Origin of the sequence: Clostridium hominis, from assembly GCF_014287825.1 — a bacterium.
GTDB lineage: Bacteria > Bacillota > Clostridia > Clostridiales > Clostridiaceae > Clostridium > Clostridium hominis.
Map to the genome: position 1 here is coordinate 1 of NZ_JACOOO010000031.1, position 167,502 is coordinate 167,502.

Here is a 167,502-nt window from a genome sequence, read left to right on the forward strand (position 1 = left end):
GGAAGGGATAAACGCTGAAAGCATCTAAGCGTGAAGCCTACCTCAAGATGAGATTTCCCATAGCATAAGCTAGTAAGACCCCTTGAAGAACACAAGGTTGATAGGTCAGAGGTGTAAGTGTGGTAACATATTTAGCTGACTGATACTAATAGGTCGAGGGCTTGACCAATAAAAAATATAAAATTCATGTGCAATTTTCAGAGAACACTCTGAAAAGTAAATAACCAAAAATAATTGGACTATTACTTATATCTGGTAGTGATGGCGTAGAGGAAACACTCCTTCCCATTCCGAACAGGAAAGTTAAGCTCTACAGCGCCAATGGTACTGCACGGGAGACTGTGTGGGAGAGTAGGACGTTGCCAGGTAATAAGGATCTTTAGCTCAGTTGGTTAGAGCAACCGGCTCATAACCGGTAGGTCCGGGGTTCGAGTCCCTGAAGGTCCACCATTTTTGGGGGTATAGCTCAGTTGGGAGAGCACTTGCCTTGCACGCAAGGGGTCAAGGGTTCGACTCCCTTTACCTCCACCAAAGCTACGAAGTATTTCGTAGCTTTTTTATTTTATTTAAAATAATTGGTATTCATAAATTTTATTAATAGTGTTATTATAAATATACAGTAAATGTTAAAGTAAAGGTGAAAATGTATGGCGTTATATAGAGTTAAACAATTCGTATGGGCAGCAGGATCATATTTTAAGAAGATAGATACAGAGTTTATAAATAAATATTTAGATGAAGATGAAAAGAAATTATTTAGTAGATTAAATCATAATGAGAAACATCATTCTATACGTGTTTGCAAAGAGGCTTTAGATATATGTAAAAATAAAAAAACTTCTTTAGATACTAATAGAATTGCAAAGGCAGCTTTATTACATGATGTAGGAAAAGGTGAGTTTGGATTAAATATAGTAGAGAAATCCACATTAGTATTACTAAATAGTTTAACTAAAGGAAAAATTAAAAAATATGATAATATAAAGCAAATAGATATATATTATAATCATGCACAAAAAGGTGCTGATATATTAAAAGAATTTAAGAGTTATGATCAAGAATTCTTAGATAGTATTAGATATCATCATAGTAATAAAAAAATAAGTAATGAATTATTAGATGTAATAAGAGAAAGTGATAATAAGAATTAACTTATGAGGTGAAGTATGATTGCAAATAAGAGAAGGGAAGCAATAGTTGAATTATTACTTAAAGAGAAAGCTCCTATAAAGGGAGTTGATTTAGCAACAAAGTTTAATGTAACTCGTCAGATAATAGTTAAGGATATAGCTATTCTAAGGGCAAAGGGGAATAATATAATAGCAACTCCAGATGGATATATGTTTAATGATGATAGTGGCAGCAGAGTAAAATCAATAATAGCTGTAAATCATAGTAAAGCTGAAATGATAAAAGAGCTAGAGATCGTTATTAAATATGGTGGAATTATAGAAGATGTTATAGTAGAACATCCTATATATGGAGAAATTAAGGGGTTACTAATGATTAAAAATCTGAATGATTTAAATAGATTCAGAGAGTCTTTTGAGTTATCAGAAAGCACTCCATTATCTTCATTAACTAATGGAGTTCACCTCCATACAGTATCAGTGGATACTAAAGAGAATATGGAGTTAATAAAGAAAGAATTAAAAGAAAAAGGGCTTACTTTATAATTAGGGAGAGTTTATATGGATTATGATGTTTTAGTTTTAGGTGGAGGCATAATTGGCTGTGCAGTTGCTTATGAATTATCAAAATATAATTTAAATATAGCTGTAATTGAAAAAGAATATGATATAGCAGATGATATATCTTTTGTTAATAGTGCAATAGTTTATGATGGTTCAGAGACATCTAATAATGTTATGGCTGGTTTAGAATACATAGGTAATATATTATTAGAAGACTTATGTGAGAAGTTTAATGTGCCATTTAAGCGTATTGGTGGATTAAGAGTAGTAAATGATGATAATGGTGTAATTAAGCTACAAGAAATGCATGAGAGGGCTATTAAAAGAGGAATAGATGGTGTTCATCTTATTGATAGTGACGAAGTATATAAAATTGAGCCTAATATAAATAAAGGAATAAAAAAGGGGCTATATTCTCAAAATGTAGCGTTGGTGGCACCATATGATTTAGCATTATCTTATGCAGAGGTAGCTTCAGATAATGGAGTTATATTTAGGTTAGAAGAAGAAGTGCTAAATATTATGAATATAGCAAAAGGCTTTAAAGTTATAACTAATAAAAATAAATTTACTTGTAGAGTAGTTATAAATACTATTGCTAATGAAATGTTTATAAATGAAAGTGGAGTAGTTCAAGAAAAGGATGAATTAGAAAGAGAAAATACATTTAAAAATATGAGTTATATATTAGTGGATGATAGTTATAAGAATAAATTGTCTAGGATAATAACTCAAACTTTTGATAAAGATACTTTTGTTGTATCCACACCAGTATTAAATGGTGGTTCATTAATTGGAATAAAGAGTATAGAAAAAACAAGCTTAGATGATAACATATCTTATGCTGTTAGACTTCTTAAAGATTTAGATAAAGATAGTATAAACAATTTATTTAGAGAAAGTTATGATAAGGATTCTATTATTGTAGATGATAGTAGAATAGATAAAGGCTTTATAAGTGTTACAGGAACTCATTACGGTAAAATAACATTAGCGCCTGCTATAGCTAAGATGTTATGTGATACACTAACTAATACCTTAAAGTGTAGTCAAAAGAAACACTTTATAGATAAAAGAAGAGAATCTTATAAATTTAGAGAAATGAATAAAGATGAGAGAAATGAAGTAATCAAGGTAGATAATAGATATGGTAAAATGATATGTCTTTGTAACAGTGTTACTGAAGGAGAAATTGTTGATTCTATAAGAAGACCACTTGGTGCAAGAACAGTTAAAGGTGTAAAGAGAAGAACTGGAGCTGGTTTTGGTAGCTGTCATGGTGCATATTGTAATGAAAAGATAGTTAGTATTTTAGCTAGAGAACTAGGCAAAAATGTAACAGATATAGTAGATGATTCAAAGGATTCTAGGATAATATCAGGAAGAATAAAGGAATTTGAAGATATTTAATGGAGGATATTATGGAGAATAAAGCTATATTTACTTCAGTAGTAAGGGTAAAAGGAAATAATAAATATAAGGTAGTTCCTGTTAGAAGCAGTGAAGAAGTAGATAAGAGTTTATGGATAGAAATATCTAAAGTATTAAGCAGGATTTATGTAAGTGTTCCTATTAAGTTAGGAAGTATAATATGTAAAAATGTTTTAAATACTGGAATAGATATAATTTCTAGCAGAAATATTGATAAAGCATAAATTCAGAAAAATATGGTATAATAATAGATAGCGTATATCTATTGACAAAATATAGGATGTTATAATATATTTAATATAAAATAGATTAATAAACCGTTGAAAAGGCTAGTAATAAGATAGATGTTTTAAGAGAGTCAGTGGTTGGTGTGAACTGATAACTATATTTTATGAATCCACCTTGGAGGGACTGTGATGAGCAGTACGGTATAATTCCGTTAAATTATTTAAGTGGGTAGAAGTGTATATTTATATCACTACTATCAATTAGGGTGGCAACACGGAGTCTTTCGTCCCTTTTATGGGGGATGATAAGGCTCTTTTTTTATAAATGAATAATTGCTAGTTAATATATTGATATAAGAATCTTTATTTATTAACTATTCACTATTAATTAAGTAAGTTGGAGGATACTATGTTAGATTTAAAATTTTTAAGAGAAAATCCAGAAATAGTTAAACAAAATATCAAAAATAAGTTCCAAGATAAGAAGCTTCCTCTAGTTGATGAAGTAATTGCTTTAGATGCTGAAAGTAGAGCAACACAACAAGAAGCAGATTCATTAAGATCTAATAGAAAGACAATATCTAAGCAAATAGGTGCATTAATGGGTCAAGGTAAGAGAGAAGAAGCTGAAGCGTTAAAAGCTAAGGTTAGTGAACAAGCAACTCGTCTTGCTGAATTAGAAGCTAAAGAAGTAGAATTAGAAGAAAAGATTAGAGAAATAATGTTAGTTATACCTAATATTATTGATCCAACAGTTCCAGTAGGAAAAGATGATAGCGAAAATGTAGAGGTAGAAAAATTCGGTGAACCTGTAGTTCCAGATTTTGAAATACCTTACCATACAGAAATAATGGAAAAATTAAATGGTATAGATTTAGATAGTGCTAGAAAAGTTGCTGGTAATGGATTCTATTACTTAATGGGTAATATAGCAAGATTACAATCAGGGATACTTTCTTACGCTAGAGACTTTATGATCAATAAAGGATTTACTTATTGTATACCACCTTTCATGATTCGTAGTGACGTTGTTACAGGTGTTATGAGCTTTGCTGAAATGGAATCTATGATGTATAAAATCGAAGGTGAGGATTTATATCTTATAGGAACTAGTGAACACTCAATGATAGGTAAGTTCATAGATACTATATTAAAAGAAGAATCTCTTCCTCAAACATTAACTAGTTATTCACCATGTTTCAGAAAAGAAAAAGGTGCTCACGGTATTGAAGAAAGAGGAGTATATAGAATACACCAATTTGAAAAGCAAGAAATGATAGTTGTTTGTAAGCCAGAAGAAAGTAAAGAATGGTTTGAAAAACTATGGACATATACAGTAGAATTATTCCGTACTTTAGATATTCCAGTTAGAACACTAGAGTGCTGTTCAGGAGATTTAGCAGATCTTAAGGTTAAGTCTATAGACGTTGAAGCGTGGTCTCCAAGACAAAAGAAATACTTCGAAGTAGGAAGCTGCTCAAACTTAGGAGATGCTCAAGCTAGAAGATTAAAGATCCGTGTAAATGGAGAAAATGGAAAGTATTTTGCACATACTTTAAATAATACAGTTGTTGCTCCTCCTAGAATGTTAATTGCATTCTTAGAAAACAACTTAAATGAAGACGGATCTATTAACATACCAGAGGCTTTAAGACCTTACATGGGTGGAATGGAAGTTATCAGATAAAAAACTTAAAAATAAATGTAAAAAGTAGCTGTATTATAATATAGCTACTTTTTTAAAATAAAAATTAAATATTTTTATAATGTAGGAATATTGATTAAGAAGATTAACATGGAAAGGAAAAGAATAACTAAGATATATGATAAATATGAAGTATATGGATTACCCACAATAACATGTATTTGTAATAAAATAAAAAAATATAAAAAAGTGTTGACATAATTATTAATAGTTGATAAAATAATAAATGTTCCGAGGAGAGATGGTCGAGTTGGTTTAAGGCACCGGTCTTGAAAACCGGCGTGCGTGTGAGCGTACCGTGGGTTCGAATCCCACTCTCTCCGCCAAGAAGTTATTCGCAAGAATAACTTCTTTTTTTTTATATAAAAAAGTATAAAGGTTTTAAATACCTAAATATAGATTTTATATGGTTATCAGATTTTTTAAAAATAAAAAGAAAACAGTAAATAAAAGCCATCTACTATTTTCTTTAATTAAATATTATTTTAAACAAATATTATCTGTGCAATTAATACAAGGTTCAACGTGAATAGTTATTCCTTTTATGAATCTCATACTTTCAATTAAACATTTTTCTAAATTACTAGCTATTTCATGCCCCTCGAAGACAGTTAAGTTTTTATTAACACAAATAGTTAAATCAAGATATGCCATAGCACCATGCTTTCTTGACTTTAGCTCATCTAAATGAATTACTCCAGCAGTATTTTTTGCTATTTCGATTATTTTAGATTCTTCGTCTTCACTAATAGAAGAATCCATAAGTTCATTAGCAGAGTCTTTTAATATATCAAAACCTACTTTAGCTACAAAAAGTGCAACTACTATAGCTGCTAGCGGATCTAAAGCTTTAAATCCTAACATTGATCCACCAATTCCTATAAAAGCAGCAATTGAAGATAAAGCATCGGATCTATGATGCCAAGCATCTGCCTTTAATGATGGTGAGTTAATTTTATTAGCTACTTTAATAGTGATTCTATATTGATATTCTTTTATTACTATAGAAATAACAGATACTACTAGAGGTAATATAGTTGGAATTTTAACTTGATCTAAATGAAAAAGGGATTTAACTCCATCATATCCTATTTTAAGTGAAACAAATATTAATAAAAGTGAAAGTAAGAATGAAACTAGTGTTTCAGCTTTTTCGTGACCGTAATTATGATCCTTATCATTTGGAGTTTTTGCTATTTTATTTCCTATTAATACCCCTATGGAGCTTATTATATCCGATGCAGAATGCATAGCATCTGCAATCATAGAGCTAGATCTACCTAGAATACCAGCTAATAGCTTTATAATAGTTAGTATTACATTCCATAAAATAGAGAGTAAGGTAACTTTATTTGCTTCATCAAATCGATTATCCATATAAACCTCCAAAAATAATTTCAATTGATATTTAAATGATAATATATAAGCTTTGTAAAATCAAGGTATTATTCTCAATTATAATTATCAATTGAGAATAATATTTGTTATACAAAATTTTTGTTTTCTGTAAAATTGTCAAAATTAACATTATAATTATTAATCTTGGCAGTATAATAAAAATTATGTGAAATAAAACTAAAAAAAGTTCAAAAAATATGTTGACAGGATAAAAAAGCGTTGATATAATAACTATTGTAACAAGGAGAGATGGTCGAGTTGGTTTAAGGCACCGGTCTTGAAAACCGGCGTGCGTGTGAGCGTACCGTGGGTTCGAATCCCACTCTCTCCGCCAAAAGTGGAGAATTACTCAAGTGGCTAAAGAGGCTCCCCTGCTAAGGGAGTAGGCTGGGTTAAACCGGTGCGAGAGTTCGAATCTCTTGTTCTCCGCCAAGCAGCATCTAATAAGATGCTGCTTTTTTTATGTTCAGAAAAGGTTATTATAAATTTTGATAAAGGATTATACTAACAATTGTAAACGTAATATTAAAATGGTATACTTAAAATTACTAAAGTGTTTATTAAGTGGAGGGTATATTATATGGAAAAAAAATATGTTGTAGGTGTAGATTTAGGCGGGACTAAAATATACACTGCTCTAGTAGATTTAGAAGGAAATATAGTAAATGAAAAAGTAGTTGAAACTCTTGCTGAAGAAGGACAAGAAGCTGTTTCAGAAAGAATATTAGATACTATAGCTAATGTTATAGCTGGAGTAGATAATGAGTTAATAAAAGCTATCGGAGTAGGTTCTCCAGGACCTTTAGATGCAAAGAAGGGAATTATCTTTGAACCATCTAACTTACCATTTAAGAATTATGAAATAGTTAAGACTATAAAAGATAGATTTAATCTACCAACTTATTTAGATAATGATGCAAATGTTGCAACATTAGCAGAATTTATGTTTGGAGCTGGTAAAGGCACAGAAAATATGGTTTATATAACAGTAAGCACTGGAATTGGTGGTGGAGCAATCATCAATGGAAAATTATACAGAGGCCATACTGCTAATGCTTTAGAGGTAGGTCATATGACTGTAAGTAAAGAAGGACCAAGATGTGGCTGTGGTAATGTTGGATGTGCTGAAAGTTTTGCATCAGGTACTGCAATAGGAAAAAGAGCAAAAGAAGCTGTTGCGAGTAAGGTAGTTACTTCTTTAAAGAAATATGATAATGTTACAGCTAAAGAAGTATTTATGGAAGCTGCTGCAGGTGATGCTGAAGCTAAGAGAATATTAGATAATGCTTTATATTACTTAGGAATTACAGTTGGTAATGTAATGAGTCACTTAGACCCAGAAAAAGTTGTTATGGGTGGTGGAGTAATTAATGGTGGAGATGTAGTAATTGAAACTGTTAAAAAAGTAGTTGGAGAAAGATGCTTAAGTGTATTTGCAGAAAACTGTTCAATAGAAAAAGCTAAGCTTGGAGGACAAGCTGGAGTATTAGGAGCAGCAGCGTTAGCAATAACAGAAAAATAACATTATATATAATTTAAGAGTAAGGTTTTATGCCTTGCTCTTTTTTTATAGTATTTGGTAAAATTATTGATTAGGTAAGCTTAATTATTAAAGAGATATACTTTAGTCTATTAAAAGCTTATAGTAAAATGAATGTAAGTACGCTGTATAAGAGATAAAAACAAGAGATTTAGGGAAGTATTAAAATATAAAGTCCAAAGGAGTTATTTATGGGTATTAGATTTATATTTGGTAGAGCTGGTACTGGGAAAAGTAAGTTTTGCTTAGATCAAATAAGAAAAAAGATTGATAATGATAACAATAATAAATTGATTCTTCTTGTACCAGAACAATACACTTTTCAAAGTGAAAAGAAGTTACTGAGTGAAATAGGTGAGAGAGCGTTACTTAGAGCTGAGGTTTTAAGCTTTAAGAGAATGGCTAATAGAGTATTTGATGAATGTGGTGGAAGAACAAATAAGATAGTAAGTGATTCGGGAAAAAATATGCTTATTTATAAGCTTTTAATAGAGAAAGGTGATGACCTTAAATATTTTAATAGAATAAGTAAGCAACAAGGTTTTGTAAGTACAGTATCAAAAACTATTACAGAGTTTAAAAAGTACAATATTTCCGAGGAAATCTTACAGGAAAAACAAGAGGATATAGAAGATAAAGATTTAAAAGAAAAAGTCAGCGATTTAGTAGATATTTATACTAATTTTAATGAGACTTTACATAAAAAGTATATCGATGGAGAAGATGTGCTAACACTTCTTGGTGATAAATTAAAGGAATGTACTCTTTATGATAATGCTGAAATATGGATTGATGAATTCACAACATTTACACCACAACAATTAGAAGTAATATTATTGTTAGCCCGAAAGTGTAAGACAGTTAATATAACATTATGTACTGATAATCTAGAATTATCTAGTGAGGATGATACTGATATTTTTGATGTTATAAAGAATACTGAAAATAGAATTCTTAAAGGTATGGAAGAAAATAATATAGCCTATATGGAGCCTATAAATTTAAATAAAAAATATCCTTATAGATTTAAGGATAGTGAAGAATTAAAGCATCTCGAAAGACATTTCTTTTCTTATCCATTTAGAACCTTTACAGGTAAGTGCAACGATATAAGAATATATAAAGCTAATAATAACTATAGTGAAGTTGAATATGTAGCTCAAGATATACTTAAGCTTGTCAGAGATAAGGGATATAGATATAGAGATATAGCTGTTGTTTGTAGAGATATAGATAGTTATGAAAAAATAGGTACAGTTATTTTTAATGAATATGATATTCCATTTTTCTTAGATAAGAAAAGAGAGATACTAGATAATCCCTTAGTTGTACTAATAATATCGGCTTTAGAAGTTATAATATCAAATTGGTCTTACGAAAGTGTATTTAAGTATGTTAAAAGTGGTCTTATAAAATTAGATCAATATCTTATTGATAAGTTAGAAAATTATATATTAGCTAATGGGATAAAAGGCTTTAAGTGGACTAGAGATTTGTATCAATCTAATGAAGAGGAAATATCTGATGAAGATAAGCAAATGGCTGACATTATGGAGGAAATAAGAGAGCCAATAATGGTTTTATCCCAAAAAATAAAGAATGATGTTACAGTAAGAAAATATTGTGAAGCAATATATGAGTTTCTATTAGATATTAAAGCTTTAGAGACTATGGAAGAATGGCTTGAAAACTTTAATGATATAGGATTACAAGATAAGATAAAAGAATATGAGCAAGTACCATCTATAGTTATGGAGATATTAGACCAAGCTGTTGAAGTATTAGGGGATGAAGTAATAGATATTAATACTTTTACACGAATACTTAGAACTGGTTTTGAAGAACAAGAAGTTGGTGTAATTCCAATGGCATTAGACCAGGTTAATATAGGTGATATAGCAAGAATAAAAGGCAGGGATGTAAAAGCTTTATATATTGTAGGGGTAAATGATGGTGTGCTACCTTCTACAAATAAAGATGAAGGAATATTATCTGATAGAGATAGAATTGAGCTAAGAGAACTTGGAATAGAACTAGCTTCTGATACAAGAAGTAGGGTTTTTGAAGAACAGTTTATGGTATATACAGCATTAACTATAGCCTCAGAGTATTTAATGATAACTTATCCTATGGCTGATTTTGAAGGAAAATCATTAAGACCGTCTATAGTTATTCCTAGAATAAAGAAAATCTTTAAATCTCTAAAGGAAGAAAGCGAGCTTTATAATGAAGGTTTAAAGAATGATGACTACTATAAGATAACAGCACCTACGCCAACTTTTAATGAGCTTGTTGGAGCCTTGAGAAGAGAGTGTGAAAAAGAAAAAATTGAAGAGTATTGGTTACAAGCTTATAAGTGGTTTGAAAAGAATAACGATTTTGCAAAAAGAGCAGATACTATCTTTAAAGGATTAAGATATTCAAATCTAGCAGAAAAGATTCCAAGAGAAAAAATCAAAAAGTTATATAGTAATGACAATGGAAGGCTTATATTCAGTGTTTCTAGGTTAGAAAAATATGCTCAATGCCCATTTAGCTATTATGTTCAGTATGGATTAAAGGCTAAGGATAGAAAGGTTTATGAGTTTTCTGCACCAGACTTAGGTTCATTTATGCATGAGATTTTAGATCAGTTTACAAATAAGATAAAGAAAGAGCATATGTTATGGTCAGAGTTGTCTAAAGATAAGTGTAGAGATATAGTAAATGAATTAGTAGATACAAAGCTTAAAAATAAATCAAATTCAATTTTAAATAGTAATAAAAAGTATATGTATTTCTCAGAAAGATTTAAAAAGACAATAACTAAATCAGTCACTGTTATATCTGAACAAATGAGAAGAGGAGAATTTGAAATATTCAAAAATGAATTTGATTTTGGAGATTTTAAAGACTCTGATCCTATAGAATTAAAGCTACAATCTAATGAGAGTGTTTATTTAAAAGGTAGGGTAGATAGAATTGATAAGGTTGAACTTGATGGCGAAACTTATATAAGAATTGTTGATTATAAAACTGGTTCAAAGAGTTTTGATTTAAGTGAATTATATTATGGACTTCAAATACAGCTTTTAGTTTATTTAGATGCAATATTGAGAAACTCTAACAAGATTCTTAGTAAGCAATGTATGCCAGGAGCAATTCTCTATTTTAGAATAGATGACCCTATAATAAAGTCTAAAAAATCATTATCAGAAGATGAGATAAAAGATGAAGTTCTTAAGAAGTTAAAGATGAATGGATTAATCTTGAAAGACGCTGATTTAGTTAGAGCTATGGATAATACAATGGAGACTTATTCATTAATAATTCCTGCCAAATTTAATAAAGATGGAAGTTTTTCAAATAGTAGTTCCGTAATATCTGAAGAGCAGTTTGAGATATTAAGAAAATATGTTAATGATAAAATGGTAGAACTGTGTGAAGATATGTTAAGTGGAGACGTTAAAATAGAGCCTTGTAAATCATCAAAGGTTACATATTGTGACTATTGTGATTATTCATCTATCTGTCAGTTTGATACTTCAATAAAGGATAATAAGTACAGAATAATAGTTAAGAAGAATAAAGAAGAAGTTTGGGAAGCTATAGAAGAAAAGGTTCAGGAGGAGGAATAGTAGAGGTATGGGAGAGACTAAATGGACTAAGGAGCAGTCTGAAGCAATATATACAAGAAGATGTAACTTGTTAGTAGCAGCGGCTGCAGGCTCAGGGAAAACTGCTGTATTAGTAGAAAGAATAATTCAGATAATCACAAATGAAGATAATCCAGTAGATATAGATAAGTTATTAGTAGTTACATTTACAAGTGCAGCAGCTGCAGAAATGAGAGAGAGAATAGCAAATGCTATATCTAAAAAATTAGAAGATAGACCAGACTCTAAAAGTCTTCAAAAACAATTAACGCTTCTAAGTAGAGCTAATATTACTACTATGCATTCCTTTTGTTTAGATGTAATTAAAAACTATTTCTATACTATAGATTTAGATCCAAGCTTTAGAATTGCAGATGATACAGAATGTACCCTTATGAAAAATGAAATTATTGAAGAACTTTTTGAAGAATTATATGAAAATGATGATGATAACTTTAAAACTTTAGTTGAATCATATAGTGGGTCAAGAGATGATGAGAAGTTAAAAGATATGGTTTTAAGATTATATAGTTTTTCTATGAGTGGACCATGGCCAGGGGTATGGCTTAATGAAAAAGCCGAGGAATTTAATATAAATACAGTTGATGAATTAGATAAAACTGAGTGGATTAATGTATTAAGAAGCAATTTAGGCGTAGAGTTAAATGGCTTTATAAATATGATGAATAAGGCTATTGAAATAATAAAAGAAACAGATGGCTTAGAGCCATATTTAGAGACATTTACAACAGAGCTATCTTATTTAGATAATGCATATGCTTCTTTAAGCGGTGGATTAGAGGAAATGTATAAAGCATTTAAGCTAATAAGCTTTGGTAGAATTCCAGTAGTAAGAAAGAATAAGGTATCAGATGAAAATGCTCAAGCTACAGTGAAAGGAATAAGAGATTCTATAAAAAAGAAAATTGCAAAGCTTATAGAGGATAGCTTTACTTTTACGCCAGAAGAGGCTGTTGAAGGGATAAAGAGAGTTTATCCATGTATGAAAACTTTAGCTAATATCACATTAGAATTTGGTGATAGGTTTACGAAAAAGAAGAGGGATAAGAATCTTTTAGACTTTAATGATTTAGAGCATTTATGTTTAAAAATATTAATAACAAAAGATGATGATGACAATATAGTTCCTTCACAAGTTGCAGAACATTTTAGAGAATATTTTGATGAGGTTTTAGTAGATGAATATCAAGATTCAAATAATGTTCAGGAAACAATAATAGATTTGGTTTCTAGAAAAAGCTTAGATCAGCCTAACGTATTTATGGTTGGAGACGTAAAGCAAAGTATATATAGATTTAGGCAAGCTAAGCCAGAGTTATTCTTAGATAAATACAATAGATATCCTCTTGAAGCTGGTGGAAGAGACAGAAAGATTCAGCTATATAAAAACTTCCGTAGTAGAGAAGAAGTAATTAGCGGCTCAAATTATATATTTAAGATGGTTATGTCTACTATAGTTGGTGAACTTGAATATACAGATGAAGAAGCGTTAAATTTAGGTGCTAGCTATAAGGAAAATACTGATTCAAATACTGTAGTAGGTGGAGAAATAGAGCTTCATATACTAGATAAATCAGGAATAGCTAAAGTGGAAGAGGTAGATGTAATAGAAGAAAAGGAAGATGGCGAAAAAGTTGAAGAGGAAGAAGATGTTGATGCTATAGCCTTAGAAGCTAAGATTATAAGTAAAAGAATAAAAAAATTATTTTCTGAGAAGGATGGAAAGACGTTTAAAGTCTTTGATAAGGATACTAATGAATATAGAAATATAAAATATAAAGATATTGTTATATTACTTAGAGCTACAAAAAATTGGTCAGAGATATTTTTAGAAGAGCTAGGAAATGAAGGCGTGCCAGTATATGCAGATACAGGTAGTGGATATTTTGAGTCTATAGAAATAAGAACAATAATGTCTTTGTTGAAGATAATAGATAACCCACTTCAAGATGTTCCTATGATAGCAGTGTTAAGATCACCAATAGTAGGCTTCACAGCTGAAGAATTAAGCGATTTAAGGTTATTAAATAAAGAGCTATATTTCTATGAGATAATAAAAGAAGTGTCAGAAGGCAATCTAGAAGCTAGTGAAGAGCTAAAGGAAAAATGTATATCTATTATAGATAACATAAATATATGGAGGGAAAAATCAGTATATACTCCAATTGATGAATTTATATGGTATTTATACATGGATACAGCCTACTTTGGATATGTTGGAGCAATGCCTAATGGTAAGTTAAGACAGGCAAACTTAAAGATTTTATTCCAAAGAGCTAAACAGTTTGAAAGCACAAGCTTTAAAGGATTATTTAACTTTATAAACTTTATAAATAAGCTTAGGAAATCCTCAGGAGATATGGGGAGTGCAAAGGTTCTTGGAGAAAATGAAGATGTAGTTAGAATTATGAGTATTCATAAAAGTAAAGGTCTTGAGTTCCCAGTAGTATTTTGTGCAGGTACAGGAAAGCAATTTAATTTAATGGATTTAAATTCATCTATACTTTATCATGAAGAGCTAGGCTTTGGACCGGATTATGTAGATTTAGAAAAGAGAAATGCTTATACTACATTAGCAAAGGAAGCTATAAAAAAGAGAATTAGGCTTGAAACATTATCTGAAGAAATGAGAATTCTTTATGTAGCATTTACTAGAGCTAAGGAAAAATTAATAATAACAGGAGCTACTAGAGATTTAGAAAAAGCTATTAATAACTGGGTTTCTTCAGCATCTTTAGACGAAAATATAATATTACCTTCAGAAGTATTAAAAGGAAAGTCATATTTAGATTGGATAGCATTAGCTATGTGTAAACATGCTGATGGAGAAATATTAAGAGATGTAGCAGGCGTAACAAGAGACCTTATTAAAGTTGACTACTCTAAGTGGAAGATTAAATTTTGGAATAAAGATTTATTAATTACTAGCAAGGAAGTTGAAGTGGTAGAGGAAGAGAATGAAAAAAACTTAATTGAAGAGGCTGAAAATATTAAGTATATAGATAAAGAAATAGAAAGAAGACTTGGATATAAGTATAAATATAAAGAAGGAGCTATGCTCCCTAGTAATGTTTCTGTATCAGACTTAAAGATGAGCGATTATGAATATGATGGAATAGCAACTTTAGAAATATTTAAAGAGAAGCCTCTAATTAAGCCAAAGTTTTTACAAGAAGAAAAAGGATTAAGTGCTGCTGAAAGAGGAACTATAATGCATTATGTCATGCAAAAGTTGAATTTAAGTAGAGTTAATTCTATAAGTGAAATAAAAGCACAAATTGAAGAGATGGTGTTAGATAAATCTCTTACAGAACAAGAAGCATCAACGATTTGGTTTAAAAAGATATATAAGTTCTATACTAGCGATTTAGGGAAAAGAGTATTAAAAGCCTTTAACAATAATGATTTAGTACGTAGGGAGTTTCCATTCTTTACAGAGATAAGTAGTTTGCAGCTAGGGGAAAACTTAGAAAAAGAAATTTATGAAGATGAGAAAGTAAGACTTCAAGGTATCATAGATCTTTTCTTCCAAGAAGATGAAGATATAGTTCTTGTAGATTATAAAACTGACTATGTAGAAGAAGGAAACGAAGAAGAAATTATAGATAGATACAGAACTCAACTTACTTACTATAAAGAAGCTCTAGAAAAAGTAACAGGGAAAAAAGTTAAAGAAAGTTATCTTTATTTATTCTATATTGATAAAATAGTTAAAATGTAAATTAAATTATATGACTTACATTAACTAAAAGTTAATGTAAGTCAACGTTATTTTGTAAGTCATTTAAGTAAGCTTTTGATAAAGTTATAAGTATATCTTTAGAATTTAAAGTTTTATCATCTAAAACTTTTTCTAATAAATAATTTAAAATATAACCTAATATTTTTCCAGGCTTTAGGCCTAAATCTTTTATCAAAATTGAACCGTTTATAGCTAGGGCTTTAATAGTTAATGGTTCTTTATTTTCAAGTATTTCTCTAGTTTTATTTTCTATATAATCCACTTTATTTAAGAAGGGAATAGGATCCCATAAAGAGTTAATATCAGCTCTTTGTAGATTGTATAATGTATAAATATTATTAATACCTACTCTGTTAATTAGTCTTTTAATTTCACCATCAGTGGGCATATAATCAGGTCTTAAAACTAAATGATCATAAATTATTGCACATACATTATCTATTGTGCCATTATCAAATTTTAATCTGCGTAATATTTCCTTAGTCATAATTGCACTTTCTATGTTATGTCCAGGAAAATAATGATGACCATTTGGTAATGATGTTAGAGTGTTAAGTTTACCTACATCATGAAATAATGCTGAAAGTCTAAGTTTTAAATCAGATTCAGTATTATCAATTACCTTCAAGGTATGTTCAAATACGTCTCTATTATGATTGTTGCATAATGGAGTATATTCAACTAAAGAATTTATTTCAGGTAAAATGATTTCTAAAATTCCTGTATCTCTTAAAAGTATAAGACCTTTTGTTGGATTATTACTTATGAGCATTTTACATAATTCATCTCTAATTCTTTCAATACTTATATTTTTTATTAAAACACAATTAGTTTTAATTGCATTAAGAGTATTTTCTTCTATGGTAAAATCTAATTGAGCACTAAATCTAATAGCTCTAAGCATTCTAAGGGCATCTTCTTGAAATCTTTTATTTGGATCTCCAACGGCTTTAATGATTTTATTATTAAGGTCAGTTAAACCATCAAAGTAATCGACTAAACCATCTCTATCATTATAAGCAAAAGCATTTATAGTAAAATCTCTCCTAGATAAGTCCTCCTTTATATTGGATACAAATAATACAGATTCTGGACGTCTATTATCAAGATAATTTCCTTCAGTTCTATAGGTAGTTACTTCAAAATTTTCATTTTCGATAAGTACAGTTATAGTTCCATGTTCTATACCTGTAGGAACTGTTTTTGTAAAAAGACTTTGTGTAATATTAGGTTTAGCTGAAGTAGTAATATCATAGTCTTTAGGAGAAAGTCCTAATATACAATCTCTAACACAACCACCTACCATATAAGCTTCATAATTATTTTTATAAAATTTATCTATAATATATTGAACATTTTTAGGTATATTAATATTCATCAAATTCATCCTTACTATTAAAATATACTTTTATTTTAGCACAACAAAAATAAAAGTACCTAATAATGAAGTGTTAATCTCATTAGCATTAACATATTTCATTTAATAAATCCTTGATATATAGTAATTTGAAATTAATAATAAATAATTTAGTAGTATTTTATATACTATAAATTTTAAAAAGTGATTAATATAGAAACTATTTAAAGTATTTCTATATTAATCACTAATTATTTTTTCTTAATTATTAATTTATTATTACCTTTGTATCATCTGGCATATTATCAAATAACCATTTAGAATCCTCAACAGCTAATCTGATACAACCATGAGATGCTGGTACACCCAAAGTATAGTCTACTATTGTACTTTGACTTTCATCATAAGGGAGTGAGTGAAACAAATAATCACCCCAGAATTGAACCCAGTACTTTCCACCTTGTTCATATTGGTCAGAGTAGAACCAATCACCACGTCCTGTTACTGTATATACCCCCTTAGGAGTTGCTTCACTTTCTATTCCTGTAGAACAATCGAACTCTTTCTCTAAAGTCCAGTTGTTGCTAGAACCTCCATATACATAAGTTTTTTGAGCGTTTAAATTAACATATACAAAATAAGGTGTATTACTCTCAATATTTAATGTATTTATTGTTTCAGTATTTAGATTTTGTAATAATGAAGTTGATGTAGTCTGAGCATTGTCTATATAGTAATCTGTTGCTAAATATTCATCACGAGCTATTTCTATAGAAGATATTTTATTTTCTATATCTTTATCATTAGAGGATAAAATAGATGTATCAGCACTTGATAATAAATCTATAGCTTTTGTATAGTAATCTTCAGAAGCTAATTTATCTGCTTCTTCAAATAAAGCTTGCTTATAAGAAGATTTACATATTTCTATATAGTCTTGAGCCGTATTATAATATTCAAGCTGAGAGTACGGTATTTTAGAAAACATATTTATAGCTTCAGAAAATTCACCAGCATTATATTTTTCTAATGCTAAATCTAGATAAGATTTATAAAGTGAAGAGTCCTCTGAAATATAATTTTGGTCTAAAGTTAAAATTAATTTATCTAAAGACTCGTCAAGAATATCATAACTCTTTATCTCTTTAAATACAGCAACAGCTTGATCTGAAGCAATATTATTATTTTTTAATTCGTTACATAATGTAGTTATAATTGAAGTGAAGTATTTGGATACTTCTGTGGTCATTACTTTCTTTTTTAATTTTAAAATAAAGCTATTATCCGATAAAGTTTCCTTTGCATCATCAAAATTACATTGATTAAATTCAGAATAAAAAGTGTTTAAGGTTTTAGAATAATTATAGTTAATATAATAATTCACTGGTAAAGTTAATAAAAATAAGAATACAACAGATATTAATATTTTTAATATAGTAATTCTAGATTTTTTAAAATCCAATAATAATCCCTCCTAAAATGGCTATATAATAATTTTTGACCAATATACAAAAAACTAAACAATTACTTTTAAATTTACAGAAATTATACATATAGCTTATGGAGAATTATGGTATACTAAAGAGTGAATAAATTCTTACATTGTGGAGGAAATATGAAGAAAAAAATAAATATGATAGATAGATTTAAATGGAGTTTAAATCCTAAAAAGTATATATACTTAGCAAAAGATAAATTAGGAAAGGCCTTTTTGTATCTTTTTGTTTTAGCTACTATTTTTGGATTGTTTCAAGGAATAACAGTTGTTAGTACAATAGGGGTCATAGAAGATGTTATTTCAAAAGCATACCAAGATGGAAAGCTAAATTTTGAAATGAAGAATGGATTATTAGATTTTGAAATATCACCATATAAAGAAGAACAGGGAAGTACTGTATTATTAGTAGATACAGATAAGACTGTAGATGAAATAGATAGTTTAAGAAATATTACAGTACATAAAGATTTATCTACAGTGATTTTAAAAGATGGTATTGTAATAAAAAATGGTAGTGAAGAAATTGTTTATAAATATGCTGATTTTGGTCTAGATAAAGTAAATTTCAATAATGAAGTAATAGATATATTTATAAAAGAATTGAGTGTAATAAAATACTTTATGATTCCAGTAATAATTATAATTAAGTTTATAGATATGCTTTTCTATTCATTTATGATGTCTTTAGCAGGTATGTTAAGTATGCTATTTAATAAGCAAAGATTATCTTATGGAAATATATTTAAACTTGCAATGTATTCAATAACTGCTCCAACATTATTAGGATTAATTTTACCTTTAGGAAAATATACTATGTTTATTGGTGGATTGATATTAATCTTTGGAATAAATTTTGTTGTCTATGATGATATTATAAAAGTAAATAAAGATAATATGTAAAATAAAAAATCCAGCATAGTCTGGATTTTTTTATTTATAAATAAATCTGAAAATTCATAAAAATTACACAATAATGTAAAAATAATGATTTAATTTAATATAAAGTTTATTTAAAAGTTGTACTAAAAAGAAAAATATGGTAAAATTTAGAATGTAAGATATTTTTTGGGGTATACGATGGGGTATTACGGTAGGAGGCATAATGGGTAATAGCATAGGTGAAAATAAATTGGTTACTATAGATGAATTAGAAGAGCTACTTTGCAATTTAAGAAACGAAAGTGAAAATAAAGAAAATTTTACTTTGAACATAACTCATGATATGAGAAGTCATCTAAATGTTATTATTTCTGCATTACAGTTTATTGAACATAATAGTTTAAATATAACAACTGAAAAGAAATACATGAATATAATAAAACGAAACAGCTACAAGATATTAAAGTTAATAAATAATTTAATTGATACTAGTAGGTTAGAAAATAACTTTTATAAATTAGAAAAGAGAAATATTGATATTGTATCAATGATTGAAGGAACTGTAGAATGTATAGAAAAATATTCTTTAGAAAAAAATATCCAATTAATATTTGATACAAATAAAGAAGAGTGTATAGTTTCAGCAGACCCTGAAGCCATAGACAGAATTGTTATGAACTTATTATCAAATGCAATAAAATTTTCACCAATGGATTCAGAAATATTTGTATATCTAAATATAGATAATGAAAATATTAATATTTCTGTAATAGATAATGGAAAAGGAATATCACAAGAAGAACAGGATAAAATATTTAATAGATTTTATCAATGTTCAAATAGATCTGATAAAGAATATATAGGAAGCGGAATAGGATTAGATTTAACTAACTATTTAGTAAAAGCTCATGGTGGAAATATAAGTATAAATAGTGTAGAAAATGAAGGCTCAGAGTTTATAGTTACTATTCCAAGAGTTTTAGAAGAACATATAGAAACTGTTGATAACAGTATTTCTAGTAAGATACAAATGCTAGAAATAGAATTTTCAGATATTTATCTAAGTGAATAAATAATCATTTATTCTTGATAAATGTTAACCTTTGTGATATTATAGGAATTGTTAATGTGGAGCGTTAGTTAAACGGATATAACACGCCGCTACGGACGGCGCATTAAGGGTTCGATTCCTTTACGCTCTGCCAAGCACTTATTTATTTTTATAAATAAGTGCTTTTTCTTTTGGGTAAATTAATAGTATTAATTTATATAAAGAGAGTAGGTAGTATAAGTGGGATTATTAATTAATCAATTAGATGAACATAATGAAGGTAACATATTGGCTACAATTAGATATAAGGTTAGTGAAGTCATATTTATTAGACAAAAGGAACAGATAGATTTAATAGATAATATAAAAAGCTATTATGAAAAGAATTTTCCGATGGTAAAAATGTATGATGTAATTATTGAAGAAGGAGAAATTGATAAACTATCTGATTTAATCAATAAAAATAAAGGCGATGAATTAATAGTTAATCTTACAGGAGGAAAAAGGATAAATTCATTAACTTTGTTAGAGCTTAGTATAAAAAATAATATAAAAGCTATATATACAGATATAAAAAATAAAAAGATATATACATTTAATAATGGGATAGATCTAACATATGAAGAGTTTGATGATTTGGATATAAATGATATTATTAACGCAGCTGGAGGTGCTTTAGTAGAAGATTCCTCAGATTTGTGTAAGAAAAAAGATTTAATATATTTATCTAAACAGATATATAAGAATTTAGATATATGGAATAAATATAAGCAAAGGTTATACGATACAAACATATTTAAACATATAGAAGAATCTCCAGACAAAATACAAATTAATATAAAATCTTTAACTGAAGAAGAAAAGTTAATATTAAAGAATATATTGAAAAAGCTAAAGGAGATGGATGAATTACAATATGATGAAAAAAATGATGATATAGAAGTAACATTTTTAAATAAATATATAAAAGGTTTTATATTTAAAAGTGGTACATGGTTAGAGATTGCTACTAATAATTTAATAAATAAAATAAAAGAAATAGATGAATCAAGAAATGGTGTAGTATTTCTTTGGAGTAATGAAAATAGAACTGTAAGGAATGAAGTTGATGTTGTAGCAGTTAAAGATTCTGTACCTATAATAATATCTTGTAAAGATAGTGAAAAATATAATGAAATGGCTTTAAATGAGCTAAATGTATATGCCAATAAATTAGGTGGAAAAAATGCATATAAGATTCTTGTTGCTACAAGAGAACCATCTAAAGGACCAGTTTCAATAAGAGCAAAGGAGATGGGCATACATATAGTAATATTTGATGGTAATGAAAATAAGTTTATAAGTAATATAAAAGCAATAATAGACAAATAGTCATTTTTGTATCATATTATGGTTTCGTTTTCAAAAAATGAAAATAATATTACAAATATTATTTTATAATAGAGACATAAGATACGAAAGGGAGATGAAGTACCATGAGTAAAAAAGGCTTAAAGATAGTTACAATTGGCGGAGGGTCAAGCTATACACCAGAACTAGTAGAAGGATTAATTAAGAGATATAGTGAATTACCAGTAGCAGAATACTGGCTTGTAGATATAGAAGAAGGAAAAGAAAAATTAGAAATAGTTGGAGCTTTAGCTAAGAGAATGGTAGAAAAAGCTGGAGTACCAATGGAAATACATTTAACTTTAGATAGAAAAGAAGCTTTAAAAGATGCTGATTTCGTTACAACTCAATTAAGAGTAGGATTATTAAAGGCTAGAGCTAAGGACGAAAGAATCCCTCTAAGTCATGGATTCTTAGGTCAAGAAACAAATGGAGCAGGTGGACTTTTCAAAGCTTTAAGAACAGTTCCAGTTATCTTAGACATAGCTAAAGAAATGCAAGAATTATGTCCAAATGCTTGGTTAATTAACTTTACAAACCCAGCTGGAGTAGTTACAGAAGCTTTATTAAGATACAGCAATCATAAGAAAGTTATAGGGGTATGTAATGTTCCAATAGGAATGGAATTTGGAGCTGCAGATTTACTAGGAGTAGATAAATCAAGAATAACTATGGACCAAGTTGGATTAAACCACATGGTATATGGTCAAAGAGTATACCTTGACGGAAATGATGTTACTGCTGAAGTAATGGAAAAAATGTTAAATAGCGATAACTCTCAATCAATGGCTAATATTGCTGCAATGGGATGGGATCCAGCATTCATAAAAGCAACAGGATTAATGCCATGTCCATACCATAGATATTACTATAAAAAGAGAGATATGCTTGAGCATGAATTAGAAGAATACAAAAAAGGTCAAACAAGAGCTGAAGTTGTTATGGCTGTTGAAAAGAGCTTATTTGAATTATATAAAAATGTTGAGTTACAAGAAAAACCTGAAGAATTATCTAAGAGAGGTGGAGCTCACTACTCAGATGTTGCTTGTGAAGTTATTTCAAGCATCTACAATGATAAGGGAACAGTTTTAGCTGTAAATACTAAGAACAACGGAAGATTAAAGATGTTCGAAGATGAATCAGCTATAGAAATAAGCTGTAAGATAACTAAGGATGGTCCAGTACCAGTTGATACAGTTACTGATCTTCCAATATTCGCTCAAGGTTTAGTTTCTCAAATAAAGGCATTCGAAAGATTAGCTGCAGAAGCTGCATATACAGGAGATTACAACACTGCATTATTAGCAATGACAACTAACCCATTAGTATCTGATGATGCTGAAGGAAGAAAATTATTAAACGAAATGTTATTAGCTCACAAAAAATACTTACCACAATTCAAGAATGTTATAGAACAAATTGAAAAGGTAGAAAGAGCTGAATTTTAATTAAGAATTTAAAGTGAAAAGTTAATGAATAAAGCCAGCATAAGCTGGCTTTATCTAATTAAAAATTTTTAATTTTAAATTGTAAATTATTAATAGTGGTTATATAAATCTGCATATCTTATAAATAGGTATTCAACTAGCATCATAAGGGAATGTTGATTTTCAGGAGAGTATTCATTATTATACTCTGATGGTGCTAGATAAATTATGTAATCAGATCCGTCTTTATAAGCATTTTCTCTATTTTCTGTTATAGTAACTATTTTGCAGTCAGTAGATAGAAGGTTATTCCATACACGTTCATGATAAGCTATAAATCTACCCGTTGGAGAAATAAGTATAGCTAAGGAATTAGGTGTTAATGAGCTTGCAAGCTTTTCTTGAGCTTGGATATCAGTAGCTATATTTATTAGTTTTCCTACTCTTGCAAAGTTAGTTTGTAATTGCTGACACATTAACTGAGAAAATAAAGTACCAAATATACAAATATGATCACTTCTATAAATTAAATCTATAACTCTATCTATAAGTTTTAAATCTAAAGAATTTTTAGTAAGTGTAAGTTCACTACAAATCTCGTCATGCATTATGCTTAAAATCTCTTCTCTACTTCTTTTATTTTTAAAGCCCCTTGGTTTAGAAAAGCTATTATCAAAGTTGGTATTGATTGAAATAGATAAAGCTTTTTTAAATTCTGATAGACTAGAGTAGCCTAGTTTACGACAAAAACGACTTATAGCAGCTGGTGATGTATAGCACATATCTGCTAGTTTATTTATTGTCATATTAGGTATTTCTCTAATATTACGAATCATAGTTAGAGCTATAGTATAGTTTAATGTTTCCTCACGACTATCATTTAAAAATAAAAGTAGTCTATAAATTAAATCCCCCATAAACAATCCTCCATTCCATATACTGAAAGTTATCTATATTTTTTGCCTATAGTTTCACCCATATTTACTTTCGTTTCAAATCCTAAAGATGATTGAGTCAGGATATCCTCATCTACTATTATAGTGTTAGGTTTAAAGAAAAGTATAGTAGTTGAACCACCAAATTTAAAATAACCTTTTTCATCACCTTTAGAAATAGGTTTATTTTCTTTATAATTCTGTATTATTGAGCCTACACAAGTAGCTCCAACTTCTACATGAATAATATCTCCGAAGTTTTCAGAATGAAATACACACCATTCTCTCTTATTTTGGCAATATAGTTTAGCAACTCTTTCTAAAGCTGTTGGATTAACTGAATAATAATTTCCAGGTATAAAGTTAGTTTTTTCACATGTACCATAATCTACAAAGTGAAATCTATGATAATCAGTAGGACACAATCTTAATATTAAGCATACTCCACCTTCATATTCATTAGCAATATCATTATCCTGAATAAGTTCTGCTAAGCTATAAGTTATATCTTTTACTTGGACCAAATCATTTACAGATATATCGGTATAAGCAAATAAACGGCCGTCTCCAGGGGAGATAAGTTTATCCGTATCCATGTCTATAGGTCTAGCATCATCATTTAATTCTCTAATGAAGAAATCATTAAAGTTTCTAAAGTCATTTAAATTATTTTTACAAATAGACATATCTATATCAAAATCATTAATAAAGCTAGAAATTTTATTTTTACTAAGATTATTATCACAATATTTACCATAAACCTTAGAAAAAAGTTTTTTCTTTATTAATAGTTCTGTAAAGCTTTTACCAATAGGAGATTCATAACACCATTTTATGTAGTTTCCACCTGCAACATTTTCAGTATCATATTTTTTTGAGTTTCTATTATATATTTTTATCATAGTAAATTCTCCTAGAAAAAAATTAAAATTTTATAAGTTTATTATATATTAACATATTTATGTCAAGTTTATATAGATTTAATGATATATATAGATTATAATAATAAAGGAATTTTACATAATATAGGGGGATATGGAATGTTAGAACATTTGATGGAACAATTAATACCTTTAGTAATTCATTTATTAGAGGCAATGGGTGTAATAGTAATATTAGTTGCTGGTATAAAAGCTTTTGCTCAATATGTTGCTAATATGATAGGAAAAAGAAACTATCCTATAAAGATTGAATTAGGACAAGCACTATCATTAGCATTAGAATTCAAGATGGGAGCAGAGATATTAAAGACTGTTCTTGTTAGAACTCTTGATGAAATGTGGATATTAGCTGCAATAATCGTTGTAAGAACTGTACTTGCAATTGTAATTCACTGGGAAGTTAATGCTGAAAAAGAGCATCATAAAGAAGAACATAAAAAAGTAGAAGAAGCAGTTTAATTAATAATTATAAAAGATGATGTTAAAAAATTGCCTATAAATTATTTAATATAATCTGTGAAAAAGAAAAGTTTACATATAAATTATTAGTGAATAAAAAAGTGGCCATAGTGGCCACTTTTTTATTCACCGAATTTTTCTAAGAATTCATCATATGTCATAGATCTATCTAAGATTGATCCATTATCATCAATTTTGATTATTCTATTGGCTACAGTTTGCACGAATTGGTGGTCGTGAGAAGCAAATAGTATATTGCTGTTGTAGTCTTTTAATCCGTTATTTACAGCTGTAATAGATTCAAGGTCAAGGTGGTTAGTAGGACCATCTAAAATTAATACATTAGCATTAGAAAGCATCATTTTAGAAAGCATACATCTAACCTTTTCTCCTCCAGATAATACGTTAGCTTCTTTTAAAGCTTCTTCTCCAGAGAATAACATTCTTCCTAAGAATCCTCTAATATAACTTTCAGATTTTTCTTCAGAGAATTGTCTTAACCAATCAACTAAGCTTAATGAGCAATCGTTGAAGAACTCTGAGTTGTCTTTAGGGAAGTAAGCTGTAGTTATAGTTATTCCCCACTTATATGTACCAGCATCTGGTTCCATTTCTCCGTTGATTATCTTAAATAAAGTTGTTATTGCAATTTCGTTTCCGATAAAAGCAATCTTATCTTCCTTATTTACTCTGAAGCTTACGTTATCTAAAACTTTAACTCCATCAATAGTCTTAGATAATCCTTCAACTACTAATATATCATTACCAACTTCTCTTTCAGGCTTAAATCCAACGAATGGATATCTTCTGCTTGATGGTTGGATATCATCTAATGTAATTTTATCTAATAACTTTTTACGAGAAGTTGCTTGTTTAGACTTAGAAGCATTAGCACTAAATCTAGCAATGAAGTCTTGTAATTCTTTAATTTTCTCTTCTTTTTTCTTATTTTGATCTTTAGCCATAGCAGTAGCTAATTGGCTTGACTCGTACCAGAAGTCATAGTTACCAACGTATAGCTTAATTTTACCGAAGTCAACATCAGCCATATGAGTACATACTTCGTTTAAGAAGTGTCTATCATGTGATACAACTATAACTGTACCTTCAAAGTCACCTAAGAAGTCTTGAAGCCACTTGATTGATTTTATATCTAAGTGGTTAGTAGGCTCATCTAGAATTAGTATTCCAGGGTTACCGAATAAAGCTTGAGCAAGTAATACTTTAACCTTTTCTCCACCTGTTAATTCTGAAATTGTTTTATAATGAGCATCTGTTCCGATTCCTAATCCTTGTAATAATAATGATGCTTCTGATTCAGCTTCCCAACCGTTTAATTCAGCAAATTCACCTTCAAGTTCTGCTGCTTTAATTCCATCTTCATCAGAAAAGTCTGGCTTTGCATATAAAGCATCCTTTTCTTTCATTATGTCATATAATCTTTTGTTACCCATTATAACTGTTTCTAAAACTTGAAACTCGTCATATTGATAGTGGTCTTGTTTTAATACAGACATTCTAGTGTTTGGAGCAATTATTACTTCACCTGTATTTGGTTCAACTTCTCCAGATAATATCTTTAAAAATGTACTCTTTCCAGCACCGTTAGCACCAATAACACCGTAACAGTTACCAGGAGTAAATTTTATATTTACATCTTCAAATAATTTACGAGACCCGTATCTTAAACTTACGTTTATTACATTTATCACTAAACATACCCCATTTCATTTATTATTCTCCCGATATTATAACATAAAGTTTTTAACTTTACATAGAAATATACATTATTCGGCAAGTGAATTAGTGAGAAAATTACAAAAAATATCTTTGTAAAAATTTTCTTGACCAAAATAAAGAAAAAATGATAAAATAAAGAAAATTGATTATTAGGAGCTAGACTTATGAATGAGATTATTAACTTAGATTTGACTAAAAAAGTTAATACTACTTATTACTTTAGCTATTATAGATAGAGCTTGTGTTTAACTTATAGATGCAAGCTGAAAAGAGTTTGTATCTATATTGGTTAAAGTTAATTGTCGTGCTTTAAAACGAACTTAAGTAGCCATATAGATAAATTAAAAATCTATGTGGCTTTTTTGTATTATATAAATTGATTTATAGTAAAAAGCCTCATAGCAAAAGCTATGGGGCTTTTATCATTTAAATTTAGGATACTAGTAATAAAGCACAAAGCAAAAAGTATTTTTAGCAATTAATATTAATTATTTTAGTTAAGATATAGGGGGATATAAAAATGAGTAAAAAGAAAAGAGAAACTTTTACTAACAGTTCGGGATTTATTTTATCTTGTATAGGGGCAGCGGTAGGATTAGGTAATATATGGATGTTTCCGTATAAGATGGGACAGAATGGAGGCGCAGTATTTTTAATACCATACTTTTTATGTGTAATTTTACTTGGAACTACAGGCTTAATAGCTGAATTTGCTTTTGGAAGAGCCAATCAAGGTGGAGCATTCAAATCTATAAAAGATTCCTTCACAGAGAGAAAACTAAAATTCGGAAGTTTATTTGGTATTACACCGGCCATTGGATTAGTTGGAATTTTTGTGTTTTATAACATTGTAGTAGGATGGATAATGAAATATTTTACTATGAGTTTGACAGGGAAAATTAATAAAATTAATATACCGACATTCTTTGATGGATTTGCAGGAAGTAGTGAAACTGTAGTGTGGACGTTCTTAGCAATGTTAATGGCTGCTCTTATAATTGGCTTTGGAGCAGTTAAAGGAATTGAGAAGGTAAATAATATAATTATGCCAGGTTTATTTTTAATATTTATAGCATTAGCAGTAAGATCATTAACATTACCAGGTGCTATTGATGGAGTTAAATACTTATTAACACCAAAGTGGGAATACCTCTTTAAAGCAAATACTTGGGTAATGGCTATGGGGCAAGCGTTCTTTTCTGTAAGCTTAAATGGGTGTGGAATGATGGTATATGGAAGCTATATGAAAAAGGAATTTGATATACCTAAAATAGCATTTACTACAGCTATATTAGATTCCGCAGCAGCATTATTGGCAGCTTTTGTAATAATGCCAGCGGCATTTGCTTTTGGATTAGATCCAGCAGCAGGACCACAATTATTATTTGTAACAGTTCCAACTATTTTTGAAAAAATGCCTGCAGGAAGGATATTAGCTATCTTCTTCTTTTTAAGCATGATCTTTGCGGCTTTTAGTTCAGCTGTAAATATGTTAGAAGGATCAGTTGAATCTTTTATGACACAATTAAAAAGCAAACGAAAAAATACTGCTTTAATTATAGCTTTTATAAGCTTTATAATTGCTATACCATTGAGTTTAAGCATGAACCTATTTGATAACTTTACTAATTTTGTAACAATAGTTTTATCACCATTAGGAGCTCTAATTACCTTTAGTGTATTTTTCTATATTTTTGATAAAGAAAGAGCTATGGATGAAATTAATTTAGGATCATCTTTAAAATTAGGAGAAGGATTTAGGCTGTTTGGAAAGTATGGATTTGTATTTATTACTATACTTATAATAATTTTAGGCGTTATGTATGGAGGAATAGGATAGAATTAATATAAAAAGAGTGGTTGTTTTTATTCAACCACTCTTTTCTATTTAACTAAAAGAAATACATCTAAATCTTCTAAAGTTTCTAATTCGAAGATTCTTAATGCAATAGAGATAATAGTATCATTTTCTAAATCAGTTAATGAATCTATATATTTTTCAGGTATGTGTTTAAATTTTTTCCTTAGTAGTTTAATTAATAAGCTAAAATGACCTTCTTTTATTCCGTCAGTCATTCCTTCTTCATAAGCTTTAAGTGAATAGGATAAATTCATAATTTTACCTGCCTTATTTCAGTTTGTTTTTATAATAAGTAAGTAAACACACAAGTAAAGTGAGTTAAACTACCTAATAATATGAATACATGAAAGATTTCATGGAATCCAAAGGTACCTATTTTTATTTTTTTAGATTTAGTAGCGTATATTACACCACCGATTGTATAAAATATTCCACCAAGTACTAATAAGAAGATACTTACAGGTGGTAAAGCAGCAGATAGAGGTTTAATAACAAATATTGCACTCCAACCCATTGCTATATAAAGAGCTGTTTGTAACCATCTTGGAGCATTAAACCAACAAAGCTTAAATACTATACCTGCAATGGCTATTGAAATCATAACTATGAACATATTTTTACCTAATGTTCCACCTAAACCTATTAAGCAGAATGGAGCATATGAACCAGCTATTAATATAAAAATCATTGAATGATCTAATTTTTGAAAAAATTTAATTATTTTATCAGTTGAAATTATACCGTGATAAGTTCCTGATACTGTATATAAAAGTATTAAGCTAATTCCGAAAATAGTTACTGAGATAATAGCTATGTTAGAAGCATTAGTCATAACGCCTTTAGCTACCATTGCAAATAAAGCAATGAATGATAATATGGCACCTAATAAATGAGTAATAGAGTTTATAGGTTCTCTTAATTTTTTATACATAAATACACCCCACGATACAATCTAGTTTTTAAAACTATGTGATATTATATTTATATTATTTAGTATTTGTTACTAAGAGTCAAAGTTCATTTTAGCAGATTTTTCTTACTTATTATTAAATATTTAGCTTTTCCTTGAAATATCTCAAAAATACTATTATTATTAAATATGAATAACTATTACAAGTAGTTTGAAAAACTACTAGGAGGAAATATGGATATAAAAGAATTAGTAGACAATATTGACTTTATAAATGGAATACCTATGGATGATATACCAGAGATTGATTTATATATGGATCAAGTAATTCAACTATTTGAGGGAAAGCTATCATCATTAAAGAGAACGGAAGATGATAAAATTCTCACTAAGACGATGATAAATAATTATGCTAAAGGAAAGTTATTATTGCCTATTAAAAATAAAAAATATACAAAAGAGCATATAATAATTATGTCATTAATCTATAATTTAAAGGGAGCATTATCTATTAATGATATAAAACTAAGTTTGAATAAAATAATAGACAGCTTTTCAGAAGATGAGTCTTATCCTTTAAGAGAATTATATAGTACATTTTTAGACGAATCAGAAAATGATGTATTAGAGTTTAAAAAAGGTGTAGATAATAAGGAAGAAGAAATAGAAAAATTAATAGAAAATAATGCAGAGCTTAAAGGAGATTTCGAAAAGAAGTTTTTACTCCTTTGTTCATTTATAAATATGAGTAATATGTATAGAAGAGCTAGCGAAAAGTTAATAGATGAATTTTTTTCAGAAATAAAAGGTGAATAGTATGAAAAATCAAAATGACTTAAAAAAAGACCTACAAAGAATAGATGGTAAAGGATATAGATCATATAAAGATTTAGAAGGTCAATATGATTTTGGAACCTTTATATTAAGTATAGATCATGTCCAAGGAGATCCTTTTGCAGCACCATCAAGAGTAAGAATAATAGTAGATAACAATGTAGCTAAATTTCCTAATAACTTACTAGATTTAAAATATAAAAATATAGCTGTATGTGATTTTTTAACTAGATTATTTAGCAAAAATATAAGAAGATGCGGAGAAAAGATATTTGGGTCTGGAAAAAGTGGATTAATTGAAATTAGTAGATGTCCTCAAGAAATATTAGATAGAACTTCAGTTGTTTTTAATAATGATAAAATAGAAGTTAGATTTTATGTAGGATTTCCTGCAAAAGGTAGAAGCGTATTAGCTAAAGAGTTAGAAAAGATATTATTTAACGTGGTGCCTATATTAGTAGAAAAGACACTTATATATAAGAATATAGATAGTAAGATGTTAATAAATAGAGTGAAATTAGTAGAAGATCAAACCTATATTAGAGATAATCTTAACAATAGAGGGTTAGTAGCCTTTGTAGCTAATAACTCAATACTTCCTAGAGAAAGTGGAGTATCGTCAAAGCCATTAAGAGATGGAAAAAGATTTGTATCACCTAAGGAGCTTGAAGTTGAATTTAATACACCTAATAGAGGTGTTATAAAGGGAATGGGTATACCTAAAGGCATAACACTTATTGTTGGTGGTGGTTATCATGGAAAGTCTACCTTATTAAGAGCTTTAGAACTAGGTGTATATAATCATATAGAAGGTGATGGAAGAGATTTTGTAATAACAGAGGATACTGCCTTAAAAGTTAGAGCAGAAGATGGAAGAGCTATAACTAACACAGATATAAGTCTTTTTATAAATAATCTTCCTAATGGGAAAGATACAAAGAGTTTTAATACTGAAAATGCTAGTGGAAGTACGTCTCAAGCAGCTAATATTGTTGAAGGAATAGAATCAGGAGCTAATACTTTACTAATAGATGAAGATACTTCAGCAACAAACTTTATGATTAGAGATAGTATTATGCAGCAATTAGTTGCTAAAGAGAAGGAGCCTATAACACCTTATATAGATGTAGCTAAAAGCCTTTATAAAAAATTAGGAATTTCAACTATACTTGTAGCAGGAAGTTGTGGAGACTTTTTTGATATAGCTGATTTAGTAGTTCAAATGGACAATTATGAACCTTTTGAAGTTACAGAAAAAGCAAAAGCATTAAGCAGAGGAATAATTGATCATAACAAAGAAATAGAGGTTAAGATTAATACTAAGAGAGTTCTACAAAAAGGAACTATAGAATCTGGACCAAGGGGCGTAAAAATTAAATCATTAGGAATAGATGGAATTTCTATAAATAAAGAAAATATAGATTTAAGAGGTGTAGAACAAATTGTGGATTCAGAGCAATTAAATACTATTGGTTCATTTATGAAATATGTAGAAATGAATTTAATGAATAAGAATTTAACGCTAAAAGAATCAGTAGATAAAGCGTACGAAATTTTACAAAGCAATCTAATAGATATAGATAAGATAAAAGGTGGTTACGGAAGCTTAGCAATGCCAAGAAAGCAAGAAATAATGGCAGCGTATAATAGGTTTAGAAAGTTAAGAGTTAGAAGTTAAAAGTAACAAATTAATGTGGAAACTGCTTAGGCAGTTTCTTTTTTTGATATAAAAAAAATCAGCACAAAGGCTGATTTCTATCATTAATTTATAATTTAGCATTTTCAAATTTTAACTAATAAAGGAAGTTCGCTATCAGTACAATAACTGGTAGTGTTACTAAGGTTCTTTCTAGGAAGATGATTAACATTTCTTTTAAGTTTACTGGAACTTTTGATCCCAATAAAACTCCTCCTACTTCTGACATATAAATAAGTTGCGTTACAGAAGTACAAGCTATTATGAACTTAGTCATTTCATTAGTTATTGTAGTAGAAGCTATAACTGATGGTAATAACATATCAGCAAATCCAACTACTAAAGTTTGAGAAGCTGCTACTGCTTCTGGAACTTGTAATAAATGTAGAACTGGTATAAATGGTAAACCTAATATTTTAAACACTGGAGTAAATTCAGCAATTATAAGTGCTAATGTAGCAAAGCACATAACGATTGGAAGAACACCCATCCACATATCTAATATATTTTTAAATCCATCTATGAAAAATCCTTTTATATCAGAGTTTTCATCAGCTTTCTCTAAAGCACATTTATATCCCCAGCTTAAAGAAGTGTATCCATTAGGGATATCTTCAGATGAATTTTCAGCTTTTTTACCTTTATAATAAGTATCCTTTTTTCTTGAAAGTGGTGGTATTCTTGGAACTACTACAGCAGCCACGATACCAGCTAAAGTTACTGTTAAGTAAAAAGGAATAAACATTCCATCAAGACCTATAGTTTGAACTACTATTAAACTAAAAGTAATTGAAACAGCAGAGAAAGTTGTACTAACTACAGCAGCTTCTCTTTCTGTATAAAAACCATCTTCATATTGTTTACTTGTTAATATTATTCCTAGAGTACCATCTCCAAGCCAAGATGTAATACAGTCGATTGAAGAACGTCCAGGTAATTTAAATAAAGGTCTCATAACTTTAGTTAAAAGCGAACCAACAAATTCTAATAATCCGAAGTTTAATAAAAGTGGTAATAATAAACCTGCAAAAAGGAATATTGAGAAAAGGATAGTTAGTAAGTCATTAAAAACAAATCCTCCAGTTACATCACTAATTATAAATTCAGGACCAACTTGTAATAAAACTAATATACCAAATATACTACCTAAAATTCTAGAGATAGACCAAAGCGGTGTAGTTTTAAATAAAGTGCTTAAAAATTTGTTATCCAAAATAAACTTAGGTTTAAAAACAAAAGTTATTAATGTCATAATACCTGATATAGCTAAAGTAACAGCAATTATATAAGGTAGTGATGAGCCTAATATATCTGTTAACTTACTAGAAAGAATAGCTACAGGAATTGTGATTTCTCCGTTATAATTTATAGGAATCATGAATAATAATACACCTAATAATGAAGGTATAATGAATTTTATATTATTTTTAAAATTAAATTTATTTCCACTAAATGACTTAGAATTTGATAAATCCATTTTGCATCCCCCTTTGTATAAAAATTAATATTTATGCAACAATATTCATTCTATATGCAAAAATATAAAAAATCAATAGTTTTTATGCATATAGATAAGAAAAAACAGAATGTTGATTTTTATGGTAAAAATTCTTAAAAATAATTATAATATAGAGATAACAATTATAATATAGGAGTTGAGAATTTTGGATTATAGAAATGAACTAAAGAATTGCAACAGAATAGTTGTAAAAGTAGGAACATCAACACTTACTTATGAAAATGGAAATATAAACTTAACTAGAATTGAAAAATTAACAAGAGTTATTTCAGATTTAATGAATAGTGGAAAAGAGGTTATTTTAGTAACTTCTGGTGCTGTTGGAGTAGGTGTTAATAAATTAAAACTAAAAGAAAAGCCAAAGACAATAAAAGAAAAGCAAGCTGCAGCTGCTGTAGGACAATGTGAGCTTATGCATATATATAGTAAGTTTTTTGGAGAATATAGCCATATTGTTGGACAAGTACTTTTAACAAGAGATGTAGTAGAAGATAATCATATAAGAGAGAATGTTGTGAATACATTTGAAACATTGATAGAAAATAAAATAATACCTATAGTTAATGAAAATGATACAGTTGCTATAGATGAGATAGAAAATATAGTTAGATTTGGTGATAATGATAATTTATCTGCGATAGTTGCTGGATTAGTTTCAGCAGATCTTTTAATAATTCTTTCGGATATTGATGGATTCTATGATTCAGATCCAAGAAAGAATTTAGATTCAAAACTTATTAGAGTAGTAGAAGAAATCACACCAGAATTAGAAGCATGTGCTGGAGGAGCTGGAAGTAGTTTAGGAACAGGTGGAATGGCTACAAAACTAACAGCAGCTAAGAATGCAACTTCATCTGGTGCACATATGATATTAGCAAATGGTAATGAACCAACTATTCTATTAGACATAATGAATGGTGATGAGATTGGAACATTATTTCTTAAAAAATAATTAGGAGGATGAATTATGAACGAGTTAATTTTAAAAGGACAAAAAGCAAAAGAAGCTTCCAATATATTAGGTAATTTATCTACAGATGAAAAAAATAAAGGCTTATTAGCTATGGCTGATTATCTTGTAAAATATGAAGACTTTATAATTGAAGCAAATAAAATTGATTTACAAGAAGCTGTGAATATAGGAACAGCTAAAACTATGTTAGATAGATTAGCTTTAGATAAAGATAGAGTACAAGGGATGGCTAATGGACTAAGACAAGTAGCTAGTCTTCCAGATCCAGTAGGTGAAGTTGTATCAATGTGGACTAGACCAAATGGACTTCAAATAGGACAAAAAAGAGTTGCTATGGGGGTAATAGGAATAATATATGAAGCTAGACCTAATGTAACTAGTGATGCAGCAGGACTTTGCTTTAAAGCTGGAAGTGCAGTTATATTAAGAGGTGGAAAAGAGGCTATATATTCTAATAAGGCAATAGTAAAGGTATTAATAGAAGCTTTAAAATCTGTAAATTTACCAGAAAACAGTATTCAATTAATAGAAGATACTAGTAGAGAAGTAGCTACAGAAATGATGAGATTAAATGAATACATAGATGTCCTTATTCCGAGAGGAGGAGCAGGACTTATAAAAGCTGTAGTAAATAATGCAACTGTTCCAGTAATAGAGACGGGGACCGGTAACTGCCATATTTATATTGATGAAGATTGTGATTTTGAAATGGCTAAAAATATAATTATTAATGCTAAAACTTCAAGGCCATCAGTTTGTAATGCTGCTGAGAAGCTATTAGTTAACGAAAAGATAGCTGAAGCTTTTATGCCATTTATATTAAAGGAACTAAGAGGAAATGGAGTAGAGGTGAGGGGTGATGAAAGTGCTATAGCTTATGACAAAGACGTAGTACTTGCATCAGAAGAAGAATGGTACAACGAATATCTAGATTATAAAATAGGGATAAAGGTTGTTAAAGATATAGATGAAGCTATAATGCATATAAATAATTATAGTTCAGGACACTCTGAAGCTATTGTTACTAAAAGTTATGAAAGCTCACAAAAGTTCCTACAAAGAGTGAATTCAGCAGCTGTATATGTTAATGCATCAACTAGATTCACCGATGGTGAAGAGTTTGGATTTGGAGCAGAGATAGGAATAAGTACTCAAAAGTTACATGCAAGGGGTCCAATGGGGTTAAAAGAGCTTACTACTATTAAATATATTATTTATGGAAATGGCCAAACGAGATAGTTTGGCTTTGCAAAGATAAATATGCCTTTGGTGAAAATGGGTTATTTAGCGGTACGGTGAAAGGAGTTGAGGAGTTTATGAATTTTGAAATAAAGTCTTTTAATGATTTAACAGTTGATGATATGTATGAAATTGCTAAGTCTAGGTTTGAAGTTTTTGTTTGTGAACAAGAAATTACTTCGGAACAGGACTTTGATGATAAGGATAAGAAATGTCATCATGTTATGTTAAAGGAAAATGGAAGAGTTGTTGCATATTCTAGAATAGTTCCTAAAGGAATTGGATACGATTATACATCTATTGGAAGAGTATTAGTTCTTGAAAGTCATAGAAGGAAAGGCATAGCTCAAAAAATGATGGAAGCTTGCTTAGAATTTATAAAAAATGATTTAGATCAAAGTATAGTTGTTTTATCAGCACAACTATATGTTAAAGATTTATATGAAAGTGTAGGCTTTAAAGTGATTTCAGATGTGTATGACGAAGTGAGTATACCACATGTAAAAATGAAGGTTGAATTATAAAAAATCTATTTCTGAATGTTTTGTATCATTCAGAAATAGATTTTTTTATTGTTAGAAGATTATTTTTAAAGGAAGGTATTTACAAATAAAGAAACAAAGTGTAATATATATAACATAAAGAGTTATTAAAAACTATATTTAATAGGAAATTATAACTTAATAAGAACGAAATTAGAGTTTAAAGAGTGGGATTGGGATGATTAGATGATTATTTAGAGGAGAAAGGGTATAGAATAGAAAATATTAATTAAACTGATGAAATTATAAGTAATTTAAATAACTGATATTCAATTATATATATGGAGGAGAATTTGTGTGTGGAGAAAATTAGTTTTATATGAAAAAGATTATGAACATTTGGCTAAAGGAATAGCTTCAGGTGTTGGAATAGGAACTATAATCGGAGCTATAATAGGTGATGTAATTTTATTTTTTTCTATTGGTGGAGTTATAGGAATAATAGTTGCAACTATACTTTCGATTTTTGATAGATTTAAACAAAAAACCTAGCACTTTAGTTGGGGGACATTAGTGCTAGGTTAATGTGTAAATTTATAAAAGGGTGGTTTTGGGGGAAAAATTTATTAACTATCTTATGATTTTATAATATACCTGTTTTGTGGCATTTAAGTGTCAAAAATATATTATTTTAATTACAAAAGGGTAAAGTTATGCATAATAAAATAAGTATACAAAATAATTGGAAAACACATATCATATCATATAACAATTTTTGGGAGTATTTATGAGGTATATTTTATTGGTATTGCTAGTATTAATAATTTTAATGATATTGTTTATAGCAACTATATTACTAATAATACAGCATTACGGAAAAAAATATATAATAGATGATTTATCTATATTAGCAAAATTAGATTCTGTAATTGTATTAGGAGCAGGAGTACGGCCAGATGGAAATCCATGTGATCTTTTAGCGGATAGAATTAAAATAGGGGTGGAAGTGTATTTAAATAATAAGTGCGATAATATTTTACTTACAGGTGAAGAAAAAGATGAAACTTATAATGAAGTTTTAGTAATGAAGAGATGGATTAAGAAAAATTATGAGGAAATAGATACTGATGTAATATTGTTAGATGGATTAGGGCTTTGTACATATGACAGTATGTATAGGGCAAGATATATTTTTAATATAAATAGCGCAATAATATCAACTAACAGATATCATTTACCAAGAGCAATCTATATTGCAAGAAGATTAGGAATAAAGGCATATGGAATACCATCAGATTTAAGACCATATGATAGAATGAAAAAATATAGAAGAAGAGAAATGTTAGCACAAATTAAGGATTTTTTATTAGTAAATATAAAAAAATAAAAAACATAAATAAATTGTATAGATTGTAATTACAAGTAATACAAATAATACAAAAATTATAACAGCAACAGATGAGATTCACTCATCTGTTGCTGTTAATGATAATAGCCTGTCTAATTCATCGATTTGAAATTCATCAATTTCTGCTTTAGATTCGATAGAAATATCTTCTATAGAGGGAGTAAAAGTATTTGAAGTCGAGGAATTTACTGGGTTAATAATATTATAACCACGAAGTTTTTCTGCTATAAGAACTGTTATGTAAGCAGAAAAATCTAAACCTAAGCTTTCGGCTTCTTTAGATGCAAATTCTTTAATATGGCTAGACAAGGTGATCGTTGTTTTTATTTTCTTATGCATTCTTAGTTCGTCCTATAATATCATAAGTTTTTACGTTAATCATTTGAGCATCATCAAGAACTTTATAATCAGATAAATAATCCTTTAGTAAAAGTGATCCACCACCAATAAAAAGCCAGCGAGAGTATTTAGATTGTTCAGGAAAAGATTGTTTTATAGAGTTTATAATTTCTTTAGCTTTAAAGCTTAAAATACTACTTATATCCCTAGTAATGTCTATTTCTTTTCCTTCAACATAAACACAATGGTCATCAATTAATTCTTGGGCTTTCATACGATTAGAGTAGTTAATTCCATACTTAGATAGTGTTTGAAGTAACGTATCATACATACTGTTAACTCCAATAGGGTAAGTTTTTGCTTCTTTAAACTGACCTTGACTCATATAAGTAATATCAACAGTACCGCCACCAATGTCCACAACTAAGGTATCCTTTTCTACTAATGATTTATCATACAAAAATAAGCCTGCAGACTGAGGGAAGACTATAACATTAGTTATAGTAAAGCTTTTGAATTTACCATTAATTTTAAGAGCTACTTGTCTATCTTTTAAAGCTCTTATTAAAGGGAGCTTTTGCTCTGCAAAAAATTGAGCAGGTAATCCAGTAATTAACCTAACATTGTTATCTATTGTACTGTGCATAGAAGCAGCAATAGCAGTATATAAGCATAGATGGAAGATAGCATCTTTATCTCTAGATTGTTCAGTGCTGGTAAAACCATCAGTATTTCCTATTAAGTAAGTTTTATTATTATATTCTACTATATATTTAGCTGTTTCTAATTCATGAGTTTGTTCTTTTATGGTTGAAAGGAAAGAGCCTTCCATATCCTCGCCTATGAAGTTAGTAGTATTGTATCCAATATCGGCGCTGATTCTCATTTTTATCACATCCTTTTATATTCTTTTTTATGGTGAATGTATGGTGATTATACATAAGTATATTTTTTGCAATAAAAAAACTATATTTAAATAATAATTAGTAAAATTTTATATGGCGATTATATGTTGATTGTATGATTCTTATATGCTTAGCCATCTTTAGAATTAAGCAAATCTAATGTAACTTCGGAATTTTGGTTAGTTTCGCTATCGCTGATTGCTTTCATAAGGCTTAGAAGTGTAAATTCTGTTATTGTAAGTCCAAGCTTTCTAGCTGTACGTTTTATCGCTAATTTCTGCTCTGCCGTAACACGAAGCATTATTGTTGCATCTTTCATAGAATCCCCCCCTGTATATATTGTATAGATTGTCGGTACAAGATATACAATAACATAACTAATACTGAAAAAAATGTAATAATATGGTATATAATTTGAATAAAATATCGACTATTTTCGTGAATACTACTATGTATTATTAGGTGATATAATAATTTTATAAGGTTTGGAGGAAGAGTATGGATAATAATTATGTTTTAATTACAGGTGCATCCAGTGGAATTGGATTTGAGTTAGCAAAGCTTTTTAAAAGAGATGGACACAATTTAATATTGGTAGCAAGGGATAAAGAGAAGCTGAAGAATGTTACAGATAAATTAAATAATAAAAAAAATAAAATTATTATGTTAGATGTTGATTTATCTAAAGAAGAAGAAATTAATAAACTTATTAATTATATTGATGATAATGAAATTAAGGTTAATATCTTAGTTAATAATGCAGGGATAGGATCATTTGGAAATTTTACAGAAATAGATTGGAATATAGAAGAGAAATTAATAGATATAAACATAAAGGCATTAACTAGATTAACTAAATATTTTTTACCAAAGATGATAGAGAACAAATCAGGAGGAATATTAAATGTTGCATCTACAGCAGCTTTTGCATCAGGACCTAAAATGGCTACTTATTATGCATCTAAAGCTTATGTATTAAACCTTACTGAAGCAATTCATGAAGAGTTAAGATCGTTCGGAGTAAAGATATCTTGTCTTTGTCCAGGACCTGTTAGAACTAGTTTTCAAAGTAAGGCTGGAATAAACAAATCAGAAAAGGCTAAGAAATATCTTATGGATGCTGATATTGTAGCTAAAGTAGGTTATGAAGAATTTAAAAAGGGAAAAGTTATTATAATTCCTGGATTTAAAAATAAAATATTAGTAAAGGCAAATAGGTTATTACCAAGAGCTATAAGTAGAAAGATTATTTTAAAAACTAATAAGAAGTAGGTGATTAAAAATGAAGTTTTATTTCTCGGGTACAGGAAATTCTTTATATGTAGCAAAAGGTATTGGAGAGAAAGATGAAGAAGTGATTCCTATAGCAAAGTTAATGGATACGAAAGATGAGGTATATGAATTTATTTTAAAGGAAAATGAGAGTATTGGATTTATATATCCTATATATGCATGGGGACCACCTAAAATGGTAGTTGAATTTATAAGTAAAATTAAATTTATAAATTTTAACAACAATTATATTTATGCAGTTGCAACTTGTGGAGAAAACATTGGTAACGCTATGAAGATTATTAATAAAGCTTTAACAAAACATGAAATGAGTTTAACCAGTGGCTTTTCAGTAGTGATGCCTAATAATTATGTTATCTTTGGGGATATAGATAGTGACGATGTAGCTAAAGAAGTATTAGTTAAGGCTAACAATAGAATAAAAGAGATAAATAAAATTATAAAAAGTAGAGAAAGTGGTGTTTTTGATGTAATTAAAGGACCTATGCCAGGGATTTTAACTGCAATAGTAAATCCTTTATTTACAAAGCAAGCGACGTCAACAAAATCTTTTTATGCAAATGATAATTGCACTGGATGTGGAATATGCGAGAAGGTTTGTAATTCAAATACAATAAAAGTTAAAGGCAAACCAATATGGGGAAAAGAATGTACAGGATGTTTAGCTTGTTTGCATCTATGTCCTACAAAAGCAATTAATTATGGAAAAGGTACTGAGAAAAAAGGAAGATATATAAATCCACTTATAAAAAGAAGTGAAATGAATTTAAGATAATAAATTTGTAAAAAAATGTTGAAATATATTGACCTAGAACGGGTGTTCTGATAAAATGATATCAGAACAACAGTTCGGAGGTGCGATATGAAAGGTAATAGAGGGATTTTTGTTAAACTAAATTATAAGAATATTGGAGAGGTAAATAGCTTTGTTTACGACATGACAAATGGAGTAAATAAAGATGATGATAAATATGTTATGTGTGCAGGAAAATACGATAAAAATGGATGGACAATTGTATTTAAAGCGAAAAGCATAAACGAAGCACAAGAATTAGTAACTAGAAATTCTCAAAAGAGAAGTAGAAAAATAGGATCAACAATGATTGAAAATGAAAAAGTTACTATTCCATCATGGATGTAAAATAATAATTGAACATATAATAAAAAAGTAAGTAGATTTAGTTTCTATAAAGGTATAAAATATTTAATAGTAAGGTTTATAAATTTGGACTATGTAAATTGGAGTGAGAATACCTTGAATAAGAAAGAGATGCCAATAGGTTTTTTAGATTCTGGATTAGGGGGATTAAGTGTATTAAGAGAAGCACTTAAGATAATGCCTAATGAGAATTATATATATTTTGGAGACTCAAAAAATGCACCATATGGGACAAAGACAAAAAAAGAAATAAGAGATTTAACTTTTAAGACTGTAGAGTTTTTACTAGAAAAAGGAGCAAAGGGAATAGTTGTAGCTTGCAATACTGCGACTAGTGCTGCAGTAGCTGAATTAAGAGTGGTTTATCCAGATATACCACTAGTAGGGATAGAGCCCGCTATAAAGCCAGCAGTAGAACTTAATAAAAAAGGTAATATATTAATGATGGCTACTCCTATGACAGTAAAACAAGATAAGTTTAAATATTTATTGAATAGATATAAAGATGAAGCTGATATAGTTCCTATACCATGCGAAGGTTTAATGGAGTTCGTTGAAAATGGAAAGTTTGAAGGGGAAGAATTAGAAGCTTATTTAAGAGAAAAGCTTGCTGGATATGATAGTAGTAATACTTCTTCTATAGTTTTAGGATGTACCCACTATCCATTTGTTAGCGAAGAAATCAAAAATGTAATAGGAAATGATGTAGATATAATTGATGGTGGATTAGGTACTGCAAGGGAAATTAAAAGAAGATTAGAGGAAAAGGGTCTTTTAAATGATTCTCATGAAAAAGGGAAGATTGAAGTATATAATTCATCAGATGAAGAGCGATTTATAGATTTGAGTTGGAAATTAATAAATTTATAAGTATGAGGAAGCTGAAAGGCTTCTTTTTTTATTTATAAAAATAAAATAAACTTATAAAAAATATCGTTAAAATATTGACAAAGAATATAATGGGGTGTATTATAATAACATAAGAAAGAATTTTCAGAAAATTTAAAAAATACCGAGGGGGGTTAATTATGGGAATGGATATTAAAGTTAAGGAATTATTAGGAAGCAATTATTCATGCGAAGATGCTATAGTTTTAAAGGACAGTATAATAAGTAATATAGAGTCAGGTGTAGCGTTAGATTTTGATGGGTATGATAGAGTTTCATCTACGTTTTTAACTTGCCTTTTCTCAGATTTAATTGAAAAGTTAGGAAGAGATTATGTTTTTAGACATATTGATGTTAAAAATTTGACAAATTATTCTGATTACTCAAGAGTTGTTTTAGGAACGACATTTAAATATAACAATTAATAATAATTATTTATAAAGCTTCGAGAGCATCGAAGCTTATTTTTTTGAAAATAATTCAATAATTTAGCTCTAAATTATTGAATTGCTGTAGATAAATATGATAATAATAAGTTATAGTAAAATGAAAGAGAGGTATTTTTTATGAAAAACCCAATAGTAACATTCGAAATGGAAAATGGAGGAGTTATAAAAGCTGAATTATATCCAGAAGTAGCTCCAAATACAGTAAGAAACTTTGTTGATTTAATAAATAGAGGATTTTATGATGGATTAATATTCCACAGAGTAATACCAGGATTTATGATTCAAGGTGGATGCCCAGAAGGTATGGGAATCGGAGGACCTGGATACTCAATAAAAGGAGAGTTCTCTAGAAATGGATTTAAGAATGATTTAAAACATACAAAAGGAGTTCTTTCAATGGCAAGAGCTATGAGTCCAGACTCAGCAGGAAGCCAATTCTTTATTATGGTTGAAGATGCTCCACATCTTGATGGACAATATGCTTCATTCGGTAAGGTTATAGAAGGAATGGATATAGCTGATAAAATAGTTTCAACTAAAACAGATTACAATGATAAGCCATACGAAGATCAAGTTATGAAGAAAGTAACTGTTGATACATTTGGTGAAAAGTTTGAAGAACCAGCAATAATAGAGTAATCTAAATTGGGGGATTGAGATGTTAGATAATAATAAATGTATTTTAGTTTATGGTCTAACTAAGGATGAGATACAGTGGTTAAATGATCTTAATTATAAGGTTATCAACATATCACCAGATATGTGTGAGATGACTGTAAAAGAGGTACTTGAAGGGTTAAGATTTGAGATTATTAATAATAATCCTATAAAGGAAAAAGCAATAATTTATAATAACTTTCCGGAGAGTGAATTAAGAGAAGCTATAGCATTAACTAGAACTAAAATAAAAGGTGGAGTTTTAGCTATGGTAACGCCAAACTCTATTAATTGGACTTTTAATTATTTAATAAACCATTTAATAGAAGAGCGAGAATGGCATTTAAGAAATAGAAAGGAATAAATCAAATGAGTAGAGTTGGGCAAAGAATTAAGGAAGCAAGATTGAAGTCTGGTATGTCTCAAAAAGTACTAGCTAAAAAGTTAGGAGTTGCTGAAAAATATATAAATGATGTTGAGCTTGGTAGAAAAGTAGTTCAAGAATCATTTATAGGTAAAGCAGCTAAAATATTAAATACAGACTTAAATGATATAAACATGGTAGTTACTGATGAAGCTCTTATGGAAGAAAGAAAGACATTAGAAGTAAATAAGAGGCCTAAAAAGGTTGAAACATCAGAGGTTTGGAATGATGCTTTTGCTTCTGTATTAAAGAGTGTACCTGTTTTTGATTATAGTTTAAATAGTATTAAGGGTAAAAAAGAATTACCAGTTCACTCAAATAAGGTAGAAGGTTTTCCACATGATAAGGTTTTATATATAGAAGTTCAGGACAATGACATGTCTGGGTTTAGAATGGTTAAGGGCGATTTAGCTTTTGCACATGTAGTAAAGGAACCTAGCAATAATGGAATTTTCCTTCTGGATTACAAAGGTGAAAGAATTATAAGACAATTAAAAAGCTTAGGTAATTCCAAGTATCTATTAGTTAGTAATGGGGGAGCCTTACTTACAGAAACTGTTACAGTGAAAGACTTCGAAGTGGTAGCTAAATTAGAGAGAATAGAAATTAATTTATAAAAGATGCTGAAAAGCATCTTTTTTTATTGCAATAAATACAACGTTTTATTAATAAACATATACTAGTACTAGATTATAGAAATTTTTTGGGGTGATAATCATAGTAAATAATGAATATAGACAAGATTTCATAGGAGCATTAAAAAATTTACCAGCACAAGTTCTTAGTAAATTAAACATATCAACTACGTATTTGAATCAAACAAGTAACAATTTAATAGAGGTTGTTATTATTTCTGGGGAAAGTGTGGATAAAATTAGACAAACTGTGGATAACTTGGGAGGTACTTATGAAGATCTAGGGTATAGCTTTGGTTTGGTGAAAATACCTGTGGATAAAGTTGTGGATTTATCTCTTGATCCACAAATTCAATATATTGAATTACCAAAGAGTCTTTATATAACAGATTCTCAAGCAAATAGAGCTTCATGTGTGCAAACAGCACAAGGAGCATATAACTTGTTAGGAGAAGGAACACTAGTTGGCTTTATAGATACTGGAATAGATTATACGCACCCTGCATTTATGAATGACGATGGAACTACAAGGATAGAGTATATATATGATTTAGATGGAGACGGAAAGATATATAATAAGACAATAATAAATGAAGCATTAGCTTCAGACAATCCATTATCTATAGTACCTTCTAATGACATTGTAGGCCATGGAACTCATGTCGCTGGAATAGCTTGTGCAGGAGGAAGAATAGATCAAAAGTATTATGGGGTCGCGCCTAAAAGTTCAATTGCAATGGTAAAGGTAACAAGAACTCGGTTTTCATTAAGTACTCTAATAATGAGAGGATTAAAATTTCTTGTTGATAGATCAAAAGAACTACAGATGCCATTGGTAGTTAATATTAGTTTGAGTACTAATGATGGGGCGCATAATGGAAGTAGTCTTTTAGAGCAGTATATCCAAACTGTATCCAGTCTAGAGAAAATAACTATAGTTATTGCAGGTGGTAATGAGGGGGAGGCGGCTCATCACATTGGAGGAAAGATAACTTCAGAAAATAAAATAGATTTTAATGTAGCTAGAGATGAAACTATAGTTTCTATAAATTTATATAAGTCGGTTTTACCTCAATTGACTTTAGAGGTGATATCTCCAGATGGAAAAACTAGTGGAATAATTGATGTAGTTGAAGGATTTAATAGTGGAGTTGTGGGATCAACTCGGTATGATATATATAATACTGGGCCTAAACCATTTGATATAAGTGGTGAGATAGGGATAGTATTACAGGGATTAAGAGGATTCATTACAAGTGGACAATGGACAATTGTTTTAAGAAGAGTAAATGATTACGAAGGAACTTTTGATATGTGGCTACCTATATCTGAAGGATTAAATATAAGCACAAAGTTTTTAAATCCTACGATATATAATACCTTAGGTATTCCTGCTACAGTTAGAAATGTGATATCAGTAGGAAGCTATAATTTTTTAACAAATACTATTTCACCATTTAGTGGAAGAGGAAGATTATATAATGGGGGAGAGATAAAACCAGATGTTGTAGCACCAGGAGAGAATATAGAATCAGCTATACCAAATAGGAGTTTTGGACCTAAGACTGGAACTTCAATGGCTACACCTAATGTAACAGGAATATGTGCACTGATGACAGAATGGGGAACTGTTAAGAAAAATGATCCATATCTCTATGGAGAAAGGTTAAGATATTATTTACTGTTAGGAGCTAAGAGAAGAAGACGGGATGTACTTTATCCTGACCCATCTTGGGGATATGGCGAAGTATGTGCATATGATAGTTTGAGTTTAGTAACGGAAGTTATTAATAGCTTAGTTAGAAATAAGAGTGATAGAGAAGAGGCCATTAGACAGCAAGAAAATATATCAAATAATTCTAATATTGCTTCGACTCAGAATAGTAATACTGGAAGTAATAATACAAATACAATTAATAATAAAACCAATATAGGAACTGATAGTGTAGCACCTTCGACTACTGGTGGTACAGATGATCATATTTTTATATTGGTTGAGACACCGACAGAAGAAGCTTTTAAAAAAGCGTTACAAATAAGTGGTGTTATAGGGGTATTAATATCAGAAACATTTGGAATATTAATAACACCAGAAAGTGAAATTGATAATATTGAAAGTTTAGGACTGAAAGTAGTTGATGTTGAAACAAATACAATATTGACATTAAGTCAAATAACACCATTATCAGCTGCTAAGATAGATACAATAAGAGAGAATCCATATTTAAGATTAAATGGAAGAGGAGTGCTGGTAGGAATATTAGATACTGGTATTGATTATTTAAATGAAGAGTTTATGAGAGAAGACGATACATCGAGGATATTCAGAATATGGGACCAAACGATACAAGGGGATAAATATATAAATGATTTAAATTATGGAATAGAATACACAGAGGAACAAATAACTGAAGCTATTAAGTTAAAGAAAAACGGAGGAAATCCATATTCACTAGTGGGTACTACAGATACGATTGGTCACGGAACTGCAATGGCTAGTATTATAGGTGCACGTGGAATAAATCCGGATTTGAAAGGTGCGGCTCCTGATTGTGAATTTGTTATAGTAAAATTAGTTACAGCAAATAAATCTGAGTTGGCAAGAGCATATGTAGATTCAAATGTACCTAGCTATACACCGTGGAGTATATTACTTGGAATAAGATATATTGGAGCGATTGCAAAGGCGACAAATAGACCTGTAGTTATATATATACCTTTAGGGACTAATATGGGCTCGCACACAGGTAATGGTGTTATAGAGACTAGTATTAATAATTATACTTCGAGAATTGGAACTGTTATAGTAACTCCAACAGGAAATCAAGGGAATACTGAAACTCATACAGAAGGAAAAATTGAAAAAACTGGGGATTATAAAGATATACAAATAAGAGTCGGTGCAAAGCAGAAAAGGTTACCTATAGAAATCTGGATAAATAAGCCTAATAGAGTTGTATTGTCTATAATATCTCCTTCAGGAGAAATAATTTCAGATTTGACATCAAAAAATACTAATAGGGAGAAAATAAAGTTTACTTACGAAGGAACAGAGATGATTGTTAATTTTACAAATCCAGAACAAACTACAGGTGATGGATTAATATCTATAAAAGCATCAAATTTAAGAGAAGGTATTTGGAGATTTAGACTAACAGGAGAGTATATAGTGAATGGAAATTATTATTCTTGGATTCCACAAAGAGAGCTATTAGATGAAACTACAAGATTTCTAACTCCTGTTGAAGATACTACTTTAACGTTGCCAAGTACGTCTAGAGGTGCTATATCTGTAGCATATTATAATCAAAATAATAATTCAGTAGTTGGTGAGTCAGGAAGAGGATATACAAGAGATGGAATAATAAAGCCAGAGATTGCTGCAGGAGGTATTAATGCACCAGTGACAAAGCCAGGTGGTGGAATGACAAGTATATCAGGTTCATCAGTTGCTGGAGCTGTTGTTTCTGGTGGCTGCACATTAATATTACAATGGGCAATTGTTGACGGAAATGATCCAACATTATATGCGAATCAGATACGAACTTATATAGTAAGTGGAGCTTCTGGTAGGGTAGGAGATGTGTATCCAAATAGAGATTGGGGATATGGTATGTTTGATTTAGAAAAAGTGTTTAATGTTATTAGAGATGTGTATTCTCCAAAGTTTGTTACTACCGAAAATAGATATGATGAATATAATATTGAAGATTTATTTGTAAGAAGACCTAAATAATCTAAATGTAGTAACTAATTAATATAAAAAATCATATTAATATTAATGGAGAAATATATTAAGGAGAATTTATGGCTGACAAGGGAAGATTAAAGATACAATGTTATGTAAACGACACTTATATTCCGGTAGATGGAACTAAAGCAATATTAAAGCCATCAAGTGGGCAAGAAGGGGAAAGTAAAGAGATTAATCTTGTTACAAACTCATCAGGAGAAACAGAAATAATTGAATTAGATGCTCCTCCATTTTCGTATTCTCAAGAGCCATCTAGACCAACGCCTTATAGTTTATATGATTTAAGAATTGAAAGACCAGGATTCCAAGATTTATTGATAAATGGAGTTCAAATTTTTTCTCAATCATTAGCAATTCAACCATGCAATCTAATTAAGAGCAGTAACACAAGAAGTTCAAGAGCAGATGTTATAAATATCGCTCCTAATACCTTAAATGGTAATTACCCAGCTAAGATACCTGAAGAGGTAGATAAGCCATTACCACCACCAACAAGTGGAGTTGTACTACCAAAGCCTGTAGTTCCAGAGTTTATAACAGTACATGCAGGCAGTCCTAATAATGATTCAGCACCTAATTACAAAGTGCCTTATAAAGACTATATTAAAAATGTAGCTTCATGTGAAATTTATTCAACTTGGCCAGAAAGTACAATAAGGGCTAATATTTATGCGATAATATCATTTACTCTTAATAGAATATACACAGAGTGGTATAGAGGAAAAGGAAAAAATTATGACATAACAAATTCAACTGCTTATGATCATGCATTTAATTATGGAAGAAATTTATATGACAGTATAAGTGTAATAGTTGATGACATATTTTCAAGTTATATTAGGAGATTTGGAAGAAAACAACCCTTATTAACTCAATATTGTGATGGTAAGAATGTTCAATGTCCTGGATGGATGACCCAATGGGGAAGCAAATATCTTGGGGATCAAGGAAAGTCACCATACGATATATTAACTCATTTTTATGGAAATGATATAGAGCTTGTAACAGCAGAAGTTGTTGAAGGGTCACCTAAATCATACCCAGGATATGATTTAACAGTAGGATCAAGTGGTCCAGAAGTTCAAACTATACAAGAGCAATTAAATAGAATAGCCCAAAATTATCCACTTATCCCAAAGGTTGCTGTAGATGGAGTTTTTGGTAATTCAACTAGTGAATCAGTAAAAGTATTCCAAAGTGTATTCAATTTACCTCAGACTGGAGTAGTGGATTATGCAACATGGTACAAGATATCAGATGTATATGTTGGAGTAACAAGAATTGCAGAATTAAGAGGATCAGTTAAGAAGACATTTATACCACCAGTATCATTTGATATAATGAACAATAAGAATGTACCTACATTAACTTATTTTGATGATTGAAGTCAATTAAGAATGAAAGATGAAAAATGACAAATTAATGAATAAAATTAGCTTTACTGATTTTATTAAATATATTTTTAGAAACTGCTTATGCAGTTTCTACATTAATTTGTCATTATAAATTTATAGTTTAAAATTTATTAAGTTCTTTTTTATGTTTAATATAAAAATAAATACATTGAGATATAAATATTAAACTTAATATACCAAAAAGAGGATAAAGTGTAGATATTAAATTACTGAACCCTATTTGTGATATAGGTAATGCAAGAGCAAGCACTAAGAAAATTCCATGCTTAAACTTTATATTGAAAGTTTGTTCTAAGCTTTTACTTATAGAGTAAACATCAGAAACTTCTGTAGAGAACATTTCTAACCATATTATTAGTAGTAATACAGCTTGGATTATATGACCGAATCTTTGGGCTACTAATAATAGAGGTATCTCATATTGATATATATATGGCTGATTAATAAATAATAATAAGTTAATTATGCAAGAAAGTAATGTCAAACCTAATGCTCCAAAAATAACTCCATAAACCATAATCTTGGATTTTTTTACTTCATTACTTAAAGGTACTAAAACGCCAGAACAACAAAGGATATTGTAGCCAGCATAAAGAATTGTAGATAAAACAACCCCGTTCTTCTGTGGTTCAATACTGGTTATAAATTGAAAGTTTAATGTGTCTTTAGCAAATAAGAAATAAAGTATAAATATTACTGTAATTGTAGTTATTAATGCTGGAACTATAAAAGAGTTTACTTCAATTAAGCCATTTGTATCTCTTAATAAAAAGATAGAAGCTATTGCGAGCATAATTAAAGTTCCGACAATTTTAGGTATACCAAAAAATTGATTAATTAAAGCACCACTGCCCGCTAAGATTATAGAGGCGCTAGAAAGTAAATAAACAGTTGTAATTATCCCTGTTATTTTTCCTAAGAGATTTGGACTAATTACTTTTAATACGTCAGTATAGGAGTTAAGTTTATAGGCGATTCCTATTTTACAAATAATAGAACCCATTATGACATAGAAAATACCACAAAATATTATTCCAAAGAAACTAGTTAGTCCATATGAAGTAAAAAATTGAGTTATTTCCTTACCAGAGGCGAGTCCAGCACCTACAATTGTTCCTATAAACACTACAGCTATCTGAAAAATTTTAGTTAAATCTTTTTTCAATTATATCCCCCCAATATATTCCTAATATAAAATATATAAGTTTTACAGTAGTTTTATTCTTTATTTATGAATAACATAAAGTTTTATAGAAAAAATAAAATTATATGACTAGTTTTAGAAAGAATAAAATTAAAGGTGGTTATTAAATTGAGAAGAAATAAATCACTAGTAGTAATTATAATGTTAATGATAACAATTTTACTTGGATGTTCACAAATAGAAAAAAAAGATGATGTAGCTATCAATTTATTTGATATGAAGAAAGCGGATGATATAGTGAAAGAATACTTGAATAATATCGTTTCAGGAGATTTAGAGAGTGCTAATAGCTTACTTTCTGAAGAATTATTAACTTCAAACAAGAACAGTGGGGAAGGTGTTTCAAAAATTATATCATTTAAACCAGACCAATCTATAGAAGGCAGTAATTATGCTTACTTTATTTATAATATTGTGCGAAGTTCAGACGTTGAGCCAAAAAGTGATCTAGAGAATATTACTTTTAAGATTAGAAAACAAAACAAGGAATATAAAATTGATGAAGTTAAATCAAAATCAGAAAAAGAGATTTATATAAAAGGTAGTGGATTACGTATTATTGGTGAGGAGGGTGGAAAAAGTAGCTTAGTTATTAATTTAAATACATTACCTCAAGATACATACTTAAGAGATAACAAAATAATGCTCTATAAAGATGTTGTTCCTAAAGATTCTTTTGGAAAGGTATGTTTAAGCTTTACTGGCAATAGGGTAGCTATAACAACAACTAATAATAAAGATTCTTATATTTGTATAGCTTATATAGATGAAGCTTTGATGTCTAGTGCTCAACCTGGTGGCGATGGTGGAAATTCAGAAGCAAGTTTAGGAACTGGAAATATTGACTCATTGGAAGATGTTTTAGAGAAACCTATTGCACAAAAGTTAGTCACAGTAGATTTGTTAAAGGGGAGTAAAGTAACAAAATTTATCTTTTCTCCAGAAGAAGACATATTACAAGTAAGTTATAACAATGAGTATAATAAGGAACGAATAAAATTATATAAAAGTGATGATGGCTCATTAATTCAAACAGAGCTAGATACGATGTTTCCACAAGATAAATATAATATTTCTAATGGAAAGTTTGAAGAAGATGTTTTTAAATTTAAGGTAACTGCTTCTGATGGTGAAGAAAATACTAATGGTAACTATATTTTGGATTTAAAAAACTTAGATATTAATAAGTTGTAATTGATAAACAAGTGTTTTAAAATAGTTTTAAAACATAAAAGTAGGAGTTACACATGAGAAAAGAATGGAATGGTAAAAGATATCATAGTTTAAATTATTTCCTAAGAAATAAATTTAATGAAAAAATATATAAAATATCATTAGATGGAGGATTTACTTGTCCCAATAGAGATGGAAAAGTAGCTAAAGGTGGATGTACTTTCTGTAGTGCTAGAGGTTCAGGAGATTATGCTGGTAGTAGAATATTATCTATAAATGAACAATTTAATGATAGAAAAAAAATGATGGAGAAAAAGTGGAAGGATGGGAAATATATTGCTTACTTCCAAGCATATACAAACACCTATGCTCCAGTAGAAGAACTGCGACAAAAGTATGAAGAAGCTATAAAACAAGAAAATGTAGTAGCATTATCTATAGCAACAAGACCTGATTGCTTAGATGATGATGTAGTAGATTTACTTGAAGAGATAAGTAAAAAAACTTATCTTTGGGTAGAGCTTGGGCTTCAAACTATAAATGATGAAAGCGCAAGAAACTTTAATAGAGGATATGACTTCAAAGTTTTTGAAGAAGGAATAAAGAAGCTTCAAGATAGAAATATTGAGGTTGTAGTACACACTATCTTTGGGCTACCAGGTGAAACTAAAGAGGATATGTTAAAGACCGTTGATTATGTAGCTCATTCAGGAGCGCAGGGAATAAAGTTCCATTTGCTTCATTTAATGAGCGGAACACAAATGGTTAAGCAATATGAAAGTGGAGAATTAAAATTATTAAGTCAGGAAGATTATATCGATTTAATATGTAAGGGTATAGCTATGATACCGCAAGATATGGTTGTACATAGATTAACTGGAGATGCACCAAGAGAAAGTTTAATTGGGCCAATGTGGAGTTTGAAAAAATGGGAAGTTTTAAATGCTATAGATAAAGCATTGGTTGATAATGATATTTATCAAGGAAAAAATTATATAGAAAAGTAAAAAAGTTTTATTTTTATAAAGAAAGAGTGCATAGCACTCTTTTTTAATTTAAAATAAAAATTAAAGGAACAAATTATGAAAATTAAAAGTCTAATTTTTGAAGGGAGCGGATGATGTGGAGGCTTCAGTGGAGACTCAAAATAACGATGTTATGAGTTTAGATGTAAAAAGAGCAAAGCGTGGAGATAAGGATGCCTTTTGTAATCTTATAAGAATAAATAAGATATCCATGTATAGGGTAGCAAAATCTATATTAAGTAAAGAAGAAGATGTGGAAGATGCTGTTTCAGAAGCTATATTAAAGGCATATAAGAATATAAAATCATTAAAAGATGAAAGTTTTTTTAAGACTTGGCTTATTAGAATAGTGATAAATGAGAGTAATACTCTTTATAAAAAAAGAAGCAGAGAAATATCAGTTGAAAATGAGCATTTCGTAAATCTACAAGTTAATGATAAATACAAAGATGTGACTTTATATAATGCTATAAATGCCTTAGATGATGATTTAAGGACGACAACTATATTATTTTATTTTGAGGATATGAAATATAAAGATATAGCAAAAGTCTTAGATATAAAAGAAGGAACTGTAAAGTCTAGGTTATCGAGAGCGAAGGAGAAATTATACAATATTTTAAAGGAGGAGCTTCATGGATAAATTTGATGAGTTTTTAAAGAAAAGAACTGAAGATGAAAATAAAGATTTTATTTTACCAGAATCTTTTAATTTAAAAATAGAAGAGACATTAAGTAGTTTAGAAGATGATAAAAAAGATAAATGGTATATGAATAAAAAAATAGTATCTATGGTAGCTTGTTTTGCATTAGTATTTTTAGTTGGATTAAGATATTCTATTTTTGATAATAGATTAATTACGGATAAGAGTAGTAGCAACGAGATGGTTATGGATAATGCTCAAAGAAGAGGGATCAATGAATCAGAAACCTCTAATTATAGTAGTGAGCCAGAAATAGCTAATTATAGCTTAGAGGATAGTGCAAATGTAAATATTAATAAAGATGAAGTTAAAGGATTAACTATTAAATCATTATCTGGAGAGGCAAAGTTTAAGTTTGTTAATGAGGAAGAAGATATTGAAAAGATTATAGATTCTATTAATAATATATATAAATCAGAAGTGATAGATCAAGGTATATCAGAATGGGATTTCTTAATACAAACAAGTGGATCAATTAATCATACTATAGAGGTTAGGGGTAATTTAATAAATATAGATAATAGGTATTATGAAGCAGAAGAAGATGTTTCTAAAATTATAAAAGACGTTTATTCTAATTTAAATTATGAAGAAAAAGATATAAAGTATTGTAATGTCACGTATTAATATAATTAGATTATAAATAACACATTATCATGAGGTTTAATATGAAAAATAATAAGAGAATTATTTTTATAGCGCTTATAAGCTTAATGTTATGGGCAATTTTATTAAGATTTTTTTCAAATTTAACGGGAACGATTTGTTTAATTCGAGGTACTATAGGAATACCTTGCCCAGCTTGCGGAATAACTAGGGCAATAAAAAGCTTGATAAAATTAAATATTAAGGATGCACTATATTATAATCCTCTTTTTTTAATACCGTTTATTTTTATAGTAGTTTTAATATTTAAGAGAAAATATATAAAGGTAACAGCTACAATTTGTGCTATTACCTTCATTATTGTTTATATATTTAGAATGAGTTTATATTTTCCTAATACTGAACCTATGAAAATAAATGAAGATTCTATATTAATAAAATATTTAATTAATTAAACTACTTGGAAGATGAAGAACTTTAAGTAGTATGATTCATCTGAATTCCAAAGTATAGGATGATCTGAACTTTGAGTTCTAACTTCAATTTGTCTTAGAGTTTTTCTTGCATCATGAGCAGCTTCTAGTACTGTCTTTTTTAGTTGTTCTTCACTCATGTAATGAGAACAAGAGCAAGTAGCAAAATATCCGCCTGATTTAACCATTTTTAAGCCTCTAAGGTTAATTTCTTTATAACCTCTTATTGCAGCATTAACTGTATTTCTAGATTTAGTAAAGGCTGGTGGATCTAAGATAACAACGTCAAATTGTTTACCTTCTCTTGACCAATCTCCAAGAACATCAAAAGCATTATGACATTCAAATTTAACTGTATCTTGAAGGTTGTTAAGCTCTGCATTTCTTGTTGCACAATCAATAGCATGTTGAGAAACATCAATTCCTAATACTGATTTTGCACCAGCTATCCCAGCATTTAAGGCGAATGAACCTGTATGAGTAAAGCAATCTAAAACATCTCTACCTTTACATATTCTATGCATAGCTGCTCTGTTCTCTTTTTGATCTAAGAAGAAGCCTGTTTTTTGACCATTTTCTAAATCAACTATGTACTTAACACCATTTTCAATTATTTCTATATTAGTATCAAAAGGTTGGGTTAAGAAGCCTTTAGTTTGTTCTAGACCTTCTATTTCTCTAGTCTTTATATCACTTCTTTCGTAAACCCCTTTAGCATTATACTCTTCAACTAATATTTTAACTATTATATCTCTGTATTTATCCATACCTAAGGTTGATATTTGAATTACAAAATAGTCACCAAATTTATCAACTGTTAATCCGGGTAAGAAATCAGCTTCACCAAATATAAATCGACAAGAAGAAGTATCTATTACAGTTTTTCTATAATCCCATGCTTGAGCAAATCTTTTTTTGAAAAACTCTTCGTTAATTTCTTCATTTATGTCTCTAGTCATTATTCTAATAGTAATTTTGCTTTGATCATTTATATAACCTTTTCCTATAAAATAATTCTTATGATTATATACTTCAACTATATCTCCGTTTTCATATTCACCATCATATTCATTTATTTCATCTATATATATCCAAGGACGACCTTGTTCTGCTCTCTTATTTTTACCTTTATGTAAATAAAATTTACAATTCATTTGTAAACATCTCCTTTATGAAATAAGTCTTATAAGATTATAACATAAGTATTAATAAATCAATAATTAAAAGTCGCTTATTTAATATAAAGTCGCAAAAAACACTATAATATAACAAAATGGAATTAAACAAGCATATTTGATAACAGATTAAGAATAAAAATTAAAAAAAAATATTAAAAAAATATTAAAATCATAATTGACTTAATAAAATGATTATGGTAAAATTTTACCAATACCTATCAATGTAATAAAATGTAAACACAGTAAAATAATAAATTAAATGAGTATATTTATTAGTTAAGTAATATAATGCTTGCAATTGTAATTATATCTTGTAAGGGATTATATTTATTTATAAAAATACAAGAACTAAAAAGGGGGAAAAAAAATGAAGAAAAAGCTTATTTCAGCATTAGCTGTTGGTTTAAGTTGTATTATGCTACTTGGGGGATGTGGAAACGGCAATAATGCAGACACATCAGACAATGGAAACAGCAATGATACTCAAGCACAAGAATCAACAGGAGAAATATCTGATGCAACAGAAGGATATATTCCAGGATATGATCCTTCAAAGAACGTGCCAGCTGCATTAAATAGAAAGGATACATTAGTAATCGGTGTTGAAGCTCCAGATGAAGTTTTCAATCCACTATATGCAGAATCAGCATATGACGTATATGTTGTTGAGTCAATGTTCGATGGAATGGTAGGAGTAGACGAAGGTGGTATGGCAATTCCAAACCTAGCAGACTGGACAGTATCAGAAGATGGTCTTACTTACACATTCACATTAAAAGATGATCTTAAATTCTGGGATGGTTCACCATTAACAACTGCAGACGTTGAGTTTACTTACACAATTATGTGTGATGGAACTTATGATGGTCCTTCAGACCCAGTAAATAGCACTAAGATTAAAGGTGCTAAAGCTTACCAAGAAGGTACAGCTACTTCAATAGAAGGAATAAAAGTTATAGATGAAAAGACAATAGAATTTACTTTAGAAGAAGTAAATGCTGATGCTATATATGATTTAAGCGCTGGAATAATTTCTAAAGCTCATTACGGAGCAGAATATACTCAAGGAAATCTTGATTATATAAAGAAATTCCACAAAGATCCATTAGGAGCTGGACAATACAAATTTGTTAGCAGTTCAGCTGGACAAGAAGTTGTTTTAGAAGCTAATGAAAATTACTTCTTAGGTGCTCCACAAATAAAGAACGTTATTTATAAAGTAACTTCTGCAGACACTAGAATGCAAATGTTACAAAGTGGTGAAGTCGATATGGATATGGCTACAGTTAACGAAGATAACGTTAATTCTTTAAAAGAAGCTGGATTCTTAGATTTACACATATTCCCAACAAATGGTTATGGATATATCGGTATGAATATTTCAAATCCTAAATTCTCAGATCCTAAAGTTAGACAAGCTTTAACTTATGGATTAAACAGAGCAGAAGTTGTTGAAGCTAGCTTTAGTGGCGGATTTGCAGATGTTATTAATACACCTCAATCTAAGGTTTCATGGTCTTATACAGAACCAACTAACAAATATGAGTTTGACTTAGAAAAAGCTAAACAATTATTAGATGAAGCTGGTTGGGTAGTTGGATCTGACGGTATAAGAGAAAAAGATGGTGTTAAGTTTGAAATTAAATTTACAGCTTCTACTCCAAATGAAGTTAACGAAGCTATCATTCCTATAGCTCAACAAAACTATGCTGAATTAGGAATTAAATTTGAAGCAGAACAAATGGACTTTAATGCAGTTAGAGAAAAAGTTAACAACGGAAATGCTGAAATGTTCTTCATGGCTTGGGGATTAACTCCATCACCAGACCCATACGGAACTTTAGGAACAACTGGGGCTCAAAATAAGACATTCTACTCTAATGCAAAAGTTGATGAATTATGTAAGGCTGGATTACAAGAAACAGACCAAACTAAGAGAAAAGAAATTTATGCAGAGTTATGGCAAACATTAAACGAAGATCTTCCATACATCTTCTTATATCAAAGAAGAGATATGTGGGCTGTAAACTCAAGAGTAAAAGGATTTGAAAACCAAATCACTCCATACAAGAAATTTACAGCAAGTCTTTATAAGTTAACATTAGAATAAAAAAATATAATATGCTCAGCTAGGTATGGCTGAGCATATTTGTCCAAAAACACAATTTGTAAAAAGGAGGTAAAAAGATGTTTACATACATTACAAGAAGACTTCTTCAAATGATTCCAGTAGTATTAGGTGCTTCATTATTAATATTTGTTGTAATATCAATGGCTCCTGGAGATTATGTTGATACAAATTCCAACGCCAATATGACAGAAGAGAAGAAGCAAGAATTAAGAGAATTAATGGGACTAGATAAGCCAATCCCAGTAAGATATGTAAATTGGATGGGAAAAGCTTTAAAAGGAGAATTAGGAGACTCTTTAAAGTTTAAACAACCAGTAGTACAAGTTATAAACACTTATATGTGGAACTCATTTTATTTATCAATAGCAGCATTTGTAGCGAGTATATTAATTGCTGTACCAATAGGAATAGTATCGGCAACGAAACAATACTCTCTTATAGACGGATTTTTCACGGTTATAGCACTCATAGGTATATCCTTACCGGCGTTTTTCTTAGGGCTATTACTAATTAAAATATTAGCTTTTGATACAGGCTGGTTCCCGGTTAGTGGAATGACCACAACAGGAATGGGAGCAAGCGGATTCGCATATGTAAAGGACGTAGTTTATCATATGTTCTTACCGTTTTTAGTATTAACATTAATCCAAATAGGATCTTTAATGAGATATACAAGAACTAGTATGTTAGAAGTTATAAGACAAGATTATATTAGAACAGCAAGGGCAAAGGGATTAAAAGAATCAGTAGTAATTTATAAGCATGCACTTAGAAATGCTTTAATTCCTATTGTAACTATTTTAGGAATGTCATTACCTGGACTTTTCGGTGGAGCCCTTATGACGGAAAAAATATTTGCTTGGCCTGGAATAGGTAAAGTAGCTTATGACTGTTTAGTAGCAAGAGATTATCCTTTCTTAATAGCGTTTAATATGTTCTTAGCTATTTTAATGCTAGTAGGAAACTTAATTGCGGACGTATCTTATGCTCTAGTAGATCCAAGAGTTAGACTAAAGTAAAGGAGGAAACAGGATGAATACAGAACCACAAGTAGTTACAAAAACTCCTAAAGTTAAAAAAGAAAAAATACAATCTCCTGGGAGAGTAGTTTTAAATAGATTATTAAAAAATAAATTAGCTATGGTTGGGTTAGGGATAATAATATTTATGTTCTTATTTTGCTTTGTAGGACCACTTTTATCACCACATTCACCAGATGCTATGAACTTTGCTATGAAAAAGCAACCACCAAGCTCAACTTATTGGTTTGGAACAGACCTTTTAGGTAGAGATATCATGGTTAGACTTATGTATGCAGGAAGAGTTTCATTAATGGTTGGACTTATTGCTGTATCAATAGAAGTTGTTATCGGAGGAATCGTAGGTGCTGTAGCTGGATTCTATGGAGGATGGGTAGATTCTGTATTAATGAGAATAGTTGATATTTTCCTAAGCGTACCATTCTTACCTATGATGATTACATTAGGAGCGATGCTTTCAGACTTAGATGTTAGTCCAGATAAAAGAATAATATTTGTTATGATTATAATCGGGGTTTTATCTTGGCCTAGTATAGCTCGTCTTGTAAGAGGACAAATTCTTTCTTTAAGAGAGCAAGAATTTATGCAAGCTGCAGAAGCAGTTGGTTTGAGAGATAGTAGAAAGATATTTAGACATTTATTACCTAATACTATACCTTCAATTATAGTATCAGCAACATTAGGTATTGGTGGAGCTATAATGACAGAATCTGCATTAAGTTACCTTGGAATGGGTGTTACACCACCAGCAGCTTCTTGGGGAAATATGATTCAAGCGGTAAATAACTTTATAGATTTAATGCAAAGACCTTGGCTTTGGGTACCGCCTGGAACTTGTATCTTCTTAACAGTTATGGCAATTAACTTGTTAGGAGATGGACTAAGAGATGCTCTTGATCCAAAACTAAAGAAATAAGGGGGGCTCTGATATGGAAAATTTAGCACAATTTGAAGAATTGCTAGAATTTAAAAATTTAAGAACTTATTTTCATACTGAAGCTGGATTAGTTAAGGCTGTTAATGATGTAAGTTTTAAGATAAAAAGTGGAGAAGTAGTTGGCGTAGTTGGAGAATCTGGGTGCGGTAAAAGTGTTACAGCTATGAGTCTTATGAGATTAGTATCTTCACCAGGTAAAATTGAAGGTGGGGAAATAATTTTTGAAGGTAAAAATCTTTTAGAATTACCAGAAGGTGAAATGAGATCAATTCGTGGAAATGATATAGCTATGATATTCCAAGAGCCAATGACATCTTTAAATCCTGTATTTACAGTTGGTAAGCAAATAATGGAAGCAGTAATGCTACATAGAAAAGTTAATAAAAAAGAGGCAAGAAAAGTTGCTGTAGAAATGATAGATTTAGTAGGTATTCCAGATGCAGAAAGAGTTGTTGATAGATATCCTCATGAACTAAGTGGTGGTATGAGACAAAGAATTATGATAGCTATGGCATTATCATGTAACCCTAAGCTATTAATAGCAGATGAACCTACAACAGCGTTAGACGTAACTATTCAAGCTCAAATTTTAGACCTTATGAGAGGAATAAAAGATAAGCTTAATACATCTATTATGCTTATAACACATGATCTTGGGGTTGTTGCAGAAATGGCTGATTATGTAGTTGTAATGTATGCTGGTAAAGTAATAGAAGAAGGACCTGTAGATGTAATATTTAAAAATCCATCTCACCCATATACTGTAGGATTACTTAAATCAAAGCCTATATTAAACCAAGTTCAAGATAGACTTTACTCAATTCCAGGACAAGTTCCAAGTCCTATTAATATGCCAGATAATTGTTACTTTAGTGGTAGATGTGAGTACTGCTTCGATAAATGTAAAGAAGGACAACCTACATTGAAATTAATAGAACCAGGACATAAAGTTTCTTGCTGGAAGTATGAGGAGGTATAGGGATGAATGAAACAATTTTAAAAGTTGAAGGACTAAAGAAATACTTCCCTATAAAAGGTGGAGTTTTTCAAACTACAATTGGTAATGTTAAGGCAGTAGATGGAGTATCATTTGAAATAAAAAAAGGTGAAACTTTAGGATTAGTTGGTGAGTCTGGTTGTGGGAAAAGCACAACAGGTAGAACTATTCTTAGGTTATTAGAAAAAACTGAAGGTTCAGTTATATATAAAGGTACAGATATTCATGAATTAAAGAAAAAAGAGTTAAGAAATCTTAGAACAGATATGCAAATAGTTTTCCAAGATCCATATTCTTCTCTTAATCCAAGAATGTCAATTGGAGAAATAATTAGTGAAGCTGTTATTCATCATGGAATAGTTAGCAAAAAAGATGCTAGAGACTTAACTTTGGAAACAATGAGAATATGTGGATTATCAGATTACCAAATAGATAGATACCCTCATGAATTTTCAGGTGGACAAAGACAAAGAATTGGTATTGCAAGAGCACTTATTTTAAATCCATCATTTATAGTTGCTGATGAACCTGTATCAGCGCTAGATGTATCTATTCAGGCACAAATAATAAATCTTTTATCTGATTTACAAGAAAAAAGAGATTTAACTTATTTATTTATATCACATGACTTAAGCGTTGTTGAGCATTTAAGTACAAAGGTTGGAGTAATGTATTTAGGATCTATGGTTGAGCTTGCAGATAAAGCTGAAATATACAAGAATCCTATACACCCATATACAAAGGCATTATTCTCAGCTATTCCAATACCAGATCCAACACGTAGAAGAGATAGAATAATACTAACAGGGGACATTCCAAGTCCATCAAATCCACCAACAGGATGTAAGTTCCATACTAGATGTCCATATGCAACTGCAAGATGTAGTGAAGAAGAGCCACAATATAAGAATGTAGGTAGCAATCACTTTGTAGCATGTCATTTAGTTTAACGGTAACTAAGGAGGAAGCAATATGTTCAGATTTGATCACAGAAAAGATGAACAGAGAAGAAGAGAAAAAGAATTACTAAAAGAAGTAAAAATGACAGAAAAACCTAAATTTAAGGATTTAGTTGCAATTATGTTTGCACAGTACCTTATAATTTTACCAGTTGCATTTATAGGAATAATAGTATTTGCTTTAGCAATAAAATTATTATTAAAATATTGGGGAAGTTAAAATTATATGAGTAAAAAATATAGCCCATAAGATTATTAATTGTAACAATTAATAATCTTATGGGCTTATTAAGTACCTAGCTAAAGTTCACTGCCGATAGACTAATTTTGTGAGTAGGTGTTTTAGAAATAGACTATAGGTTTTGATGCAGGACAAAGGTTATTTGAGCACATAAGTATTCATAGAATTAAATATATATATTTATAAGAAATACTATATAATATAGACAGGCTGTAAATTTAATAGAGGTGAAAAAATGAACTACGTTTATATTTTAAGATGTAATGATGATAGTTTATATACTGGATGGACAAATAACCTAGAAAAAAGGTTAAAAACACATTTAGCAGGAAAAGGGGCAAAATATACAAAAGCTAGATTGCCTGTGGAGCTTGTTTATTATGAAGAATTTGAAGATAAGATAGAAGCAATGAAAAGAGAATATAAGATTAAGCAGTTAAGTAGAAAAGAAAAATTAAAATTAGTACATATAGAAGATATAGATAAATAGCCATTCATAGAGTGTAAAATACTTTTGACATAGAAAAAAATATAGAGTTGAATTGTTGTAAAATTTTATCCTTAGCTAAGAAAATATAGCTAAGGATATTTTTACGTTTAAAACCTGTAATAAACTTAAGACATAAATTATTTCCCGGGAAAATTCCACTCAGAATAAAATTCTTCTAAGAAGTTTTCCATAAACTTATGTCTTTTTTCAGCTATTTCTTTAGCTGTATTTGTATTCATTAAATCCTTTAGCTTTAATAGTTTCTCATAAAAGTGATTTACAGTATGATTTTCTGCATTTTTAACTTGTTCTAATGAAGTAAACTCTATTGGGTTAATAGAGGGATCATATATTTGTCGTCCTTTACTTCCACCATAAGCAAAGGTTCTAGCGATTCCTATAGCGCCAATTGCATCTAATCTGTCGGAGTCTTGAATCACTTTACCTTCAATAGAATTTTGAGTAGAATCAACTACACCACCTTTAAATGACATGGTTTTAATAATAGATATAATTTTATTTATATCATTTTTAGGGACACTTATAGAAGCTAAAAAGTTTTCTGTAGTAGTTGTATTAGTATCAGTATCATTCGAGAACTTCCAATCATCAATATCGTGTAGTAATGAGGTCATTTCAACTATAAAAAGGTCTGCATTTTCTTTTTCAGCGATAAATTTAGATAAGTTATAAACCCTTTCTATATGAAACCAATCATGGCCACTACCTTCTCCATATAGCTTTTCTTTTACGAAGTCTTTAGTTTTTTCTATCATTAAATTTTTATCCATAAATGACTCCTTCAAATTTTATTTATTATTATTTTATTATACATAACATTTAATAAAGCTAGTAGTTATATTATAATAAGAACATAAGATTCGAAAGTGAAAAGGATGATTTTATGAATTTAATTACATTAGAAAATATAACTAAAAGTTATTCTGAAAAGATATTAGTAGATAATATATCATTAGGAATAAATGAAGGAGAGAAAATAGGTATCATAGGAGTAAATGGTACTGGTAAATCAACTTTCTTGAAAATAATAGCTGGTATGGAAGAGCCGGATTCAGGAACTGTAACTAAAGGAAATAGAGTGAGAATAGAATATCTTTCTCAAAGCCCAGATTATGATGAGAATGCAACAGTTATTGAGCAAGTATTTAGAGGGAACTCTGATGAGATGAGTCTTTTAAGAGATTATGAAGAAGTATTAGAAGAGATAAATAAGAATCCTTCTAATGAGGAATTGAATAGTAAGTTAATAAAACTTCAAGGTAAGATAGATGCTTTAAATCTTTGGGGATTGGAAAGTGAAGCAAAAGTAGTATTAACTAAGCTTGGAATAAATGATTTTGAAGCAAAGGTAAGTACTCTTTCTGGAGGACAAAAGAAGAGAGTAATGTTAGCGGCAGCATTAATAACTCCTAGTGAATTATTGATTCTAGATGAGCCTACTAACCATTTAGATAATGAAACTATAAATTGGTTAGAGGAATATTTAAACAGTAGAAAAGGATCTTTATTAATGATAACTCATGATAGATACTTCTTAGATAGAGTTACTAATAGGATTCTAGAATTAGATCAAGGAAGATTATTCAGTTATGAAGGAAACTATTCTGTTTTCTTAGAAAAGAAAATGGAAAGAATGGAAATGGAACAGGCATCAGAAGAGAAAAGACAAAACCTTATAAGAAAAGAGCTTGCTTGGGTTAGAAGGGGAGCTAAGGCTAGAACAACTAAGCAAAAAGCAAGGTTAGATAGATTTGATGAACTTGTAAATAGAAAGGTTTATGATCAGGATGAAAATGTTGAGATTTCAGTTATGGGAAGTAGACTTGGTAAAAAGATAATTGAAATCGAAAATATATCTAAAGGTTTTGGCGAGAAGCAATTAATAAAAGATTTTAGATATATTGTAACTAGACAAGATAGAATAGGTATTGTTGGTGAAAATGGAGTAGGAAAATCTACATTAATTAAAATGTTAGAAGAAAAAATTATGCCTGATAGTGGGGAGATAATAAAAGGTGAAACTGTTAGAATAGCTTGTTTCTCTCAAGATGATGAGCATATGAATCCAGATATGAGAGCTATTGAATATATTAAAGAAGTAGCAGAATATTTACAAACAGCTACAGGAGAAAGAATAACAGCTTCTCAAATGTGTGAAAAGTTCTTATTTGATGGTACTCTACAATGGACTCCAATTGGAAAGTTATCAGGAGGAGAAAGAAGAAGACTTCACTTGTTAAGAGTACTTATGGATTCACCTAATGTACTTTTACTAGATGAGCCTACAAATGATTTAGATATAGAAACTCTAAAGAGATTAGAAGATTATCTTGATGACTTTGGAGGAGTAGTTATAACTGTATCACATGATAGATATTTCTTAGATAGAATATGTAATAAGATTTTTGCATATGAGGGTAATGGAGATATAAGAATATATACAGGGAATTATAGTGATTATTTATTAACTAAAGAATATGAGGAAGCTATAAATAAACAAGAAAAGTCTACAGAAAAGCCAAAAGATTTAACGGAGAAAAAAGAGAGAGTTAAAGAGAAAAAACTAAAATTTACGTATAAAGAAGAAAGAGAATTTGAAACAATCGATGAAGATATAGAAAACTTAGAAAATAAAATATCTGAAATAGACATATTAATGGATAAAAACTCTAGAGATTTTGGAAAACTTCAAGAACTGATGAAAGAAAAAGAGGAGACTGAAGCTGAATTAGAACATAAATATGAAAGATGGGAATATTTAAATGATTTAGCCCAAAAGATAGAGGAACAAAAAGGTAATAAATAGCCAGTATAAATAAAAGAAAACGACAAATACTATTAATGTAGCAAGGATGAGTACACATAACTTAATACCTATGTTACTGTAGATGAACTAGTAATATTTTATATTGCTAGTTCATTTTAAGTATAAAAAAATGTCCTGCAATATAGGTTGCAGGACATTCTACATATGTGGGGATATGTATATCAAAGTTGATGTTAATTACTATTTAAATGTTCATCGATTAAAGATTGAATCTTGTCTTTACATCTAAAGCCTTTACAGCCACCATTACAAGCACCAGTTACCCTAGAAACATCTTCTACAGTGTGAGCACCATTAGAAATAACTTCTTTAATTGTAGCTCTAGAAACAGCTTTACATACACAAACTTTAGTTATTTTATCAAGGATTTCTTGATTTAAATTATTGTTTTCCATAGTGTATTCACTCCTAAATATTAAGAACTATTTATTAGAAAACTAATATATAATCTATGATTTAATTATAATAAGTAAAATAACAAAAGTCAATATTAAATAATAATTATTATTAGTTAAATTTTCTACTAAGTTTTTTGTTATTATTTATTTTTTGCTATTATAATATTCTATTTAAACTAATTTTTTAAAATAAAACAGTTTTTGGATGTAATTGACAATGAACTTTTCATAATATATAATAGAAGCGTTAAAAACTATGATTAGGAAAAGTATTTAAGTTTTTTCTTTAAGAGAGTGATTGGTTGGTGCGAAATCATAGAAAGGCTTTAGGAAAATCACCTAGGAGTTGGAGGCTGAAAGTTTAACGATTAAGCTACCCCGTAATCCTGCGTTAAAGGATAGGATATGATAGTATCTGAAGATATAGCTCAATTTATATAGTTGAGTTTAATAACCATAGGTGGTATAGCGAATAACACTTCGTCCTTTTGGATGGAGTTTTTTTATTTATCTGAAACTTTAATCTATAAAATCGTAGATTTTTAATTTAAGTTAGGTAATTTTTCTTATTTAAAGGTTGATACTAAAGATAATATAACAATATTTATTATTTCAATTTAAAGCAAAATAAGTAATTACAATAGGAGAAGGGAGAAGCAATATGTACAAAAAGGTAGAACTTTCAAATGGTTTTGTCGGCTTAGAAAAAGAAGTTGCAAATCTTTGGACTGCAAGAAATGTAATAAAAAAGAATTTTGATATGAATCAAGATGGTGAATACTTCACTTTCTATGATGGACCTCCAACAGCAAACGGTAGACCTCACGTAGGACACGTTTTAACAAGAGTTATGAAGGATATAATCCCAAGATACAAGGTTATGAAGGGATATAAGGTTATAAGAAAAGCTGGTTGGGATACTCATGGTCTTCCAGTTGAGCTTGAAATCGAAAAGAAGCTTGGAATTTCAGGTAAAGAACAAATAGAAGAATACGGTGTTGAAAAATTCGTTAAAGAATGTAAAGAAAGCGTATTTACTTACGTAAGTATGTGGGAGAAGATGACTAACCAAATCGGTTATTGGGTTGACATGGAAAATCCGTATGTAACTTATCATAACCCATATATCGAGTCAGTTTGGTGGGCATTAAAACAAATGTGGGATAAAGGTCTTTTATATGAAGGGCATAAAGTAATGCCATACTGTCCAAGATGTGGAACTGCTTTATCATCTCACGAAGTTGCTCAAGGATATAAGGATGTTAAAGACTTAACTTGTATTGCTAAATTTAAAGTTGAAGGAGAAGAAAACAAGTATATATTAGCTTGGACAACAACTCCTTGGACATTACCTTCAAACTTAGCTTTATGCATAAACAAAGCTTATACTTATGTAGAAGCAAAAGTTGGGGAAGAAACATTAATATTAGCTAAAGATTTAGCAGCAAAAGTTTTAGGTGAAGACTATGAAATAGTTAGAGAATTCCCTGGAACAGAACTTTTAGGAACTAAGTATGAGCAATTAATGCCTTTCGGTAAAGTTGAAGGTAAAGCCTTTGAAGTAATCCACGGTGATTATGTTACTTTATCAGATGGTACTGGTATAGTTCATATAGCTCCAGCTTACGGTGAAGATGACAGCTTAGTAGCTAAAGCTAATGGAATCACTTTCATTAACTTAGTTGACAGAGAAGGTAGATTCGTAGAAGAAGTTACTCCATGGGCAGGAAAATTCGTTAAGAAATGTGATGAAGGCATCTGTAAATGGCTTGAAGAAAACAACAAGTTATTTAAATCAGAAAGACACCTTCACTCATATCCACATTGTTGGAGATGTGACACACCACTTCTTTACTATCCAAAGGAAAGCTGGTTTGTTGCAATGACAACTCTAAGAGATAAGCTTTTAGAAAACAATAATAAGATTAACTGGTACCCAGATAACATAAGAACAGGTAGATTTGGTAAGTTCTTAGAAAATGTTATCGACTGGGGTATTTCAAGAGATAGATATTGGGGAACTCCACTTCCAATTTGGGGATGTGAATGCGGACATAAAGAATGTATCGGAAGCATCGAAGAATTAAGAGAAAAGGGAATAAATGTTCCAGAAGATATCGAATTACACAAACCTTATATAGACAATGTTCACTTAAAGTGTGAAAAGTGTGGAAAAGAAATGACAAGAACTAACGAAGTTATTGACTGTTGGTTTGACTCAGGTTCAATGCCATTTGCACAATTACACTACCCATTTGAAAATAAGGAATTATTTGAAGAAAACTTCCCAGCTCAATTTATATCAGAAGCTGTTGACCAAACAAGAGGATGGTTCTATACATTATTAGCAATTTCAACTGCTATATTTGATAGAAACCCATTTGAAAACTGTATAGTTTTAGGTCACGTTCTTGATAAGAAGGGCTTAAAGATGTCAAAATCTAAGGGTAATGTCGTAGATCCATTTACAGTATTAGATGCTCAAGGTGCAGATGCAACAAGATGGCATTTCTATACTGCAAGTGCTCCATGGTTACCAACAAGATTCTCAGTAGATGATGTTGGTGAAGCAGGAAGAAAGTTTATGGGAACATTATGGAATGTTTACTCATTCTACGTTCTATATGCTGAGTTAGATCAATTCAATCCACTTAACTACGCAGATTTTGTATCAGAAAATGTTATGGATAAATGGGTTATGTCTAAGCTTAATACATTAGTTAAAGATGTTGACTCAATGTTAGATTCTTACCAAATAACTCAAGCTGCTTTAGCAATTGAAGACTTTACAGATGAGTTATCAAACTGGTATGTAAGAAGAAATAGGGGAAGATACTGGTCAGAAGAGTTAACTGATGACAAGATTGGTGCTTATGTAACATTATATAGAGTATTAACTACTTTAATAAAAGTTGCAGCTCCATTCGTACCATTTATAACAGAAGATATTTATCAAAACTTAGTAGCTGGCTTAGATCAAAATGCTCCAGAAAGCATTCACCTATGCGCATGGCCACAAGTTGATGAAAATGCTATAAACAAAGATTTAGAAAAGGAAATGGACTTAGCTTATACAATAGTTAAACTTGGAAGAAGTGCAAGAAATGGTGCTAACATTAAGAATAGACAGCCACTTTCTAAGATGCTTATTTCAACAGATTCACTTCCAGAATACTACGGTGATATTATAACTGATGAGTTAAATATAAAAGAAGTTGAATTTGGTGCTGACCTTTCTAAATATGTTAACTTTGAAATCAAGCCAAACTTACCTGTATTAGGAAGAGCTTACGGTAAGATGATACCTGGAATTAGAAGAGAAATAGCTGCTAGAAACCAAATGGAATTAGCTCAAGCTATCCAAAATGGTGAAACAGTAACTATAAATGTTGATGGAACTGAAATTGAACTTAATAAAGAAAACTTATTAGTTACAATGCAAGGGTTAGAGGGTTATGCATTTGCTGGTGAAGGATCAATAGGTGTTGTTCTTGATACTCATATTTCTGAGGAGCTTAGAGAAGAAGGTCACGTAAGAGAAATGATTTCTAAGATTCAAAATATGAGAAAAGACAAAGGATTCCAAGTTGCAGATAAAATCAATCTTTATGTATCAGGAAATGAAATGCTAGAAGGCGTTATCAAGAAATTTGCTGACACTATAAAGAAAGAAACTTTAACTCAAGAAATAGTATTTAATGGAGATTATGATTACACTGAAACTGTTATTAATGGTGAAAAATTAAATATGACAGTAGAAGTTGTTAAGTAATTTAAATTTATTTATGGTAAAGAAGGGGATTAAGTCATAATTCCCTTCTTTTTTTGAAACAATATATAAAGAGAAGTAAATTAGTTAAAAATTATAATATATTGATAAAATATTCATATGTTCTTGTATAACCAAGGAAAAAACGGTATAATTAATAATTAAAATGAAAAAAATGGAGTGATGTTGACATGGCTACTTCTATTAAAGATGTTGCAAGAGAAGCGGGCGTTTCAATAGCTACGGTTTCTAGAGTACTTAATGATATAGATGTTGTAAATGAAGATACAAAGAAAAAGGTATTGGATGCAATAAAGAAGTTAGGATACAGACCAAACATCGTAGCTAGAAGCTTAAAGACTCAAAGAACTAAGACAATAGGAATATTAGTTCCAGACATATCAAGTGGATTCTACCCAGAAATAGTTAGGGGTGCAGAAGATGTTGCTAATATATACGATTATAATGTTATATTATGTAACTCAGACTTTGACTATGACAAAGAAAAAGACTACTTAAGAGTACTTAAAGAAAAAATGGTAGATGGAGTTATTTATATGAGTTCTTCATTACAAGAAGAATCACTTGATATAATTAACGACCTAGACTTAAAAACAGTATTAGTTGAAACAAAAGATAGAGAAGAAAGATTACCAAGTGTAACTATAGATAATATAGAAGCTACATATGAAGCAACTAAGCATTTACTTGCTAAGGGAATAAAAAATATTGCCTTTGTAGGAGTAAAGAAGGATGCTGCTAATGCTTGGGGATATAGATTCTTAGGATACGAAAAGGCATTAAAAGAAGCTGGAATAGAAGTTGATGAAGATTTAGTATTTTTACAAAATCTTAAATACAAAACAGGGCATGATGCTGCGGAAAAATTCTTAAAGGTAGATAAAAAAATTGAAGGTGTTGTATGTGCATCTGACGAAATAGCTATGGGAGTTATAAATGGATTAAGAGAAAAAGGAATTAATACTCCTGATGATGTTAGCGTTATAGGATTTAATAATAATGCTATAGCATCTTATTTCTATCCAAGATTAACTACAGTAAATCAACCAAGTTATGATATGGGATCTGTAGCTATGAGAATGTTAATTAAGATTTTAAATAACAAGCCTTTAGAAGAAGATCAATATGTATTAGATCATAACTTAATACAAAGAGAAAGTTGTAAATAAGCCGTAATATACGGCTTATTTTTTTTATAACAAACTTCTTTAATAAAGATTGTAATAATAAAGAAAATATGGTAAACTATATTTATAGGCTTGAGAACGTTTACTAAATATAAATGAAATGGGTTAGAAATTTCAACTATGTATGTGTTATTTTATGAGAGTATGAGTCAAATGGGTTAAAAGTAGTTTAGTAAACAAAATTATAAAAAGATAGCTATGGGTAAGCTATCTTTTTTTATTTGAGTAAAATATATTTATTTTTATAATATTCCTTCATTTTTTAATATATCTTCTAATTGCTGTACCTTTTGAGTTAAAGTATAGAATTTCTCTTTTAAAACTTCCTTTGGTGCATCTATTGTATCAACGAATTCTTCCATTTCTTCAACTGTTCTTAATGCTTCTTCTATGTCTCTTTGAGCTAATTTTAAGTTTGATTCTTTCATCGGTACATCTCCTTATATTTAAAGTAAAACTAATATAGTATTATCTTTATCCTATCACTAATAAATATCTGTTGCAAGGCATATATTTTAAATAGTTAACAGTTAAAAGAGAAAAGTTAAAGGCTTAAAAAACAACTCTTCCTGGCGTTTGCAACAAGTGATGAGTAATAAGGGACAAGTGGCAGATTGCAAGTAATTATAAGAGTTAAATATTAAAAATTACGTAGTAATTTTATCTATAACTTTTAACTTGTCACTTGCAACTTTTAACTAAAAAAATTTGGGGGGATAATAATGATAAATTACATATGGTTTATAATGATTTTTCTAGGGATACTAGTTAGTGTGTTCACCGGAAATGGAGAAGCTATGTCTAATACAATAATTAGTTCTATAGATAGTACTGTTACTTTTATTATAAGCTTAGTAGGATTGATGTGTTTTTGGTGTGGTGTAATGAGAGTTGCTGAAAAAAGTGGATTAACAGAAAAGTTAGCAAAGCTTATGAAACCTGTACTTAAAGTTATTTTTAAGGAAGCGGCTAAAGATGAGAAAGCTTTAGGGGCAATTGTAATGAATATAACAGCTAATATGATGGGATTAGGAAATGCAGCTACACCTTTTGGAATAAAAGCTATGGAAGAGATGGATAGACTTAATAGAGATAAAGGAAGAGCCAGTAATGATATGGCATTATTTTTAGTGCTCAATGCAGCTTGTGTTCAACTAGTTCCGTCTACAGTAATATCTATAAGAGCTGCAGCTGGATCTACAAATCCAGGGGTAATAATTCTACCAGCTATTCTATCTACAACTATAGCTGCTGTAGTAGGTGTTATATGCGCTAAAATTCTTCAGAGGTATTTTTAAAAGGGGAGGGATAAAATATGTTTCAATATATAACTAAAAGTATAATTCCTATAATTGTATTCATAATAATAACTTATGGAATGATTAAAGGAAGAAAAGTTTATGAATGGTTTGTTGAAGGTGCAAAAGATGGATTAAAGGTATGTATGAATATTTTTCCCTATCTTTTAGCAATGATTTTAGCAGTTCATATATTTAGAGAGGCAAAGCTTTTAGATATGTTAAATAATCTTATAGCGCCTATATCAGGATTGATAGGATTACCTAAAGAGGTAGTTCCACTTACTTTAGTAAAGCCTTTATCAGGAAGTGGAGCTATGGGAATATTTACAGATATACTTAAGAATTATGGACCAGATACCTTTATTGGATTAGTGGCATCAGTAATAATGGGAACTACAGAAACTATTTTTTATACTGTAACAGTATATTTTGGAGCGGTAAAAATAAAAAAGGTTAGACATACTGTTTGGGCTGCAGTTATGGCTGATATGACAGCAATTATTATGGCGATACTAATGGTTAAAATTCTTATATTTTAAAACTATATGGAAAAATTTTGTTTTTATAGGTATAATATTTATTAATTGTAGCAGTTAATTAAAAAGAAAAGGAGCATAAATTATATGAAAGCAGATTTTTTTAAATGTAATAGGGCAAGATTACTAGAAAAGATAAAAGATAATTCTATTGTGATTTTATTTGCAGGTAATGCACCTAAAAAGACTGCAGATGAGGCTTATCCATTTACACCTAATAGAAATTTTTATTATTCTACAGGTATAAGTGAAGAAAATCATATTCTTGTAATGAGTAAAATAAATGGAACTACTAAAACTACTTTATTTATAAAAGATATAGATCTTGACTTAGAAAGATGGATAGGAAAGAGTATTCGTAAGGAAGAAGCTACAGAAATTAGCGGAATTGAAGATGTAAAATTTAAAAGCCAATTTGAATCAGATATTCATAGACAACTTTGTTTAAAAGAAGAAATAAACTTATATTTAGATTTAGAGAGAGATAGTATTTCTTCGTCAGTTAGCATTGCACATGAGTTTGCCCAAAATATAGTTTCTAAATATCCACAAGTAATGATTAAAAACGTATTTAGTATATTTGGAGAATTAAGATTAGTAAAAAGCGAAGAAGAAGTTGATAACATAAAGAAAGCTATATCAATAACAATTGAAGGTATTGAAGCTTTAATGAAAAATTCTAAACCTGGTATGAAGGAATATCAATTAGAATCATATTTTGATTTCGTATGTAAAAATAATGGTGTAAAAGATTTAGCTTTTAAGACTATTGCAGCGGCAGGAAAAAATGCAGCTACATTACACTATGTATCAAATGATGCAGAATTAAAAGATGGAGATTTAATTCAATTTGATTTAGGAGCACAATATAATTTTTATAATGCAGATATATCAAGAGCATTTCCTGTGAACGGGAAATTTACAGAAAGGCAAAAGGCTGTTTATAATGCTGTGTTAAAGGTTAATGAAGAAATAATTAATGATATTAAACCAGGTAAGACGTTTAAAGAGATAAATAATAAAGCTACTGATTTAATAGCTGAAGAGTGTATTAAATTAGGACTTATAAAAGAAAAGTCAGAGGTTAGCAAGTACTATTTCCATAGTATAGGACATAGCTTAGGCCTAGATACTCATGATTTAGAAACTCCTCATAGAGATATAACATTCAAGGAAGGTGTAGTATATACAGTAGAGCCTGGAATTTATATTGAAGAAGAAAATATAGGTATAAGAATAGAGGATGATGTTCTTGTAACTGAGGATGGAGTAATAAATCTAACAAGTAAAATGATAAAGACAGTGGAAGAAATAGAAAATTTTATGGCTAAATATAATAATATTGAGTAAATATATTAAAAAAGTTATAAAATGGTATTGTCAAAAACGAATATAATGTGTATAATGATATTAAATTAATCGTGAATAAATAAAGGTAGAGGCGCGGTACTTAATAGTACTATTAACGAGGTAAGCACTTTGAGTTAATAGGAAAGGAATTATCGCCGAAGCATACAACTGATGCTTTAAGGTTGTATAGCTGGGGATGTATATAAGATATACATCACTGTCACAAACTTGTTTTTGTGGTGAGCTATCATTTGAGGAAGACCTAAATTATTTTAATGCAATTTTAGGGCCTTGAGTGTTAACTCAAGGCTCTTTTTAATTGCACAAAAGCAAAACCCTTTAATTATTCACAAAAGAAATATATTAGATTAAGGGGGAAACAAAAAATGAAAAAGACAGGATTTAGAGTAATTCTACTGACAATGATTATTTTCACATTATCAACAACAATGGCATTCGCTAGTGAGTTAGAACCAGCAGCGGTTAATGCAGAAAGATTTGGATTATTAACTTTAATACCACCAATAGTGGCTATAGTATTAGCATTTATAACTAAGAATGTTGTAATTTCTTTATTTATAGGTATTTTATCAGGCAGCTTTTTAGTTAGCCTTACAGGACATAATGTGTTTTATGCACTTATACAAGCGTTTTTAGATTTTGTAACTAGAGCATTAAATTCTTTAGCAGATCCATGGAATGCAGGAATAATACTTCAGGTATTAGCAATTGGAGGAGTTATTAATCTAGTTGGGAAAATGGGTGGAGCAAAGGCAATAGCTGAAGCTTTAGCAAAAAAAGCAAAGACTGCAAAAAGTACTCAATTAATAACTTGGTTATTAGGATTATTCGTATTCTTTGATGATTATGCAAATTCTCTTATAGTTGGACCTATAATGCGTCCTGTAGCTGATAAAATGAAGATTTCAAGAGAAAGATTAGCGTTTATAATAGATGCAACTGCAGCACCAGTAGCAGGGCTTGCAATAATATCAACTTGGATTGGATTAGAAGTTAGTTTAATAGGTGAAGGATTTAATCAAATAGGTGTAGAAGCAAGTGGATTCGGGGTATTCCTTCAAACTATACCATATAGATTTTATAACATATTAATTCTTGCATTTATAGTTATAACAGCTGTTACTTTAAAAGAATTTGGGCCAATGAGAAAAGCTGAAATAGCGGCAAGAAAGAGAAATAAACATGTAGTTGAAGAAGTTGCAGCATCATCTTCTCAGATGGATGAATTAGAACCAAAAGAAGGTGTAAAACTTAGTATATGGAATGCAATTATTCCAATAGGAACATTAATTATTTCTGCATTAGTAGCATTTTATTACAGTGGATATAGTTCAATAATGGGCGGAGATAATGTAGCGCTTCAACAATTAATGTCTAATTCACCTATGTCATTTACAGGAATAATGGAAGCTTTCTCAGCAGCGGATGCTTCAGTAGCACTATTCCAATCAGCATTATTTGCATCGGTTGTAACTATAATTATGGCTGTTTGTAAAAAGATATTTACTTTAAGTGAGGCTATAGATACTTGGATAGATGGAATGAAAGGATTAATTATTACAGGAGTTATTCTTATATTAGCCTGGTCTTTAGGATCAGTAATTAAGGAACTTGGAACTGCATACTATTTAGTTGAAGCATTAAAGGGAGCTATACCAGCATTCTTATTACCAAGTTTAATATTCGTTCTAGGAGCAGTAATATCATTCTCAACTGGAACAGCATATGGAACAATGAGTATATTAATGCCGTTAGCAATTCCTCTTGCACATTCAATTAATCCTGAAATGTCATTTATAGTAGTTTGTACAAGTGCAGTATTAACAGGAGCAATTTTTGGAGATCACTGTTCACCAATTTCAGATACAACAATACTTTCATCAATGGGAGCAGGATGTAACCACATAAATCATGTTAATACCCAAATATGGTATTCATTATTTGTAGCTGTAATAACAATAGTATTTGGATATATTCCAGCAGGTTTAGGATTACCTATATATCTAGTATTACCATTATCACTAGTTGCAGTATACGTTGGGGTACAGATATTTGGTAAGAAGGTAGATGAAGCTACTATAGAAGCGGAAAGTGGCGCTTTAGCAAAGTAATAAAATAAATAAGGGCTATTTTAAGAAGGTTGTACTTGGGGTACAACCTTCTTTTAGATTATTTAAAGTTTTAAAATTAAAATTTATATGAACGCAAAGATTAATTTTACATAATATAGTATAATTGTATTATAAAGTTGTTTAAGTGAAATAAGGGGGCATTATGGCAGTTTGGCAATTATTAATTATTTATGAGATAATACCAATAGTTTTATGGGGATTTGCATGGTATTATGAGAATAGTTATTCGCAATTTCCTGATACATCTAAGGGATTTAAGATTAAATGTGCAAAAGAAAATGAAGAGATATGGAAGTATGCTAATAAAACAGCAGGAAAAATATTTAATATTACAGCGATAGCATTATTTATATTTATAGCTATTACTTTAATTATGCTACCGATAAGCTTTATATTTATTGCAATCATTGTTGTTATAAGTATATTTATATCATTACTAATAATAAATATTATGATAAGAAAAAGAGCTAAATATAAAAGATAAAAAGAATTGACAGTTTTTACATTTTAGAATATTATAAAATTATAAAATGCATAGAAAAGAAGAGTAGTTTAGGAATGTGTCTAAAGAGAGCTAGTATTTGGTGAAAGCTAGCGTCATTGAACTTTATGAAGATGGTCTTGGAGCAGATTATCTGAGTCTTAGGATTAGGATAATACGGGAGCAACCGTTATATTGCAAGGTGATGATGGTCACCTAATGAGATATTTATTGTGAGATAAATATAAAAATAGAGTGGTAACGCGTATATAACGCCTCTATATGGGTAATTAACCTATATAGAGGCTTTTTTATTTAAATATAATTATAAATTAAAAATGATAAATTATAGATTAATTTATCGTCGCGAATTTAAAGTTTATAATTGAAATAAAGGGAGGAAAAGATATGACTAAAAAACCATATTATATAACTACGGCTATTGCATACACTTCAGGAAAGCCACATATCGGTAATACTTACGAAATAGTTTTAGCTGATAGTATAGCAAGATACAAGAGATTGCAAGGATACGATGTTCAATTCCAAACAGGAACAGATGAACATGGTCAAAAAATAGAATTAAAGGCTCAAGAGGCTGGAATTACACCAAAGGAATTTGTTGATAATATAGCAGGAGAAATCAAAGGTATCTGGGATTTAATGAATACTTCTTATGATAAATTTATCAGAACAACTGATGAATATCATGAAAAGCAAGTTCAAAAAATATTTAAGAAGCTTTATGAGCAAGGTGATATATATAAAGGTCATTATGAAGGATTATACTGTACACCATGTGAATCTTTCTTTACTTCATCTCAATTAGTTGATGGAAAATGTCCTGACTGTGGAAGAGAAGTTCAGCCAGCTCAAGAAGAAGCATACTTTTTAAAGCTTAGTAAATATACAGATAGATTAATTGAGCATATAAATACTCATCCAGAATTTATTCAACCAGAATCACGTAAAAATGAGATGATGAATAACTTCTTATTACCAGGATTACAAGACTTATGTGTATCTAGAACATCATTTAAATGGGGTATTCCAGTAGATTTTGATGATAAACATGTTGTATATGTATGGCTTGATGCACTTTCAAACTATATAACTGGGTTAGGATATGATTTGGATGGAGAGCATTCAGAGGCTTATACTAAGTTCTGGCCAGCAGATTTACACCTAATAGGTAAGGATATTTTAAGATTCCATACTATTTATTGGCCAATTATGTTAATGGCTCTTGATATTCCATTACCAAAGCAAGTTTTTGGTCATCCATGGTTATTACAAGGTGACGGAAAAATGAGTAAATCAAAAGGTAATGTAATATATGCTGATGATTTAGTAGAGTTATTTGGTGTTGATGCAGTTCGTTACTTCGTTCTTCACGAAATGCCATTTGATAATGATGGAACTATAACTTGGGAGCTTGTTACTGAGAGAGTAAACTCAGATTTAGCTAATACTTTAGGAAACCTTGTTTCAAGAACAGTTACAATGGTTGAAAAGTATTTCGATGGAGTTATTCCAGTACCAATGGTTAAAGAAGCCGTGGATGATGAGCTAATTACATTAGCGCTTGAAACTCCTAAAAAAGTTGCAGATAAGATGGAGCATCTAAAAATTGCAGATGCATTAGATCAAATATGGAACTTAATTAGAAGAACAAATAAATATATAGATGAAACTACTCCTTGGGTTCTTGGAAAAGATGAAACTCAAAAGGACAGACTTGCTACAGTTCTTTATAACTTATGTGAAAGTATAAGATTTATATCAAGTTTAGTTGCACCATTCTTACCAGAAACAAGTGCAAAAATAAATGAACAAGTTAATATTTCAAAAACAGATTTAGAAAGCTTAAATTCATTTGATGGAACAGCTGCTGGAACAAAGGTTAATAGAGGCGAAGCAATATTCCCTAGATTAGATGTAAAAGCAATATTAGAAGTAGTTGAAAAGAAAAAAGCAGAACAATTAGCAGCCCAACCAAAGGTTGAAGAAAAAAGAGAAATAACTCCAATTAAAGAGGAAATTACAATAGATGATTTTGCTAAGCTTGACTTAAGAGTAGTTAAAGTTACTGCTTGTGAACCAATTAAAGGAGCAAAGAAACTATTAAAATTAAAAGTAGATTTAAATGGTGAAGAAAGACAGGTAGTATCAGGAATAGCTAAATTCTATAAACCAGAAGATTTAGTAGGAAAGTACGTTGTTTTAGTAGCTAACTTAAAGCCAGTAACATTAAGAGGTGAATTATCTCAAGGTATGATACTTGCTGCAGCTACAGATGATGATAGTATATTAAACTTAGTAAATCCAGGTGATCTACCAACAGGAAGCCAAGTAAGATAAGTGAGAGTCCAAATTTTATATTTGGGTACTCGAACTTACACCTACGAACGTATGTGAGTAGGTGTTCCATTTAAAAGTAAAGGAGCCATTAGGCTCCTTATTTTATAATGAAAAGTGCCTTGCGGCAGATAAAAAAGGGGGGGCTTTTAATGAACATAATTATAGGAAATGCGTGGCCTTATGCTAATGGCCCGCTTCATTTAGGAAGAATTGCAGTATGGTTACCTGGTGATATTTTAGCTAGGTATCATAGAATGATGGGAGATAATGTTGTATTTGTATCAGGGACTGACTGTCATGGTACACCTGTTACTAATAGAGCAGAAGAGGAGGGAATAACTCCTTTAAAAGCAGTAGAGAAATATCATAATGAATTTCAGGAGTGTTTTAAATCCTTAGGTTTTTCTTTTGATATTTTTGAAAAAACTCATTCTGAATATCACCAAGAAAAGGTTAAGGAATTTATTTTAGATTTATATAAAAAGGGATATATATATGAAGAAGTAGCAGAAGGATCTAAGCACTTATTTTTTGCTTTATCCAAGTTTGAGAATGATATAAGACACATATTTGATAATCAAGATGGATGGAGGGAAAATGCTCAAAAGATATTAAAAAGATACCTTGATGAAGGATTAAGAGATAGAGCTGTTACTAGAGATTTTGATTGGGGTGTTGATGTACCCTTAGCTGGATATGAAGATAAGAAAATATATGTATGGATCGAAGCCGTAATGGGGTATCTTACAGCTAGTATGAAATGTTTAAGTGAACGCAATGAAGATTGGAGAGAATATTGGAGCGGAGATGATTCAAGAGTATATTTTGTTCATGGAAAAGATAATATACCTTTCCATACTGTAATTTTCCCAGCTATTTTATGTGGTATTGGTATTAAAGAACCTAATTTAAGAATGATATCAAGCGAACATTTAAAGTTAGAAGGAAAGCCTTTTTCAGCAGTTAAGAATTGGGCTTTATGGGCTGATTATATTACTAAAAACTATAATGTAGATAGCTTTAGATATTACATTATGCTGAACTCACCAGAGAATAAGGATACTGATTTTTCATGGAGAGAGTATATAAATGTAAATAATACTGATTTAGTTTCTACTTTATCTAATTATGTACAAAAAGTTATACGCTTCTCAAGAAAAAATTATGGACCCAAAATACCGAATGGAAAGATAGAAGAAAACTTGAAAAATGAAATTTTAGATTTATATTTTAGTGTTGGAGATGATATTGAAGAAGGTAATTTCAATAATGCTCTAAATAATATAATGGATTTTTGTAGAAAGGCTAATAAAGATTTTCAAGAAAATTTATTGTGGGAGATGGCAGAAAAGAATCCTTCTTACTGCAAAAATAAGACCTATAATAATATTCAAATAGTAGCTAATATAGCTAACTTATTAGAACCATTTATGCCTAATATTTGTGAGAATATAAGAAATGGATTAAATATAAATGAACCAATATGGAGTTTCGTAGAAAAAAAAGCTGGAATATTAAAAGAAGTTGATTCAGAACTAAAGAAAATAGACAAAAGAAGAGCTATTGATGAAGTTTTAAGATTAAAAGAGAAAAGAAATTAAAAAAAACTAGAGCCTAAGTTGGGGGACGTCGGCTCTAGTTACCATTCTTTTTTATAAAAGGTGGTTTTTAGGGGTAAATAATAATGCTTTAACTACTTTACAAGTATTATAATATACCCCTTTTGTGTCAATTAGATGTCAAAATGCGAAAGGAATTATTAACAAAAAGTAATAAAACGGTAAAATAAAAAAATTAAAAAGAGAGTGAACTATTTTTATTATATTGAGTCTTATTAGTGAAAGTTAATTAAAGGGGGTATTAAAAGGTGGATGAGATAGAGCTAATTAGAAGAGCTCAAGATGGTAATAAGCATGCTATGAATACATTACTTCAAAACAACTATAAAGCTCTATACGGATTTACCCTGAAAATGACGGCTAATGAGGACTTAACTCAAGATATAGTTCAAGAGGTTTGCTTGAAAGCTGTTATAAATATAAATAAGTTTCGAGGAAAATCTAAATTTCAATCATGGCTTATATCTATAGCTATTAACTATTATAAAGATATTATAAGAAAGAATAAAAAAATAAAGTATAGTTATGAAATAGAGCTGAACAACATTGGCGATAATGAAACAAATAATATAATTGATAAGCTACAAGTAGAAGAATTACTTAAGGAACTTAAAAAGATGCCTTATGAAAAAAGAATATCATTTATATTAAAGCATTATTATGGATATTCTTATGAAGAGATTTCTAAGATCTTTAACTGCTCAGAAGGTACGGTAAAATCGAGAGTGTTTTATACTGCATCAAGGTTAAAAAAGAAATTAGTAGGAAATGAGGTGTGATATAAATGGATGATAATAATATGTTAAATGATGAAAATTTAGATAATTTAGGATATATAAAAGAATTCGATATGTTTTCTTTAGTAGATACACAATTTAATAAAAAGCGCGAGAGAAAAAGAATAAAAAGAGTTGTGTTTATTTCTACATTAATGATTGTATTTGTATCACTAATAACATGTTTAGCTATAATTATGCCTAAGATAGTGGTAGTTGATAAAAAAGTTATAGATATATCTAAATTATTAATAGGATATTATTTTGTTTCTATATCAATGATGATGTTACTTATTATACCAGCAATAAAGAGAAAGAAATCGTATTAGAAAAGGAGAGGTTATTTTATGAGTACTACAATTTTTATGTTTATTCCATTAATCTTTATGGCAATAATTTTTGGATTATTTATATGGCAAGCTATCTGGGTAGCTATAGATTCTAGAAAAAGGGGAGAAGAATATTGGTGGCTGTGGACTATAGCTGCATTTATAGCGTTTCCAGTAGGGATTATAGTTTATGCAATAGTTAGTAGAAGTGATAGAAGAAGATGCAATAATTGTGGAAAAGAAGTACCAAAAGATTTAAAGTTATGCCCATACTGTGGGCAAAGGTGTGGAAACTTTTGTCCTAACTGTGGACAAAATGTACAACCAGGATGGAGATTCTGTCCTAACTGCACAACAGAATTATCTGATGAAGTGTCTAATAGTAAAAAAGTTACTAACAATAAGCCTATAATAATAGTAGTTTCTATAATAATAGCATTGGCATTATTGTTTGTTGGTATGTTCGTAGTAAGCTTTGCTGGTTTTTATGGAGTTAAGGGAAGTTACGTTGAAGAGATGAATACTTTTGATACAAGTGGTTATCAAGGTGAAGTATTTAATAAAAAAACAACAGAGATTTTGAAATATACTATTCCGTCAAATAGTCATAGCTTTTGGTATAAGGGACAAAGAGAGAAAGGTGACTTAATCGTAAAAATATATAATAAGGATGGAAGTTTAAAAGATGAATCAGAGATATCATCAGAGGAATTTACAGAGGGCATGATTGCGGAACCGGGGCAAAAGGTAGAAGTTTATTTAAATGATTATAAAGGTTCTTTTTATGTAAGATTTAATTAAAGAGGTATATATTTATGAAGAGAAAAATTTCAATAATAATTCTACTAATGATTACTTTGACGTTATTTACGTCATGCACTGGTGGAAGCTATACTATGACAATGGGAAGTCTTAATGGAAATAGTAAGCATATAGAAGGAAAGTATAATAGTTTTAATGGTAAGTATTTTAGTAAAGTAAAATTGAAGGATGGGGACAGTGTGGAATACCAAACTTCTATAAATACTGATGATGGAAGTATGAAACTAGTATTATTGGACGAAAAGAAAAGTGTTTTAGTAAACTTAGAATCTACAGGTTTAATAGAAATAACTGAAGATGGAAATTATTACTTTACGGCCATAGGAGATCATCATAAAGGAAGCTTTGAGGTAGAATGGAGCATAAAATAGAAAGATACAATCAGGATAGACTTATGAAATTTAATATAAAATTATAAGTAAATTATAAAGCTGGGAAGAGGTATTACTTTATAGATTTTAAAGTGATATCTCTTTTAATATGTATCAATAATTGTATTAAGTTAAATAGTTATTATAAAAATAAATAGTAACTTTTTTTAATTTACGGCTTTGGTATAATAAGAATAATGAAGTGAAAATGTAAAAGATAAGGAGATAATTAACATGAAACCTAAATATAAGATTTTTGATACACATGCTCATTATGATGATGAAGCTTTTGATGAAGATAGAGAAGAGGTATTAAAGCAAATACAAGAAGCTGGAGTTATAGGAGTTTTAAATTGTGCTTGTTCTAGAAAAAGCTTAACTACAACAAATGATTTAACATTAAAATATGATTTTATATATGGTGCATTAGGAATTCATCCAAGTGATGCCTATGACTATAATGAAGAGGTTAAAGATGAAATAATAGAAAAAGTTAAAGCTAATAATAAAATATTAGCTATTGGAGAAATTGGATTAGACTATTATTGGGATGAAAATCCAGATAGAGAAACTCAAAAGAAAGTATTTAGAGAACAAATGGAACTTGCTAAAGAGTTAAACCTGCCTGTGGTTATACATGATAGAGATGCACATAAGGATACCTTAGATATAATGAAGGAATATCCAAGTGTTAAAGGGATAGTTCATTGCTTTTCAGGAAGTGTAGAATTTGCTAAAGAATGTGTAAAGTTAGGATACTATATTGGAATAACTGGAGTGGTTACATTTAAAAATGCTAAGAAGATAATTGAAGTAGTTGATGCTATTCCTTTAGATAGATTATTGGTAGAAACAGATTGTCCATATATGGCACCAGTACCTAATAGAGGAAAAAGGAATAAATCGGATTATATTGAATATATAATAGAACAAGTAGCTGAAATAAAGAAAATTGACCCAATAAGTACTAATATGGAATTAAATGATAATTTTAAGAGGTTGATTTCAGAAGGAAAGTAAAGTAAAATAATAATACAGTTTTCCTTTTATTTACAAATGCAACAAATATCATCTAAAGTTTAAATCTTAATAACTATAAAAACCGCTATCATTTCACTTATTTTATTTTTTATGTACAGTGGTACATTTTTAATAGTTAAATATAGTAAGAGTGGTAAATTTGACAAAAATAGCGATTCTATAATATAATTAAAACACTCTTGCCAAAGGAGGTTTAGGTAGATGATGGAAAAATGTAAGGAATACCTTAAGAAAAATTTTTCTAATAGTCCTAAGGCAAAGATTTTGTTATGTGCTATTGTGGCGGTAGTTATAGCATTATCTGTAGCGAGTCTGAGAAAAACTGTAACGTTAGTTGTAGATGGAAATGAAGTAGAAGTTACAACGTTTAAAGGGACTGTTAAAGATCTATTATTAGATCAAGACGTAGAACTTACTGAAAAAGACAAAGTGCAACCGGCTTTAGAAGACAAATTATCAGAAGGCGAAAAGATAACAATTACAAAAGCTGTAGAGGTTCAGTTAACAACAATGGATAAGGAAGTATCAATTTTGACAGCTGAAGCAACTGTAGAAGATATGTTAGAAGCTGAATACGAAGCGCTTAAGTCACAAGGTATTGAATTTATAAAAAATATAGATGAGGTTGAACCTAATCTTGATACAAAAATACAAAAGAATTTACAAATTAAATTAGTTAAGGTTGAAGAGGTAAATGAAGTGGCAACTGAAACAATTCAATTTGATACAGTTACAGAAGAAGATGGAAGTTTAGACATAAGTGTTGAAGAAGTTAGACAAGAAGGGGTTCCTGGACAAAAGGAAATTACTTATAAAGTACTAAAAAAAGATGGCAAAGAGGTTTCAAGAGAAGTAGTAGGCTCTAAAGTGGTAGCTGAACCTGTTAATGAAATAATTGTTCAAGGAACAAGAAGGACTTTCGCAAGTAGAAGTGGAGAGGTTCTTGATTATAAAGAACTTCTGTATTGTGAGTCTACAGCTTATACAGGTGATGGAATCACCGCTACTGGAACTGTTCCAGTTTATAATCCTGATGGGATAAGTACTATAGCTGTTGATCCAAGAGTAATTCCGCTAGGATCATTAGTATATGTAGAGGGCTATGGAAAAGCTGTTGCAGCAGATACAGGAGGAGCTATTCAAGGGAGTATAATTGATATATATGTAAATAGTTATGACCATGCTACCAGTTGGGGTAGAAAATATGGAGTACCTGTATATATATTAGCTTATCCAGGAGAATGGTAAAGAAAAGAGGTTAGTTTGTACTAGCCTCTTTTTACGTGTATATAAATAAAGTTTATATTATAAAATGTAGTTTTTAATTTTTTTGGTAAACTTTATTTGCTATTATAAGTTTGACATAATAGAGATATAGGGATACATTAATATAAGATATACTATGAAAGGAAGATAGTACTTTGATTAAAGAAGTTATAGTAGTAGAAGGAAGAGATGATATTACCGCAGTAAAGCAAGCAGTAGATGCAGAAATGATTGCAGTTGGTGGATTTGGAATTAATGCGAAAGTAATAGCAAGAATTAAAGAGGCCCAAAAGAGAAAAGGTGTAATAGTTCTTACAGACCCAGATTTTGCAGGAGAAAAAATAAGAAAGATAATAGCTAAAAGAGTTCCAGGAATAAAGCATGCCTATATCGCACAAGAAGACGGAATTAAAGGTGATGATATAGGCGTAGAAAATGCAACTCCTGAAGTTATAATAGAGGCATTAAACAGAGCTAAGGTAACTATAGAAGTAAAGGAAAAAATATTTGATTATGAAGATATGATTTATTTTAAGCTTACTGGAGATAACAATTCTAAGGAAAGAAGAATTATGTTAGGAAAAGAGCTTGGAATTGGATATGGAAATGCTAATCAAATGTTATCAAGATTAAATAATTATGGAATTACTAAAGAAGAATTTATAGATGCTATAAATAAAATAGATAAAAGTTTAAAAGAGGGCAAATAGATGGATATACAAGATGTAAAAACAGCTGAATTGGTTAAAAAATATAATTTTAAATTTACTAAAAGCTTAGGACAAAATTTTTTAGTAGATCAATCTGTTCCAAGGGATATAGTAGATGGAGCTGATGTTGGACCAGAAGATCTAGTTATAGAAATAGGGCCAGGAGTAGGTACATTAACAGCTCAATTATTAAAAATAGCTAAAAGAGTTGTAGCTATAGAGCTAGATGATACATTAATACCGATACTTACTGAAGAATTGGGGGAATATCCTAATTTTAGTCTTATACATAATGATGCATTAAAAGTAAATTTTGATGAAGTAATAGGTGATGAGCAAAGTGTAAAATTAGTTGCTAATCTTCCTTATTATGTTACTACCCCTATAATAGTGAAGTTATTAAAAGAAAAACATAAATTTAAATCATTAACTATAATGATTCAAAAAGAAGTTGCAGAGAGAATGAATGCAGAGCCTGGTAACAAGGATTATGGTGCATTAACTCTGTTAGTTCAATATTATTGTAATACTAAGATTGTTAGAAAAGTACCACCAGCTTGTTTTATACCAAGACCAAAGGTAGATTCTATAGTTATAAGATTAGATAAACTTGATGAACCAAAAGTAAAAGTAGATAATGAAAAGTTATTTTTTGATATAATTAGAAGTTCGTTTAATATGAGAAGAAAAACTTTATGGAATGGTGTAAAGAGCATTGGACCTGCCAAGGAAAAGTTAGAAGCAGCATTTGAAAAAGCTGGAGTTGATTCTAAGAGAAGGGGAGAAACTTTAAGTATACAAGAATTTGCAACACTATCTAACTGTATAAACGAAATACTTTAATAGTTAAAAATTAAAGATGAAACTGCTAATGCGGTTTCTTATATAATAAATTAAAAGGCCAGCATATGCTGGCTTTTTAATTTAATTAATAATTATAAATTCTTCGTTTTCAATTATTAACATATTTGGCTATGCTATGCATATAATATATGGAATTTATATAAATTGGAGGTTCTATAGAGTGGCAAGCAACAATAAATTGTATAGAAACTTTATAATATTGCAAGAAGACGAGAGAGGATATTCTAATGCGTCAGATAAAACGCTATCAGGATATTCTAAAATTGAGGCAAGAGCAGAAAAGTGCAAAGTTTCTTTTTATGCTCAGAACTTAAAAAAAGATACTGATGATTATCACATGATACTTATCTGTTGCAAGAAAGATTGTAAACAAATAATTGATCTTGGAAAAATAGTAATAGGTGATTCAGGTAAGTGTGAAATGACAAAAGAGTATGACGCATCGAATATAGGTGGATTAGGAGTTAGCTTTGACAAGATATGTGGGGCTGCTTTAGCGAAAATGAAAGATGGACTACCTATATATGTTATGTGTGGATTTTTAAATAGTGAGCAACCTTCAGATAGTTGGAAGAATTATAAGGTTGTAAAATGCAATGAACATAAACAAACAACTATGGAGAAGAAGCCTAAGAAAGATGAATGTAAGGATGATAAAAAGTCAGATAAAAAATCAGAAAAGAAATCAGATAAGTGTGAAGAAAAGTGCGAACATAAAAAGAGAGATGACGATGATAAACCTGTAGAAATTTCTTCAATTAGTAAGGAAGATAATGATGGTGAGGTTCAAGAGAAACCTAGGGGTGAAGAAGTAAATACAGAAGAGTCTAAAGTAGAAGAGCCAAAGATAGAAGAATCAAAGATAGAAGAACCAAAGATAGAAGAAGTTCCATATGTTCCTAGAGAAAACTTAAGAGGTAAGTTTGAGGATTATGAAGAACAAATTGAAGCTGTAAAGGAATTTGACCCTGATGTTTCTGATATAAGAGGTAGTATAGGTGAGTATTTTGAAGCTGTATCAGATGGATTCCAAAGATGTAAGGGTAAATATAAGGAAGTTAAATTTACAAAATGGTATAAGGTTCCTGTAAATGACTTATATGAAATGTGTAATATGTCTAATTATAATAAATATACATTAGCATATTATCCTATGCTTAATTATTATCCTTATATTAAAAAGCATGGATATTTTATGTTAGGATATAAATGCGATTCAGAAGGAAATTTAAAGTATATAGTTTATGGAGTTCCAGGAAAGAAAGATAAAGATGAACAACCTTATGATGGAAAGACAGGATTTGTTACATGGGTAAAAGACAAAGATGTTGACGATGTTGGATGTTGGTTAATGTTCTACGATTATAAGAATTCAACTGTTGTTGTTCCTATGCAATAATTAGGTGATATATTAAGCATATAATATAATTATTATAATTTATAATGATTATGTGTAGGTAAGATATAACATTAATGTTTGCGATTAATTAATTAAAGTATTATAATTATTTATAATTAGGAGAAGTATTTATACTTCTCCTAATTACTTTAATTAAGAAGTACATAAAGGAGAGAAAAATGACAAGAAAAACAAAAGTGGCTTTGTTATCAATTTTTCTAATCACGATAACCATTTTAGGGGGATGTAAACCTATAGAAACTATAGAAAAAAAATTGGGTGTAAAGAATGATTATTTTGAGTTTTTAAATAATAATAATGTGGATAAGATTAGTATTCAAAGTACAAGAGACCCTGGTTTTAAATTTATTGTAACTGAAGATAGTGCAATAAAAGATATGTATCAATTATTATCAAGAGCCAAAGTAAGTGAAACAAAATCAACATTAGAACCTGATTATATATTTGAGTTTCAAATAGGTGAAGAGGTAAAGAATTTCTACTATGTTGTTGGGTCAGATGAAGGTAATTTTTATAATGATAATGAAATATTTACGGCTTCTAAGAGACTAGATGAAGGAATAATACAAAACCTTTCATTTATAAGAAAGCCAAGAGATTTTGATTATATATATTATCAATCAATTTTAGATGTATTAAATGTTCTTAAAGATAAAGTAAAATTAAGCGACTATAATATTGGAATAAATATTCAAGGAGATATTGAATGTTTAAAATATATATTTTCAGTTGATTTAAAGAGCTTTTTAGAAAAGGCTAGAAAGATAGCTCCTAATTTAGAATTAGTAGAAAATAATGATGAAAAGTTTGACTTGGTAATAACAGTTAAAAATAGGGGATATGACAGTACAAATTATAAAACAAAGATAACTGTTAATGATAGAATACAAAAATATACTGATGAATATTTCATAACTGCAGTGAATGAATTTAAGGAATGGAATATTAAAGTAAGCGAAGTAAATAATAAACCTAAAGATTGGTAAGGAGGAGAGAAGAGTGGGAAATTGCTCAACATGTCCAAGTAAATCTAGCTGTAATGCTAGTAAATCTGAAGAAAATAGCTGTGGAAAAATATCTATAAAACATGGCCAAATAAAAAATGTAATTGGTGTTATAAGTGGTAAAGGTGGAGTTGGAAAATCAACAGTATCAGGAATTTTAGCAGTTAATTTAGCTAAAAAAGGATATAAAGTTGGTGTATTAGATGCTGATATAACGGGGCCTTCAATGCCAAGATTTTTTGGTGTAAATGAACAAAGAGCTAGAATGATAGCTGTAGATGAAAATAATGCTATCTTTGAGCCAGTTATAACTAAAAGTGGTATAAAACTAATTTCTATGAACCTTTTAATACCTAAGGAAGATGAACCAGTAATATGGAGAGGACCAGTAGTTACTGGAGTACTTACTCAAATGTTTACTGATACAAACTGGGGGGAATTAGATTACTTAATAATTGATATGCCACCAGGAACATCAGATATAACATTAACTATAATGCAAAGCTTCCCTATATATGAGCTTGTAGTAGTATCAACTCCTCAAGACATGGTATCTATGATAGTTAAAAAAGTAGTATCTATGGCCGAGAAGATGAATATAAGAATTAAGGGATTAATTGAAAATATGGCTTATATAGTATGTACAGATTGTGATAAAAAGCTAAAAGTATTTAGTAATAAGTCATCTGAGGAGCATGCAGAGTATTTAGGCTTACCTTTATTAGGGGAGTTACCTATAAATTTAGAGCTAACTGAAGCTGTAAATGAAGGCAAAGCAGAAGAATATATAAAAGATAATAGTTTATATAGCTTAATTTTTGAAGGATTATATTAAAATATAAAAATTTGATACATAAAAATCATCATCTGGGGAAAATTAGTATTGTGATTTTTTTTATAAGAGGTGATAATTATGAAAGCAAACGTAGATAAGGAGACTTGTATCGGATGTGGAATGTGTCCATCAATTTGTCCAGAAGTATTTGATATGGATGATGACGGAAAAGCACATACAATAGTCGATGAAGTTCCAGCAGGAAAAGAAGACGAAACACAAGATGCAGCAGATAGCTGTCCAGTAACTGCAATATCAGTAGATTAAAAAAAGATGCCTATTAGGCATCTTTTTTATATATTTATATTTGAACTAGGTCTAAGTGTTTTTAATATCTGATTTAAAGGCATTAATGCCAATATTACTAAACAAATTAAAAGTTCTACACCTACAGCAGGACCATTTACTACTAATGAGTATATTATAGGAGACATACCAGCAGGAGCATACTCGCCAAAGAAAACAACTCCAGAAATAAAATGACATACAAATCTTAAAAACATTCCTACAGTAGCTCCAATTAATTTTTTATCCTTAAAGAAAGCAGCTATACCTACAGCCATAAATGGAAGTGGATAATCAAATAGTACTTGAATTGGGCTTAATATATAGGGATTAATCATCAACTTTAATAAGCCAAAAAGGAATCCTGTAAATATACCAAAAGATGGGCCATAAGCATATGATATTATAAAGATTGGAATCATACTTCCAAGGGATACACTTCCACCACCATTAGGAAATGTATAAAGCTTTATCATATCTAAAATAATAGCTAAGGCTAAAGCTAGTCCAATTCTAGCCATAAGTTGAGCATTAAATTTTATAGATTTAAATTTAATGAATGCAATTAGTAAAATTCCGCATGCAAGTAATGTTAATAGTGTTAGTGGACTACTAAATAGTGTTTTAATATTTTCTAATAAGGTCGCTAGAAAATTTGTCATAAAAAAATACCTCCTTGTTTTGCGCAAGAGGTACCAGTTAAACGAAAATAATATAAATCCGTATATAGCTTCCCTACGCTGGTATTATCCAGATCAGGTAAAGAAGGGTTAATGATAAAATCATTTCTCAGCCACTTGGCACCCCTAGCACCTTATATAAACTATATTATATAAACTGTTAAAAAAAGTCAACAGACTTATCATATATCTTTGAAGGTTTATAATTAATACTGTATGTACCATTATATAGTCTACTTAAACTTATATTACTACCTATTGGAGTTGTATGAGTAAATGAAGATAATGGTATAGTAACAACTGAATCATCCTCTAATAAGATAAATGCTTCTGTTGGTGTGTAATCTAAAATAGTTCCTTTCATGCTTGTTCCTCCTTGGTTAACTTAGTTGTAGTTTATGTAATTTTCAAAAAAAATACACCTAAGGATTTCCCTTAGATGCAAAATTTATAAATATAAATCACCATAAACTAATCTAAATACTTTTAAGGATTCTTCAATTTTGGGTTTAAGTAAAGATTTCCTATAAGAAAATTCTTTTTCTCCAATAGGGGTCAAAGAATATAACTTTTGATTTTTCTTTTTGGGGTTATCCCACTCACCAACAACTAAACCATCTTTTTCTAACTTTTTTAATAAAGGATATATTCCACCAGTACTAGGAGACCAAAGGCCTTTAGTTCTCTCAGTTATCTTAGTTGCTATATCATTACCATTAGTAGGACCCATACTTAATATATATAAAACGTATATAGGCAAAAGTCCTTTGGCGAATACTTGACCAACAGCTTCCTTTTCTTTTTGAACTTTTTTTAGTTCTAAAAGTTTTTGCTTATACTCTTCATGGAGTCTTTTTTCTTCAGCTTTTAAATCTTCTATATTACTAAAATCGTAATCAGCCATAGTTGTTAATCAACTATCTTTACACAGAAGCCCATTAACCCTGGACCGCCATGTACACCTAAGGCAGGACTTATTTCTGAAAGTTTTAAAGTATTAATATTTTCTAAGCCTTTTAAAGATTCCATATATTTTATAGCTTCAGCTTCGCAGCCACCTTGAAGTACTGTAACATCACATTTGTTTTTAGAAAGATGAGATTTTAATAAATCTGTAAGCTTTGATAAAGCTTGTTTTCTACCTCTAGCTTTAACAATATTATAGTATACACCATTTTCGTCTGTAGTAATTACAGGTTTTAAATTTAACATTTCTCCTAAAGTTCCAGCTACTCTTCCGATTCTTCCACCCTTCTTTAAATACTCTAAAGTATCTATAGTAAAGTACCCTGTTATTTTTTCACGTATCTTAGGCAAAGCTTCGATTATTTCTTCGAAAGTTTTTCCAGACTTTATAAGTTTTGATACTTCTATAACTACTTCACCTTCAGGATAAGCCAATATTTTAGTATCGTAAACATAAGAAATAAGATTAGGATGATCTTCTAAGCTTAATCTTAATGAATTAGCAGTTCCAGAAAGACCACCAGATATACATATTCCGATTACATGAGTATATCCTTCTTCTTCTAATTTATTTAATATTTTTTCTGTTGTTTCTGGGCTTGGTAAAGATGTCTTTGGAACTTCTTTATCTAAGTTAGCATAAACATCACTAGCCTTTATATCTATTTTATCTTGATATTCACCAGTAGAATAAGAAATTCTAAGTGGTAATAAATTTACGTTATATTCTCTAAGCTCCTCTAAACTAAGGTCGCTAGCGCTATCAGTTATCAAAGCAATTTTTTGCATAATTAAACCTCCGAAACTTTTTGTTTAATTTTATTATATCACAAAAGATACCATTATCAATACTGATAACCAATCAACATTATCAGTATTGATAATATTTATTAATATAGTTTATACAATTTTAAATAAAATAGACATCTTTAATAAATGTTAAAAAAGTAAGATAAAATAGAGAAACATTCAAAAATAAGGTTAGATTACCAGATATCTATTTAAATCGAAATTGCTTTAAATTTTTAAAATAATTATAATTAAAATACAAGATATTGTGTTTGAGGAGTGAGGAAATGCTATATGTAGTAAAACGTGATGGTAGAGAGGTAAGGTTTAATTCTGAAAAAATTGCTAATGCAATAAAAAAAGCTGCAAAAGAAATAGAATATAATTTTAAGGAAAGTCAGGTTTTAGAGATTGTACACAAGGTGATAAACTACATAGAAATGACTGGTAAAGAGAAGGTTTCTGTAGAAGAAGTACAAAATTTAGTAGAAAAGGCTTTAAAAGATAGTGGGCACGAAAGAATTCAAAAAGTTTATTCAACTTATAGAATTGAAAGAACACGAGTGAGAGAAATTAAATCAGACTTAATGAAAGCGATTAATAAAATTGGAGTTGAAACTGACAGGGATAATGCAAATGTAGGTAATAATTTTAGTTCCAAACTATTAAGAATAGCTTCAGAATCCAACAAGTGGCACAATCTATCAAATATGCCTAAACATTTAGCAAAGGCTCATGAAAATGGTGAACTATATTTTCATGACCTAGACTCATATAACTTAACTATAAATTGTCTCCATATTCCAACAAAGGAGATTTTAGAAAGAGGATTTAATACTGGGTATGGAACAATAAGCCCTCCTAAAAGAATAGAAACAGCGGCAGAGCTTTCTTGTATATTACTTCAATCAAGTCAAAATGATATGTTTGGAGGGCAATCCCATCCGGATTTCGATAATGATATAAGTGTTTTTGTAGAACCAACAAGACAAGAGGTAAGAAAAGAACTAGAAGAGTTAGGTATTGATGGTGAGAGATTAGATGAATTAGTGGAGAAAAAATTAAATAAGAGAATCCACCAAGCTATGCAAGGTATAGTATTTAATTTAAATACTATGCACTCTCGTGCAGGGTCCCAGGTGCCATTTTCTTCTATAAACCTAGGAATTCCATATACAAGAGATGCTGCACTTGTATGTGAAGCATTCTTAGAAGAATATGAAAAAGGATTAGGAAAAGGTGAGCAGCCTATATTCCCTAATATTATTTTTAGGGTAAAGGAAGGTATAAATAGAGAAGCTGAAGACCCATATCATTATCTATATCAGTTAGCATGTAGAGTAGCCTCTAAAAGAATGAACCCTACCTTTATGAATATAGATGCAGATTTTAATAAAGAATTTTATGACAAGGGATATATGCCAGCAACTATGGGGTGTAGAACCTATTTAATGAAAAATATTAATGGTGAACCAGGATGTAAGGGAAGAGGGAACATAGCTCCTGTTACAGTAAACCTTCCAAGAATAGCTATAGAGTCAGGAAAGAGCACTGATAAGTTTTTTGAAATATTACAACAAAGATTATCACTAGCAAAAGAAGCTTTATTAAACAGATATGGAGTTCTTAAAAATCTTAAGGTTAAAGACTTACCATTTGTAGCTGGGCAAGGATTATTAAAAGGATCAGAAGGATTAAAAGAGGGTGATTCTATTGAACCAATTTTAAAGCAAGGAACATGGGGAATTGGGTTTATAGGACTTGCGGAAGCTCTTATTGCTTTAACTGGAAAACATCATGGTGAAAGTGAAGAAGCAAGAGAACTAGGGTTAAAGATAGTAGGATTCATAAGACAATATACAGATAGATTAGTTGAAGAAACTAACTTGAACTGGAGTTGTTATGCTACTCCAGCAGAAGGGTTATCAGGAAAGTTTATAAAAAATGATAAAAAGATTTATGGACTTATAAAAGATGTAACAGATAAAGAGTACTATACTAATAGTTATCATATTCCAGTAAAATACCCAATATCAATAAAAGATAAAATTGATATTGAAGCGCCATACCATAAGCTTTGTAATGCAGGTCATATATCATATATAGAAGTCGATGACAGACCTTCACCAGAAACTATTATGGACATATTAAATTATGCTTATAGAGAAACTAATATAAGTTATATAGGTATCAATTTTCATATAAGATATTGTAAAGAGTGTGGAAATTACTTGTTAAGTCATGAAGTACTTTGTCCAAATTGTAAAAGTAATAATATTCAAGGTATATCAAGAGTAACAGGATATTTAAGTTTAGATGAAAGATTTGGGCCAGGAAAATATGAAGAAAGAAGAGATAGAATATCACACTCTAGTGGGAGCAAGAGTAATTATGAAATAATTTAATTTATTGAAAAGTGATGTGAGTTTATGAATAAAACTATTAGATTATCAGGGATAGCTTATGAAAGTTTAGTGAATGGACCAGGGATGAGGCGGGTTTTCTTCGCTCAAGGATGCAAACATAATTGTGAGGGCTGCTTTAATCCAGAGACGCACGACTTTTCTGGTGGAGAAGAAAAAAATATAGATGATCTTATAAAAGATGTGTTAAAAAATAAAATGATAAAAGGGATCACTTTTAGTGGAGGTGATCCCTTAGAACAAGCAGATAAATTTTCATACATGGCAAAAGCCTTTAAAAAATCAGGGTTAAATATATGGTGCTATACAGGATACACATTTGAAATATTATTAGAAAAAATGAAGAATGAAGATAGTATTAGAGAATTAATTGAAAATATTGATGTATTAGTAGATGGAAGATTTGAAATTAATAATAAGAAAGAAGGGCTTAGATTTAGAGGTTCAAGTAACCAACGGATAATAGATGTAAAAGAGAGTTTAAAGCAAGAGAAAATATCTATTTTAGAATATTAAAGTTTATAACCTTATGCATTGATAAAGAATGCTTAAGGTTATTTTATTGTTTAATTGTGATATTATTAATTCAAGTAATTGATAAATTAATAGTAAAGTAATTATTTTCTTATTGACTAAACATAGACGAGCAAATAGAATTTATATATTACAATGTAAAAAAAGAGAAAAGAGGGAATGAAATGAGTAATAAAGAGGTAAGCAAACTTTATTCGTGGCCTGTAATCGTTATATCAATTATATTCTTTTTGCCATTAGGAATATATTTGATATATACAAAAAAGAAAGCTGATAAGGGAGATGAGCTTAAAACAACCAATAAGATTTTAGAATATACGTCGTATTCTTGCTTTTTACTATCTTTAGGCTCGGTTATAGTTTTAATTGAGGAAGGATTTAGTGGAAGTAATTTAGCAATGATGATATATTTCCTTATTATAGGGATTGGATTATTTATGTATTCTAAGCGACTTCAAAACAATGCAGTTATATATATAAAGTATATTGCCATAATTATAAAGGGAAAGATACGTTCTTTAAATGAAATAGCAAATGAAATGTCTCGCCCTATTGATGTTGTTAAAAAAGATTTAAATGATATGATTAAGAATAATTATATTGAAGGTGCATATGTAAGTGATGTAACTAATTCAATAGTTTTCTTTAGTGAGATTAATTATGATGAAGACGAAGATGAAAATGAAGAGCAAGTAAAGCTTGTAGTATGTAATTGTTGTGGAGCAAAAAATAAAGTAGTTAGTAGTTATGCAGATTGTGAGTATTGTGATTCTCCATTATAAAATAATATAAATAACAAAAAAAGCGCTTACGCGCTTTTTCATTAATAATGGGGGGATGGGACCTGCATTAAATGCAAGTTGTTATTACATTATAAGTATGGACTCAAAGTGGAATTTATATTCAATAAATTTATAAAAAATAAAAAAATAAAAAAAAGAACCCAAAGTAGGGTTCTTTTTTTAGAAGTCTGATTGACCAGTTGTTCTTGGGAATGGGATTACGTCTCTTATGTTAGACATACCAGTAATGTACATGATTAGTCTTTCAAATCCAAGACCGAATCCAGCGTGCTTAGTTTCTCCATATTTTCTAAGCTCTAAATACCACCAGTAATCTTCTTCCTTAAGTTCTAATTCAGCCATTCTAGCTTTTAATACATCAAGTCTTTCTTCTCTTTGGCTACCACCAATGATTTCTCCTATTCCAGGAACTAAACAATCAGTTGCTGCAACAGTTTTTCCATCATCGTTAAGTCTCATATAGAAAGCTTTAATATCTTTTGGATAATCAGTAACAAATACTGGTTTTTTGAATATTTCCTCAGTTAAATATCTTTCATGTTCAGTTTGAAGATCAATTCCCCATTCAACTGGATATTCAAATGTTTTACCACAGTTCTTTAACATTTCAACTGCTTCAGTGTAAGTAACTTTTCCAAAATCAGAAGTTACTATATGATTTAACTTATCTAATAACCCTTTTTCTATGAATTGGTTAAAGAATGCCATCTCTTCAGGACATTCATCCATAACGTATTTAATTACGTATTTTAACATTCCTTCAGCTAATTCCATATCATCTTGTAAGTCAGCGAAAGCTATTTCAGGCTCTACCATCCAGAATTCAGCAGCATGTCTAGCTGTGTTTGAATTTTCAGCTCTGAAGGTTGGTCCAAAGGTATAAACATTTCTAAATGCTAAAGCATAACATTCAGCATTTAACTGACCTGAAACTGTAAGGTTAGTTTCTTTTCCAAAGAAGTCTTCCTTATAGTCTATGTTTCCTTCTTCAGTTTTTGGAGTGTTGTGTAGATCTAAAGTAGTTACTCTAAACATTTCTCCAGCACCTTCACAGTCACTTCCTGTTAAGATTGGAGTGTTTGTATAAACAAATCCTTGATCTTGGAAGAACTTATGGATAGCATAGGCTGCTACTGATCTTACTCTAAATACTGCTGAGAAAGCATTACTTCTTGGTCTTAAGTGAGCTATTGTTCTTAAATATTCAAATGTGTGTCTTTTCTTTTGTAATGGATAATCTGAAGATGACATACCTTCTATAACTATTTCTTTTGCTTGTATTTCAAAAGGTTGTTTAGCATCAGGCGTAGCAACTAAAGTACCAATTACTTTTATAGATGAGCTTATTGGAAGCTTTGATACATATTTAAAGTTTTCTAAATTATTATCAAAAACCACCTGAACATTTTTAAAGAAGCTACCATCGTTTACTTCTATAAAACCAAATGCGTTAGATGCTCTTAAAGTTCTTATCCATCCAGATATAACAATATCTTTAGATAAATACTCTTCAGAGTTTCTGTAAAGTGATTTAATTAAAACTTCGTTTTTCATAAAATTTTACCTCCTTGTAATATTATTAAATAAAATAAAAAAACCCCTCATTCCCATAAAATATGGGACGAAAGGATTACTTACGTGGTACCACCCAAATTGCCTAAAAAGGCCACTTAGTAAATTATTAACGGTATTTAGCCGTCTAAGCCTACAGAAGCTTTTGCTTTTTCGGTTAGAAACTCCGAGATGTTCTTCGCTTTTAACTTCGTATAAGGCTTACACCATCCCTTACTCGCTAAGACTACATTTAAAAGTTACTCTTCTCATCATAGTTAATATTAGTTTATGTATAAATAGCTATGTTTGCTACTTATTATGATTGTAACCAATATGGTTAGTTTTTATTAATACGATTTTACAATACTTTACTAACATTTGCAACCAAAATTCATAATATATATTTATAGAGTATTCATTGGAGGCAGTAGATGAATAATAAGGAGTTTTTACAAGAAAAATATGAAGAAATAAATAGACTAAAGATATCAATTCAAGATTATCCAAAAGAATCTATAGATAACATACTTAAATCTATTAGCAATATATGTGATGAAATAAATAAGCATCTAGAGGGAAAAAATAATAAGGCGAACAGTGAGGTTAAGGATGATAATAGTAAAGCAGATGAAGGAGAGTGTGAGTATAAAACTGGAAAGAATATAGATAATGATGCTAAGGATAAGAAAAAAAATAAGAAATCAAATGAAATAACCAATAATATTTCAATAGACGAGATTATGCTCACAGAACAAGAATTATCAGAGTTTAATGGAAGAGATGGTAAACCTCCTTATGTAGCTATAGATGGAATAGTTTATGATTTAAGTAAGATAAGTAAGTGGAAAAATGGGAAACATCATGGAATGCTAGCAGGGCAGATATTAACTGAGGAGTATTATAGGTGTCATAGTAAAAAGTTAAATTTGATTAAGAAATCAAAAGTAGTTGGAAGATTAAAGGAAGAAAATAGAGTAGGAAGTGTTTTTACTAAGGCAGAATTAAGTAAGTATGATGGAAAAAATGGAATGCCAGTTTATGTAGCTGTAAATGGAATCGTATATGACTTTACCAAAATTCTTCAATGGCAAGGCGGAATGCATTATGGATTAATGGCTGGACAAGATTTAACAGCATATTTTGAGGGCTGTCATTCAGATAACTTAGACATATTAAAAAATGGAACTATAGTAGGTACATTAGAGGAAACAAGGCAAGCATTGCCAGAGTATACTCTTGAACAATTAGCAGGATTTGATGGTACAGGAGGACAATTAGCTTATATAGCTATAAGTGGAACTGTATATGATATGACAAGTATAAAACAATGGGCTAATGGAATACATCATGGATTGCAGGCTGGAAAAGATGTAACAGAATTTTTTAATACTTGTCATAAGGATAAACAAGAGATATTGAATAGACTTAAAGCTGTAGGAACACTTAAGGATTCATAGAATGGAAAAAGCCTCCGATAGAATATCTAGTCGAAGGCTATATTTTTTTCCGAAGACGTATATTAATCTATTCCATATAGATATATTTTCTCTCTTGGAAAATAATATATTATTCTTGTCCGCTTTCATAAGATTGAGTTATTGCGCTAGGAAAGTTTAACATAACACAATCTTTAACTATTCTTTTAAATTCATATTCAACTTCTCTAATAGAGACATTTACTTTGCCATCATCAGATATATCTATAAGTGCATAAGTACAGTTAGGACGTCCTATTTTAGGTTTTCCTACACTACCTACATTGACAAAAAGTTTATTGTCAAAGTTTTTACAAGATGGTATATGAGTGTGAGCACAAACTAAAACATCACCAGAAAAATCTTGCATAGTTTGAGATGTATTTTCCCCATCTTCAAATAGATATTCATTTATTTTTGTTGGGCTTCCATGAGTGAAGACTACATTAATCCCATTAATAGAATATTCTAATTTAAGAGGTAGTGAATCTAAGTAATATTTATTAGAAACTCTAACTTCATTAACAGCCCAAGGTAAAGAAAAGGAGTTTATAGTTGTATTTCTAATGAAAGTATACTCACCATCTACAACAGAAGCATCATAATTACCTTTAATACAAGGAATTTCTCTTCTTCTAATCAAAGCGATTACTTCATTAGGATGTGGTCCGTATCCTACTAAATCACCAAGACATACTATTTTATCAACTCTTTGCTCATCTATATCTTCAAGCACCTTCATAAGTGCATATAAGTTTCCATGAATGTCTGATATTGCAGCTATTTTCATAAATTTATCTCCTCCTATTTACTAATAATATAATTATAGCATTCAATTTTATTAATAAAAGAATAAATTCAAACTTGTAGATATTATAAAAATTTTGAAGTATTATTTATATAAAGAAACTCATTTAGTAGATACTACAATGAGCAAAAAACAATAGCAATGGAGGGCATAAAAAATGAAAGACTCAAGAGTTAAAAATGTATTGGCCCAAATGGGGAAAAATAATTTATCTCAAATTATAGTTACATCACCTGAATCTATTTTTTACTTAACAGGAAAAATGATTCATCCAGGTGAAAGATTTTTAGCATTATATTTAGATATTAACGGAAATCATAAGTTTATAGTAAATAAGCTTTTTCCTATACATGAAGATTTAGGAGTAGATATTGTTTGGTATGATGATATTGAAAATCCAATAGATAGATTATCTAAAATAGTTAAGGTTGGAGAAGCTTTAGGAGTAGATAAAGATCTTCGTGCAAATTTCTTGATTGATTTAATGGATAGAAATGTAGTTAAAGCTTTTGTAAACTCATCACCAATAATTGACACTTTAAGAGCTATTAAAGATGAAGAAGAAATTCAAATAATGAAGGAAGCTTCAAAGATTAATGATGCAGTTATGTTAAAGCTTTGGAAGAACTTAAAGCCAGGATACTCTGAAAAATATTATGCTAATCTTTTATCAGAAATATATGAGGAAGAGGGTGCATCAGGATTTTCCTTCTCTCCAATAATAGCAACTAGCCCAAATGGAGCAGATCCTCATCATGGAACCGGTAAGGATAAGATCAAAGCAGGAGATAGCGTAGTTTTAGATATTGGTGGAAGATACAAAAATTATTGTTCTGATATGACTAGAACAGTATTTATAGGTAAAGAGCCAAGTAAAGAACATGCGGAAGTTTATAATATAGTTAAAAGTGCCAATGAGAAAGCCATTTCAATAATAAAAGAAGGTGTTAAGTTCTCAGATATAGATAAGGCAGCTAGAAACTTAATAACTGATGCTGGATATGGGGAGTATTTTACCCATAGAACAGGTCATAGTATAGGTATTGAAGTTCATGATTTTGGTAATGTTAGTTCAGTAAATCATGATGAAGTAAAGGCTGGAATGATATTCTCAGTTGAACCAGGAATATATCTAAAAGATAATATAGGAGTTAGAATTGAAGATTTAGTTCTTGTAACTAAAGACGGATGTGAAGTTTTAAATTCTGTTACTAAGGAAATAACTATACTTTAGTTAATTAAGAGTTAATGAAAAAAGTCGGCTGAAGCCGACTTTTTTTAAAATTAAGAAACCTCGATGAAGCTTCAACAGTAATTTATAATCTAAAATTATTAATTTTTGATTGATTAAATTATTTCTATAACTCTATTCATCAATTTTATAAAGTCATTTTTAACTCTAGCAGAAGTTTCAATAACTTCTTCATGGTTTAAAGGTTGGTCTAAGATACCAGCTGCCATATTAGTTAAGCATGATATACCAACTGTTTTGATTCCACTGTGGTTTGCAACTATAACTTCTGGAACTGTAGACATACCAACAGCATCTCCACCCATAATTTTAGCCATTCTAACTTCAGCAGGAGTTTCGTATGTAGGCCCAGAGAACATTACATAGACACCTTGTTTTAGATCTAATCCAAGTTCTTTACCTACATTTAAAACTTTATTTCTTAAATCTAAGTTATATGCTTCAGACATATCAGGGAATCTTGGCCCAAATTCATCTAAATTATGTCCAAATAAAGGATTTGAACCAGAGAAGTTTATATGGTCAGTTATAACCATTAAATCTCCAGCGTTAAAGTCTTGGTTTACAGCACCACAAGCATTGGTTACTATAAGTTTTGACACTCCTAATAACTTCATAACTCTTACTGGGAAAGTTATCTTTTCCATAGAGTATCCTTCGTAATAATGAAATCTACCTTGCATTGCAACAACTTGTTTTCCACCTAAGGTTCCTATAACTAATCTTCCTGCATGACCTTCAACAGTTGAAGTAGGGAAGTTAGGTATATCAGAGTAATTATAGAATTCTGGGTTTTCTATAGAGTCAGCTAAAGAGCCAAGTCCAGAACCAAGTATTAGTCCAATTTCAGGTTTGTAGTTGCTTTTGCTTAATATAAAATCGGCAGAAGCTTTAATTTGATTTAATAAATCCATTTAAATCACCTCGTTAAAATTTTTCTCTAGTAAAGTTATATTTATCTTGGAAGTAGTAGAAATTTATATAACAGTTTTATCTGTCTAATAATAGTTCTCCTACGTTAACAACGTCTCCAGCACCAACAGTAAGGATTAAGTCATCCTTTTCAACTTTTGAAGCAAGATACTCCGCAACCTCTTTATGAGTATGAAGGTTTATACAATTTAGACCAGTAGATCTAATTGCTTCTCCTAATTGATCTGATGAAACAAGACCTGTATCTTTTTCTCTTGCAGCATATATATCCATTAATATAAGCTCATCTGAGTTTTCGAAACAATGAGTAAACTCTTCAAAAAGAGTCTTAGTTCTTGTGTAAGTATGAGGTTGGAAAACACAATATATTTTCTTATGAGGAATAAGTTTAGCTGTTGATAAAGTAGCAGCTATTTCTACTGGATGATGAGCATAGTCATCAATTATTGTAGCACCATTAAACTCACCTTTATGTTCAAAACGTTTATGAGCTCCCTTACAATCAAGTAAACCTTCAACTATATATTCATGTGGTATGTTTAATATAAGAGAAGTACAAATACTAGCTAAAGCATTTAATATATTGTGCGTTCCTGTTGTATTTAATTCAACATCGAAAAGATAAGTATCATCTTTAAATGCTCTAAAGGTTGCACATCCCTTATTGTTGAACTTTATGTTACGAGCAGTTACGTCACCTTTATTTATACCGTAGCTAATAGTATTACATTTAGCGTAATTTAAAACTTCCATAACTCTATTATCTTCTGCACAACCAATTAAATAGCCATCAGCAGGAATTAAGTCAGAGAATTTTTTAAATGTATCTTCTATATGGTTTATATCTTTATAATAATCTAGGTGATCTGCATCTATATTTAATATTATTCCTATATAAGGGAAGAATTTTAAGAAAGATGCTTTGTATTCGCAAGCTTCGGTAACGAAATATTCACTTTCACCTATTTTAAAGTTACCATGTATAGCATCAACGTCTCCACCAACTAAAATAGTTGGATCAAGGTCTGCGTTTAAAGTTATATGAGAAAGCATAGAAGTAGTTGTAGTTTTCCCATGAGTACCAGCTACAGCTACATTATATTTATGTCCTTTCATTATATAACCTAAGAACTCAGCTCTATCCATAAGTTCTATGTTTTTTTCTTTTGCTTCTATTATTTCTGGATTGCTAGCAGGAATTGCAGCAGTATATACTATTAAATCTACATTTTTAATATTGTTTTTATTGTGACCTATGTATATTTCAGCGCCAGATTTTCTTAATTTATTTAATACTTCAGATTCTTTAGCATCAGAACCAGAAACTTTATATCCTTTAGTTAATAAAACAGCAGCAAGTCCACTCATGCTTACTCCACCTATACCGATGAAATGAACTTTCTTTTTTTTATCAGTATTTAGATCAAAAGACAAAATATCAACTCCTTTAAATAGAATAGTTTCATTTATAATTATATACAAATTTATGAAGTTGAACACAAATTTTGAGAAATATATGAAATAATTTATAGAAATAAATATAAAATTCAAATATAATTAGAAGAATTATTTAAAATTAACTAGGGAAACTATTGATAATAGAAGGAATATAGAATAAAATATGAATATTAGAGCGAATTGAAGTTGGAATAATTCGGATTTTAAATAAACGGAAAGGAGAAAATTTATGGAAAAATTAAGCAGAAACAATAGGGTTGTTGCCATTACAAAGATATTAACGGAAACTCCTAATAAAGTTGTTGGGTTAAATAAATTTTCGGAACTTTTAAATGCTGCTAAATCTACAATAAGTGAAGATATAGTAATAGTAAGAGAGTTATTAGAAAAATTAGAAATGGGTAGAATTGAAACTATTTCAGGTGCAGCAGGTGGAATAAAGTTTATACCAGATATGGGAAGCGAGAGTAAATTAGAGTTCTGTAATGAATTATGTGATTTATTATCAGAAGAAGGTAGAATAGTACCAGGAAATTTTGTTTATTTAACAGATATAATGTATAACCCACAAATAATTAGTAAAGCAGGGGTAATTTTATCTTCATACTTTAAGAATATGAATATTGACTACATAGTTACCGTAGAAACTAAGGGAATACCATTAGCTTATGAAGTAGCCAAGTGTTTAGGTATTGAATTAGTTATAATAAGAAGAGATAACAAGATAACAGAGGGACCTACAGTTACTATAAACTATGTTTCAGGAACAAGCGGAAGAATTCAACAGATGTCTTTAGCTAAAAAGTCAATGAAATCATCAAGTAAATGTGTATTTATAGATGACTTCTTAAGAGGCGGGGGAACTGCTCAAGGAATCAAGGATCTTTTAAAGGAATTTGACTCTGAATTAGTAGGGACTGGTGTATTAGTAGATAACATAGGTATAAAAAATAAAAGAGCTAGTGAATACATAACTCTTATAGAATTAGAGTTCGATGAGAATACTGGAGAGTTAAAAGTAAGACCATCAGAATTTATTAAATAATATAAAACCAACAGTTGTTTTAGATAAATAAGAAATTTAAGTAAAAAAAGGATTTTAAAACTTTTTATAGAAATATATCTAATATAAAGCAACTGGAGGTGAAGTGAAATGACAATCACAGACGTTAGAATCAGAAAAATAGCAACTGAAGGAAAAATGAAGGCTATAGTTTCTGTAACTTTTGATAATGAATTTGTTGTTCATGATATTAAAGTCATTGAAGGACAAAATGGATTATTCATTGCAATGCCAAGCAGAAAGACACCAGATGGAGAGTTTAAGGATATAGCACATCCTATAAACACTGACACAAGAGAAAAAATGCAATCTTCTATATTAGCAGCTTTTGAAGAGGCTATGAAAGAAGATTTAAATGTTGTAAACGAATAATTAGTAAAATAAAAGGGGGATAACACTCCTTTTATTTTTTTGCTTAAATTAATAAAGTATATTATTCTGTCAAAGGTTGAAATAATTATTCTTATGAAATATAATATATAAGAATGTACACGAACGTTTTTGGATAAAATAAAAATTTTGTCCTTGATTTATAAAAGAGGTGAATTTATGTATAAATGTGCTTTAATCTTAGCAGCTGGGCAAGGGACTAGAATAAAATCAGACTTACCAAAAGTTTTACATAAAGCTTGTGGAAAAGAAATGGTTAATCATGTAATCGACACTTTAAGAAAAGCTGATATTGCAGATATTAACGTAATAATTGGTAAAGGCTCAGAATTGGTTAAAGAAAAGACTTCATCAAGAGAAGTAAGCTACTCTCTTCAAGCAGAACAATTAGGAACAGGACACGCGGTAAAATGCGCTATAGACTTCTTAAAAGATAAGAAGGGAACAGTTGCTATTTTCTGTGGAGATGCACCATTAATTAAAGAGGAAACAGTAGTTAGCTTATTTGAAGAGCATAACTCAAATAATAATACAGCAACTCTTTTAACTTCAATTTTAGATGATGCTACTGGGTATGGAAGAATCATAAGAGATGGAAATGAAGTATTAAAAATAGTTGAACATAAAGATTGTAACGAAGAAGAATTAAAAGTTACAGAAATGAATGCAGGTGTATATTGTTTTGATATAGAAAAATTATTAGAAGCTTTAAATAAATTATCTAATAATAACTCACAAGGGGAGTATTATTTAACAGATGTTATAGGAATACTTAAATCTGAAGGAGAAAAAGTTGGCGCTGTAGTGATAGACTTTGAAGAAACTTTAGGTGTTAATTCAAGAGCTCAATTAGCTCAAGTTGAGAGTATATTAAGAAAAAGAATAAATGCAAAGCATATGGATAATGGAGTAACTTTAATAGATCCAAATAACACTTATATTGGTGCTGACGTTATTATAGGAAAAGACACAATAATATATCCAGGTAACGTATTAGAAGGTAATACAGTTATAGGTGAAAGATGTATGCTATATCCAAATTCAAGAATAAATAATAGCACTATAGAAAATGATGTTGAAATTCAATCTTCAGTTATTTTAGATAGTAAAGTAGGAGAAAAAACTACTGTTGGACCATTTGCATATATTCGTCCAGATTCAGTTATAGGTAGTCATGTAAGAATTGGAGATTTCGTTGAAATAAAGAAATCAGTAATTGGTAACAATACTAAAGTATCTCACTTAACATATGTTGGAGATGCTGAAGTAGGAGAAAACTGCAACTTTGGGTGTGGTACAGTGACTGTAAATTACGATGGTAAGAATAAAAATAAGACTATAATAGGCAATAATAGCTTCATAGGATGCAATACAAACTTAATTTCACCAGTTAAAGTTGAGGATAATGCTTATATTGCAGCAGGATCAACTATAACAGATGATGTTAAAAGTGGAGAACTTGCAGTAGCAAGAGCCAAACAAAGAAATATTGCCGGTTGGGTGGATAAAAGAGGATTACTAAAGAAATAATTTAAATTAATATATATTTATTTTGTTTATAACTAAACTATGTAGAGCAAATTTTAAGGAGGTTCTTACACTTATGATAACGCATGGAAAGAGTATAAAGATATTTACAGGAAATTCTCACCCAGAATTAGCGAAGGAAATTGCTGATTTATTAGGTCTTCCACTAGGAAAAGCTAAGGTTTCTACTTTTAGTGATGGAGAAATATCTGTAGATATAAGTGAAACAGTAAGAGGATGTGATGTATTTATAGTACAATCTACAAGCTCTCCTGTTAACAATAACTTAATGGAACTTTTAATAATGATAGATGCATTTAAGAGAGCATCAGCAGGAAGAATTACAGCTGTTATGCCTTATTACGGATACGCAAGACAAGACAGAAAAGCAAAATCAAGAGATCCAATAACAGCAAAATTAGTTGCTGATATATTAACAGCAGCTGGAGCAGATAGAGTATTAACTATGGATTTACACGCAGCTCAAATACAAGGATACTTCAATATCCCAGTTGACCATATGTTAGGGTCACCAATATTAGCTAAGCACTTTGTTAATAAAGGATTTGCAGATCAAGATGACGTAGTTGTTGTATCTCCAGACTTAGGAAGCGTTACAAGAGCAAGAAAGTTTGCTGATAAATTACATGCTCCTATAGCTATAATTGACAAGAGAAGACCAAAGGCTAACGTTTCAGAAATAATGAACATAATCGGAGAAGTTGAAGGTAAGAGATGTATCTTAATTGACGATATGATTGATACTGCTGGAACTATAGCAAATGCAGCAAATGCATTAAAAGATTTAGGTGCAACTCACGTTTATGCTTGTTGTACTCATGGAGTATTATCAGGACCTGCATTTGAAAGAATAAATAACTCTGCTATCGAGGAATTAGTTATGTTAAATACTATTCCGCTACCAGAAAGAAATGATTTAGACAAATTCAAGGCACTATCTGTAGCACCTTTATTTGCCGAAGCAATAAAGAGAATTTACGATGATGAACCAATAAGTAAATTATTCGAAAACTAATAATTAAAGATAAAGAAAGAGGAGTTATTAAAAATAACTCCTTTTTTTATTAATATTGTGTAACAAATGTAAACTTTATGAGAAAACTATTATTGTTTAAATATTTATAGTATAAAATGTTTATAAGGGAAGGTGGAATTTCAAGTGGATGATAAGTTTGGAAAAGTTTTAGTTGTAGATGATGATACACATATAAATGAGTTAATTGATATGTATTTAAAAAGCTCGGGGTATGAGACAAAGCAATGCTTCAACGGAGTAGATGCTTGTAATATTGTAAATGATCAAAATATAGGCTTAGTAATTTTAGATATTATGCTACCAGGTAAAGATGGAATGGAAGTTCTTAAACATATAAGAAAGACTTCAAACATACCAGTAATAATGCTTACAGCTAAAGGGGAAGTCTTTGATAAAGTGTTAGCTTTAGAACTTGGGGCAGATGATTATGTAGTAAAACCTTTTGATCCAAAAGAACTTATGGCCAGGGTTAAAGCTGTTTCAAGAAGATATACAGCACCAACTACAAATGAAGATTTATTAAAATTTAATGGATTGACTATTGATATTGGAGCTTATGAAGTTATTTATAAAGGAAACAATGTAAAATTGGCGCCTAAAGAGTTAGAATTACTTCACTTTATGGCTAGTAACCCTAATAAGGTATTTACAAGAGAGCAATTAATGTATGAAGTATGGGGATATGATTATCCTGGAGATTCAAGAACTGTTGATGTTCATATAAAAAGGTTAAGAGAAAAGATAAAAGGTGGAGAAGGCTGGGAAGTACAGACTGTTTGGGGTGTTGGCTATAAATTTGAGGTGAAGTAAGTTTGAAGAAAAAGAGTATAGTAATAAAACTAATAATAACTTTTGCCTCAATAACAGGTGGAGTACTAACTCTAGTTGGCCTTATATTAACTGTATGGATTAGTATGATCTATACTGAAGAAAGAATAGAAACTATAGATAAGCAAATATCTATAGTAGAAGAAACTGTAAGAGGGTATTTAAAACAAGAAAATGACTATGGTCAGGTTGAAAAAATATTAACTATGGCAAGCCTAGCAAGTAATACTGATGCAATAATAGTAGATAAGTTAGGATATGTTTATATAGTTTCAAATTCTAAGTATAATGATATGAAGTATACCAAGATTCAAATGCCCGAAAACGTTCAAACAAAAATTGATCAGAAGAAAAGGCATGGAAAAGCAGTTACATTATTTAAAAATGGTCAATTATTAACTTATGTTAAACCTATGTATTCAAATGGAGAGATAGATGGATATATAATTATGGTTCCTGATAGCTATTATGCTAGCAAGCACATAATGTGGATAATTTGGTTATCTATAGTATGTGCAATGATAATTTCAGGGTTAATTATAAATTATTTTGCAAAGAGATTGGTTGTTAAGCCTTTAGGTGAAATAAATAATGCAGCTAAAAGATTGACACAAGGACAGGTTAATGAAAGAGTTGAAGTAAGATCAAATGATGAAATTGGTCAATTAGCAGAATCTTTTAATATTATGGCTGAATCGTTAGAAAAGGTTGATAATACTAGAAAAGAATTTATATCAAATGTGTCTCATGAGTTAAGGTCTCCGATAACTTCTATAAAGGGATTCGTTGGAGGAATCTTAGATGGAGTTATTCCTAAGGATAAGGAAGCGTATTACTTTAAAATAGTATATGAAGAGATAAATAGACTTGCTAGATTGGTAAATGATTTGTTAGATATATCTGCAATGGAGGCTGGAAAGTTTAATCTGCAAAAGATTGATTTTGATATAAATGGAGTTATAAGTCTTTGCATATTAAATCTTGAAGGAAAGATTAAAAGTAAAGGATTAGATGTAAGGGCTATATTTGAAGAAAAACGAAATTATGTAATAGCAGATAGAGATAGAATAATTCAAGTTCTAACAAACCTTCTTGAGAATGCTATAAAATACAGCAATGATAATGGGCAGATTGAAGTAACTACATATACAAAGGGAGACAAGATATATATAAGTATATTTAATTCAGGGGAAAATATATCAAAAGAAGATTTAAACAATATCTGGGATAGATTTTACAAGAGCGATAAGTCAAGGACTAATAAGGTTAGTACAGGACTTGGGTTAGCGATAGTTAGATTGATTTTATCTCAACATAATGAAGATGTTTGGGTAAAAAACATAGATGGAAAAGGTGTTAAGTTTACCTTTTCTCTAAAAAGATCTGACTAAATAAAGTGCATTTGGAGGGGAGACAATGGTTCATAAGAATATTCCAGAAAAGAATTTAAAGAATAATGATGAGGAAAAAAGTTATAACATAAGCTTCAAAAAGAAAAGAACCAAATCAAGTATAAGATTTGGAGCGAAGCTTTTGACTTATTTAATTATTGCAGCAGTATCAGGAGCATTTTTTTCAAGAATAATGATAGATATTAAGTATGGGAATGCTATAAAAAGTATTGAGGAATTTGCTAGCGATGATATGATAATAACTGACTACACTAAGGTTATAGATGTTATAAACCCTTCAATTGTTACTATAGGAAACTCATCAGGAATATATAGTGGTGAAAGTTCAAGTAATACGACTGGAATAATTTTAGATGAATCAGGAAATATAATTACAAGTTATTCTCTTATAAAAGACTTTAAAGAAATTTTTGTAAAACTATCAGATGATAGTTCAGAACCTGTAAATGCAAAATTAGTTGTAAAAAGTGAAGATATAGATTTAGCAATAATAAAAGTAAAAACGGATGAAGAATTAACACCAGTGAAGTTTGCTGAAGACAATGATTTATTTATAGGGCAAGGTATAGCAGTGTTAGGAAATACAGAAGGTAAAGATGGTGTAGATACTGTTAGCCCGGGAATAATAACATCCATAGGGGAAGATACTAATGTACAAGGAAGACCTTATCAACTATTACAAATAAGTGCTCCTATAAATAAAAAAAATGGTGGAGGGCCTATTTGCAATTCGAAAGGTGAGGTTATAGGTTTAGCAAGCTATAATCTATCTCAAAGCAATAAAGATAGTGGATTCTATTATGGTATTCAAATAAAAGATTTGAAAATATTAATAAATTCAACTAATGCATTTAAAAGTGTATTAGGGGTAAATGAAGGTGGAATAATAGCAGATAAAAATACTGAATATAAGGGATTTTATGTGCAGGATTTAGATAAAAAGGGCAATGCTTATAAAGCTGGAATCAAACCAACAGATATAATATTAGAATTAGATGGTACTCCCATAATAACTGTAGACGATGCAACGTTAATACTTAGAAATAAAAAGTCTGGTGAAACTTTAAAGTGTAAGGTTTTAAGAGAAGGAATTATAGAAGAAGTAGATGTTAAAATAAATTAATACTTAAGCAAGAAAGAAGTGCAAAACACTTTAGTTACAAGTTAAGGGTGACAAGTGATAAGTTAAGAAATAAAATAAGCTATGTCTTATTTTGAAAAATTAAAGAAATTGTGAAACAATTTCAAATAAAACTTGTCAATTGTCATTTATAATTTGTCACTAAAAAGTTGTTTCGCACTTTTTTGTATTGAAAATAAAATATGTGATAAAACATAGTGATAAGATGGTATAATATAGAATAGGTCTATATGCTTAGGAGGAAATTATAAAATGTTTTTAATAGTAGGATTAGGAAACCCAGGAAAAGAGTATGCAGGAACTAGACATAATATAGGCTTTGAAGCTGTAGATTATATAGCTGATAAGTATAATATAGAATTAAATAGGATAAAATTTAAAGGTATATTTGGCGAAGGTATGATAAATGGTAAAAAGGTTATTTTACTTAAACCAACAACATATATGAACTTAAGTGGAGAGAGCATAAGAGAAGTAGTTAATTTTTATAAAATATCAAATGAAGATATAATTGTTATATATGACGATATAAGTTTAGAAGTTGGAAGATTAAGAATAAGAGAAAAAGGAAGTCATGGTGGTCACAATGGTATAAAGAGCATAATAGCCAATTTATCAAGTGATGTATTTCCAAGAGTTAAAATAGGAGTAGGAGGTCCAAAAGGTGACCTTGTTTCTCATGTATTAGGAAAGTTTTCAAATAGTGAAATAGAAGTTTTAAGAGAGTCTATAATGGCAACATCAGAAGCAGTTGCTACTATTTTATCAAGAGATACAAAAGAGGCCATGAATAAATTCAATGGGTTTAAGGCAAGTGCCATAAGTGATTAAGGAAGGTGTATTTTGATGAGATTAGAGGGGCTAATGAAACCCTTACGAGATAATGAAGAATTTAACCATTTATTAGGATGCATGAATAAGGGACAATATCCGTTAAGTGCTTATGGATTATCAGAGTCGGGTAAAAGTTACTTAATAAATGGTATTTTTGAAAATAGAGAAAACTCTATAGTTATAGTTACTCATAATGATATTGAAGCTAAGAATTTATATGAAGATTTAAGCCTTTACTCAACGGAAGTTTATTACTTCCCGGTGAGAGAAGTTGTGTTTTACAACATAGATGCTATTTCTGGAGATTTAAGGTGGGCTAGGTTAAAAGTTATTAAGGAAATTTTACAAAATAGAGATAAAAAGATAGTTATAACTTCTATTGATGCGTTAACATCTTTATATACTCCAAGGGAGTACTACTTTAATTATAGTATGAATATTTCACAAGGGTCTGAATTAGATCTGAAGGGTTTATCTAAAAAATTAACAGAGTGTGGATACGAAAGAGTTGAATCTGTAGAAGGAAAAGGTGAATTCTCTTATAGAGGAGGGATACTAGATGTATTCCCTCCTACGTCTATATATCCTTATAGAATTGAGCTTTTCGGAGATGAGGTAGACTCTATAAGAACATTTAATACTGAATCTCAACGTAGTATAGAAAAGATAAAGAGTTTTGATATATTCCCTGCGAAAGAGATAATAATAAATTCTGAAGTTCAAGAAAAAGCTAGTGAAAAAATAAAAGAAGAGCTAAACAATATATTAGATAACGCTAGTAAAAATGATAACGAGAGAATTGAGAAGTTAACTAATATTGTTAGAAAGAACTTAGAAGCTTTAAAGGAAAGTTATACTTTTGAAACAGTAGATAGTTATTTACCTTATTTTTATGATAAGCCAGAAAGTCTTTTTGATTATTTAGAAGACTACCTATTTGTTGTAGATGATATTAAAAGATGTAACGGTAAAATAGATAGTATATACTATGAGTTTAATGAAAATTATACTGCATTCCTTCAAAGAGGAGATATATTACCGTCTCAAAATAAATTATTATTAGATAAAGAAGATTTTTCTATAAAGCTTAATAGAGAAAATGTAATTACGATAAATACATTTTTAGAAAATACTGATTTAATATCAACTTATGAAGATATAGGGTTTAGCCAGGTAACATTAAGTCATTACCATGGGCAACTTGATTTATTAATAGATGATATTAAAGATAAAAAGAATAAGGGTTATAGAACTGTTATCTTATCAGGTACAAGGGTAAGAGGAGAAAGATTAGTTGAAACGTTAAGAGATAGAGAAGTTGAAAGTGTTTATAGAGATATAATAGAAGATATTAAACCTGGTGAAGTTGTAATTACTTTTGGTAATCTTCTAAAAGGATTTGAATATCCAGATTTAAATTTATGTGTAATTTCAGATAAAGAAGTATTTGGAGAAGCAAAAAGAAAGCTTACTAAAAAAGTAGCACAAAGAAAAGGTGTTTCAAAAATACGAAGCTTTGCCGAGTTAAAGCCTGGAGATTATGTAGTACATGCTAATCATGGAATTGGTGTATTTAAGGGAATTAAGCAGATAGAAGTAGCTGGGAGCACTAGAGATTACTTAGATATAGTTTATGATAAAGGTGATAAATTATATGTTCCAGTTGATCAATTGGATTTAGTTCAAAAGTACATTGGAAGTGAAGGGAAAACTCCAAAGGTAAATAAACTTGGAGGAGCTGAATGGCAAAAAGCCAAAGCTAAAGTAAGAAAATCTATAAATGAAATTGCAGAAGATTTAGTGAAGTTATATGCAGCTAGATCTACTTTGAGTGGGTATAAATATGCCAAAGATACTGAGTGGCAAAGGCAATTTGAAGATGAGTTCCCATATGAGGAAACTCCAGACCAATTAACATCTTTAGAGGAAATAAAGCATGATATGGAATCAGATAAGCCTATGGATAGATTGCTTTGTGGAGATGTTGGTTATGGAAAGACAGAGGTTGCTATAAGAGCAGCTTTCAAGGCTGTTATGGATGGAAAACAAGTAGCGTTCTTAGTTCCTACAACGATATTAGCTGAACAGCATTATAAGAATTTTATTAAGAGATTCTCTGACTTTCCTGTTAAGATTGATATGATAAGTAGATTTAGAACTGCGAAGCAGCAAAAAGCTACATTGCAAGCATTGAAAGAGGGAAATGTTGATATATTAATAGGAACTCATAGATTAGTATCTAAGGATATAGTTTTTAAGGATTTAGGGTTATTAATAATAGATGAGGAGCAAAGATTTGGAGTTGCTCAAAAAGAGAAGATTAAAGGCTTAAAGAAAAATATTGATGTTTTAACATTAAGCGCAACGCCAATCCCTAGAACTTTACATATGTCTTTGACAGGTGTAAGGGATATTTCCGTTATCGAAACTCCTCCAGAAGAAAGATATCCTATTCAGACATATGTAGTGGAACAAAATGATCAATTAATAAGAGATGCAATATTAAGAGAAATAGGTAGAGATGGGCAAGTTTATTTTGTTTATAACAGAGTAGGCACAATTCAAGATATGGCAAACTATATTAAAGATTTAGTTCCAGAATGTAAAGTAGGAATAATTCATGGGCAAATGACTGAAAAAGAGTTAGAAAAAGAAATGATTGCTTTTATGAATAAGGAGTACAATGTACTCGTATGTACAACAATCATAGAAACGGGAATAGATATTCCAAATGTTAATACTATGATAGTCCATGATTCAGATAAGATGGGCTTATCACAACTTTATCAATTAAGAGGAAGAGTTGGTAGATCTAATAGAATTGCATATGCATACTTTATTTATACTAAGGATAAGGTATTAACTGAAGTTGCAGAAAAAAGATTAAAGGCACTTAAAGATTTCACAGAGCTTGGATCAGGATTTAAAATTGCAATGAGAGACTTAGAGATAAGAGGTGCTGGGAACATGATGGGATCATCCCAACATGGGCATATGGCAACTATAGGATATGATTTATATTGTAGAATGCTAGAAGATACAGTAAAGCTTATTAAAGGTGAAATTGATAAGGAACCAGTAGAAACTACAGTTGATATAAAGGTAGATGCTTATGTTCCTTCAAGATATATAGAAGATGAAATACAAAAAATAGAAGTATATAAAAAGATTGCAGCTATAAGTAATATTGAGGATTATGAATATATTAAAGAAGAATTAGAAGATAGGTATTCCAATATTCCAGAAGCTGTTTATAATCTTATGGATATAGCTTATATCAAGAGCTTAGCTAAGTCGTTATCTATAGAGGAGATAAAAGAAATGCCTAAGGAGATTAGGTTTAAGTTTGTGGCAGATTTTAGGGGTTATAACAATATTTATAAAGTTTTACTAAAGCAATTTAAGGAAAATGTAGTATTATACTTTGGAGAAGTTCCATCATTTGCAATTAAGTTAAACACAATAAAGAAGGAAGAAGCATTGAATTTCTATAAAGAAATGCTTATAAAAATAATTCAAAATTCATAGAAAAATCAGATGGTAAAGTTTGAATAAAAAGAATATTATTGATATACTAGTAAAGATGAATAATAACTATAATATGTAAAGTGAGGGAAATGATTTGAGAAGTATAAAAAGAATAGTACTTGCTGCAGTAGTCGCAACAATGGCTTTCTCTATGGCAGGATGTAAGTTAATACAAAAGACTCCAGAAGCTATACAAAACACTGTTTTAGCTAAGGTTGGAAGTGAAAAGATAACTTTAGGTGATGTTGATGCGGAGTTAAAAGCTGACATTGATTACTTAAAAGAGACATATGGTGATGATTTTGAATCAAAGATAGATGATGAGCTTAAAGCTAAATTAAAAGAAGTAAGACAACAAGTTTTAAATGCATTAGTAGAAGAAAAAATACTTTATTTAGAAGCTGAAAAGAAAGGCTTAGTTCCAACTCAAGAAGAGCTAGATAAGGAAGTTGCTGAAAGAACAGCTGAAATCCAAGAAGCTTGGGGTGGTGAGGAAGCATTTGCACAAGCTAAAGAATACTATGGATATACTGATGAGACTTTTAAAGCATTTTTAGAAGATCAAGTAGTAATTCAAAAAGTTAAAGATGAAATGTTTAAAGATATTAACATAACTGACGACCAAATAAACAAATACTACGAAGAGCATAAAGATGAGTTTGTAAACTACGGGCAAGCAGACTCAAGACATCTATTATTCAAAACAGAAGAAGAGGCAAAGGCTGCAAGTGACAAGATAAAGAGTGGAGAAACAACTTTTGATGCTTTATTTAAAGAATACGAAGGAAATAAAGCAAAATCTACAGCTACAGATGCAACAGAAGAGGATAAGGCTCTACCTATATCTGAAGATTTAGGAACTGTTTCTCATAATCAACAAAACTTCGACCCTTTATTCTTAGAAGGTTTAAAGCCACTTAAAGAAGGTGAAGTTTCTGAACCAGTAAAATCAAGCTTTGGATATCATATAATAGAAGCTACTAATGTTACTGAAACTACTCCTAAGGAATTTAATGATGAATTAAAAGCACAAATAAAGACAACTTTAGAAAATGAAGAAAAGAAGAGTATATATGAAACTCAATTAGATTCATTAGAAAAAGAATATAAAGTGAAAACTTACGAAAATAGACTTTAATTTAAATAAAATATAATTAAAATTCAGAGAATAAAATTATTCTCTGAATTTTTTTATTATAAAAATATATTAAAACAAGTTAACATTAGTTTTCTTGCCAGAGAATTGAATTAATTCCTCTTTAATTAGATAAGGATAAATATTGGGTATATGTGTATAAAATTTCTAATAACTCAAATAATAATATTGCAGTAAGATATTTATAATTATATAAGGAGGTAACTCAAAGTAATGAAAGCAACAGGAATTGTTAGACGTATCGATGATTTGGGAAGAGTGGTTATACCAAAAGAAATAAGAAGAACTTTAAGAATAAGAGAGGGAGATCCGCTAGAGATATTTACCGATAGAGAAGGTGGAGTAATTCTTAAAAAATATTCTCCAATAGGAGAGTTAACAGATTTTTCCAAGGAATATGCTGAAAGTTTACAAGGATCAATTGGACATATTGTGCTAATTGCGGACAAAGATACATTTATATCAGCAAGTGGAGCTCCTAAAAAGGATTATCTAGAAAGAAAAATAAGTTCTGAGTTAGAAAATATTATGGATGATAGAAAAGCCGTTATAATTACAGAACAAAACAAGACAATCCCTCTACATAATGATGAGGATGAAAAGTTATATTCAAATCAAGTTATAGCACCTATAATTGCTGAAGGAGATGCAATAGGAGCTGTAATGATACTATCAAAAGAAGATGGTGAAAAATTCACTGATCTTGAACTAAAGCTTGCAGAAACAGCTGCTGCTTTTTTAGGAAAACAAATGGAACAATAAACTTGTTTTTTAAAAAGTGCAATTGTAAAAAATTAAACTTAAAAAATAAATTAGTAATAATACCTCTAAACTTAAAATAATAATTATTATTAGTGATAAATAACTTTATAGGTTTGGGGGTATTTTATGAAAAAACAATCTTTGATTAAAGGAAGTATAATTCTAGGAGCTGCTGGTATGATAGCAAAGTTCTTAGGATTATTTTTTAGATGGCCACTTATAATATTAATAGGTGATGAGGGAATAGGATATTATCAATTATCTTATCCGTTATATATGTTTTTTGTAGCTATGGCATCAGGAGTGCCTGTAGCTATGTCTAAGATAATATCGGAAAAAAATGCAGTAGGAGATATAGAGGGTACCTACGAAGTGGTTAAAGAATCAACTTATTTAATGTTATTACTAGGAATAGGAACATCATTTATATTATTTTTCTTTGCAAAACCTATAATATCTTTCTTGAAGTGGGATGCAAAATCATATTATGCTTTAATAGGAATCTCATTTGCGCCTATAGTAGTCTCTATTATGACTATTTTTAGAGGCTTTTTTCAAGGGCTGCAAAATATGACTCCATCAGGGGTTTCACAAATATTAGAACAAATAGGCAGAGTAGTTATAGGAGTTGGACTAGCATTTATATTACTTCCAAAAGGGATAGAGTTTTCAGCAGGAGGAGCAGCTTTTGGGGCAGCAGCAGGAGGAACTATAGCATCTATATACTTATATATTAAATATAGAAAAGTAAGAAATAGTATGGGTATACGTAAAATAAGGACAAACACTGAGGTGTTAAACCAAATATTAAAAATGGCTATTCCTATATCAATAGGTGCTACAGTAGGAACAATAATGAATTTGATTGATGCTATATTGGTACCACAAAAGCTTATAGAGTCTGGTGTAGTAGATGCAACTGCTTTATATGGACAGTTGACAGGTAAAGCGGCAGTACTTGTCAATATACCTTTAACATTATCTATGGCTATATGCACATCTTTGATACCAATAATAGCAGAGAACTATGTGTTAAGAAAGAAAGTAGAATTGCAAAATAAGACCAACTTGGCAATGAAACTATCAGTAGTAATAGCTTTTCCTTGTACAGTAGGCTTGTTTTGTTTAGCTGGACCAGTTATGAAACTACTATTTTTTAAAGCTTATGATGGGTATGAGATTTTAAAATATCTTTCATTATCTATACCATTTATAATCGTGACACAAACTACGACATCTATATTACAAGGGACAAACCATTATATTAGACCAGTTATAAACCTTTTTATAGGATGTGTAGTAAAAGTAATATTAACTATGTTTTTAGTTCCAATTCCACAGATAAATATATTTGGGGCAGTTATAGCTAGTATAGCTGCATATGTAACTGTTACAATACTTAATATAATTGCTTTAAAGAGGAAAATAAAAACAAAGTTAGATGTATATGATGCTATGATTAAGCCATTATTAGCATCATTAATAATGGGAATGGTTGTAACTTTAACGTATATTTTTGCTATGGGACGAACAAATAATAATAGTATTTCTTGCTTATTATCAATATTTGTGGGTATTATTATATATATAATAGCTATTTTAGTTTTTAGAGTTTTTAGTATAAATGAAATTAAAAATAGGGTAGTTAGAAAATGATTTGTAAGGAGAGTACTATATGATAAAAATAGTAGGGTTAGGGCCTGGTGCACCAGAAGCATTAACTATTGGAGCAGTAAAAACTTTAGAAGAAAGTAATAATTTATATTTTAGAACAGAGAAACATCCTACAGTAGATTATTTAAAAGATAGATTAAAGACGTTTAAAACTTGCGACAATTATTATGAAGAAGGTAGTAGCTTTGATGAGGTTTATCAAAACATAGCTAAAGATATCATAGAGGAATATAAGAAAACAAAAGAATTAGTTTATGCAGTTCCTGGACATCCATTAGTAGCTGAGAGATCGGTTTTAAACATAATAGAGTTATGTGATAAGAATAATATTGAATATTCTATATTACCAGCAGTTAGCTTTATTGATGCTATGATGGATAGACTAAAGATTGATCCTATAGAAGGATTGAAGGTAATAGATGCTTTTGATATAAAGAATCAAATATTAGATAAAAGAATAGGAACGATAATAACTCAAGTGTATAATGGGCTAATAGCTTCTGAAGTTAAATTAGAATTATTAGAACACTATAATGATGATACTGAGATAATATACGTAAGAGCAGCGGGAATAGAAGGTCAAGAATCTATAAGAAGAATTCCGCTTTATGAATTAGACATGCAGGAAGATATAGATTATTTAACATCTGTATATATTCCTAAGGATTTAAATAACAAAAAAGATTTCTATGATTTCTTAAATATTATAGAAACTTTAAGAGGAGAAAATGGGTGTCCTTGGGATAGAGAGCAAACTCATGAAAGTATAAAAAATAATCTTTTAGAAGAGTGCTATGAAGTAGTTGAAGCTATTGATGAAGATGATATAGATTCGTTAATAGAAGAACTAGGAGATGTACTTTTACATGTGGTTTTCCATGCTACAATAGGAAAAGAAGATGGATATTTTAATATTAATGATATAATAGAAAGTGCTTCTAAGAAGATGATTTATAGACATCCTCATGTTTTTAAGGATGATAATGTAGAAACATCAGAAGAGGTTTTAGTAAATTGGGAAGAACTAAAGAAAAAAGAAAAGGAATATAACACTATATCTGATGAAATAGATGGTATAGCTAAAACTTTACCTGCGTTAACAAAGGCTCATAAGGTTCAGAAAAAGGTTGCTAAAGTTGGCTTTGATTTTGAGGATGTAAATGAGGCGGCAACAAAGGTAGAGGAAGAATTAAAAGAAGTTTTAGATGTATATAAATCCAATAATAGGGAAAAGATAATAAATGAGGTCGGAGATTTGATATTTGCCTGTGTTAATGTTTCTAGAATGTTAAGTGTTGATGAAGAGGAGGCTCTAAATGCTAGCATTAAGAAATTTTCAAAGAGATTTTCTTTCATTGAGAAAAACATTTTAGATTCAGGTAAAAACATAGATCAGGTATCTCTTGCTGATATGAATAAACTATGGGAAGAAGCTAAAAATTTTGATTAACAAAAGAGGAATTGTTTTATAAATATTTAAAGTTTTCATAATAAATATTATAGATTAATAAATTAGGTGCTAAATTACATGAAAATGATGTAATAAATATATTTTTATAGTAAAAAAACCATATTTCTATAGACTAGCAAAGAAAGTGGAGATATAATAGGTAAATGTAGTATAGTACATAATACGGTAGTTTACTACCAAACTACAACTGTTTATTTAAGGAGGATGTAATCGTGAATAAAGCAGAATTAATTACTAAAATGGCAGAAAAAAGCCAATTAACTAAGAAAGATGCTGAAACAGCTTTAAAGGCTTTCGTTGAATCAGTTCAAGAAGCTTTAGAAAATGGTGAAAAAGTTCAATTAGTTGGATTTGGTACTTTTGAAACTAGAGAAAGAGCTGCTAGAGAAGGAAGAAATCCAAGAACTAAAGAAGTTATAAGCATCCCTGCATCTGTAGTTCCAGTATTCAAAGCAGGAAAAGAATTTAAAGAAAAAGTTAACAAGTAGTAGTAAAAACCCGAGATTACTCGGGTTTTTATAATATCTATATATATTTAAAAGGAGAGTTAAATTATGAGATTAGATAAATATTTAAAGGTTTCTAGAATAATAAAGAGAAGAACGGTAGCTAAAGAAGCTTGTGAAGGTGGAAGAGTTTCTATAAATGATAAAGTTGCTAAGCCATCTACAGTTGTAAAAGAGGGAGATATAATAGAAATAGCTTTTGCAACTAGAAGCCTTAAAGCAAGAATAGTAAACATTGCTGAACATGTAAGAAAAGAAAATGCAAAAGCAATGTATGAGATATTAGAAGGCGAAGAGGATAAAGAATAAAATAGACTACTTACTCATATATTTTAAACAAGAAGTATATGGGGGAGTAGGTATGGAAAAAAAGGATGTAAGCAAAATAGAAGAAAATAAAGGAAATCTAGTTCTAGAAAATAGAAAGAGATTGACACTTTCAGGAGTAGTGGAAGTAATAAGTTTTGATGAAGAAAAGATATTACTAAATACGAAATTAGGAGCGCTAACTATAAAAGGAAATGAGTTAAAAATGAATAAACTAGATGTCCAAAATGGTGATGTGACAATAGTTGGAGATGTATGGTCTATGGTGTATAGTGGTAAAGAAATGAAAAAAGAAAAAGAAAGTATAATCGGAAGGCTATTTAAGTAATAGATTATGCCACTGTCAACAAGTGCACAGTTTAATATAATTTTATATTCAATATTAGCAGGGATATTAACTGGTGCTATGTTTGATATATATAGAATTATAAGAGGCAGTAAAGTTCCTAAAATAATAATTGTAATTGAAGATATGTTATTTTGGATTTTAGCTGCCTTAGTGGTATTTTGTTTCTTACTATACACCAATTATGCATTTTTAGGAGCATATGTATACTTATTTATGCTCGCAACATTATTTGTTTACTTAAAGTTAGTTAGTCCAATTTGTCTAAAATTTGAGATTAGTATATTAAATTTTTTAGGAAAAGTGTCAAGAATACTATTTAAGAATATAGTATATCCTTTCAAAATTATATTTTATAACATTATGGGAAAAAATAATTAAGGGTAGAAGCTATAACTTATGTAAAAATGACTTGAATAAAATATGTAGAGTGTTTAAAATATAGATATAGATTATTAAAAAGAGGGTTCTATATTTATGAGGAAAAAGATAACCTTGAGAGGTATAGTAATTATTGTTCTGTTTTTAGTGTTTGGTTTTAATGTTGTAAAGCAGACTATGGCAATAAAAAGAATAAATAATGATATAGCAGAAAAAAGTGAACAACTCAATGAAAAGAAAGAAGAAAATAGGAAGCTACAAGCTGAGTTAGAAAGGGTACAATCAAATTATGATTACCTAGAAAAACTAGCGAGAGAAAGACTTGGACTTATTAAGGAAGGTGAACAAATAATACTTCCTTCAGAGCCACAAGAATAATATGATTAACATAGCACTAAAAAGGTTATTATTAATAATGACATATATTTATTTAAAATTTAAGGAGGATTCTTTGTAGCATGACATTAGCGGCAGGAAAAATATTAGAAGGTACAGTGGTTAATATCACAAATTTTGGAGCGTTTGTAGAAATAGAAGGAAAAACTGGATTAGTTCATATTTCAGAGGTTGCAGATTCTTTTGTAAAGGACATAAGAGAACATCTTAGTGAGCAAGATAAAGTAAAAGTAAAAGTTATCTCAATTGATGATAATGGAAAGATCAGCTTATCTATTAAACAAGCTAATGTTAAGAAGAAATCAGTAAAGCCTGTAGAAGTTGAATGGGGCACAGAAAAGAAGAAAGCTAATACAGCTAATTTCGAAGATATAATGTCTAGATTCTTAAAAGATAGTGAAGAAAGACAACAAGATTATAAGAAGAATCAAGAATTCAAAGGCAGAAGTAAAAAAAGCTTCTAATTAGAAGTTTATAGATTATATATAAATAATAAAGATTGTGTAAAGACAGTCTTTATTTTTTTATATAATAGTTATGTTATGAGGAAATTTCAAAAAAATATAACTTGTAAGTATATAATTAGGTTAATAAATTAATAGAAATATGGCTATTATATATTTAAGAAGTGGCTATATTACTGGATTTATAAGATGCTATTTAGAGATATTTCTGTATAAAAGAGATAAAAAATAAAAAAAAACAAAAAATATGTTGACAGTATAATAATCATGCTATATAATTAATTTTGTCGTCAGGCGGCGACAACAAAACGTGCTGAAGTGGCGGAACAGGCAGACGCACAGGACTTAAAATCCTGCGGTAGCGATACCGTACCGGTTCGATTCCGGTCTTCAGCACCAAAGTAAACTAAATTCAACTTTTAATATCGCGGGGTGGAGCAGTTGGCAGCTCGTCGGGCTCATAACCCGAAGGTCGTAGGTTCAAGTCCTGCCCCCGCAACCAAAGATGGCGGAATAGCTCAGCTGGCTAGAGCACTCGGTTCATACCCGAGGTGTCGTAGGTTCAAGTCCTATTTCCGCTACCAAATACGCTGAAGTGGCGGAACAGGCAGACGCACAGGACTTAAAATCCTGCGGTAGCGATACCGTACCGGTTCGATTCCGGTCTTCAGCACCAAGTTGAATTTAGTTTAATAATATCGCGGGGTGGAGCAGTTGGCAGCTCGTCGGGCTCATAACCCGAAGGTCGTAGGTTCAAGTCCTGCCCCCGCAACCAAAATGTGGCGGAATAGCTCAGCTGGCTAGAGCACTCGGTTCATACCCGAGGTGTCGTAGGTTCAAGTCCTATTTCCGCTACCAGATACGCTGAAGTGGCGGAACAGGCAGACGCACAGGACTTAAAATCCTGCGGTAGCGATACCGTACCGGTTCGATTCCGGTCTTCAGCACCAAGAGTTAAAACTAAGTTTTAACTCTTTTTTATTTTGAAAATGTTTTTGAGTAAGGTCTCACTTTTGTGAGATTTTTTTTTATTCAAAAAATATTATATGAATTTATTTAAGAAAGTATTACAATAATTAAATTTTAAAAAATGATTTTAAATTAGTTTTTGCGACAAAAAATAGACTTGAAAAGTAGATAAGAGAAAAAGTTTTATGTAGCCTTGAAGGTAAAAGGATACATAAATATAGAAAAATATGTTTTATTGTCTTATGAAAAAACATATGTAGATACATTAAATGACATAATAGTAAACGATGAGATGATATAATTTAATATACAAATTATGGAAAAGGGTGAGGGTTATGCAATACGAGGTTAAGGTACCTACATATAAAAGAGTAAATAAAAGAAAACTAAATTTAGAGAGTAATGTAGTTACAATAATAGTAGCTTTTATTATTGGAGTTACATTGGGCAGAGTAAATCTTAGTTTTGTGGAAGGGCTAACTTTAGCGCCTTTTGGAATAGCGTATTTATTTTCAACAATACTTAAGAGAAGGGAAAAGGAGTATTTAACTGCTTTCATTTCTGTGAGCTTAGGATATTTAACTACTTATAAAGTTATCGATAATGCATTTGTTTATTTTGTAATAGCATTGTCTACTGTAATATATGGATATGTAATGAATAAGTTAGATAAAAAGATAAGTAAAAAGGTATTGTTTTTATTATCTATAGGTATTTATGTATCACTTGGAACATTTGTTGGAAGTCAAGGATTGAGTATAAGTTTTGGATTTTCGCTTATAGAGGCAATATCAATAATACCATTCTTCTATATGATTAATTATGGTATAAGCTGTTTGTCTGAAATAAGAACAAACTATATATTTTCTGTAGAAGAACTTATAAGTATAGCTATAATATTATGTTTAATAGTAGCAGGAATAGGTGGAGTTGAGGTTTTTGGAGTAAATATAAGAAATCTTTTAGGGATAATGGTGGTAACGACAATTGCGTATTCAGGGGGTATTTCAGTAGGCGCTATAATTGGAGTAACTATGGGGATTATAATAGGGATAACAACTAGGGATTTATTTTTGCCTATAGGTATTTACAGTATATGTGGATTAATTGTAGGGATATTTAAGGATACAGGTAAGATTTTTTCAGTATTGGCATATGTAATATCTTATTTTTTAGTAGTGATGTATTCAGAAAGTATTGGATTACCTAATATTTTAGAAGTTTCTATATCTGCTATATGGTTACTTTTAATTCCTAATAATTTTATTAAAGATATACTAGCAGAAATAAATAATGAGGAAAAAAGTAAAAGTATAAATGAAATACAAATCCAAGGAATAAAGAATGAATTTATGGATAGATTAGATGGATTTAAAAATATATTAAATACTATATCATCCTCTTTAAATAATTTATCTGAAAATAATAACTTGCTTATTAAAAATAAAAGTGTAGCTCTTATAGAAAACCTAGCTGATAGAGTATGCTCTAACTGTGAATTAAATAATAAATGCTGGGGAAGAGAGTTGCATACTACTTTTTCTTGTTTTGGGGAATTGATAGGAAGTTGTGAGAGTGGAAAAATTATAATTCCAAAAGAGTTAGATAGAAAATGTGTTAAGTTAAATACTTTATTAAAAGGAACTGAAAATTTACTTAATAATTATACTATAAATGAAAATGTTAAGAGTAGATTAGTTGAAGGAAGAAGATTGATCGCAAATCAAATGAATAATATGTCTATAGCAATGGATGATATTATAAGAGATTTTGAAAAAGATGTTACTAATTGCAGTGAAGTTGATAAATTATTAAGAAAAACTTTTGTAAAGAATAATATAAAATATAGTGAAGTATATAGTTACACTGATAGGTGTGGACATTTAAAAATAAAAGTTAAAAGAGAAAATTGTGAAGGATGTAGTTATTGTATAAAAAATGTATTGCCGGTAATAAGTGATCTAATAAAATTACCATTATCATTAACTGATGATGGATGTAGAATAAATCCGAGTAATAATGAATGTACATTTGTAATAGAAGAAACACCAAAATATAATATATTATCTTATGCGGCATTTACTCCTAAAGATGGAGAAAAATATTCAGGTGATACTTTTAGCTTTGGTAAAAATAAAAATGGATTATATGTAACTACTATTAGTGATGGAATGGGATCAGGGCCAGAAGCAAGTGCTGAAAGTAATATAACTGTAAATCTTATAGAAAAGTTTATAGAACAAGGCTTTGATGAAGCTACATCACTAAATACGATAAATTCTATAATGGGAATGAAATTTAATGAAGATGAAAAATTTACAACATTAGATATGAATACTATTGATTTGTATACAGGAAATGTTTCTTTTATTAAGGTTGGTGGAGTGGTAAGTTTCATAAAGAGAGGAAATGAAGTTGAAGTAATTGAAAGTTCTGAGTTGCCTTTTGGAATTTTAGATAGTATTGAAGTTAAAAAGATAAAGAGGAAAATAAAACATGGAGATATTATAGTTACAATAACTGATGGAATATTAGATGTTGATAAAAATAATGCTGGAAATTATAGATGGGTTAAAGATTACCTAGAGAAGAGTACAACTAATCCAGAGTATTTATCAAGAGATATCTTAGAGAAGGCTAAGGAATTGTGCAATGGAAAGATATTTGATGATATGACAGTTGTTGTTTCAAAGGCATACTCAATTTATTAATTAATAATGTATCATTAACAATTATAGTTGGAACTGCTTTAAAAGTTCCCCTAATGAATAAAGTCAGCATTGCTGACTTTATTCATTAGTTTTTAATTATTCTCTGCTAATTATTAATTAGTATAAATATTTACATTAAAATATCATAAAGGTATTATATATATAATATTAAAAATATAATTGTAGGAGAAAACAAGTGTTAGATAAAGTAAGAGAGTATATTTTAGAAAATGAACTTATAGATAAAGGCGATAATATTCTTGTAGCCCTATCAGGAGGACCTGATTCAGTATGTTTATTACATATATTAGCTAGATTGAGAAGCGAATTTAATTTAAGATTGGGAGCAATACATATAAACCATCTATTAAGAGGTGAAGAAGCTATAGATGATGAGAACTATACAAAGGAATTATGTAGAGCCTTAGATGTAGAAAATTATGTAGAAAGAATTGATATAAAGGCTATAGCAGAAAAAGAAGGTCAATCTATAGAATTAGCTGGTCGTGAGGAAAGATATAAAGCCTTTAACAAAATAAAAGAGAAGTCTTCTTATAATAAGATTGCAGTAGCGCATAATTCTAATGATCAAGCAGAGACTATTTTAATGAGACTTATGAGAGGAAGTGGATTAGAGGGGTTAACTGGAATCAAGGCAAAAAGAGAAGATGGAATTATAAGACCTATCCTTTGCTTAAATAGAAATGAAATTGAAAGATATTGTGAAAAGTATAGACTAGAGCCAAGAATAGATAAAAGTAATTATGAAAAGATATATAATAGAAATAAAGTTAGATTAGATATTCTTCCTTATATGAAGGAAAATTTCAATGAAGATATTATTGATACTTTAAATAGAATGGCTTTATTGTTACAAAAGGATAATGAGTATTTAGAAGAAGTTGCAGCTATGGCATACAGAAAATATTGCAAAGAAGAAAATGATAAAATAATAGTACGTAAAGAGTTGTTTGAAAATGAAAAAGAAGCTATAACTACTAGAGTATTAAAGAGAAGTTTTAAGAATATATCAAATTCTCATAAAAATTTCGAAATGAAGCATATAGTAGATATTATAGAATTATCAAAGTTAGGTACTAATAAAGAGGTGCACTTAACAAATGGAATAGTAGTTCAAAATATTTATGGGGATATAATATTTAAACAGAGAAAAGATAAGGAAGAGAGTATTAAAGCACAAGAGGTCTATATAAAAAAAGAAGATTTAGTTGACGAAATCGAATTTTCAAAATATGAAGTTGAACTACAAATTATTAGCAAAAAAAATAACATAGAATTTTCCAATAATGACTTAATAAAGTTTTTTGATTATGATAAGATAGAAGAAGGAATTATTATAAGAAATCGTAAGGATGGGGATAAAATGGTGCCTATAGGAATGAAAGGTACCAAGAAGTTAAAAGATGTATTTATAAATTCAAAAATTCCCAAGGAAATTAGAAATATAATTCCTATAGTTTGTTTTGATGAAAAAATAGCTTGGGTTGTAGGTGTTAAAGTTTCTGAACAATTTAAAGTAACTAGTAATACAAAACAAATATTAAAAATAACATTTAGAGAAAGGGTTTAAAAAAATGGTGAATGACGTTCAAGAAATACTATTAAGTGAGGAAAAAATAGCTTTAAAAATAAAGGAATTAGGAAAAGCTATAAGTGAAGAGTACGCAGGAAAAGAATTATTAGTTGTAGGAGTATTAAAAGGTTCAGTAATATTTGTTTCAGACCTAGTTAGAAATATTTCTATTCCATGTGAAATGGATTTTATGTCTGTATCAAGCTATGGTGTATCATCAGAAAGTTCTGGAGTGGTAAGAATACTTAAAGACTTAGATAACAGCATAGAAGGCAAAGATGTAATAATAGCAGAAGATATTATAGATAGTGGAATTACTTTAGAATATTTAGTTGATTTCCTAAAAGGAAGAAATGCTAAGTCTATAGAGATAGTTACATTACTAAGTAAACCAGCTAGAAGAAAAGTTGACATAGATGTAAAATATGTTGGATTTGAAGTTCCTGATGAATTCTTAGTTGGATATGGGTTAGATTATGCTAATAAATATAGAAATTTACCTTTCGTAGGAATTCTAAAAAGATCAGTTTATGAAAAATAATATTTAGGCAAATAGATTAAAGTGAAGAAAGGGGGGCCTTGGATGAAGAAGTATTCAAGTGCAACTGTATGGATAATAGCCATATTTTTATTAATTCTATCAGCTACATTTTTACTAAATGGAGGCAATACAGCTGACAAAATAGTATTTAGTGATTTTCAACAAAAATGGATAAACAATGAGATTGAAAGTGTTACTATTCAAACTGATAAAATGACCATTACAGGAGAAACGAGAGATGGTAATAAGTTTACCGTTTACGCACCAGATACTATGCTAGAGGCACTTAATGCTCAATATCCTAAAGATGATGTTAAGATGGAATACATACCACCATCAAATAATAGTTTTTGGGTAAGTATTATTCCGACAGTTATGATAATGGTATTATTTGGGATATTTATATTTATATTCACCCAACAATCCCAAGGTGGTGGTGGCGGAAAGGGAGTTATGAACTTTGGAAAAAGCAGAGCTAAGATGATGACTCCTGATAGTAAGCGAGTAACATTTGATGATGTTGCAGGAGCTGATGAAGAAAAAGCTGAGTTAGAAGAAATAGTAGATTTCTTAAAACAACCATCAAGATATACAGAAATGGGAGCAAGAATACCTAAGGGTGTACTTTTAGTAGGACCTCCTGGAACAGGTAAAACTTTATTAGCTAAGGCTATAGCAGGAGAAGCGGGTGTTCCATTCTTTAGTATATCAGGATCTGATTTCGTTGAGATGTTCGTTGGAGTTGGAGCTTCAAGAGTAAGAGACTTATTTGAGCAAGCAAAGAAAAGTGCTCCATCGTTAGTATTTATTGATGAAATTGATGCTGTTGGTCGTCAAAGAGGAGCAGGATTAGGTGGAGGTCATGATGAAAGAGAACAAACACTTAATCAGTTACTAGTTGAGATGGATGGATTTGGAGCTAATGAAGGAATAATTATGATAGCGGCTACAAATAGACCTGACATACTAGACCCAGCTCTTCTAAGACCAGGTAGATTTGATAGACAAATAGTTGTAGGAAGACCAGATAGACAAGGTAGAGAAGCTGTACTAAAGGTTCATACTACAAAGAAACCTCTAGACCCAAGTGTTAGCTTAGAAGTTTTAGCTAAGAGAACGCCAGGATTTAGTGGGGCAGATTTAGAAAACTTAGCAAATGAAGCAGCTCTTTTAGCTGTTAGAAAAGATAAAAAGACAATTGGAATGGATGAATTTGAAGAAGCTATAACAAGAGTTATAGCAGGTCCGGAAAAGAAGAGCAGAACTATTAGTGAACATGATAGAAAGCTTACAGCTTACCATGAGGCAGGGCATGCTGTTGTAATGAAATTATTAAAGCATTCAGATCCTGTACATGAAATAAGTATTATTCCAAGAGGTATGGCTGGTGGATATACTATGCATTTACCTACTGAAGATAGAGCTTATACATCAAAGGAAAAATTAAAAGATGAGATGGTAGGCTTACTTGGAGGAAGAGTAGCAGAAAAACTGATTCTTGGAGATATAAGTACTGGAGCTAAAAATGATATAGATAGAGCTTCAGCTATTGCGAGATCTATGGTTATGGAATATGGAATGAGTGATGAGATAGGAACTATTTCATATGGAAGTGATAATAATGAAGTCTTCTTAGGAAGAGATTTAGGTAGAGGCAGAAACTTCAGTGAAGAAGTAGGGGCTAAGATAGATATAGAGATTAAGAAATTTATATCAGAAGCATATGATACAGCTGAATCCTTATTAAAGACCAATATATCAAAGTTACATGCTGTAGCTATTGAGTTATTAGATAAAGAAAAAATTGATGGTAAGGAATTTGAAGCAATATTTGATGCGAACTAAATAACGAAAATAATGTTATAGAATGAAAAGGATACTGTATTTAGATATACTGTATCCTTTTTTATTTGATATTTAGTATTAATTATTTTGTAACTACGGTTTAAGAAATTTTGATTAGAATAAATTATATTTATAACTCAATATTAGATGACAATCTTGCTATTGCAATGAAAGGTGATTTTAGAGATTGATAATAATTTTTATAATAAGGTGTATTAAAAGGGAATACTATTGTTATAATTAATGATAAAAAATTACAATTTAATTCTGGAGATATTATTATAATTAATACATATTTGCTATAGTTGAGGTTTTCTGATTATAGGTATATGAATAAAGCTTTTAAACGTTGTTGTAGATGCACTTTAAAAAATTAAACAAAAGCATATTATACTAAATTCCTCAAAAAATTTATGAAGATAAAGAAGTGCTAGATATAATTATGAGAGCATTTGATGATTATAATTTGCTTAAATCCCAATCGATTTAGACAGTAAAGATTATGTATATTACTTTGAAGACGTTATTAATGAGGAATAAAATAAATGTTAAATTACTAAATCACTTTTACAAAAAGAGTGAAAAAAGTAATAAAGTGTGCTACAATACGAATGAAAAGTTAAAAAAATAAAACTATGTTCGTATGGAGGTATAGGATGAGAAATGTTTATGATACACCGCTTAACACAAGATACGCATCAAAAGAAATGAGTTATATATTTTCCGATGATATGAAATTTTCTACTTGGAGAAAGCTTTGGGTAGCTTTAGCAGAGGGAGAAAAAGAGCTTGGATTAGAGATAACTGAAGAACAGTTAGAAGAATTAAGAGCGAATATAAATAATATAAATTATGACGAAGCAATAAAAAAGGAAAAAGAAGTAAGACATGATGTAATGAGTCATGTTTATGCTTACGGGCTTCAATGTCCTAGTGCTAAAGGAATAATACACTTAGGAGCTACAAGTTGTTACGTAGGAGATAATACAGATATTATTATTTTAAGGGATGCTTTAGAGTTAATAAGAAATAAAGTAGTTACAGTTTTACATAGATTAAGCAAGTTTGCAATGGAGTATAAGGGAATGCCTACATTAGGATTTACACATTTCCAACCAGCGCAATTAACTACAGTAGGAAAAAGAGCAACTCTTTGGATGCAAGACTTAGTTATGGATATAGAGAATATTGAATTTCTTTTAAGTACTTTAAAATTAAGGGGAGTTAAAGGGACTACAGGTACTCAAGCAAGTTTTATGACTCTTTTTGATGGTGATGAAGAAAAGGTTAAAGAATTAGACAAAATTGTTGCTAAGAAGATGGGGTTTGAAAAAAGTTATGGTGTAACAGGTCAAACTTACCCAAGAAAGCTTGATTCAATAGTGTTAAATACATTATCTGAAATTGCACAAAGTGCTTATAAGTTTAGTAATGACTTAAGATTACTTCAAAGTATGAAAGAAATGGAAGAACCGTTTGAAAAGAATCAAATAGGGTCATCTGCCATGGCTTATAAGAGAAATCCTATGAGAAGTGAAAGAATAGGAGCACTTGCTAGATATGTTATAGTAGACTCATTAAATCCTGCAATAACAGCTGCTACTCAGTGGTTTGAGAGAACACTAGACGATTCAGCTAATAAGAGAATAGCAGTAGCAGAAGCATTTTTAGCTTTAGATGGCGTATTAAATCTTTACATAAATATTTCAGAAAATATGGTTGTATATGATAAGGTAATAAGAGCTCATGTTGATAGTGAACTTCCATTTATGGCTACTGAAAACATCATGATGGAAGCTGTAAAAAGAGGTGGAGACAGACAAGAACTTCACGAAAGAATCAGAGTACATTCAATGGAAGCTGCTAAGAGAGTTAAAGGCGAAGGTCTTGACAATGATTTAATTAAAAGAATAATTGCGGATGATTCATTTAAATTAACTGAAGAAGAAATATTAAGTATAATAGATCCAAAGTTATTTACAGGAAGAGCAGAAAGTCAAGTTGTTGAATTCATTGATGAATATGTAAATCCTATAGTAGATAGATATAAAAATGCAGTGAATATAAAGAGTGAAATAACAGTATAATAAATGCTCCCTTAGGGAGTTTTGGTATTTATAATAATTATGCATATATCTACGAATTATATAAAAAATAAAGGTAAAAAGTATTCGTAATAAATATTGAAAGGTTTAAACGACTTTGATACCCTGGTACAGGGATATAAAATGTCTCTAAATACTTTTAAATAGAAAATTATGTCTTAAAAGGAGGCAGTTGAAATGTCGACATTTATTGTTTTAGGAGCTCAATGGGGAGATGAAGGTAAAGGTAAGATGACAGATTACTTAGCAGAAGAAGCTGAAGTAGTTGTTAGATTTCAGGGAGGAAATAATGCAGGTCATACTGTAGAAGTTGGTGAGAAACAATACAAACTTCACTTAATACCTTCAGGAATATTACATGATGAAAAGTTAAATGTAATAGGAAATGGTGTAGTTGTAGATCCAATAGCTCTTTTTTCTGAAATAGATTATTTAGAAAGAGAGGGAGTTAAAGTAACTCCAGAAAAATTAATAGTAAGTGATAGAGCACATGTTATAATGCCATACCATAAGACTCTTGATAAATTAAAAGAAAAAGCAAGAGGTAAAAATGACATAGGAACTACAGGAAAAGGCATAGGACCATGTTATACAGATAAATTTGAAAGATGTGGAATAAGAATATGCGACCTTATAAATAAGGAAGTATTTAGAGAAAAATTAGAAACAAACATAAGTCTTAAAAATGATTATATAACTAAAATACTTGGTGGCGAACCTCTAAACTTTGATGAAATATACAATGAATATATAGAATATGCTGAAAGATTAAGACCTTTTGTTCAAGATACGTCAGTAAGAATTTATGACGATATAAAGAAAAATAAAACTGTTCTGTTTGAAGGAGCTCAAGGAATGCTTCTTGATATAGATTACGGAACATATCCATTCGTAACTTCATCAAACACAACTGCTGGAGGAGTTGCAAGTGGTGTTGGTATAGGACCAAATATGATTACAAATGCTGTAGGTATAGCTAAAGCATACACTACTAGGGTTGGTAAGGGACCATTCCCAACAGAATTAGATAATGAAATTGGAGAATGGATAAGAGAAAAGGGCCATGAATATGGAGTAACTACTGGTAGATCAAGAAGATGTGGATGGTTAGACATAGTTATCTTAAAAACATCTGTAAGAGTAAGTGGATTAACGTCTTTAGCTGTTACAAAGATTGATACTTTAGCTGGGTTAGATAAAGTTATGATATGTGTAGGATACAAGTTTAATAATAAAGTAATAGATTACTTCCCAGCTAGCTTAGAAGATTTAGCTAAGTGTGAGCCTATATATGAAGAATTTGAAGGTTGGGATGAATCAGTTGCTGATGCAAGAAGCTATAAAGAGCTACATCCAAATGCGAGAAAGTATTTAGAGAGAATTGAAGAGTTAACTGATACAAGAATATCAATAGTTTCTGTTGGGCCCAAAAGAGACCAAACTATGAGAATTAAACCATTATAATTATAAAGAGTAAAGCTGTTGCAAATTATGCACAGCTTTATTTTTTACACTTTTTTATATGAATAAATAAATCAAATCATTTTTAAGTTGATCAGATTTATTAGTTGAAGAAAGTGATAAGAATACACTATATACGAATAATGAGGTAAATAAAATATTAATAATATGTTATATATTACGAACAATAAAATAATATTTTTAAAAAATGTTGACTTATTTTGAGGTGCAATGTTATTATTTAAATAACGAGGGATAATATGGAAAAAAGGTTTTAAATAAAATTTGAATATTATTGGAGGAGAATTTATGGCTTGCAATAGAATTATATTCGTTGAAAAAAAAGAAGGTTTTAATGTTGAAGGTAAATTGCTTTTAGAAGATTTTAGGGATAATCTTGCTATTAAGACGTTAGATAATGTTAGGGTTTTAAATAAGTACATAATTGGAGAGATTGAAGAAGAGTATTATGAAACAGCATTAAAGACTATTTTTTCTGAGCTACCAGTGGATAACGTTTATGAAGGGAAATTAGATATTAAAGAAGGGGACATTGCTTTTGGGGTAGAGTTCTTACCAGGCCAATACGATCAAAGAGCTGACTCTGCTTCAGAATGTTTAATGCTTTTAACAAAGGAAAAGAGAGTAGATGTTAAATGGAGCAAAATTATAATTCTACAAGGTAATATATCTAATAATGATATAGAAAAAATAAAATCATATTTTATAAACCCTGTTGATTCAAGAGAAGTAGATATAAATTCAGTAGAGCTGACAAATGAATATAGGGAGCCTGAAGCTGTAGAAGTTTTAAATGGGTTTATTGATAAAAATATAGATGAGTTAAAAGAATTCCATAAAACTATGGGATTAGCTATGAGCATTGGAGATTTAGAGCTGATAAGAAAGTATTTCTTATCAGAAAATAGAGATCCAAGTATAACTGAAATAAAGGTTATTGATACTTATTGGTCAGATCATTGTAGACATACTACATTCTTGACCTCAATAAAAGAAATTGAAATAGAAGATGGAAAGTACAACCTTCCAGTAAAAAAAGAATATGAAGCTTATATGAGTTCAAGAGATTTTGTTTATGGAGAAGATACAGATAGAGATATAAATTTAATGGACCTAGCTGTAATATGTATGAAGGAATTAAGAAAAAGAGGACTTACAGAAGATTTAGATATATCAGATGAGATTAATGCATGTTCAATAAATATAAAGGTTGAAACAGAGAGCGGAGAAGAAGAATATCTTCTAATGTTTAAAAATGAAACACATAACCATCCAACAGAAATTGAACCTTTTGGAGGAGCAGCAACTTGTCTTGGAGGAGCTATTAGGGATCCTCTTTCAGGAAGAACTTATGTATATGGGGCTATGAGAGTTACAGGAGCAGCAGATCCAACAGTTAGCATAGAAGAAACTATAAAAGGAAAGTTACCTCAAAGAACTATAACTCTTGGAGCAGCAAGTGGATATAGTTCATATGGAAATCAAATCGGCCTTGCAACAGGACAAGTTGATGAGGTTTACCACCCAAATTACGCAGCTAAGAGAATGGAAGTTGGAGCAGTTATTGCAGCAGCACCAAAGGAAAATGTTAGACGTGAGGAACCACAAAAAGGTGATGTTGTAGTTCTTCTAGGTGGAAAGACAGGAAGAGATGGAATCGGAGGAGCAACAGGTTCCTCAAAGGAGCATACAGAAGATTCAATAAATGAATGTGGAGCAGAAGTTCAAAAAGGAAATCCGCCTACAGAAAGAAAAATTCAAAGATTATTTAGAAATAAAGAAGTTACTAGAATGATAAAAAGATGTAATGATTTTGGAGCAGGTGGAGTTTCGGTAGCTATTGGAGAATTATGTAGAGGACTTGATATAGATTTAGATCAAGTTCCTAAAAAGTATGAGGGATTAGATGGAACTGAAATAGCTATATCAGAATCTCAAGAAAGAATGGCAGTAGTTATAGAAAGAGAAAATATAGAGAAGTTTATAAAGTTATCCAGTGAAGAAAATCTAGAAGCTGTAGTTGTTGCAGAAGTTACCGATACAGAAAGATTAAGAATGTTCTGGAGAGGTAACACAATTGTTAATATAAAGAGAAGCTTCTTAGATACAAACGGAGAGACTCAAGAAACAAAAGTGAAAGTAACAGCTCCGGCTGAATATCCATTTGCAGTAGGTGAAGTTAATGTAAAGGATAAGTGGATAGAAACTCTTAATCAGTTAAATGTTTGTGATAAAAAAGGTTTAATTGAAAGGTTTGATTCGACTATTGGAAGCGGAACAGTTCTTATGCCATTGGGAGGAAAATATTCAAGAACTCCAGCCGAAGGTATGGTATTTAAGATTCCAGTGCAAAAAGGGGAAACAAATTCAGCATCAATAATGACTTATGGATTTAATCCAGAGCTTGGAACATGGAGTCCATTCCATATGGCATATTATGCAGTTATAGAATCAATAACTAAACTTTCTTGTATCGGTGGAGATTATAGAAAAGCAAGATTAACATTCCAAGAGTACTTTGAAAAGTTAGGAGATAAAAAAGAAAGATGGGGCAAACCTTTCTCAGCACTTTTAGGAGCATATAAAGCACAGATGGATTTAGAGATACCTGCTATAGGTGGTAAGGATTCAATGTCAGGTAGCTTTGGAGAAATGGATGTACCTCCAACACTTATATCATTTGCAGTTGGAATGATTAATAGTGAAGATGCTATATCCCCAGAATTTAAGAAAGCAGGGTCTAAGATAATATTAGTTAAATCAGAAAAAGAAGAAGATGGAACTTTAAAATCTGAGATGTTTAAAAATAACTTAGTTACTTTAAATAAATTAATAACTGATAAGAAAGTTTTAAGCGCATATTCACTTAAATTTGGTGGAGTAGCAGAAGGTTTAAGCAAAATGGCGTTAGGAAATAAAGTAGGAGTTAAGTTTAATTCATTAACTAATGAAGAGTTATTTGGATTTAACTATGGAAGCTTTATTTTAGAAGTTGATAAAGAATTAGATGAAAAAGAGCTTAGCACTATGAACTATATAGTAATAGGTGAAACTATAAATGAAGAAATGATTTTATCAGAAGATCTTGATTTAAATATTTCATTAAATGAAGTAAGTGAAGAATATGAAAGAAAATTAAAAAATGTATTTAAATCAAAAATAAAAAGTTCAGAAGGAAAACTAGAAGAAGTTTTATATAAAGAAGGAAGTAAGGTTTCTCCTTTAATAAAGGTAGCAAAACCCAAAATAGTTATTCCAGTATTCCCAGGAACAAACTGTGAATATGATTGCAGGAGAGCTTTTGAAAGAGAAGGCGGAGAGGTCAGAGAGGTAGTTTTAAGAAACTATAATAAAGAAGCACTTCTAGAATCTTTAGATAGATTAAAGAAAGAAATAGATAACTCACAAATCATAATGCTTCCAGGTGGATTCTCTGCTGGAGACGAACCAGATGGATCGGCTAAATTTATAGTTAATGTTTTAAGAAATGAAAAGATAAAAGAAGCTGTAATGGAGCTATTAAATAATAGAGACGGATTGATGCTAGGAATCTGCAACGGCTTCCAAGCACTTATGAAGTTAGGTCTTCTACCATATGGTGAAATATGTGATATAGAAGAAAATATGGGAACATTAACTTTCAATAATATAAATAGACATATGTCTTCAATGGTTAGAACTAAGATAGTTTCTAAAAAATCACCATGGTTTAACGAGGTTAGCTTAGGAGATGTTCATACCGTACCAATATCTCACGGAGAAGGTAAGTTTGTTGCGCCAAAAGAACTATTAGAGTCATTGGTGAAAAATGGACAAATAGCTACACAATATGTTGATTTTGAAGGAAATATATCGATGGACATGCCTTTCAATCCAAATGGGTCAATGTGTGCTATAGAAGCTATTACAAGTCCTGATGGAAGAATATTAGGAAAGATGGCTCACTCTGAAAGAACAGGAAGCAATCTTTATAAGAATATGGAAGGTAACTTTGAACAAGGCTTATTTAAATCAGGATTAAATTATTTTAAATAAATTATTCGAATTGAGGAGAGTGTATTTATGAAGGTAGCAATATTTTTTGGAAGTAAATCAGATACCGAAGTTATGAGAGGTGCAGCTAACTGTTTAAAAGAATTTGGAGTAGAATATAAAGCCTTTATTCTTTCTGCTCATAGAGTGCCAGAAAAATTAGAAGAAACTTTAAAAGAAATCGAAAAAGAGGGTTATGAAGTAATAATAGCAGGAGCTGGACTTGCAGCACATTTGCCGGGAGTAATTGCATCTCAAACTATATTGCCTGTAATTGGAGTTCCTGTTAAAGCAGCCATTGAGGGGCTAGATGCACTTTTATCAATTGTGCAAATGCCAAAGTCTATTCCGGTTGCAACAGTTGGAATAAACAATAGTTATAATGCTGGGATGTTAGCAGTTCAAATGCTTTCATTAAAATATCCTGAAATAAAAGAGAAATTGGTAGATTTTAGAATAAATATGAAGAAAAAATTTATAGAAGAGAATGGACAAGGAGTGGAATTATAATGGTTAATAAGTATGAAAAATTATATGAAGGTAAAGCAAAACAAATTTTTAGAACTGACAATGAGGAGAATGTAATTGTTCATTACAAAGATGATGCAACAGCTTTTAACGGAGAAAAGAAGGCTCAAATACAAAATAAAGGTGTTCTTAATAATCAAATTACATCAATGATTTTTGAAATGTTAAATAAGAATGGAATTAAAACTCACTTCATAGAAAAGTTAAATGATAGAGATCAACTTTGCAAAAGAGTGGAAATAGTACCCCTTGAAGTTATAGTAAGAAATGTTGCTGCTGGAAGCATGGCAAAGAGATTAGGATTAGAAGAAGGCTTTAAATTAAAAACTACTGTATTCGAATTATCTTATAAAGATGATAGCCTAGGAGATCCATTAATAAATGATTATCATGCCGTTGGTATTGGAGCAACTACTTTTGAAGAGTTAAATAGTATTTATGAAATGACTGCTAAGATAAATGAACTTCTAAAAGAGTTCTTTAAAAAGCAAAATATAGATTTAATAGATTTCAAAATTGAATTTGGTAGACTACCAAATGGGGAAGTAGTTTTAGCTGATGAAATATCACCAGATACATGTAGATTCTGGGATTCAACTACTGGAGAAAAGTTAGATAAAGATAGATTTAGAAGAGATATGGGTAACGTTGAAGAAGCATACGTAGAAATTTTAAAGAGAATACAAGGGTAAAATAAAGAATTTAAGGGAGATTTAAAAATGATAAATTCATCAATTGACATTATGGATCCTGCAAATGATAAATTTAAAGACGAATGTGGTGTTTTTGGGATATATGTAAACCAACCAGTTGATGTTGCATCAGTAACTTATTATGGTCTTTATGCACTTCAACATAGAGGACAAGAAAGTGCAGGAATAGCAGTTGCTAATGGACAAGAAGTAAAGATTCATAGAGGACTGGGTTTAATTACAGAAGCTTTTAATAATGATAATTTGGATTATCTTAGATCTTTAAATGGGAATATAAGTATAGGTCATGTTAGATATTCTACAGCTGGAGCTAAAACGGTTGAAAATGCACAACCGCTTTTAGCTAATACAAAGCTAGGTCCTATAGCTATGGCTCATAACGGAAACTTAGTAAATGCTGATGTTATACGTGAGTTATTAGAGGATGGTGGACATGTATTTCATACATCAGTTGATTCAGAGGTTTTAGCATCACTTATAGCTAGAAGTTCAAAGAGAGGTATAGAAAGAGCTGTTGTTAATGCAATTTCTGCAGTAAGAGGTTCTTTTGCAATGGTTATTATGACAAAGGATAAGTTAATAGGAATAAGAGATCCACATGGAATAAGACCTCTTTGTCTTGGAAAGATTGATGAAGGCTACGTTCTTTCTTCTGAAAGTTGCGCTTTAGATTCTGTAGGAGCGGAGTTAGTTCGTGATATAGAACCAGGAGAGATAGTGGTGATTGATGGTGATGGAGTTAAATCTATTAAGTATTCAGAAGGAACTACATGTCAGACTTGTGCTTTTGAATATATATACTTTGCAAGACCGGATTCAGTTATAGATGAATTGGATGTTTATAATACAAGAGTTAAGCAAGGAGAAGTTCTTTACCAAGAACATAAGATAGATGCTGACTTAGTAGTGGCAGTTCCTGATTCAGGAATACCAGCGGCTGTTGGATATTCTAAGGCTTCAGGAATTCCTTATGAGATGGGATTTGTTAAAAATAGATATGTGGGAAGAACATTCATATCACCATCTCAAGAGTTTAGAGAAAGAGCAGTGGCAGTAAAGTTAAATCCTCTTAAAGTTAATGTAAATGGAAAAAGAGTTATTCTTATAGATGATTCTATAGTAAGAGGTACTACATCAAAGCATTTAATAGATTCTCTAAGAAGGGCAGGAGCTACAGAAGTACATTTTCTTGTAGCATCACCAATAGTTAAATTCCCTTGTTATTTTGGAATAGATACTCCTTATAGAAGTGAACTTATAGGAGCTAATAAATCAGTAGAAGAAATAAGAGAATCAATAGGATGTGATTCTTTAGGATACTTAAGTTTAGAAGGAATGTATGAAGGTTTTTACGGAAGAAGAAACTTCTGTGTAGGATGCTTTAATGGAGTTTATCCAGTTTCAGCACCAATGGAAAAATTAAATGAGAATCTTGAGGAGGAAGAAGTGTTATGCTAACTTACAAGGAATCAGGGGTTAATATAGAAGAAGGATATAAGTCTGTAAAACTTATTCAAAACTACGCAAAAGAAACTATGAGTAAGTATGTTTTAAATGGCTTAGGATCTTTCGGAGGCATGATTGAAATACCAGAAGGATATAGAAGACCAGTTCTTGTTTCAGGAACTGATGGAGTAGGTACTAAATTAGATATAGCTTGTAAAAAGAGAAAGTATGATACTGTAGGTATAGATTGTGTTGCTATGTGCGTTAATGATATTTTATGTCATGGAGCAAGACCTTTATATTTCTTAGATTATATAGCATGTGGAAAGCTTGAGGCAGAAGTAGCAGCGGATTTAGTAAAAGGTGTTTCAGAAGGATGTCTTCAATCAGCTTGTGCATTAATTGGTGGAGAAACTGCTGAGATGCCAGGATTTTATAAAGAAGGAGATTATGATATTGCAGGTTTTGCAGTAGGCGTGATTGAAAAAGACCAAATAATAAGTGGGCAAGACATTAAAGAGGGAGACAGGCTTATAGGAATAGCTTCTTCTGGAATTCATTCAAATGGATATTCGCTTGTAAGAAAAGTGTTTAATGATTTAGATAGAGAGTTTAATGGTAGACCAATATATGAAACACTTTTAGAACCAACTAAGATATATGTTAAACCAGTTTTAAGTATATTAGATAAATTTACAGTGAAAGGAATGGCTCATATAACTGGTGGTGGATTTATTGAAAATGTTCCAAGAATGTTTAATGGAAGAGAAAATTTAACTGCAGTTATAGAAAAGGAAAGTTACGAACTTCCAGAGATATTCTTAGAGATGGAAAGATTGGGTGTTAACAGAGAGCATATGTATAACACTTTTAATATGGGAATAGGATTTATTTTGTGCGTAGATGAAAAAGATGTTAATGACATTTTAAATGAGCTTAAGGAATGTGGAGAAGAGGCTTATGAAATTGGATATATAACATCTGGAGGTGAGGGTATTTGTTTAAAATAGCAGTACTTGCTTCTGGTGGAGGGTCAAACCTTCAATCAATAATAGATAAGATTAATGATGGATACATAAATGCTTCAATAGATGTTGTTATCGGAAGTAAAGATGGAATATATGCTTTAGAGCGAGCTAAAAAGCATAATATAAATACTTGTGTTATTAGTAAGAAAGAATTTGGATGTGAAACGTCTAATAAAATTTTAGAAGTAGTAAGAGATGCTGATTTAATAGTATTAGCTGGATATCTATCAATATTAGAAGGTGAAATATTAAAGGTATTTAAAAATAGAATAATAAATATTCATCCTTCTCTTATCCCAGCCTTTTGCGGAGATAAAATGTATGGCGAGCACGTACATAAAGCCGCTATTGAAAAGGGTGTTAAATATTCAGGGTGTACAGTTCATTTTGTAAATGAAGAGGTTGATGGAGGTGCGATAATCTTACAGGATATAGTAAGTGTAACACCTGACGATACCTATGAAACTCTTCAAAAAAAGATTTTAGTAAAAGAACATTTAAATCTTCCTAAAGCAATTAAGCTTATAAGTGAAGGGAAAATTGAGATAGTAAATAATAAGGTTATTATAAAAGAAGAGGTGTAGTATGAAAAAAAGAGCTTTAATAAGTGTTTTTAATAAAGATGGAGTTTTAGATCTAGCTAAATTTTTAGAAAGTATAGATGTAGAAATTATTTCTACAGGAGGAACATTTAAATACTTAAAAGATAATGGGATAAATGTTATTGAAGTAAATGAAGTGACAAGTTTTCCAGAAATGCTAGACGGAAGAGTTAAGACATTACACCCACTTATACATGCAGGTATATTAGCTATAAGAGATAAAGAAGAGCATATGAATACCTTAAAGGAAAGAGAAATAAATACAATTGACTATGTTGTAGTTAACTTATATCCTTTCTTTGAAAAAGTTCGTGAAGATTTAAGCTTTGAAGAAAAAGTTGAGTTTATAGATATCGGCGGACCAACAATGCTTAGATCAGCAGCTAAGAATTTTAGAGATGTTGTTGTTTTAAGTGATAAAGATGACTATGAGAGAGTTATAGATGAAATAAAGAAAAATGGAGAGGTTTCATTTGAATTAAGAAAGATTTTAGCTGGTAAGGTATTTAACTTAACTAATGCTTATGATGCAGCTATATCTAACTTCTTATTAGAAGATGAAGAAGAGTATCCTGAATATCTTTCTATTTCATATAAAAAGAAACAAAGCTTAAGATATGGTGAAAATCCACATCAAAGTGCTGCTTATTATTCATCAAATGAGTTTGACGGAGCTATGAATAGCTTTGAAATATTAAATGGGAAAGAGTTATCTTACAATAACATAAAAGATTTAGATATTGCATGGAAAGTGTGTAATGAATTTGCGGAAACAGCTTGTTGTGCATTAAAACATAATACACCTTGTGGAGTTGCTATAGGAGAAACTTCATTTGAAGTTTATAAGAAAGCTCATGATGCAGACCCAGTATCTATATTTGGTGGAATTGTTGCAGTAAATAGAGAGATAGATGAAGAGACTGCCATGGAGATGAGTAAAATATTCTTAGAAGTTATTGCAGCACCAGCGTTTACTGAAGGAGCTTTAGAAGTTTTAAGAGCTAAGAAAAATTTAAGAGTAATAAAATGTAATCAAAAGCCAAGTGCTAAAAAATTTATGGTAACTGTTGATGGTGGAATACTAGTTCAAGAGGAAGATTTAAAGTTAAAAAATGAGTTAAGTATTGTTACTAAAAAGAAACCAACTGAATCTGAATTAAGGGATATGGAATTTGGAATGAAGGTTGTTAAGTATGTAAAATCTAATGCTATTGTTGCTATTAAAGATGGTGTTGCAGTAGGAATTGGTGGTGGACAAGTTAATAGAATTTGGGCAACTACTGAGGCTTTAGAAAGAGGAAAGGGAGCAACTGTATTAGCATCAGATGCATTCTTCCCATTTAGAGATTGCGTAGATGAAGCAGTTAAATACGGTATAAAAGCAATAGTTCAACCAGGTGGTTCAATAAGGGATGAAGAATCTATAAGCGCATGTGATGAACATGAAATATCAATGGTGTTTACAGGAGTTAGACATTTTAAACACTAATTTTATAAAGCTATATGAAACTAATTTTTCATATAGCTTTAATTATAGGGGGATTTTTAAATGAAGATTTTATTAGTTGGTTCTGGCGGTAGAGAAAGTGCTATTGCTTTTAAGATAATTCAAAATGAAAAGGTATCTAAGATATATGTAGCGCCAGGTAATGGTGGAACAGCTTTATATGAGAAATGTGAAAATTTAAATATAACTGATATAGATGAACTTTTATCTTTTGCAAAAGGGAATAATATAGATTTGACTATTGTAGGACCTGAGGAACCTTTAACTAAAGGGATAGTAGATAAGTTTAGAAGTGAAGGATTAAGAATATTTGGACCTGATAAAAAAGGTGCTGAACTTGAAGGAAGTAAAAGTTTTTCAAAAGACTTCATGAGAAAGTATGGAGTTAGCACAGCTGAGTATGAAGTATTTTATGACGCTGAAAAAGCAAAAGCATATTTAGAAACTTGTAATTATCCAATAGTTATAAAGGCTGATGGATTAGCAGCTGGAAAAGGCGTAGTTATTTGTGAAGAGCTAAGTACGGCTTTAGATACTATAGATTTATTTATGATTCAAGATATGTTTAAGGGTGCAGGCAAGAAGATTGTTATAGAGGAGTTTTTAGTTGGAATAGAAGCATCAATTCTTTCTATAACAGACGGAAAAACAATAATCCCATTCTTATCAGCAAAAGATCATAAACAAATTTTTGATGGAAATAAGGGACCTAATACAGGTGGTATGGGGGTAGTATGTCCAAATCCATATGTAAATGATGAGGTTTTAAAAGATTTTTACAATAATATAATGAATAAAACTTTAGTTGGTATTAGAGAAGAGAAAATGGATTTTAGAGGAATAATATTCTTTGGAATAATGATAACTGAAAAAGGTGTTAAGCTTTTAGAGTATAACGTAAGAATGGGAGATCCTGAAACTCAATCTGTTCTTACTTTAATGAAAACGGATCTTTTAGAGTTAATAGAAAAATCGTTAGATCAAAAGTTAGAGGATACTAAAGTAGAGTGGGAAGAAGGCTATTGTGTAAATGTTGTTCTTTCTTCAAAAGGATACCCAGAGAAAGCTTACACTGGATATGAAATAGAAATTGATAATATAGAATTAAACAATGTATTTATAGCTGGAGCAAAGTTAGAAGGAGATAAGCTTATAACTACTGGAGGAAGAGTTCTATCTGTTGTTGGAAAAGGAAAAAGTTTAGAGGAAGCAAAGGAAGTAGCATATAAGATTAGAGAAAAGGTAAATTTTGAAGGTGCTTATTGTAGAAAAGATATTGGAACTGCAAAATAATTATATTTTAAATATTATGTTAAATTTGTATGTTTAGGTGATATAATGAAAAAAATAATAATAAATGCCGAGTTAGGGGGTAATGAAAATGAAAAGTGATATAGAAATAGCGCAAGAAGCTAAGATGGAACCTATAGTAAAAGTTGCAGAATCTATAGGTTTAAATGAAGATGATATAGATCTTTATGGAAAGTATAAATGTAAATTATCTTTAGATATTTTAAACAAAGAAGGAAAAGATGGAAAGTTAGTTTTAGTAACTGCAATAAATCCAACACCAGCTGGAGAAGGAAAATCTACAGTTACAGTTGGGTTAGGTCAGGCTTTATGTAAATTAAATAAAAAGTCTATAATAGCATTAAGAGAACCTTCTTTAGGACCTGTATTTGGAATAAAAGGCGGAGCAGCTGGAGGTGGATATTCTCAAGTAGTTCCGATGGAAGATATTAATTTACACTTTACAGGTGATATGCATGCTATTACAAGTGCAAATAATTTATTATGTGCAGCTATAGATAATCATATCCATCAAGGAAACTTATTGAGAATAGATACGAGAAAGATATTATTTAAAAGAGTTATGGATATGAATGATAGAGCTTTAAGAAACATAGTAGTAGGAATGGGTGGACCAATTAATGGATTCTTAAGAGAAGATGGATTCATGATAACAGTTGCATCTGAAATTATGGCTATTCTTTGTTTAGCATCTGATTTAAAAGATTTAAAAGAAAGAATGGGTAACATATTAGTTGCATATGATTTAGATAATAATCCTGTATATGCAAAGCAATTAGAAATTCAAGGTGCTATGGCATTATTAATGAAGGATGCTATAAAGCCTAATTTAGTTCAAACTTTAGAAAATACTCCAGCGATAATTCATGGAGGTCCTTTTGCTAACATAGCTCATGGTTGTAATTCAATAATTGCAACAAAGATGGCTTTAAAGCTTTCTGATATAGTAGTAACAGAAGCAGGCTTTGGGGCAGATTTAGGTGCAGAGAAATTCTTCGATATAAAATGTAGATATGGAGAATTAACACCAGGATGTGTAGTTTTAGTTGCTACAATAAGAGCACTTAAGCATCATGGAGGCTGTAAAAAGGAAGAACTAAGCATTCCAAATGTAGAAACATTAAAGAATGGATTGTCTAACTTACAAAAACAAATAGAAAATATTCAAAAGTATAATGTTCCAGTAGTTGTAGCTATAAATAGATTTTTAACTGATAGTAAAGAAGAGGAAGAAGCTATAAAGAAGTTCTGTGAAGAACTAGGAGTTAAGGTTGCGCTTTCAGAAGTTTGGGAAAAAGGTGGAGAAGGCGGAGTAGACCTAGCTAATGCAGTTATTCAATCTTTGGAGGAAAAATCAGAATTCGCACCTATATATAATAAGGAAGAATCTATAGAAGAAAAGATATTAACAATAGCGAAAGAGATATATGGAGCAACTGGTGTTAACTATACTAATGCTGCTAAAAAGCAAATTGCTAATTTAGAGAGAATAGGTCTAGATAAATTACCAATATGTATGGCTAAGACTCAATATTCATTATCAGATGATCCAACCCTTTTAGGAAGACCGGAGAACTTTGTTGTAACTGTTAAAGAAATAAGAGTTTCAAACGGTGCAGGATTCATAGTTGCATTAACTGGAGATATAATGACTATGCCTGGATTACCAAAGGTTCCTGCGGCTAACAAAATGGATATACAAGAAAATGGAAAAATTGTTGGATTGTTCTAGAGAATAAAGGCTAAATACTTGACAAAAGTTATGTAATTGTTAAAATTAAAGTATTGATTAAATTAATTAGGATATAAAGATTAAAGGCAGCTTAAAGGCTGCTTTTAATTATATTAAGGTGGTGCTTGTATGATATTGTTAGTAGATGTAGGGAATACAAACATAGTTATAGGAATATATGAAGATAACAAATATATAGCTAGCTGGAGACTTTCTACAGATACCAAGAAAACTTCTGATGAATATAGTATTCAACTTATGCAGTTATTTACTCAAAATGGATTAGATCCTAAACAAGTAAAAGGTATAATCATATCATCAGTTGTACCTAACATAATGCATTCTTTAGAGAATATGGTTAGAAAAAGCTTTGATATAGAGCCAATAGTTGTTGGCCCTGGAATCAAAACTGGAATTAATATAAAGTATGATAATCCTAAGGAAGTCGGAGCAGATAGAATTGTAAATGCAGTAGCGGCTAATGAACTTTATAATAAGGATTTAATAATAATAGATTTTGGTACAGCAACGACTTATTGTGCATTAACTAAGGAAGGAAATTATTTAGGTGGATGCATATCACCAGGAATAAAGATATCTTCAGATGCTTTATTTGAAAGAGCAGCTAAATTACCAAGAATAGAGCTAGAAGTACCCAAAAATATTATATGTAAAAATACAATAACAAGTATGCAAGCTGGAATACTTTATGGTTATATAGGTCAAGTAGAGTACATTGTTAAGAAGACGAAAGAAGAGATGAAAAGCTTAGGATTAGGAGAACCTTTTGTAATAGCGACTGGAGGGTTAGCGAACACAATTGCTAGACAGACAGATGTTATAGATGAAGTTAAGGGAGACTTAACATTAGAGGGGTTAAGAATAATATACGAAAAGAATAGGGAGTAACAAAGGATGAAAATAGGGAACCTTACTTTTAAAAATAATGTTTTCTTAGCACCTATGGCTGGAGTTACGGATATTTCCTTTAGAGGATTATGTAAAGAAATGGGATGTGGTTTAGTTTACACAGAAATGGTTAGTGCGAAGGCATTATATTATGGAAGTGATAACACTAAGGCATTATTAAGAATAGCAGATGAAGAAAAACCTGTTGCTGCTCAAATTTTTGGAAATGATCCTAAAATAATGGCAGAGGTAGTTCAAAAATATTTTAACCCAATGGAGGATATTTGTATTTTAGATATAAATATGGGATGTCCTGCACCAAAAATAACAAAAAACAATGAAGGATCTGCATTGATGAGAGATCCTAAATTAGCAGCAGAAATTGTAAGTAGTATAAAAAAGGTTTCGAACAAGCCCGTAACTGTAAAATTTAGAAAAGGTTATGATGAAGAAAATATTAATGCTGTAGAATTTGGGAAGGCTTTAGAAGAAGCAGGTGCTGATGCTATTGCTATTCATGGTAGAACAAAAAAACAAATGTATGAAGGTAAAGCAGATTGGGATATAATAGCTAAGGTGAAGGCTGCTGTTTCAATTCCAGTAATAGGGAATGGAGACGTGTTTACACCGGAAGATGCTTTAAGAATGAAAAATATTACTAATTGTGATGCTATTATGATAGCAAGAGGAAGTATGGGTAATCCATGGATATTTAAGCAAGTAGAAGATGTTTTAAATGATAAAGAACCTTCTATAGTAACTGATACAGAAAGAATAAATATGTGTATTAGACATTATGAATTGGCTTTAAAATATGATGGAGAACGTAAAGCTGTAAGAGAAATGAGAAAACATGCATCGTGGTATCTTAAAGGACTACCAAATAGTAGTGAGTTAAGAAATACTATTAATTCTATGAATGAAAGTTCCAAGGTTATAGAGATGCTAAATGAGTATAAAAATCTTTTGATATAAAATAATACTTATAGTAGTAATTTATATCAAAATATAGAATATTATTAAGAAAAGCGCTATTTTTTATGGAGTGTAATTTTATTGACATATCAAAAGGGCTGCTTTATAATATTTAAAATGATTTCAAGATTATTAACCTATAAATAGGTATTTAATAAAGTAAGATTCGAAGGGGAGAAAGATATGAGTCAAACAAAAAAGTTTATAATGACTTATGAAGGAGTTAAAAAGCTAGAGGAAGAGTTAGAGTATTTAAAAACAGTTAAAAGAAAAGAAATAACTGAAAAAATTAAGGTAGCTTTAGGGTATGGGGACTTAAGTGAAAACTCAGAATATGATGAAGCAAAGAACGACCAAGCATTTACAGAAGGAAGAATCCTTCAACTAGAAAATATGTTAAAAAATGCACAAGTAGTAGATGAAAGTGAAATCCCAAGCGATACAGTTTCAGTAGGAGCAGTAGTTAAGGTTAAGGATTATGACTTTGATGAAGAAGTTGAATACACAATAGTAGGATCAGCAGAAGCGGATCCAATGAACTTTAAAATCTCAAATGAATCACCAGTAGGAGAAGCATTACTAGGTAAAAGAATTGGGGATGTTGTTGAAGTTACAGTTCCAGAAGGAATTAGTAAGTTCGAAGTTCTAGGAATTAGAAGAGCTTAATTGGAGGTAGAATTAATGTCAACTGAAGAAATGAATATACAAGAGCTAGAGTCTCAATATAGTGAGCAAGAAGCTTTAAGAAGAGAAAAACTAGCTAAATTACAAGAAGAAGGAAAGGACCCGTTTGACGTATATAAGGTTAACAGAACACATTCTTCAAAAGAAGTAAAAGATAATTTTGAAGCTTTAGAAGGTAAAGAAGTTACTGTAGCTGGAAGAATTATGTCTAAAAGAGGTCAAGGAAAAGTAGTTTTCTCTGATATACATGATAGAGATGGAAAAATCCAATTATTCATAAAGATTGATGAAGTTGGAGAGGAAGCTTTAAAGCAATATAAGACTAATGATTTAGGTGACTGGGTTGCTTGTACTGGTGAAGTATTTAAGACTAAAACTGGAGAAGTTTCTGTTAAAGCTAAAGAGATAGAGTTAATCTGTAAATCTTTAAAACCACTTCCAGAAAAATGGCATGGATTAAAGGATCCAGATTTAAGATATAGACAAAGAGAAGTAGATATTATAACTAATCCAGGTGTTAAAGAAACTATAATAAAGAGAACTCAAATTATCAAAGGAATTAGAGAATTCTTAGATAATAAAGGATTCTTAGAAGTTGAAACACCAATATTAGGGGCAATTGCTGGTGGGGCTGCTGCAAGACCATTTATAACTCACCATAATACTTTAGATATAGATATGTATTTAAGAATAGCAACAGAATTATACTTAAAGAGATTAATAGTTGCAGGTCTTGAAAAAGTATATGATATGGGTAAAAACTTCAGAAACGAAGGAATGTCTGTTAGACATAATCCAGAGTTTACTATGATTGAATTATACGAAGCTTATGCTGACTATAATGACATGATGGAAATAACTGAAAACATGATAGAGTATGTTTGTAAAAAGGTAAATGGAACTACTAAAGTTACTTACCAAGGTACTGAAATTGACTTTAAGGCACCATGGAGAAGAATAACTATGGTTGATGCTGTTAAGGAATATGCTGGAATTGACTTCAATGAAATAAAAACAGATGAAGAAGCTCAAGCTATTGCTAAAGAGAAGCATTTAGAGTTCCCAAAACCATTAAATACTGTAACTAAAGGTGAAGTATTAAACATGTTATACGAAGAATTTGGTGAACAACATATGATTCAACCAACATTCATTATAGATTACCCAGTAGAAATTTCTCCTCTTACAAAGAAAAAGAGAGGAAATGAAATGTTTACTGAAAGATTTGAAGGATTTGTATTCGGTAGAGAATTATGTAATGCATATTCTGAATTAAATGATCCTATAGTTCAAAGACAAAGATTTGAACAACAAGCTAAGGAAAGAGAACTTGGTGATGATGAAGCATACATGATTGACGAAGAATTCATGAGCGCATTAGAAACAGGTATGCCACCAACTGGTGGACTTGGAATTGGAATAGATAGATTAGTTATGTTCTTAACTGATTCTGCTTCAATTAGAGACGTTATATTATTCCCAACGATGAAACCACAAAACTAATCAAAGTCGCCGAAAGGCGACTTTTAAAATTTTATTATATAAAATTTTAAAAAAGGGGTTGCATTTTATATAAAAGTTGATATAATAGATTATGCAATGACGTTCCGCGATAGCTCAATGGTGGAGCACTCGGCTGTTAACCGATAGGTTGGAGGTTCGAGCCCTCTTCGCGGAGCCATTTTTAAACTTCATTGCAAAAGTTAAAAGGAAACTCACTCGACAGAGTTGAGGAGTACGAGATTCTAGCTAAATTATAAATTTAGAGAATCATAGAATATTCCGCGATAGCTCAATGGTGGAGCACTCGGCTGTTAACCGATAGGCTGGAGGTTCGAGTCCTCTTCGCGGAGCCATTTTAAACTTAAGAAAAAAGTAACTAGCTCAGTTAAGCTGAGAAGTACGAGATTCTAACTAGATCAGAGATTTAAAGAATCATAGAATATTCCGCGATAGCTCAATGGTGGAGCACTCGGCTGTTAACCGATAGGCTGGAGGTTCGAGTCCTCTTCGCGGAGCCATTTTTATTTTAAAAGAGTTTTGTAAGAACAGATTAGTCTGATTTTACAAAACTCTTTTTTATTCTTTAGAAAATTTTTATTAAATATATTATATTGTAATAATTATTTTAGTGATAACTCTATAGTTTACTCTAATAATCCACCTAAACTGGTATCAGCAGATTTAAATCCTGATGCATATACAGCATATTCAATAGGACGCTTATTACATAAAGAAAAAAGAGCAGGATCATTGAGACGCTTTAAACTAACTTTTAATGGTTTTCCATTTACTTCGATAATCCATATTCGTTTATTAGTATCTATAGCTATATCTAATCCTAGCTCTACGCAATCTCCGAATTCACTCTCGATAGACGAACATACTTCTTTTCCGTAATAAAGTATATTGGAATATATTCCATTTGGTGTATCGTAGCTTTCATTAAATGTTCTTTTTAAAATAACCTCAAAGTTTTCTACTCTTCCACCACTTCTTGGGCTAGTTATGACACTACCAGGAGCGCTTATTCTACCAGAAATTCCACTAATGTGCCAAGTTCCTTGCCAATTTTTTTGAAATAAAACTCTTAAGTCAAAATCGCTGTCATCAAATGGTGCTTTATTAATTTCTTTTTGGATAAGATATCTGCCACCTTTTTCATAAAATGGAGCCATTACATTTTCCAAATTTAAAAGGTTTGTTAGTGTAAATTTATGATTTTCTTCAGCAGTTCTATATTCTACACCATATTCAATGTCAGAAATCTTTCTTACTCTAAAAACCCCTTTACCTTTACTAAGGGCATCTGGTTTTAAATAAATACTATGATATTTGTTTAAGGCATTTTTTAAATCATTTACATCCTCATACGGAATAGTTTCAGGAATAATATAATTAAGTTTAGGATTTTTTCTTAAAGCATCGAAGGTTTGTAATTTTGCAAGCTTAGGAATAGAATTTAATATATGGCAGCTATCTCTTAGATTGTTTCTTAATAAGATACTCTCAGCTCTGCAATTATTTTCTACATTACGATCGTAAATAATTTTTGGTAGCGGAAAAGTATTCATAGTCCATTGAGAATTTTTCTTAGTCAATCCTTTGATTAGTTTATTATTCCAGTCAATAGTTTCAATAGAAAAGAAGCAACATAATCCATATAAGCTTTCACAAGCTTTAAAAAATTGTGTATAAGCAGTTATTCCTTTTCCTCTAAGGAGATAATCAAATTTTTCTTGATTAATAAAAACACCTATTAAAGGTCCTATAGATAAATGATTATTATCAATTTGTTTAAGTTGAAGTAAAGTTCCTTCATCTAAATATATATAGTTTTTTACGTTTTTAGACAAGTATAGCCGATTCAAATTAAGATTATTATGCTCATCTAGTATAACTACATTTAAATTAATGTCTAAAGATCCTACAGAGAGGATAATTTGATTTTTATTAATATTTAAGTTAAGGTGTTTAATTTGTGATTCAGTAAAATAGCAACATGAGATATCTGATGAATCTATATAAGTTATTTTAACTTTTGACAACATAGTTTTTCCTCCATGAAAATACAGCCTAATAGATATTAGGAATATAGTAATATCAGTGTATTATATGATTAATGAAATAAATATGATAATAAAATAATTTGTAGGAGGTAATAAATAAGGTGATATGAGTACTTTCACCATTACCTTAAGTTGTGAATAACATAGTATTAGTGATAAAAGGCAATTATGTAGTGAAGCTATGAATTTAAATTTGGCAGATTTGGAAATCTAGGAATTAATTTAGCGATTGATGAAAAAGATGAGATTTGATTACAGGATATTGTAGTGTAATTAATCTGAGCGTAATAATAAAAATTGGAGGGAGAAATGTTAAACGTTAAAATAATAATATTGTTAAATAATGTAGATAAAGATATTTGCTTATTAGGAAAAGATATATATAATAAATTGAAAATAGAGGATAATAAGCAATATAATATCCACTTAGGACAATTGAAAGTTAGATCTGCGATTAAGTGTAATATGAATGAAGAAGAAAGCATGAGCTTTTCAGAAGAAGTATCAAATGAAATATTAATATATGATGATATTATTTTAAATATATGGAGAAAGAATGAAAATATTTACCTTGGACCGGTGGTAGGTGTATTTATGCCGATTAATTATTGTGAGGAGATTGGAAAAGGAGCTCCACCACTTGAAGCTATAGAGCATATTCAGGAAGCAAGTCCTCATGAAAGATGTATGGCGTACTGTTTTTCGGTTAAAGACATTGATTGGGAAAATAATAGAATTAAGGGATATACGTTTAGGGTAGCATCGAATAGGTGGGAATATAGATGGTTACCTATGGCAGATATTATTTATGATAGGATTGCACATGGAAATGAAGAAGAGAAAAGACTGGTTAAAGAAGAAAGACAAAATTTAAGAGAGAATTCTAATATAAGGTTTATTAACCCAGAAGGAAGTTTAGGAAAATGGCCGTTATATAAAAAATTATTCATGTATGATGAGATGCATAAATATTTACCTGAAACAATTTTATATAAAAGTTTTAATGATATAGTATCTATGCTAAATAAGTATAACTTTATATTTATTAAATCTTCTATGGGAAGCAGAGGCGAAGAAGTATTTTCCATAGAAAAAGTTGATGGAAAATATAGGATTGATTTTTATAATAGAAAGCTTAAATTAGTATTTGTTGAAAACCTGGATCTGTTGAAAAATTATATAGATAAATTTATAATAGAAAAACAAAAGTATGGAAGAGTATTTTTTGTTGTACAACAAGGTATTAATCTAATAAAGTATAATGGGCATAAAATGGATTTTAGAATAACATTAGAAAAGGATGAATATGGTATATGGGAAGCCACAAATTATTATGCAATACACTCTAAGGAGCATTCTAATATAACAAACTATTGTGTTGGAGGAGTATTACACTTATATGAAGATGTTTATGAAGTATTAAAAGAAAATTATAAAGATGTATATATACCAACTGAGGATGAATTTGGTAAAGAAACTATTAAAGTTGCAAAATATATTGAAAAGCAATTTGGAACTTATGGAGAGATAGGAATGGATATGGCTATTGATGAAGACGGTCATATATGGTTAATAGAAGGTAATGCAAAGCCTGATAAATATCGTGTACCAGGTATTGATGATATGGAAGGACCATCCCCACAATCATGTGCTATATTTAAATACTCTAAATATTTAGCTCAACTTAGAAAGTAATGATTAATAAGAAATGGTGTGTTGTAAAATACAACACACCATTTCTTATTAATCATAAACAAAAGATTTTTCTATTCCTGGAGAATTGCAAGCAAACAGAAGTGCTGTATAATCAAGTTCAAAAGAAATGATATCTCCTAATTTATATTGAGTTAAACAATCTTCAATATCTATTATTGTATGATTTGAGGTTTGTCCAATAACTTTAATTGACGGATCTGTAGCATAAATATTTTCATAGGGGATATCTTGTATTCCAAAAGATAAAATAGCACGCTTTCTATTACCTTTATCAATAAAGGACTTCTTCTGCATAAAAGCATCAAACCCTAATTCACCCAAAGGTATAGTAGGCTTAATATTTAACTCTATAATTTCTGCTTTAAGAATATAGAGGTTAGATGAAAAATTTTTTATATCCATATCAGAATGATAATATTCATCTAAATATTTACCGAATGCATATTCAATTCCGAATTGATGCAGACCTCCAATTCTTAAATGGTTTATTTCAGGAGGTAAAAGACCTTGTTCTATAAGATAGTAACTAGTCGCATTTCCTGCTGAAAGGTATTTAAAATTAAAATTAAATTTATTTTCTAATTCTTTTGCAATACTTATAAATAAATTATTATTTTTAACAGTTGGCAGAACTGTACCGTAGCAATTAAAATTAGTTCCCAATCCATAAATTTCTATATTAGGTAGGGAAAGAACTTCTGAAACAAAATCTTCAATTTCTGATTTGTTTTCAAACCAAATACCTTCTCGCAGATCTCCTAAATCAATCATTATCAATATTTTATGAATTTTATTTTGCTTTATAGCTTCCTTAGATAATTCTCTAACAATATCAATTTCAGAATTTAAAGATATGTCAGCATAGCGTATAATGTCTTCGATTTCACTTAAAGCAGGACTTCTTAAAAGAGCCTTTTCACAATGGAGATTTTCAATTTTTTTTAGATTGGAAACAAGAGCTTCGGCAATAACAGTAATCCCGCCATTAACGATAGCTTCTGCAGTTTCATAAAGTCCGTTAAAAACCTTATTAACTCCTATTATTGTAATTCCTATTTTAGAAAAAGAGTCAACCTCTATTTTTGCATTATATTGTAGTTTTCTTAAATTAATCTCAAGTTTTGGGTAAGTCATATAGTTTCATCTCCATATAAATATTTAAATTTTAATAAATATCATAACTAATAATGTCATCAAAGGTATCCTCTCTTCGGATTAACTCAATATTACCTTCTTTAGTTATGAGAGCAACGGCGCTTCTAGGTCTATTATTATATATAGTTTGACTTTCGATAGAATAGGCGCCAGTATCTATAAAGGCTAGGGTATCTCCGAGTGAAGTGTTTTTTGGCAATAAAAAAAATTCTTCATAAACACCTTGATGGAAATAATCTCCACCATCACATAGTGGACCAGCTATCTTAGTTAATAGGGTGTAATCGTCTTTAATATTTTTGGTGTTGAAAAGATAGAAGAACCAATTAAAATGAAGGCTATCGGATAATATGCTATAACCAGCATCGATAAATTTCCAATTTACTATGTCTAGTATATTAAACTTATCATCATAATTAGTTTTAATTTTTTCGCTGTAGATAGTTGTCAATAATACTGCCGCACTACTTACTATTTTTCTGCCGGGTTCAATACATATTTCTATGTCATCTCTCCACTTTAAAACTTCATCAATAATTATATTTGCAAAATCAGAAGAATTAAGAGATGTATATAAATAATCTTTTAATGGATTACCTTGCCCATATTTATAAGGTACTGGAATACCTCCACCTAAATTTATAGATTTAAATTTAATATTTAATGAGTTTTCTAATCGTTTTGCTTCATCAATAATAACTTTTACGGCCTTTGAAAAAGGATCAATTATTGGAATTTGATCACCTATGTGTATATGAAGGCCTTTAAGATTTACATAAGGCATATTTATTATTTTTTTACACATTAGCTCTGCATCTTTTAAGTCAATTCCGGCTTTAGCGTGATAGGCTGTTACACAATCAGGATGAGTGGGAGAAGATACATTTGGCTCTATCCTTATAGAAACATTGGCTTCTATTTGTAGTTCATTTGTAATCTCTTCGATGAGGTCTAATTCATAAAAACTGTCTACATTTATAGAATAGATATTATTTTTTATGGCATATTCTAAATCGCTTTTTTTCTTAAGAACACCATTGAATATTATTTCAGATCCCTTAAAACCACTTTTTATACATTTCATTATTTCGTAAATAGAATTAGCTTCAGCAAATATCTCATTATCTTTAACTATTTCTAGTATTTTAATTAGAGAACAAGCCTTTGAGGCATAAAATATCTTGGTGTTAGGGTAGTTTTTAAAAGCTTCCTTAATTTCAGTAATATTGCGGATTATTTCTAATTCAGAATATAGGTAGAATGGAGTTTGAATTTTTTTAGAGATATCATATAGGTCGATATTTTCAAATAATAAATGATCGTTTTTTTCAGAGAAACGTCTATCTGATGATATGATTTTTTCCCTAGTAGTATTAAAAGTATCAATAGACTCCTTTTTCTTATCAGTGGATATTAAATCTTTGTTCATAGTATTTACATCCTTAAGTTAACTAATTAATTTAGTTATTTTTTTTATAGTACATAATATGAAAAGAAAATTTTGTTGGTGACTAATTTATAATAAGCAAGAAAATTAGAATTATTTATATCGAAAAATGGAAAAATTCATATATTAGTAATGAAAGGTTATAGTTTATAGACTATAAAATAATAATATGTAGGTTGATAAGATGAACAATACAACTAATGAACAGCCAAAAGAAAAGTTAACATTAAAAAGAGAACTTGGAATTGTTGCTACAACAGCTATAGTAGTTGGAAATATGATTGGATCAGGAATTTTCATGGCCCCGCAAGGATTAGCTGAAGCATCTAATCCTATAGCAACTTGTATTGCTTGGTTAATTACGTCCGTTGGGTCTATTTTCCTTGCTTTAAGCTTTGCAAGACTTGGAAGAGTTATGCCTCAAACTGGAGGTCCTATAGTTTATACAAAGGCAGCATTTGGGGAATTCGCATCATTTTTAGTAACATGGACCTATTGGATAGGAATTTGGGTTGGTGATGCAGCAATTATAACTGCAGCTACAAGTTATTTGAGTTACTTTTTTCCGGTACTTGCAGTTAATAGGTTATGGGCATTTTTAGTATCAAGTCTCATATTGTGGATATTTACCATAATAAATATAAGGGGAGTAAAGCAATCTGGAATTGTAGGGATAATTACTACTGTATTTAAGATTTTACCTTTAATAGTATTTGCTTGTATCGCTTCAATGCATTTTAATGTTGAGAATTTTAATACAGTATCGGCAACATCTACAACAGGACTATCTACAATACCTATAGCTGTTAGTATAACTTTATGGTCATTTTTAGGACTAGAAAGTGCTACTATTCCTGCAGGAGAAATAAAAGATCCAGAAAAAAATATAAAGAGGAGTACCATTTGGGGAATTGGAATAACATCTATAATTTATATAGTTATAAGTGTTCTAGCAATTGGAGCTATTTCACAAGGTGCGTTGGCAACATCAAATGCGCCTTTAGCAGATATTATAAATGTTACAACAAATAGCAATTGGGGAGGTCCTTTCATTGCCTTTGGAGCAATAATCTCTATATTAGGGGCTATAAATGGTTGGGTTTTATTATCAGGAAGATGTTCTTTTGCCGCAGCTGAAGAAAATCTATTCCCAGCTATATTTGGAAAAATTCATAATAAGTATAGAACTCCATATATGTCGATATTAATAGCAAGTATAGGAACAACTATTATTTTAATCACTAATTATATTACTACTTTAACAGGAGCTTTTAATTTTATAGTATTATTATCAACTTTATCTGTTTTGCCTGTATACACTTTTACTGCAGCAGCAGAGATGATTATATTGAAAAAAGAAACTGGAAAGGTTAGTTTTGCTAAATTTATCAAAACATCAATATTTGCTTTGATAGCATTTGCATATTCCATATATGCTATATATGGAACTGGTGCAGAGATAGTAATGTATGGGTTTATATTAATTCTTATAGGAATTCCATTTTATGCTTACCTCAAAATAAATAGAAACTAACTTAGCTATTAAATAGTGTAAGGTATTTGTATTTAATGTATTGTGAGAATAATAGGAAGGTAATATGAAACGTTTATTTATAAATTATAAGGAGAGATGGTTATGACAGAAAGGTCTAGTTTAATTAAAATTATTATTTTACAAGACTTTATATTAGATCCACGAGAAATAAGTATTCCTAAAAAAGTAATTGAAAAGATAGATTTTAATAAAGAAATATTTTTTAAGTTTGGAGCAGAAAAAAAAGAAGTTAACTGTACTGCAAATGATACTGAAGATATTATATATATATCAAGTAGCTTGGTTGATGAATTCTCTGTATATTCAGGTATGAAGACAAATTTTATTATAAATGAGAATGTTATTTGTATTGGACCAGTAATCGGAAGTTTCACAGACACTACAAGTGTACGTATTGCTAGTGAACAACGACCTGGAACTAAGCTTAAGTGTCTATGTGAATCAAATAGGGATGCAAGAACAATTTTATATTTTTTTTCAGTAAATGATTTTGATAGTGAAAATGAAAGAATACATGGAACTTATTATAATTATGTAGCTGAAAGATGGGAAAAAGGATATTTTCCTATTCCAGATGTTTTGTATGATAGGGGTGGAGGTATATTAAATAAACAAAAAGGTGCATCTCAATATATTAGAGAGACAATTGAAAAAGATGAAAATGTTATGAGATTTAACCCAAGATATTATTTTGATAAATGGCAGGTTTATGATAAACTCAATAGATATGATGAAGTAAAAAAATATCTTCCATTAACAATTAGGTATAGAAATGCAAGTGATTTATTGATGATGCTAGAGAAGTCAAAAACTCTATATATAAAAGATAGGGTTGGAAATAGAGGAATTGGAGTCACTAGAATAGTGAAGCTTTTAGATGGAACCTTTGACCTAAGTTATTTCACGAAAGAATTGTTTCAAGAAAGATATTATAGTTTTGAAGGGTTAGTAAGTAGAATAGATGAATTATATAAAGGTAAAAATGCTATAATCCAACCATCTATAGATATGATAAAGGTAGATGAAGGAAATGTAGATATGAGGGCTACCGTTCAAAGAGATGGTAATGGTAATCTTGGTATAGTTGCATGTCCAGTAAGATTAGGTAAAAGTGGGGCTCCTATTACTAGCACTAGGTCAGGTTCTAAAGTGTATCGTTTTGAAGAATTTTTTATGAGTATATTAAATTATCCAAAAGAAAAGATAGATGGGATTAAAGCTAAAATAGATGATTTTTTAATCAGCACTTATAAGGCTATAGAAGATATTTATGGAAGGTTTGGAGAGATTGGAATAGATTTTGCAATAGATAAAAGTGGAGAAATATGGTTTATAGAATGTAATGCGAAACCAGGAAAAGATACTGTATATTTATCTTATGATAAAGAAACCATAAAAAAAGCATTTTTAAATCCATTAGAATATGCAAAATATATAGCAGGATATTAATTTTATAATAAAAGGTGTTATGAAAACATTACTTTTTCATAACACCTTTTATTTATTCTTCTGTACAATCGTCTATATCAGTGAACTCTAAAGATAAGCCAACCATAACTTCTAAATATGGGCCAGCACAATCTTCTTTAGGAGTTAAAGAAAAGAATGCAAAATTCCAGTCGATATATGTGGATGAGTCTTCTTCAAGTGACTTAGGAGAGCAACTAAAAGAAATAGTTTCATTAACAGGAATAATTATATTAGTAGAAGATGAAGAACGGGTTGGAAAGCATCCTCCATATCTTGGACATACCGGCATACTAATAGAAAATTCAACCTCACCTAATGCCTTTATTTGATATCCAGCTAGAGCTTCACATTCAATAGATTTTTCACATCTACAATTTGGAACTAACACTTTTTGAACAATTGGAGTTTTTACACATGATATATTAGAAAGATTAAAACATACGCTAGGAAAGCCAACAACAAATTTAAAACCCCTTGGTAATTTTAAACGGGAACACCCTTTAACTAGTGATAGGCAAGAAGGATTATTTGATTTAAGTTCAGATGGTTTAATTGGAATACCAGACTTATCAAAAAAGTAAGTCTTACCAAACTCAAATTTATTAAAATTATCTTTAAAATCTTCATATTTAGCCATTTTAAAATAACACCTACTTTAATAAAATTTTTATATATAGTTTTTAGTCTACTAAGATTTATTTGCATATTTTATGCAGAAATATAGTGTCCTTTAATACATTATATGAAGACATTACGATAATTGACAATATTTGATAAAAATATATAAAATTAGTTATTTTTATCAATCATAGAGTTAAAATCATCTGTAGGGTAATTAGGATAATTAAAAATTTTACCTTCCCATGTTCTTATAGTTACATAATTTTTACCTCTAGAAATAATATATTCAGGCAGAAGTGGGGTTTTTCCATTACCATTTGGCGCGTTAACAATATATGTTGGAATAGCCATTCCAGAAGTATAGCCTCTTAAATACTCCATTATTTCAATACCATCGTCAATTGAGGTGTTAAAATGATGCGTACCTATTACGTTTTTGGCGTGGAAAATGTAATAGGGTTTAACTCTACATTTTAAAAGCTCTTGATTTAAAAGACGCATTATATATTTATCATTGTTGATTCCATTTAGCAGAACAGCTTGATTTCCTAGTGGTATTCCTGAGTTAGCAAGTTTATCACAGGCAGCTTTAGCATCTTGAGTTATTTCAAGTGGGTGATTAAAATGAGTATTAATATAAATAGGACGATATTTTTTTAGTATTTTTAGTAGGTCATCAGTAATTCTTTGAGGCATTGTAACTGGGCATCTAGTACCTATTCTTACATAATCAACGGTGTTAATGCTAAAGAGCTCATTTAATAACCAATCTAATGTATTATCGGATAGCATTAGCGCATCTCCACCTGTTAATAATACATCTCTTATTTCTGTATTAGCTTTTATATAGTTAATAGATTCTTGGAGAGTTTCTTTAGATTTATGTTCATCTATACAACCAATATTCCTTCTGCGTTGGCAATGCCTACAAAATGAAGGGCATACATTAGTTACATTAATTATTAGTCTATCAGGGTACCTTCTTGTTATAGAACCGGCAGGATTAGTAAATTCTTCTGACATCGGGTCTAATACACCTCTATCATCTAATTCAAGAAAAGTTGGGATTGATTGCAGTTTTATGGGATTGAATTTATCATCATCATCTATTAAAGAAGTATAATAAGGTGTAATACCCCAACGATATTTCTGTTCAACTTTTTTTATACTATCAATTTCTGAATCGGTTAAATTTATTATTTTGGACAAAAGAGATACATCGCTAATTCTATTTTTTAATTGCCATTTCCAATCATTCCAATCAGACTCGGTTCCATTTAAAATTTCTAGTATCTTTTTCTTTTTAGAGAGCATTTTTTCTTCTTGGAGTGGTGATAATCCTTTAGGAATAGTGTCCTTTATATCTAGGTAATCTTGTATTCTAGTTTTTAATTCAGAACATCTTTCTAATGAAATAGATTGTTTAGATTTATCTGAGCACATATATACTTCCTCCTTAATTAAGATTTTATTGTATTAAATAGATTGATAATTTCATATTATGCTTGTTTAGGAAAATAGTAACTATAAGTAGGATATATGTGTAAGATTCTGATTAATAAAAGTCATTTTGCTTGACATATAAATGTGTTTTGGTAAAATTAATATATAATTTAATAAACACGATGAAAAAGAAAAGTAATTTTAATGTTTCTTTAAGAGAGATGATGGTTGGTGTGAATCATTAGAAAATTAAAATGAATGGAGCTTTGGAGTGTATTTTTTAAAGATGGGCTTGAGCCAAGAAGGGTGGAACCGCGGAATATTTAATTTCGTCCCTTTGTGGTTATAAGGCTTTTTTTTATTTTATAATAAAAATTACTTTGAAATTTAATAATTTGAATTTAACTGAAAGTCCGAATCTAAGATTTGAGTACGTGAAGTTACACATGGTGTACTCATTCGACCTAAAGAGAAGGAGTTTCATTATATATAAGTTTAAAAAATAGGAGGAATTAAGTATGTCAGTAGAAAAGACTATGGATAAAATAGTTGCTTTATGTAAAAGTAGAGGTTTTATATTCCCAGGATCAGAGATATATGGTGGTCTTGCGAACTCATGGGATTACGGTCCATTAGGAGTAGAGTTTAAAAACAATGTAAAAAAAGCTTGGTGGAAGAAGTTTGTACAAGAAAGTCCATACAATGTTGGAGTTGATTGTGCAATATTAATGAATCCAGAAGTTTGGGTTGCGTCAGGGCACGTTGGAGGATTTTCTGACCCACTTATGGATTGTAAAGAGTGTAAGGCTAGATTTAGAGCAGATAAGTTAGTTGAAGATCATATGACTGAAAATGGAGCAGAGGTTGCTACAGCTGATGGTTGGACAAATGAGCAATTAATGGAATACATAACTAGCAATAATATAATTTGTCCTAAATGTGGAAAAATGAACTATACTGATATTAGAAAGTTCAACTTAATGTTTAAAACTTTCCAAGGGATAACTGAAGATTCAGCTAGTACAGTATATTTAAGACCAGAAACAGCTCAAGGGATATTCGTTAACTTTAAGTCAGTTCAAAGAACCTCAAGAAAGAAAGTGCCATTTGGTATAGCTCAAATAGGTAAGTCTTTCAGAAATGAAATTACTCCTGGTAACTTCACTTTCAGAACAAGAGAATTTGAACAAATGGAATTAGAGTTCTTCTGCAAACCAGGAACAGATTTAGAGTGGTTTGGATATTGGAAAGATTATTGCTGGAACTTCTTGTTAAACCTAGGAGTTAAGGCTGATTGTTTAAGAATGAGAGACCACGGTGAAGAAGAATTATCATTCTATTCAAATGCAACATCTGATATAGAATACTTATTCCCATTTGGTTGGGGAGAACTTTGGGGAATAGCTGATAGAACAGACTATGACTTAAAGAAACATGCAGAGCACTCAGGAACTGATATGACTTACTTAGATCCAACAACTAATGAGAAATATGTACCATATTGTATAGAGCCATCATTAGGAGCTGATAGAGTTGCATTAGCATTCTTAGTAGATGCTTATGATGAAGAAGAGTTAGAAGGTGGAGATGTTAGAACAGTAATGCACTTACATCCAGCTTTAGCTCCATACAAAGCAGCTGTATTACCATTATCTAAGAAGTTATCAGAAAAAGCTGATGAGGTTTATTCAATGTTAGCTAAGAACTTCAACATAGAATATGATGAAACAGGAAGTATTGGTAAGAGATATAGAAGACAAGATGAAATAGGAACTCCATTCTGTATAACAATTGACTTTGAAACAGAAAATGATGGATGTGTAACTATAAGACATAGAGATTCTATGACTCAAGAAAGAGTTAAAATAGAAGAATTAAATGACTTTATAGCTAAGAGTTTAGAGTTTTAATTATTTTAAAGGGTTGTTTTATAAAAAACAACCCTTTTAATTTTTATATAGGTAGGATATTTTCCATCAATAGAATATAATAATTTAAAATGTTATAATAAAATTAGAATGGGATAAAATTCAAATAAAGAGAATTTTGTATGAAGGTATACTAGTACTTTGGAGGATAATATGAAAAAGGATTTTAAAGAATTTAAAGATTTTATTAAGAATAAAAATGTTGCTGTAGTTGGCATAGGGGTTAGTAATATACCTCTTATAAACTTTTTGCTAAAGTTAGGAGCTAAGGTTACAGCTTTTGATAGAAAGACTAAAGAAGAATTAGGTGATGTATTTAATAACTTTGTATCAAAAGGAGTAAAATTAGAACTTGGAGAAAATTATCTTGATAATTTAACAGGGTTTGAAGTTGTGTTTAAAACACCATCTATGAGAATAGATTGTGATGCTTTAGTTAAGGTCAAGAATGAAGGTGCATATGTAACTTCAGAGATGGAAGAGTTCGTAAGATATTGTAAAGGTAAGGTATATGCCATTACAGGATCTGATGGAAAAACTACAACTACTAGTATAGTAGCAAAACTTTTAGAAACAGAAGGATATAGAACGTGGGTAGGTGGAAATATAGGAACTCCACTTTTTTCAAGAATAGAAGAAGTTGAAGATGGGCATATGGTAGTTTTAGAGTTATCTAGTTTCCAACTTATGACTATGAACTCGCCAGTTGATGTTGCTATAGTAACTAATTTAACACCTAATCATTTAGATATGCATAAAGGCATGGAAGAATATATAGATTCTAAAAAGAATGTCTTCCTATATCAAAATGAAACAGATGTATTGGTTGTGAATAGGGAAAATGATATAACATTCGGTTTTGAAAAAGAAGCTAAAGGTTATGTAAGGGAATTTAGTTCAAAGAGAATAATAGAAAATGGAGCTTATTATAAAGAGGGAAAACTTTATTTAGAAGGAAATGAAGTTTGTGAAAAAGATAATATAATTATAAAAGGAATGCACAATGTAGAAAATTACTTAGCTGCTTTTATAGCTACTAAAGATGATGTGAAAATTGAAACTATGAAAAATGTAGCAGAAAGCTTTGGTGGAGTAGAGCATAGATGTGAATTTGTTAGGGAAATAGATGGAGTTAAGTATTATAATGATTCAATAGCATCTACACCGACAAGAACTGTAGCTGGATTGAGAGCTTTTGAAAAAAAGGTAATATTAATTGCTGGTGGATATGACAAGCATATTCCTTTTGAACCGTTAGCAGAGGATGGATATCCTTATATAAAAGAAGTGATAATATTAGGAGCTACTAAATTTAAAATAAAAGAAGCCTTTGAAAAGCTTAAAATAGAAAAGGGAATAGAAATACCGACTATAATGGTAGATTCTTTAGAAGAAGCTGTAGAAGTTTCAAGAAAGATATCTACGGAAGGTGATGTGGTAACTTTATCTCCTGCATGTGCATCTTTTGATATGTTTCCAAACTTTATGGTAAGAGGAAATAAGTTTAAAGAAATAGTTAATGTTATAAAATAAGCGAGAGAATAATTAAAGTTTATAAGTGAAAATGAGTTAGAGTATATTATGTATAATCTAGCTCATTTTTATACTTACAAATAAGTAAATATAATAGTTAATATGTAAAAATAAACTCAACATATCCTGGCGTATCAATATGTGTATATTAAAGAAAAATAAAGAAAATTAAAGAAATAAAAAAATAATTTAATTGTATAAGTAGAAAGTTTTGTAAGAGAAAAGAGAAAGATGATAATATAGTAAAAGTCGTCGGCAGTAATTACAAATTACTAAAGATGATTTGTTGAAAACATCAGTTTGAAGTCAAAAAACTTTAAAAAAAGATGTTGACAACAAAAAAGATAAATGTTATCATAAGAAAGCAGTCGAAATTGATTGCTAAATGATCTTTGAAAATTGAACAGAATATAAATTAAGAACCAGCAATTCTTTTGAGAGTTTTTAAAATATTTAAAGACTCAAAGTAATTTGAGCAACAGATTAAACTTTTTATTGAGAGTTTGATCCTGGCTCAGGACGAACGCTGGCGGCATGCCTAACACATGCAAGTCGAGCGAGTGGAGTTCTTCGGAACAAAGCTAGCGGCGGACGGGTGA

Annotated in this window: 143 protein-coding genes, 16 tRNA genes, 3 rRNA genes, 2 riboswitches and 5 other annotated features; of the genes, 132 read left to right on the plus strand and 30 right to left on the minus strand. The window is 30.0% G+C overall.

Annotated features, from left to right (window positions below; genetic code table 11):
• From H8S20_RS13250 to H8S20_RS13295, 10 genes are all read left to right on the plus strand, one after another.
• Positions 1 to 169 (plus strand): 23S ribosomal RNA (locus tag H8S20_RS13250); the annotation flags it as partial.
• A gap of 82 nt (positions 170 to 251) precedes the next feature.
• Positions 252 to 368 (plus strand): 5S ribosomal RNA (rrf, locus tag H8S20_RS13255).
• Between the two features lie 5 nt (positions 369 to 373).
• Positions 374 to 450: transfer RNA gene (locus H8S20_RS13260), tRNA-Ile, on the plus strand.
• A 5-nt stretch (positions 451 to 455) separates the two neighbouring features.
• Positions 456 to 531: transfer RNA gene (locus H8S20_RS13265), tRNA-Ala, on the plus strand.
• Positions 532 to 647: 116 nt separating this feature from the next.
• Positions 648 to 1,151 (plus strand): HD domain-containing protein, encoded by a 504-nt coding sequence (locus H8S20_RS13270; RefSeq protein WP_032116831.1) that lies wholly within the window; start codon positions 648 to 650, stop codon positions 1,149 to 1,151.
• A 15-nt stretch (positions 1,152 to 1,166) separates the two neighbouring features.
• Positions 1,167 to 1,676 carry a transcription repressor NadR gene (locus H8S20_RS13275; protein WP_032116832.1) on the plus strand — a complete coding sequence of 170 codons (510 nt, stop codon included), beginning with the start codon at positions 1,167 to 1,169 and terminating at the stop codon, positions 1,674 to 1,676.
• Between the two features lie 15 nt (positions 1,677 to 1,691).
• Positions 1,692 to 3,104, plus strand: a complete 1,413-nt coding sequence (locus H8S20_RS13280) for an NAD(P)/FAD-dependent oxidoreductase (RefSeq protein ID WP_032116833.1) — start codon at positions 1,692 to 1,694, stop codon at positions 3,102 to 3,104.
• An 11-nt stretch (positions 3,105 to 3,115) separates the two neighbouring features.
• On the plus strand, positions 3,116 to 3,349 hold the full coding sequence (locus H8S20_RS13285) for a DUF1667 domain-containing protein (protein WP_032116834.1): 234 nt from the start codon (positions 3,116 to 3,118) through the stop codon (positions 3,347 to 3,349).
• An 87-nt stretch (positions 3,350 to 3,436) separates the two neighbouring features.
• Positions 3,437 to 3,647 (plus strand) — a binding site (T-box leader).
• Between the two features lie 114 nt (positions 3,648 to 3,761).
• Entirely contained in the window at positions 3,762 to 5,039 is a 1,278-nt protein-coding gene (gene serS / locus H8S20_RS13290; protein WP_032116835.1) for a serine--tRNA ligase, read from the plus strand.
• A 253-nt stretch (positions 5,040 to 5,292) separates the two neighbouring features.
• Positions 5,293 to 5,383: transfer RNA gene (locus H8S20_RS13295), tRNA-Ser, on the plus strand.
• 154 nt (positions 5,384 to 5,537) lie between these two features.
• On the opposite strand, the gene H8S20_RS13300 is transcribed toward H8S20_RS13295, so the two are convergent.
• On the minus strand, positions 5,538 to 6,434 hold the full coding sequence (locus H8S20_RS13300; protein WP_186860437.1) for a cation diffusion facilitator family transporter: 897 nt from the start codon (positions 6,432 to 6,434) through the stop codon (positions 5,538 to 5,540).
• 264 nt (positions 6,435 to 6,698) lie between these two features.
• On the opposite strand from H8S20_RS13300, the gene H8S20_RS13305 reads away from it, so the two are divergent.
• The 5 genes from H8S20_RS13305 (at position 6,699) to addA (ending at position 15,372) form a co-directional block, all read left to right on the plus strand.
• Positions 6,699 to 6,789, plus strand: a tRNA-Ser gene (locus H8S20_RS13305).
• 5 nt (positions 6,790 to 6,794) lie between these two features.
• Positions 6,795 to 6,887 (plus strand) — tRNA-Ser (locus H8S20_RS13310).
• A gap of 148 nt (positions 6,888 to 7,035) precedes the next feature.
• On the plus strand, positions 7,036 to 7,977 hold the full coding sequence (locus tag H8S20_RS13315; protein ID WP_032116837.1) for an ROK family protein: 942 nt from the start codon (positions 7,036 to 7,038) through the stop codon (positions 7,975 to 7,977).
• Positions 7,978 to 8,186: 209 nt separating this feature from the next.
• Positions 8,187 to 11,612, plus strand: a complete 3,426-nt coding sequence (gene addB / locus H8S20_RS13320; protein WP_186860438.1) for a helicase-exonuclease AddAB subunit AddB — start codon at positions 8,187 to 8,189, stop codon at positions 11,610 to 11,612.
• 7 nt (positions 11,613 to 11,619) lie between these two features.
• Entirely contained in the window at positions 11,620 to 15,372 is a 3,753-nt protein-coding gene (gene addA, locus H8S20_RS13325; RefSeq protein WP_186860439.1) for a helicase-exonuclease AddAB subunit AddA, read from the plus strand.
• 31 nt (positions 15,373 to 15,403) lie between these two features.
• Here addA and H8S20_RS13330 read toward each other — a convergent pair whose 3' ends face one another.
• Entirely contained in the window at positions 15,404 to 16,771 is a 1,368-nt protein-coding gene (locus tag H8S20_RS13330; protein WP_186860440.1) for a CCA tRNA nucleotidyltransferase, read from the minus strand.
• Between the two features lie 247 nt (positions 16,772 to 17,018).
• Positions 17,019 to 18,212, minus strand: a complete 1,194-nt coding sequence (locus H8S20_RS13335; RefSeq protein ID WP_186860441.1) for a L,D-transpeptidase — start codon at positions 18,210 to 18,212, stop codon at positions 17,019 to 17,021.
• A 153-nt stretch (positions 18,213 to 18,365) separates the two neighbouring features.
• Here H8S20_RS13335 and H8S20_RS13340 point away from each other — a divergent pair, with 153 nt between their 5' ends.
• The 5 genes from H8S20_RS13340 (at position 18,366) to H8S20_RS13360 (ending at position 23,015) form a co-directional block, all read left to right on the plus strand.
• On the plus strand, positions 18,366 to 19,148 hold the full coding sequence (locus H8S20_RS13340) for a DUF1189 family protein (RefSeq protein WP_032116843.1): 783 nt from the start codon (positions 18,366 to 18,368) through the stop codon (positions 19,146 to 19,148).
• Positions 19,149 to 19,350: 202 nt separating this feature from the next.
• Positions 19,351 to 20,199, plus strand: coding sequence for a sensor histidine kinase (locus H8S20_RS13345; RefSeq protein ID WP_032116844.1), 849 nt, complete (start codon positions 19,351 to 19,353; stop codon positions 20,197 to 20,199).
• Between the two features lie 58 nt (positions 20,200 to 20,257).
• Positions 20,258 to 20,332, plus strand: a tRNA-Arg gene (locus H8S20_RS13350).
• Positions 20,333 to 20,418: 86 nt separating this feature from the next.
• Positions 20,419 to 21,549, plus strand: coding sequence for a Card1-like endonuclease domain-containing protein (locus H8S20_RS13355; RefSeq protein ID WP_032116845.1), 1,131 nt, complete (start codon positions 20,419 to 20,421; stop codon positions 21,547 to 21,549).
• A gap of 104 nt (positions 21,550 to 21,653) precedes the next feature.
• Positions 21,654 to 23,015, plus strand: a complete 1,362-nt coding sequence (locus H8S20_RS13360; protein WP_032116846.1) for a 6-phospho-beta-glucosidase — start codon at positions 21,654 to 21,656, stop codon at positions 23,013 to 23,015.
• Positions 23,016 to 23,104: 89 nt separating this feature from the next.
• Here the strand turns inward: H8S20_RS13360 and H8S20_RS13365 are convergent, their stop codons facing one another.
• Together H8S20_RS13365 and H8S20_RS13370 are read right to left on the minus strand one after the other, a co-directional pair.
• The gene (locus H8S20_RS13365) at positions 23,105 to 23,911 is read right to left on the minus strand and encodes a MurR/RpiR family transcriptional regulator (protein WP_032116847.1); all 807 of its coding nucleotides are present in this window, start codon (positions 23,909 to 23,911) and stop codon (positions 23,105 to 23,107) included.
• A 29-nt stretch (positions 23,912 to 23,940) separates the two neighbouring features.
• A complete protein-coding gene (locus H8S20_RS13370) occupies positions 23,941 to 24,831 on the minus strand; it encodes a phosphatidylserine decarboxylase (RefSeq protein WP_186860442.1) in 891 nt (296 codons plus the stop codon).
• A 138-nt stretch (positions 24,832 to 24,969) separates the two neighbouring features.
• On the opposite strand from H8S20_RS13370, the gene H8S20_RS13375 reads away from it, so the two are divergent.
• Positions 24,970 to 25,329 carry a DUF1622 domain-containing protein gene (locus tag H8S20_RS13375; RefSeq protein ID WP_032116849.1) on the plus strand — a complete coding sequence of 120 codons (360 nt, stop codon included), beginning with the start codon at positions 24,970 to 24,972 and terminating at the stop codon, positions 25,327 to 25,329.
• A 122-nt stretch (positions 25,330 to 25,451) separates the two neighbouring features.
• On the opposite strand, the gene H8S20_RS13380 is transcribed toward H8S20_RS13375, so the two are convergent.
• Positions 25,452 to 27,041, minus strand: a complete 1,590-nt coding sequence (locus H8S20_RS13380) for an ABC-F family ATP-binding cassette domain-containing protein (protein WP_186860443.1) — start codon at positions 27,039 to 27,041, stop codon at positions 25,452 to 25,454.
• Between the two features lie 548 nt (positions 27,042 to 27,589).
• Between H8S20_RS13380 and H8S20_RS13385 the strand changes: the two genes are divergently transcribed.
• Positions 27,590 to 28,909, plus strand: coding sequence for a sodium-dependent transporter (locus tag H8S20_RS13385; RefSeq protein ID WP_186860444.1), 1,320 nt, complete (start codon positions 27,590 to 27,592; stop codon positions 28,907 to 28,909).
• A gap of 44 nt (positions 28,910 to 28,953) precedes the next feature.
• Here H8S20_RS13385 and H8S20_RS13390 read toward each other — a convergent pair whose 3' ends face one another.
• Both H8S20_RS13390 and trhA read right to left on the minus strand, forming a co-directional pair.
• A complete protein-coding gene (locus H8S20_RS13390; RefSeq protein ID WP_032116852.1) occupies positions 28,954 to 29,184 on the minus strand; it encodes a DUF4351 domain-containing protein in 231 nt (76 codons plus the stop codon).
• 29 nt (positions 29,185 to 29,213) lie between these two features.
• The gene (trhA, locus tag H8S20_RS13395; protein WP_186860445.1) at positions 29,214 to 29,861 is read right to left on the minus strand and encodes a PAQR family membrane homeostasis protein TrhA; all 648 of its coding nucleotides are present in this window, start codon (positions 29,859 to 29,861) and stop codon (positions 29,214 to 29,216) included.
• Positions 29,862 to 30,074: 213 nt separating this feature from the next.
• On the opposite strand from trhA, the gene H8S20_RS13400 reads away from it, so the two are divergent.
• Together H8S20_RS13400 and H8S20_RS13405 are read left to right on the plus strand one after the other, a co-directional pair.
• On the plus strand, positions 30,075 to 30,656 hold the full coding sequence (locus tag H8S20_RS13400) for a DUF1836 domain-containing protein (protein WP_186860446.1): 582 nt from the start codon (positions 30,075 to 30,077) through the stop codon (positions 30,654 to 30,656).
• A 1-nt stretch (position 30,657) separates the two neighbouring features.
• On the plus strand, positions 30,658 to 32,352 hold the full coding sequence (locus tag H8S20_RS13405; RefSeq protein ID WP_186860447.1) for an ABC-ATPase domain-containing protein: 1,695 nt from the start codon (positions 30,658 to 30,660) through the stop codon (positions 32,350 to 32,352).
• Positions 32,353 to 32,467: 115 nt separating this feature from the next.
• On the opposite strand, the gene H8S20_RS13410 is transcribed toward H8S20_RS13405, so the two are convergent.
• Positions 32,468 to 33,847, minus strand: a complete 1,380-nt coding sequence (locus tag H8S20_RS13410) for a YjiH family protein (RefSeq protein ID WP_186860448.1) — start codon at positions 33,845 to 33,847, stop codon at positions 32,468 to 32,470.
• A gap of 187 nt (positions 33,848 to 34,034) precedes the next feature.
• Here H8S20_RS13410 and proB point away from each other — a divergent pair, with 187 nt between their 5' ends.
• From proB to H8S20_RS13435, 5 genes are all read left to right on the plus strand, one after another.
• Positions 34,035 to 34,841 carry a glutamate 5-kinase gene (gene proB / locus H8S20_RS13415; protein ID WP_186860449.1) on the plus strand — a complete coding sequence of 269 codons (807 nt, stop codon included), beginning with the start codon at positions 34,035 to 34,037 and terminating at the stop codon, positions 34,839 to 34,841.
• Positions 34,842 to 34,856: 15 nt separating this feature from the next.
• Positions 34,857 to 36,101, plus strand: coding sequence for a glutamate-5-semialdehyde dehydrogenase (locus H8S20_RS13420; protein WP_186860450.1), 1,245 nt, complete (start codon positions 34,857 to 34,859; stop codon positions 36,099 to 36,101).
• A gap of 77 nt (positions 36,102 to 36,178) precedes the next feature.
• Complete coding sequence (locus H8S20_RS13425) at positions 36,179 to 36,625, plus strand: GNAT family N-acetyltransferase (protein WP_032116859.1); 447 nt, start codon at positions 36,179 to 36,181, stop codon at positions 36,623 to 36,625.
• Between the two features lie 315 nt (positions 36,626 to 36,940).
• Complete coding sequence (locus tag H8S20_RS13430; RefSeq protein WP_032116860.1) at positions 36,941 to 37,135, plus strand: hypothetical protein; 195 nt, start codon at positions 36,941 to 36,943, stop codon at positions 37,133 to 37,135.
• Positions 37,136 to 37,370: 235 nt separating this feature from the next.
• Positions 37,371 to 37,970, plus strand: a complete 600-nt coding sequence (locus H8S20_RS13435) for a SanA/YdcF family protein (RefSeq protein WP_032116861.1) — start codon at positions 37,371 to 37,373, stop codon at positions 37,968 to 37,970.
• A gap of 78 nt (positions 37,971 to 38,048) precedes the next feature.
• Here the strand turns inward: H8S20_RS13435 and H8S20_RS13440 are convergent, their stop codons facing one another.
• The 3 genes from H8S20_RS13440 to H8S20_RS13450 all read right to left on the minus strand — a co-directional run bounded on the left by H8S20_RS13440 (position 38,049) and on the right by H8S20_RS13450 (position 39,536).
• Positions 38,049 to 38,300 (minus strand): hypothetical protein, encoded by a 252-nt coding sequence (locus tag H8S20_RS13440; protein WP_243177678.1) that lies wholly within the window; start codon positions 38,298 to 38,300, stop codon positions 38,049 to 38,051.
• A gap of 22 nt (positions 38,301 to 38,322) precedes the next feature.
• Positions 38,323 to 39,216: a ParM/StbA family protein gene (locus H8S20_RS13445; RefSeq protein WP_032116863.1), complete on the minus strand. Its 894-nt coding sequence runs from the start codon at positions 39,214 to 39,216 to the stop codon at positions 38,323 to 38,325.
• A gap of 149 nt (positions 39,217 to 39,365) precedes the next feature.
• A complete protein-coding gene (locus H8S20_RS13450) occupies positions 39,366 to 39,536 on the minus strand; it encodes an antitoxin (protein ID WP_243177680.1) in 171 nt (56 codons plus the stop codon).
• Positions 39,537 to 39,733: 197 nt separating this feature from the next.
• On the opposite strand from H8S20_RS13450, the gene H8S20_RS13455 reads away from it, so the two are divergent.
• The 10 genes from H8S20_RS13455 (at position 39,734) to H8S20_RS13500 (ending at position 49,879) form a co-directional block, all read left to right on the plus strand.
• A complete protein-coding gene (locus H8S20_RS13455) occupies positions 39,734 to 40,507 on the plus strand; it encodes an SDR family NAD(P)-dependent oxidoreductase (RefSeq protein ID WP_186860451.1) in 774 nt (257 codons plus the stop codon).
• A gap of 10 nt (positions 40,508 to 40,517) precedes the next feature.
• A complete protein-coding gene (locus H8S20_RS13460) occupies positions 40,518 to 41,303 on the plus strand; it encodes an EFR1 family ferrodoxin (RefSeq protein ID WP_186860452.1) in 786 nt (261 codons plus the stop codon).
• An 87-nt stretch (positions 41,304 to 41,390) separates the two neighbouring features.
• Positions 41,391 to 41,669, plus strand: a complete 279-nt coding sequence (locus tag H8S20_RS13465; RefSeq protein WP_032116867.1) for a hypothetical protein — start codon at positions 41,391 to 41,393, stop codon at positions 41,667 to 41,669.
• A gap of 129 nt (positions 41,670 to 41,798) precedes the next feature.
• Positions 41,799 to 42,557, plus strand: coding sequence for a glutamate racemase (gene murI, locus H8S20_RS13470; RefSeq protein ID WP_081921658.1), 759 nt, complete (start codon positions 41,799 to 41,801; stop codon positions 42,555 to 42,557).
• Between the two features lie 158 nt (positions 42,558 to 42,715).
• Positions 42,716 to 43,000 (plus strand): STAS-like domain-containing protein, encoded by a 285-nt coding sequence (locus H8S20_RS13475; RefSeq protein WP_243177682.1) that lies wholly within the window; start codon positions 42,716 to 42,718, stop codon positions 42,998 to 43,000.
• Positions 43,001 to 43,141: 141 nt separating this feature from the next.
• Positions 43,142 to 43,663: a peptidylprolyl isomerase gene (locus tag H8S20_RS13480; protein ID WP_032116870.1), complete on the plus strand. Its 522-nt coding sequence runs from the start codon at positions 43,142 to 43,144 to the stop codon at positions 43,661 to 43,663.
• 19 nt (positions 43,664 to 43,682) lie between these two features.
• A complete protein-coding gene (locus H8S20_RS13485; RefSeq protein WP_032116871.1) occupies positions 43,683 to 44,045 on the plus strand; it encodes a DUF3783 domain-containing protein in 363 nt (120 codons plus the stop codon).
• A 5-nt stretch (positions 44,046 to 44,050) separates the two neighbouring features.
• Positions 44,051 to 44,722 (plus strand): helix-turn-helix domain-containing protein, encoded by a 672-nt coding sequence (locus tag H8S20_RS13490; RefSeq protein WP_186860453.1) that lies wholly within the window; start codon positions 44,051 to 44,053, stop codon positions 44,720 to 44,722.
• Between the two features lie 91 nt (positions 44,723 to 44,813).
• Positions 44,814 to 48,476: a S8 family serine peptidase gene (locus H8S20_RS13495; protein ID WP_186860454.1), complete on the plus strand. Its 3,663-nt coding sequence runs from the start codon at positions 44,814 to 44,816 to the stop codon at positions 48,474 to 48,476.
• A 71-nt stretch (positions 48,477 to 48,547) separates the two neighbouring features.
• Positions 48,548 to 49,879, plus strand: a complete 1,332-nt coding sequence (locus H8S20_RS13500; RefSeq protein WP_186860455.1) for a peptidoglycan-binding domain-containing protein — start codon at positions 48,548 to 48,550, stop codon at positions 49,877 to 49,879.
• Between the two features lie 130 nt (positions 49,880 to 50,009).
• Here H8S20_RS13500 and H8S20_RS13505 read toward each other — a convergent pair whose 3' ends face one another.
• Positions 50,010 to 51,074: a YkvI family membrane protein gene (locus H8S20_RS13505; protein ID WP_186860456.1), complete on the minus strand. Its 1,065-nt coding sequence runs from the start codon at positions 51,072 to 51,074 to the stop codon at positions 50,010 to 50,012.
• A 147-nt stretch (positions 51,075 to 51,221) separates the two neighbouring features.
• On the opposite strand from H8S20_RS13505, the gene H8S20_RS13510 reads away from it, so the two are divergent.
• From H8S20_RS13510 to H8S20_RS13530, 5 genes are all read left to right on the plus strand, one after another.
• Positions 51,222 to 52,307: a hypothetical protein gene (locus tag H8S20_RS13510; RefSeq protein WP_032116875.1), complete on the plus strand. Its 1,086-nt coding sequence runs from the start codon at positions 51,222 to 51,224 to the stop codon at positions 52,305 to 52,307.
• Between the two features lie 53 nt (positions 52,308 to 52,360).
• Positions 52,361 to 53,293 (plus strand): tRNA modification radical SAM protein MnmL/YtqA, encoded by a 933-nt coding sequence (gene mnmL / locus H8S20_RS13515; protein WP_186860457.1) that lies wholly within the window; start codon positions 52,361 to 52,363, stop codon positions 53,291 to 53,293.
• A gap of 151 nt (positions 53,294 to 53,444) precedes the next feature.
• Positions 53,445 to 53,954, plus strand: coding sequence for a sigma-70 family RNA polymerase sigma factor (locus H8S20_RS13520; protein ID WP_042281062.1), 510 nt, complete (start codon positions 53,445 to 53,447; stop codon positions 53,952 to 53,954).
• Positions 53,947 to 54,642: a hypothetical protein gene (locus H8S20_RS13525; RefSeq protein WP_032116878.1), complete on the plus strand. Its 696-nt coding sequence runs from the start codon at positions 53,947 to 53,949 to the stop codon at positions 54,640 to 54,642. The genes H8S20_RS13520 and H8S20_RS13525 overlap by 8 nt, the downstream gene beginning before the upstream one ends.
• A 41-nt stretch (positions 54,643 to 54,683) precedes the next feature.
• A complete protein-coding gene (locus H8S20_RS13530; protein WP_186860458.1) occupies positions 54,684 to 55,076 on the plus strand; it encodes a DUF2752 domain-containing protein in 393 nt (130 codons plus the stop codon).
• On the opposite strand, the gene H8S20_RS13535 is transcribed toward H8S20_RS13530, so the two are convergent.
• A complete protein-coding gene (locus H8S20_RS13535) occupies positions 55,073 to 56,248 on the minus strand; it encodes a class I SAM-dependent rRNA methyltransferase (RefSeq protein ID WP_032116880.1) in 1,176 nt (391 codons plus the stop codon). The two genes, H8S20_RS13530 and H8S20_RS13535, sit on opposite strands and share 4 nt — an antisense overlap.
• A 391-nt stretch (positions 56,249 to 56,639) precedes the next feature.
• Between H8S20_RS13535 and H8S20_RS13540 the strand changes: the two genes are divergently transcribed.
• The 7 genes from H8S20_RS13540 to H8S20_RS13570 all read left to right on the plus strand — a co-directional run bounded on the left by H8S20_RS13540 (position 56,640) and on the right by H8S20_RS13570 (position 63,067).
• Positions 56,640 to 58,382 carry an ABC transporter substrate-binding protein gene (locus tag H8S20_RS13540; RefSeq protein WP_032116881.1) on the plus strand — a complete coding sequence of 581 codons (1,743 nt, stop codon included), beginning with the start codon at positions 56,640 to 56,642 and terminating at the stop codon, positions 58,380 to 58,382.
• Between the two features lie 77 nt (positions 58,383 to 58,459).
• A complete protein-coding gene (locus H8S20_RS13545) occupies positions 58,460 to 59,422 on the plus strand; it encodes an ABC transporter permease (RefSeq protein WP_032116882.1) in 963 nt (320 codons plus the stop codon).
• 13 nt (positions 59,423 to 59,435) lie between these two features.
• The gene (gene opp4C / locus H8S20_RS13550; protein WP_032116883.1) at positions 59,436 to 60,359 is read left to right on the plus strand and encodes an oligopeptide ABC transporter permease; all 924 of its coding nucleotides are present in this window, start codon (positions 59,436 to 59,438) and stop codon (positions 60,357 to 60,359) included.
• Between the two features lie 13 nt (positions 60,360 to 60,372).
• Positions 60,373 to 61,359, plus strand: a complete 987-nt coding sequence (locus tag H8S20_RS13555; protein WP_032116884.1) for an ABC transporter ATP-binding protein — start codon at positions 60,373 to 60,375, stop codon at positions 61,357 to 61,359.
• A 2-nt stretch (positions 61,360 to 61,361) separates the two neighbouring features.
• The gene (locus tag H8S20_RS13560; protein WP_032116885.1) at positions 61,362 to 62,327 is read left to right on the plus strand and encodes an ABC transporter ATP-binding protein; all 966 of its coding nucleotides are present in this window, start codon (positions 61,362 to 61,364) and stop codon (positions 62,325 to 62,327) included.
• Positions 62,328 to 62,349: 22 nt separating this feature from the next.
• Positions 62,350 to 62,556, plus strand: coding sequence for a hypothetical protein (locus tag H8S20_RS13565; RefSeq protein WP_032116886.1), 207 nt, complete (start codon positions 62,350 to 62,352; stop codon positions 62,554 to 62,556).
• Positions 62,557 to 62,812: 256 nt separating this feature from the next.
• Positions 62,813 to 63,067: a GIY-YIG nuclease family protein gene (locus H8S20_RS13570; RefSeq protein WP_186860459.1), complete on the plus strand. Its 255-nt coding sequence runs from the start codon at positions 62,813 to 62,815 to the stop codon at positions 63,065 to 63,067.
• A 137-nt stretch (positions 63,068 to 63,204) separates the two neighbouring features.
• On the opposite strand, the gene H8S20_RS13575 is transcribed toward H8S20_RS13570, so the two are convergent.
• Positions 63,205 to 63,858: an HD domain-containing protein gene (locus H8S20_RS13575; protein WP_186860460.1), complete on the minus strand. Its 654-nt coding sequence runs from the start codon at positions 63,856 to 63,858 to the stop codon at positions 63,205 to 63,207.
• A 113-nt stretch (positions 63,859 to 63,971) separates the two neighbouring features.
• On the opposite strand from H8S20_RS13575, the gene H8S20_RS13580 reads away from it, so the two are divergent.
• The gene (locus H8S20_RS13580) at positions 63,972 to 65,894 is read left to right on the plus strand and encodes an ABC-F family ATP-binding cassette domain-containing protein (protein ID WP_186860461.1); all 1,923 of its coding nucleotides are present in this window, start codon (positions 63,972 to 63,974) and stop codon (positions 65,892 to 65,894) included.
• A gap of 194 nt (positions 65,895 to 66,088) precedes the next feature.
• Here the strand turns inward: H8S20_RS13580 and H8S20_RS13585 are convergent, their stop codons facing one another.
• A complete protein-coding gene (locus H8S20_RS13585; RefSeq protein ID WP_032116890.1) occupies positions 66,089 to 66,310 on the minus strand; it encodes a (2Fe-2S)-binding protein in 222 nt (73 codons plus the stop codon).
• Positions 66,311 to 66,560: 250 nt separating this feature from the next.
• Positions 66,561 to 66,804, plus strand: a binding site (T-box leader).
• Between the two features lie 170 nt (positions 66,805 to 66,974).
• Between H8S20_RS13585 and ileS the strand changes: the two genes are divergently transcribed.
• Together ileS and H8S20_RS13595 are read left to right on the plus strand one after the other, a co-directional pair.
• Complete coding sequence (gene ileS, locus H8S20_RS13590) at positions 66,975 to 70,085, plus strand: isoleucine--tRNA ligase (RefSeq protein WP_186860462.1); 3,111 nt, start codon at positions 66,975 to 66,977, stop codon at positions 70,083 to 70,085.
• 188 nt (positions 70,086 to 70,273) lie between these two features.
• Entirely contained in the window at positions 70,274 to 71,272 is a 999-nt protein-coding gene (locus H8S20_RS13595; protein WP_032116892.1) for a LacI family DNA-binding transcriptional regulator, read from the plus strand.
• Between the two features lie 260 nt (positions 71,273 to 71,532).
• Here the strand turns inward: H8S20_RS13595 and H8S20_RS13600 are convergent, their stop codons facing one another.
• Positions 71,533 to 71,718 (minus strand): hypothetical protein, encoded by a 186-nt coding sequence (locus H8S20_RS13600; RefSeq protein WP_032116893.1) that lies wholly within the window; start codon positions 71,716 to 71,718, stop codon positions 71,533 to 71,535.
• A gap of 294 nt (positions 71,719 to 72,012) precedes the next feature.
• Between H8S20_RS13600 and H8S20_RS13605 the strand changes: the two genes are divergently transcribed.
• The 19 genes from H8S20_RS13605 (at position 72,013) to H8S20_RS13695 (ending at position 90,796) form a co-directional block, all read left to right on the plus strand.
• Positions 72,013 to 72,588, plus strand: coding sequence for a nucleoside recognition domain-containing protein (locus H8S20_RS13605; RefSeq protein WP_186860463.1), 576 nt, complete (start codon positions 72,013 to 72,015; stop codon positions 72,586 to 72,588).
• Between the two features lie 17 nt (positions 72,589 to 72,605).
• On the plus strand, positions 72,606 to 73,130 hold the full coding sequence (locus H8S20_RS13610; protein ID WP_032116895.1) for a spore maturation protein: 525 nt from the start codon (positions 72,606 to 72,608) through the stop codon (positions 73,128 to 73,130).
• A gap of 84 nt (positions 73,131 to 73,214) precedes the next feature.
• Positions 73,215 to 74,477 carry an aminopeptidase P family protein gene (locus tag H8S20_RS13615; RefSeq protein ID WP_186860464.1) on the plus strand — a complete coding sequence of 421 codons (1,263 nt, stop codon included), beginning with the start codon at positions 73,215 to 73,217 and terminating at the stop codon, positions 74,475 to 74,477.
• A gap of 78 nt (positions 74,478 to 74,555) precedes the next feature.
• Positions 74,556 to 74,732: riboswitch (Lysine riboswitch) on the plus strand.
• Between the two features lie 131 nt (positions 74,733 to 74,863).
• Positions 74,864 to 76,609 carry a Na+/H+ antiporter NhaC family protein gene (locus tag H8S20_RS13620; protein WP_186860465.1) on the plus strand — a complete coding sequence of 582 codons (1,746 nt, stop codon included), beginning with the start codon at positions 74,864 to 74,866 and terminating at the stop codon, positions 76,607 to 76,609.
• Between the two features lie 163 nt (positions 76,610 to 76,772).
• On the plus strand, positions 76,773 to 77,114 hold the full coding sequence (locus H8S20_RS13625; RefSeq protein ID WP_032116898.1) for an SdpI family protein: 342 nt from the start codon (positions 76,773 to 76,775) through the stop codon (positions 77,112 to 77,114).
• Between the two features lie 42 nt (positions 77,115 to 77,156).
• Positions 77,157 to 77,394, plus strand: a binding site (T-box leader).
• 125 nt (positions 77,395 to 77,519) lie between these two features.
• Positions 77,520 to 79,472, plus strand: coding sequence for a methionine--tRNA ligase (gene metG, locus H8S20_RS13630; RefSeq protein WP_186860466.1), 1,953 nt, complete (start codon positions 77,520 to 77,522; stop codon positions 79,470 to 79,472).
• A gap of 149 nt (positions 79,473 to 79,621) precedes the next feature.
• Positions 79,622 to 81,073 (plus strand): methionine--tRNA ligase, encoded by a 1,452-nt coding sequence (locus H8S20_RS13635; protein WP_186860467.1) that lies wholly within the window; start codon positions 79,622 to 79,624, stop codon positions 81,071 to 81,073.
• A gap of 266 nt (positions 81,074 to 81,339) precedes the next feature.
• Positions 81,340 to 81,870, plus strand: coding sequence for an RNA polymerase sigma factor SigY (gene sigY / locus H8S20_RS13640; protein WP_032116901.1), 531 nt, complete (start codon positions 81,340 to 81,342; stop codon positions 81,868 to 81,870).
• A 5-nt stretch (positions 81,871 to 81,875) separates the two neighbouring features.
• Positions 81,876 to 82,196: a hypothetical protein gene (locus tag H8S20_RS13645; protein WP_186860468.1), complete on the plus strand. Its 321-nt coding sequence runs from the start codon at positions 81,876 to 81,878 to the stop codon at positions 82,194 to 82,196.
• Between the two features lie 18 nt (positions 82,197 to 82,214).
• On the plus strand, positions 82,215 to 82,997 hold the full coding sequence (locus tag H8S20_RS13650; protein ID WP_186860469.1) for a zinc ribbon domain-containing protein: 783 nt from the start codon (positions 82,215 to 82,217) through the stop codon (positions 82,995 to 82,997).
• A 14-nt stretch (positions 82,998 to 83,011) separates the two neighbouring features.
• The gene (locus H8S20_RS13655; protein ID WP_141395429.1) at positions 83,012 to 83,389 is read left to right on the plus strand and encodes a hypothetical protein; all 378 of its coding nucleotides are present in this window, start codon (positions 83,012 to 83,014) and stop codon (positions 83,387 to 83,389) included.
• Positions 83,390 to 83,623: 234 nt separating this feature from the next.
• Positions 83,624 to 84,409 (plus strand): TatD family hydrolase, encoded by a 786-nt coding sequence (locus tag H8S20_RS13660; protein WP_186860470.1) that lies wholly within the window; start codon positions 83,624 to 83,626, stop codon positions 84,407 to 84,409.
• Between the two features lie 222 nt (positions 84,410 to 84,631).
• Positions 84,632 to 85,678: a resuscitation-promoting factor gene (locus H8S20_RS13665; protein ID WP_032116905.1), complete on the plus strand. Its 1,047-nt coding sequence runs from the start codon at positions 84,632 to 84,634 to the stop codon at positions 85,676 to 85,678.
• Between the two features lie 173 nt (positions 85,679 to 85,851).
• Positions 85,852 to 86,406 (plus strand): ribonuclease M5, encoded by a 555-nt coding sequence (gene rnmV, locus H8S20_RS13670; RefSeq protein WP_032116906.1) that lies wholly within the window; start codon positions 85,852 to 85,854, stop codon positions 86,404 to 86,406.
• Positions 86,407 to 87,249, plus strand: a complete 843-nt coding sequence (rsmA, locus tag H8S20_RS13675; protein ID WP_186860471.1) for a 16S rRNA (adenine(1518)-N(6)/adenine(1519)-N(6))-dimethyltransferase RsmA — start codon at positions 86,407 to 86,409, stop codon at positions 87,247 to 87,249.
• A gap of 181 nt (positions 87,250 to 87,430) precedes the next feature.
• Entirely contained in the window at positions 87,431 to 88,669 is a 1,239-nt protein-coding gene (locus H8S20_RS13680) for a DUF7922 domain-containing protein (protein ID WP_186860472.1), read from the plus strand.
• A gap of 179 nt (positions 88,670 to 88,848) precedes the next feature.
• The gene (locus H8S20_RS13685) at positions 88,849 to 89,676 is read left to right on the plus strand and encodes a YhfM domain-containing protein (protein ID WP_186860473.1); all 828 of its coding nucleotides are present in this window, start codon (positions 88,849 to 88,851) and stop codon (positions 89,674 to 89,676) included.
• 13 nt (positions 89,677 to 89,689) lie between these two features.
• Positions 89,690 to 90,529 (plus strand): Mrp/NBP35 family ATP-binding protein, encoded by an 840-nt coding sequence (locus tag H8S20_RS13690; protein WP_032116910.1) that lies wholly within the window; start codon positions 89,690 to 89,692, stop codon positions 90,527 to 90,529.
• A 78-nt stretch (positions 90,530 to 90,607) separates the two neighbouring features.
• A complete protein-coding gene (locus H8S20_RS13695) occupies positions 90,608 to 90,796 on the plus strand; it encodes a ferredoxin (protein ID WP_032116911.1) in 189 nt (62 codons plus the stop codon).
• A gap of 26 nt (positions 90,797 to 90,822) precedes the next feature.
• Here H8S20_RS13695 and thiT read toward each other — a convergent pair whose 3' ends face one another.
• From thiT to H8S20_RS13715, 4 genes are all read right to left on the minus strand, one after another.
• Complete coding sequence (gene thiT, locus H8S20_RS13700) at positions 90,823 to 91,476, minus strand: energy-coupled thiamine transporter ThiT (protein WP_186860474.1); 654 nt, start codon at positions 91,474 to 91,476, stop codon at positions 90,823 to 90,825.
• A 53-nt stretch (positions 91,477 to 91,529) separates the two neighbouring features.
• Positions 91,530 to 91,632, minus strand: a riboswitch (TPP riboswitch).
• A gap of 22 nt (positions 91,633 to 91,654) precedes the next feature.
• Positions 91,655 to 91,858, minus strand: coding sequence for a hypothetical protein (locus tag H8S20_RS13705; RefSeq protein WP_032116913.1), 204 nt, complete (start codon positions 91,856 to 91,858; stop codon positions 91,655 to 91,657).
• 84 nt (positions 91,859 to 91,942) lie between these two features.
• On the minus strand, positions 91,943 to 92,398 hold the full coding sequence (locus tag H8S20_RS13710) for a PadR family transcriptional regulator (RefSeq protein ID WP_032116914.1): 456 nt from the start codon (positions 92,396 to 92,398) through the stop codon (positions 91,943 to 91,945).
• A 5-nt stretch (positions 92,399 to 92,403) separates the two neighbouring features.
• The gene (locus tag H8S20_RS13715; RefSeq protein WP_032116915.1) at positions 92,404 to 93,249 is read right to left on the minus strand and encodes a DegV family protein; all 846 of its coding nucleotides are present in this window, start codon (positions 93,247 to 93,249) and stop codon (positions 92,404 to 92,406) included.
• Between the two features lie 287 nt (positions 93,250 to 93,536).
• On the opposite strand from H8S20_RS13715, the gene nrdD reads away from it, so the two are divergent.
• The 3 genes from nrdD (at position 93,537) to H8S20_RS13730 (ending at position 96,988) form a co-directional block, all read left to right on the plus strand.
• A complete protein-coding gene (nrdD, locus tag H8S20_RS13720; RefSeq protein WP_186860475.1) occupies positions 93,537 to 95,654 on the plus strand; it encodes an anaerobic ribonucleoside-triphosphate reductase in 2,118 nt (705 codons plus the stop codon).
• Positions 95,655 to 95,678: 24 nt separating this feature from the next.
• The gene (nrdG, locus tag H8S20_RS13725; RefSeq protein WP_186860476.1) at positions 95,679 to 96,188 is read left to right on the plus strand and encodes an anaerobic ribonucleoside-triphosphate reductase activating protein; all 510 of its coding nucleotides are present in this window, start codon (positions 95,679 to 95,681) and stop codon (positions 96,186 to 96,188) included.
• Positions 96,189 to 96,370: 182 nt separating this feature from the next.
• Positions 96,371 to 96,988 carry a hypothetical protein gene (locus H8S20_RS13730; RefSeq protein ID WP_186860477.1) on the plus strand — a complete coding sequence of 206 codons (618 nt, stop codon included), beginning with the start codon at positions 96,371 to 96,373 and terminating at the stop codon, positions 96,986 to 96,988.
• A gap of 180 nt (positions 96,989 to 97,168) precedes the next feature.
• Here H8S20_RS13730 and asnS read toward each other — a convergent pair whose 3' ends face one another.
• Positions 97,169 to 98,563: an asparagine--tRNA ligase gene (gene asnS / locus H8S20_RS13735; protein WP_186860478.1), complete on the minus strand. Its 1,395-nt coding sequence runs from the start codon at positions 98,561 to 98,563 to the stop codon at positions 97,169 to 97,171.
• Between the two features lie 60 nt (positions 98,564 to 98,623).
• Positions 98,624 to 98,845 (minus strand) — a binding site (T-box leader).
• Positions 98,846 to 98,994: 149 nt separating this feature from the next.
• Between asnS and H8S20_RS13740 the strand changes: the two genes are divergently transcribed.
• Positions 98,995 to 100,020 (plus strand): cytochrome b5 domain-containing protein, encoded by a 1,026-nt coding sequence (locus H8S20_RS13740; RefSeq protein WP_186860479.1) that lies wholly within the window; start codon positions 98,995 to 98,997, stop codon positions 100,018 to 100,020.
• Positions 100,021 to 100,129: 109 nt separating this feature from the next.
• Here H8S20_RS13740 and H8S20_RS13745 read toward each other — a convergent pair whose 3' ends face one another.
• Complete coding sequence (locus H8S20_RS13745) at positions 100,130 to 100,828, minus strand: metallophosphoesterase family protein (RefSeq protein ID WP_186860480.1); 699 nt, start codon at positions 100,826 to 100,828, stop codon at positions 100,130 to 100,132.
• A 175-nt stretch (positions 100,829 to 101,003) separates the two neighbouring features.
• Here H8S20_RS13745 and H8S20_RS13750 point away from each other — a divergent pair, with 175 nt between their 5' ends.
• Entirely contained in the window at positions 101,004 to 102,080 is a 1,077-nt protein-coding gene (locus H8S20_RS13750) for a M24 family metallopeptidase (RefSeq protein ID WP_032116921.1), read from the plus strand.
• A gap of 113 nt (positions 102,081 to 102,193) precedes the next feature.
• Here the strand turns inward: H8S20_RS13750 and H8S20_RS13755 are convergent, their stop codons facing one another.
• Complete coding sequence (locus tag H8S20_RS13755; RefSeq protein ID WP_186860481.1) at positions 102,194 to 103,012, minus strand: purine-nucleoside phosphorylase; 819 nt, start codon at positions 103,010 to 103,012, stop codon at positions 102,194 to 102,196.
• Between the two features lie 76 nt (positions 103,013 to 103,088).
• A complete protein-coding gene (gene murC, locus H8S20_RS13760) occupies positions 103,089 to 104,465 on the minus strand; it encodes a UDP-N-acetylmuramate--L-alanine ligase (protein ID WP_186860482.1) in 1,377 nt (458 codons plus the stop codon).
• 253 nt (positions 104,466 to 104,718) lie between these two features.
• On the opposite strand from murC, the gene purR reads away from it, so the two are divergent.
• The 48 genes from purR (at position 104,719) to H8S20_RS14000 (ending at position 152,487) form a co-directional block, all read left to right on the plus strand.
• On the plus strand, positions 104,719 to 105,534 hold the full coding sequence (gene purR / locus H8S20_RS13765; RefSeq protein WP_032116924.1) for a pur operon repressor: 816 nt from the start codon (positions 104,719 to 104,721) through the stop codon (positions 105,532 to 105,534).
• Positions 105,535 to 105,642: 108 nt separating this feature from the next.
• Complete coding sequence (gene spoVG / locus H8S20_RS13770; RefSeq protein ID WP_032116925.1) at positions 105,643 to 105,924, plus strand: septation regulator SpoVG; 282 nt, start codon at positions 105,643 to 105,645, stop codon at positions 105,922 to 105,924.
• A gap of 177 nt (positions 105,925 to 106,101) precedes the next feature.
• On the plus strand, positions 106,102 to 107,472 hold the full coding sequence (gene glmU, locus H8S20_RS13775) for a bifunctional UDP-N-acetylglucosamine diphosphorylase/glucosamine-1-phosphate N-acetyltransferase GlmU (RefSeq protein WP_032116926.1): 1,371 nt from the start codon (positions 106,102 to 106,104) through the stop codon (positions 107,470 to 107,472).
• Between the two features lie 73 nt (positions 107,473 to 107,545).
• Positions 107,546 to 108,505 (plus strand): ribose-phosphate diphosphokinase, encoded by a 960-nt coding sequence (locus tag H8S20_RS13780; RefSeq protein WP_032116927.1) that lies wholly within the window; start codon positions 107,546 to 107,548, stop codon positions 108,503 to 108,505.
• Between the two features lie 144 nt (positions 108,506 to 108,649).
• The gene (locus tag H8S20_RS13785) at positions 108,650 to 109,336 is read left to right on the plus strand and encodes a response regulator transcription factor (protein WP_186860483.1); all 687 of its coding nucleotides are present in this window, start codon (positions 108,650 to 108,652) and stop codon (positions 109,334 to 109,336) included.
• A 2-nt stretch (positions 109,337 to 109,338) separates the two neighbouring features.
• Positions 109,339 to 110,745 (plus strand): sensor histidine kinase, encoded by a 1,407-nt coding sequence (locus H8S20_RS13790; RefSeq protein WP_032116929.1) that lies wholly within the window; start codon positions 109,339 to 109,341, stop codon positions 110,743 to 110,745.
• 25 nt (positions 110,746 to 110,770) lie between these two features.
• Positions 110,771 to 111,889, plus strand: coding sequence for a S1C family serine protease (locus H8S20_RS13795; RefSeq protein WP_186860484.1), 1,119 nt, complete (start codon positions 110,771 to 110,773; stop codon positions 111,887 to 111,889).
• 270 nt (positions 111,890 to 112,159) lie between these two features.
• Complete coding sequence (gene pth, locus H8S20_RS13800) at positions 112,160 to 112,738, plus strand: aminoacyl-tRNA hydrolase (RefSeq protein WP_032116931.1); 579 nt, start codon at positions 112,160 to 112,162, stop codon at positions 112,736 to 112,738.
• A 15-nt stretch (positions 112,739 to 112,753) separates the two neighbouring features.
• Entirely contained in the window at positions 112,754 to 116,269 is a 3,516-nt protein-coding gene (gene mfd / locus H8S20_RS13805) for a transcription-repair coupling factor (RefSeq protein WP_186860505.1), read from the plus strand.
• 94 nt (positions 116,270 to 116,363) lie between these two features.
• Positions 116,364 to 117,407, plus strand: coding sequence for a peptidylprolyl isomerase (locus H8S20_RS13810; RefSeq protein WP_051986722.1), 1,044 nt, complete (start codon positions 116,364 to 116,366; stop codon positions 117,405 to 117,407).
• Positions 117,408 to 117,638: 231 nt separating this feature from the next.
• A complete protein-coding gene (gene spoVT, locus H8S20_RS13815; RefSeq protein WP_032116933.1) occupies positions 117,639 to 118,187 on the plus strand; it encodes a stage V sporulation protein T in 549 nt (182 codons plus the stop codon).
• A 126-nt stretch (positions 118,188 to 118,313) separates the two neighbouring features.
• Positions 118,314 to 119,843, plus strand: a complete 1,530-nt coding sequence (locus H8S20_RS13820) for a putative polysaccharide biosynthesis protein (protein ID WP_186860485.1) — start codon at positions 118,314 to 118,316, stop codon at positions 119,841 to 119,843.
• 19 nt (positions 119,844 to 119,862) lie between these two features.
• A complete protein-coding gene (gene yabN, locus H8S20_RS13825) occupies positions 119,863 to 121,311 on the plus strand; it encodes a bifunctional methyltransferase/pyrophosphohydrolase YabN (protein ID WP_032116935.1) in 1,449 nt (482 codons plus the stop codon).
• A 233-nt stretch (positions 121,312 to 121,544) separates the two neighbouring features.
• Complete coding sequence (locus tag H8S20_RS13830) at positions 121,545 to 121,820, plus strand: HU family DNA-binding protein (RefSeq protein ID WP_032116936.1); 276 nt, start codon at positions 121,545 to 121,547, stop codon at positions 121,818 to 121,820.
• 66 nt (positions 121,821 to 121,886) lie between these two features.
• Positions 121,887 to 122,147, plus strand: coding sequence for an RNA-binding S4 domain-containing protein (locus tag H8S20_RS13835; RefSeq protein WP_032116937.1), 261 nt, complete (start codon positions 121,887 to 121,889; stop codon positions 122,145 to 122,147).
• 52 nt (positions 122,148 to 122,199) lie between these two features.
• Positions 122,200 to 122,493: a sporulation protein YabP gene (gene yabP, locus H8S20_RS13840; protein ID WP_032116938.1), complete on the plus strand. Its 294-nt coding sequence runs from the start codon at positions 122,200 to 122,202 to the stop codon at positions 122,491 to 122,493.
• A gap of 6 nt (positions 122,494 to 122,499) precedes the next feature.
• Positions 122,500 to 122,892, plus strand: coding sequence for a spore cortex biosynthesis protein YabQ (yabQ, locus tag H8S20_RS13845; RefSeq protein ID WP_186860486.1), 393 nt, complete (start codon positions 122,500 to 122,502; stop codon positions 122,890 to 122,892).
• Between the two features lie 96 nt (positions 122,893 to 122,988).
• On the plus strand, positions 122,989 to 123,270 hold the full coding sequence (locus H8S20_RS13850; protein WP_032116940.1) for an FtsB family cell division protein: 282 nt from the start codon (positions 122,989 to 122,991) through the stop codon (positions 123,268 to 123,270).
• Positions 123,271 to 123,350: 80 nt separating this feature from the next.
• The gene (locus H8S20_RS13855; RefSeq protein ID WP_032116941.1) at positions 123,351 to 123,752 is read left to right on the plus strand and encodes a S1 domain-containing RNA-binding protein; all 402 of its coding nucleotides are present in this window, start codon (positions 123,351 to 123,353) and stop codon (positions 123,750 to 123,752) included.
• 312 nt (positions 123,753 to 124,064) lie between these two features.
• A tRNA-Leu gene (locus H8S20_RS13860) sits at positions 124,065 to 124,151 on the plus strand.
• 27 nt (positions 124,152 to 124,178) lie between these two features.
• Positions 124,179 to 124,254, plus strand: a tRNA-Met gene (locus tag H8S20_RS13865).
• Between the two features lie 5 nt (positions 124,255 to 124,259).
• A tRNA-Met gene (locus H8S20_RS13870) sits at positions 124,260 to 124,336 on the plus strand.
• A gap of 5 nt (positions 124,337 to 124,341) precedes the next feature.
• Positions 124,342 to 124,428 (plus strand) — tRNA-Leu (locus H8S20_RS13875).
• 23 nt (positions 124,429 to 124,451) lie between these two features.
• Positions 124,452 to 124,527: transfer RNA gene (locus H8S20_RS13880), tRNA-Met, on the plus strand.
• A 6-nt stretch (positions 124,528 to 124,533) separates the two neighbouring features.
• Positions 124,534 to 124,610 (plus strand) — tRNA-Met (locus H8S20_RS13885).
• Positions 124,611 to 124,615: 5 nt separating this feature from the next.
• Positions 124,616 to 124,702: transfer RNA gene (locus tag H8S20_RS13890), tRNA-Leu, on the plus strand.
• Positions 124,703 to 125,056: 354 nt separating this feature from the next.
• Positions 125,057 to 127,432, plus strand: a complete 2,376-nt coding sequence (gene spoIIE, locus H8S20_RS13895; RefSeq protein WP_186860487.1) for a stage II sporulation protein E — start codon at positions 125,057 to 125,059, stop codon at positions 127,430 to 127,432.
• A 196-nt stretch (positions 127,433 to 127,628) separates the two neighbouring features.
• Positions 127,629 to 129,023 carry a tRNA lysidine(34) synthetase TilS gene (gene tilS, locus H8S20_RS13900; protein WP_032116943.1) on the plus strand — a complete coding sequence of 465 codons (1,395 nt, stop codon included), beginning with the start codon at positions 127,629 to 127,631 and terminating at the stop codon, positions 129,021 to 129,023.
• A 4-nt stretch (positions 129,024 to 129,027) separates the two neighbouring features.
• Complete coding sequence (gene hpt, locus H8S20_RS13905) at positions 129,028 to 129,567, plus strand: hypoxanthine phosphoribosyltransferase (protein WP_032116944.1); 540 nt, start codon at positions 129,028 to 129,030, stop codon at positions 129,565 to 129,567.
• 42 nt (positions 129,568 to 129,609) lie between these two features.
• Positions 129,610 to 131,412 (plus strand): ATP-dependent zinc metalloprotease FtsH, encoded by a 1,803-nt coding sequence (gene ftsH, locus H8S20_RS13910; protein ID WP_186860488.1) that lies wholly within the window; start codon positions 129,610 to 129,612, stop codon positions 131,410 to 131,412.
• A gap of 656 nt (positions 131,413 to 132,068) precedes the next feature.
• Positions 132,069 to 133,499, plus strand: a complete 1,431-nt coding sequence (purB, locus tag H8S20_RS13915) for an adenylosuccinate lyase (RefSeq protein ID WP_186860489.1) — start codon at positions 132,069 to 132,071, stop codon at positions 133,497 to 133,499.
• Between the two features lie 195 nt (positions 133,500 to 133,694).
• Positions 133,695 to 134,981, plus strand: a complete 1,287-nt coding sequence (locus tag H8S20_RS13920; RefSeq protein ID WP_186860490.1) for an adenylosuccinate synthase — start codon at positions 133,695 to 133,697, stop codon at positions 134,979 to 134,981.
• 306 nt (positions 134,982 to 135,287) lie between these two features.
• Complete coding sequence (locus H8S20_RS13925; protein ID WP_186860491.1) at positions 135,288 to 139,034, plus strand: phosphoribosylformylglycinamidine synthase; 3,747 nt, start codon at positions 135,288 to 135,290, stop codon at positions 139,032 to 139,034.
• A 27-nt stretch (positions 139,035 to 139,061) separates the two neighbouring features.
• The gene (gene purE, locus H8S20_RS13930; RefSeq protein WP_032116949.1) at positions 139,062 to 139,541 is read left to right on the plus strand and encodes a 5-(carboxyamino)imidazole ribonucleotide mutase; all 480 of its coding nucleotides are present in this window, start codon (positions 139,062 to 139,064) and stop codon (positions 139,539 to 139,541) included.
• Positions 139,541 to 140,251 (plus strand): phosphoribosylaminoimidazolesuccinocarboxamide synthase, encoded by a 711-nt coding sequence (purC, locus tag H8S20_RS13935; RefSeq protein WP_032116950.1) that lies wholly within the window; start codon positions 139,541 to 139,543, stop codon positions 140,249 to 140,251. The genes purE and purC overlap by 1 nt, the downstream gene beginning before the upstream one ends.
• A 27-nt stretch (positions 140,252 to 140,278) precedes the next feature.
• Complete coding sequence (gene purF, locus H8S20_RS13940) at positions 140,279 to 141,730, plus strand: amidophosphoribosyltransferase (RefSeq protein WP_186860492.1); 1,452 nt, start codon at positions 140,279 to 140,281, stop codon at positions 141,728 to 141,730.
• Positions 141,724 to 142,728, plus strand: coding sequence for a phosphoribosylformylglycinamidine cyclo-ligase (gene purM, locus H8S20_RS13945; RefSeq protein WP_186860493.1), 1,005 nt, complete (start codon positions 141,724 to 141,726; stop codon positions 142,726 to 142,728). Before purF ends, purM begins: the two co-directional genes overlap by 7 nt.
• Positions 142,716 to 143,330 (plus strand): phosphoribosylglycinamide formyltransferase, encoded by a 615-nt coding sequence (gene purN, locus H8S20_RS13950; RefSeq protein ID WP_032116953.1) that lies wholly within the window; start codon positions 142,716 to 142,718, stop codon positions 143,328 to 143,330. Before purM ends, purN begins: the two co-directional genes overlap by 13 nt.
• A gap of 1 nt (position 143,331) precedes the next feature.
• A complete protein-coding gene (gene purH / locus H8S20_RS13955) occupies positions 143,332 to 144,837 on the plus strand; it encodes a bifunctional phosphoribosylaminoimidazolecarboxamide formyltransferase/IMP cyclohydrolase (RefSeq protein ID WP_186860494.1) in 1,506 nt (501 codons plus the stop codon).
• A gap of 60 nt (positions 144,838 to 144,897) precedes the next feature.
• Complete coding sequence (purD, locus tag H8S20_RS13960) at positions 144,898 to 146,148, plus strand: phosphoribosylamine--glycine ligase (protein ID WP_186860495.1); 1,251 nt, start codon at positions 144,898 to 144,900, stop codon at positions 146,146 to 146,148.
• 88 nt (positions 146,149 to 146,236) lie between these two features.
• Positions 146,237 to 147,898 carry a formate--tetrahydrofolate ligase gene (locus H8S20_RS13965; protein ID WP_186860496.1) on the plus strand — a complete coding sequence of 554 codons (1,662 nt, stop codon included), beginning with the start codon at positions 146,237 to 146,239 and terminating at the stop codon, positions 147,896 to 147,898.
• Between the two features lie 129 nt (positions 147,899 to 148,027).
• A complete protein-coding gene (locus H8S20_RS13970) occupies positions 148,028 to 148,807 on the plus strand; it encodes a type III pantothenate kinase (RefSeq protein ID WP_032116957.1) in 780 nt (259 codons plus the stop codon).
• Positions 148,808 to 148,813: 6 nt separating this feature from the next.
• On the plus strand, positions 148,814 to 149,782 hold the full coding sequence (dusB, locus tag H8S20_RS13975) for a tRNA dihydrouridine synthase DusB (RefSeq protein ID WP_186860497.1): 969 nt from the start codon (positions 148,814 to 148,816) through the stop codon (positions 149,780 to 149,782).
• Positions 149,783 to 149,965: 183 nt separating this feature from the next.
• Positions 149,966 to 150,448: a transcription elongation factor GreA gene (greA, locus tag H8S20_RS13980; protein WP_032116959.1), complete on the plus strand. Its 483-nt coding sequence runs from the start codon at positions 149,966 to 149,968 to the stop codon at positions 150,446 to 150,448.
• 15 nt (positions 150,449 to 150,463) lie between these two features.
• Positions 150,464 to 151,969 carry a lysine--tRNA ligase gene (gene lysS / locus H8S20_RS13985; RefSeq protein WP_032116960.1) on the plus strand — a complete coding sequence of 502 codons (1,506 nt, stop codon included), beginning with the start codon at positions 150,464 to 150,466 and terminating at the stop codon, positions 151,967 to 151,969.
• 103 nt (positions 151,970 to 152,072) lie between these two features.
• Positions 152,073 to 152,147 (plus strand) — tRNA-Asn (locus H8S20_RS13990).
• A 100-nt stretch (positions 152,148 to 152,247) separates the two neighbouring features.
• Positions 152,248 to 152,322: transfer RNA gene (locus H8S20_RS13995), tRNA-Asn, on the plus strand.
• 90 nt (positions 152,323 to 152,412) lie between these two features.
• Positions 152,413 to 152,487, plus strand: a tRNA-Asn gene (locus H8S20_RS14000).
• A 126-nt stretch (positions 152,488 to 152,613) separates the two neighbouring features.
• Here H8S20_RS14000 and H8S20_RS14005 read toward each other — a convergent pair.
• Positions 152,614 to 154,017, minus strand: a complete 1,404-nt coding sequence (locus H8S20_RS14005) for a YheC/YheD family endospore coat-associated protein (protein WP_051986724.1) — start codon at positions 154,015 to 154,017, stop codon at positions 152,614 to 152,616.
• Positions 154,018 to 154,344: 327 nt separating this feature from the next.
• Between H8S20_RS14005 and H8S20_RS14010 the strand changes: the two genes are divergently transcribed.
• Positions 154,345 to 155,730 carry a YheC/YheD family endospore coat-associated protein gene (locus tag H8S20_RS14010; RefSeq protein ID WP_186860498.1) on the plus strand — a complete coding sequence of 462 codons (1,386 nt, stop codon included), beginning with the start codon at positions 154,345 to 154,347 and terminating at the stop codon, positions 155,728 to 155,730.
• Positions 155,731 to 155,778: 48 nt separating this feature from the next.
• Here the strand turns inward: H8S20_RS14010 and H8S20_RS14015 are convergent, their stop codons facing one another.
• Positions 155,779 to 156,885: an alanine/ornithine racemase family PLP-dependent enzyme gene (locus H8S20_RS14015; protein ID WP_186860499.1), complete on the minus strand. Its 1,107-nt coding sequence runs from the start codon at positions 156,883 to 156,885 to the stop codon at positions 155,779 to 155,781.
• 31 nt (positions 156,886 to 156,916) lie between these two features.
• Complete coding sequence (gene dokD, locus H8S20_RS14020; RefSeq protein ID WP_042281057.1) at positions 156,917 to 158,335, minus strand: ornithine/lysine decarboxylase DokD; 1,419 nt, start codon at positions 158,333 to 158,335, stop codon at positions 156,917 to 156,919.
• A 202-nt stretch (positions 158,336 to 158,537) separates the two neighbouring features.
• Here dokD and H8S20_RS14025 point away from each other — a divergent pair, with 202 nt between their 5' ends.
• Together H8S20_RS14025 and H8S20_RS14030 are read left to right on the plus strand one after the other, a co-directional pair.
• Positions 158,538 to 159,887, plus strand: a complete 1,350-nt coding sequence (locus H8S20_RS14025; protein WP_186860500.1) for an amino acid permease — start codon at positions 158,538 to 158,540, stop codon at positions 159,885 to 159,887.
• A gap of 102 nt (positions 159,888 to 159,989) precedes the next feature.
• Positions 159,990 to 161,357, plus strand: coding sequence for a YheC/YheD family endospore coat-associated protein (locus tag H8S20_RS14030; RefSeq protein WP_186860501.1), 1,368 nt, complete (start codon positions 159,990 to 159,992; stop codon positions 161,355 to 161,357).
• A gap of 52 nt (positions 161,358 to 161,409) precedes the next feature.
• On the opposite strand, the gene H8S20_RS14035 is transcribed toward H8S20_RS14030, so the two are convergent.
• Both H8S20_RS14035 and eam read right to left on the minus strand, forming a co-directional pair.
• The gene (locus tag H8S20_RS14035; protein ID WP_032116964.1) at positions 161,410 to 162,015 is read right to left on the minus strand and encodes a hypothetical protein; all 606 of its coding nucleotides are present in this window, start codon (positions 162,013 to 162,015) and stop codon (positions 161,410 to 161,412) included.
• Between the two features lie 152 nt (positions 162,016 to 162,167).
• Positions 162,168 to 163,442, minus strand: coding sequence for a glutamate 2,3-aminomutase (eam, locus tag H8S20_RS14040; protein ID WP_186860502.1), 1,275 nt, complete (start codon positions 163,440 to 163,442; stop codon positions 162,168 to 162,170).
• Positions 163,443 to 163,615: 173 nt separating this feature from the next.
• Positions 163,616 to 163,782 (plus strand) — a binding site (T-box leader).
• A gap of 178 nt (positions 163,783 to 163,960) precedes the next feature.
• Here eam and H8S20_RS14045 point away from each other — a divergent pair.
• The 3 genes from H8S20_RS14045 to H8S20_RS14055 all read left to right on the plus strand — a co-directional run.
• Entirely contained in the window at positions 163,961 to 165,352 is a 1,392-nt protein-coding gene (locus tag H8S20_RS14045; RefSeq protein ID WP_186860503.1) for a glycine--tRNA ligase, read from the plus strand.
• A gap of 171 nt (positions 165,353 to 165,523) precedes the next feature.
• On the plus strand, positions 165,524 to 166,903 hold the full coding sequence (gene murD / locus H8S20_RS14050; RefSeq protein WP_032116967.1) for a UDP-N-acetylmuramoyl-L-alanine--D-glutamate ligase: 1,380 nt from the start codon (positions 165,524 to 165,526) through the stop codon (positions 166,901 to 166,903).
• A gap of 491 nt (positions 166,904 to 167,394) precedes the next feature.
• Positions 167,395 to 167,502: ribosomal RNA gene (locus H8S20_RS14055) — 16S ribosomal RNA — on the plus strand; the annotation flags it as partial.

Coding starts and splice junctions, on each gene's coding strand:
- H8S20_RS13270 (WP_032116831.1), top strand. CDS start 648: ATGGCGTTATATAGAGTTAAACAATTCGTATGGGCAGCAGGATCATAT.
- H8S20_RS13275 (WP_032116832.1), top strand. CDS start 1,167: ATGATTGCAAATAAGAGAAGGGAAGCAATAGTTGAATTATTACTTAAA.
- H8S20_RS13280 (WP_032116833.1), top strand. CDS start 1,692: ATGGATTATGATGTTTTAGTTTTAGGTGGAGGCATAATTGGCTGTGCA.
- H8S20_RS13285 (WP_032116834.1), top strand. CDS start 3,116: ATGGAGAATAAAGCTATATTTACTTCAGTAGTAAGGGTAAAAGGAAAT.
- serS (WP_032116835.1), top strand. CDS start 3,762: ATGTTAGATTTAAAATTTTTAAGAGAAAATCCAGAAATAGTTAAACAA.
- H8S20_RS13300 (WP_186860437.1), bottom strand. CDS start 6,434: ATGGATAATCGATTTGATGAAGCAAATAAAGTTACCTTACTCTCTATT.
- H8S20_RS13315 (WP_032116837.1), top strand. CDS start 7,036: ATGGAAAAAAAATATGTTGTAGGTGTAGATTTAGGCGGGACTAAAATA.
- addB (WP_186860438.1), top strand. CDS start 8,187: ATGGGTATTAGATTTATATTTGGTAGAGCTGGTACTGGGAAAAGTAAG.
- addA (WP_186860439.1), top strand. CDS start 11,620: ATGGGAGAGACTAAATGGACTAAGGAGCAGTCTGAAGCAATATATACA.
- H8S20_RS13330 (WP_186860440.1), bottom strand. CDS start 16,771: ATGAATATTAATATACCTAAAAATGTTCAATATATTATAGATAAATTT.
- H8S20_RS13340 (WP_032116843.1), top strand. CDS start 18,366: ATGAAGAAAAAAATAAATATGATAGATAGATTTAAATGGAGTTTAAAT.
- H8S20_RS13345 (WP_032116844.1), top strand. CDS start 19,351: ATGGGTAATAGCATAGGTGAAAATAAATTGGTTACTATAGATGAATTA.
- H8S20_RS13360 (WP_032116846.1), top strand. CDS start 21,654: ATGAGTAAAAAAGGCTTAAAGATAGTTACAATTGGCGGAGGGTCAAGC.
- H8S20_RS13365 (WP_032116847.1), bottom strand. CDS start 23,911: ATGGGGGATTTAATTTATAGACTACTTTTATTTTTAAATGATAGTCGT.
- H8S20_RS13370 (WP_186860442.1), bottom strand. CDS start 24,831: ATGATAAAAATATATAATAGAAACTCAAAAAAATATGATACTGAAAAT.
- H8S20_RS13375 (WP_032116849.1), top strand. CDS start 24,970: ATGTTAGAACATTTGATGGAACAATTAATACCTTTAGTAATTCATTTA.
- H8S20_RS13385 (WP_186860444.1), top strand. CDS start 27,590: ATGAGTAAAAAGAAAAGAGAAACTTTTACTAACAGTTCGGGATTTATT.
- H8S20_RS13390 (WP_032116852.1), bottom strand. CDS start 29,184: ATGAATTTATCCTATTCACTTAAAGCTTATGAAGAAGGAATGACTGAC.
- trhA (WP_186860445.1), bottom strand. CDS start 29,861: ATGTATAAAAAATTAAGAGAACCTATAAACTCTATTACTCATTTATTA.
- H8S20_RS13400 (WP_186860446.1), top strand. CDS start 30,075: ATGGATATAAAAGAATTAGTAGACAATATTGACTTTATAAATGGAATA.
- H8S20_RS13405 (WP_186860447.1), top strand. CDS start 30,658: ATGAAAAATCAAAATGACTTAAAAAAAGACCTACAAAGAATAGATGGT.
- H8S20_RS13410 (WP_186860448.1), bottom strand. CDS start 33,847: ATGGATTTATCAAATTCTAAGTCATTTAGTGGAAATAAATTTAATTTT.
- H8S20_RS13420 (WP_186860450.1), top strand. CDS start 34,857: ATGAACGAGTTAATTTTAAAAGGACAAAAAGCAAAAGAAGCTTCCAAT.
- H8S20_RS13425 (WP_032116859.1), top strand. CDS start 36,179: ATGAATTTTGAAATAAAGTCTTTTAATGATTTAACAGTTGATGATATG.
- H8S20_RS13435 (WP_032116861.1), top strand. CDS start 37,371: ATGAGGTATATTTTATTGGTATTGCTAGTATTAATAATTTTAATGATA.
- H8S20_RS13445 (WP_032116863.1), bottom strand. CDS start 39,216: ATGAGAATCAGCGCCGATATTGGATACAATACTACTAACTTCATAGGC.
- H8S20_RS13450 (WP_243177680.1), bottom strand. CDS start 39,536: ATGCTTCGTGTTACGGCAGAGCAGAAATTAGCGATAAAACGTACAGCT.
- H8S20_RS13455 (WP_186860451.1), top strand. CDS start 39,734: ATGGATAATAATTATGTTTTAATTACAGGTGCATCCAGTGGAATTGGA.
- H8S20_RS13460 (WP_186860452.1), top strand. CDS start 40,518: ATGAAGTTTTATTTCTCGGGTACAGGAAATTCTTTATATGTAGCAAAA.
- H8S20_RS13465 (WP_032116867.1), top strand. CDS start 41,391: ATGAAAGGTAATAGAGGGATTTTTGTTAAACTAAATTATAAGAATATT.
- murI (WP_081921658.1), top strand. CDS start 41,799: ATGCCAATAGGTTTTTTAGATTCTGGATTAGGGGGATTAAGTGTATTA.
- H8S20_RS13475 (WP_243177682.1), top strand. CDS start 42,716: ATGGGAATGGATATTAAAGTTAAGGAATTATTAGGAAGCAATTATTCA.
- H8S20_RS13480 (WP_032116870.1), top strand. CDS start 43,142: ATGAAAAACCCAATAGTAACATTCGAAATGGAAAATGGAGGAGTTATA.
- H8S20_RS13485 (WP_032116871.1), top strand. CDS start 43,683: ATGTTAGATAATAATAAATGTATTTTAGTTTATGGTCTAACTAAGGAT.
- H8S20_RS13490 (WP_186860453.1), top strand. CDS start 44,051: ATGAGTAGAGTTGGGCAAAGAATTAAGGAAGCAAGATTGAAGTCTGGT.
- H8S20_RS13500 (WP_186860455.1), top strand. CDS start 48,548: ATGGCTGACAAGGGAAGATTAAAGATACAATGTTATGTAAACGACACT.
- mnmL (WP_186860457.1), top strand. CDS start 52,361: ATGAGAAAAGAATGGAATGGTAAAAGATATCATAGTTTAAATTATTTC.
- H8S20_RS13520 (WP_042281062.1), top strand. CDS start 53,445: ATGAGTTTAGATGTAAAAAGAGCAAAGCGTGGAGATAAGGATGCCTTT.
- H8S20_RS13525 (WP_032116878.1), top strand. CDS start 53,947: ATGGATAAATTTGATGAGTTTTTAAAGAAAAGAACTGAAGATGAAAAT.
- H8S20_RS13530 (WP_186860458.1), top strand. CDS start 54,684: ATGAAAAATAATAAGAGAATTATTTTTATAGCGCTTATAAGCTTAATG.
- H8S20_RS13535 (WP_032116880.1), bottom strand. CDS start 56,248: ATGAATTGTAAATTTTATTTACATAAAGGTAAAAATAAGAGAGCAGAA.
- H8S20_RS13540 (WP_032116881.1), top strand. CDS start 56,640: ATGAAGAAAAAGCTTATTTCAGCATTAGCTGTTGGTTTAAGTTGTATT.
- H8S20_RS13545 (WP_032116882.1), top strand. CDS start 58,460: ATGTTTACATACATTACAAGAAGACTTCTTCAAATGATTCCAGTAGTA.
- opp4C (WP_032116883.1), top strand. CDS start 59,436: ATGAATACAGAACCACAAGTAGTTACAAAAACTCCTAAAGTTAAAAAA.
- H8S20_RS13555 (WP_032116884.1), top strand. CDS start 60,373: ATGGAAAATTTAGCACAATTTGAAGAATTGCTAGAATTTAAAAATTTA.
- H8S20_RS13560 (WP_032116885.1), top strand. CDS start 61,362: ATGAATGAAACAATTTTAAAAGTTGAAGGACTAAAGAAATACTTCCCT.
- H8S20_RS13565 (WP_032116886.1), top strand. CDS start 62,350: ATGTTCAGATTTGATCACAGAAAAGATGAACAGAGAAGAAGAGAAAAA.
- H8S20_RS13570 (WP_186860459.1), top strand. CDS start 62,813: ATGAACTACGTTTATATTTTAAGATGTAATGATGATAGTTTATATACT.
- H8S20_RS13575 (WP_186860460.1), bottom strand. CDS start 63,858: ATGGATAAAAATTTAATGATAGAAAAAACTAAAGACTTCGTAAAAGAA.
- H8S20_RS13580 (WP_186860461.1), top strand. CDS start 63,972: ATGAATTTAATTACATTAGAAAATATAACTAAAAGTTATTCTGAAAAG.
- H8S20_RS13585 (WP_032116890.1), bottom strand. CDS start 66,310: ATGGAAAACAATAATTTAAATCAAGAAATCCTTGATAAAATAACTAAA.
- ileS (WP_186860462.1), top strand. CDS start 66,975: ATGTACAAAAAGGTAGAACTTTCAAATGGTTTTGTCGGCTTAGAAAAA.
- H8S20_RS13595 (WP_032116892.1), top strand. CDS start 70,274: ATGGCTACTTCTATTAAAGATGTTGCAAGAGAAGCGGGCGTTTCAATA.
- H8S20_RS13600 (WP_032116893.1), bottom strand. CDS start 71,718: ATGAAAGAATCAAACTTAAAATTAGCTCAAAGAGACATAGAAGAAGCA.
- H8S20_RS13605 (WP_186860463.1), top strand. CDS start 72,013: ATGATAAATTACATATGGTTTATAATGATTTTTCTAGGGATACTAGTT.
- H8S20_RS13610 (WP_032116895.1), top strand. CDS start 72,606: ATGTTTCAATATATAACTAAAAGTATAATTCCTATAATTGTATTCATA.
- H8S20_RS13615 (WP_186860464.1), top strand. CDS start 73,215: ATGAAAGCAGATTTTTTTAAATGTAATAGGGCAAGATTACTAGAAAAG.
- H8S20_RS13620 (WP_186860465.1), top strand. CDS start 74,864: ATGAAAAAGACAGGATTTAGAGTAATTCTACTGACAATGATTATTTTC.
- H8S20_RS13625 (WP_032116898.1), top strand. CDS start 76,773: ATGGCAGTTTGGCAATTATTAATTATTTATGAGATAATACCAATAGTT.
- metG (WP_186860466.1), top strand. CDS start 77,520: ATGACTAAAAAACCATATTATATAACTACGGCTATTGCATACACTTCA.
- H8S20_RS13635 (WP_186860467.1), top strand. CDS start 79,622: ATGAACATAATTATAGGAAATGCGTGGCCTTATGCTAATGGCCCGCTT.
- H8S20_RS13645 (WP_186860468.1), top strand. CDS start 81,876: ATGGATGATAATAATATGTTAAATGATGAAAATTTAGATAATTTAGGA.
- H8S20_RS13650 (WP_186860469.1), top strand. CDS start 82,215: ATGAGTACTACAATTTTTATGTTTATTCCATTAATCTTTATGGCAATA.
- H8S20_RS13655 (WP_141395429.1), top strand. CDS start 83,012: ATGAAGAGAAAAATTTCAATAATAATTCTACTAATGATTACTTTGACG.
- H8S20_RS13660 (WP_186860470.1), top strand. CDS start 83,624: ATGAAACCTAAATATAAGATTTTTGATACACATGCTCATTATGATGAT.
- H8S20_RS13665 (WP_032116905.1), top strand. CDS start 84,632: ATGATGGAAAAATGTAAGGAATACCTTAAGAAAAATTTTTCTAATAGT.
- rsmA (WP_186860471.1), top strand. CDS start 86,407: ATGGATATACAAGATGTAAAAACAGCTGAATTGGTTAAAAAATATAAT.
- H8S20_RS13685 (WP_186860473.1), top strand. CDS start 88,849: ATGACAAGAAAAACAAAAGTGGCTTTGTTATCAATTTTTCTAATCACG.
- H8S20_RS13695 (WP_032116911.1), top strand. CDS start 90,608: ATGAAAGCAAACGTAGATAAGGAGACTTGTATCGGATGTGGAATGTGT.
- thiT (WP_186860474.1), bottom strand. CDS start 91,476: ATGACAAATTTTCTAGCGACCTTATTAGAAAATATTAAAACACTATTT.
- H8S20_RS13705 (WP_032116913.1), bottom strand. CDS start 91,858: ATGAAAGGAACTATTTTAGATTACACACCAACAGAAGCATTTATCTTA.
- H8S20_RS13710 (WP_032116914.1), bottom strand. CDS start 92,398: ATGGCTGATTACGATTTTAGTAATATAGAAGATTTAAAAGCTGAAGAA.
- H8S20_RS13715 (WP_032116915.1), bottom strand. CDS start 93,249: ATGCAAAAAATTGCTTTGATAACTGATAGCGCTAGCGACCTTAGTTTA.
- nrdD (WP_186860475.1), top strand. CDS start 93,537: ATGCTATATGTAGTAAAACGTGATGGTAGAGAGGTAAGGTTTAATTCT.
- nrdG (WP_186860476.1), top strand. CDS start 95,679: ATGAATAAAACTATTAGATTATCAGGGATAGCTTATGAAAGTTTAGTG.
- H8S20_RS13730 (WP_186860477.1), top strand. CDS start 96,371: ATGAGTAATAAAGAGGTAAGCAAACTTTATTCGTGGCCTGTAATCGTT.
- asnS (WP_186860478.1), bottom strand. CDS start 98,563: ATGAAAAACGAAGTTTTAATTAAATCACTTTACAGAAACTCTGAAGAG.
- H8S20_RS13740 (WP_186860479.1), top strand. CDS start 98,995: ATGAATAATAAGGAGTTTTTACAAGAAAAATATGAAGAAATAAATAGA.
- H8S20_RS13745 (WP_186860480.1), bottom strand. CDS start 100,828: ATGAAAATAGCTGCAATATCAGACATTCATGGAAACTTATATGCACTT.
- H8S20_RS13750 (WP_032116921.1), top strand. CDS start 101,004: ATGAAAGACTCAAGAGTTAAAAATGTATTGGCCCAAATGGGGAAAAAT.
- H8S20_RS13755 (WP_186860481.1), bottom strand. CDS start 103,012: ATGGATTTATTAAATCAAATTAAAGCTTCTGCCGATTTTATATTAAGC.
- purR (WP_032116924.1), top strand. CDS start 104,719: ATGGAAAAATTAAGCAGAAACAATAGGGTTGTTGCCATTACAAAGATA.
- spoVG (WP_032116925.1), top strand. CDS start 105,643: ATGACAATCACAGACGTTAGAATCAGAAAAATAGCAACTGAAGGAAAA.
- glmU (WP_032116926.1), top strand. CDS start 106,102: ATGTATAAATGTGCTTTAATCTTAGCAGCTGGGCAAGGGACTAGAATA.
- H8S20_RS13780 (WP_032116927.1), top strand. CDS start 107,546: ATGATAACGCATGGAAAGAGTATAAAGATATTTACAGGAAATTCTCAC.
- H8S20_RS13795 (WP_186860484.1), top strand. CDS start 110,771: ATGGTTCATAAGAATATTCCAGAAAAGAATTTAAAGAATAATGATGAG.
- pth (WP_032116931.1), top strand. CDS start 112,160: ATGTTTTTAATAGTAGGATTAGGAAACCCAGGAAAAGAGTATGCAGGA.
- mfd (WP_186860505.1), top strand. CDS start 112,754: ATGAGATTAGAGGGGCTAATGAAACCCTTACGAGATAATGAAGAATTT.
- spoVT (WP_032116933.1), top strand. CDS start 117,639: ATGAAAGCAACAGGAATTGTTAGACGTATCGATGATTTGGGAAGAGTG.
- H8S20_RS13820 (WP_186860485.1), top strand. CDS start 118,314: ATGAAAAAACAATCTTTGATTAAAGGAAGTATAATTCTAGGAGCTGCT.
- yabN (WP_032116935.1), top strand. CDS start 119,863: ATGATAAAAATAGTAGGGTTAGGGCCTGGTGCACCAGAAGCATTAACT.
- H8S20_RS13835 (WP_032116937.1), top strand. CDS start 121,887: ATGAGATTAGATAAATATTTAAAGGTTTCTAGAATAATAAAGAGAAGA.
- yabP (WP_032116938.1), top strand. CDS start 122,200: ATGGAAAAAAAGGATGTAAGCAAAATAGAAGAAAATAAAGGAAATCTA.
- yabQ (WP_186860486.1), top strand. CDS start 122,500: ATGCCACTGTCAACAAGTGCACAGTTTAATATAATTTTATATTCAATA.
- H8S20_RS13850 (WP_032116940.1), top strand. CDS start 122,989: ATGAGGAAAAAGATAACCTTGAGAGGTATAGTAATTATTGTTCTGTTT.
- H8S20_RS13855 (WP_032116941.1), top strand. CDS start 123,351: ATGACATTAGCGGCAGGAAAAATATTAGAAGGTACAGTGGTTAATATC.
- spoIIE (WP_186860487.1), top strand. CDS start 125,057: ATGCAATACGAGGTTAAGGTACCTACATATAAAAGAGTAAATAAAAGA.
- hpt (WP_032116944.1), top strand. CDS start 129,028: ATGGTGAATGACGTTCAAGAAATACTATTAAGTGAGGAAAAAATAGCT.
- ftsH (WP_186860488.1), top strand. CDS start 129,610: ATGAAGAAGTATTCAAGTGCAACTGTATGGATAATAGCCATATTTTTA.
- purB (WP_186860489.1), top strand. CDS start 132,069: ATGAGAAATGTTTATGATACACCGCTTAACACAAGATACGCATCAAAA.
- H8S20_RS13920 (WP_186860490.1), top strand. CDS start 133,695: ATGTCGACATTTATTGTTTTAGGAGCTCAATGGGGAGATGAAGGTAAA.
- H8S20_RS13925 (WP_186860491.1), top strand. CDS start 135,288: ATGGCTTGCAATAGAATTATATTCGTTGAAAAAAAAGAAGGTTTTAAT.
- purE (WP_032116949.1), top strand. CDS start 139,062: ATGAAGGTAGCAATATTTTTTGGAAGTAAATCAGATACCGAAGTTATG.
- purC (WP_032116950.1), top strand. CDS start 139,541: ATGGTTAATAAGTATGAAAAATTATATGAAGGTAAAGCAAAACAAATT.
- purF (WP_186860492.1), top strand. CDS start 140,279: ATGATAAATTCATCAATTGACATTATGGATCCTGCAAATGATAAATTT.
- purM (WP_186860493.1), top strand. CDS start 141,724: ATGCTAACTTACAAGGAATCAGGGGTTAATATAGAAGAAGGATATAAG.
- purH (WP_186860494.1), top strand. CDS start 143,332: ATGAAAAAAAGAGCTTTAATAAGTGTTTTTAATAAAGATGGAGTTTTA.
- purD (WP_186860495.1), top strand. CDS start 144,898: ATGAAGATTTTATTAGTTGGTTCTGGCGGTAGAGAAAGTGCTATTGCT.
- H8S20_RS13965 (WP_186860496.1), top strand. CDS start 146,237: ATGAAAAGTGATATAGAAATAGCGCAAGAAGCTAAGATGGAACCTATA.
- H8S20_RS13970 (WP_032116957.1), top strand. CDS start 148,028: ATGATATTGTTAGTAGATGTAGGGAATACAAACATAGTTATAGGAATA.
- dusB (WP_186860497.1), top strand. CDS start 148,814: ATGAAAATAGGGAACCTTACTTTTAAAAATAATGTTTTCTTAGCACCT.
- greA (WP_032116959.1), top strand. CDS start 149,966: ATGAGTCAAACAAAAAAGTTTATAATGACTTATGAAGGAGTTAAAAAG.
- lysS (WP_032116960.1), top strand. CDS start 150,464: ATGTCAACTGAAGAAATGAATATACAAGAGCTAGAGTCTCAATATAGT.
- H8S20_RS14005 (WP_051986724.1), bottom strand. CDS start 154,017: ATGTTGTCAAAAGTTAAAATAACTTATATAGATTCATCAGATATCTCA.
- H8S20_RS14010 (WP_186860498.1), top strand. CDS start 154,345: ATGTTAAACGTTAAAATAATAATATTGTTAAATAATGTAGATAAAGAT.
- H8S20_RS14015 (WP_186860499.1), bottom strand. CDS start 156,885: ATGACTTACCCAAAACTTGAGATTAATTTAAGAAAACTACAATATAAT.
- dokD (WP_042281057.1), bottom strand. CDS start 158,335: ATGAACAAAGATTTAATATCCACTGATAAGAAAAAGGAGTCTATTGAT.
- H8S20_RS14025 (WP_186860500.1), top strand. CDS start 158,538: ATGAACAATACAACTAATGAACAGCCAAAAGAAAAGTTAACATTAAAA.
- H8S20_RS14030 (WP_186860501.1), top strand. CDS start 159,990: ATGACAGAAAGGTCTAGTTTAATTAAAATTATTATTTTACAAGACTTT.
- H8S20_RS14035 (WP_032116964.1), bottom strand. CDS start 162,015: ATGGCTAAATATGAAGATTTTAAAGATAATTTTAATAAATTTGAGTTT.
- eam (WP_186860502.1), bottom strand. CDS start 163,442: ATGTGCTCAGATAAATCTAAACAATCTATTTCATTAGAAAGATGTTCT.
- H8S20_RS14045 (WP_186860503.1), top strand. CDS start 163,961: ATGTCAGTAGAAAAGACTATGGATAAAATAGTTGCTTTATGTAAAAGT.
- murD (WP_032116967.1), top strand. CDS start 165,524: ATGAAAAAGGATTTTAAAGAATTTAAAGATTTTATTAAGAATAAAAAT.